Below are 162,369 nucleotides of genomic sequence, written 5' to 3' on the forward strand. Positions count from 1 at the left end.
CTCGCTCGCCGACGTGGCCACCCTGCCGTGGCTCGACGATCAGGCGCGCCGCCTCGACGAGCTGCGCCTGCGGGCACGCCGTGACCTGGCCGCGGCCGAGCAGGCGACCGGCAACGACGCGGCGCTGCTGCCGGAGCTGGCCGACCTGGCCGCCGCGCACCCGTTCGACGAGCAGTTGCACGCCCGGCTGATCCTCGCGCTGTACCGGGCGGGCCGGCAGGCCGACGCGCTGCACGCCTACCAGCGGTTGCGCGAGCGGCTGCGCGGCGAGCTCGGCATCGACCCGAGCCCGCCGCTGCGCGAGCTGGAGACCGCCATCCTCCGGCAGGACTCCGCTCTGGCCGCCCGGCCGGCCCCGCCGCCGGACACCGCGCCGGCCCGCTCCCACGCCACCCGCGTGCCCGCGCAGCTGCCCGCCGCGGTGCCCGCGTTCACCGGCCGTGACCTGGAGCTGCACGAGCTCGGCTCGGCGGCCGAGGACACCGGCGACGCCACGGTGGTGATCGTGGCGGTGTCCGGCAGCGGCGGCGTCGGCAAGACCGCCCTCGCCGTCCACTGGGCACAGCGGGCCGCCCCGCGCTTCCCGGACGGCCAGCTCTACGCCGACCTGCGGGGGTTCGCCCCGGAGGGGTCCGCCGCCGACCCGGGCGAGGTGGTGCGCGGTTTCCTGGACGCGTTCGGCGTCCCGGCGTCGTCGGTCCCGGCCGGGCCGGCCGCCCAGACCGCCCTCTACCGCAGCCTGGTGGCCGGCCGCCGGGTGCTGGTCGTGCTCGACAACGCCCGCGACGCCGCCCAGGTGCGCCCGCTGCTGCCCGGCGCGCCCGGCTGCATGGTGGTGGTGACCAGCCGCAACCTGCTCACCCCGCTGATCGCCGGCGAGGGCGCCCGGCCGGTGCCGCTCGGCCCGCTGACCGCCGAGGAGGCGTCGGCGCTGCTGGCCCGGCGGCTGGGCGCGGCCCGGACCGCCGCCGAGCCGGCCGCCGTCGCCGAGATCGTCGCCTGCTGCGCGCGGCTGCCGCTGCCGCTGGTGGTGGTCGCCGCGCAGGCCGCGACCCGGCCGGCCCTGACACTCACCACTCTCGCCGCCCAGCTGCGCGAGCGCCGGGGCGACCTGGGCGCGTTCGACGCCGGCGACGACAGCACCGACGTGAGCGCGGTGTTCTCCTGGTCGTACCGTCGGCTGACCGAGCCCGCCGCCCGCCTGTTCCGGCTGCTGGGCCTGCACCCCGGGCCGGACGCCGGCGTCACCACGGCGGCCGCGCTCTGCGGCGCCTCACCGGCCGCCACCCGGCGGCTGCTGGCCGAGCTGGCCGAGGCCAGCCTGATCAGCGAGACGGTCACCGACCGTTTCACCATGCACGACCTTCTCCGGGTGTACGCGACCGCCCGCGCCGTGGAGCACGACGAGGCGGCCGACCGGCTGGCCGCGCAGCGGCGTCTGCTGGAGCACCTGCTGCACTCGGTGCAGGCGTGCGCCCGTGTGCAGTACGGCGCGTGGCAGAGCCTGGACCTGCCGCCAGCCGCCGAGGACCTGCCGGTGGAGCGGTTCGGCGATCCGACCGCCGCCAATGTGTGGTACCGGGCGGAGCAGCGGGTGCTGATCGCCGCGATCGGGCTGGCCGCGGGCGTTCCCGGCCTCGAGGGGTATGCGTGGCGGCTCGCCTGGAGCCAGAGTTTGATCATGGAGGCGCACGCGCTGTGGCGGGACGCGGTCACGGTGCAGCGGATCGGGCTGGACGCGGCGACCCGTACCGGCGACCGGATCGGCTGTGCCCACGCCGAGCACGGGCTCGGCATGGCGTATTCGTGGATGGGCCGGGACGCCGACGCGCTGCGGCACCTGGACCGGGCCGCGTGGGAGTTCGCGGCCCTCGGCGACCGATGGCATCACGCGCAGGTCTGCTTCGGCATCGGCCTGGTGCACGACCGGCGCGGCGAGGACGCCGAGGCCCGCGACCAGTCGATGCGGGCGCTGGAGCTGTACCGGGAGATCGGTGACCGGCGCGGCCAGGCCATCGCGCTGGGCAACATCGGCTGGTCGATGGCGAAACTCGGCGACCTGGAACCGGCCCTCGCCGCCTGCCGCGAGTCGCTCGAGGCGCACCAGGAGCTCGGTGACGTGCAGGGCATCGCCGGTTCCTGGGACAGCCTGGGCCTGGTCCACCAGCGTTCCGGCCGCCTCGGCGACGCGACGACCTGTTACCGGGCCGCCGTCGAGCTGTGGGGCCGGATCGAGAACGACTTCCAGCGGGCCGCCACGCTGACCCGGCTCGGCGACGTGCACGCCGCGGCGGGCGAGGACGACGAGGCCCGGGCGTGCTGGGAGCTTTCGCTGACCATCCTGGACGAGCTGGAGCACGCCGACGCCGAGGCGGTCCGCGGCCGGCTGGCACCGGTCCCGATCCACACGGCGTCCCGGATCGACGGCTGACAAAGCCGCCGCGCGTGGCGGGGTCACATGCGGTTGGCCAGGCCGTCGAGGATGCACTCCAGGCCGAAGGCGAACCCGTCGCCGCCGGGACCGAACGCGCCGTCGGTGGCCGCCCCGGTCAGCGCCGGGAAGTCGCCGGCCCGCTCCCGCAGCGACTCGGCCAGCGCGGTGGCCAGGTGCACCCCGTCGTCGGCGGCGATGCCGGCCTCGGCCTGCACCTGGTTGCGGATGTGACCGGTGAGGACCACCACCGCGTCCACCCGCTCGGCGCCGGACAGCCCGGAGCCGTCCAGCAGGGCGACGGCGCGCTCCAGCCAGCTCACCTCGTTGGGGCCGACCGGCCGGGCCTGGACGGTGGCCTGCGCGATCCAGGGATGACTCCGGAACACCTCGCGCAGGCTCTCCGCCCACCGCCGTAGCGCGGGCCGCCACCCCTCGGGGCCGTCGACGGCGGGCGCGACGCCGAGCGCGCTGTCGATCATCAGGGCGACCAGCTCCGCGCGGCCGGGCACGTACCGGTACAGCGACATGGCGGTGAACCCGAACCGGTCCGCCACCCGCTGCATGGTGACCGCGGGCAGCCCCTCGGCGTCGGCGATCGCGACGGCGGCCTCGGCGATCTGGGCGACGGTGAGCACCGGCCGCGGACCCCGGCTGCCCCGAGCGCCGCGTCCCCACAGCAGATCCATCGCACTGACCTGAGCCTTCATCGGCACCTCTCGTTTCGTTGACGCCGCCACGCAGAACTGTGTATAACATAAACGTGACTGCTTACGGCATAAACAGTTTGAACGCCTCCCTCGCCGGTCGCACCGCTCTGGTCACCGGCGGCTCCCGCGGCATCGGCCGGGGCATCTGCGAGCGCCTCGCCGCCGGCGGCGTCCTGGTCGCAGTCCACTACGCGAGCAACGACGCCGCCGCCAAGGACACCGTCGACACCATCGAGGCGGCCGGTGGCCGGGCCTTCCCGATCCGGGCCGAGCTCGGGGCCGACGGCGACGCCGACACCGTGATCCAGGCCGTCGCCGCCGGGCTGCGCGCCCGCACCGGGCAGGACCGGCTCGACATCCTGGTCAACAACGCGGCCGTCGCCGACTCCGCCGGCGGCATCGACACCGAGACCCCGGAGGCGTTCGACCGGCTCTTCGCGGTCAACGTGCGGGCGCCGTTCTTCCTCATCCAGAAGGCGCTGCCGCTGATGGGCGACGGCGGCCGCATCATCAACATCGGCTCCGGCGTCACCCGCATCGCCCTGCCCGGCGAGCTGGCGTACGCGATGACCAAGGCCGCGATCGCCACCCTCACCCGCAACGTCGCCAACCAGGTCGGCGCCCGCGGCATCACCGTCAACGCGGTCGCCCCCGGCCCGACCCGCACCGAGCGGACCGCGGTCTTCTACGACCGGCCGGAGGCCCGGACGATGATCGCGGCCGCCCAGGCGCTCGAACGGGTCGGCACCCCCGCCGACATCGCCGAGGTCGTCGCCTTCCTGGCCGGCCCCGGCAGCGGCTGGCTCACCGCCAACGTCATCGACGCCACCGGCGGCAGCTACCTGGGCCCGAAACGGCTCGGCTGAGGCCACCCCCACCCACGCGGTACGGTTTCGCGGTGATCGACACGCCGTACCGATGGGTGGCCCGCGTCGCCGGCGAGGGTGGCCCGCTGCTGGTCTGCGAGGCCGGCGCGTTCGCCGACTGGACCGGCGCGGTCCACGACGAGGACTGGCGGCTCGACCCGGCCTGCGACCTCGCCCGCGCCGAGGCCGTGCTGTATGCGGATGACGACGAGGCCGAGGCGGGGCTGCTGCCCTTCGGCCCGTCCGGCCGGCACACCGGGCTGATCTGGGAGATGGAGGGCGGCGGTGTCGCCGAGATCGCGACGGCCGGCGGCGCGAGCCTGCTGATCATGCGGTCCTGGGTCGACCGCGACGACGACGGCCCGCGTGACCACGTGACAGGCGCCGCCGCCCGTGACCAGGAGCGGCCGCTGCCCGGCGATCTCGACCTGCCGTCCGGCCGGGTCGCCGTGGTCTGGGCCGCGGCGCCGGCCGCCGAGGTCGCGGCCCCGCCCGCGGATGCGGCGCTGGATCCGCCGGTCCGGCTGAGCCTGCCCGGCATCCTGGGCGTGGGCGCGATGCTCGCGTTGCGCCCCGGCCGCTACCGGGTGAGTCACGGCTCCCACGACGGCGCGGCCGGCCGGTTCGCCCCGGCCGGCCGGCCCGGCGACGGCGACCGGAGCTGCCGCTGGGTCCGCCTCGACCGCCACGCGGACGGCTGAGCGATGACCGGGACGGATCAGGTGCGGGCGGCGTACTCGGCCGTCGCCCCGCTCTACATCGACCTGTTCGGCGCCGAGGACCGGGTGGCGGCCGACGACCTCGCCCTGATCGGCCGCCATCTGGCCGGCGTGCGCGGGCCGGTGCTGGACCTGGGCTGCGGCCCCGGCCACCTCACCGCCTACCTGCGGTCGCTGGGCGCCGCCGCGATCGGTGTCGACCTGGTGCCGGAGTTCGTCGCGCACGCGCGGGCCACCCACCCGGACGGTGACTACCGGCTGGGCTCGCTGACCGATCCGGATCTCCCGGCGGCCGGCGGTGTCCTGGCCTGGTACTCGCTGATCCACCTGCCACCGCCCGAGCTGGACGCGGCACTCGCCGGATTCGCCCGCCTGCTGTCCCCGGGCGGCCGGCTGGTGATCGGCTTCTTCACCGCCGGCAGCGGCGAGCCCGCAGTCAACGGCGAGCCCGCAGGCAACGCCGGGACGGCCGACAGCGGCGGAACGGTCGAGGCCTTCGATCACAAGGTCACCACCGCCTACCGATGGCCGCCCGCGGAGCTGTCCGCCCGCCTGGCCGCCGCCGGGTTCACCGAGACCGAGCGCCTGCTGCGCCCGGTCGATCCCGCGCACCGCCCGCACGGCGCGATCGCCGCGGTGCACCGCGGTCGCGGTACGCCTGATCACCACGCCTCGCTGCCGCTGCGCCCCTGACCCGGCCGTCCCGTCAGCCGGCGCGGGGCCGCATGTCAGCCCGCGGTGGCGTGGAGGGCCCGGTACGTGACCGCGCGGATCTTCTCCGACCTCGCCGTGACCCGGAGCAGGTCACCCGCCTCCATCAGCAGTTCGGTCATCCGGACCAGGTCGTCCGGGCTGCACGGGCGGCCCAGCCGCGCCTTCCGGGCGGTGATCTCGACCAGCGCCCGCGCCAGGTCACCGCCGAGGACCTCGGCCAGCGCGTCGATGAGCGTCGAGTCGGTCGGCTGCTCGTACTGGTGTCCACGATTGGCAGGCATGCGGTCAGCTCCTGTTCGCGCCGGGCGGTGCCGGACTCGGGGCACGTCGACTACTTCATCGGCCGAACCATTCAGCCGATGAAGTAGTCGTGGCGAAGACGATTCCCGACACCGCCGAGGCGCCGCCGTCGCTGGCCGTGTCCGCGGGTGGTTACGAACTCGGCTATCTGATGTTGCTCGCGGGCCGGGCGGTGCAGAGCGCTGTCGACGAGGCCGCCGCCGAAGGCGGCCTGCCGGCGGTGGATCTGATCGCCCTGTACGCCCTGCGGGTGCACGACGGGCTGACCGCCGGCATGGTCGCGCGTCTGCTGCACCTGCAGCAGTCGTCGATCACCGCCCTCGCCGACCGGTTGGAGCGGTCCGGCCTGATCACGCGGGAACGGGACCGCGAGGATCGGCGGCGCGTCTGGCTGCGCCTGACCGACGAGGGCCACGACCTGCTGGATCGCTGCGGCACGCGGATCCGGCTCACCGTACGCGACCGGTTCGCCTCGCTCACCCCGGATCGTGCCGCCGCGATGGCCGGCCTGCTCAGCAGCGTCGTCGAGCCGTGGCTCACCGACATCGTGGCGGGAGCACGGCGGTGAACGCCCTGCGGAGGCTCCCGAAGAGCGCCGAGCTGTCCGGCGAGATCTTCCGGGTCCGGCACCGGATCCTCTGGGGTGTGCTGGCGGTGCAGACCGTCGTCCTGCTGGTCGTCCTGGGCGTGCGGCAGGCCGCCCACCTCGGCGGCCATCACGGCTCCGTCGTTCTGTGGGGCAGCTATGCCGCCTCCGTGGTGTGCCTGGTCGGCGCGCGGACCGCCGGGTCACACCGTGCCCGACGCATGCTGGTCAGCCTCGGGCTGCTGCTGGGCTGCTCGGTGACCCTGCACACGTTCGACGGGCGTACCGATCTGCACATGCAGTTCCTGGTCGTCGTCATCATGATCGCCTGGTACCAGGCGTGGCCGCCGCTGCTCATGGCGATCGGATTCGTCGGACTCCACCACTTCGTGGCGGGCGTGGTCGACACCGACTCGGTCTTCTCCGACCCGGCTGCGGCGGCGAACCCGCTGCCCTGGGCTCTGCTGCACGCCGCCTACATCGGCGCGGAGGTGGTCGTCCTCGTCGGGTTCTGGTCCAGCATGGAGGACACCGCGACACGCGAACTGGCCGCCGTACGACGTACCCACGAGCTGGCCGACGCCGAGCAACGCGCCCACCGCGAGCTGACCGAGGCGCAGGAGGCCGCCCGCCGCGAGGCCGAACACGCGGCCGAGGTCGCGGCGATGTCCCAGCAGCTGGCCCAGACCGTCGACGCGCTCAGCACCGCCAGCACCTCGGTGGTCGAGAACACCCGCCGGGCCCAGCAGGTGATGAACGAGTTCATGCAGGCCACCGTGTCGATCGAGTACTCGGTGCAGCAGTCACAGGCGACCTGGGGCACCGCCCAGCACCACACCGCGAACACGGTCTCCACCATCGCGTCGCTGACCGGCACCTCCGCCGACATCGCCGACCTGGCCCAGGAGATCGACGACGTCGCCCGGCAGACCAGGCTGCTCGCCCTGAACGCCACCATCGAGGCCGAACGTGCGGGCGAGGCCGGGCGCGGGTTCGGCGTCGTGGCCGAGGAGGTCAAGCAGCTCGCCGCCAAGGTGTCCGCGTCGACCCAGCGGATCGCCACGGTCGTCGAGCAGATCACCCGCAACGCCACCGACGCCGGCGCCGCGCTCCGGGAGATCGACACGGTGCTGGAGCAGGCCCGAGAGGCGCAGGACACGGTGATGACCGCCGTCCAGATGCAGGGCGTCGCGGCGAAGGACGCGCACGAGGCGATCAGCGCGCTGAGCGCCGAGGCCCGCCTCATGTCACAGGACGCCGCACCCGCCGCCGAGCCCGCCGCGGGCCCCGTGATCGATCTCTGGTGAGGGGCGAGCAGAATCCGGGTACGGCCGACCCGGGCCGGGTGTGACATCGAGGAGTGACCCGTGGTCCTGCATCCTGGCGAGCCGCACGACGCGGGGCTGTCCGGGCGGCTCAACCGGCTGCGCGCCGGGGTGCTCGGCGCCAACGACGGCATCGTGTCCACGGCGGGGCTGGTGATCGGGGTGGCCGGGGCGACCACGGCGACCGGGCCGATCGCGACGGCGGGGCTGGCCGGTCTGGTGGCCGGCGCGGTGTCGATGGCGCTGGGTGAGTACGTGTCGGTCAGCAGCCAGCGCGACACCGAGCGGGCCCTGCTCGACAAGGAGCGCGACGAGCTGGCCCGTTTCCCGGAGCAGGAGCTCGAGGAGCTCGCCGCGCTCTACGAGGCGAAGGGCCTGAGCGCGGAGACCGCCCAGCGGGTGGCGCGGGAGCTCACCGACCGGGACGCGTTCGCCGCGCACGCCGACGTCGAGCTGCACCTGGACCCGGACGAGCTGGCCAGCCCGTGGCAGGCGGCCGTGGCATCGGCGGTGGCCTTCACCGGCGGCTCGCTGCTACCGCTCGCCGCGATCCTGCTGCCGCCGCCGGGGCTGCGGGCCGGCACGGCGTTCCTGGTGGTGCTGCTGGCGCTCGCCGCCACCGGCTACCTGAGCGCCCGGCTCGGCGGCGCCCGCCCGGCCCGGGCGGTGGCCCGGCTGGTGCTCGGCGGCGCGGCGGGCATGGCGGTCACCTACGCGGTCGGCGTGCTGACCGGCGCGGCGATCGGCTGACCGCCCGCTCGCGGACGCCAGGGTGGTATTGGCGGTCCTACCGAGGAGCGTTCTCTGGATGGGCGGCCCGGACCGGCGCAGAGTCGAGGCATGTCGAAGAACATCTTCATCACCGGCGCCAACAAGGGACTCGGACTCGAAGCGGCCCGCCGCCTCGTCCAGCAGGGGCACACCGTCCTGGTCGGGGCGCGCGACGCCGACCGGGGACGCAAGGCCGCCGCCGAGGTGGGCGGCCGGTTCGTGGCCATCGACGTCACCGACGAGGCCTCGGTCGCCGCGGCCGCCGCCGACGTCGCCGCACACGAGGGCCACCTCGACGTGCTGATCAACAACGCCGGCATCGCCGGGCCGCTCACCCAGGGCACGGAGCTGCGCGGCGAGGACGCCACAGCGGTGTTCGACACCAACGTCATCGGCATCGTCCGGGTGACCGGCGCCTTCCTGCCGCTGCTGCAGGCGGGCACCGACCCGGCCGTCGTCAACGTCAGCAGTGGCCTCGGATCACAGGCGATCACCCACGACCCGGGCCGGGTGGAGTCGACGGTGGTGGCGCCGCTCTACAACGCGTCGAAGGCGGCCGTCACCATGATGACCACGCAGTACGCGAAAGCGTTCCCCGGCATCCGGTTCAACGCCGTCGACCCCGGCTACACCGCCACCGACCTGAACGGCAACAGCGGGCCGCAGACGGTCACCGAGGGGACCGACGCGATCGTCACGCTGGCGACCGAGGACCCGGGCGCGGGCACCGGCCGCTATCTGGACCGGTTCGGGCCGCTGCCCTGGTGAGCTTCCGGCCGTACCTCTGACGGGTATGGCATTTTCCCGGGACATCGAAGAGTGGCATCGGTGATCTAGGGTCCCCCGAGTGACCCCCGTACTCGAGATATCAGGACTGCGAAAGACATATCGCAGCCGTAAAGGTGTCCGGAACGCTCTGGACGGCTTCGACATGATCGTCGAAGCCGGCCAGGTGCACGGATTCCTCGGGCCCAACGGCTCGGGCAAGACCACCACCCTGCGTACGCTGCTCGGGCTGATCGAGCCCAACGGCGGCCGCATGGCGATCCTCGGCAAGGAGGTGCCCCACCACCTGCCGGAGGTGGCCGGGCAGGTCGGCGCGATCGTGGAGAGCCCCCAGTTCTTCCCGCACTTCACCGCCGAGCTGACGCTGAGCCTGCTCGCCGACGCCGGCGGCGTGAACCGGGCCCGGGTGCCCGCGGTGCTCGACCTGGTGGGCCTGCGGGACCGCGCCAAGGAGCGGGTGAAGACCTACTCGCTCGGCATGAAGCAGCGTCTGGCGGTCGCGTCGGCGCTGCTCAAGGAGCCGAAGCTGCTGATCCTGGACGAGCCGGCGAACGGCCTCGACCCGGGCGGCATCCGGGAGATGCGCACCCTGATGCGCGACCTGTCCGACTCCGGAATGACGGTGCTGCTGTCCAGCCACATCCTCGGCGAGATCCAGCTGATCTGCGACTCCGTCACGATCATCTCGGCCGGCCGCCGGGTGACCTCCGGCTCGGTGGCCGAGGTGCTGGCCTCGCACCGGTCCGGCATGGTCCGGGTGCGGCTGGAGACGGGCGTGGACCTGCTGGACGCGGCGAATGCGCTGCGCGAGGCGGGCGCCCAGGTGACGCTGGAGAACGACCACTTCACCGTGGCGAACGCGTCCAACCCGGCCCTGATCACCAGGGTCCTGGCCCAGCGGGGCGTCTATGTCAGTGAGCTGACCCCGGTCTCCGCCGACCTCGAGGACGTCTTCCTCGAGCTGACCGGCACCGCGCCGGTCGCCGGGCAGAACCGGCAGGTCGACGAGTCCGCCATCAGCGGCGCCAAGAACGGATGGGGCCAATGAGCCTGGCACGTGCGGAGACCCGGCGGCTGTTCCGGCGCCGCTTCACCTCGGTGATCCTGATCAGTGTGCTGCTGATCCTGGCCGCGACCGCGGTGGGCAGCTTCTTCAGCACCGAGAAGGTCGGCGAGACGCAGATCGCGGCGGCGAAGGCCGAGGCGGAGGCGAACTACCAGGAGGCGGTGAAGACCGTCGCCGCGGACAAGCAGAGGTGCCTGACCGAGAACCCGGGCAACGCCGCCGCCTGCGATTGGCCCGACCCGTCGCCGAGCGACTACGACTACACCTGGTACATGCCGGAGACCTTCAACCTGCGGGCCGAGTACCCGACGATGATCACGCTGCTGGCGGTGGTGCTCGCCGGGGCGGCGTTCCTGATCGGCGCGTCCTTCGTCGGCTCCGAGTGGAACAGCGGCGGCATGATGAACCTGCTGCTGTGGCGGCCGCGGCGGCTGCAGGTGCTGGGCACCAAGCTGGCCGTCCTGCTGGGCTGGTTCACCGGCCTGACGCTGCTGCTCGGCGCGCTGTGGACCGGCATCTTCACGTTCATCGCCACGTCCCGCGGCACCACCGAGAAGATGACCGGTGGGGTGTGGCAGTCGTTCGGCCTGACCGGGCTGCGCGGCCTGGCCCTGGTCGTGGTGGCCGGCGCCGTCGGGTTCGCGATGGCGTCGCTGGGCCGGCACACCGGCATGGCGCTGGGCGCGCTCGTCGGGCTCGGCGCCCTGCAGATCGGCGTCTACATCATGGCGCAGCTGGCCGGGGCGAAGTATCCGGAGGCGTGGCTCGCGCCGATGTGGGCGTACGCGTGGATGTTCAAGGAGTTCGAGGTCTTCGACTACAACTCCTGCAACTTCTCCGCCGACTCGGGCTGCGAACCGGACAAGTTCGTCCTCACGTGGCAGGTGACGGGCGTCAGCCTGGCGGTCGTCACGGTGCTGATCGTGGGCGCCTCGCTGTGGGCGATGCGCCGCCGCGACATCACCTGAGCCGGGGGCACTCCCCGCTCAGTCGTGACCACAGGTGACGATCATGCACAGATGGGTGCGGGCCAGATGGGTCCGCACCCACGGCAGGAAACAGCACAGGTCCGGCTCGACGTGGTGCAGGTGGTCCATGAGCCGGCCGGGCGCCGGGCGGGCCCGTCGCGGACGGCGGCTGAGCGCCTCCACCGAGCAGTTCGACATGGCCCGGCCCTCCCCCACGCGCTGTTCTCCCCCGTGAATCGTAGGCAGCCCGGCACCTCCGGGGAGAACGAACGGGTGAACCACGGCCCGCCGTCAGCCCGGCCGGACCTTCCCGGAACGGCGGGCGAGGACAGCGGTCAGGCTCATCGCCGTCGCGGCGAGGGCGGCGAGAACCAGGACCATGATGTACGGGTCGACGATCTCGATCCGGCTCTCGGCGATCCGGCGTGCGGCCGGGGCCTGCGGGGTGACGTCCGGGATCAGGGCGTCCGGCCCCCAGTGCGCCAGCACGAGCACCGTGACGAAGATCGACAGCATCGTCCCGGCGACGGCGAGCAGGCCCGCGATCAGGGTGCCCGCCGTCGTCCCGGACGGCCCGGCGGCGAGCGGCACCGCGACGATCGCGGCCAGTCCGGCCGCCGTCAGCGCCCACCCGATCGTGGCCGGGATCGGCGGAGCCGCCACCACGACCAGCAGCCACACCACGACGCCGGCCAGGCTGCCGCCGGCCGCGGCACGCCGGGCCCGGGCCGGCACCACGGCGCTGAACGTCAGCACCGCGGCGCCCAGGATCGCGGCCCCGACGACCGCCAGGATCAGGACGGCGGCGCCGCTGTCGGCCGCTTCGAGCAGACGGACGACCGGCAACCGGGGGCTGGTCAGCGGCATGAGATCTCCTCGGCGGGGGCGGCGGGTGCGGGTGGGCTGGAGGGGCTGCTGAGCCCGAGTCGGCCGAGGTCGAGGGGCCGGCGGGTGCGGGTGGGCTGGAGACTACCGCGCACGGTAGGGTCGGGGACAGCGTCGCGTGCCGGTGGCAGACCGTGTCAGGCATGGAGGCGCCGGACCGAAGGAGATCGGCGATGTCGTCGTCGTGCCCTTCGTCTTCGCGTGTCTGAGCGCGAGACGACCCGGCTGGTGGCCTGGGCTAAGGAGATGCGTGCGGTGCACGCCCGTCTACGTGCGGCTCTGCGTCTGACGCTGGAGTCGGACGATCTTGCCGTCGACGACCTGCTGCTCTACTGCCGCGGGTTCTGCTCGGCCCTCGACGGCCATCACCGCGGCGAGGACCGCACCCTGTTCCCGGCGATCGCCGCCGCCCATCCGGACCTGCGTCCGGTGCTGCGGAAACTGGAGCAGGACCATTCCATGATCGGCTATCTGCTCGGCGGCCTGCAGGCGGCCGTCGACAGCTCCGCCGGGCCGGACGAGCTGGAGCGGCACCTGCAGGGCGTCGGCGCGCTCATGGAGAACCACTTCCGGTACGAGGAGCGCATGCTCCTGACCGTGCTGGAGACCCTCGACCTGCACGTCACCCCGCGGGAGGCGCTGGGTCCGCTGTGACGGCGTCCTCCAGCACCAGGTGCGGCAGGGTCTCGTACCGCGGCTGTCGCGGCAGCCCCGGCGGCAGGACCGGCCGCAGCGCCTCGAAGACACGGCGGACCGCGTCGTCGTCGTAGTCGACGGTCGTCCGGGTGGCCCGCAGCAGCAGGCCACCCGTCGCCAGCTCGACGACCTCGGTGAACGCGCCGCCGGCACGCATCGCGGCGGCACCGCCGAGCGCCGCCGCGATCGCCGCCGGGCAGACCGTCACCCAGCCGTATCCGCGCAGGTGGCGGTGGCTGTCGCGGAGGCTGTCCTCGTCGTCGCGCAGCAACGCGTAGTCGAGATCCGTCGACGGCCCCAGACGGACCCGATCGGCGATCTCCCCGTACCCCGGATCGATGCGGTCGCCGATCTGCCGGACGACACCGATCACCGCGTCGGCGAGCGCCGGCATCACGGACGGCTCCAGGAGCCGGACGCCGAGGTCCAGCTGGAGGTACGAGTCGTAGTCCCGCGACACGTGGAGACGCACGTCGTCGGCCGGGCCGGGCGGCCGCTCGTCACCGTGGCCCCAGGTCACGTAGGCGCTCTCCAGACTCGGATGCATCATGTCGGCCCACGAGCGGCGTCGCACCCGCACCCCGTGCCGGCCACCGTGGTGACGCCGGAAACGTGGCGCCCCGGCCGGCCGGAGCAGCGGCCCGAGCGCCGCCTCGGCCGCGTCGTGCCACAGCTGCGCGATCTCCAGGTCCACCTCGTCGAGGTGGACGACCGCCCACAGCACCGGCGGCTCCGGCTCGCCGTTGAGCACCCAGTACGGCGCCCGCGCCACCCCCCACGATCAGTTCCCTTCCGAGACGAGCTGATCGCCGAGCGTGGTGCGTTCGTAGAGCACCCGCCGGCCGGCCCGGGCGGCCGCGGCCAGTCCCGCGTCACGCAGCGTGGTGAGATGGTGGGAGGCTGTGCCGGCGGACAGGCCCAGCCGGGTGGCGACCTCACCGGTGCTGTGCGGGGCGGCGAGCAGCGTCAGCACGGCCGCGCGGGTCGGGCCGAGCAGCGCCGTCAACCGTTCCCCGGCGGCCGGGACCGGCCCGGTGGCCCACACGTTGCCGAAGCCGCGCGGACCGTACCAGAGGGTCCGCCCCGCTGGTGAGTCCGGCATCGCGTAGACCTGGCCGCCGGCGAAACCTGTCGGCAGCAGGGTCAGATGGTGCCCGTCGAGGCTCCACCGGCCGGACTTGTGCGGGTAGCGCAGCTGCAGGGCGGCCCCGTCCCAGCCGAGTCGCGGGTGCAGGCCGTCGACGAGCCGCCGGGCGCCGTGCTCGGCGGCGATCCGGCCCCGGCCGGCGATCTCGGTGGCCGCCGCCGCCCGCAGCCGCGGCCACCACGGACGGATCGCGACGGCGGCGTAGGCACGGATCTCCGCGCCGAGACGGGCCAGACCGGCCGCCGGGTCGCGGCCGAAACGGTCGATCTCCGGTGGCGGCGGATGCCCGGCCCAACCGGCGGCCACCTGCGCGGCGACCACGTCGAGCGGGGTCGCGGCCACCTCGGCCAGCTCGTCGGCGAGCCCCGGCCGGCCGGTCCGCGGAGGCGGGGTGAGGAAGTCCGGCGCGTAGCCGAGCGGCCCGCACAGCACGGCGCGGAAGGTCGGCCACCGGGGCAGCTCGGGGTCGACCCGGCGGCGCCACGACTCGTGCGGCCCGCCCTCGCCGCGCAGGGCGAAGACGCTGGACACCACCTCGGCCATAGGGGAATGGGCGAACCGCAGCCCGGCCACGTCCGCCGGCCCGAACTCCCACTCGATCACGGCAGCATTCGAGCACAGTCGAACGGATTCCGCCACGACGGGCACGTGCCTACCGTTGCTCGGCATGGAATACACCCGTCTGGGCCGTACCGGCCTGACCGTGAGCCGGCTGTGCGTCGGAACGATGAATTTCGGCTGGCAGATCGGCGAGCCGGAGAGCCACGCCGTTCTCGACCGGGCCGCCGACGCCGGAATCAATTTCGTGGACACCGCGAACATGTACGGCCGGGAGACCGGCGACGGGCTCAGCGAACGGTTCGTCGGCAGCTGGCTCGACGGTCCCGGCCGCCGCGACCGCATGGTGCTGGCGACCAAGGTGTACGCGCCGATGAGCGACGACCCCAACGACCGTGGCCTGTCCGCGCGGCACATCATCGCCTCCTGTGAGGCGTCGCTGCGGCGGTTGCGTACCGAATGGATCGATCTCCTCCAGATGCACCACGTCGATCGCCGGACACCGTGGGAGGAGATCTGGCAGGCGATGGAGACCCTGGTCGCACAGGGCAAGGTGCGCTATGTCGGCTCGTCGAACTTCGCCGGCTGGCATCTGGCCCGCGCGCAGGCCGTCGCCGACCGCCGCCATTTCCTCGGCATCGTCTCCGAACAATGCAAATACAACCTGGTGACGCGACATGTGGAGATGGAGGTGCTGCCGGCCGCCGCCGACCTCGGCATCGGGATCCTGCCCTACTCGCCGCTGCATTTCGGCGCGCTCTCCGGCGCGCTGCGCAAACAACGCGACGGGGTGCCGGGCCGCGCGGTGCTGCACGCGCCCGAGCGGGTCGCCCCGCACCGCGAGGCCATCGAGCGGTACGAACAGTGGTGCGCCGGCATCGGCCAGGACCCGACGACGATCGCCCTGGCGTGGCTGCTGTCGCGCCCCGAGGTGACCGCCCCCGTGCTGGGCCCGCGCACGGCCGGCCAGCTCGACCTGCCGATCACCGCCCTCTCCACCGAGCTGGACGCCGAGGCGCTGGCCGTCCTCGACGACATCTTCCCGCCGGTCGGCAACGGCGGGCCCGCCCCCGAGGCGTGGGCCTGGTGACGTCGCGGCACACCGGCCCGGCGGCTAGCTCCCGGGTGACGTCTGTCGCCCGTCAGGGTGGCTCGGCCGGATCCGCACCGGACCGGCCGGGACGCCACCGGCTGGTCGTGGTGGGACGATGTGCTCGGCGGTCCGCAGCCGGCCGGCCAGCCACGACCGCAGATACGCCTCGTCGGCGCGGCCCCATCGCACGCCCATCGCGGTGATGCCGACGAAGGAGGCCATGAATCCCAGGGGTACGAGACACGCCGCCAGCGCCGGGCTGACCTCGCCGTGCAGAGCCCGGTCCAGCCCGACGGCGAGCAGGCCCACGAAGGCGGCGCCCGCCGCGCAGAGCCACACCGTGCTGAAGATCCGCACGAACGGCGACCAGCCGATGCTGCCGACCAGCCGGGATCCCGTCGCCGCCGGTTCGAGCCGGCCCCGCAGCTCCGGCCGCCACGAGTTCTGCGCCCCGGCCCGGACGGCCGCCAGCGACACCGACCGCTCACCCACCCGGCCGATGACCCGATACCCGCCCGCTCCGCTGCGCAGGGCCCGCCAGAACGTCGTCCGCCCCGCGCGCAGCCGCTCCCGGGCCACCGGCAGAGGCAGCGCCGACATCAGGGTCACCGGCTCGGTCCGCCACGCGCGTCGCCAGTTCGACAGCCATTCCGTCACATCGCGATTATGGTCCGGTCACGACCTGCGGCGTCACCGCCCGATGCCGGGCCACCGATTCGCGGCCCGGCCGGGTTGTTGCGGCGGGACCCGCCCCGGGCGGGGAAGGACCGTGGACGCCGGGGTCAGGCGGGGTCGGCCGAGCGGTCCTGCTGGAGGCGGCGGTTCTCCTCGAGAGCTTCCTCGAGCTGGTCCTCGAGGATGATGATCCGGCAGGCGGCCTCCAGGGCGGTGCCGGCGTCGACCATCTCGCGGGCCCGCACGGCGAGGCGCAGCTGGTAACGGGAGTAGCGACGGTGGCCGCCGGCCGAACGGAACGGGGTAAACAGCTTCTCCTCGTCCAGCCGGCGGAGGAAGTCCTGGGTGGCGCCGACGATCTCCGCGGCGCGGCCCATCGTGTAGGCGGGGTAGTTCTCGTCCTCGAACATGGCTTCCGAACGTGCCATTGACGCCTTTCTCGCGTTTGCGCGCGACGAGGGCCCCGGCGCTCAGCGCCGGGGCCCAGGGTTTACGGGTCAAACACCATTCACCGAAAGGTTCATCGGTTTTGTCTTGTCCGCACGTGCCGTCGATGACGGCTCAGGGTGCGGGGATCGCTTAAGCGTGACCGGAGACCACCTCTCAATCAAAGGCAACTGCGGTGTCCGCTCCTGGGCCCGAACACGGCCTGGTGGCGGGCGATCCAACGGTGTCCAGCCCTCCCTTTCCTCTACTTACCGATACATCTCTTGCTGCTGCTCGCCGGTGTGGGAACCCCACGCGACTTCATGGCCCCCACACGTGCGACGAGCTGTTCTGACCGGGGAGCCCCGAAAACCACATCAGCTCCCCGCGCCCTGACCTGGACTTACGTCAGGGTCTTCTGGTGCCACTGCCTTACTCGATCACTTGACGGCGGAGATCGGTCTCCACCGGGGTGCCGGGCGAGCCACGAGGATCCGGGCCCTGCTTGACGCTCGGCACGTCGTCTGCGTCTTCAACGACTCTCTGCTGTCAACGAGGAGAACATTACCCCCACCAAAGCAGAAAATCTAGTTCCTTCGGCCCAGACTTTTTGTACCCAACGACCGAGGCCGACGGGACGCAGAGGACTGGTGGCACGCGGGAGTCCGCAAACCGGGTTGCCAGGTGGCCGATGATGATCGCGATGACAACGAAACGAGAGGGAAGAGACCACGCCAGCCTTCAGCGACGGCTGGAGGTCTTGAAGCTGCCCGTGGTACCGCTGGAGCACCATGGTTTTCTGGCTCCCGCAGACCGCGCGGAGATGAAGCGCGAGCCGGAAACGGTCGGCGTGGGGCCCGACGGCACGGCGTTCGCCGTTTGGTCACACCGGCAGAACTCCCGGCACAAGCAGGTGACATGGCACCTCGGCGGCAAGGGGATCCGGATCCTCGGCGCCATCGACGTGGAGACGGACCTCCGGGTGTCGTTCGTGCAGCCGCTGCCGGAGGGGCGGGTCCTGCTGGCGGCGGCTCGCGCGGGACGTGGCGAACTCAACGGTGAGGTCTGGACCCACGACGGCGATCTGGAACACCGAGGCCACCTCGGCGACGCCATCGAGGAACTCCAGACGACAGCGTCGGGGAAGGTCTGGGCCGGCTATAAGGTCACGGACTGGGGGGCGTCTCCCTGTCGGTCTGCGCACAGCATGCTGGTCAGTGGCGCAGATCGTGCCCTGCTGGGGGGCTGGGGCTCCGAGTACGACGTCATGACCCTGCTACGTGTCGACCGCGATGGTGTGCGCCGCATCGGCGGACAGTGCCGCGTCGTGCTGCCCGACGGCATCGAGGCACAGCGGCTCCGTTACACCTGCCGCGGCGGTGACCTGCACGGCTTCATCCGAGGGCGTTGGTACCGCACCGACGTGGACGCCATCAGCGCGGCCGCCGGCTCCACCGGCACATGACGGCGGTCCTCCAGCGGGACCAGGCGCCGCCACGTGACGGGGAGAGCGGGTGACGGGAATCGAACCCGCAGGTTCAGCTCAGGAAGCTGACGTTCTGGGCCAGGGCCAGGGCGCTGGAGTAGTTGACCGTGTTGGTGGCCCGCCGCATGTAGGCGCGCCACGCGTCGGAACCCGACTCGCGGCCGCCGCCGGTCTCCTTCTCGCCGCCGAACGCGCCGCCGATCTCGGCGCCGGACGTGCCGATGTTGACGTTGGCGATACCGCAGTCGGAGCCGTCGGCGGCCAGGAAACGCTCGGCCTCCTGCTGGTCTCGGGTGAAGATGGACGACGACAGGCCCTGCGGCACGTCGTTGTGCAGGGCGACCGCCTCCTCGAACGTGTCGTAGGTGAGCACGTACAGGATCGGGGCGAACGTCTCCTCCCGGACGATCGCGGTCTGCCGGGGCATCCGCACGATCGCCGGCTCCACGTAGGCGCCGCCGAGGCCGTCCAGGCGGCGGCCCCCGGCGACGATCTTGCCGCCGTCGGCCTGGGCGCGTTCCAGCGCGGCGGCCATCGCGTCGGCGGCGGCGTCCGAGATCAGCGGGCCGACCAGGGTGCCGTCGGCGAACGGGTCGCCGATCGGCAGCCGGCCGTAGACGCCGGCGAGCCGCTCCACCAGCTGGTCGGCGATGTCGCGGTGGACGATCAGCCGGCGCAGTGTGGTGCAGCGCTGGCCGGCGGTCCCGGCCGCGGCGAACACGATGCCCTGCAGCGCCAGGTCCAGGTCGGCGGAGGGGGCGACCACCGTCGCGTTGTTGCCGCCGAGCTCCAGCAGCACCCGGCCGAACCGGGCGGCGACCCGCGGGCCGACCTCGCGGCCCATCCGGGTGGAGCCGGTGGCGCTGATCAGGGCCACCCGCGGGTCGTCGACCAGCTGCTCGCCGACGTCGCGGCCGGCGAGCAGCAGCCGGTGCAGCTCGCGGGGCGCGCGGGTCTGCTCGATCGCGCGGTCCAGCAGGTGGCCGGCGGCGAGCGACACCAGCGGGGTCAGCTCGCTGGGCTTCCACACCACGGCGTCGCCGCAGACGAGCGCCACGGCAGTGTTCCACGACCAGACGGCCGCGGGGAAGTTGAAGGCCGAGATCACTCCGACCACACCGAGGGGATGCCAGGTCTCGGCGAGGCGGTGGCCGGGCCTTTCCGAGGCGATCGTACGGCCGTAGAGCTGCCGTGACAGTCCGACCGCGAACTCACAGATGTCGATCATCTCCTGCACCTCGCCGAGCGCCTCGGAGCGGATCTTCCCGGCTTCGACGGTGATCAGGTCGGCGAGGTCGGATTTGTGGGCACGCAGCAGTTCGCCCAGCGTGCGCACGAGGTCGCCACGAGCGGGCGGGGGTGTGACACGCCAGGTGCGGAACGCCTCGGCGGCCTGGCCGATCGCCTCCCGCGCCTGCTCGGCGGTGGTGGCCCGCAGCCCGAACAGCCGCTCGCCGGTGATCGGGGACCGCGCGTGCAGGTCGTCGCCCTCGGGCACGCTCACCCCGATCCGGTCGAGGGCGGCCCGGGCCCGGTCTCGCAGCTGCGGGGTGGTCGGCAGGTTGCTCGCGGGCTCGCTCATGGCACGTCCTTCAGCGTCGTCAGGTTCAGGGTGGTGGCGACCGTTTCGAGGGAGGCGGCCTGCTCCCGTGCGTACAGATGGAAGGGGTTGTGAATGTCCCGGCCGATGGCCCCGGCAAGCCAGTCCTGGTCGTATTCGACGGCCTCGGCGCGGGTGTCGCGGCTGCCTTCGCCGCTGAGGTTGGACTGGAAGATCCCGGCCGCCGAACGGGGCAGGAAGTCCTCGTAGACGATCGGTGTGGCCGTCACCCAGCCCTGTTCGACAAGATCGGAAAGGCTTTCCGGGGGTACGCCGCCCGCGTGCCCGTGACCGGCGGCGTAGGTGAAGTAGGCGAGCCCGCGCTCACGCAGGCCGGCCTCGGTGTCGGGCAGGCCCCGCTCCCAGACGTCGACGGCCACGTCCGTGCGGCTGCGCCCGGGACTGCCGGCGAGTGTCCGGTCGATCTCGGTGAGGAGCCGATCGTACAAGGAACGGCCTTCCGGGGTGAGGGCGACGCCGCGTGCCTCGACCTCGCCGAACCGGACGCGCAGTGCGCCGGTGTTGATCGTGCCGTCGGCCTCGCGCATCGCGCGGGGTTCGGCGAGGGCCCGGAAGGACGTCTGGCGCAGCAGGACGTCGGGGCCCCGCCAGCGGGGCGGGCCCTGGATGGTGTCGATCATCTCGATGCCGCGCTCGGTCATCCGGCGGTAGAGGTCGTCGATGTCGAGGACGCGCGGGGTGAGGTGGTTGATGTGGGTGCTGCGCACTCCCCCGATGTCGGCGGCGACCGCGGAGACCGCCTCCAGTTCGGCGTACCAGGCGCGGTCGACGGGTTCCGCTGACAGTTCGAAGGCTCCGACGGCGAGGTCGAGGAAGCGTTCGGCGTCGGCCTCGGGCAGGCCCCGCCCGGCTTCGGCGCGGTCGGCGAGGGCGAGCAGCTCGGGGCCGAACAGTTCCCGGCCGGCGAGGAACGTCTCCAGGCGGGCGCGCAGGTCCGGGCTGAAGAACCGCGGGTCAGCGGGGGTGAGCATCGAGGTGAAGACGCGGAACGGGTTGCGGGCCAGCTCGTCGGCGTCGATCGGGCGGAACGCCGTGGAGATCACCGGGACGGCGCTGCTCGCGGCCTCGCGCAGGTCGTAGAAGCCGACCGGGCGCATGCCGAGCGCGCCGAAGATCCGGGCCACCTGGGCCAGCTCGGCCGGGGTGCCGACGCGGATGGCGCCGTGGCGTTCGGCGGTGATCCGGCCGATCGTGCCGAGGCGCTGCGCCCGGTCGCCGTCGCGGCCGACGACGTCCCGGTTCACCTCCTCGGAGACCTCGACGAGGGTGGTGTAGGCGGGCACCTCCCGGCCGTACATCGTGGAGAGACGCCGGGCGAACCGGGCCCGCAGCCTCCATTGCTCGATGATGCTCATCGGGTCCTCTCAGACGATGTGCGTTTCCGGGCGGCCGGACGCGCCGCCGGCGAAACGGTCGGTGGACAGCGGTGACACGTCGACGAACGGGGTCCGGTCCAGGTACAGGTCGCGGATCACCTCGCCGACCGCGGGCGCCTGCAGGAAGCCGTGGCCGGAGAAGCCGGTGGCGTAGAGGAAAGTTCGCGGACCGGCCGATGATCGCGTTGTGGTCGGGGCTCACCTCGTACAGCCCGGCCCACCCGTCGCACAGGCCGACGTCGAGCAGGCCCGGCGCCCGGCGGCCCATCGCCGCGCCGAAGCGGGGCAGCCACGCGTCGGAGTACTCGAGGTGGAAGCCGGGCTCCTCGTCCGGGTCGGACATGCCCATCAGCAGACCACGGCCCTCCCGGTGGAAGTAGAAGGTCGACGCGAAATCGATGGTGAACGGCACGACCCCGGTCAGCTCCGGCATCGGCTCGGTGAAGATGATCTGCCGGCGCAGCGGGGTGACCGGCAGGTCCACGCCGGCCATCGCGCCGATCGCCGCGGACCAGGCGCCGGCCGCGCAGATCACCGCGTCGGCGTCGATCGGGCCGCGGTCGGTGTGCACCGTACGGACCTCGCCGCCGGCCGTGTCGATGCCGGTGACCGTGACCCCGGTCCGCACCGTCACGCCGTGCCGCCGGGCGCCGGTCGCGTAGCCGAGCACCACCGACTCCGGGGTGCAGTGCCCGTCGTCCGGTGACCAGGCGGCCGCCAGCAGCCCGTCGGTGTCGATCAGCGGGGACAGCGCCTTCGCCTCGGCGACGTCGATCATGCGGCTGCCGACGCCCAGCTCGTTCTGGAGGCGCACGTCGGCCTCGAACGACGTCACGTCCTCGGGCGTCGACAGCAGGAACAGGTAGCCGACCCGGTGCAGGTCGATCTCCTGCCCCGGGCGCTCGCCGAACCGCCCGAAAGCGGCCAGGCTGCGGGCGCCCAGCTCGATGTTGATCCGGTCGGAGAACTGTGCCCGGACACCGCCCGCGGCCCTGCAGGTGGAGCCGGCGCCGAGCTCGCCGCGGTCCAGGAGCACGACGTCGCGTACGCCCGCCTCGGCCAGATGGAAGGCGATGCTGACGCCGATCGCGCCGCCGCCGATGATCACGACCTTGCCCATGTCTCATGGTCGGTCCCGAGTTTCGTTGACGTCCATTCCTGATTTGCCGACGAAATCCTTTAGCTTTTCTATATGGACTGGAGCAGCGTGCAGCTGCGGTCGCTGGTCGAGTTGCGCCGCCGCGGCACGGTCACCGCTGTCGCGGCCGCGCTCGGCTACACCGCCGGAGCCATCTCGCAGCAGCTCGGCGCGCTGGAGCGGGCGGCCGGGGTGCCGCTGCTGCGCCGGGTCGGGCGGCGGGTGGAGCTGACCGACGCCGGGCTGGCGTTCGCCGGTCACGCCCAGCAGATCCTCGACATCGAGGCGTCCGCCACGGCCGCTCTCGAACGCAGCGCCGGCCGGGTCGCCGGGGAGCTGCAGATGGCGCTGTTCGCCACCGCGGCGGCGGAGATCCTGCCGGTGATGCTCGCCCGGGTCGCCCGGCGGCACCCGGACCTGGTGGTGCGCAGCCGGGAGCTGGTCGTCGACGACGTCTACGACGTGGTGGCGTCCGGGACGGCCGACCTCGCGGTGGGGCTGGAGTATCCGGACGTGCCGATCCGCCGCGACCCGTCGCTGCGGGTGATGCCGCTGCACCGGGAGCGGTTCTCGCTGGCGGCGCCGGCGGGCGCGCTGCCGCCGGGACCGGTCGGCCTCGCCGCGACCGGCCCGCCGCTCGGCTGGATCCTGCCGCCCGAGGACACCCACTACGGGCTGGCGATCCGCACCGTCTGCCGGCGCGCCGGCATCGAGCCGGCGCTGCGGCACGAGGTCGTCGACACGGCGGTGTCGCTGGCCCTGGTCGAGGCCGGCATCGGCGTCAGCACGGTCACCGACCTGATGCTGCGCCTGCGGCCGTCACGGTTCGACGTGCTGCCGCTGGTGGAGACGTTCGAACGGCACATCGTCGCGGTGGTCCGCTCCTCGGCCGAGCACCGCCCCAACGTCGCCGCCGTCCTGCGGGTGCTGCGCGAGCTGCGCCTGGAGACCGTCACCTGAGCTACCTGCGCCAGGCGCGGTGGCTGATCACTCCCTGCCGGTGCAGGCCCGGGCAGTACTCCGGCGCGGGCGGCTCGGGCAGCTGGAACCGCCGGTTGCGGCGGTTGGCGAGCATCAGCAGGACACCGCCCGCGCCGAGCAGGACCATGCCGCCGGCCAGCAGGGGAAGGTGGTCGCCGCCGGTGATCGGGTTCTCGCCGGGATGCCCGCCACCGCCCGGGCTCGGCGACACCGCGGTCGGTGAACGCGACGGGGTCCGCGACGCCGGGGCGGTGCGCGACGGCGTCCGGCTCGGCGTCGCCGACCGGGACGGGGCCGGCGACGGTGTACGGCTGGGAGTGGCCGACGGCGACGAAACAGGCGAGACCGGCGGCGTGGGCGTGGACGGCGCAGCCGGAGCGGACGGGTCGATCGAGGCGGGCGCGTCGGCGAGCACCGGCGGCACGTTGCCGGGCGGGGTCGCGGTGGCCCGTACCAGGAAACTGCCGTGGCCCGCGGCGATGTCGTCGGCGGTCAGATGGTAGGTGTCGGAGACGCACACCATGCTCTCGCCCGGCGCCAGGGTCGTCCTGGGGCAGGTGACACCGACCGGCAGCCCGGTCAGCGCGACGTCCCGCAGGGTCACGTTGCCGTTGTTGGTGACCACGATCGTGGACGTCACGTTGTCGCTGGTGCCGAGGATCCCGTCGCCGTCGGTGTCGGTCCATCCGACGGTCTGCTCGGCGCCGACCGCGGGCGCCGGTGGTTCGACCGGGGTGTCGGCGGCGGCCGGGCCGGAGCCGGTCGGTGTGGTGGCGCCCGGTTCGAGTCCGGCGGCGCTCGCGTGGGTGGTGATCGGGAGGTTCGCGTCGATGTCGGCCTGGGTGACGATGTACAGCTCCGGCGCGACGCAGGTCATCATCTCCCCCACCAGCAGGGTGGTCCGCGGGCACGGGATGATCCCCATCCGCACGTCGGCCACGGTCACCGACGACATCGTCACGTTGCCGTTGTTGAGGACCTGGTAGCGGTACCGGATGCCGTCGCCGACCGCCGGCCTGCCGTTGGTGGAGGCGATGTCCGCGGGGCGTACCCCCCGCTCCTCGATGGTGGCCTCGATGCCGATGGCGAGGCTGCCGTGCCCGACGATCAGCCGGACCGTCGCCGCGTCGGTGTCGTAGGTGGTGTCGGCGAGCACGCCGGGCCGGTGCCCGGTCACCGTGGACGGCTCGCGGATGGCCCGGTCGGCGTCGATGTCGGCCTGGGTGATGGTGTACGCCGTCCCGCTGCTGCAGATCATCGACGCGCCCACGGTGAGGGTGTCGCCGGGGCACTGGGCGGCGCCGACGAGCGCGTCGTCGACGGCGATGCCGGTGACCTCCACATCACCGTCGTTGGTGACCGTGTACCGGAACCGCACGGTGTCGTCGGCCTGCGCGGCGAGCTGCCGGGAGGCCGGGGTGACGACAGCGGTGACGGCCAGGTCCAGCGAGTCGGCGGCCACGGCCATCTGCTCGCTGTCGGTGGCCGGCCCGAACGTGAGGTCGCCGCCCGCGCCGGGCGGCCGCGCGGTGACCGACACGGACTCCACGATCGGCTGACCGGCCTCCACGTCGGGCTGGACGACGCGGTACGGCGTGCCGGCCGAACAGGTGGTGGTGGCGCCCGGGGCGAGCGTGCCGGCCGGGCAGTTCGCGGCGCCGGTCCGGGCGCCGGTGACGACGATCCCGGTCATCGTCACGTTGCCGGTGTTGCGCACGGTGAACCGGTAGTCGACGAGGTCGCCCCGGACCAGCTGGTCGCGGTGCCCGCCGGGGGTGACGGTGGACTCGGCGGTGAGGCTCAGCTGCGGCGCGGCGGCGATCACCGGGAAGCTCGCGGGCGGGGTGAGCAGGGTGCCGGCGGCGGTGTCGCCCGGCCGGCGTCCGGCGACCGTGACGGTGGTGGTGACCGGCACGTTCGCGTCGATGTCGGCGGTGGTGACCGTGTACGAGGACGCGCTGGTGCAGGTCATCGACGCGCCCGGGGCGAGGCTGGTGCCGGGGCAGCCGGCGGTCCCGGCCCGCGGGTCGGCGACGGTGATGCCGGTGATCGTCTGGTTGCCGTTGTTGGTCAGCACGGTGCGGTACTTCACCGTGTCACCGGCCTCGGCGGCGCTCTGGTGCCCGGCCGGGGTGGTCACCGCGTCGACGGTCGCGGTCAGTGACGGCTGCCCGGCGGCGACCACGGTGGAGACGGTGGCCGGCCCGTACGAGTGGGGGTCGGGCTGCCCGGCCTGCCGGCTGATCACGTACGCGTCGGAGACGACGGTCCGGCCGCCGTCCACGTCGGACTGGGTGACCGTGTAGGGCGGACCACCCGTGCAGACCAGTGTCCCGGCCGGCGCGACCGCCATGCTGGGGCAGGTCACCACGCCGATCAGGCTGTCGGTGACGGAGAACCCGTCCATCGTCACGTTGCCGTTGTTGGTGATCGTGTACGCGTACGTGATCGTGTCGCCGGCCGCGGGCGCCGGCCGCGACGGGTCGGAGACGGTGGCGACGCTGGTGATCGTCAGGGACGGCGCGGCCGGGGCGACCGGGGCGCTCGCGGTCTGCGGCCCGAACGTGAGGTCGATGATCGTGCCGGTCCGGCGGGCCACCGCCTGTGACGTGTCGCTGATCGCCAGCCCGGTGTCGACGTCGTTCTGCGTGATGGTCGCCGCGGCGCCGCCCGCGCACGTCGTGGTGCCGCCCGGCGCCAGCGTGGTCAGCACACACGTGGCGGCGCCCGAGGTGGTGCCGTTGACCGCCAGGGTGTCCATGGTGACGTTGCCGATGTTGCGGACCGTGAAGGTGAACGCGACGGTGCTGCCGACGGCCGCGCCGGACGGCACGGCGGTGGATGTGAGCTGCAGCAGCGGGTTGGCGGGGGCGACCGGGACGGAGGCGGCGAAGGTGCCGTAGCCGACCGCGGCCCCGTCCGACGGGCTCTTCGCGGCGACGGCGAAGCTCGACGTGACCGGGAGGCCGGAGTCGACGTCGGACTGCGCGACGGCGTAGGCGTGGCCGCCGGCGCAGGTCATCGAGTCGCCGGCGGCCAGCGAGGCGCCGGGGCAGACGGCCGTGCCGGTGAGCGGGTCGGTGAGGCTGATCAGGTCCATCGGCTGGTTGCCGTTGTTGGTGACCACGATGCTGTGCGTGACGCTGTTGCCGGCCGCCACGGCGTACCGGTTGGCGGCCGGGTTGACCGCCGGGGTGACGGTGACGGTGAGCGACGCGGTCGCGACGGCCAGGGCGACCGTGTCGGCGCCGGTGGCGTAGGTGCCCGGCGAGGCGTCGCCGGGCGCGCGGGCGGTGAGGACGGCGGCGTCGGTGATCGGCGTCCCGGCGGTGAACTCGGCCGGGGTGACGGCCCGCGGCGACGCGCTGTGGCAGGTCATCGACGCGCCGACGGCCAGGGTGGCGAACGGGCAGACGCCGTCGCCGGCGCTCGGGTCGGCCACCGCGATCGACGACATCGTCACGTTGCCGGTGTTGCTGACGTCGTAGGTGTACGCGATCGCGTCACCGGCCAGCGCCTGGCTCTGCCGTGACGACGGCGTCACGAACGCGGTGACCAGCATGTTCAGGGCGGGCACGGCCGGGGCGACACCGACCGTGACGGCGAACGGCCCGAGCGGCGGCGTGACGCCGGCCGGCGTGGTGGCGGCGACGGCGATGCTCGCCGTGATCGGCTGACCGGCGTCGATCCGGGCCTGGGTGACGGTGTACGGCGAGGCGCCGGCGCACGTCATCGACGCGCCCACCGCCAGTGACGTGAACGGGCAGCTCACGGCGCCGCCGAGGCCGCCGGTCAGGCTGATCCCGCTCATCGACACGTTGCCGTCGTTGACCACCGTGTACGTGTAGGTGATGGTGTCCCCGACCCGGACGGCGCTCTGGTGCGCGGCCGGTGACACGGTCGCCACCGGGGTCACCGACAGCGACGGCGCGGCCCCGGCCACCGGCACGGTCACGGTGTTCGACCCGTACAGCGTGCTGCTGCCGGCGCCGGGCGGCCGTCCTGACACCGACGCGGTCGCCGCCACCCCGGTCGCCGCGTCCACGTCGCTCTGGGTGACGGTGTAGGAGCCGGGGGCCGTGCAGGTGGCGGTCGCGCCGGCGGCGAGCGCGGTGGCCGGGCAGGTGGCGGCGCCGAGACGGGTGTCGGTGACGGCGATGGTCGACATGGTCACGTTGCCGTTGTTGGTGACGGTGTAGGTGTAGGCGATGGTGTCGCCGGCCCGGACCGCGTTCTGCCGGGCGATCGGGGTCACGGCCGGGACGACGGTGACGGCGAGCGCGGGGGCGGCCACGGCCACCGGCACGCCGGCCGTGAACGGGCCGTAGGAGCCGGCGGAGGCGCCGGGAGCCCGGCCGGTGACGGTGGCGCTGTCGGTGATCACGGCCCCGGCGTCCACGTCGGACGGCGTCACCCGGTACGAGGCGGAGCTGGTGCAGGTCATCGTCGCGTTCACGGCCAGCGAGGCGGACGGGCAGGCGGCGGTGCCGACCCGGGTGTCGGTGACCGCGATCGAGGACATCGTGACGTTGCCGTTGTTCGTCACCGCGTACGCGTAGGTGATCGTGTCGCCGGGGGCCGCGGCGCTCTGCCGGGCCGGTGGGGTCACGGTGGCGGTGACCACCGCGGTCAGCGACGGCGCGGCCGGGGTCACCGGGACGCCGGTGGAGAACGGCCCGAAGGTGCGGGTGGTGGCCGAGCCGACGAGCCGGCCGCCGAGGGTCGCCGAGTCCCGGATCGACCCGCCGTCGTCGACGTCGCTCTGCGTCACCACGTACGGGTTGCTGCTGGTGCAGGTCATCGACGCGCCGACGGCGAGCGTGGTGCCGGGACAGGTGACCGGTCCGCCCTTGGTGTCCGTGACGGCGACCTGGTTGAGGGCCGCGTTGCCGCCGTTGGTGACCACGTAGGAGTACGTGATCGCGTCGCCGGTCTGTGCGGCGCCGGTGTGCCCGGCCGGGCTGACCGCCGCGGACACCGTGGCCCGCAGCGACGCGGTCCCGCCGGCGAGCTGCACGGTGACCGGGGCCGGGCCGAAGCTGACCGCCGCGACACCGCCGGGCGGGCGGGCGGTGACCGTGGCGTTGTTGTAGACGGGCTGCTGCGCGTCGAAGTCGGACTGGGTGATCGTGTACGGGGCGGGGCCGGTGCAGATCATCTGCGCGCCGGCCGCGAGGGTGGTGCCCGGGCAGTCGGCGGTGCCGGTCAGCGCGTCGCGGACGACGATCTGGCTCATCGTCACGTTGCCGTCGTTGGCCACGGTGAACCGGTAGGTGACCGGGTCGCCGGTCAGCGCCGCGTTCTGCCGGCTCGACGGTGTGACGGTGGCGGCGCCGGTGATCTTCAGCGAGGCGGTGCTGGGGCTGATGGTGACAGCGGTCTGTGCGGTGTCGTTGCCGGAGGCCGGGTCGGTGCTGTCCGACGACACCACCCGTACCACGTTGCTGGGGGTGCCGGCGCTGAGCGCGGTGCCGGACAGGGTGAGGGTGGCCGTGCCGCCGGCCGCCAGCGACGGGATCGACCAGCGGCCGGTGCTCGCGTCGTAGCCACCGGCCCCGGATCCGGCGCTGATCAGCAGGCCGGTCTGCGGTGACACCTGGATCACCACGTTGGACACGTCGGACGGCCCGGCGTTGCGGGCGGTGACGGTGAACTGCACCGGGTCGGTGGCCACCACCTGCGGGGTGCTGGTGCTCTGCGTCAGGTCGAGGTCGGAGATGTGCTGGACGGTCGCGGTCGTGGTGACGCCGTCGTTGCCGGCGTCCGGGTCGGGCGAGGTCGCCGACACCGTCACCGTGCGGGCGAAGGTGGTTGCGCTGTACCCCGGTTTCAGCAGCGTGTCGAAGGTGATGGCCCAGGTCGTGGCGGCATCCATCAGCGCCCGGGTGCAGATGAACACACCGCCGTCGGGGGTGATGCCGTTGAGGTCGACAGTGCCCTGGAAGGAGCATGTGCCGGCCGAGGTGGCGGCGGCCGGCACGGTCTGCCCGGCCGGGACGGGCCGCTGGACCAGGACGCCCTCGGCGCGGGTGGGGCCGGCGTTGGCGACCGTCACGACGCTGCGGATGCGTTCGCCGGGCACCAGGGTGGTGCCGCCGCGGTCGGAGTTGACCATCGTCTGCGTCACCGACAGGTCGCCCTTGAGCAGCACCGTGAAGTTGGCGGTCTGCTTGTCGTTGGCGGCGTTCGGGTCGGTGGTGGTGGTGACCACCGTGACGGTCGCGGTGCCGGGCCCGGCCTGCGCGTCGGGGCCGAGGACCACGGTTCCGGAGAGCGGGATCGTCGCCCCGGGCGGCAGGTGCGGGATGGTGCAGGCGGTCGGTGTGCAGTACGCGGCGAGCGGCCCGGTGGTCGGCCGGACGATGCTCACGCCGGGCGGCAGCACCGGGATGAACGAGACGTTGTCGGCCATCGACGGGCCGTTGTTCTTCACCGCGAGCGTGTAGGTGGTGGTCTCCCCCGCGTACGCCGTGTACGTGCCGAGCGTCAGGGTGATCCCGACGTCGGCGACCAGGGCGCCCGCGCCGGTCACGGTGACGATGTTGTTGTTGACGTCCGGGTCCGGTGTCGCCGCCTTCAGCGAGACCGCGTTGTTGACCACGGGATTCGACACCGACAGGGTCATCGTGATGGTGGCCGTCACGGTCGCCCCGGACGCCAGGGAGGCCAGGGAGCACTCGATGGTGCCGGTCGCGGTGGTGGCGCAGGTGCCGCCCGGCACGGTCGCCTGCGCGCCGGTCGAGCCGACCGGGATCGGGTCGGACAGCACGATGGTCCGCGCGGTCGAGGGGCCGCGGTTGGTGACGGTCACCGTGTAGGTGATGGTGTCGCCGCCGGCCGGCGCGGACGGCGAGTAGGTCATGGTGACGGCGAGGTCGGCGCTGGCGGTGGCCGAGTTGCTCACCGACGCCGAGTTGTCCGACTGGTTGGTCTCGTACGTGGCGCTGGTGATCGCCGCGCCGAGAGTGTAGGCGGTGCCCGGGGTCTCGCCGGACGGCACGTTGCCGGTGACGGTCATGGTGCGGTTGTCACCGGCGGCGATGCTCGGGTAGGCGCAGGTCGCCTTGGTTCCGCTGACCGAGCACGTGCCGCCGGCCGACGTGGCCGTCACCCCGGTGAGCCCGGACGGCACCGTGCCGGTGAGCACCACCGTCGCCGCGGTGCTGGGACCGGCGTTCGCCGCGGTGAGGGTGTAGCTCGCCGACTGGCCCGCGACGACCGCCGTGCCGGCCAGCGCCGCGGTCACCGACAGGTCGGCGGCCGGGTTCACGGTCATCGCGGCGGTGTTCGACGTCGACGTGGGCGAGGTGTTGGTGACCACCTCGGTGTAGGTGGCGGTCGCGTCGTTGTCGAGGGTGGTGTTGGCGATCGACGAGCCGGCCACCACCTGGTAGGTCAGCGTCTGTGACTCGCCGGGCGCGAGGGTGCCGCCGGCCGCGCCGGTGGCGCCGGCGCCGACCCGCAGTTTCACGGTCCGGGTGCCGCTGACGTACTCGCCGGTGTCGTCCCCGGCCGCGTCGGTCGGCTTGGTGGTCGTCGCCCCGGTCACCGACCGCAGCGACCCCGGGACGTAGGTGGTCCCGGCCGGCAGCGTGTCGGTGATCGCCGCCAGGGTGGCCGGGGTGCCGCCGTCGTTGCGGGTGGTCACCGTGTAGGTGAGGGTGTCACCGACGTTCGCGGTGCTGGCGCCGGAGGTGTTGACCACCGAGGTGTTCGTGGTCAGGCAGGCGGCCGAGCCGAACGACACCGCGTCCAGGAAGTTGCCGATGCTCGGATCGGCGCTCGCCGAGGAGACCGACTTGAACGCGAACCGGGTCTTGGTCTGCCCCGCCGGAACCGTGTAGGTGCCGGTGTAGGAGCCCCACGAGTTCTTGTTGTCGGAGATGTTGGCGCCCTGCTGCACCAGCGTCCCGGTGGGCGGGCCGATGATCACCGCCATCGTGTCGGTGCCGGTCCGGCCGCGGTGGTTGAGCTGCCATCGCAGGATCTGCCCGGGGATCGTGGTCAGATCCTGATACAGCGTCGACACCATGTTGGCGTTGAGCTCGGCGTGCTGGCTCCCGGACGACGACGTGACACCGCCGTAGCCGCGCCACAGCTCGATCATCTTGTCGGTCGCCGTGGTCAGCCAGCCCGGCACCAGCGTCTGCAGCATGATCGACACTTGCCCGGCGGCGATCACCGGCTCCTCGAAATCGCCGTTCGTCAGCGACACCGCCGTCGGGCAGACCGACTGCGCGGCCACCGCCGGCGCCTCCCGGAAAGGGAGAGCCAGAGTGAGCGCCAGAATCATCGCGAATGCGCCGGCGGTAATCCCGACACGCCTGACTAGCCCACGCACGGACTCCCCCGTTGGTGCTGGTGACGCAGGCTTCACGCCCGGGCCCTACCGGGCCTTTGCAGGCTAATACGACATCAGGACCGCAAAAAACAAAACCTCATATTTTTGTACGGCCACCCGCCCCCGATACAGAAGGTGCAATTGTCGGGCAATTAACCGGAATCATTTTGAGAACCATTCTTCGCAGCGGTCCCGGCAGCACCGTGACCACCCGCCCGTCCCACGGCGTCTCAGGAGATCAGGCTCCGCCGGCGTCTCAGGAGATCAGGCTCCGCCGGCGTCTCAGGAGATCAGGCTCCGCCGGCGTCTCAGGAGATCAGGCTCCGCGTGGCGGTGAACGCCGGCTCGGCCTCCGGACGCCCGAAGTGGTAACCCTGCAGCAGCCGGTAGCCGATACGGGTGAGGGCCTCGGCCTGCTCGGCGGTCTCCACGCCCTCGGCCACCGCGTCCAGGCCGAGGCCGTGACTGACCTGGATCATCGCCTCGGCGATGACGGCGTGCCGCCCGGCCTCGGTGATCCGGTCCACGAACGACTTGTCGATCTTCAGGACGTCGACCGGGACGGCCTGCAGCAGACCCAGCGACGAGTGCCCGGTCCCGAAGTCGTCGAGGGCGATCCGCACGCCCAGCGCTCGCAGCTCGTGCAGCGCCGTGACGGCCGGGCCGCCGTCGAACACCGCCGTCTCGGTGACCTCGACGGTCAGCCGCCGCGCCGGCAGCCCGGTCCGGGCCAGCACGTCAGCGACCGTCCCGGCGAACCCCGGCCGGGCCAGCTGGCGGGCCGACACGTTGACGCTGACCCGGTCCGGCGCGCCCGGCCCCAGCTCGGCGGTCCACCGGACCAGCTGCTCACAGGCGGTCTCCAGGATCCACGCGCCGAGCTCGACGATCAGCCCGTTGCGCTCGGCGACCGGGATGAACCGGGCCGGGCTGACCGTGCCGAGCCTCGGATGATGCCAGCGGACCAGCGCCTCGACGGCGGCGACCCGCTGCTCGGGCATCGCGACGATCGGCTGGTACACCACCTGGAACTGGCGTTCGCCGAGCGCGTGCCGCATCTGCGCGCCGAGCCGGGCCTCCTCCACCGACCGTTCGTCGAGTCCCGCCGACCACCGCCGGTACGGCTCGCCGCTCTGCTTCGCCGCGAACATCGCGACACCGGCACGGCGCAGCACCTCCGCCGGGTCGGCCGCGTCCGCCCCGCCGGCCACCCCTACACCGGCGCCGACCAGCACCTCGTACCCCGCGGTGTGGATCGGATCGTGCACCGCGTCGGCGAGCCGCGCGGCAACCGCGTCCGCCTCGCCCTCGTCGGCGTCACACAGCAGCACGGCGAACTCGTCGCCACTGAGCCGCGCGACGGTGACGTCCGGCCCGGCGAGCGCCCGCACCCGGTCGGCGATCCGCACGATGACGTCGTCGCCGGCCCGATGCCCGAGCTCGTCGTTGATGGCGCGCAGCCGGTTCAGGCCCATCAGGACCACCTGCGGGCGGCCCCCGGCCAGCGCGTCACCGAGCGCCCGGTAGAGGTGCCGCCGGTTGTGCAGCCCGGTGAGGTCGTCGGAGTTGGCGAGCCGCTCCAGCGCGACGGCCTGCCCACGGACCTCGGTCGTCACGCCCGCCATCCGCGCCACCCCGAGAACGAACAGCAGCACCGCGCCGGCCCCGATGACGATCCGGTCCACGGTGTCGGCGCCGACCGACGGGATGAACAGCATGATCGGCGCCAGCACCGAGCTGCCGCCCAGGACGACCAGCCGGCCCCGATCGAGCCGGCCCGGGGCGCCGGACGTGTCCGGGACCGGCGCCTTCATCGACGGGTGCAGCGCCGCGGCGGCCCACAGCACGTACGCCATCAGCCAGCCCCAGTCGATGGCCCGGCCCTCGTAGTCGAAATACAGCGTCGCCACCGAGAACGCGACATCCGCCAGCAGCAGCAGGACCGCCGCGACGGCCAGCAGATCGGTGCTCGGGGTGCGCGCCCGCCGGTCGATCAGCAGCCGGGCCACCATTGCCAGCAGCAGCGCGTCCAGCGACGGATAGGCGGTGCTGACCGCGCGTTCCAGCATCGACGCCGCGTCCTCGGCAGCGACCGGATGCAGGACGAACACCCACAGCACCAAGCCCAGGCCGGTGGCCACCATGGCCGCGTCGATCAGCCCGGCCAGGTCCCGGCCACGCCGGCGGTGCAGCAGGAACAGGCCACCGATCAGCGGCGGATAGGAGGCGAGATAGAACACGTCGGCCACCGAGGGATACGGCTCCACGTGCCGGACGTGATCCAGATACCACCACGTGAAGTCGCCGGTCACCGACAGGATCATGCCGGCGCCGAACAGGATCCAGGCCCACGGCCGCTCCGGACGGTGCCAGCGCACCGCGGCGAGGATGGTCAGGCCGGCGATCAGCCCGATCGTGTTGTACCCGGCGCTCGCCAGCGCGGTTCCCTCGGGCAGCAGGTAGTAGACGACGGTCGCCAGCAGGCCGGCCGCCGTGCACCAACGCCACGGGTTGCCGGCACGCACGAGAGCACCCATCGGCGTCGTTGAGCCGGACTTGAGCCGATGAATAAATAGGAGACGCTCGCGACACCGACCGCCTAGGGTCGACGCCCATGAGGACTACCAGCGACATCCCCGCCGCCCTGTTCGCCGCTGGAAAGGTCCTCCGTGTTCTTCTCGAACCCCGTCAACCCGTTCCCCTCCGGTAACCTCCCCACCCCCGCTGCCGGCGTCCGGCGGTTCCTCTTCCAGGAGTTCCGGCCGCTGCGCGCCGTCGTGGTGATCGCCGTCGCGGTCACGATCCTGGGCGCCCTCGCCGAGGTCTGGCTGATCGGTTACGCCGGCCGTCTCGTCGACCTGCTCGCCGCCACCGACCCGGCCACCCTGTGGTCCGACCGTGGCCCCGAGCTGCTCACCGTCGCCGCGTTCGTGCTGCTCGTCCGCCCGGCGCTGATGCTGCTCGGCGAGGTCCTCGACGACATCACGTTCCGCGCCAACGCCCGGCCGCTGGCCCGCTGGCGGGCACACCGCTACGTGTCCCGGCAGTCGGTCGGCTGGTTCCGCGACGACCTGGCCGGCCGGATCGCCACGTGGGTCCGCGACGGCGGCGACGCGGCAGCCACGGCCGCCTACTCGGTGATCCACACGCTGGTGTTCGTGACGGCCTACATCGCCGGCTCGGTGTGGGTCATGTCGGCCATCGACGTGCGGCTGCTTCTTCCGCTGGGCGCCTGGATCGCGGCGTACCTCCTGCTCATGGCCTTGATCGTCCCCCGTTTCCGGCGCGCCTCGGAAAACCTGCAGGCCGCCGAGTCGGCGCTGACCGGCCTGCTCGTCGACTCCTACGCCAACATCGACACGCTGGCCCTGCTCGGCGGCACGGACGCCCGCACCGACCACGACCGGCGCGTGTTCGCCGAGGCCAGGCAGGCCCACCTGCGCCTGCAGCGGGTGGAGGTGACGATCAACAGCAGCATGATGGCGCTGGGCAGCGCGCTGCTGGTCGGCCTCGTCGGTTACGGCATCGTGCTGTGGCGCTCGGACGCCGCGCCGCTCGGCCTGGTCGCGGCCGCGCTGGCGCTCAGCTTCCGGATCACGTCGATGGCGGAGTGGCTGCTCGACGCGGTGTCGTCGCTGTTCGGCGCCGCCGGCGCCCTGAGGCAGGCGTTGCGCACGATCGCGCAGCCGCTCACGGTGGCCGACAAACCCGAGGCACAACCCTTGGTGGTACGCACCGGAGCCATCCGATTCCACCAGGTCAGCCACCACTACGGCCGTGGCGCCGGCGGCCTGGACCGGCTGGACCTGGAGATCGCCCCCGGCGAGCGCGTCGGTCTGGTCGGCCGTTCCGGCGCGGGCAAGTCGACACTGGTCGGCCTGCTGCTGCGCTTCCACGACCCGGAACACGGCACCATCACCATCGACGGAACCGACATCACCGACGTCACCCAGGACAGCCTCCGCGACCAGATCGCCATGGTCGCCCAGGAGGCGACACTGCTGCACCGCTCCGTCCGCGAAAACATCGCCGGTCCCGCTGCCTCCCCAGGCCTCGCCGCCGCGACCACCCCTTCTCCCTCGGCTCCCATCTCTCCACCCGCCACCAGCGCCCCCTCGGCCCCCATGTCTCCCCCGGCCCCCATCTCTCCATCAGCCGCCGCCTCAACCACCACCGCTTCCTCCGCCGCCAGCTCCCCCTCGGCCACCGCCTCCCCCTCGGCCTCGTCCGACGACGTGCGGATCGGGCTGGCGCTGGCTCGGGCGTCCGCCGATTTCGTCGGATCGCTGCGGGACGCGGACGGGCGTACCGGCCTCGACGCCCACGTCGGTGAACGCGGCGTCCGCCTCTCCGGAGGCCAGAGGCAACGGATCGCCCTGGCCCGGGCCTTCTACCGCAACGCCCCGATCCTGGTCCTCGACGAGGCCACGTCCGCGCTCGACTCCGAGTCGGAGGCGGTCATCCACGAAACCCTCAGTGACGTGATGGCCGGCCGTACGGTGATCGCGATCGCCCACCGCCTGTCGACGATCGCAGGCATGGACCGCATCGTGGTCCTCGACGACGGCCGCATCGCCGAACAGGGCACCCACGAGTCACTGCTGGCTCGGGGAGGCCTCTACGCCGACCTGTGGTCCCGCCAGTCCGGCGGTTTCCTGGGCGCCTCCGCCGGCCTTTCCGTGGCTGAAGACCCACGCCGGGGGTAGTACTGGGGATACACGTACCACCAGGGACTCCCTGCGCGCCGGCGCCTGTGGTGCCCTGAACCCCACACATCGTTCGTCATCGGAGGCCGTCATCGCTACCGTCAACGCCATCGCCGCGCCCTCGGCCACCGATCCGCTCGTCCGCAGCACCATCGAGCGGCGTGCCGTGGGCCCCCGTGATGTTCTGATCGAGATCCGCTACGCGGGCATCTGCCACTCCGACATTCACACGGTGCGCGGCGAGTGGGGCAAGGTGCCCTACCCGCTGACCGTGGGCCACGAGATCGTCGGCGAAGTCACCGAGGTCGGCGCCGAGGTGACCCGGCACAGCGTCGGCGACCGGGTCGGCGTCGGCTGCATGGTCAACTCGTGCCGCGAGTGCGACAACTGCAAGGCCGGCCAGGAGCAGTACTGCCTCAACGGCAACGTCGGCACCTACGCCGGAACCGACCGGGACGGCACCGTCACCCAGGGCGGCTACTCCACCCACATCGTCGTCGACGAGGATTTCGTGCTCCGGGTGCCGGAGTCCATCCCGTACGAGACGGCCGCCCCGCTGCTGTGCGCCGGCATCACCACATACTCGCCGCTCGCCCACTGGAAGGCCGGTCCGGGCCGCAACGTCGCTGTGGTCGGCATGGGCGGCCTGGGTCACATGGCCGTGAAGATCGCCGCCGCGATGGGCGCCGAGGTCACTGTCCTGTCGCAGACCCTCGGCAAGAAGGACGACGGCCTGGCCTTCGGCGCCAGGCACTACCACGCCACCAGCGACCCGGCCACCTTCAAGGATCTGGCCAACACCTTCGACCTGATCATCAACACGGTGAGCGCCCCGATCGACATGGGCGCCTACCTGCGACTGCTCCGCCTCGACGGCACTCTCGTAGCCGTCGGCGCCCCGCCGGAGCCGTTGCCGGTCCAGGTGTTCGCCCTGTTCGGGGCCCGTCGCTCGTTCGCAGGCTCCAGCATCGGTGGCATCGCCGAAACCCAGGAGATGCTCGGCTTCTGCGCCGACCACGGCATCGCCCCACAGGTGGAGGTCATCCCCGCCGACGAGGTGAACGAGGCCTACGACCGAGTCCTCAAATCCGACGTCCGCTACCGCTTCGTGATCGACATCAACACGCTCCGCTAGCCACGTCATGGGCGCGCTCCCTCGCATCGGGGCGCGCCTTGTCGCGTTCGATTCGCCTTCTCGGCGGGCACCACGCTCTCGCCACATCTCACGGTGTGCCCCGCCGTCTGTCAATCGTTCCAGGGCCAGGCCGGCTCGGCGTGGACCTGCCACGCGTAAGCGCACCCGGGTTCGCCCGTCACCTCCCGCCTTCGCCACTGCTGCCTCCGGCGGACGAGCGGCGCTGCCCCCGCCGGACGAACGGCGCTGCCCTCCCCGGACGAACGGCGCTGCCCTCGCCCAGGTCGTCGGGACCGTCCACGCCTGAAGATCGTCTGTTCTGCCCGGCATCATTCGACCGTCGTGGGGAAGTAGGCGGGTCATGAGACTCGCACCGCTCGCCGGAGCCGGGATCGCCGTTGCCGTCGGCCTCCGGGTGGCACGCTCGCGCAGGCAGCGGGCTCTCCATCCGGTCGGCCGCTCGATGAACGGCGAACTCCACGTGTGGGGCTGCCTCGAGCCGACCGGCTCCGACCTCCTCGACCACCCGGCACGTCACGCGGTCATCGTCCGCGTCTCGAAGGGCGCCGGAACCCGCCGCGCCCGGGCCGATGTGCGCGGCCTCGCCATCCGTGTCCCCGGACCGGACCGCCCCACCGATCTCCTCCTGTCCACCGTCGGCCACGGCCGTCTGGGCCGTCGCCTGCCGATGCCCCGCCGCACGTTCGATGCCGTCTACGGCTCGATCGCCCCCTACCGGGCCTCGCGCCGCCTCTACCTGGCCGCCGGCCCCGATCCGGAGGGCACTCCGGTCGGAACCGACATCGACCAGGTCGGCCGCCACCCCGCCGAACTCCTCCTGCACGTCATCCGGTCCGGCAACGTGGAAACGGTCGGCCGACTTCATCTCGGCGACCTGCTACCCGCGGACACCGACGCGGCCCTGGCCTTCGACCCGATACGCAATGCCTCCCCCGATCTGCGTCCCACCGGGCTCCTGCACGGAGCCCGAGCCCTCGCCTACCGCGCCGGCCAACGCTGGCGCGGAGCAACCCCGGCCCCCGACAACCCTTCCGCGACAGCCGCAACCGCCGCGGGCCAGCGCGTCGCCTGACCCGGCCTCGTCTCCGGTTCCGGACGCGCTTTCGCCGCGTCTCCCCGGCCCGCGCCCGATCCCGCACCGTTGCTCGTCTCCGGCCTCGGTCGCATCCCGCCCGGGGGTTCCTCTCCTGCCCTGGCCGGATCTCCCGTCCCGGCCCGGCCGTGAGGGAGGCTCTGTTGATAGGGGTAAAAGCAGGGCCACCCTCCGGGCCTGCGGGCGGCATAACCTCGGCTCATGGGCATGGACAACCGCAGCGAGGTCCGCGCGTTCCTCACTTCCCGCCGGGCGAAGATCAGTCCCGAGCGGGCCGGCATCCCGGCTTATGGCAGCCGTCGCGTGGCGGGGCTCCGCCGTGGTGAGGTCGCCGCCCTGGCCGGTGTGAGCGTGGAGTATTACATCCGGCTGGAGCGCGGCAACCTGACCGGAGTCTCCGACAGCGTCCTCGACGCCGTCTCCCGTGCGCTGCAGCTCGACGAGACCGAGAGCGCCCATCTGCGGCATCTGGCTCGAGCAGCCGGGGCACGGCCGGCCCGACCACGATCGCGCCGCAGCGGTGCCCCGGAGATCAGGCCGGCGGTCCGTCGCCTGCTCGACGCGATGACCGGGATGCCGGCGATTCTACGAGACTTCCGGTTCGACATCCTGGCCGTCAACCCGCTCGGGCGGGCACTGTATGCGCCGATGTTCGCGGGCGCGCCGGCGCAGCCGGTCAACACGATGCGGTTCACGTTTCTCGCCCCGCAGGCGCAGGCGTTCTATCCCGAGTGGGCGCAGATGGCGCGGTCGGCGGTGGGCGCCCTGCACATCGCGGCGGCACAGCACCCGCACGACCAGCAGCTGATGAACCTGATCGGCGAGCTGTCAATGCGCAGTGACAACTTCCGCACCTGGTGGGCGGCTCAGGACGTGTTCGTGCACCGTCACGGCGTCAAACGGTTCCGGCATCCGGGTGTCGGCGACCTGGAGCTCACCTACGAGGGGCTGGAGCTGTCCGGCGAGCGCGACCTGACCATCGTCACCTACTCTGCCGAGCCGGGCACCTCGTCCAGCGACGGGCTGCAGTTGCTGGCCGCCTGGGCCGCGACACAGGAGGCGATCACGAGCTGATCCGGACCCGTCGGTGGTGACATTGGCGAGGAGAGATGGCAGCGGCGCGACCGGGTCAGGCGAGGTCGAGAGTCCAGGTCTGGCCCACCAGGTCGTGGCCGAAGCTTCGGTGCGGGTTCTCCTCGACCAGGGTGAATCCGTATGACTGATAGATCTTGCGGGCGGAGGTGAGGTTGTCGTTGGTCCACAGAGTGACCGTTCGGTAACCGGCACGGCGGGCGAAGGCCAGGCACTCGTCGACCAGGCGGGTTCCCAGGCCGAGGCCTCGGGCGGCCGGCGTGACCAGCAGGATGCGGAGCTTCGCCACCGCCGGCTCGTCGCCGGCGACCAGGAAGATGCTGCCCGCGCGGACGCCGTCGACCTCGGCGATCCAGGCGGCCTCGCGGCTGGGGTCGTGGTCGGTGGCGTAATCGGCGACGATGCGGGCCACCAGGGTCTCGAAGTCGGTGTTCCAGCCGAACTGCTCGTCGTAGACCTCGCCATGGGCCATCACGACCCAGCCGAGGTCGCCGGGACGGTCGGCTCGGCGGATTTCGATGTGCGGTTGCTTCGTTGACGTCATGTGACCCTCCGAGTTCACTGAAACGACTGTTTCAGTGAACTGTAGGCTAGCCCGATGAGCGAAGAACCGCCCAGCCCTTCCGTCCGACAGGTGGAACTTCTGGAGGCGGCCTATCGATATGCGCTCGAGCATGGGCTGGCCGATCTCTCGCTGCGACCGCTGGCGGCGGCGATCGGATCCAGTCCGCGCGTGCTGATCTACCTGTTCGGCAGCAAGGACGGGCTGGTCAAAGCCCTTCTGGCGCGAGCGCGCGTCGATGAGCTGGCCGTCCTCGGCAGCCTCGGGGAAGCAGGCCCGCCGGCCGGCCTGACGACGGCGGCCGAGCAGATCTGGCTCTGGTTGCGCGAACCCCGGCACCGCCCGCTGCTGCGGCTGTGGGCGGAGGCGTACACCCGGTCGCTGATCGAACCCGACGGCGCCTGGGCGGGATTCGCCGCATCGACCGTGACGGACTGGCTCGCGCTGCTCGCGGCGCACCAGCCGCAACCGGAGCGGGACACCGCGCAAGGCGCCGCCGTGCGGACCGCGGTTCTGGCCGCGCTTCGTGGCTGCCTGCTGGATCTGCTGGCCACCGGTGATCGGGACCGTGTTGACGCGGCCTTGCGCCACCAGCTCGGCCTGATCGAAAACGACCGGTCGGCGCGGGACCTGCCGTGAGCCGCGCCTACTGTGCTGACCAGGCTCACCGGGTTCGGGCTGCGGCCCCGGCCGCAAGCCGGGCCGCGGGTGACCTCGAGCCGGACTCGGAGCCCTCGATGGCCGGCCGGGGAAGCCGAGCCTCGTCGATGCCGTGCGGCGCCCGGTGACAACCTCCCGGCCCCTGCCCAATGCAACTGTGGAGACCGGGACGGCGGTGGAGTTCGCCGATGAGCCGTTCATGGAGAGCCGCCGACAGGGCCACGATATCGACTCGACGACCGGGCCGATTTCTGACACAGTGGCGCGCACCATGACGAACCTCGACCTTCTGACGGCCGCGGACGTGCAGCTCATGCAGGGTCTGGCCCAGCGTGTCACCGCGACCCATCCACACCTGGTCAATGCCGAGGCGACGTACGGCGAACTGGCCTGGAACTGGGGCAAGAGCCATGCCGCTCACGGGGCGACCTGGCCGCGCCGCCTGTGGTTCGCCGGTGGGCGGCTGGTGGCGTGGGGCTGGGCGCAGCTCCCCCATCGGGTGTTTCGCAGCGACGGCCGATCGAAGGACGTCACCAACGCGAACCTGGTCTATCAGATCCACCCCGATCACGCCGATCTGATCGACGAGATCATCGAGTGGTACGGACAGGTCGCCGCCGGCCTGGAGCGGACCGTGGTGCCGACGGCCGCCGACGAGCTCGCGTTGAAGCAGTGGGCGGCGCACGGCTACGAGACGGATCCCTCGTCGCTGGGTGACACCGGCTTCTGGACCCAGCTCAACCAGCGTGACCTGGTCGACGTGGCGGAGCCGGTGCTGCCGCCGGGTTTCCGGTTCCGCACCGCCGACGAGGCCGGGCCGGAGGCGGCGGTACGGGCGCATGTGGACGCGTGGGCGCCGTCGACGTTCACGGCGGAGGGCTTCCAGGGGGTTCGCCAGACCGCCGGGTATCGCGGTGACCTGCATCTTCTGGTGGAGGCGCCGGACTCGACGATGGCCTCGTCGACGATCATGTGGCTGGACGAGGTGAACCGTACGGCGGAGTTCGAGCCGGTCGGCACCCATCCGGGCTTCCGGCGGCAGGGTCTGGCGAGGGCGATGCTGTTGTACGGCATGCGGCGGGTGCGGTCGCTGGGCGCCACCCACGCGACGGTCGCCTGCCTGGGCGCGCCGGGTCATCCGCGGGCCCGCGGCCTCTATCACAGCGTCGGCTTCCGGGAGATCTCACGCGACGCCCCGCTGGTGAGCCGTCAGGCGTAACTCACGTAGACCACGACGCTGCCCTGCCGGATGTGGGCGCCGCGGACCACGTACCCCGGATCGGTGAGGGTCGGCCCCAGCCTCTCCTCCGCCTCCAGGCCCATCCGGCGCCGCAACTCCTCGGGGGTCTGCCCGGGCGCCGGTTTCACGGTGAGGCCCCACCAGCAGCCGCCGGACGCGCACTGCACACCCTCCTCGACGACGGTCGCGCCGGCCGGCACCGCGGGGATCCGCCAGTCCGGGGGCGTCGCTCCCTCGTCACCGAAGAGGTACAGCCAGGCGAAACAGAGGCTCCACAGGAAACCGGCCGCGATCACCAGGAGTATCGCCGCACGGGTGACTCGCAGCGCGGTCCGGGTCGTCATTCCGGCGAGGGTAGCGGCGGCGGTCAAGATCCTCCGGCGTCGAACTGTGCGCCCCCTGTGGGCGTATCCCATGGGCGAGGGTAGTGCTAACCCCACCAGTGGCGGCGTGGTGGCACCATTCAGTGGCTTCTCCGGGACCCGTACGGTCAAGGACAGGCTCAACGGGGAGGACGACGACGCATGATGGATCACCTGATGCCACTGATCTGCTCACCGTGGCTCTACGTGATCGTCTTCGTGGCCGTGACGGTCGACGGGTTCTTCCCGATCGTGCCGTCCGAGACGGTCGTGATCAGCCTGGGCGCCCTGTCGGCGACCGGCTCGCCGCATCTCCTGTCTCTCATGGCGGTCGTGGTGGCCGGTGGCGTCGCCGGCGACCGGGTGTCCTGTGTGCTCGGGCGCAAGGCGGGCAGCCGGATGAGCAGCGGCAAGCTGGCCGCCGCACGGCAGCGGGCGGAGCGGGCGCTGCGGCGCTACGGGGCGGTGACGATCCTGGTCGGACGGTTTCTGCCGTATGGGCGGACGGCCACCGGCATGATGTCGGGTTCGGTGCGGATGCCGGTGGGCCGGTTCTCGCTCTACAGCGCTCTCGCGAGCCTCGGCTGGGCGATCTACGTGATCGGGCTGGGCCGGCTGGGCGGGATGGCGTTCTCCCACTCGCCGCTTCTCGGGACAGCGTGCGGGCTGCTGATCGGGATGACCCTGGCCGCGGTGTGCGCGCTCGTGGAGAAACGGTGGACGGCGGCTCGGCGTCGGCGGACCACGGTTCCGGCGAGTCGACCAGTCCCGGCCAGTTTGCGATAACATCGACGGCGGTCTAACCGGGAGCGCTCCCAGGAGGGAAGTCGATGAAGCACCTCGCCGTCCTCATCGCCGCCACCGCACTGGTCATCGTCGCTCCGACCCCCGCCACCGCGGGCCGGGCCTGTGCCGGATATGTCGGGCTCACCTTCGACGACGGGCCGACTCCCGGCAACACCACGGCCCTGCTCGACGCGCTGCGGCAGGCGGGGCTGCGGGCCACCATGTTCAACACCGGCAAGAACGTCGAGGCCAACCCGGCGCTCGCCAGGTCACAGGTCGCGGCCGGCATGTGGATCGGCAACCACAGCTGGGACCACCCGTTCATGACGCAGCTGCCGGAAGCCGAGCAGGCCGCCCAGATCTCCCGCACGCAGGAGGTGATCCGCCAGGTCACCGGCGTGACACCGGCCCTGTTCCGCCCGCCGTATCTGGACACGAACGACGCCTTGCGCGCGGTCGAGCGGCGGTTCGGCCTCACCGAGATCAACGCCGACGTCGACGCGAAGGACTGGGACAACGCCTCGGTCGACGAGATCGTCGCGGCCGTCGGCCGACTCGGTGACGGCGACGTCATCCTGCTGCACGACTGGCCGCCGAACACGGTGGCGGCCATTCCACGGATCGCCGCCGACCTGCGCGAGCGAGGCCTCTGCGCCGGCAAGATCTCGCCGGTCACCGGCCGGGCCGTCGCCCCGCACACTCGCGCGCTCACCGGCGTGCACACCGTCGGCCGGCTCGACGACCGCGGCGCCGGCGTGCGGTATACCTGGCCGGGCGTCTACTTCGAGGGCCGCTTCCGGGGCACCAGCGTCGGCATCGTGCTCGACGACGCCGTCAACGACTACGACGTGCAGATCGACGGCAAGGCCGCGGCCACGCTCGTCACGCCGGGTCGTACCACCCACTGGATCCGTGACCTGCGCCCCGGGACGCACACGGTGCGGCTCGCCAAGCGGACCGAGAGCCCGTGGACCCCGGGCCAGTTCGGCGGATTCACCGGCGACCTGCTGGGCAGACCGGCCGCGCGCAGCCGGCAGATCGAGTTCATCGGCGACTCCTGGACGGCCGGCTACGGCAACACGTCGACGAACCGCGACTGCAGCGCCACCGGCATCGACCGCAACACCAACGCCGACCAGTCCTTCGGCGCGCTCACCGCCCGCGCGCTGGGCGCCGACTACCAGCTCAACGCCTGGTCCGGCATGGGCCTGGTGCGCAACTACGACGGCGGCAACCCGACCGTCGACTACCGCACCTACTACGACCGCGCCCTGCAGGCCGCCGACGAGTCCGGCTGGGACCGCCCCGCGACCTGGCGACCGCAAACCGTGGTGATCGGGCTGGGCATCAACGACTTCTCCACGCCGGTGCACCCGGGCGAGCGGTGGCCCGACGAGGCGGCACTCGCCGCCGACTTCCGGGCCGCCTACCTCGCTTTCCTCGACAAGATCCGGCAGCAGTACGGCCACCGCACCCAGATCGTGCTGACCTATCCGTCGCTGTGGAACACCACAGCGCTGGCCGACTCGGTCCAGCAGGTGGTCGCCGAGCGCACCGCCGACGGCGACCACCGGATCACCGCACTGCACTACGACAACGACGCCTTGGGCCTCGACCTGCAGGGCTGCGACTGGCATCCGTCAGCTCACGACCACCAGTTGCTGGCCGGCGCGCTGACAGCCCACTTGACGACGCTGCGGTAGGAGGCGCGAGCCAGCGACGACTGCGGCGAGCGGAGGCGGTCAGCCGAAGCGGCCCAGACAGGGCGGTGGTCAGCGGAGGCGGCCGGCCACGACGCCCCAGACAGCGGGTAGTCGGCCGAGGCGGTCAGCGGAGGCGACTCAGCCACGGCGGTAGTCGGCCGAGGCGGCCAGCCACGACGCCCCAGACAGGGCGGCGGCCAGCGGAGGCGGTCGGCGACGGCGCCCCAAGCCACGGCGGCGGCCAGCGGAGGCGGTCGGCGACGGCGCCCCAAGCCACGGCGGCGGTCAGCGGAGGCGGTCGGCGACGGCGCCCCAAGCCACGGCGGCGGCCAGCGGAGGCGGTCGGCGACGGCGCCCCAAGCCACGGCGGCGGCCAGCGGAGGCGGCCGGCGACGGCGCCCCAAGCCACGGCGGCGGCCAGCGGAGGCGGCCGGCCACGACGCCCCAGCCACGGCGGCGGTCAGCCGAGGCGGCCGGCCACGACGCCCCAGCCACGGCGGCAGTCAACCGAGGCGGTCAGCGGAGGCGACTCAGCCACGGCGGTCGTCGGCCGAGGCGGCCGGCCACGGCGCCCCAGACAGGGCGGCGGTCAGCGGAGGCGGTCGGCGACGGCGGTGATCGTGGCGCGGACGAGGTCTCGGTTCAGGGGCTCGCGCTCCCAGGCCTGGTGCATGGGCCAGCCCTCGATCAGCGCGTCGATGGCTCGGCATGCCGGCTCGGAGAAATGCCGGGCCAGGCTGGCTCGGCTTCGGCGCAACCATTGGCGGAGGCTCTCGGCGACGGTGGTGTTGTGGTTGGCGTAGGCGTACATCTCGTGCAGCAGGACCAGCTCGCGGGGTGTCGCGTACTCGTCGCCGCAGATCAGGTCGGTCACCGCGGCGCAAGCGGCCGGCTCGTCGGGGGCCGCCGTCAGGGCCGCGTGGTAGCGCTCGGACATCGACTCGGCCATCCGGGCGAACGCCTGCTCGATGATGTCGCCCAGCGAACCGAAATGGTAGGTGAGCGAGCCGAGCGGCACCCCGGCCTCGGCGGCGATCCGGCGGTGGGTGGTGCCGTGCACCCCGTGCTCGGCGATGACGGCCAGCGTCGCGTCGAGAATGCGCTGCTTGCGTAGTGGATCGTTGGCGACCTTGCGCGGTCCGCCCATGTGATCCTCCTCGCCCGGCGGTTCGGCCCATTCTAGGGAGCCCACAGATGTGTGTACGTTCGTACACACTCAGAAGGGTTAATCATGGACCACAGCACCGCCCGCCGCCGAACCGCTCTCTTCGCCCTCTTCTTCCTGCCGGGCCTCGGCATCTCGTCGTGGGTGACGCGCACCCCCGACATCCGTGACCTGCTCGCCGCGTCGACCGCCGAGATGGGGCTGATCCTGTTCGGCATCTCGGTCGGTTCGATGATCGGCATCCTCGGCTCGGGCACGCTGGTCACCCGCTTCGGCACGCGGCCGGTGGCGACCGTCGGGATCGTCGCGACCACGCTGAGCATCCCGGTCATCGGGGTGGGCGCCGCCCTGCATCAGAGTCCGTTCGTCGCGGCGGGGTTGTTCCTGTTCGGCATCGGCATGGGCGGCGGCGAGGTCGCGATGAACATCGAGGGCGCCGACGTCGAGCGTCTTCTCGGGCGCCCGGTGCTGCCGACCATGCACGGGTTCTTCAGCTTCGGCACGGTCGTCGGAGCGGTCATCGGCATGGTCCTCACCGCGGCCGAGGTCCCGGTGCTCTGGCATCTGCTCGCGATCGGCCTGGTCAGCGTCCCGGTGGCGTTGATCGCCGCGAGCCGTCTGCCGTCCGGTGTGGGGCGGCAGGCCCGTGCCGAGTCCGGGGGCGGGCCGGTCTGGCGCGACCCGGTGCTGCTGCTGATCGGCACGATCGTGCTGGCCATGGCGCTGGCCGAGGGCGCCGCGAACGACTGGCTGCCGCTGATCATGGTGGACGGTCACGGCGTCGACCCGGCGCTCGGCTCAGGTGTGTACGTGGTGTTCGCCGCCGCCATGACGATCGGCCGGTTCACCGGCAACCGGTTCCTCGACCGGTACGGCCGGGCCACCGTCCTGGCCGCCAGCGCGGTGATCGGCGCGATCGGCGTGGCCCTGGTCGTCTTCGTCGACAACCAGATCGTGGCGGGCGCCGCGGTGCTGCTCTGGGGTCTGGGTTCGGCGCTCGGTTTCCCGGTCGCGCTGTCGGCCGCCGGCGATTCGGGCGACAACCCGACCGCCCGGGTGTCGCTGGTCGCCACCGCCGGTTATGTCGCGTTCCTGGTGGGGCCGCCGGCGCTGGGCTTCCTCGGCGAGCACTACGGGCTGCGCGCCGCCATGATCACGGTCCTGGCCCTGCTGGCGATCGCCACCGTGGCCGCGACGACGTTGCGCCGCTCGACAACCCCAGCCCTGTCCCGCTGACCTGACCGCACCGCAACAGAGCCGCTCACCCCGACCCACGGCGGGACCTCGCAAGCGGCCACGCCTCCCAGACGGCCACGCCCCCCAAGCGACAGCGCCGCCAACCCCAGCCCGGCCACGCCTCCCCGCAAGGGCAGCACCCGGCCCCCGGCCGGGCCGTGCGGGCGGAGCCGGGCCGCGCAAGCGGGTCGAGGCAGCGGGGCCGGGTGGGCCGGGCCGAGCCGCGCCAGCGGGTCGAGGCAGCGGGGCCGGGTGGGCCGGACCGAGCCGCGCCAGCGGGTCGAGGCAGCGGGGCCGGGTGGGCCGGACCGAGCCGCGCCAGCGGGTCGAGGCAGCGGGGCCGGGTGGGCCGGACCGAGCCGCGCCAGCGGGTCGAGGCAGCGGGGCCGGGTGGGCCGGACCGAGCCGCGCCAGCGGGTCGAGGCAGCGGGGCCGGGTGGGCCGGACCGAGCCGCGCCAGCGGGTCGAGGCAGCGGGGCCGGGTGGGCCGGACCGAGCCGCGCCAGCGGGTCGAGGCAGCGGGGCCGGAGGGGCGGCTCGGCTGCGATCAACCGTGGCCGGGCCGGGTGGCCAGATTCGGCGGGGCTGGCTGGCCGGAGTTGGCGACCTTGTTTCCGGGCGGCATGGGCGGGTCGTTCGACCAGGGTGGGCGCTGCCGGTGCGGTGAGGCGTGGGCGGGTCGTTCGACCAGGATTTGCGCCGCCGGTGCGATGAGGCGCGAGCGGGCAGTCTGGCCAGGATGGGCGCCGCCGGTGCGGTGAGGCGTGGGCGGGCGGTTCGGCCACCACAGCATGGCCACCACGGTACGGCCCGGACCCGTCGGCACGGCTATGCCCGTACCGCGCCCCAACGACCCCGACATCCAGTCTTGCCGATGGATGCCGGGGTCGCTATGTTAATGGGAAATCACATACCGGCGACCGTTGAAACATGCCAGTAGCCCAGCAATTGCCACCCTCCGGGAAGTGGGTAAGCGAATGCAAAATCTCAGCAGAAGAGGCGTTCTCACTCTGGGTGCCGCGCTCGGACTGGCCGGCGTGGCGGCACCGTCCCCGGCGTGGGCATGGTCGTCGGCGGGCTCGATCGCCGGGACCGACACGATCACCGACCCGTGGGGTGTGTGGGACGACGCGACCGACCCGCTGCTCGCCTCGCTCCTGCAGAACGGGCAGATCCCGGCCGTCAACACCGCCTTCGAGACGTGGGTGAACAACGGTGACGCGCTGCCCGGCGGCGTCCCGGCCGCGCTGACCGCCTGGCTGCAGACCCACAACCGGCTGCCGTCCTGGGCGGACCAGGCGAAACTCGACCGGGCCGCCCAGTTCAACAAGCGCATGAGCATGTATCTGTTCCTGCTCTACGGCCTCGGCAGCGGCATCATGAGCACGGTCATCCCCCGCGAGGCCCGCAACGTCTACTGGTCCGAGGGCGGCGCGGTGATGAAATCAAGAGCCGCCAAAACCTTCACCTATGGGTACGACCTGAGCGCCCTCGACGCGTTCAAGCCGACCGGCCACTTCGTCGTCACGTCGAACAAGACGCGCTTGACCCACGCCGCGGTCCGGCACCTCCTGCCCCAGTCGTCGCACTGGCGGGCGGTCACCGACGACCAGGACTTCATCCCGATCAGCAACGGCGACATCCTGATCACGTTCCACAGTCTCGGCACGTTCGTACACGGGAAGTTGAAGTCCTGGGGTATTCGCATGTCAGCCGCCGAGGAGGAGGCCTTCCTGCACATGTGGCAGGTGGCGCTGCATCTGCTGGGCGTGCGCGACGACTTCATCCCGGCGACGTGGGCGGCCGCGAAGGCGCAGTCGGCGTATGCGCTGACGCCGCTGATGGCGCCGACCCCGGAGGGCATCGACCTGGCCGACATCCTGCTCAACCTGACGTCCGCCGTCGATCTGGGGGTCACCCGCGGATTCCAGCGCGAGTTCGCCCGTTACCTGCTCGGTGACAGGGTCGGCGACTGGCTGAGGCTGCCCCGCGACTACGCCTCCCGCACGGTCATCGAGGTCGGCTGGCCGGCGTATGTGGCGTTCCGTGAGGGCCTGTCCCCGATCATCCCGACCACGTTCTCGCTGTTCGACCAGTTCATCCGCGGGCTGGCGATGCTGTTCCTCAACAACGGGACGTCCCCGACGTACACCCCGATCACGATCCCCACCGGCAACCGTGCCGGGACCTGATCCGTCACCACCGGCGTCGCCGCCCGACCAGCCGGACACCGGGCGGGGTCAGGCGCCCAGGGCGCCGATGACCAGGGCCGTCACGGCGTCGCGATGGGCCGGGGTGTCGCGCCATCGCAGCGCCCGCCCCGCCTCGACCACCACACCGAACCCGGCATGTGCCAGCAACCGGGCCTGGCGGCGGTCGAGGTCCGGGCGGGCCAGGCGCAACTGCTGCTCCCAGACGGCGATGTGCTCGCGTTGGGCGAGGATCAGCGGCCCCCGCAGGGCGGGCGGCAGGCCGACGATCTCCGCCTCGGCGACGCTGGTCAGCGCGTTGTGCTCGAAGCTGTAGGCGACGTACGCCGCGGTCAGCGCCGCGACCGCCTGGCGCGGGCCGGCCGCCTGGTGCAGGCTGCGGTCGACGGCCTGGGCGAGCAGCCCGGCCGCCTGCAGGCACGCCGCCACCAGGATGTCGACCTTGCCGGGATAGTGCCGGTAGAGGGCCGACGGGGCGAGACCGACCGCCTGGGCGATCTGCCCGTTGGTGACGTTCGCGAACCCGTCCCGCGCGAACAGCGGGATCGCCGCCGCCAGGATCTCGGCGCGCCGGGTCCGCGGCACCGGCGGCCCGGGCAGGTCGACGGGGCCGGCGTGTCCGGCGGGCGCCGCCGGGTCGGTCGCGGCGACCCGCAGCGCGGACGCGACGAGCATCTCCTCGACGCGGCGCTGCGCGATCGACGTGTGATGCATGGTGATCGACCCGATCGCGCCGAGCGCCGCCACCGCCCGCAGTCTCTCCTCGGGCAGCGGGAACTCGCGGGCCACCAGCTCGGTGACCCGCCCGACGAGCCGTGCGAACTTGGCCCGCAGCAGCCGCCGGTCGTCGCGGTCGAGGTAGCGGGCCTCCCACCGGTAGAGCCCGCCGGACGCCCGGTGCGCGACGGTGACCCGGGCCAGGGCGGCCAGCACGTCGGGGAGCGGGGTCTCGGGCGGGCAGTCGCCGAGCACCGCGACCAGCCGGTCGATCATGACGTTGGCGCACTCGGCGAACAGCGCGTACTTGTTCGGGAAGTGGCGGTAGAGCGCGGCGGCGCTGATGCCGACCCCGGCGGCGATCTCCTCCATCGACGCGGCGTGGTAGCCACGCTCGCTGAAGACCTGCCCGGCGGCCTCGACGATCAACTGCTTGCGGTTGTGCGGCCGGGTGGCGGAGGCGGACCCAGCGGTCACCGGATCACCCGGGCGGACGAGGGCACGCACAAGACCATGCGCGCTAGTCAACCACAACGCCGGTCAGTGGCGGGCGAGGCGGAGCGGCAGGTGGGCGTAGGACGGGATGAGCACGTTGCGCCGGTAGCCGCGACGGTGGATGCGCCAGGCCCGGCCGGGGGCGAGCAGCGTCTGCAGCAGACCGGTGATCTCGGCGCGGGCGACCGGCGCGCCGAGGCACAGGTGCCGGCCCGCGCCGAACCACAGCTGCCGCTGGTCCGGCTGGTAGCCGCGGTCCAGGTCGAAGGCGCCGGCCGCGTTGTTGGCGGTCCAGGTCAGCATCAGCACCCGCTCGCCCGCCCGCAGCCGGCGCCCTTCGACGTCGACGTCGGCGGCTACCGCCCGGCCGATCACCGGCGCCGGGGAGGTGACCCGCAAACCTTCCCGGACCGCGTCGGGCAGCCTTTCCGGTTCGGCGCGGAGCCGGTGCTGGGCCCCGGTGTCGTGCAGGATCGCGACGGTACGGGCCATCGCGCTCGCCGCCGTCTCGGTGCCCGCGACCATGAGCAGCGTCGACAGCCCTTCGGCCTGGCGTTTGTCGAGTCCCAGGTCACGGCATCGGCCGAGCACCGTCTCGGGGGCCGCGGTCCGCCACGCCTCGGCCACGTTGACGGTGAGCCGGGCGACGATCGCCTTGGCCCGGGTGACGGTCTCCGGCGCGAGGTGGGTGGAGGTGGTGGTGCCGATTGCGAGGGCGGCGAGTTCCTCCCCGACGGCGAAGATCTCCCGGTACGCGTCGTCGCGATCAGCGACCCGTAGTTGCAGCAGGTCAGCGACGATCCGTCCGACGAGCACCCGGCCCAGGTCGGCGACGTCGACGGCGCGCCCGGCGGCGAGTTCGGCGCCGGCCTGCGCGAGCCGTGGCCCGATCACCCGGTCGGTGAGCTGCCGGGCGTTGTCGTCGGTGAACAGGTCGCGGGTCCGCTTCCGCAGCCGGTGGTGGCCGGGGCCGTCGAAGATCTCCTTGACCCAGTCGCCGAGCACCTGCGCCCACAGGTGTCCGACGCCGCCTTCGCCGAGCAGGGTGAAGTGGGCCGGGTCGTTGAGGATGCGCCGGGCCACCACCGGGTCGCAGGTGACCCAGCCGATGCGGGGCACCCGGCTCAGCCGGCCGGCCAGTCGACCGGCGGTCAGCAGGACGGGCAGACTCGGCTTCGCGGCGGCGAGGACCCGGAACTCGTGGCGGCGTGCAGTGTCCAGCATCCCGTCATCCTCACCCCAGACCACCACCGTCCGCTGCGCCTTCCGCACTCCGCGTGAGCATTCTGCGGTGATGTGACCACATCCGCCCGCCATCCGGTCATACCCGTAGACGAACGACGAGGCAGGAGAGTGACTGTGGACGGACACCTACGTGACCGGTTCGACGAGGCGGTCGCCGGCGACCCGGGTCTGGCGCCCGGCGCGCTGGCGAGGGCCGCCATGGCCGAGGGCGGGCGGATCCGCCGGCGTCGCACCGGGCTGACCGCGGCGGGAGCGGCGGTGCTCGTCGTGGCGGCCGGCGGCCTGGCGGTGGCGAACCTCCCCCGGGACGCGGGGCCGCCGCCGGTGACGATCGCCGCGGCGATGCTGCCGGCGCCGGCCTCGTCGTGCTCGGTGGAGCCGGTCGAGGAGGGCGCCACCGATCTGGCCGTCTTCCTGGGCACCGCCGCGACCGAGCGGCAGCGGGCCGCGGTGGAGGCGGCGGTGCACGGCGACACCCGGATCGGCGCGGTGGTCTTCGAGAGCCGGCAGAGCGCCCACCAGCGGTTCGTCAGTCTGTGGGCGGACAACCCGGAGCTCGTGGCGGCGATCGACGCCAGCCAGTTCCCGGACTCGTTCCGGCTGCGGCTGGTGGCCGCCGAGCAGGACGCGGCGGTGCGGGCCCGGCTCGCGGCGATGCCCGGGGTCGAGCAGATCATCGGCCACCGCTGCCCGGTGGACGCCCCGGTCGGGGGGCTCTGGTGACGGACACCTCCACCGCGGCGCCGGCGGCCTGGAGCCGGGCCCGGCGGCGCGCGAAGGAGGCCCGTGACGAGGAGTTCACCGCGTTCGTGGAGGCGGCCGGCACCCGGTTGCGGCGCAGCGCCTATCTGATGTGCCGGGACTGGCATCTGGCCCAGGATCTGACCCAGCACACCCTGGCCAAGATGTACGCGGCGTGGGATCGCGTCCGCACGAAGGCGAGCGTGGAAGCGTACAGCCGCAGGGTCTTGATGAACGTGGTCTTCGATCAGCAGAGCCGGCGCAGTGGCTCCGAGATCGTGCTGGCCGACCTGCCGGACCGCGCCGGTGGAGAGCCTGCGGGGGCGCCGGAGCTGCGGGTCACGCTGGTGGACGCGCTGGCCCGCCTCGACGTGCGCGACCGTGCGGTGCTGGTGCTGCGGCACGCCGAGGACCACAGCGTCGAGACGGTCGCGTCGATCCTGGGTCTGTCGGTGTCGGCGGTGAAGATGCGCAACGCCCGCGCCCTGGAGCGGCTGCGCACTCTGCTCGGTGACGAGTTCCGGCAGCTCTGCGGCTGATGGACAGGCCGGCGAGGGTCGGCGATCATTGCCGAACCCTGCCGGCCTCAATCGATTGCGATGTGCTTCTTCATGTATTTGGCGCTTGGTGCCGGGATCGTCATGGTTCTGGCTACTCCGGTGGCGACCTCGTTCCTGGTGGGCGATCAGACCGATGCCGAGGCGCTCGCGCTGGCGGCTCAGGGTGAACGGCTCGACTACGGACTCCGGCCGGTCACCCTCGGCCCGGCCGGCGACCTGATCCTCGGGATCGTCGCCTGCGCGCTGGTGCTGCTGGCGCTCGGGGTGCTCCTGCGCGAGTCGGTCGCCGGGCGACTCGACCGGGGATGGTGGTGGGTGCTGGCGCAGCTCATGACCATCGCGGTCATCGTCGGGTTCTCATGGCGGGTGGTGACGGCCGGCGGCATCGGCGCGAACATCGGCGAGGGCCTCGTGATCATCTTCTTCGGGCCGATCGCGCTGGGGCTCCTGATCGGCTCCGCCGTGCAGGCCGACCGGCTGGTGAAGCGGCACTGGGGCGTGGACGTCGGCTGAGTCGGTTCCGGAACCAGGAAAGGCCTTGCTTATATAGCGGAATCTGTTGATCAAGTTTACAGTGCGGAAACGTCAACTTCGCGGAAGTTGATCTTTCGGCTGTACCGGGGGTTCACGTGGGTAACGCGCTGCTGGAGATGCGATCGATCTCCAAGGAGTTTCCCGGGGTCAAGGCACTGTCCGATGTGAGCCTGGTGGTCAACTCCGGCGAGATCCACGCCATCTGCGGGGAGAACGGAGCGGGCAAATCGACGCTGATGAAGGTGCTCAGCGGCGTCCACCCGTACGGCTCCTACTCGGGCGAGATCGTCTACCAGGGACTCCCGTGCCGGTTCGGTGACATCCGGGCCAGCGAGCACGCCGGGATCGTGATCATCCACCAGGAGCTCGCGCTGATCCCGGGCATGTCGATCACCGAGAACATCTTTCTCGGCAACGAGCCCCGCCGCTGGGGCCGCATCGACTGGAAGGCCGCCAACCACCAGGCGCTCGAGCTGATGCGCCTGGTCGGGCTGAACGAGGACCCGGACACCCTGGTCAAGGACATCGGCGTCGGCAAGCAGCAGCTCGTCGAGATCGCCAAGGCCTTCGCCAAGGACGTCAAGCTGCTGATCCTGGACGAGCCGACGGCCGCGCTCAACGAGAACGACTCCCGTCACCTGCTCGACCTGCTGCGCGGGTTCAAGCAGCGGGGCATCACCTCGATCATGATCTCGCACAAGCTCAACGAGGTGGAGGCGATCGCCGACGCGATCACCATCCTGCGCGACGGGCGGACCATCGAGACGATCAGGGTCGCCGGTGGGGACGTCGACGAGGACCGGATCGTACGCGGCATGGTCGGCCGTGACCTGCAGAGCCGGTTCCCCGAGCACGAGCCGAAGATCGGCGAGGTGTTCTTCGAGGTTCGCGACTGGACGGTGCGGCACCCGATCTCGGCCGAGCGGCTGGTCTGCAAGAACTCCAGCTTCACGGTCCGCCGTGGCGAGATCGTCGGGTTCGCCGGGCTGATGGGCGCGGGACGGACCGAGCTGGCGATGAGTGTCTTCGGGCGCTCGTACGGCGTACACCTCGGCGGAAAGATCTTCAAAGACGGTCGTGAGGTGGAGATCAGGTCGGTCGCCGAGGCGATCAGGAACGGTCTCGCCTACGTGAGCGAGGACCGAAAGGCGATCGGCCTGAACCTGCTCGACGACGTCAAGACCTCGGTCGTCGCCGCGAAGCTGTCGAAGATCACCCGGCACGGCGTGCTCGACGAGGCCGCCCAGTACCACGAGGCCGAGGGCTACCGGCAGAGCCTGCGGATCAAGACGCCGACCGTGGACGAGCCGGTCACCCGGCTCTCCGGCGGCAACCAGCAGAAGGTGGTCCTCGCGAAGTGGATGTTCACCGACCCGGACCTGCTGATCCTCGACGAGCCGACCCGGGGCATCGACGTCGGCGCCAAGTACGAGATCTACGGGATCATCCAGCGGCTCGCCGACGAGGGCAAAGGCGTGGTGCTGATCTCCAGTGAACTGCCCGAGCTGATCGGCCTCTGCGACCGGATCTACACGGTCGCCGAGGGCACGATCACCGGTGAGGTCGCCCGGCGCGACGCCGACCCGGAACTCCTGATGAAGCGGATGACCTCGACCCGGAGCAACGCATGAGCCGCATACGAGACCTGCAGAAGAACCTCTTCGGGGGTACGACCTCCAACGCCCGTCAATTCGGGATGATCTTCACCCTGGTGGCGATCATCGTGTACTTCCAGATCGCCACGAACGGGCTGACCCTCACCTCGGGCAACCTGATCGCGCTGACCCAGCAGTACGCGTACATCTCGATCCTGTCCATCGGCATGCTGATGGTGATCGTCGCCGGGCACATCGACCTGTCGGTCGGCTCGGTCGCCGCGTTCGTCGGCATCGTCGTGGCCAAGGCCATCCAGGAGTACGACGTGCCCTGGCCGGCCGGGATCGTCCTCGGCCTGGCCGTCGGCGCGCTGATCGGCGCCTGGCAGGGCTTCTGGGTCGCCTACATCGGAGTGCCGGCGTTCATCGTCACGCTCGCCGGGATGCTGCTGTTCCGCGGCGGCAACCAGTACATCGGCAACGCCGACACCGTCCCCGTGCCGGAGGGCTTCCGCACCATCGGCGCCGGATACCTGCCCGAGGTCGGCCCGGCCACCGGCTACAACAATCTGACGCTGCTGCTCGGCCTGCTGCTGTGCGCCGCGGTGATCTGGCGGGAGTGGCGCTCCCGGCAGGTCCGGCTGCAGATGGAGGGCGCCGAGCCGGCTCCGCTGTGGATCTCGGTGCTCCGGCTGGTGATCATGCTCGGCGTCATCGTCTTCGCCACGCTGCGGTTCGCCGGCGGACGGGTCGGCACCAGCTTCCCGGTCTCCGGCATCATCCTCGCCGTCCTGGTGATCGCCTATTCTTTCTACACCCGCAACACCGCCGGCGGCCGGCACATCTACGCCGTCGGCGGCAACGCCCGCGCCGCCGAGCTGTCCGGCGTCCAGCTGCGCCGGGTCAACTTCCTGGTGATGACCAACATGGGCGTGCTCGCCGCGCTCGCCGGGATGATCTTCGTGGCGCGGTCCGCGGCGTCCGGTCCGCAGGACGGGCTGAGCTGGGAACTCGACGCCATCGCGGCCGTCTTCATCGGCGGCGCCGCGGTCTCCGGTGGTCTCGGCACGGTCAGCGGCTCGATCGTCGGCGGTCTCGTCATGGCCGTGCTCAACAACGGGCTCCAGCTCATCGGCACCGGCTCCGACAAGGTCCAGATCATCAAGGGACTGTTCCTGCTCGGGGCGGTCGCCCTCGACGTCTACAACAAGCAACAGGGCCGCTTCTCGATCGTCGCGTCGCTCACGCGGCCGTTCCGTCGCGAGGATCCGCCCGCCCCCGCCGCTCCCCCGGCCCCCAGCCCCACCGGTTCCCTTTCGAGAAAGTGAGCTGTTTGATGCGTACCTCTTTGGCCAAGATCTTTGCAGTCGGCCTTGCCGCCGCCCTGGTGGCGAGCGGGTGCAACAACGACCGGGAAGGGTCGGCCCCGGCCGGCGGCTCGTCCGGGGCGCCGGCCGCCGGCTTCGCGAAGGACGCGCTGATCGGCGTGGCCCTGCCGTCGAAGACGTCGGAGAACTGGGTGCTCGCCGGTGACCTGTTCACCAACGGGCTCAAGGAGGCCGGCTTCCAGTCCGACGTCCAGTACGCCGGCGCCTCCACCACCGTCGCCGACCAGCAGGCCCAGATCACCGCCATGGTGACCAAGGGCGCCAAGGTCATCGTGATCGGCGCGACCGACGCGGCCCAGCTGTCCACCCAGGTCGAGCAGGCCAAACAGTCCGGCGCCGTGGTCATCGCCTACGACCGGCTGATCACCAACACCACGAACGTCGACTACTACATCGCCTTCGACAACTTCAAGGTCGGCCAGTTGCAGGGCCAGGCGCTGCTCGACGGCATGAAGGCCAAGAAGGCGACCGGCCCGTGGACCATCGAGCTGTTCTCCGGCTCGCCGGACGACAACAACTCGGGTGTCTTCTTCAACGGCGCCATGGAGGTCCTCAAGCCGGCCATCGAGAAGGGTGACGTGATCGTCGGCTCCGGCCAGACCGACGTGAAGCAGACCGCCACCCAGGGCTGGAAGGCGGAGAACGCGCAGAGCCGGATGGACTCCCTGCTCACCTCCACCTACACCAGCAAGACCCTGGACGGCGTGCTCTCCCCCAACGACACCCTGGCCCGCGCGATCATCACCTCGGTGAAGGGCGCCGGCAAGCCGATCCCGGTCGTCACCGGCCAGGACTCCGAGGTCGAGTCGGTCAAGTCGATCATGGCCGGTGAGCAGTACTCGACGATCAACAAGGACACCCGCAAGCTCGTCGCCGAGACCATCAACATGGTCAAGACGCTGCAGACCGGGGCCACCCCGCAGGTCAACGACACCAAGTCGTACAACAACGGCGTCAAGGTCGTCCCGGCCTACCTGCTGCCGCCGGTCATCGTGACCAAGGCCAACGCGGCCGAGGCGTACACCGACGACCCGAAGCTCGCCCCGCTCACCAAGTAACCCCCCACCGCGACGGCCCGGCCTCCCCGTTCAGGGGCCGGGCCGTCGCCGTTCCCCGGCCGGCAGGTCCCGGGTGCTGTCGCCCGGCCGTCGGGACAGCTCCCACGACCAGCCGGACGGGTCTGCCGGTCAGGGGCGGGGACGCAGCCCGTCCAGGGCGATGTCGAGCACCCGGCGGCGCTGGCCGTCGTCGACGAAGGCGGCCGAGCTCAGGCCGGAGACCAGGCGCAGGACGTCGTCGAAGACCGCGTCGGGGCGGACCTCGCCGGACTGCTGGGCGCGGGCGAAGAGGGGTTCACCGGCCGCATACATGACGGCCCGGCAGGCGCTGAACATCTCCGAATCGCGGTTGAGCAGGTCGACGATCGCGCGTTTGGTGGCGACGTAGTCGACGAAACGCTCCAGCCAGGCCCGCAGCGCCGGCCACGGCGCCTGGTCGGCGACCGCTTCGGCGGCCGCGCTGAGCTGGGTGACCTCCTCCACATACACGGCCTCGATCAGATCCTGCCGGGTCGGGAAGTTGCGGTAGAGCGTGCCGACGCCGACGCCGGCCGTCTTCGCGATCTCCTCGAGGGAGGTGTCGGCGCCGTTGGCGGCGAACGCGGCGCGGGCGGCGGTCAGGAGCGCGTCGAAGTTGCGCCGGGCGTCGGCCCGCTGAGGCCGGCGCACCGTGATCGGCGTCTCGGTCATCCGTAAACCCCTTGCGAATCGGAGGCTAGCCTCCGGTAATGTGGAGGCATGCCTCGACTTTACCAGGCCACGCCACGGACGACCTTCGCGGTTCTGGCCGCGGCCGCCGCCGCGTTCGCGCTGATGCAGAGCCTGCTCACCCCGGTCCTGCCGACCATCCAGCAGGACCTGCACACCTCCACCGGCACGGTCACCTGGGTGCTCACCGCCTGGCTGCTCGCCGCCTCGGTCGCCACCCCGTTGATGGGCCGGGTCGCCGACATCATCGGCAAGGACCGGACCCTGCTCGTCGCGCTCGCCGCCATCGCCCTCGGCTGCCTGATCGCCGCGCTCGCCCCGAGCATCGGCGTGCTGATCGCCGCCCGGGTGCTGCAGGGCCTCGGCGCCGCCGTCTTCCCCGTCTCGTTCGGGATCATCCGCGACGAGTTCCCGCCGGACCGGGTGGCCTCCGCCATCGGCACCCTCGCCGCGGTCATCGCCACCGGCAGCGGCGTCGGCATCGTGCTGGCCGGGCCGATCGTCGGGTTCCTCGACTGGCGGTGGCTCTTCTGGATCCCGATGGCTGTGGTCACCGTGGTCGGCTTCGTGGCCTGGCGGGTCATCCCCGCGTCACCGGTGCGCAGCCCCGGGCGGATCAACATCGTGTCGGCGGTGCTGCTGGCCGGGTGGCTCGTCGCCCTGCTGCTGCCACTGAGCAAGGGCGCCGTCTGGGGATGGGGCTCCGGGCGTACCATCGCGTTGTTCGCCCTGGCCATCGCCCTGCTGGCCGGATGGATGGCGGCCGAGTTGCGCGCCGCCGAGCCGTTGATCGACATGCGGATGATGCGTCTGCCCGCGGTCTGGACCACCAACCTCGCCGCCATGCTCTTCGGCGCCGCGATGTTCGGCGTGTTCGCGTTCCTGCCCCAGCTCATGCAGGTCCCGGCGGCTTCCGGGTACGGGTTCGGCGCGTCCGTGACCGGCGCCGGCCTGCTGATGGCCCCGATGCTGGTGGCGATGGCGGTGTTCGGTTCGCTCAGCGGCCCGCTGACCCGGTGGGTGAGCAACAAGGCGCAGCTGCTGTGGGGCTCGGCGATGGGCACCGCGGCCTGTCTCGTGCTGGCGCTGGCCCATGGTCACAAGTGGACGGTCTCGCTGGCCGCCGGGGTGTTCGGCATCGGTCTCGGGCTCATCTACTCCTCGATGATCAACCTGATCGTGCAGGCCGTCCCGCGGCACCAGACCGGTGCGGCCAGCGGCATGAACACCAACATCCGCACCATCGGCGCGTCGATCGGCACGGCCCTGGTCAGCGCCATCGTCACCGCGCATCCGGGCGCACACGGCCTGCCCGCGGAGACCGGCTACACGATGGCGTTCCTGCTGCTGGCGGCGGCGAGCGCGGCCGCCTTCGGGGTGTCGCTGCTCGTGCCGGGCCGCGCGACGGCCGCGGTCGAGGCCGCTCCGGCGCTGGTCCGGGCCTGATGCGGCGCTGCTAGCCTACGTCGTGCGGACGTTGAAGATCATCTTTGCGGCTCTGGTCACCCTGGCCGTGGTGACGGGGTGCGGCCTGTTCAAGGACACGCCCGAGGAGAAGTTCCAGAAGGAGATCGAGGAGATCCTGGAGAAGCCCGCCGTCTTCACCGTGTTCCTCGACGACGAGGCGACCGAGCCGGAAAGGACCGCCCTGCGGAGCTGGCTGGAGAAGCAGCCGGATGTCGTCGCGGTCGCCTTCGAGGACAAGGCCGCGGCCTACGAGCGATTCAAGCAGCTCTGGCCCGACGACCCGGATTTCATGAAGAACGTCGAGCAGGAGTATCTTCCCGAGTCGTTCCGCACGACGGTGTCCGACTACACCGCCGTCCGGGAGCTTCGCGACAGCCAGGCCGCCAAGGACCTGGAGGCGATGCCCGGCGTCCGGAAGGTGGTGTTTCCCTGCACCACCGTGGAGGAGTGCCGGGACAAGGCGCCCTCCGCCGTTCCGCGTCCCTCATGAGCGAGGAGCGGCCGTGCTCGCCGGGGCCGGGGCCGGCGCCGCCGCACGGTCGATGCTCTCCCACATCGCCTCGTCGGACCAGTAGCCGGTGTGGCGGCGCAGCGGCGGCATCGGCTCGCCGGCGACGTACCAGGAGGTCGCCGGGTCCGGCAGGGGCACGTCGACGTCGCGATGGCCGATCGGGCCGCCGATGTAGTCGGTCCGATAGGAGAAGTTGAGCCAGCGGCACTTCAGCCGGTCGAACAGGGCCGTGTCGATGTAGGCGGGGAAGCCCCAGCCGTACAGGGTGGTCAGCGGCGAGCCGAAGGTGATCAGCACGGTGCCGGACGGGTCGCGGAGCTGGGCCAGGGCGGCCGCCGCCAGGACACTGCCCTGGCTGTGGCCGACCAGCAGGACCCGGGCGCCGCTGTCGCGCAGCCACCGGATCCGGCGTTGCAGGTCGGGGACGGCGCGTTCGGCGTAGCAGGGCGGGGCGTACGGGTGGAAGGCGCGCGGCCAGAACGTGCCGACATCCCACAGGACACCGACCCAGCGGCGGGCGTACGGGTGACGCCAGCCCCATCGCAGCAACGCGACACCGGTGGTCGGGATCAGCACGGCCAGCCACACCGCCAGTTCGTCGTCGGCCCGGGACAGATCCCGCACGCTCGCGGGCAGCACGGCGACGACCAGGATGCTCACCGCCATCCCGGTGAGCAGGTACCGGATGTCGGGGGTGAAGCGGGCCAGCTCCCGTGCCCGCGTGATCGACCGGACCCACGCCCACGTCTGCCGTCGGCAGGCCGGCGTCAGGTTCTCGGACGGCAGCGCGCTGCGACGCCACGTGTCGAACGGCGGTGGTGGCGCCGGCTCGGCGGCGGCCCGTCCGGCGTACTCCCCGATGACCGGCGCGGTCCGGTCCCCGAGTCCCGCGGCGACCCAGCGCGCCGCCTGGACCAGCAGGAACAGCACGAGCACCGCACCCGGAGCCAGCGTGAGCCACGGCGTCACCTCACGCAGCGCCGCGAACATCGCGATCCGGCCGCCGGCGCCCTGGCCGGCGGCGGCGAGCGAGCCGTCGAGAAATTTGACGGCGCCGAGGGACTTGCCGACGGCGATCAGGGAGCCCAGTCCCACGCCGTTGGTGCTGAGGAGACTGAGCACGGCCACCACGAACGGCGCCGCCTGCCAGGTCGAACCCGCCTGCCGGAAACCGAGCCGCCGGACCAGCACGATCAGCGGCATGAGAAGCACCCGCGCGAACACCGAGGCGACAACCAGGGCGAGGGTGACGACAGCGACCAGACCCATGCCGGGCAGGTGACCGGGGACCGTGGGGGGAGGCTCCGCGAACCAGACGCACGCCGCCACGACGGCCAGCGGCACCGGCGCCGCCACGGTCAGCGGCAGCACCAGCCGGTCGCCCGCCGCCTCGCACGCCAGCAGCACCGTCGCGGCGGCGAGCACCACCGCCGCGCCGGCCGCGCCGGCCGTGAGCGCCGTGCCCGCGTGACCGGGGACGAACCCGCCGACGTAGGCCAGCAGGAGGGTCAGCCAGGCCACCCCGGCGCAGAGGTGCAGCCGCCCGAGCCGCCGTACCGTCGCCTCGCCGTCGAAGAACCGGGGGTCGGCCACACCGTCCGGCAGGGCGGCCGCACTGCCCCGCGCCGGGGCCCGGCCGACCGCCCCGACCGGGGTGACGTCCTCGTAGCGGCTCCGCGTGCGGCGGGCCAGCAGTCCGATCACCAGCAGGTTCGCCAGCACCAGCAGCGCGCCGGCGACGACCCGCCGCCCCGTCGGGCCGGGCACGTGCAGCACCCGCTTGGGCCAGAGCCACGACGGGTCGCGCTCCTGGCCGCAGAACTGGTACGCCCACACGTCCATGGCGATCATCGCGGTGATCAGCAGCAGGTTGAGGGTGACCGCGAGCGCCGCCAGCCGGGCGCAGGCACGGTGCACCGGGAACGCCCACCGGTCCCGCCGCACCCGGGCCGAGCAGGTCCAGCCGGCGACGTTGGCCAGCATGAACGGAAAGAGCAGCAGCCACAGCACCCGGGAGCTGCTGCGTGAGGTCATGCCACCCCAGCAGTACGCCTCGACCTCGCGGCCCCGGACCGGGTCGGTGGCCACGTAGAACCCGGCGATCCGGTCACCCCACACCTGACGGAACCGGGTGGTGCCCAGCAGGGCGGCCGGAGAGGCGCCACCCACACCGTGCACCCGCAACTCAATCGTCCGCACATTCCACACTTTATCGGTGTAAAGCGGAACAATCGGCCAGACCGGCGGTCGCTCGCGCCTCCGCGCAGGGCTGCCGCCGCTCCGGGGCCACCGCCAGCGACCGCTCGTACTCCGCCCGCGCCGCCGTCCCCTCGCCGGACCGCAGCAGCGCGGTCGCGAAGTCGTACCGCAAATCGGCCTCGAAGTTGACCTCCCCCGCCCGCCGGGTCACGTCGAGCGCCCGCCGGCTGCGCTGAATGCCGACCGGCGCGCTCGCCCGCAAGTGCTCGTCGCCCGGCCGCAACGCCCGGGTGGAAATCGGCACGCCGGTCGGTCCGGCTACGCCGCCACGCCGACCGGGTTCGCCGCGGTCGCGTAGTCCGGACCGGTCACCGCATACCGCACGAGGAAGTTGCGGTCCTGCTTGCCCTCGTTGTTCAGCCGACCCGGCTCGACCCGCAGCGTGATGGTGAACGAGTCCTCGGCGGTATCGGTCTGCATGGCGATCACCTCACGGGCCATCCCGTCGGCCTCGGACAGCCGCCGGGCCTGGGTGGCGCAGAACCTCAGTCCGGGCACCTTCAAGAACCACCACTTGCCGGAACGCCTCGCCACCACCTCATGGTTGATCATCGAACCAGGCTACTGACCAGCGCCCTTCGGCCCGCAAGACCCGAGGCCATCCCGTCCGCTGGGCACCGCGGGCGATATGCGTCATCCACCGCCGCACGGTGAGTGTTTTCAGTACGCATCTCAGATCGGCGCTGTGCTCTCCCGGATCACCAGCTGCGTGTCGAGGACCCCGCCACCGGCCAGTCCCAGGACGGTACGCGTCGCCAGCGCCCCCATCTCGCGCAGCGGCTGCCGCACCGTGGTCAACGGCGGCGCCGCCCACCGCGCACCGGGCAGATCGTCGAAACCGACCACGCTCAGCTGATCAGGAACGGACACTCCACGGCGCCGCGCCGCCTCGTAGACACCGATCGCCATGAGGTCGCTCATCGCGAAGATCGCGGTCGGCGGCGTGCCACGATCGAGCAGCCGCCCGCCCGCGACGACCCCGGACGGGAAGTCGAACCCGCCACGCTCCACCAGACCGGGGTCCGGTGGGACGCCGGCGTCGTCGTGCGCGGCCAGGAACCCGTCGCGGCGCGCACGGCTGCACATCAGCTCGTCGAGCCCGGCGATCAGCCCGATCCGCCGATGCCCCAGCGCCAGCAGATGCGCGGCCGCCGCCCGGGCGCCGGCGAAGTTCGCGGCGTCCACACTGAGCATGTCCCCGGCTGTCCGCGACGCCGGATCGAGCGCCACCACCGGCACGTTCATCCTGTTCAGAGCCTTGACGAGCGGGCCTGCGGCGGTCACCGTCGCGAGGATCGCCCCGTCGGTGCGCCCGGCCCGCAGCCGCTGCACCAGCTGCCGCCGCGCGGTCTCGCCCCGGTCCAGCGAGGACACCACGATCCGCACGCCGGCGGCATGCCCGGCCGCCTCGATGCCGCGCAGGTGCTCGCCCTCCCACGCGCAGTCGATCTCCGGGAAGATCACGTCGACGGTGCCGGCCGAGTCGGGCCGCCACTGCCGCCGGCCCCGATACCCATGAAGGCGCAGCAGCTCGTCGACCCGCTGCCGGGTGTGCTCGGAGACGTCGGCACGCCCGTTCCACACCTTCGACACGGTCGGCAGCGACACCCCCGCGGCATGGGCGATCTCGGCCATCGTGGCGCGGTCACTCGAGGTGGACCCCATCCGACCCCCTTCACCGTACGCCCGGAGCCGTCCCGCCGGACCCGGGCCGCCCCGTGGCTGCCACGCGAGAGGCTGCCCACTCCCGGCCGACAGCGCGCCCGCCGGGCGGCGATCCCGGCGCGGCGGTCCTGGCCTCACCCTACTCCCGGAAGCCATCGATCGATCGGCAGATTTCACCGCCCACCCGGCCGTGGTCCGGCGCCGCTGTCACCGGGCCGCCCGGGGTTTGATCCACCACCAGACGGCGGGCGCCAGGACGGCTGTGACCAGCGCGGACGCCGCGATCCCGCCGCGGGCGCCGAGCAGCGTGACCACCGGCCCGCCGACGCCGAGGCCGAGGGGCGCGGCCAGGGCGATCCCCGCGGCGTAGATGGTCAGCACCGGCTGCTGGTCCTCGTCGTCCAGGTTGTCCTGCAGGAACGTGTAGGCGACCGCCAGGAACGGCCCGTACACGACACCGCCCACGATCAGCGCCACCGCCGCGACCGGGACGGCCGCCGCGACCGCGAGCAGCACCATCGCCGCCGCCCAGCCGCCGATGATCACGACGACCGTGGCCTGCGGCGGGAACCGGCGCAACTGCCCGGTCAGCACCGCCCCGGTGAGCGCGCCCGCCCCGAAACACGTCCACAGTGTGCCGAGCGCGCCCGCCCCCGCGCCCAGGTCGGCCGTCACGAGCAGCGGCAACGCCACCTCGACCGGCCCGTAGAACAGGTTGAACAGGAAATCCACGACGAGCAGCCGGTAGGCGACGGCGTTGCGGCGCAGCACCGACCAGCCGGACCGGGTCGGCGCGGACGTGTCCGCCGAGGCGTTGCGGGCCAGCGCCGCACAGACGATCAGCGACAGGTAGGCGCACCCGCCGACGGCCACCGCGATCCCGGGACGGGTGACCGCGGCCAGCACACCGCCGAGAGCCGGGCCGACCACGTACATGGCAAGGCTGTCGGAGGTGCCGAGCAGTCCGTTCACCGAAAGGCGGGCGCGTTCCCCGGCCATCCCGGTGGCCAGCAGGCGCCGCCCGCTCGTCGACATCAGCCGCAGCCCCGACCCCACGGCCAGCGCCGTGACCAGCCAGCCGAACGAGATCCGCCCGGCGTCGGCGACCAGCCCGAGCACCCCGAACGCGACGGCCCGGAGCACTCCGTCGACGGCCACGACGAGTCGCGCGTCGAACCGCCGTCGTCCCGCGCCGAAATACAGCGACAGGGCCATGGCCAGCACGTACGGCGCCGAGATGACGATCGAGACGGCCGCGGCCGGGCGCAGGCTTCCGTGCATCTGCAGGGCGAGCAGCGGCAGCGCCACGAAGAGCATGCCGTCGCCGAGTTTGCCGGCAGCGTCGCCGGCGATCACTCCGGCGAGCCGGCCACTACGCAGAACCTGCAGGTAGGAGACGCCCGTCACCGCGCGTCGAGGATCTTTTGCAGGGCGACGGCGATGGTACGCGACTCCTCCCCCGTGATCAGGCTGGTGAAGTGCCGGCGGATCCCGTCGAGGTAGACCGGCGCGGCGGCCCGGAATCGTTCCCGTCCCGCCTCGGTGAGCGTCGCATACGCGGACCGCCGATCGTCCGGATTGCTCTCCCGGGTGACGAGCCCCGCCTCGGCGAGCGCGTCGACGACCCGGCTGACCCGGGTACGGCTGACCACCGCGCGCTGTCCGAGCTCGCCCATGCTGAGCCGCCGACCGGGCGCGTAGTTCAGTTCGAGCAGCACGTCATACCAGGTGAGAGGCAGGTTGCAGGCGGCCTGCAGCTCCCGGTCGAGGGCCGGGACCACCGCGGCGTGCACCCGCAGCAGTGCCGCCCACGCGGCCACGTCGGTGTCGCTCATCACTGGAGCCTACCGAATTCTTGTGCGTGCGCACGCAACAGGATGAGAATGTGCGTGCGCACGCATTCAAACCGTCCTGGAGGACCATCATGAAGCTCCTGCACCTCGCCGCCTCCCCGCGCGGCCCGCGGTCGGAGTCCCTGGCCGTCGCCGCCACCTTCCTCGACACGGTGCGGGAGGTGAAGCCGGACGTGACCGTCGACGAGTGGAATCTGTGGGACGGCACACTCCCGCCCTTCGGGCCGGACGCCGTCAGCGCGAAGATGACGGTCTTCGCCGGCGAGCAGCCGTCCGGTCCGGCCGCCGAGGCGTGGCAGGCCGCGATCGCCACGTTCCGCCGGTTCGACGAGGCCGACACCTACCTGTTCAGCGTTCCCATGTGGAACGCCGGAGTCCCGTACATCCTGAAGCAGTTCATCGACGTCGTCAGCCAGCCCGGCCTGGCCTTCGGCTTCGACCCGGAGACCGGCTACACCGGTCTGCTGCGCGGCAAACGCGCCGTCGTCGTCTACACCAGCGCGGTGTACGGCCCGTCCCGCCCGCCCGCTTTCGGCGCCGACTTCCAGGCCCCGTACTTCGAGGACTGGCTCCGCTGGGCCGGCGTCACCGACATCAGCCCCATCCACTTGCGTCCCAACCTGGCCACCGCCGACGCCGACGCCGCCCGCCAGGCCGCCCACACCCGGGCCCGCGAGGTGGCGAAGCTGCTGACCGCGGACCGCTGACCTCCCGCCGCCCGGTCGCGGACCGCTGCTCCGCCGAGCCGGAGCAGCGGTCCGGCCCGCAGTGACCGCAGGCGCTGCGGCCGGAAAGTGCGTCCCCCGGCGCAGTCCGGCCCGTCAGTGGGGCATGAAACTGTTTTCGGATCGGGCCGGGCGCCGGCCGGCGATCGGCGGCCTGCTGCTCGTGGCAGTGGCCGGGGTGATCGCCGTGACCCCACCGGCCACCGCCGAGACGGCCTCGGCGGTCGACGATCGGCCCGTCATGATGCCGCGGAGGCAACCGGTGAACGCCGTCGACCCGGGCGTCCCGGGGACGCTCGGCACGGTCGAGGGTGAGTACGACCTGCCGGCCGTCACCCTCCCCGGGCTGCGGGCACCGGTGGAGATGCAGGCGCTGGTGATCGCGCCGAAGGGCGGCGCGCCGGAGCGGCCGATGGTCGTCTTCCTGCACGGCAGGCAGGACGCCTGTTACACGCCGCAGGAGGGCTTCCGGGACGGCTGGCCCTGCCCGGAGGGTTCCCGGACGGTGCCCAGCCATCGGGGGTTCCGGTCGATGCAGCAACTGCTCGCCTCGCAGGGCTACGTGACCGTGTCGATCGCCGCGAACGGCGTGAACGCCCAGGACGGGCTCGACGACGGTGGCGCGCAGGCCAGGTCCTCACTGGTCCGGCTCCACCTGGGAAAGTGGGCGGACTGGGCCGGCCGGCATGCGGACGCGGCGCCGGCCATCGTGCGGCAGGCGGCTCCGGCCGACCTGTCCCGGGTGATGCTGGTCGGCCATTCACGCGGAGGCGAGGGCGCCAACCGGGCGGTCATGGACACGATCACACCACCACCGGCAGCGGTGGACGGATATCGGGGCAGGGTCCGCTGGACGATCCGCGGACTGGTCGGCATCGGCCCCACCAGCGGCGGCCAGAATCCGGTGCCGGACGTGCCCTCGATGATGCTGCTGGGCGGGTGTGACGGCGACGCCGCCCTGGAGGGCCAGATGTACGTGGACGCCACCCGTGGCGTGAGCACCGGCCGGGCCCTGCACAGCGCGCTGTACGTGATCGGCGCGAACCACAACTTCTACAACACCGAGTGGACACCGGGTCAGTCGGCCGCCCCGTCGGACGACGACTGGTGGGCCACCGACGATCCGGTCTGCGGGCCGGGCCGGCCGACCCGGCTGACCGCGGCGCAGCAGCAGCGAGCCGGGGCCACCTACGTCGCCGCCGCGGCGCGGGTGTTCCTGCTCGACGACGACGCCGTGCTGCCGCTGATCGACGGGACCGGTGTCTCCGCCCCGTCGGCCGGCCCGGCCCACGTGCTCAGCCACGCCATCGGCGCCGCGCGCACGCCGGTGATCATTCCCGGCCCGGCGCTGCGCCTCGGCGGGGCCCGTCTGTGCGAGCAGGTCAACCACAACGACGCGGGCAAGGAGTGCCTGCCGTACGCCGAGGGCGAGTCGATGGGCTCGCCGCACTTCACCGGGTTCAACTACATGGACGTCGAGCCCGGGCGCTGGGCCGTCCGCCTGAACGCGGGCGAGGCCGCTGTGCTCACCCCTCCGCGCGCGGCCGACGTCGCGGGTGAGCTGGCGATGCGGCTGATCGTGCCGCCGAACACGAGCGGCAACACGTTCGGCGTCGCCGCCACCGACCGCTCGGGACGCCGGGTGGGCCTGGGTGACGTGAGCGTCGACGGGCTGCCCGGCACCCGGAACACCTTCGGCTACTGGGCGCGCGAGGTGCGTGTGCCCCTCAAGGGCCTGTCGTCGATCGCCGCACTGGAGATCGAACCGCGCGGTTCGGCCACCGGATGGCTGCTGGACGCCTGGGGACATCAGCCGGGCACGCCGGACCCGCAGGCCCGGCCGCTCCCACGCATCGATGTGGGCGCCGTACGCGCCAGGGAGGGCGACGCCGGCACCACCACCGTCGACCTGCCGCTCACGGTGACCGGCAGCGGAACGGGTCAGGTGCGGGTGTTCCTCGACAACAGGGCCTCGGCCGTGCTGACGGTCAAGCCGGGCGACCGCCGGCTGACGGTGCCGTTCCAGGTGCCCGCCAACACGCGGTACGGCGACGACAGCCGGGTGCTGGTGCACGCCAAGGCGGTACGGGGACTGGTCGTCGGCAATTTCTTCGACACCTCGGTCATCGAGAACGACGATCCTGCGCCGGCCGTGGAGATCGACGCGCAATCCGAGGTCACCGAGGGCGCGACGCTGCGATGGGGCATCCACCTGTCCGAGCCGGCCGACACGACGATCTGCCTGGACGGCGCGGTCGTGGGCGCCTCCAGCGGCCCCGAGGTGTCGACCACCGACCTGGATCCGCGGTGGCTGGGCGATCAGGGACTCGACCCGGAACCGTCCCGGCCGTTGTCCACCGCCGGGGTGTACGTGTTCACCTGCGTGGAGGCTGGGCAGGACACCGGCGTTCTGGAGATCCCGACGGTCACCGACGATCTGGCCGAGAACCCGGAGCAGATCCGGATCGAGGCGAGGGTCGAGCTGGGTTCCACGACACACTCGTATGCTCTGACCGGTCGGGTCACCGATGGGCGCTCTGCCCGGTAGCGCGGCGGGGCCCGGACCCTCGTGGGTGGGCGGGCGCCGGGATGCGGATTGACGGCCCGGTGTGCGGGTACTGCCTGCGCCCCGGGCCGATTCCGGGACCTGCTAGGTTACGGAACGTGTCTGATCGTTGGAGCGGTGACTGTTCGTGCTGATCACGATCGGCATTGTGGCCATCGTCCTGTTGACCGCGGCGACCGGCTATTTCGTGGCGCAGGAGTTCGCCTACGTGGCCGTCGACCGGGAGCGTCTGCGGGTGCTCGCCGACGAGGGTGACGTCGCCGCCCGCCGGGCGCTGGACGTGACGCAGCGGCTGTCGTTCGTGCTGTCCGGCTCCCAGGTGGGCATCACGGTGACGGCGCTGCTCGCCGGCTACGTGGCCGAGCCCTATCTCGGTGAGGGCACCGCCGACCTGCTCGGGGCCACCGGCCTGCCGGAGGCGGCGACCACGTCGATCTCGATGGTGGTCGCGCTGCTGTTCGCCACGGTGGTGCAGATGGTGCTGGGCGAGCTGGCGCCGAAGAACCTGGCGATCGCCGAGCCGGAGGCGGTGGCGCGGGCGCTGTCCAGGTCCACGGTGATCTACCTGACCGTGGTGGGGCCGCTGATCCGGGTGTTCGACGCGACCGCGACCCGGCTGCTGCGGGCGGTCGGCATCGAGCCGGTGGAGGAGCTGCCGCAGGGCGCCACCGCGGAGGATCTGGACCGGATCATCGAGACGTCCCGGTCGCACGGGGCGCTGGACGCGGAGGCGGCCCGGCTGCTCGATCACGGGCTGGACTTCCGTAACCGGACGGCGGCCGAGGTGATGCGCCCGCGGGTGGACGTCATGTCGATCGGCGCGGCCGAGCCCGCCTCCCGCGTGGTGGAGCTGCTGGACACCGGGCACTCCCGGTTCCCGGTGATCGGCGACGGGCTGGACGACGTGATCGGCGTGGTGTCGATCAACGACGTGGTCGCCCTGGATCCGGCGGTACGGGACAGCACACCGGTGCGGGAGCTGGCGTCCGACGCGGTGGCGCTGCCCGAGTCGTGCACGCTGCCGGTGGTGCTGGACCGGCTGAAGGCGGCGCACCGGCAGATGGCGGTGGTGGTCGACGAGTTCGGGGGGTTCGCCGGGATCGTCACCCTGGAGGACGTGGCCGAGGAACTGGTCGGTGAGATCCGCGACGAGGACGACCTGCCGGAGCCGGTGATCGAGCGCGACGGCGAGGGCTGGCTGGTGCCGGGCCGGGCACGGATCGACGAGGTCGCCGAGGCCACCGGGGTCCGGCTGCCGGAGGACGACCACTACGACACGGTGTCGGGGCTGCTGATGACCGTGCTCGGCCGGCTGCCCGCGGTCCGGGCGAGCATCGAGCTGGAGCTGGCGCCCGGAATCGACGACGACGGCGAGCCGGTGCCGCAGGGCGTGGCCGCGCTGACCGTGCTGGCGGTCCGGCGGCGGGTGCCCGATCGGATCCACCTGATCGTGAAGGACCAGGCATGAGCGAGCCTGCGAGCGAATCATCGAGCAACGCCTGTAACTCATGCCGACGCCGGAGCGCAGCGGAGGTGGCGGCATGAGCACCACACCGGCCTTGTTGATCTCGCTGGCGCTGCTGGTGTTCAACGGGTTCTTCGTGGCCGCCGAGTTCGCGCTGGTCGCGGCGAAACGGCACCGGCTGGAGACGGCCGCGGCCGAGGGGTCGCGCGGCGCCCGGGCGGCCCTGGCCGGCACCCGGCGGCTGTCGCTGATGCTGGCCGGCGCGCAGCTCGGCATCACCCTGTGCACGCTGGGCCTGGGCGCGCTGGCGAAACCGGCGGTCGCGCACCTGCTGCAGCCGGTCTTCACCATGGCCAGGCTGCCGGCGGACGCCGCCTACGCGGTGGCGTTCGTGCTGGCGGTGGCGCTGGTCGGCTTCCTGCACGTGGTGGTCGGCGAGATGGCCCCGAAGTCGTGGGCGATCAGCCATCCGGAGTCGTCGGCGCAGCTGCTGGCGATCCCGTTCGTCGGGTTCACCACGATGCTGCGGCCGGTGCTGGCGGCGCTGAACGGGCTGGCCAACGCCTGCCTCAAGCTGGTCAAGGTGACCCCGCAGGACGAGCTGGCCCAGGTGCACAGCGCCGAGCAGCTGCGGATGCTGCTGGAGACGTCGAAGGAGCACGGGACGCTTCCGGACGCCGAGCACGAGCTGCTGACCGCGATGCTCGCGGTGGAGTCGACGACGGTGGGCGACGTGATGACCCCGACCGCACGGATCGTGTCGGTGCCGGCCGCGGCGGGCGCCCGTGACGTGGAGCTGCGCAGCGTCGAGGCCGGGCGGTCCCGGCTGGCGGTCACGTCGGCGGACGGGGCGATCGCCGGGATCGTGCACGTGCGGGAGGCGGCGAAGGCGGTCGGCGCCGGCGGTGACGCCACGGCCGGGCAGCTGATGACGTCGCCGCTGCGGCTGGCCGCCGGGACCAGCGGGCTGGACGCGATCGCGGCGATGCGCCGGGAACGCAACCAGGTCGCGCTGGTCACCGAGGCGGACGCGGTGGTCGGGCTGGTCGCCCTGGAGGACCTGCTGGAGCAGGTGATCGGACAGTTCGACGACGAGACCGATCCGGTGATCGACGCCGCGCGCCGGGCCGGTCGGACGTCGCGCTCAGGGGCGTAGCCACTCGCCGTCCGGGGTGCGGACCTCGAAGCTGTCGCCGTCGAGACGCACGTCGGGGCAGCCGTCGGCGACCGCGCTCCAGCCGTGCACGGAGCGGACGGCGTGCTGGCGGCAGTGTTTCTCGTCGGTGTAGCCCCAGGCCATCAGCACGTCGCGGCCACGGTAGGAGTAGCGGCCCACCGAGGCGATGCGGTCGCCGTCGGCCCGGCGGTAGAAGTCGGCGCGCAGCCCGGGGACGATCGTGCCCTCGAACTCGGCGTCCAGCGCCGACCGATGTGGGGCATAGGTGGTCAAATCAGGAAGAGACACGCCGGTTGGTCGATCATGCGGGCCGGGAAGTTCCCGAGATCAGTCCTTCAGGTGACTGCGGATCTTCGACCGCAGCGCCCGCCGGGCCAGCGGGCCCAGCTCGTCCACCACCTCGACCAGCACCGCCAGCTGGTCGAGCGCCGCCAGAGCCTGCTGTCCGCCGTCGTGATCGACGCCCTCGTAGAGCTCCAGACCGACGAACGCCGCCGCCACCGCCTTCGCCAGCCCCGGCAGATCGGCGACCTCGGCCACCGGCGAACCCGCCAGCAGCCGCCGCAACACCGACTCGATCTCGTCCGACCACATCCGCAGCGCCGCCGCCGTCGGCGGGGCCAGCCGCTCCCCGGTCTGCGCGGCCGCCAGCATCTGCGCCAGCACCGACACGTTGCCCGCCGCCAGCTCCGCCTCGTGCAGCTCCCGGCCCACCGACAGCAGCTCCCGCAACGAGCCGACCGCCGCGAACCGGTCCGCATACGCCGCCACGCGCTCCCGGGTGGCCCGCTCACAGGCGGTGCCGAGCAGCTCGTCGACCGAGCCGTAGTGGTAGAACACCAGCGCCTGGTTGACCCCGGCGGCGGCCGCGATGGTCCGGGCCGACACACCGGTGACACCGTGTTCGCGCAGCGCCGCCAGGGCGCCGTCGAGCAGTCGCTGCTTGGTGTCGCTCATGACCGGACATTCTGCCGGGCGCGCCGCCGGAGGCACGGCACGGGGTGCGGCGGCACCAGGACGCAGCGGCCGGGGGTACGGCAGCGGGCGGCACGGGGTACGGCGACACCGGGATGCGGCGGCGGGGGTATGGCGGGGGCGCCACGGGCCGCGGCGGCACCAGGACGCAGCGGCCGGGGGTACGGCGGCGGACCCGCCGGGGGCTCGGCGGCACGGGGACACGGCGGCACGGGTGCGGCCGACCTGATGGTCGTCAGGACTGGAAGCGGCCGTCCTTCGGCAGGCCGGCCGCCGCCAGCAGCGACACCACGTAGGGCCCGTCGCCCCACGCGTCGGCCTCGATGAGCGCCCGCACCACGGCCAGCTGCAGGTCGGTGAAGCGGCTGATCAGCGTGGTGGTGCGGGGGAACACCGCGTCGACCAGCGCGCCGATCAGGGTGGTGCGCTCCTGGCCGGGGCGGGTCTTGCGCAGCCGCCGGATCAGCAGCTCGACCCGGTCGGCGGCGGTCGCCGGGTCGAGGCGGGACAGGCTGAGGGCCGCGAGGGTCCGCATGTCGCCCTCGAGGAACGGCCAGTTCGGCACCGGGTCGCCGGCTTCCAGGAGACACTCGTAGACCTGGTCGATCACCTCGCGGGGCGGCCGGGTGTAGAGCGTGGCCACCGCGATCGCCGCGGCCCACCGCTCGGTCGGCACCGGACCGGCCAGGCGCATGGCGAGCGCCCCGGTCAGGGCCCGGTCGGCGGCCACCCCTCCGGCGAGGGCGGCGGCGACCGCGGCGACGGCGGCGACCTCCACGTGCGCGCCGGGCTCGGACTCGATCACCCGGGTGAGGGCGGGCACGACGACGTGGCGTTCCTCCGGGAACCAGGCCAGCAGGTGCGCCGTGTGCATCCGCACGGCCGGTTCGGGGTCGGTCAGCGCTGTCAGGAATGCCGGAATCCGCGCGCGAACCGCATCATAGGCGGCCATGTCCCATTGTTCGGGCGAGGGGACGGCCCGCAACGCCGCCGGGTCGGGGCGCTCGATCAGCCAGTACGTCTCGTCGCCGATCGCGATCAGGCGCAGCAGCTGGCAGGCGCCGAACCGGTCGCCGGCCGCCGGGTCGGCGATGACGTCGATCAGGAACGGGATCGCCGCGATGCTGGTCGGGAAGCGGCTGCCCTGCTGGACGAGCGTGCCGGCCAGGTAGTTGTAGGCGCTGCGGCGCAGGAACTCGTCGGCGGACCAGAGCGCGTGCAGGGCCGCGGGCACCCCGGTGGAGGCGCGGGGGTCGCGCGTCAGGGAGGCCCAGTTGACGGCGTCGACCATGTGCGTGCGCTCGGGCATACCCCGGAATCTAGACGATCATCTCCCCAGACACCGCCCGCCCCCGACGTCGTCCGCATCGATCGCCGCGCGGGTGGCCGTACCGAATCGGGTTATTGATCGAGAATGCGGGCGGCGACCGCCTCGCCCATCCGGATGGCGCCGTCGACGTGCTGGAATCCGAGGCCGGCGATGTCGCTGCTGGCGAAGGCCAGCGGGCCGACGTCGGACCGCAGGTGGCGGCCGTATCGGGTGAGCGAGCCGATGTCGAAGGAGGTGCCGAAGGCGCCGACCGTCCACTCGTCGGCCATCCACGGGCTCTCGTAGTAGTGGACCGGGGTGAGCGCCTGCTCGCCGTAGTAGGCGGCGAGCGCCTCCAGGACCCGGCGCTTGCGGGTCTCCGGGTCGAGGGCGAGCAGGGCGTCGGCCTTGACGTCGGAGACGAACCCGACGAGGGTGCCGCGGGTCTCGCCCTCGACGTCCTCGTTGGTGTTGTCGTAGGCCTCGTGGACCAGGGAGTACGGGCTGAACGCCGTCCCGGACAGCCCGAGCTCGCGCCAGAACGGCGTCTCGTAGGTGACGTGCAGCTTGATCACCAGGCCGAACGAGATGTGCTGGCGCATCTGGGCCTGCACCGGCGGCAGCGCCGGAACGTACTGCACGCGGCTGACCAGGGTGGGCGGCACGGCCAGCACCACGTGGCGGCCCTGGTAGCTGCCGCGGCCGGTGAGGACGGTCGCCCCGCCGTCGGTCCACTCGACCTTGGTGACCGCCTCGTCCAGGTGGACGGCGCCGTCCGGCAGCCGGGCGGCGAGCGCCAGCGGCACCCGCTGCAGGCCGCCGACGACCCGCCGGTCCAGGATGAAGTCGGCGTCGACCAGGTGGCTGAACCCGCCCGCGCTGGCCGCCATCAGCACCGCCGACAGCGCCGAGAACGAGTGCGCCGGCTTGGTCAGCATCGCCGGGCCGACGTAGAGGCCGACGTTGTCGCGGGCCTCCGGGTCGTCGGTCTGCCCGGCGAGCCACGCGGCGAACGAGATCCGGTCGAGCTCCTCGGCGTCCGGGTGCTCCCACGGCTCCAGCGGGTCCATCTGGGCGGCGAGCCGGTCCATCTCCTTGACCAGGCGTTCCACCTCGGCGGCGGTGCCCGCGGAGACCGGGAACTTCTCCCCTTCGAAGGTACGGCGTACGCCGTCGCGGCCGATGTAGATCGACTCCCCGGCCCGGTAGCGGGAGTACATCTCCAGGCCCAGCTCGTCGAGCAGCGCGAGCAGGGCGGTCTGGTCCGGGGAGACCCACTGGCCGCCGACCTCGAGACGGACGCCCTCGTGGTCCTCGGTGAGCAGGCGGCCACCGACGCGGTCGCGGGCCTCCAGGACCACCACGCGGCGGCCGGCCGCGTGCAGGCGGTTCGCGACGGTGAGCCCGGTGACACCGGCCCCGACCACCACGACGTCGACGTCGGTCACGACTCTCCTCCAGGTATTGCGGGTTCCTGCTGGGTGATGCAGTGGATGCCACCACCGAGCGCGAAGATCGCCCGGGCGTCGACGCCGACGACCCGGCGGCCGGGGTAGGCGGCGGCCAGGATCTCCAGCGCCTGGTCGTCCCGGGGATCGTCGAACGTGCAGGCGACGACACCGGCGTTGCACACTAGGTGATTGACGTACGAGTGATCAACTGGGCCGTTCCCGTCCTCGACCCCCTCCGGCGCGGGTAGATCGATGATCTTCCAGTCGTCAGGCAGGGCGGCCCGGATCTCAGCCGTGACGAGGTGATCCGGGTGCCCCGGATCGGGCTGGACGTGCAGCAACACGGTTCCCGGCGCGGGGAACGTGGCCACGATGTCGACGTGCCCGCGAGTGCCGAACTCCTCGTAGTCACGGGTCAGGCCGCGCGGCAGCCACACCACCTCGCGGACGCCCAGGGTGCGGCGCAGCTCACCCTCGACCCGCCCCCTGGTCCACCCGGGGTTACGGCCCGGATCCCGCTGCACCGTCTCGGTGACCAGCACCGTCCCCCGGCCGTCGACGTGGATGCCACCGCCCTCGTTGACCATCTCCGAGCCGATGATCGTGGCGCCGGCCCACTCGGCGACCCGGCGGGCGATCCGCGCGTCCTTCTCCCACGTCGCCCAGCTCTGCCCGCCCCAGCCGTTGAACACCCAGTCGACGGCGCCCAGCCCGTCCGGGCCGACCACGAACGTCGGGCCGATGTCCCGCATCCACGCGTCGTCGAGCGGGGCCTGGAAGTACTCGACGGCGTCACCGAGCCAGTCCGTGGCGTCGCGGATCGCGGACGGGTCGACGACCAGGCGGACCGGCTCGAACTCGGCGACCGCGAGCGCCACCGAGGCCCACGCCCGGCGGGCCTCGTCACCGTCGGCGTATCCGGAGGAGGGCCAGGCCATCCAGGTGCAGGTGTGCGGCTCGGTCTCGGCCGGCATGCGCCATGCGGTCACGAGAGGCCACCGTACGTGTCCGGGCGCCGGGTGCGCAGGAACGGGAACAGGGTCAGCCAGTCCCGGCGCTGGTCGAGGTCGAGGTCGGCGACCAGCACGGCCTCGCTGTCGCGAGGGGCACGGGCGAGGATCCGGCCGTACGGGTCGACGATGAACGAGGAGCCGTAGAAGGTGATCCGCCCCTCGTCGCCGGTGCGGTTGGGAACCACGATGAACAGGCCGTTGGCGATCGCGTGGCCGACGATGACCTGCTGCCACAGCGGCTGGGTGTCGAAGTCGGGATGGTCCGGCTCGGAGCCGATCGCGGTGGGGTAGGCGAGAATGTCGGCCCCCTTGAGCGCATAGCAGCGGGCCACCTCCGGGAACCATTCGTCCCAGCAGGTCGGCAGCCCCACCTTCGCGCCGGGCAGCTGGTGGACCGGGTAGGCGTCGTCGGCCGGGCCGGGCCGGAAATACCTGTCCTCGACGTAGCCCTCGGTGACCGGGATGTGCGTCTTGCGGGTCCGGCCGACGACGGTCCCGGTCCGGTCGACCAGGACCGCGGTGTTGAAGCCCAGCCCGTCGCCCAGGTCGACGTTCTCGTAGAGCGAGGCGTGCACCAGGATCCCGTGCCGCCGGGCCGCCTCGGCCGCGAGCGCCACGGTGGGACCGGTGAGGAGGTCCTCGGCCAGGTCGACCGGTCTGCCGGCCGGCTCCTCGAACGCCGGATACCTCGACAGGGTCAGCTCCGGCAGGAACACCACCTCGGCCCCGGCGCCGGCGGCCTGCGCGATCCCGCCGAGCAGCACCTCGCGCAGCTCCGCGGGGTCGGGCCGCCAGTGGTGCTGGACCAGGCCCACCCGCAACGGCGGACGGGCCGGCGCGTCGACACGGGCGGGCGAGTCGTGGGCCGCGGACCGGATCAGTTCCATGGCAACCTCATGTCAGACTTTAACGAACGGCATTCGTTTTACTATGGTGGTCCACCTCAGCCGAGCGCAAGGGGGTTCGCCGATGGCCCGGCCCGTCACACCGAAACTGTCGGTCGACAAGATCGCCGCGGCGGCGCTCGCGCTGGTCGACGCCAAGGGCGAGTTCACGCTCGGCGAGGTCGCGGCGGCGCTGTCGGTGCGCCCGTCGTCGATCTACAACCACCTGAGCGGCAAGACCGAGATCATCGAGGCGATGCGGGCGCTGATCTTCCGCGAGGAGCCGCCGGCCGACCTCACCGGCACGTGGGCCGAGGCGCTACGGGCGCTGCTGCTGCGCTATCGGGACGCGTTCGCCCGCCACCCGCGGCTCATCCCGATGCTGACCGCGCACACCGTCTCCTCCCCCGACGTGGTGCACATGTACGACGACATCGCCACGGTGCTGCACTCGGCGGGCATCCCGGCCGCACGGCTGCTCGACGTGATCACGGTGCTGGACAGCTTCGTCATCGGGTCGGCGCTCGACATCGCCGCGCCCGACCAGGTCTGGGACCCGGCGCAGGCCCGCACGCCGGTGCTGGTCGCCGCGATCGAGGCCGCCGGGCACGGCCGGGAGCGCGCCGACCGTGCCTTCGAGCTGGGCCTCGGGCTGATCCTCGGCTCGCTCGCCGCCTTCGCCGCCGATCAGGGGCGCGGCGATCAGGGGCGCGGATAGAGCAGGCAGGGCTCGCGCCCGCGGGCGAAGGCGGCCGGGCTCGGCATCAACACCGGCGGAGTGGTTCGCGGGTCCGCCCGCATGCCCTCGTCGCCGCCGACCGGCGCCGAGCCGCGGAAGCCGTGCTCAGGCCCGAAGACAGGTCACCCGAACACCAGCTTCGTCAGGCGCTCGCTGCTCGTGCGGAAGACCCCGGGACCGTCCGACACCTCGGCCAGGATGCGGCGGCAGCCGTCGGCCTCGATGTTGAGCGTGCCACCCGGCTCCAACTGGACCAGCGCGAACCGGCTGGCCGGCTGGTCACAGGCGGGCGAGGCCGGCTCGGACGCGGCGACCTCGGCGCGGATCGCCGTCCAGTCGGCCGCCGACAGCGGCCCGCCCGCGCGGAAGCCACCGGCCGGCTTCCCGCTGCCACGCTCGCTCGCCGGGACGTCGTAGACGCAACGACGGGCCGAGGCAGTCTCCGGCAGCGGGCCGAGCGTGCCCTTGTTCTCGCTGCCCATGGCGCCCGTCGTCCAGGTCATGTCGGCGTACGTCTGCGAGCATCCGGCGGTCGCGGCCTCGTCCGACTCGATCTGGCCGGTCACCCGGCTCGAGACGGTGACGGTCACCAGCCCGTCGTAGGCCTTTCGGAACTCGGTGCGGGGCTTGACGCAGGCGTCGACCGGAACGCCGGGGCGGACCCAGCGGTTGTCCCGGTCGACCAGCACCACCCAGGGCACCCCGGGCAGGTCGGCGGTGCAGATCTCCGCGGTCGACGCCTCGTCGGGCAACCGCAACGCCGACAGGAGCGCGGTGAGATCGTCGGCGCGGGCCTCCTCGGCGGTCTGCTCACTCCCGCCTCCCGGGCGCTGCCGGATGCCGACCCGGCACACGACCGCGGCGACCGGCTGGAACGAGTCGTCGAGAAGCGGCATCGTCAGCGCCTCGTGCGCGGCGGTGAACTGGTCCATCTGGTCCTTCGGCAGCGCCGCGTCACAGGACTCCCAGCGGTCGTGCACCACGGGCGCGGCCGGCCCGCTGCGCTGCGGGCCGGGGACCGCCGCTCCGGGACCGTCGCCGGGGCGGGCGCACCCACCGGCGAGCAGAGCGATCAGGGCAACGGTCGTCGTGGTCGCGCGCATGCGCATGGCGTGCTCCTCCGTGTCACCGAGTGGCTTGCCGGGTCAGACGGCGCGACGGCCCGCGCGGTTGCCGTCATCGCCCGCCGGAGTCGAGGTGGACCGCCACGTCGTAGAGAAGCTGGACCGGCTCACCGTTGGTGACACCCACGAAAACCGGGTCACCCGCGGGGGTACGGCCGTGGCGCCACACCTCGGCGCGGGCCGCGTCGGCCGACTCCCGGTGGACCCGGCCGGCCAGGTGCAGGTCCATGACTTTACGCGCGGTCGTGCGGTCACTGGGCAGCCGCACGCGGAACAGCGGCACGATCCACCTCCTTGAACGCCGGTAACCTGACTTACCAACGTTAACCTAAGATGGTGGGGTGACCTCGATCTGGCTGCGTTCCGAACCGGACCGCCCTCGCCGCTCCCCGCAACTGACCAGGGCGCGGATCGTCGCGGCGGCCGTGGACCTGCTCGACGCCGACGGTGTCGACGCGCTCACCATGCGCCGGCTGGCCGGGCGCCTGTCGGTCACGTCGACCGCGCTCTACTGGCATGTCCGCACCAAGGACGACGTCCTCGACCTGGCCGTCGACGAGGTCTTCGGCGAGGTGACGCTGCCCGCCCCGACCGCCGACTGGCGGGCCGACGTCCGTGCCCTGGTGCTCGGCTGGCGCGCGGCGATGCTCGCCCACCCGTGGACGCCCGCGCTGATCGGCCGCCCGCTGATCGGGCCGAACGTGCTGGCCCGGACCGAGTTCCTGCAGGCGGCGCTGGTGCGCGGCGGGCACACCGGCGAGACGCTGGCGGTCACCACCCGGCTGGTGGCCAACTTCGTGATCGGCGCCGCGGTCACCGAGGCGGCCGGGCAGCCGGGCGCCCGCGGCCGGATCACCGAGGCCGCCGGCGCCTACCCCACCCTCGCCGGCTCGGGCCACCTCGACACCACGCGATGGCCCGACGACCTGCTCTTCCGGCGCGGCCTCGACGTCCTGCTGGCTTAGGGTCCGTTTCGGAATGCCACCGGGGCTACGGCGTGGCCCAGCCGGCGCCTGACGGCATCCGGGCAAAGGCCACATACAACACCGGTATGCGACCTTTGCCCGGCTGACGCCAGCCACCACCTGGACCTCGCCTCGCACTCGGCCGCATTCCGAAACGGACCCTAGGCCCCGCTGCCGGGCGGGCAGTTGCGGCTGGTGCGGCGCACCTCGTACTCCCGGTCGTCGGTGGTGATGCCGGAGGGCTCGCCGGCGAAGACGGCCTCCCGCTTCTCGCCGGCGACACGTTGCTCGTAGTGCAGGTGCGGGGCGCCCGACTTGCCGGTGCTGCCGACCCGGCCCAGCTGCCGCCCCTGCTCGACCCGGTCGCCCTCGCGGACCAGGGGCGGCTCCAGCATGTGCAGGTACTGGGTCTCCCACAGGCCGCCGTGGTCGATCTTCACCCAGTAGCCGGCGCCGGTGCCGTACGGGCCCTTCGGGTTGTCGGGGGTTCGCGAGCCGAGGGTGCCGTTGACACCCGCCTCGACCACGGTGCCGGCGAACGAGGCGTGGATCGGGCGGCCCCACGCCTCACCCGACGACGGGAAGAAGTCGATGTCGAAGTCGTCGTGACCGGGATAGGTGCCGAGGATCCACGTCTCCCCGCACGCCACCGGCATCTGGAAGTCGGGGCGCGGGCCGGGCGTGCGCAGCCGCGGGACGGTCACGACGATGAGCCCGACGAGCGCGACGAGCGTGACGGCCACGGCGATTCCGGTACGGGCACGGGCTGTCATCCGGCTGATCCTGGCAGAGCGTGTCAACCCGTACCCCGGCGGCCTGCGGCTGGCTGACCGCGACCGTCCTCGCCCGGGTGACGCTGACCGCCTCTTGCGTGGTGGCGGGGCGGGTGGACCGTACCCCTGAATGGTTTGAGGCCGTCGGCAGGGGCAAAATCGTGACCATGAAGCGGGGTCTTTGGGCGGCGGGCGCCGCCGCAGCGGCGGTGGCGGCCGTCGCCGTGCGGGATCTGACGCAGCGCCGGCATGCGCTGCTGCGCAACTTCCCGGTGATCGGCCACGGTCGCTATCTGATCGAGGCGATCGGTCCGGAGCTGCGGCAGTATGTGGTGGCGGCCAACGACGAGGAGCGGCCGTTCACCCGTGACCAGCGACGATGGGTCTACGCGTCGGCGAAGAAGGAGAACAACTACTTCGGGTTCGGCACCGACAACGACATCGAGTTCACCGCCGGTTATCCGATCATCAAGCACCGCACGTTCGGGCGGGCGGTGCCGCGGTCGCATCCGGAGGCCGGTTATGAGGCGTCGGTGCCGTGCGCGAAGGTGCTCGGGGCGGCGCGCGGGCGGGCCAAGGCGTTCCGGCCCGGCTCGGTCGTCAACATCTCCGGGATGAGTTTCGGGTCGCTGTCCGGAGCGGCCGTGGAGGCGCTGAACCGGGGCGCCGCGATCGCCGGCTGCCTGCAGAACACCGGCGAGGGCGCGCTGTCCCCGCACCACCGGCACGGTGGTGAGCTGGTCTTCCAGATCGGCACGTCGTATTTCGGGTGCCGTGACGAGCAGGGCCGCTTCGACCTCGCCAGGCTCAAGGACGTGGTCGCGGCCAACCCGATCCGGGCGCTGGAGATCAAACTCAGTCAGGGCGCGAAACCGAGCCTCGGCGGGCTGCTGCCCGGAGCGAAGGTGTCCGCCGAGATCGCCGCGACCCGGGGCATTCCGCAGGGCGTCGACTGTGTGAGCCCGTCGCGGCACGCCGAGTTCTCCGACACCGACAGCCTGCTCGACTGGGTGGAGCTGCTGGCCGCCGAGACCGGGCTGCCGGTCGGCATCAAGTCGGCCGTCGGCGACCTCGACTTCTGGGACGAGCTGACCACCCTGATGGCGACCACCGGCCGCGGCGTCGACTTCGTGACCATCGACGGCGGCGAGGGCGGCACCGGCGCCGCCCCGATGATCTTCTCCGACTCGGTGTCGCTGCCGTTCCAGGTCGGCTTCGCCCGCGTCTACCGGCTGTTCGCCGAGCGTGACCTGCACGAGAAGGTCGTCTTCATCGGCGCCGGCAAGCTCGGCCTGCCGGACAACGCGATCGTCGCGTTCGCGCTCGGCTGCGACATGGTCAACGTGGCGCGCGAGGCGATGCTGGCGATCGGCTGCATCCAGGCGCAGAAATGCCACACCGACACCTGCCCCACCGGCGTCGCCACCCAGAACAAGTGGCTGACCAGGGGCCTCGACCCGGGCCTGAAGTCGGTGCGCGCCGCCAACTACGTCAAGACGCTGCGCCGTGACCTGCTCAAGGTCGCCGAGGCGTGCGGCGTCGAGCATCCCGGCCTGATCGAGACGTCGTCGGTGGAGATCCTCGACGGCCGCACCACGGCGACCCCGCTGGACCGGGTCTACGACTACCAGCCCGGCTGGGGCCTGCCGTCGAAGGCCGACCAGGAGGCCGTGATCGCCCTGATGCTCGACGAGCCCCAGGGCGGCAGCGCGCCACCGTCACCGTAGATTCACGGTGATGTATCCGTCTGCTCCCCGCCGGGCCGCGCGCCCGGCGGAGGCTGGCGGCCATGTGGGCAGTAGCGCTTCTGGTCGCCGGCACGCTCGCCGTGCCCGCGCCGGCACACCATGAACGGTTCGACCTGCAGGCCCATCGCGGTGGCCTGGGGCTGCGGGTGGAGAACACGCTCGCGTCGTTCGGCAACGCGCTGCAGCTGGGCGTGTCGACGCTCGAACTCGACGTGCAGATCACCGAGGACGGGCAAGCGGTGGTCACCCACGACCGCCGGGTCAGCGCCGCCAAATGCGCCGACACCGGGCCGGTGGTGGCCGGGGACCCGGAGTTCCCCTACGTCGGCAGGTACGTCAACACGCTGAGCCTCGCCCAGGTCCGCACGCTCGACTGCGGGTCGCGCCCGCTCGCCGACCGGCCCGGCCAGCGCGCCGTGCCCGGCGCCCGGATGCCGCTGCTGAGCGAGGTGTTCGCGCTGGTCAAACGCTACCGCGCGGACGGCGTGACGCTGAACGTGGAGACCAAGGTGGAGGCCGGGGCGCCGGCCGAGACCGCGCCGCGCGAGCAGTTCGTGCGGGTCACCGCGGCGGAGATCCGGCGGGCCGGGCTGCTGCGGCAGGTGACGATCCAGAGCTTCGACTGGGGCGCGCTGCGGCTGATGCGCCGGGTCGAGCCGCGGCTGCCGCTGGTGGCGCTCTGCAACTACGACTTCCTGCAGGTGGGGCAGCCGGGCGCCTCGCCGTGGCTGGGCGGCCTCGACATCGACGACTTCGGTGGCGACCCGATCGCGGCGATCACGAGCTTCGGGGCCGGCACCTACTCGCCGGTGCACGGGTTCCCGCAGAACGGCACCGTCGACCACCCCGCCTACCGGCCGTACGTGACCGCGGCGATGGTCCGGCACGCGCACGCCCACGGCGTCAAGGTGGTGCCGTGGACCGTCGACGACCTGCCCACGCTGGGCAAACTTCTCGACGACGGCGTGGACGGCATCATCACCGACTATCCGGACCGGTTGCGGTCGCTGCTGGCGCAGCGTGGGCATGCACTTCCCCGGCGGTACGCGTCACCCTTCGACATCCAGGCCCGGGCCGGCTCCGCTGCCGCCGCCACCGAGGCGCTGCGCGATCCGGCGGTTTCGACGCTCGTGGTGGACGCCCCGCTGGTCGCCGCGGTGGTGCCGGTTCTGCGGCCGGACGTCCGGCTCGCCGTCGAGGTCGGCAGCCGTCCGGTCGCGCGCTCGGTGGCCCGCCGGGTGCGCCACGTCCGGGCCGCGGTCCGCTCCTCCGATCCGGCCGTGCTGCGGCTCGTCCACGCGCTCGACCCGCGGATCGAGACGGTCGCCGTGCTCGATCGGCCCGGCCCGTGTCTCCGGTTCGCCGACACGGTGTCGCCGGACGCCGCCGTCGTGCGATGCGGGCCGCGGGTCGTGCCGTACGGCGCCGACGATCCGGCGACCATGCAGCGCCTCGTCGACCTCGGCGCCGGCGGCCTGGTCACCCGCGACCCCGGCGCGCTCGTCGAGGTGGCCATCCGCAACGGCCTGCGCTGAGACGGGGGCATACCGTCGTCGCGTGACGATCAGCTCGTGGGCCCCGCTGCGGGAGCCGGTGTTCCGGAGTCTGTGGCTGGCGGTGCTCGCCGGGAACGTGGGCACCTGGATGCACACCGTCGGCGCGCAGTGGCTGGTGGTCCCGGAGGCGGACGCCGCGACCTGGGTGAGCCTGGTGCAGGCCGCCACCACGCTGCCGGTGCTGGTGTTCGCGCTGCCGTCCGGGGCGCTCGCGGACAACCTCGACCGGCGGCGGCTGCTGCTCGGCGTACAACTGGGGCTGACGTGTGTGGCCGCGACGCTGGCCGCGCTCGCGGCGCTGGACCTGGTGCGGCCCCCGGTGTTGTTGATCTTCACGTTTCTGCTCGGCGCCGGGCAGGCGCTGACGCTGCCGTCGTGGCAGGCGGTGATCCCGGAGATCGTGCCGCGGGAGCAGTTGCCGGCCGCGTCGGCGCTGGGCGCGGTGAACACCAACCTGGCGCGTTCGGCCGGTCCCGCCGTCGGCGGCCTGCTGGTGGCGCAGTTCGGCCCGGCCGTCGTGTTCGCCCTCAACGCCGTCTCGTTCGCGGTGTTCGCGCTGGCCCTGGCCGGCTGGCGGCGCCCGCCGCAGCCGCCGCCGGCCCGCCCGGAACGGTTCGGGACGGCGGTCCACGACGGCGGCCACTTCGTCCGCTACTCGCCGGACGTGCGGCGGATCCTCGGCCGGGTGCTGCTGTTCGTGCTGCCCGGCAGCGTCGTCTGGAGCCTGCTGCCGCTGGTCGCCCGCGATCGGGGTCTCGGCGCCGGCGGCTACGGCGGCCTGCTCGCCGCGCTCGGGGCCGGCGCGGTGCTCGGCGCGCTGCTGATGCCGCGGGTCCGCGCCCGGCTCACCGCGAACCGGACGGTGCTGGCGACCGGGGCGGCCTACGGCGCGGCGCTGGCCGTGATCGCGCTGGTCGCGGACGTCACCGCGGTCGCCGTCGCGCTCGCCGCCGCCGGGCTCGCCTGGATGATGCTGGTCTCGCGGATGAACGCGGCCATGCAGCTCGTGCTGCCGAACTGGGTCCGCGCCCGGGCGCTCGCCGTCTACCAGGTCGTCTTCGCCGGCGCCCAGGCGGTCGGCGCGGTGGTCTGGGGCCAGGTCGCGGCGGCCTTCGGCCTCGCCGCGACGTTCGGCACGGCGGCGGCGATGATGGTCGCGGGCACTCTGACGGTACGCGCGCTGCCGGTCCGCACCCACGAGGACACCGACACGAGCCCCGCCGTCTTCTGGCCGGAACCACACCTGATGCTGCAACCCCACCTCGACCACGGACCGGTCCTGGTGCAGGCGTCCTACCGGGTCGCCGAGCCGAACACGTCCGCCTTCGTCGCCGCCATGCACGAGCTGCGTGACTCGCGGCTGCGGACCGGCGCATCCCGGTGGGGCCTGTTCCGGGACGGCGCCGACCCACAGATCTTCGTCGAGACGTACCTGGTCCCGACGTGGGAGGAGCACCTGCGCCAGCACGAGGGCCGGCTGACCGGCAGCGACGAGCGGGCCGAGCGGCAGGCGGCGGCTCTCGCCGAGGGCCCGCCGGTCATTCGGCACCTCCTCGACGCCGAATCACTCTGACCAGCGCCTCCGGGCTGTTTCAATGACCTGGTGAGGCCACTGTGGGGCTGGTACGTGGTGATGCTGTTTTTAGCAGTTATCGGTTATTTCCGGACACCTGACACCTGGGTGCAGACGATCGTCTACGACTCGATCGCGGTGTCCGGCGTCATCGCCATGGTCGTCGGCGTGATCCGCAACCGCGCCGCGGCCGCCCGGTTGTGGATCATGTTCGCCGGCTGCCAGCTGCTCGTGGTCGGCGGCGACTTCACCTACGCCTGGTACGCCCGGCACCTCAACCAGTCCCCGTACCCCGCGCCCGCCGACGGCTTCTACCTGGCCGCCGGCGTCCTGGAGGTGCTGGTCCTGGTACGCATCCTGCGACGACGGCTGCCCGCACGGGACGCGGCCGGCGTGATCGAGGCCGTCATCCTCACCGGCTCGTTCGCGCTGATCGCCTGGGTCTACCTGATGAAACCGGTCGCCCAGGACACCGAGCTGACCACCGCCGGGAAACTGGTCGCCATCGGCTACCCGGTGATCGACCTGCTGCTGCTCACCCTGCTGGCCCGCATGCTCGTCGGCGGCGGCGCCCGCAACGGCGCGTTCCGGCTGCTCGCGCTCGGCATGACCAGCTATCTCGCGGCCGACTACGCGTGGGCCTTCACCGACCACTTCGAGTTCGAGGCCGGCACCTTCACCAGCCACCTGATGGACGCCGGCTACCTGATCGCCTTCGGCCTCTACGGCGCGGCCGGCCTGCACCCGGGAATCCGCGACCTGGCCGAACCCGTCGAGATCACCGATCGCCGGTTCTCCCGGTGGCGGCTGGGGCTGCTCACCACGGCCACCATGATCGCGCCGGCGCTGCTCATCGAACAGGCGTGGTTCGCCGACAACCACGTGGCCGACGCCCAGGCCATCGCGGCCGGGTGCGTCGGCATGTTCCTGCTGGTGGTGGCACGGATGACGGTCCTCATCCGGCAGGTCGAACGGCAGGCCTCAGTCCTGGAGAGCCAGGCCGAGGAACTCACCGAACTCGCCCAGCGCGACACCCTCACCGGCCTGGCCAACCGGCGGGCCTGGGAACAGGCGCTGCCGCTGGCGCTCGACCACGCCCGCCGCGACGGCAACCTGCTGGCCCTCGCCGTCCTCGACCTCGACCACTTCAAACGGTTCAACGACCAGTACGGCCATCAGGCCGGCGACCGTCTCCTCAAGGAGGCCGCGGCGGCGTGGGCGGGCGGGCTACGCTCCGACGACCTGCTGGCCCGCTACGGCGGCGAGGAGTTCGCGCTGATCATCCCGAACGGTGGCGCCACCCTCGCCGGTGAACTGCTCGACCGCCTGCGGCCGCTGACCCCGCACGGGCAGACATTTTCCGCGGGGGTCGCGGTGTGGGACGGTCAGGAGTCGTCGGAGATGCTGTTCGCGCGCGCGGATGCGGCCCTCTACGAGGCCAAGGGGGCCGGGCGCAATCGGGTGGCGCTCGCCGCCTGACCCGAGTCGGCTGCGGTGGTGGCCGCTGCTGCGTGGCGGCGGCCCAGGTTGTTTGCAAGGCGGCAGCTCAGGCCGATTGCGTTGCGGCGACGAACTCCGTCACCACGCTGGTCAGCGCCTCCGGTGTCTCGATCTGCGGCAGGTGGCCGGTTTCCGGGAGCAGGGTGAACCGGGCGCCGGGAATCGCGGCGGCGTAGGCCCGGCCGAACTCGGGGTCACCGATCCGGTCCGCCTCACCCCAGACGACCAGGGCCGGCGTGGCCACCGCGCCCAAGCGGGCGGCCAGTGTCGGGTCGGTCACCGAACGGCCCGCATACACCTCGATGGCGGCACGGTTGGCGGCCATCACCGCCCGGGCCTCCGGGGACAGCCGGGACGGGTCGATGCCGTACGCCTCCGGGTCGTGATAGCTGAGCCGCGCCAGCTCGGCCGGGGTGAGCGCGAAGAAGTCGGCGACCGGATGGCCGGGAACCTCGATGCCGACCGCGTCGACCAGCACGTAGCCGGTGACCCGCTCCGATCCCAGCAGGGCCATCTCGGCGGCGATCCAGCCACCGATCGAGTTGCCCACCACGGTGACACCGGCCAGGTCCAGATCGTCGAGCAGATCCACGTACGTCGCGGCGAGCCCGGCGATGGAGTCGAGCGCCTCCGGTCGCGGCGTGCCCTGGAACCCCGGGTGGGTCGGCGTCAGCACACGCGCCGGCGCGGTGGCGGCCAGGTGGTCGGCCCACGCGGCGACGGTGAGCGGACCACCTCCGCCGTGCAGCACCAGGATCGGACGGCCTTCGCCGCGCTCGCTGAGGGTGAGGTTCGTCTTCATATAAGGAACCTTAGATCAGGTTCCTTATATACGCAACCTGCGATAGCCTGGCTGCCATGAGCGCGTCGTTGCAGCAGGTCGGACTGGCGGTCAAACGCCTCCAATGGCGGCACCACCGGGAGGCCAACCGCCGGCTGGCCCCGCTCGGCCTGTCCCTGGTCCAGTGGGACACCCTGCGTCACCTGCACGCCGAGCACGAGCCGTCCCTGCACCGGCTCGCCGAGCTCACCTTCCAGACCGACCAGTCGATGGGCGAACTCGCCCGCCGCATGGTTGACCGCGGCCTCATCGAGCGCGTCGAGGGCCCCGGCCGCAAGGTCCAGCACCGCCTGACCCCCGCCGGCGACGACCTGCGCCGGGCCGGCTCGGCAGCGGTCGACGAGGTGCTCCGCGAATCCCTCGGCCACCTCAGCGCCGACGAGCGGGAGACGCTGCACACGCTGCTCCGCAAGGCAGCCGAAGCCCCCTGAGCCCGGCCGCCGTCACTCACCGCGCGGCGCCGTCACCCACCGCGCGGCGCCGCAACCCCACGACGGCCGGCCCGGCCAGCACTCGCCGTCACCCACCGCTCGCCGCCGCCCCGCGACGGCCGGTCCTGCCAGCCCGCGCCGTCACCCACCGCTCGGCGCCGCAACCCCGCGACGGCCGGCCCCATCGGCGCCTTCCGCCTCGTTACCGCGCCTCGGCGCGCAAAATCCCCACCGAGCCGACCGTGGCGTAACCGCGCCACTCGAGGGCGGCAGCCGCACTGTAGACCGGAAAATCGACGGTCCATCCGCCGTCACCCTGCTGGCCCGCGGCGAGCCGGTCCAGGTCGGCGGCGATCGCCTCCTTGCTGAACAGCGCCCGCGACGGCCCGTCGGCATGCGGGGTGAAGGCGAGCGGATGCAACACCTCACCGTCGGCGCCACCGACCGGCGTCGGCCCGTCGGTGCGGACAAAACCCGCCATCCGCTCCAGCAGCACGCCGGGCTCCGGGACGACGTCGAGAAACTGCATGACGAACATCAGCTCGTACGCGCTGGGCGCCCCGGCCAGGCCGTCGATCACGGTCAGGCAGTACCCGGTGGCGCCGGTCAGCCACGGATGCCCGGCCAGGTCGGGCCGCCGGCGGGCGAGGCGATGCGCCTGGGCGGCGAGCTGCGTGGTCATCTGCAGCGACGACGCATCCGGATCGGCGGTCGTCCAGTGCGGGGCGCTGCCGTCGACGTCAGCGAACGGCAGCGCGAACGGGATGCCACCGTCACCCAGCGAATGCTCGCCCAGCCAGTCGAACAGCCGCGGCGCCCGCTCGCTCGTGTCACCGACCTCGGCCATCACCTCGAGCGCGTGCATCGCGGCGACCGGCTGACTGGTGACCGACCGCAGATCGGGCTCCAGCGCCCAGCCGTAGCCGCCGTCGGGATTACGGTACGCATCGAGCGCGGTCAGCACCTGCTCGCCGGTGGCCGCGCCGAGGAGATGCCGCATGCGCCGCCAGTCGAGGGCGCGGCCGGTCATCGCGACGAACCTGGCCGCGGCGTCGAGATCGAAGCTCATGCCCCGATCCTGCCCGGTCACGGCTGTGGCCGCACGGCGCCGGACACGCATCGCAGGACGAGCCGGAGCGCGTCATGACGGGACGCCCCGTGCTCGGACTGGTAGCTCCACCCCGCATACAGCTGCGACCACACCAGATTCTGCACCCACACGGGTGGCAGCTCCGGGTCGATGCTGCCGTCGGCGTGGCCACGCCGCACCATCGCGTCGAAATCCTCGTCGCAGCTGCCGGCCTCGTCCTCGACCTGCTCCCGGAAGAGCAGCGACAGCACGTCACCGAGATCGAAATACTCCTGGCAGAGGCGCACCAGAGCCGTCCCGCCGGGGCCCTCCCCGAGCCGGGCCCGGTCGCCCGCACGATCGAGGCGGGCGGTGGCCTCGGCACGCAGAGCAGCGATCAGATCGCCGCGCTCCGGAAAATACCGATGCAGCGTCGTACGCCCCACGTCGGCCGCCTCGGCGACATCACCGAGCGAGGCGGCCGGGTTGCGGGCCAGCACCTCGATCGCCGCGTCGAGGATCGCCTGCCGGGTGCGGGCCCGGCTCCCGGAGGGGACGCTCATCACGGGGGGGAGAATAACACTTGCCCAGAACGGAACAGTGGTGTTCCATTGCGGGCATGCCGGATTCCACGCGCCTGAGAACTCTCCTCACCGTGCTCCGCCCCCATCGCCGCACCATGCTGCTCGGCCTCGTCCTCGGCCTGGCCGCCAACGCCGCCGGGCTGGCCACCCCGATGGTCACCAAGTGGGTGCTCGACAGCTTCTCCGGCGGCCTCGACCTGGCCCGCCCGGTGGCCGTCCTGGCCGGTCTCGTCGTCATCGGCGCGGCCATCGGCCTCTGGCAGTGGATCCTCATGGGCACGCTCGCCGAGCAGATCGTGCTCGACGCCCGCACCTCGATCATCCGGCGCTACTTCCAGGCCCGCGTGCTCGACCTCCAGCGCCGCCCGACCGGCGAGCTGGTCACCCGCGTCACCTCCGACACCGGCCTGCTGCACGCCGCCTCGGGCAGCCTGATCGGCCTGATCAACGCCGGGGTCGGCCTGATCGGCACGCTGATCCTGATGGGCGTGCTCGACCTGACCCTGCTCGGCTGCACGCTGGGCGCCGTCATCGTGGTCGGCGCGCTGATGAGCCGACTGCTGCCCCGCATCGGGGTCGCGCAGACCGCCGCGCAGGAGTCGGTGGGCCGCCTCGGCGCCACCCTGGAGGGCTCGTTGCGCGCCATCCGGACGGTGAAGGCGAGCCGCGCCGAGACCCGCCAGGGCGACGAGATCATCGGCAACGCCCGCGACGCCGCCACCCACAGCGTGCGTGCCGCCCGGGTCGCCGCCACCGTCTGGACGATCTCGTGGTCCGGCATCCAGCTGGCGGTGATGCTGATCCTCGCCGTCGGCGCCTGGCGGGCAAACCTGGGCCTGCTCGAGGTGTCGACGCTGGTGGCGTTCCTGCTCTACGTGTTCCAGTTGATGGGCCCCATCAGCGAGCTCACCCAGAACCTGACGGCCCTCCAGTCCGGCATGGCCGCCGCCGGCCGGATCAACGAGCTCGAGTCGATCGCCCTGGAGCCGGCCGGCCCTCTCCCCCACCCGCCGGCGGTTCCACCGTCCGCCTCCGAGCCCGCATCCACATCACCCCACGGCGGGCCGCCCGTCCCCGGCTCTCCGCCCGGTGTGCCGCACGCCCGCACCTCACCGCCCGATCCCACACCCGGCCCGCCTCCGGCCCCCACCGCACCGTCCATGACGCCGCTCGGCCGGTCGCCCGTGCCCGGCTCCCGAGCGTCGACCCCGTTCGGCCCACACGCCGCGAGCGAGCCGCCACCCGTGTCGCCCATCGGCCGTGGCGGGCCCGGCTCGCCGGCCTCCGCGGCAGGCCCGATCCTGGTGATGCAGGGCGTCACCGCTCGCTACGGCCCCGATGCGGCGCCCGTGGTCCGCGGGATCGACCTGGAGATCCCACGGCGCGGCCACACCGCGATCGTCGGCCCGTCCGGCGCCGGTAAGACAACCTTGTTCTCCCTGCTCCTGCGCTTCCTGGAGCCGGAGACGGGGCGCATCCTGCTCGACGGCCGCCCCTACACCGAGTGGAGCAACTCCGACGTCCGGGGCAGGCTCGCCTACGTCGAGCAGGAAACCCCGGTGCTGCCGGGCACGATCGCGGACAACCTACGGTTCACCCATCCCGACGCCACCGACGACGAGGTACGAGCCGTGCTGTCCGCAGTCCGGCTGGAAGGCATCGACCCAGCGCTGGGCGCCACGGACGTCTCCGGCGGCCAGCGTCAGCGGATCGCCCTGGCCCGCGCCCTGCTCCGCACCCCCGACGTGCTCCTGCTCGACGAGGCGACAGCCCAGGTCGACGGCTTGACCGAGGCCGCCGTGCAGGACTGCATCCGCGAGCGGGCCGCCGTCGGCGCGGTGGTGACGATCGCCCACCGCCTGTCCACAGTCCTGGACGCCGACCGCATCATCGTCCTGGAGGACGGCCGGATCCGCGCCCAGGGCACCCACGCCGACCTGTACTCCTCCGACGACCTGTACCGCCGCTTGGTAGAGGCCCTACGCATAGCCGCCGACGACACGTCCTACGTCTGACCCACCACACACCAAACCGACGCGGATGACCACCGGGTGGCCGATGCGCTGACCGCGGCCGGCCCGACCCCACCCACGGTTGGTCCGAACCGCCACGCCGCACGGAGACGATGCCCGCCGCCGATGACCCACGCGCCATGACCACGACCTACCTCCAACCACGCCACACGGACAGCGGGCCGACCCGCGGGTGGCCCCCGCGCCATGACCGCGGCCTACCTCAGTCGACCCCGGCCGGCAACACCGAAAGCGGGACCACCGGCGGTGACCGATGCTCCATGGACACCGGCCCACCTCTGGTCCATCCCGCCGATCGGATCGGACTACAGGAAACCGCTGGCGGCCGATTCGGTGGACACGGTCTCCGTCGACGGCTGATCGACGGCATCGGAGTGCGGCCGATACGCCATGAACACGGCCTCGCCGGCAGCGAGGATCACGAGGTCTCCGAGAGAGGTCGCTGCCAAGCCGGTCACCGGTGTCCCCACCTGCAGCGATTCGAGGGGCTGCCGCTCCGCGACATCCCAGATCACCACGTCGTGGTTGTGGACGACGGCGGCCAGCAGGCGACCGCCGGCCTGGAAACAGACCACCGGCGTCGACCGGGCGGCGGGCGCCGAGGTAGCAACAGGTGGAGTGCCGTCGAACGTGACGCCGTCCGTCGGCCCGGCGGTAACGGACGCAGCACCAGCCGACACGGCGACGGGCAGACAGCCGGCGCCGGCCGGCGTAGCAGGGAACGGCGCGGCCGGCGCAACAGGAAGGGGCGCGGCAGGGAGACGCGCGGCCGGCGTGGCAGGGAGAGGCGCGACAGGGAGACGCGCGGGCGGCGCGGCGGAGAACGGCGCTGCCGGATCCGGCGCGCCGGCAGGGGTTATGCGGAGGTCGCCGCCCGGATCGGCGGTCACCGTGACGGGATCACCGTTGAGGTAGGTCACCGGGTGGCCGTCGAACTCGTCCCGGGCGGTTTTCCGGCCGGAGGCCAGGTCGATCAGCACTCCGCGCCAGCGGTCTCCCGTGATGGAGGCGATCAATCGGCCGCCGATCGAGAGCAGGGCCAGGTTCGCACCACGGCGGCCGGTCAGTTTGAGGGCCGTCAACGGGGTGGCGTCGGTGGCGTCCCACAGTTGGAGGACGTTGCCGCGGTCGAGGGACGCCACATACGGCCGGCCCATATGGCAGGCGAATGCCAGCTCCATCAGATCCGCTCGGCGCTCGGTGCCGCACTCCGCGACGAGCTCGCCGCTGCCGCGGTGCAGGCGCAGACGACCGCCTCGGCAGGCGACCGCGATCAGGTCGGCGCCGACAGCGCAGGCGACCGCAGTGACAGAACCGCCGGCGGCGTAGGCGACCCCGACCGAGTCAGCGCCGACAGCGCAGGCAGCCGCCGCGACAGAACCGCCGGCGGCGTAAGCGGCCCCGCCCGGGTCAGCGCCGGTGGTGCGGGCGACCGCCGTGGCGGAGCCGCCGCCGGTGGACCATGATCGCCGCCATCGGCCGGTGGACGAGGCCGGGTCCGGCCCGGGGGAATCCGTGATGAGCGTCTGCCACACCGGTGCCGCCCTTTCCCCAGCGAATGGACGAGGCCCATCGTAGACCTCACCGGCTGTCCACAGTTGATCTCGACGGGACCACCGGCACGACCGGGCGGCGGGGACGGAGCTGGACCACGGCGACCGACGCGAGCACGAGGGCGCCGCCGGCGAGCTGGGCCGGGGTGAGGAACTCGCCGAGCAGGACGGCGGCGAGGGTGGTGGTGATGACGGGTTCGACGGTGGAGAGGATGGCGGCCGTCGACGGGCCTGTGCGGCGCAGGCCGGCGAAGAACGTCAGGGACGCCAGCACCGTGGAGACGACCGCGATGCACGCCGTCCAGAACCAGCCGGCCGCGCTGAAACCGAGGTTCACTCCCCCGGTGACCAGGGACTTCCCGGCGAGGGCGAGGGCCGCCCCGGTCATCACGAGGGTCGCCAGCAGCATCGGGGACACGCGGTGCAGGACACGGTCGGAGACGAGGATGTAGACGGTGTAGGTGAGCGCCGACCCGAACCCGAGGGCCGCGCCGGCCGGGCTGAGGGTGCCGGCCCCGGCGCCGAGCAGGACGAGCAGTGTTCCGGCGGAGGCGATGCCGAGGGCGAGCGCCCGGCTGCGGGTCATGCGCTCCCGGCGCAGCAGGACCGCGGCGGCGGTCACCATCAGGGGGTACGTGTAGAGGATCAGCGACAGCAGCGACGCGTCCATCACGCGCAGCGCCTCGAAGTAGAGCGTCGCCTGCGTCGCGAATCCGAGCGCCCCGAGCGCCAGCGCGGTGATCACGGTCCGGGTGCCCGGCCGGGCCGCGGGACGGATCGCCAGGAGTCCGGCGAGCAGCAGCGCGGCCATCGTGAACCGGACCAGGAGCAGCGCGGACGGGGTGACTCCGGCGTCGTACGCGAACTTGCCGAAGATCGACATGGCGCCGAATCCGGCGGCCGAGAGCAGGCAGAGCAGTGGACCCATACCGGAGAGCATCGGCCCTACGACTATGCAGGTCCAGTGACGATTCCTGGAGGTGAATGGTTAGGATTCGTGCATGGTCACGCTGGATCTGCGCCGCCTCCGGTTCCTCCGGGAGTTCGAGGAGCGGGGCACGCTCGGCGCGGTCGCGACGGCTCTCGGCTACAGCCCGTCGGCGGTCTCCCAGCAGTTGACCGTCCTGGAGAGAGAGGTCGGCACGCCACTGCTGGAGCGGGCCGGGCGCGGGGTGCGGCTCACCGACGCGGGGCGGCTGCTGGCGCAGCACGCCCGGGTGCTGCTGGCCGCGGCGGAGGCGGCCACGTCCGACTTGGCGGCGATCGGCGAGCAGGTCAGGGGTACGGTCCGGGCCGGCGGCGTCCAGTCGGCCGCCCGTCACCTGCTCGTCCCGTCCCTGGGCCGGATGGCGACGGAGCATCCCCTGGTCCGGATGGAGGTGTCCGAGCTGGAGCTGGAGCAGGCGCTGCCCGGTCTGCGCCTGGGTTCGGTCGACCTGGTGATCAGCGACGACTACGACGGCCACCCACGGCCACGCCCGGCCGGCATGCGGTTCGAGCCGCTGCTGTCCGAGCGGCTGCTGATCGTGCTCCCGGCCGATCATCCACTCGCCGCGCCGGGTGGTCCGGTGGCGCTGGCCGACCTGCGCGACACGGTGTGGGTGTCGTCCGACGAGACCACCGGCCACCACGCGATGATCGTCGGCAACTGCCGGGCGCTCGGCGGCTACGAGCCGGACGTCCGGCACCACTCCAACGACGCCGACGTCCAGCTCGCCGTCGTCCGGCACGCGGCCGCGGTGGCCCTGTTGCCGCTGCTCAACCTGCCGCCGGAGGACCCGACGCTGGCGTACCGCCCGGTGGCCGAGACGGATCTGGGGCGGCGGCTGTTCACCGTGACCCGCGACGGCCCGCTGTCACCGGCGCTGACCGCTTTCCTGCAGGTGGTGACCGATCAGGCGGCCGGCCTCGGCGACGGATTCCCGCGTGGCGGGCAGCAGCGGTAGCCGTACCGCCGCGGTGGGAATGCGGCCCCGCGCGTGCAGGACCCCCTTGATCACCGTCGGGTTGGGCTCGGCGAACAGCGCCCGCGACAGATCCGCGAGCGGCCCGCCGAGAGTCCGGGCCCGGGCCACGTCACCGTCGCGCCACGCCGCCGCGAGATCGGCGAACGACCGGGTCGCCACGTGCGCCGAGGCGAGGATCCCGCCGTGCGCGCCGATCGCGAGCATCGGCGAGATCACCGGATCATCACCGCCGAGCAGCGAGAACCCGGCCGGCAGGTCGCCGAGCACATCGACGGTCCCCGTTGCGTACTTCATCCCGATCACTCCCGGGATCGCGGCCAGCCGCCGGATCGCGGCGACCGACAGCTCCTGCCCGGTCCGATACGGGACGTGATAGATCACCAGCGGAACCTCCCCGGCCAGCGCCTCGAAGTGCGCGACCACCCCGGCCTCCCCCGGCCGCACGAACGGCGGCACCAGGCTCAGCGCCGCCGTCACTTCGGGCCGCCGCGCCAGGTCCGCCCGGGCCCCGACGATCAACGGCGCATCCCGCTCCCGCGCCACCCGCGCCGCCACCTCGACGACGGCCTCCTGCTCGTCGGCGGTCAGCGATCCGGGCTCCCCGGTCGTCCCGAGCGCCACCAGCCCGGCCGCGCCGTCGTCGAGGACCTCGTGCGCGAGCCGCTCCAGCGTGGCCAGGTCGACTTCTCGATCAGGACCAAAGGGCGTGATCAGGGGTACGAAGATCCCGTGCAGTTCCATGCCGACAGCCTCGGCCCCTTCGAGCATCAGGTCCAGTTCACGATTCTGAGGTAATGCGTAAGCTGAGCTGATGCTCGACGTGCGCCGCCTCCGCCTGCTCTGCGACCTGGCCCGCCTCGGCACCATCGCGGCCGTCGCGACCGCGCACACGTACACCCCCTCGGCGGTGTCCCAGCAGCTGTCCGCCCTGGAGCGCGAGGCCGGCCTGCCACTGCTCGAACGCACCGGCCGCCGGGTCGCGCTGACCGCTGCCGGCCGCCTGCTGGTCCGGCACGCCGAGACGGTCCTGGCCGCCCTGGAGCACACCGACGCCGCGCTGGCCGCCGCCCGCGCCGGGCTCACCGGGGAGCTGCGCATCGGAGCGTTCCCGTCGGCGATCCGCATCCTCACCCCGGCCCTGATCACGCTCGGCGACCGGCACGCCGCCCTCGACCTGCAGCTCACCGAGCTGGACCCGGCCGACGTCCCGGCCACCCTGCTCGACCGGCGGCTCGACGTGGGCCTGATCCAGGACTACGACGTGGTGCCGCTGGAGACCGGGCCGGGCCTGCGAAGCGTCCCGCTGCTCGACGAGACCGTCCACCTGGCCGTCCCCACCGGCTCCGCGGCGGACGGGCTGCGCGACGTCAGCGGGGACGGCTGGATCCTGGCCGGCGCCGGCACCCTCTGCCACACCGCCACGCTGCGGCTCTGCGCGGCGGCCGGGTTCACCCCACGGGCCCGGCACCGGGTGGACGACTTCGGCACCGTCCTCGCCCTGGTCGCCGCGGGTCAGGGGGTCGCGCTCGTGCCGCAGCTGGCCACCGGCGGGCTGCCCTCCGGCGTACGGCTGCTGCCCCTGCCGACCCGCCGCCGCACCCGCGTCGCCTTCCGGGAGGGCGCCGCCGCCCACCCCGCGGTCCGGGCCTTCCTCGCCGCGCTGCCGCCACTAACCTGATCACCGTGAATGGCGTCCAGCTTCTTCTCATCATCGGTGTCGGGATCGCCGTGACTGCGGTGGCCCGGCGGCACCGCTTCGAGCCGGGCTGGGCGATCGTGGTCCTCGCCGCCGGGGCCTCGTTCCTTCCCGGCATGCCGCGCCTGGAGCTGGACCACGAGCTGATCCTGGCCCTGGTGATCCCGCCGCTGCTCTACTCGGCGACCCGGGGCGCGTCGTTCGCGGCGTTCGGCGCCAACCTGCGCGGCATCATCTATCTCGGTGTCGTCACGGTGGTCCTCACCGCCGGGTTCCTCGGCTGGCTGTCGTCGCTGCTGCTGCCGTCGATCGGGCTGTCCGCCGCGTTCGTGCTCGGGGCGGTGCTCGCGCCGCCGGACACCATCACCACCGTCTCGCACGGCCACGAGATCGGCCTGCCCCGCCGGGCGACCTCGATCCTCACCGGGGAGAGCCTGGTCAACGACGCGACCGCGCTCACCCTGTTCACGATCGCGGTCGCCGCCGTCAACGGGGCGCACACCACCTGGCAGGGCGGTTTCCGGGACCTGGTGCGCGCCGCCGCGATCGGGCTGGGGATCGGCGCGGCGTACGCGCTGGCCGGCCTGATCATCCGTAAACGGCTCGGCAACCCGACACTGGAGACGTCGCTGGTGCTGCTGCTGCCGTTCACCGCGTTCCTGACCGCCGAGCAGGTGCACGCGTCCGGCATCCTCGCCGTCGTCATGGCCGCCTTCTCGATGAGCATCAACCTGACACTCGACCCGAAACACCAGTATCCCGGCGGCTATCTCACCCGGCTCCAGGAGGAGCAGGTGTGGCGGGTGCTGGACTTCCTTCTGGAGACCTTCGTCTTCGCGTACATCGGACTGCAGTTGAGGTTCGTCCTCGACGACCTCACCGAGCACGGCGATCCCGGGCTCGGCCGCACCCTGATCGCGGCCGGGGTGCTGCTCGTGGCCGCGATCGTGTTCCGGTTCGTGGCGGTGTTCGCCCTGTTCGGCCGGTGGCGGCTGCGGCACCGGATGGCCGAGCGCCGCGCCGGGCGTGACCCCCGCTACCGGCAGGCCCATGAGGCACGGCTCCAGCGCCGCCGCAGCCGGCCGCTGCCGCCGCCGTCCATCAAGGAGACGGTGCTGGTCAGCTGGACCGGCATGCGCGGCATCCTCACCCTCGCCGCCGCGGCCGGTGTTCCCGCGCTCACCGACGCCGGCCGGCCCTTCCCCGGCCGTGACGCGATCCAGGTCATCGCCCTGATCGTCACCCTCGGCACCCTGCTCGTGCAGGGCACCACCGTCGGCCGGCTGGCCCGCCTGCTGCGGTTCGACCTCGCCGCCGAGCACGCCGAGCAGGAACGCCTGCGCGCCGCCGGCCGCGCGGTCATGGCCGAGGCCGCCGCCGAACCGGACTCCGACGCCGCGTTCGAGGCGCAGCGGCTGGCCCTCGGCCGAGCGGTCCACGACCAGCGGCTCAGCGAGGACGTCGCCCGCGAACTGATCGAGGAGATCGACCTGCGTCAGGCCGCCCGCCACACCATCCCCACCTGACGCGACCCGGCCCTGCGCCGTGATCCTCGTCTCCGGGACGGTGGTCGCGGTCAGGGCCGCCCGCTGGGGGCCGTACGGGACGCATTTCGGCCCGGCGGTCGCGGGGCGACCGGGACGGGCCGCCCGCGTCGTGTGGTAGGTCCGGGACCGACTCGGCTTCGGCGGGAGCGGTGGCCGTACGAGCAGAGGGGTTTGATCCTCAGACTCGGGCGGCGAGGGCCCGGCCTGCCTCGATGGCGGCCTCGTGGGCGGACTTGCGCATGACGGCGGCGGTCTCGGTGAACGCGTCCAGCGCCGGGTTGACGCCGACGAGGGTGAATTCGCGCTCGATCAGGGTCAGGTCGGCACCCCAGATGTCGCCCACGACGCGGCGCAGGTAGTCGGTGTTGTGGTCCCAGCCGTGCCGCGGGGCGCCCGGGCCGTAGGAGCCGCCGCGGGTGGTCAGGACGACGACGGGCTTGCCGTCGAGGAACTTCTCACCGTTCTCGCCGCCGGCCATGGCCAGGTCGAACCAGGTCTTGACGTGCTGGGAGACGCCGTAGTTGTAGAACGGCAGGGCCAGGATCGCGGCGTCCGCGGCGCGCAGCTCGCCGGCCAGTTCGCCGGCCAGGGCGACGGCGCTGTGATGGGCGTCGCTGCGCTGGTCGGCGGGTACGTAGGCGGCCTGGACGGCTGTGGCCCAGGCGTCCGAGGGCAGCGGGGACGCGCCGATGTGACGACGGACGATCGGGGCGCCGCCGAGCTCCTTCTCGACGAGGTCGGCGAGCTCGGTGCTCGCGGAGTTCGGGCCGAGGATGCTGGCGTCGACACGCAGAATGGCCATCGAATTCTCCAAATATCGTGTCAAGTCCTGATCATGTGGACTTGAACGTTCAAGACGAAGCATGACACCGCAAGTGTTGAACGTTCAAGAGCCTGATCGCGTATTCTTTCGTTCCGTGAGCGATCCCACAGCCGCCCCCTGGCTCTCCGACACCGAGCGCGCCGCCTGGACGGCGCTCAGCGCGGTGCTCACGGCCCTGCCGCCGGCTATCGACGCCCAGCTCAAAAGGGATGTCGGGATCAACTACTTCGAGTACACGATTCTGTCGTCGCTGTCCGAGGCGCCCGGCCGTGCCGTCCGCATGGGAAGCCTCGCCCACCTCGCCGCCGGCTCGCCCTCGCGGCTGTCGCACGCCGTGTCCCGCCTGGAGAAACACGGCTGGGTCGCCCGCCGCGTCTCGGTCGACGGCGCCGAGAACCGCTGCGTCGAAGCGGTGCTCACCGACGCCGGCTGGGACGCGGTGATGGCCGCCGCTCCCGATCATGTCCGTGAGGCGCGCCGTCTGGTCTTCGACGTCCTCACACCGGAACAGGTCGCCCAGCTCGCGGCGATCGGCCGCAAACTGCTCACCGCCGCCGCGCCACACCTGGTCTCCTGCCTCGGCGACAAGCCCGCCGACGCCTGCTGACCACTCGGATCCCCGCGGTCCGGACCGCCGCCTCCCAGGCCGGGCCGGACCGCCACTTCCGGGGCGGGCCGCCTCCCGCGCCGGGCCGGGCCGGACCGCCTCCCGCGCCGGGCCGGGCCGGACCGCCTCCCGCGCCGGGCCGGGCCGGACCACCGCTTGCAGTGCCGGGCCGGGCCGCCGCTTCCCGTGTCGGCCGGACCGGGACGCCTTCCAGGCGGGAGCGTCGCCTTTCCGGCGGGATCGCCGGGGGTCAGGCGGCGATGGCCCGCAGGGTTTCGACGACCTTGCGGACCGCTGCCCGGTGCAGGCTCTCCGGCCTGGTCAGGATGTCGATGTGGCGGGCCGCGGGGATGCCGTCGAGGGGCCGCAGCGCAAGCCGCGGATCCGGGGTCGTGGTCCGGCCCGGGAGCAGCGCGAGCACCTCGCCCGCCGCGACCACCGACGCGGCGACGGTGAACTCGTTGATCCGGTGCCGGATCTCCAGCGGCCGCCCGGCCGTCGCGGCGATCGCCGCCAGCACCCCCTCCAGAGGGTAGCCCTCGTGCACGCTGACCCACGGCCGGCGGGCGGCCTCGGCGGCGGTGAGCGACTCCCGCGCGGCCAGGGGATGATCGGCGGACATCGCGACGTACAGCGGTTCCTCGATCAGCGGGATCACCGTGAGGCGGTCGGCGGGCCAGGGCGGGCTGTACGCCAACCGATGCGCCACCACCAGGTCGTAGTCGCCGACGAGCGCCGGGAAGTCGGCGTGCGCCACATCTTCGTCGGCGCAGCGGACCGGCGGGCCACCGATCTCGGCGAGGCGGGTGATCAGCGGCGCGAACCAGGTCAGCCCGGCACTGTGGAACGCCGCCACGCGGACCGGGTCGTCCGGCGCGTCGAGATGGTCGCCGACCGCCCGGGCAGCCCGATCAAGAGCGGTCATCACGTCGACGGCGGCGGCCGCGAGAGCACGGCCCGCCCCGGTCAGCACCAGCCGCCGACCCCGGCGCTCGGTGAGCGGCACCCGGGCGGTGCGCTGCAGAGTGTTCAGCTGCTGGGACACCGCGGACGGCGTGATGTGCATCGCACGGGCGACGGCGGCGACACTGCCGCGCTCGCCGAGTTCCCGCAACAGCCTCAGGTGGTGCGGATCCACAAGTCTCCACTACATCGTCGGTTCACCAGTTGGCGTCTTGTCTACCGTATCGGCGCGCCGGATGCTTCCAGCTGTGACCGGAGACCTCCTTCTGCTGGCTGTCGCCGCCGTCTGGGGCAGCAGCTATCTCGCCGCCAAGACCCTGGCCGCCGTGGCCGGGGTGCTCGTCGTCCTGGCGTTGCGCTACCTCGTGTCGATGCTCGCGATGCTGCCGCTGATGATCGGGCGGCGCCGGCCGCAACGGCGGGAACTCGCCGTCGGCCTGCTGCTCGGCTGCACCCAGGCGTCGGTGCTGGTGCTCGAGACGTACGGGGTGTCGATGACCAGCGCCACCAACGCCGGCGTGCTGATCAGCCTGACCATCCTGCTCACCCCTGTCGTGCAGGGCGGGCTGCCGGGACGGTTCCTGCTGGCCGCGTCGGTGGCGACGCTCGGGGTGGTCCTGCTGGTGGCGGGGCCGGGGTTGCGTACCCCCTCGGTCGGCGATCTGCTGATGCTGGCTGCGGCGGTGGTCCGGGCCGCGCACGTCAACCTGTCCGCACGCCTGGCGCGACCGTCGTTCGACACGGTGACGCTCACCACGGCGCAGACGGTGGTCGGTGCGTTCGTGTTCACGGTCGCGGCGTGGCCGCTGACCACCGACGGGCTCGGCGCCGGCGAATGGCTCGGGGTCCTGTACCTGGCGCTGGGCTGCAGCGTTTTCGCGTTCCTGGTCCAGCTGTGGGCGATCCGCCGCACGTCACCCGCCCGGGCAAGTCTGCTCCTCGGCACCGAGCCGGTGTGGGCCGTACTGATCGGAATCGGTCTCGGTGGTGAGCACCTGACCGTTCTAGCAGGCGTCGGTATCGCGTTGGTCCTGGCCGGCACCTACTGGGGCCAGCGGGTCGAACGCCACCACCGCACCGCACCGCTCGCCGCAGCCACGGCTTGAGACCGGCACCACCGCCCAGAAGCAGCCACGGCTTGAGACCGGCACCACCGTCCAGAACCGGCCGTCGCCTGAAACCAGCCACCGGAAACCAGCCGCCACTCGAAAGCAGCCGCCGGCCGAGCCGGGCCGCCGCCCGAAACCGGCCGCCGTCTGTAAGGAACGCCACCCGAAGCAGGCCACCAACCGAAACCGGCCACCGCCTGAAAGCAACCGCCACCCGAAGCAGGCCACCAACCGAAACCGGCCACCGCCTGAAAGCAACCGCCACCCGAAGCAGGCCACCAACCGAAACCGGCCACCGCCTGAAAGCAACCGCCACCCGAAGCAGGCCACCAACCGAAACCGGCCACCGCCTGAAAGCAACCGCCACCCGAAGCAGGCCACCAACCGAAACCGGCCACCGCCTGAAAGCAACCGCCACCCGAAGCAGGCCACCAACCGAAACCGGCCACCGCCTGAAAGCAACCGCCACCCGAAGCAGGCCGTCGCCCGCACCGGGCCACCGCAAGACCGGCCGGCTTCCAGAGCTGCCCCGAGACCGCTGTGACCGCTCCGAGAGTCAGCCGCCAAGGTCATCGCGCCTGCAGTGCCCGGATCACCGCCGCCATGTCGTCGCCACCATGACCCGCCAGGTCGGTCTCCGTGTAGAGGTCCCGGCACACCTCCAGCAGCGGCGACACGAACCCCGCCTCCCGGGCCGCTGCCACGATCAGCTCGTTGTTGTAGAGCACGTCGCGAATCGCGGCCTGCACCGCGAAGTCACGGTCGACCAGTTTGCGCGCCTTGACCCGGGACACCACGCTGGCCATCGGCCCGGCGTCGAGCGCCGCCAGCAGCGTCTGCTGGTCGAGGCCGTGCCGTTCGGCGAAGTGGAACGCTTCCGCCAGCCCCGTCACCATGCTGATCAGGAACGTATTGACGGCCAGCTTCATCAGCAGCGCCCCGGGCACGTCGCCGCAGCGGACGATCTCCCGGCACATCGGACGCAGCAGGCCCTCAAGTTCCGTGTCCCCGCCGGAGGAGGCGGAGGAGGCGGAGGAGGCGGAAGCGGCGGAGACGGAGGAGGAGGAGGAGACGGAGGCGGCGGAGACGGAGGAGGCGGAGGCGAAGGGCGTGGAGGCCGTGGCGAGCATCACCACCAGGTCGCCGGTCTCCGCCGGGCCGCGGGATCCAGAGACCGGAGCTTCGGCGTACGCCCCACCGGCCGCGAGGACGTCGGCGGCGAGCCCGGCCGAGTACGCCGGAGCGGTGGTGCCCATGTGCACGAGCGTCCGTCCGGCCACCAGTTTCGCGAAGGTTCCGGTGCCCCGGCCCAGGACGGCGTCGATGACCCGATCGTTGGCCAGCATCAGGATGACGGTCTCCGCCTCCGCGAACACCTCCGCCGGGTCGGTGGCCACCACCGCCCCGGCCTCGCGCAATGGCCCGGCTCGCTCCGGGGTCCGGTTCCACACGATCAGCTCGGTCCCGGCGCGGGCGAGATTGAGCGCCATCGGCTGCCCCATCACCCCGAGCCCGACGAATCCCACGGTCACGCCCCGACGGTACGGCCGCCGCCGCCCACCGGAGCGGGCCAATCCGCACGTGCTGGCTCCGGCTTCAGGCACTCCACCATGCGTCGGTCCCACAGCCGACCTCGTAATGCCACCAGCCCTGCTCCGCGCCCTCGTCGAGCTGCCGCTTGATGCCGCCGAGGTCCGCGTCCGCCGGCACATCGAACGCGACCAGCGGAAACTCCGAACTGAACACCTCGCCCCCGAGCCCGAACCGCACAAACGCCCCGTGCACCGCAGCCGCCGGACCACCGGCCGGGGCCGAACCACCGCTCGCCGCCCGGCCGAACGTGGCCGAACCACCGCTCGCCGCCCGGCCGATCGGAGCCGGACCACCGGTCTCCGCCCGGCCGAGGGGGCCGCCGGGGACGGCGATCACCCGGACCACGCAGTGACCGGAGGCGGTGACCCGGCCGGTGGCCCAGTGTCTGCCGTCCGATCCGGTACGGAAGGCGACCACGTCGTCCTGGGCGACCCCGTCCTGGAGGAAGGGCACGTTGTCGATGCGCGCGGTGTCCGGGGTGAGCCGGGTCGCCCACAGTCCTTCGGTGTCGTGGGGCAGCCAGCCGTCCCGCGGCACGAACCGGAACCAGATCTTGATCCGGTCGCCGCCGGGCTGATCATGCTCGACACTCATGCCGAGCATGATGCCCGAGGTCAGGCGAAGTAGGCCTGGATGGTGGCGGACTCGCTGGTGACGGTGTCGGTACTGATCAGGTCGCTCGCCTTCGCGGTCAGCACGGCGGCCCGGTTCTGCAGGATCGACGCGGCCTTCCCGCTGGTGTAGAGGGATGCCTTGAGGTCGGTGAGCGCTTTGTCGTACGACGCCTTGAAGGTCTTGTCGGCGTTGAACCGGGTGACGAGGATGTTGCTGCGCCCCCCGGGACCACCGCCCCCGTTGCGGCGGCCCTGGCCGCCGCCCGGATTCTGCCCGCCCGCCGGCGGCTGTCCGCCGCCCGGAGCGCCCCCTCCACCACGGTTGCCGCCGCCACCCATGCCGCCGAATGCCAGGTTGTGGTCCCACGCGACCACGGTGAACTGATCCTTGTCGGTCGTGTAGCGCAGATACGAGTTGTTGCCCGGCCCGTCGATGTCGTCCGAGTTCTTGATCAGCTCCTGGACCGCCAGGTAGTCGGCGAACGCGGCGACGTCGAGGTGCTTGCCGAGGTCGGCGGCGAACGTGGCGTCGTCGGATTCGTTGATGAACTTGAGGAACGCGGCCAGCGGCGCCAGGTTGGGGTTGTCGGAATCGGTCTCCTGGTCGAAGACGTCCTTGTAGCTGTCGGCGTCGTCACCGCGGTACGAGTAGTCGCCGCCGCTCTCCGCCTTGTAGAGGATGCCGGCCGACGGGAAGTTGTCGGCGTCCCATTTGTCGCCCGGGTTCTCGATGACGAGCCGCAGCACCTCGCTGCCGCCGTTGACGCTGAGCCGGGTGGAGACCGACTTCTGGGTGGCGAGCCCGGCGAGCGCGAGCAGCTCCAGGGCGACCGCCTCGTTCAGGGCGCTGTCGGTGTTGTTGGAGCGGACCACGAACTCGCTGTAACCGCCGAGCGCCTGCCCCGCGGTGTACTTGTCGAGCCGGACCAGCCACGGTAGATCCTGTGGGTTCTCCGCCGAGATGCTGCCGCCCGGCCCGCCACCCCGGTTGCCGGTGCTCGCGGTGGCGCCCGACTTGGTGAGCCCGCGCAGCGTCGAGTTGCCCTTGAGGCGCAGCCCCGCCTTCTCGAAGGTCGTCCCGTCGATGGTGACGGTCGCCTCCAGCCACTCCTTCGACTGGTCGTTGAGGTAGGCGTCGATCACCTTGTCGTAGGCGTCCTGGTCGAAGGTGAACGCGATGTCGTGCACCTGGGTGGCGTCGAAGAGCCCGCTGCCCGCGGTGGCGGTGGTCGACGAGGCGGAGGCGGAGCCACGCGAGCATCCGGCGGCGACGGCCAGGCCGACGGCCCCGAGCAGGGCCGCGCCGAACGACCGGCGGGACAGGGTGTGAGCGGGCATGCGGGCCATCCTTCGTCGCCATGGGAGCTGGACGACTCAAGGAAAGGCCGCTTGCTGAGGATCCTGTTGTGCCACGGCTGTGCGTCGCCTGTAAAACCGGACCGCCAGCACGATCAGCAGAACGGTCATCAGCGGCGCGCCCGGGAACTTCACGAACCGTGGCAGACCACCGCCGTCGGGCAGGACCGTGAACGCCGCCACGATGCTGATCCACATGAACGCGCTGGTCCGCACGGTGACGGCGGCGAGCAGGGTGAGCGGCCACATCACATACCACGGGTGGAAGACCGGCGACAGCAGCACCACGGCGGCCATCCCGAAGGCGGCTCCCCGCAGGGCGGCCCGCTCCCGGTCCGCGTCACGCAAGGCCGCGACGAAGAGCATGAGGAGTACGGTCGTGAGCGCCACGAGCGCGAGCGCCCGCACCGCCGGCACCGCGTCGAACCCGGGGAACAGTGCCTGGCCGGCGTAGGTGAGGGTCATGCCGATCGCGGTCGGTGGCGAGGTGAACTGGATGATCGTGGTGCTGCCCTGCATGGCCGGCACCCAGCCGAAGCCGAGGCCGCTGGCCGCTGTCACCGCCAGCAGCGCGGCCACCGACGAGCCGCCGACCAGCGCCGTCGCGCGCGTGAGCGGGCCGATCTCGGCACGCCAGCCCTGCCAGCCGGCCGGGGGCGGCACTTCACCCTGGGCGGAGACGAGGCCCCGGCCGGAGACGAGGCCATTGTCGGAGACGAGGCCATTGTTGGAGACGGCGGCCTGGCCCGAGACGGCGGCCTGGCCGGGAACGATCACGCGGCGCATGGCGATCAGGGCGGCGAACGGGATCACCACGACCGCGGTGGCCTTCACGGCGACGGCGAGTCCGAGCAGGGCGCCCCCGGCGAGCAGCGGGACCGGGCGGGCGTTCCCGCGTACCACCAGGAAGAGCCCCGCCACCAGCAACCCGATCATGACCGCGTCGTTGTGCGGGGCGGCCAGCAGATGCGCGCCGATCAGCGGCCCGGCGAGCGCCACCCAGATCGCGCGCTCCGGCGCGATGCCACAGCGGCGCGCCAGCGCCGGCAGGCAGGCCGCGACCATGACGATCGAGGCCAGGGTGATCAGGCGGAACACGACGATGATGCCGGTCAGCGACTTGCCGATGGCGACCGCGGCGCCGGCGATCAGCAGGAACAGCGGGCCGTACGGGGTGATGGTGTCCCGCCAGATCTCGGCGACCGTGCCGAGCCAGGTGCACGGCAGCGCGGACACTCCCTGCCGGTACGGGTCGAGCCCGTGCGTGAACATCTCACCCTGACAGGCGTACGAATAAACGTCGCGGCTGCCCATCGGTGGCACGAACAGGAACGGCAGCAGCCACAGCGACGCGGTCACGATCGCCCATCGCAGGGACGGCAGCCGGTCGCGGCCGGACCACCAGGCATACGCCATGAGGCCCGTCCCGACGATCCAGAGACCGAGAATGATCGGCCCGTAGGTGCTCCGGGCGACGCTGAGCGGGGTGGCCTCCAGATCGGCGCCGGGCAGCGCGCCGCCGAGCCATCCGGCACCCGCCAGCATCAACGCGCCGGCCAGTCCCAGCCACCGCAGAAAACTCAGCCCCATAGCCGTCGAGCTTCGCGCATCGGGGCGAGCCGTGGCGCACCAGGGTCGTCAGCGGACCACGCGATACCTGATGTGGGTGGTCAGCGACGCGGTCCGGGCGTCGAGCCGTTCCGGCCGAAGAGCCGCCGCCCCGCGCCGGCGGCGACCGGCGAGATCTGCCGGCGCGGCTCGTCGATCAGGCCCGCGGCGAGGAACCGGGTGACCGTGGCCGCCGGCAGGTGAGGACGCGCGATCCTCTCCAGGTGGGTCTCAGGAAGCGGCCGCCACGTCGTCCAGGGCGGCCGGGTCGAAGTCCGGGTTCAGCGCGCGGACCACCTCGGCGGTGACCGGCCGGCCCTCGACGACGTGCTCGACGGCCGCCCGGTCGACGGTGCGGCCGTAGTAGGTGGAGGCGAACGCCACGAACCGGTCGGTGGTGCCGTCGAGCAGGATCTCCAGCATGTCGCTGCCGTCGATCGCGCCGTCCGGGATCCGCAGGCTCGCCCCGGTGTGCCAGCGGTCGTCGCCGTGCCGTCGCCAGAGCACCGCGGTGGCGATGAACCGGCCTTCCTCGGTGAACATGTCGTGCTCCAGCAGCTCCCGGAACTCCTCCGGCAGACCGTCGACCAGGCCCGGCCAGGACTCCAGGTCGTCGTCGAGGTAAGGCGACATGTCCGACTCGTGGTCGAAGACCCGGATGAACGCGCCCGCCTCGGGAAAGACGACCTCCCACTCGTTGCCGCTGTTGTCGTCCATCTGCGCCCAGCCGCCCGCGAAGGTGTAGCGGTCCCAGCGGCCGCCGCCGACGATGTGGTCCAGCAGGGCGATCGCTCGGCACCGGGCCCGCAGCTCGGCGATCGGGGGCAGCTGGGCGGCGATCCTGGGGGCGTCCACCCCGGTCACGGTAGACGAGCCGCCGCGGCGAGGATCCCGGCATGGCCGAACGGTCACCGACCGGGCAGCGCGAGCCGGCGGGCCCGTGGGTGGAGCGTGCGGCGGAGCGTCTGCGGCCGGCGCGGACCGGCCGGCCGCGCCGCTCGGCCGGTGACTACACGACGGCGGCGACCTCGTCGCGGGTCAGCCGGCCGTCGGCGACCAGCACGGTGATCTCCCTGGTCAGCGGGACGCCCGGCTTGATGGTGAGCGTGTCCTCCCAGGCCAGGGCGGCGCAGACGCCGTTGTAGTCGCCGGTGCGGGCGAACCAGCGGTCGTCGCCGTCGAGGCCGGTGAAGATCAGGGTGTACGCGTCCTCGACGGACAGTGCCAGCCAGGGATCGACGGCGCCGTGCGGCTCGCCGCCGGACGGGGTGAACGCCGTCGCCTCGCCCTCGGTGGCGCGCCAGAAGAAGCCGCCGTAGCCCGCTCCCCCGGTCCGTCCGTTCGTCGCCGGGCTGCCGATCGTCACCTCCGACTGGGCGGGGGCCGCCAGCGCGTACCGGAAGAAGAGCCGCCAGCCGCGCGGGGCCGGGCGGGCCGTGACCGAACGCTGCTCCCTGAGCAGGAGCCGGCCGCCCCCGTCGACCCACCGCAGATCCTCGGCGAAGCCGCCGGGCAGCGGCGTGCGGCCGTCGGAGATGACGCGCCCGTGGTCGTCGCGCCAGATGTAGCCTTGATCGCGCACGTAGGTGCGCCCGCCCCAGACGTTGACGCCGTCGACGTCCTGCATGGTGACCGAGACCCCGAGATGCCAGGGGTGGTCCTGCGGCAGCTCGTCGGTGACGACCGAGCCGCCCAGCGTGCGGACCGGGTGCAGGTAGGGGCGGGGCGCGAGACGGATGTCGAGTTCGGGAGTGTCCACATAGGTGGCCACCCGGGTCCCGTCCACGTGCAGCTCGGTCATTCGTTCCCTCACCCTCAGGAAAGCGCTTTCCGGCAGCCTAGTCGGCCCGGTCGGGGACGGGCAAGCGGGGGATGTTCTCCACCATCGGAGTGATCTGGCCCGGAAACGGCCCCCGGTGCCGGAGAATCAGGGCTTCGACGGAGGGAAGGTAGCGATGACCGGCCCGTTCATGGTGTGCAAGCACGACGACGGTGACGGCGGCGTGCGGATCATGGTCAGCGGCGAGATCGACCACGACGTCAGCGAGGCGCTCAGCCTCATCCTGATCAACGCCGCCGAGCAGTCCGGCGTCCGGCACGTCGTCGTGGACCTCGCGACAGTGCCGTTCCTCGGCGCGGCCGGTGTGCGGAGCCTGCTCACCGGCCGTCAGGTGGCGGTGCGGCACGGCCGCGCGTTCGCCGTGGCGAACGCGCACGGCGTGGTGCGCGACACGCTGCGCGCCGCCGGTGTGGCCGGGATCCTGGCCGTGGCGACGGACACCGTCACGGCCTGAGCATCCGGGCCAGCTCCCCGGCCGGGAACGGGGTGCGTTTGCTGACGTGCCACAGGTCCTCGAAGAAACCGCCGACGAGCAGCGCGACCGGCAGGTGACGCCGCAGCACACGCAGCGCCGGCTCCGGCAGGCCGAGGCCGGACGGGTCCGCCGCGTGCAGCCTCAGCCGCTCCGTCACCTCCGGCCAGGGGACGTCCAGCAGCTTGCTGACCAGCCAGCGGACCAGGTGGGCGGCCGTGTAGCCGCGGTCGTAGTCGTGGTGCCGCCGGTGGAAGGCCGCCTCGGCGGCGTCCAGCTCGAACCCGGCGTGGGCGGCCAGCCCGAAATCGGCGAAGTAGATCCGGCGGCCGTCGGTCAGCAGGTTGCGGAAGTGCGCGTCGAAGTGGATCAGGCCGCGCGACTCCAGGAACGCCACCCCCTCCCGCACGGCCCGGTCGACGAACTCGTACGCCCCGTCGTCGCCGGCGGCGGCCCGCTCGGTCAGCCACGCGTCGACGGTCAGCGGGATGCTCTCCATGAACAGCACCACGGCGGCCGACGACGCGCCGATCGCCTCCAGCCGGGCCCGGACCGCGTCGTCGCCCTCCCAGTGCGTCACCCAGCGTTCCAGCTCGGCCGGGTCGACGGGCTCCGGCGTACGCGGCAGCACCCGCCAGTGGTGCACCAGCGGGAACCCGGCGTACGCGCCGTCCAGCACCCACTGCGTCGTCATGGTGTGCGCGGCCAGCTCCCGCCACGCGCCGAATCCGGCCGAACCGATGCCGTACTGGTAGAACGGGGGCAGCCGGAAGAGGTTCGCGGTGGAGCCGACGTGCTCGGGGCGGCGCTCCAGGTCGGTCAGCGGCACCAGCTTCACGAAGACCGGCTCCCCGTCGACCGCCACCGACGCCGTGCTCCCGCCGAAGCCGCTGGTCGTCTCCCCCACCAGGGCCGCGATCCCGGCGTCGTCGAGTGCCGCCAGCCGCGCCGACAGCGCCCGGTGCCGGGCCGACCGCTCGAGATCCACTTCCACTGTCCACACTCTAGTCAGCCCTGCGGTCGCTGCGGCGGCCAGCGGCATCGGCGACTGCACTGTGTTTCGGAGTTGCGACGGCTGGGCTAGTCTGACCAGACGGTCAGCGGGCCGAAAAGGTTTTCACGAACGTCACGCGGGAGATTTATCTTTGTCCAGGGCCACTCTTCGCGACGTCGCCAAACTCGCCGGGGTCTCGGTCGCGACCGCGTCCAAGGCGCTCAACGGGCAGCCGCAGGTTCGCGCCGAGACCCGGGAACGCGTCATCCGCGCCGCCGAGCAGCTCTCCTTCTCGCCCAACACGCTCGCCCAGGGGCTGATCACGCAGCGCAGCGGCACGGTCGGGCTGCTCACGTCCGACCTGGAGGGCCGGTTCTCGATCCCGATCCTGATGGGCGCCGAGGACGCGTTCGGCTCGGATCAGACGTCGGTGTTCCTGTGCGACGCCCGCGGCGACACGATCCGGGAGAAGCATCATCTCCGTGCGCTGCTGTCCCGGCGGGTCGACGGGTTGATAGTGGTCGGCGCCCGGCCGGACACCCGGCCCTCCCTCGGTGACCTGCCCGTTCCGGTGGTTTATGCGTACGCGCCGTCCGACGATCCGGCCGACCTGTCGCTGATCACCGACAACACCGGCGGCGGACGGACCGCGGTGGACCATCTGATCCGCTGTGGACGCCGCCGGATCGCGCACATCACCGGCGACCCCGGCTACAGCGCCGCGCAGGACCGGGCCCGCGGCGCTGTCGACCGGCTCACCGAGGAGGGGCTCACCCTGGCCGGCGGGGAGGTCTGGTTCGGCATGTGGTCGGAGGCGTGGGGCCGCGGCGCGACGCGGATGCTGCTGGAGCGCTGCCCCGACGTCGACGCGATCTTCGCCGGCTCCGACGAGATCGCCCGGGGTGTCCTCGACGTGCTGCACGAGGAGCGCATCGACGTGCCGTCCCGGGTCGCCGTCATCGGTTTCGACAACTGGAGCGTCCTGGCCGTCAACTCGCGGCCGCCGCTGACCACGATCGACCTCAACCTGGAGCATCTCGGCCGGATAGCGGCCCAGCGTCTGTCGGCCGCCATGGACGGGACGGCGGCCTCCGGCGTGGAGACGTTCCCGGTGCGGCTGATCACCCGCGAGTCCACCGCGCCGCTGCGCTGACCGGCCGGCGGCCACCCGGCGGCCCGGGTCAGCGGCGGGCGTAGAACGGCGCGGTCTCGGCGAGCATCCACGCGCTCACCGAGGACTGCTCGTCCAGGAGCACGATCTCGATGTCGTGGGCGACCGGGGTGAGGCGGGCGGCGTACTCGACGGCGGCGCGGACCTCGCCGGGCCAGGTGGGGACCTGCCGGTTGGGGCGGATGCCGATCATCAGCGTCTCCGGTCCGTCGTCGATGCGGCGCAGCGCCCGGCGGGCCTCCAGGACTCCCCGCACGGCCTGGAATCCCCCGGCCAAGGCCTGGAGCAGGTGGTACGGCTCCGGATGCGGGACACCGAGCAGGACGGCCGGCGCCCGGTCGGCGCGGAGGCTGTGCACCCGTTCGGCGGCGACCGGCAGGCTGGACGCGGACCCCGGGTTCACGGCGAAACCCAGATCGCCGGGGAGCCGTTCGGCCAGCTGGCGGCCGGTGAGCCGGATCTGCCGGCGGTGCCCGGCGCCGGACTTGGCCAGTTGCTCGGCGGAGGTGTAGACGGTCACGTAGGTGCGGCCGTCGATCGTGGTCAGCGGGAGCGGGCCGCCGGCCGGCAGCGGCACCCAGACCGGATGGTCGGCGAGGGCGGCCAGCAGCGCCTCGGGTGGTGACTGACCGCGCCGGACGTGCAGGAGCGTGGTCTCCAGAGTATTCGCGGGAAACATGGTCGACTCCGTCCTGTCGGCGTCCCCACCAGGAGGTACGCGGCATCGGCCGAGTCGGTTCACGTTTTCGGATGGCGGGAGTGAAGGCGTTTCGGGTTGCGGGCCGGGAACGCTTCCCCAGCCCGCCGCCCGCGACGGGCACGGCCGCACTACGACCCGGCGACCGCCGCAAGAATCGTCTCGGTGACCGCCGCCGGCTGCGACACCGTCAGGGCATGCCCCGCGCCGGGAATCTCGCGCAGCTCACGGCCCTTGGCCCGCTCGGCCATGAAACGCAGCGCCTGAGCAGGGATGTTACGGTCCGCGTCGCCCCAGATGAACCAGCTCGGCAGGGTGCTCCAGGCCGGCTCACCGGTCAGCCCGGCGGTCAGCGCCCGCTCGGCGACCGGCCGCTGGGTCACGGCCATCAGCGCCGCCACCGCCGGGTCGGCGTCGGCGGCGAACTGGCGTGCGAACGCCTCGACGCTGATCGACAGCTCGGCGCCGCCGGTGGTCAGCGCACGGGCGACGACCGCCGCGCCGAGGGTGCTGCCGGGAAATCTCCCGGACAGCTCGAGCGCGCTCTCCCCGGTCTGCGGGGCGAAGGCCGAGACGAAGACCAGGGCCTGCACGTACGGGTTCCCGGCCGCCGCCTGCGTGATCACCTGGCCGCCGTAGGAGTGCCCGGCCAGCACCACCGGACGGGCCAGGGAGGCGATCACGTCGCGTACGTAGTCGGCGTCCCCGGCCAGGTCACGCAGCGGATTCGCGACCGCCACCGACGTCAGGCCCCGCGCGGACAGCCGCTCGACGACTCCGTTCCAGCTGGCCGATTCCGCGAAGGCCCCATGGACCAGCACGATCGTCGGCTCGTTCTCGTTGTCCGGCATGTTCGGTTCCTCTCCTCGGCCGGAGCTGAGGCTAGGACGCCGGTTGTGGGCAAACAGTGGTCGCCGATGCAGTGGCCGCGTCAGATCCCGCCGATCACGTCCCGCAGCGCGCCACGGCCGGTGACGCCCAGCTTCGGATAGATGCGGTACAGGTGAGCGGCGACCGTACGATGCGACAGGAACAGGTGGTCGGCGATCTCCTTGTTGGTGCGACCCTCGGCGGCGAGGCGGGCGATCTGCAGCTCCTGAGCGGTCAGCACGCCACGGCGGACCTCACCCGTGCCGGTGACGGCCCCCGAGGCGCGCGCCTCGCTCTCGGCACGCGCCAGCCACGGCCGGGCCCCCGCCTCGCCGAACGCCCGGGCCGCCGCCGCGAACTGGGCACGGGCCTCGCCGATGCGCCGCTGCCGGCGCAGCCACTCGCCGTAGGCCAGGCGGGAGCGGGCCAGCTGCAACGGATAGCCGGCCGCGCCGGGCACCGCGAGCGCCGCGGTGAACAGTGGCTCGGCGTCGTCGGCGAGCAGGGCTCCGGCACGCAGCAGCAGCATCCGGATCAGCGGGCTGTCGAAGGTCGCGGCGTACTCCTCGGCGGCCCGCAGACGTTCGGCGAAGGACGCCGCGTAGCCCGCCCTGGTCGCCGCCTCGGCCAGGTCGGCGATCGCCAGCAGGCCCGGCTCCGGGCGGTCGCAGACGGCCGACAACTCGATGTACGCGTTCCAGTGCCGTCCGGCGGCGAGCTCGGTCAGGCCGGTGGTCCATCGCTGCCACACGGTGATCTCCACCCGGGCCGGTGTGCCGAGTTCCCTGCTGCGGGCCAGGGCCGCGGTGGAGTCGCCGGTGTCCCCGCGCCAGGCGTGCAGGTGGGCGATGACGGCGTCGCCCAGTGAGGCGAGCAGGTGCTCGCCGAGATCCGCGGCGAGGCGGCGGCCCTCCTCGGCCGCGGCGAACGCGTCGTCGAGGCGTCCCTGCACGGCGAGCGCCCGCCCGAGCATCACGCCGGCGGTGGCGAGATCGCCGATCGCGCTGTCCGCACGGGCGCGGTCGGCGCCGGCCCGGTGATACCGGACGGCCAGCGCCCAGTCGTGGGCCGGCTCGGCGCCGATGCCCAGACTGACCGCTTCGAGCGCCGTCCGCAGCGGCGGCATGTCGCGGAGCGCCTCCAGGGCCGCCTGGCCGTCCTGGACCGGGTCCAGCAGCGCCCGGATGGCGGCGGTCAGCCGTCCTTCCCGCGATCCGGTGACCGCCCGGAGGTCGGCGGCGATGCGCCGGCGTACGTCGAGGCCGACCCCGTAGGCCGCGCAGTGGGCGGCGGTGTTCATCAGCAGCGCCACCGGGAGGAAGGCGTCCGCGGGCGGCAACGGCGGCCCGGTCCCGGCCCGGCGCGCGATCGAGCCGACCTGGAGGGGATCGCGGGTGACGACACCGGTGGTGAGGCCGAGGATCTCCTCGACGAGCGCCGCCCGGGCCAGCACCAGCGGATCGGTCGAGGCGTGCATCGCGTCGTCCGCCAGTCGCAGCGCGGTGGCGGTGAGCCCGGCACGGCGGGCCGCTTCGGCGGCGAAGGCGAGCCGGCGTGCCCGGTTCTCGCCGGTCGCCGACAGCTCGGCGGCGCGCACCCACGAACGCATCGCCGTCCCGGTGTCGCCGCGGGCCTGGAGCACCGTGGCCGCCCGGTCGAGGTCGGCGGCGACCGACTCGTCGGCCCCGGTGGCGGCGGCCGCCCGATGCCACGCCGCCCGCGGCTGATCACCGGAGTCGCTGAGCACGCCGGCGATCGTCTCGTGCGCGGCGATCCGCTGCGCCCCGGTCGCCGTCGCGTAGACGGCCGAGCGGATCAGCGGGTGGCGGAACCGCAGCTGGGCCGCGTCGGCCCGGACCAGGCCGGCCCGTTCGGCCGGGGCGAGCGCCTCCAGCCCGAGCCCGCGCCGCTGGGCGCCGAGTGCCAATTCGTCCAGCCGGGAGCCGGTGCCGGCCGCGGCGATCAGCAGCAGATCCCGGGTCGCCGCGGGCTGGCCGGCGATCTGGGCGGCGAAGACCCGTTCGAGGCGCTCGGGCAGCGGCAGGCGCGGGTGGGCGGCGACCACCTGTATCGGGTCGTGCCCGGCCAGGCCACGGGCCAGCTCGATCAGCGCGAGCGGATTGCCCTCGGCTTCGTCGAGAACCAGAGCGCGGGTCTGCGGATCCAGCCCGGGATTCGTCTCGGCGAGGAGCCGGTCGGCGGCCTCACCGGGCAACCGGGGCAGCACCATCTCCGGCAGGCGCAGCGTGCCGAGCGGGGCGGGCGCCTCGTCCCGGCAGCTGGCGACGACCAGGATCGGGATCTCACGCAGCCGCCGCACCACGAACGCGATCATGCCGAGGGTCGGCTCGTCCATCCACTGGACGTCCTCGAGCACCAGCAGCAGGGGCCGGTCGCCGGCGAGATCCTCCAGCAGGCTCAGAACCGCCACCGACAGCAGCAGCCGATCCGGTGCGACATCCGGGCCGATGCCGAAAGCGCTGCGCAAGGCGTCGCGCTGCTGCGGGGGCAGGCCGTCGATGCGGTCGCCGGCGCCGTGCAGCAGCTGATGCAGGCCGGCCATGCCGATCGACGCCTCGCTCTGCACACCGGCGCAGACCAGCGCCCGGAAGCCGGCTTCGGCCGCGGCCTGTTCGAGGGCGGCGAGCAGGGTCGACTTGCCGATGCCGGCCTCGCCCCGCAGCAGCACCGTGGTGGTGTCGCCGGCCCGGGCCGTGTCCAGCATCCCCCGAAGCGCGGCCAGTTCCCGCTCACGACCGATCACGATCGATGAACCTACCGGGTCAGGTGGCCTCGCCGAGCGCCCCGGCCAGGGCGGCCCGGCTGGTGATGCCGAGTTTCGGGAAGACCCGGTAGAGGTGTGCCCCGACCGTGCGGTGCGACAGGAACAGCTGGTCGGCGATCTCCTTGTTGGTGCGGCCCTGCGCGGCGAGCCGGGCGATCTGCAGCTCCTGGGCGGTGAGCAGGGCGGCAGCGGGTTGCCCGGCCGCCGCGTCGACCGCCACCCCGGTGGCGCGCAGCTCGGCCCGGGCACGCGCCGCCCAGGGCAGGGCGCCGGCCAGGTCGAAGGCGGCCGCCGCGGCGGCGAACTCGTCCCTGGCGGCGGATGTGCGGCGCCGGCGGCGCAGCCACTCGCCGTGGACCAGACGGGTACGGGCCACCTGCAGCGGGAAGTCAGCGGCCACCGCGGGCGGGCCGATCGCGGCGCGGAAGTGCTCCTCGGCGTGGTCGCCGTCGCCGGCCAGCAGGCCCCGGCCGCACTCGACGAGGATCTCCAGCAAAGCGGACCGGAACGGCCGGACCTGATCGGCGAGCGCCTCCAGCCGGAGTGCGGCCCGCCCGGTGTCACCCGCACGGGACGCGGCCTCGGCCAGATCCGCCACCACCAGTGGGCCCAGGTCGGGATGGTCGGCGGCGATCAGCAACTCGGCGAGCGCCTCGGCCGGCCGGCTCGCCGACAGCGCTGACAGCCCGCGTGCCCAGCCGAGGTGGAACCGCAGGTCGGCACGGTCGGAGTGGACGGCGGCGACGGACTCGGCGTCGCCGCGCCAGACCGCCACCTGCGCCGCCACCACCTCGGCGGAGGTGGCGATCAGCGGCAGGCCGAGGTCAGCGCCGTGCCGCCGGGCCTCGTCGGCGGTCAGCGCGGCGTCCGCCAGCCGGCCGCGCATCATCAGGTTGCGGGCCAGCTGGATCTGGATGCTGGCGAGGTCGGCGAGCGCTCCCGCCCGCCGGTAGCCCTCCACCGCGACGGTCCAGCAGGCGCCCGCGAGGACCCAGTCGTGGAGCGCGTCCGCGGCCGCGCCCAGCCCGTTCGCGTACACCAGCGGCAGAACGGACATGTCGCCGGCGGCCGCCCGGACGGCGGCCAGCAGGCTCTCGGGGTCGCGGGTGGGCGCGAGATACGCGGTCGCCATCGTCATGCTCGGATCGGCGGCGGTCAGCCCGAGCTCGCGCAGACGGTCGAGGATGCGCTCGCCGTCGGCCGAGGCCGGGGCCTCATGGCGGCAGCGGATCGCCGCGAACAGGAGCAGGGTGACCGCGAGGTCCCGGTCCACCGCCGCGGTCCGCCGCGCGATCTCGATCAGCCGGTCGATCGGGAGCACCTCGCCGCCGACGTAGAACGCGAGAAACGACTCGGTGACCGCCAGCTCGGCGGCGACCAGCGGGTCGGCGACCTTGCGGGCGGCCGCGATCAGCCGCGCCGCCGCGTCCGGCACGCCGCTCTGCCGGGCGGCATCCGCGGCCCGCGCGAGGCGGCGGGCCGCCTGCCCCGGATCCGGTGAGAGCTCGGCGGCGCGTTCCAGGTAACGCATGGCGCTGCCCGGCACGCCCCGGGCGGCGGCCAGGCCGGCGGCCGTCTCCAGGTCGCGGGCGACGGTCTCGTCACGGCCGACGGTTCCGGCCGAGCGGTGCCACGCTGACCGTTCCGGATCACCCGCGAACACTTCGGCCAGAGCCCGGTGCGCGGCGATCCGGCGGGGGAACGGCGCGGCCCCGTAGACGGCGGAGCGGATCAGCGGGTGCCGGAACGTCAGCTCGTCACCGGCCGGGCGGACCAGCCCCGCCTCCGCCGCCTCGCGCATCCGCTGTTCGGGCGCGTCGATGCCGAGCAGGCGGGCGGCCTTTCCGATCTCGGTGAGGGTGGCCGCGTCCCCGGCCGCGGCGAGCAGCAGCAGGTCCTGCGCCGGCCGCGGCAGTTGGGCTGCCTGGTCGGCGAAGACGTTCTCCAGACGGGCGCCGATCGGCAGCCGGGCGGGCAGGCCGGCCGTGTCGTGGAGTCCGCGTTCCATCAGGCCGCGGGACAGTTCCACCAGCGCCAGCGGGTTGCCCTCGGCCTCGTCGAGGATCCGGTCGCGAACCTCCCGGCGCATCCCCGGGTCGAGCGCGGCCAGCAGGGCCGTGGCGTCCCCGTCGGCGAGACGGCCGACCGGCATCTCGGGCAGTCCCAGCTCGGTGACCGCGTCCGCCTCGTCGGATCGGCAGGTGACCAGCATGACGATCGCGGTGTCGCGGACCCGCCGGCCGACGAAACCGATGAGGCCCGCCGTCGGCCCGTCCATCCACTGGACGTCCTCGACGATCAGCAGGAGCGGCTGCTGCTGGGCCAGGTCCTCCAGCAGGCCCAGCACGGCCAGGGAGAGCACGAGCCGGTCCGGTGCGGTGGCCGGGCCCAGCCCGAACACGCTGTGCAACGCCTCGCGCTGCCGGTCCGGGAGGTCATCGGCCCGGTCGACCACGACGTGCAGCAGCTGTTGCAGACCGGCCAGCCCGGAGCTGCTCTCCCGCTGGACTCCGGCGCAGGTCAGCACCCGGAAGCCGCGCTCGATGGCGGTGGCGCGCGCGTCGTCGACGAGCGTCGACTTGCCGATGCCGGCGGGTCCCCGGATGATCAGAGCGCTGCCCCGCTCGCCCACGTCCCGCAGCAGCCCCCGCAATGTGGCCTGTTCCCGTGCCCGCCCCTGCATGCGCAGACCATAACGCCCGATGGCTTAGGTCATCCGGGCTCCGGTCGCGCGGTGGCGTAGTCACGTAACTGATGCCCTGCTCACGGCCGCGGCGAATACTTCGTGGCGAGTACGGGAGGTGGGGCATCTTGTCTCGGGGACAGACACGCCGGCGGTTGTGGTTCACGGTGCTCGGCCCGGTGCGCGCGTGGCGCGGCGACCAGGAGATCGATCTCGGCAGCCCGCAGGCGCGGTCACTGCTCGCGGTGCTGCTGGCGCACGGGGGCCAGTCGGTGAGCCTGGCCCGGCTGGTCGACACGATGTGGGGCCCGGATTCGCCGCGGACGGCGGTCAACGCCATTCACCGCAACATCGGTCTGCTGCGCCGCAGGATCGAGCCGGATCTGCCGGCCCGGCGCGCGGGTGGCTGGCTGGTCCGCTCGGCCGGCGGGTACCGGGTGGACGCCGACGGCGACAGCCTGGACCTGCTGCGCTTCCGCGGTCTCGTGATGCGGGCCAGGGCCGGCGGCGGCCGGGGCGCGATCGAGCTCTACCACGAGGCGCTGGGGCTGTGGAGCGGCGCCGGTGGTGAGGGCATCGACCCGCGGGTACGTGCCGACGCCGTCTTCACCCGGCTGGAGCAGGAGTTGTCCACGGTGGCCCGGGACGCCGCCGACGTGGCGCTGGCCGTCGGCGGCGCCGGGGTGCTGGCCGACGCGGTCGAGCAGGTGGCCGGGCGGGCGCCGTTCGACGAGCCGCTGCACGAGCGGCTGATCCGCCTGCTCGGCGCGGCCGGTCAGCAGGCCCGGGCGCTGCAGTCCTACCAGGATCTGCGGCGCCGGCTCGGTGCGGAGCTGGGCCTGTCGCCGGCCGCGTCGGTCGACGCCGCCCGTGACGCGGTGCTGCGCTCGCCGCGGCGGGCCCGGCAGCTGCGTTCGGCGACGCTCCTGTCGTACCGTCGCATGGGGTGTCCCCTGAACCAACGACCCGGCGGAGTTTCGCCGCATTGAGCCCGAATTGATCCGGGTGCCGTCCGTCAGGTGACGTACGCGCCCCTCGCCGCCCCGGACCTACGGTTCGATGGTGAACGAGATGGTCGGCCGCGCGGGACCGCTGTCCCGCCTCACCGGGCTGATCGACCGGGCGCCGGTGAGCGGCGGCGCCGTCCTGATCACCGGCGAGACCGGGGTGGGCAAGTCGACACTGGTCCAGGCGGCCGCGGCGACCGCCCGGAAGGCCGGCTTCCGCGTCCTGACCTGCACCGGCGTGGAGGGCGAGACACAGATCGGGCTGGCCGGCCTGCACGAGCTGCTCCGGGTGATCATCGATCGTGCCGAGATCCTGCCGCCGCAGCACCGGGACGCGCTGTTCAGCGTCTTCGGGATCGGCCCGCGGACCGCTCCGGACCGGGCGCGGCTCGCGGCGGCGGTCCTCGGTCTGCTCACCGCCCTGGCCGCCGAGCAGCCGCTGATGATCGTGCTCGACGACGCGCAGTGGATGGACCAGCCGACCATCAACATGATCGGCTTCCTGACCCGGCGGATCGCCCCCGCCCCGATCGTGATGGTGGTGGCCCGCCGTCCGGAGGGCGCCGCGGCGCTGGACGAGCTGGGCCTGGAGGAGATCACCCTCGGCCGGCTCACCGCCGCCGACTCCCGTGCGCTGGTGTCCCGGCGGCACCCCGGGATGCCCGGTCATGTCCTACGGCAGGTTCTCGGCGAGGCCGAAGGCAACCCGCTCGCGCTGATCGAGCTGGCCGCGGAGGCCGCCGGCGGCCGTCACGAGACGCCGGTGACGTCGTTGCGTGCCCGGCTGGAACGCGGGTTCGCCGAGCGGGTGTCCGCTCTCTCCCCCGCCGGTCAGGACCTGCTCCTGCTCGCCGCCGCCGCCGGACCGGTGCCGCTCGCCGAGCTGACCGACGCGGCCGACCGGCTCGGCGTCGGCCCCGGCGCGGTGGCGGAGGCCGAGGAGAACGGACTCGTCACGGTCACCGGAACGGCCCTGTCCTTCCGCCATCCGCTCATCAGGTCGGCCGTCTACCAGTCGGCCGGCCTGCACAGCCGGGTCCGGGTCCATCAGGCGCTCGCCGCGATGCTCACGGCACGCGACCAGCCGTCGCCGGCGGCCTGGCACCGGGCCGCCGCGACGATCGGCCACGACGACGACGTGGCGAAGGAGCTGGCGGACGCCGCCGACGGCGACAGCCGGCGCGGCCTGCACGGCGCGGCGATGCGCGCTCTCGAACGGGCCGCCGGTCTCAGCCGGGACGCCGGTGAGCGGGGCCGCCTGCTGATCCGGGCGGCGCAGGCGGCGCGGCTGGCCGGGCTGGCCGGCGAGAGCCGGCGACTGGCCGACCTGGCCACCGGGGCGACCGGCGACGACACGATCCGCGGCGAACGGGCGATGATCCTGTTCGCGCTCGACCTCAACTCCGGCGTCCGCACGTGCGAGCCCGAGGAGCTGCTGGCGCTCGGCGAGCAGACCGGCCGGCCGGACATGGCCGTGCACCTGCTCAGCGCCGCCGCCTTCCTGAGCCGTCGCCGGGCCGCCCCCACGGAGCTGATGGACCGGATCGGGCGGGCGCTGGCCGCGCTCGACGTGCCGGACACCGACCCGCGACTGGTCATCGCGCACGCGTGCCTGGCGCCCGCACGGCACGCCGCGGCGCTGCTTCCCCGCCTGCGGGCCTACGCCGACGACGTGGCGAACGTGGCGACGGACTTCGTGTCCGGGCTGGCGACCGCCGCTCAGGCTCTGCAGGACTGGGAGGCGGTCACGCTCTTCTTCGCCACGTCGGCCGGCCGGTACCGGGACCGCGGGGCGCTCGCCGACTCCATCGCCAACCGGGCGGAGCTGGCGCTCGCGTACGCCGTCCGGGACCGCCTCGACGACGCGCTCGCCGAGGCGGAGTCGGTGGGCCGCGACGCCCGGGACGGGGACCTGCCGGTCGCGGCCGCCTTCGCGGACACGGTGATCGCGTTCGTGCACGCCTGGCAGGGCCGTCCGGTCCGCGACGCGCCCGCGATCCGCGCCGACATCGACGCCCTGCGCGCCTGGGCCGCCGGGCTGTCCGCGTTGGCCGGAGGCGATCCGGCGACGGCGTACGAGGCGTTGCGGGCGGCGGCCGCGCATCCGGACATCGCACCCCCGTCGATCGCCGACCTGGCCGAGGCCGCGGTCGGCGCCGGCCGGCGAGACGCGATGCGCGACGCCCTCGACGATGCCGCCCGGCTCGCCGACGCCACCGCGTCACCGCTGGTCACCAGCCTGGTCCACCGCGCCCGGGCGGTGCTCGGCGAGGATCCCGAGGGCAACTTCCGCCGCGCGCTGCTGGTCCCGGGCGCCGAGTCGTTCCCGTTGCAGATCGCCCGGACCCGTCTGGCGTACGGCCGGTGGCTGCACCGCGCCGGCCGCGACACCGAGGCCCGTGCCGTCCTCGCCATGGCCGCCGCCGGATTCGAGCGAGCCGGGGCGCCGCCCTGGGCGGCCCGGGCCCGCACGGCTCCCGGGCACGTATGATCGGCGCGCAGCACACGATGTGGACTGAGGTGAAGCGCCCCGATGGCGGCTCTGTTCGGCCGCACGACCGAGGTTCGCAGAATCGACGCGCTGGTCGCCGACCTGCCGCAGCGTGGCGCCGCGCTCGTCGTCCGCGGTGACGCCGGCATCGGCAAGTCCGCCCTGCTGGCCCGGGCGGTCTCCGTCGCCCGCGAGGGCGGCATGCAGGTGCTCGGCACGACCGGCACGGAGGCGGAGAGCCACCTCGACTTCGCCGGCCTGCATCAACTGCTGGCGCCGGTCCTGTCGCTGTCCGGCGCTCTCGCGGGTCCGCAGCGTGCCGCGGTCCTGACCGCGTTCGGGCTGGCCGACGGCCCCCCGCCGGATCTGTTCCTGATCGCGCTGGCCTCGCTGAACCTGCTGGCCGAGGCCGGCAGCGCGGCGCCGGTGCTGGTCACGGTCGATGACGCGCACTGGCTGGACCCGGCGAGCGCGGCGGTGCTCGCCTTCGTCGCCCGGCGTATCGCCGCCGAGCCGATCGGGCTGGTGGCATCGGCCCGCGAGGGGTTCGAGACGGCATTCGACGCGGTCGGCCCGGCGGTGCTGCGGCCCGGCCCGCTCGCACCGGAGGATGCCGAGGCGCTGCTCGACGAGCAGGCCCCGGATCTGCCGCCGGCCGCGAGAGCGACGATCCTGGCGAGCGCCGAGGGCAACCCGCTCGCGCTGACCGAGCTTCCGGCGATGGCCGGGCGGCTCGATCCGTCCGGCCCCTGGCTGCCGTTGACCACCCGGCTGGAGCAGGCGTTCGCGGGCCGGCTCGGCGACCTGCCGGCGACGACGGTCACGGCCCTGGAGGTGGCCGCGCTCAACGACGGCGACGGCCTGGCCGAGACGCTCACGGCGGCCGGGACGGTGGCGGCGGATCTGCAGCCCGCCATCATCGCCCGGCTGGTCACCGTCGCCGAGGGCCGGATCCGGTTCCGCCATCCGCTGATCCGGTCCGCGGTCCATCACCGGATCGACGGGGTACGCCGCCTGGCCGTGCACACCGCTCTGGCGAGAGTGCTGGCCGGTTCCCCGGAACGTCATCTGTGGCACCGGGCCGCCGCGAGCGAGGGCCCGGACGAGCGGATCGCCGTCGAACTGGACGATGCCGCCCAGCAGGCCCAGCGGCGTGGCGCGGCGGCCGGCGCGGTCCGTGCCCTGGAACTGGCCGCACGCCTGAGCACCGACCCGCACCGGCGTGTGCAGCGACTGCTGCGGGCCGCGACCTGGGCCACCGAGCTGGGCCGGCGCGACGACGTGGACCGGCTGCTCGCCGGGATCGGGCCGGCCCGGCTCACCCCCGCACAGCAGGCCCGGACGGCGTGGGTGCGCGGCCGGTTCGACAATCACCTCGCGGAGAGCATCACCGGCGTTCGGGCCCTGGTCGCGTTCGCGCGGGAGGCGATCGGCCGCGGCGAGAGCGACCTGGCCCTCGACCTGCTGTACGCGGTGGGGCTGGCCAGCGCGTACACCGAGCCGGGCCGGGAGATCCGGGAGTCGGTGGTGACCGCGGCCCGGCAGGTCGGGGTGCCCGCCGACGACCCGCGACTGCTGCTGGTCCTGGCGTTCGCGCATCCGGTCGCCTGTGGCGCCGAGGTCCTGGCCCGGCTGCGGCAGTGGGCGGCCCGCGGAGTCGCCGACGAGTCGCTCTGCCGGGCGCTGGCCACCAGCGCGAACGCGATCGGCGAGTACGAGCTGTGCCTGTCCTTCGCCGCGCCGGCGCTGGCCCACCTGCGCGGGCAGGGACGGCTCGGCCTGCTGGCCCGGGCGCTCGCCGTGCAGGGCCGGGCGGCGGCCAACCTGGCGAATCTGAGCATCGCCGTCCCGGCCGCCGAGGAGACGGTCCGGCTGTCCCGGGAGACCTCGGTGCCGCCGGTCGAGGCCCTGGGATGGGCGCAGAACGCGCAGATCGCGGCGCTGCGCGGCCGGTTCCGCGAGTTCGAGGAGTGTGCCGCGCAAGCCGAGATGCTGGCCACGCCGCTGCACGCGGCGGCGGCGCTGGCGACCGTGCAGCACGCCCGAGGGCTTGCCGCCCTGGTCAGCGGCCGGTCAGCGGAGGCGGCCGAGCTGTTGCTGCGCATCTTCACGCCCGGTGATCCGGCGTACCACCTGCTGCACGGCTGGGATTCGATCGGCGACCTCGCCGAGGCTGCCGCCCGTGGGCCGGCCCGGCAGCGGGTCACCGAGATCGTCGCCGGTCTGGAGCGGGTCGCCGAGCAGATGCCGACCACGGCGCTGCGGGTGGGGCTCGGCTACGCCCGCGCCGTGCTGGCCGCCGACGACCGCGCCGAGGCGGCGCTGCTGGAGTTCCTGGCCACCGGCCTGACCGGATGGCCGTTCGTGCGAGCCCGCGCGCAGCTGATGCACGGGGCATGGTTGCGCCGCCATCGGCGTCGCGCCGAGTCGCGGGTGGTGCTGCGGGCCGCACGCGACGCGTTCGACGCGCTCGGCACCGCGCCGTGGGGCGAACGCGCCCGCCAGGAGCTGCGGGCCTCCGGTGAGACCAGCACCCGGCGGGCTCCGGACGCGCTGGACCGGCTGACTCCGCAGGAGCTGCAGATCGCCCAGCTGGCAGCGGACGGGCTGACCAATCGGGAGATCGGTCAGCGCCTCTACGTCTCGCATCGCACGGTCAGCACCCACCTGCACCGGATCTTCCCCAAGCTCGGGATCACGTCCCGGGCCGAGCTGAGGGAGGCGCTGGCCGGCGTCTGAGGGTCAGCCGCCGGGTGCGATGTTGTGGTTGATCCGGAACAGGTTGGCCGGGTCGTACCGTCGTTTGACCGCCACCAGGCGATCCCACGACTCCGGCGCGAAGGCGAGGGCCGCCGCCTGCGGGCTCGCGTCGCCGGCGAACATGAAGTTCAGGTATCGCCGGCCGGTGGACCAGGGCGCCAGCGCGTCGATCAGCCGCTGCTCGTACGCGTGCAGCGCCGCGGCGTCCGGCGGTCCCCCGGCGGCCACCAGGAACACGTTGTACAGCGTGTCGTCCCGGTTGCCGACCGCGCTGGGCGTCTCGGGCGCCCGGCTCAGGGCACCGCCCATGTGCCGGATCTCGGCCAGCACCAGCGGTGACGCGGCGTCCGGCCCGGCCAGCTCGAGGATCGTGTCGACAGCCTCCTTCGGCAGTTCCCGCAGCAGGGCCCCGTGCTCGTACAACGGCAGCGGGTCCACCGGATCGCTGTGCACCGAGGCGATCGCCGCGTACGGCAGCAGCCCGACGGTGTCGATGATCGGTGTGCCCAGCTCCCGGAACGGCTGCACCAGCACCGCGCCGTCCGACGGGCTGCCCAGATGGGTGATCCGTAGATGGGCGACGAGCCGGTCGCGCAGCGGCTCCGGCACGAAGGGCGCCGGCGGCAGGTGCAGCAGGCCCACCGAGGCCGACATCTCCTCCGGCAGGTCCCGGCTCCACTCCCGGAACAGGTGCAGCACGTCGCCGGCGAGTTCGCCCGGGAAGAAGATGCCGCCGCCGTAGAAGGCCCGGATCGGGAAGAGGGTGAACTCGATCGCCACGACGACGCCGAAGTTGCCCTTGCCGCCGCGCAGCGCCCAGAACAGGTCGGGCTCGGTGTCCGCGGTGACATGACGCAGCTCACCGTCGGCGGTCACCACGTCCAGCGCGGTCACGTGGTCGGCGGCGTAGCCGTGTTTGCGGCCGAACGGCCCAAGCCCGCCACCGAGCGTGTAGCTCACCACGGTCACCGTCGGTGAGGAGCCGTTGAGCCCGGCCAGCCCGGCTTTCGCGGTCTCCTCGACCAGCTCGGCCCAGCGCACCCCGGCCTCGACCCGGGCCGTGCGGGCGTCCTCGTCGACGGCCAGCCCGGTCAGGCGCCGGGTGGTGATCAGCACCGACCCGGCGTCGGAGACCGAGCTGCCGTGCCCGGCGCCGAGGACCGCGACCGGCAGGCCGTTCGCGGCGGCGTAGCGCACGGCCGCCTGCACGTCGCCCGCGCCGGCCGCGCCGACCACTACCGCCGGTGAGCGCACGACCGTCAGGTTGTAGCCGGCGAGCTCGTCCGCCCAGCCCTCGTCGCCGGGCAGCAGAACCGGACCGGTGACGGCGGCTCGCAGAGTGTCGAGATTCAAGATCAAAAGTTTTTCCTGGAGGTACGGCGTGAGCCGGTCACAGCGTGGAGATGAGCCCGCCGTCGATCACGATGTCGGCGCCCGTGACGTTGCCGGCGCGATCGCCGGCCAGCAGCAGGACCAGGTCGGCCACCTCGTCGGGGCGGGTGAACCGCCCGGTGGCGGTGCCGCCGACCGCGCCCTTGACGACGTCCTCGGGCGCGAGGCCGCCGGCGCCGCCCACGGTCTCGGCGACCCCGCCGGCGCCGAGCCACAGGTCGGTCTCGACCGGTCCGGGGCTGATCGTGTTGACCCGCACCCCGCGCGGCCCGATCTCCTTGGACAGCGACTTGGAGAAGTTCGCGAGCGCGGCCTTGGCGGCGCTGTAGTCGATGACCAGCGGATCCGGCAGCGACGAGTTGACCGAGTTGATCGTCACGATCGTGCCGCCACCGTCCAGCAGCAGCGGCAGCGCGGCCCGGGTGACCCGTACGGCGCTGAGCAGGTTGATGGTCAGCGTGTCCAGCCACTGCTCGTCGGTGACCGACAGGAAGCCGCCGATCCTCGGGTGGGCCGCGCCGACGTTGTTGACCAGGATGTCGAGGCGGCCACCGAGCGCGGCGGTGGTCTGCTCCACCAGCGTGGCGGCGCCCTCGGCGGTCCTCAGGTCGACGGTGACCGGGTGGACCAGGCCGTCCGCGGCCAGGGCCGCGAGCTCCGGAGTGGTGGTCCGGGCGCCGGCGGCCACCCGTACGCCCTCACCGGCCAGAGCCCGCACGATCGCCAGCCCGATGCCCCGGCTCGCACCGGTGACCAGGGCGGTCCTGCCCGACAGACGGAGATCCATCAGGACCTCCCGCCGAGGAAGGACAGCAGGATCCCGGTCATCTCGTCCGGGTGCTCCTCGTAGATCCAGTGGCCGGAGCCGGCGATCACCGCCCCCTTGACGTTCACGGCGTACTGGCGGACCTGGCCCTCGATGTTCCCGCCGAGGCTGCCGTCGGCGCCGATCGCCAGGACGGGCATCGGCAGCTTGGTCTTGATGTTCGTCTCGTTGTCCCGGACGTCCTTCGGGAACGCACGGAACCACTCGTAGCTGGCACGCAGGTGCGCGTCGTCCTTCAGGTACTTCGCGTAGACCTTGACGTCCTCCGGGCCGATCGCGCCCTTGACGTCCATGAGCTGGTCGGTGAACAGCTTCACCCACAGCTCCTCGCGGCCGTCCACCATCTGCTCGGGCAGCCCGTTGGTCAGCGAGAAGAAGCCGAAGTTCCACACGCCCCGGCCGGTCTTCGGCAGCGCCGGGAACGAATAGATCGACTCGTCCGGGATCGGGGCCTCGCTGAGCACGAGCTTCTTCACCTCGGTCGGGTTCGCCGCGGCGTACGCGTAGGCGACCATCGTGCCGATGTCGTGCCCGACCAGGCGGATGTCACGGTTGAGGCCGAGCTTGACGAGCAGGCCGTGGATGTCGGCGGCCATCGTCTTCTTGTCGTAGCCGCCGGCCGGGGCGTCGCTCTTGCCCGCGCCGCGCAGGTCCGGCGCGACGACCGTGTAGTGCTCGGCCAGCGCCGGCATGATCTCGTGCCACTCGTACCAGGTCTGCGGATAGCCGTGCACCAGCACGAGCACCGGACCGCGGCCGCCGCGCACGTAGTTGATGCCGACGTCGCCGACCCGGACCTTCTGCTCGGTGAAACCCTTCGGCAGGCGCGCGTCGGCGGTGTCCCGGTCGTGGGCGCCGGCGCCGGCCGGTCCGCTGAGGGCGACGACGGCGACCAGCGTCGCCACCGCGGCCCGGATCATCGCCCGCCTCACAGGCCCTGCTCCTTCAGCCAGGTCAGCGCGGTCTCGGCGACATCGCGCCAGCCGGCGTCGATGGTCAGGGAGTGCGCCTTGTCCGGGAAGTCGACGATGTCGGTGACCGCGTGCGAGTGCCGGTACTGCTTGAGGGTGGCGCGCACGACGACCTCGGGCACCGTGTGGTCCTTACCGCCGGCGATCAGCAGCAGCGGGCCACGGGACTCGTTTGCCGTGTCGACCTTGGCCGGCGAGTGCGGGTTGAAGTTGGCCGCCGCGGCCTCGAACAGCGGCTTGCCGGGCGCCGGGATCGACCAGCGGTCGAACAGCTCCCGGGACTCCTGCTCGGTGACGGCGTTGCCGAAGGCGTACCGGAACTGCTCCGGGGTCAGCGAGACCGCCTTGTTGCGGTTGGCGGGATTGCCGAGCACCGGGAATCCCGATCGCAGGGTCGACAGCGGCAGCGGCAGGACCCCCTTGATCTGCGCGGCGTCGATGGCGACCGCGGCGGCGCCCAGGTCCAGGCCGAGCAGCTTCTGCGCGATCATGCCGCCGAACGAGTGACCGATCAGGATCGGCCGGGCGTCCAGGCCCTCGATGATCCGCGCGTAGTGCTCGACGACGTCGTCGATGCCGTGCCCGGCGATGGCGTCCGGGTTGGCCCGGCTCGCCTCCACGGTGTCGGCGTCGCCCGGCCAGCCGGGTGCGGTGGCGCGGTAGCCGCGCTCGGTGAACAGGTCGATCCACGGCTGCCACGATGATCCGTGCAGCCACAGACCGTGGATGAAGATGACGGGTACGGACACTTCTCCGGCCCTCCGTTGCCTTGATGCGTCGGGAACGCCATCAGGCTAGGAAGACTCCAGTGGACAAACAGTGGACGTGCGCCGCGACCGGCCGCCCGTCGCGCACGGCGTTGACACTCCCGCAACATTCAACCTGTGAATCCGTTCAGGTTCGCCCCGCACGTCACGAACCGGGCGCTCGATCGTTTGTGCAGGTGAGGGCGCGCGGGTCGGGACCGGGCGGAACCCGGCCCAGCCTCCTCCAAGCCTTTTCACAGCCTGCGGTTCGCGGGCCGAGACGAGACACTCTCGTAACGTAGTCAATGTTCTTGTAAAGTGCCCCCAACGCACGACGGCGTGCGCGGACGCCGGCGTGCCGTTCCCCCGTGGCGAGGAATGGACTTTGGCGATGCTCAATCGATCGGTGATGTTCGCAAAGCAGCACACCCCCGATTCCGTACGCGTGCTCGGCCGCCGCATCCTCCTCGAGGCACACAATGCGAAACTGCGGATCACCGTCCCGGTCGAGGACCGATCACCATTCGTCAACGTCTACCACTGCGCGGTTCGCAAGACCGCCAGCCAGTGGGTGAAATCGGTCTTCAGCGACCCGATCGTGTACCGCCGTTCCGGCCTGGTCACCTACGATCCCCGCTACTACGGCTGGAAAGACCCGCGGATCGTCCCGCCGCAGCGGATCGGCCTGTCGCTGTACCTGCCGTACAAGCGTTACCGAAAGATGCCGAAACCCGGCGCGCACCGCACCTTCTTCATCTACCGCGACCCGCGTGACCTGCTGGTCTCCAGCTACTTCTCGACCCGCGACTCGCACACGCCGATGGGTGACGTGCTCGCGGTCCGGGCCGCTCTGCGGGAGCGCTCGCAGAAGGACGGAATGTTGTACCTCATCGAGCACCTGACCCGGAAAGGGATGTTCAACGCGGTCCGTTCCTGGGTCGAGGCGCCACCCTCGGAGACGGTCCGGCTGGTCCGGTACGAGGATCTCACCGGCGACGACCAATTCGCCGAGATGGACGCGCTGATGCGCCATTGCGGAATCGACATCCCGCCCACGGAACTCACCACCCTGCTCGAGAAGTACAGCTTCTCCCGGATGGCCGAGCGCAAGAAGGCCGGCGAGATCTCGCACTACCGCAAGGGCAAGTGCGGCGACTGGCGCAATCATTTCGACGACGACATCGAGCAGGCATTCCGCAATGCCACCGGCGACCTGTTGGACATCCTCGGTTACGCGGAGCCGGCCGTGGCGCGCGCCCGGTCGACCGGCCCGCAGAGCGGCTAGGCGCCCCGGAGCGGGCGGAAAATGTCGGGCCCGGGTCCTACGATGCGGGGCATGACGATCGATTACTCGTCCGGTGGTCCGCTGACCGACCTCTCCTCGGTCGGGCGCGGCGCGCTCGCGGACCTTCCGGACGATCCGGTCGACATCTGCCGCCTGGTGCACCGGCTCGTCATCCAGCCGCACGACGCCGGGCGGATCGAGCTGCCACCGGGCCGCTTCGACGAGAATCAGATCCGCCCCGCCGCCCGTCTGGTCCGCACGCTTCTCGCTCTCGACCCGTCCCCGCTGACCGTGCCCCGGCCACCCGAGCGGCGGGTCGTCGGCACCTGCCGGCACTTCGCCGTCCTGGCCTGCGCCCTGCTGCGGCACCGGGGGATCGCGGCGCGCGCCCGGTGCGGGTTCGCCACCTACTTCCAGCCCGGCCTGGGCCTCGACCACTGGGTGATCGAGTTCTCGGTCGACGGTGCGCCGTGGGTCCGCGCCGACCCGGAGGCGATGGGCCTGACGGTGCTGCCGACGCCCGAGGCGCTGGCCCCGGGCCAGTTCCTGACCGGCGGCGAGGCGTGGATCGAGTTCCGCGCCGGCCGCATCGACGCGTCGAGATTCGGCGTGTGGGGCACCGAGAATTTCGGCCCCGCCGAGATCCGCGGCAACGCCATCCGAGACCTGGCCGCCTTGAACCGCGCCGAGACACTTCCGTGGGACGAGTGGGGCCGGATGGACGCCTCCTACCAGGGCCACACCGGCGCCGACTACGACGCCCTGCTCGACACCGTGGCCGCCACATGCGCCGCCGACGATCCCGCCGCCGTGGCGGCCCTCTACAGGACCGAGGACCTGGAGGTGCCGCCGACCCTGCTGACCTGACCTCGCCCCACCGGCAGCTCCGTTCCCCGGCCGGCGCCGCGCCCTTGGCCCGTTCCACGCCTACAGCCCGGTCTCGTCCTGCCCGGCGGCCCTTCGGTCTCGTCCTGCCCGCAGCGACGGGCGCCCTGCCTGCCGCCTCAGCCCCTCACTGCCCTCAGCGCCGTGCGGCCTTACCCGCCGCCTCGCCCCTCCGTGCCCTCAGCGCCGTGCGGCCTTACCCGCCGCCTCGCCCCTCCGTGCCCTCAGCGCCGTGCGGCCTTACCCACCACCTCGGGCTCCCTGCCCCCAACGCCACGCGGCCCCGCCCACAGCCTCGGCCTCTTCCTGGTCGCGACTCGGCCCGCGAGGGTCACGGGCTGAGGGGGACGGTGAGGGCGCGGGCGGCCTCCGCGGCGCGGTTGGCGATGTCGTCGACCTGGCGGGCGAAGAAGCCTTCGGAGAGCAGGGCCGCGTAACCGTGCGCGACCGCGATGGTGGCCTCGACCAGCAGCACCGTGTCCTGGTAACTGCGCGTGCCGGTGGCGCCGGCCAGGTCGAGCATGGTGTCCATCAGCGCGCGGGTCTGGTCGCGGCGGGCCTCGTCGTGGATGCGGGACAGCTCGGCGGCGTAGATGACCGGCAGGCCGGCGCCGGTGCGGGTGACATACCGCACGTAGGCGCCCGCCGCGGCGGCCAGGCGGTCGGCCGGGTCGGGGCCGGCTGTGTCGGCGGCGGTCAGGATCGCGGCGTTCAGGTCGCGGGCGGCGACGGTGGAGACGGCCGCGAGCAGGTGGCCGCGGTCGGCGAAGTGACGATACGGCGCGGCGGAGCTGACCTGGAGCCGGCGGGCGACGGCCGCGACCGAGAAGCGCTGCAGGCCACACTCGGCGAGCAGGTCGAAGCTGGCCGCGATCAGCGCGGCGCGCAGATCGCCGTGATGATAGGCCCGTTTCGACGACACGCTTGCCTCCGTGTAAGTAGGCTCTTACATTAGCAAGTGAGAGCCCTCTTACATCAACATCGGAGGCGTACGTGAGCATCAAGCTCGGCTACCAGATCCCGAATTTCACGTACCCCGGCATCGAAGTGGAGAACCTCTTCGACACCGTCGTCGCGCAGGCCCGCGAGGCGGAGGCCAACGGTTTCGACACCGTGCTCGTGATGGACCACCTGTATCAGCTGCCCGGCATCGGCCCGGCGGAGAACGCGATGCTGGAGGCCTACACGACGCTGGGCGCGCTGGCCTCGGCGACCTCCACGATCCAGCTGTCGACGCTGGTCACCGGCAACACTTACCGTAACCCCGCTCTTCTCGCCAAGACCGTGACAACGCTGGACGTGGTCTCCAAGGGCCGCGCGATCCTCGGCATCGGGGCCGGCTGGTTCGAGCTGGAGCACGACGCGTACGGCTTCGAGTTCGGCACGTTCGGCCAGCGGTTCGAGCGGCTCGAGGAGGCGCTGCAGATCATCACGCCGATGCTGAAGGGTGAGCCGGCCTCGCTCGACGGCAAGTGGTACACGGCGCGGTCGGCGATGAACAACCCCCGGCTGCGGCCGTCGGTCCCGGTGATGCTGGGCGGGTCGGGCGAGCAGAAGACGTTCCGGCTGGCGGCCCGTTTCGCCGACCACATGAACATCATCTGCGACGTCGACGACCTGGCTCGCAAGGTGTCGGTGCTGCGCGAGCGGTGCGAGGAGATCGGCCGTGACCCGGCGACGCTGGCGACCAGCTTCCTGGTGATGGGCATGGTCGGCGAGAACGAGCAGGAGGCGAAGCAACTCGGCGAGACGATCCCGGAGGATCGCCGCAACCGGGCCTTCGTCGGTACGCCGGAGCAGGTGGCCGATCAGATCCAGGAGCGGGTGCTGAGCGCCGGTATCGACGGCATCACCATCAACCTGATCCGCAACGGTCACCGCCCCGGCGTCGTCGCCTCGGTAGGCGCGGCCCTGAAGCCGCTGGTCAAGTAAAGCGTCCGGTCAAGTACAGGCGTCCAGTCAAGACGTGAGGTGCAGTCGTCAAGTCAAGGCGTCAAGTACAGACGTCAAGTCAAGGCGTCAAGTACAGACGTCTAATCGAGACGTGAAGTGGAGACGTCAAGTCAAGACGTGAAGTACAGACGTCGAGTCGAGGCGTCAAGTCAAGTCGGACAGGTTTACCGGCAGGCCGGTTCGTGCGGATCGGTCTGCCGCTACACCCGTCAGGACGCTGCGGATACCGTCGGCGTAACCGGCCTGACGAGCCAGTGGATCATCAATGACCCCGCGGAACACGTCGTCCAGCAACAGCCGGTCACCGCCGCCGTGGCCGCCGGCCCCGTTGACGATCGGCACCTCCTCGGCCTTCTGCCAGTGCTCCTGTACGGTGAGCCGTTCGAAACCGCCGGTGTCGTCGAGCGCGCTCGGGTCGACCGCCCCGTGCGGCGGCGTCCATTCCCGCTCGCAGACCTCCAGCTCGATGCGGCCGCGGGTGCCGTTGAACGCGACCCGGTACCCCTCCCGCGGCGAGTACGCGGTGAGCGAGTAGGTCATCGCCGTCCGGTCCGCGTAGCGGATCAGCACCGACATGGTGTCGTCGATGTCGATCCCGTCGCCGAAGACGTCCTGGTCACGGACGTATCCGTCCTCGTGCTCGGCGTCCAGGTAGAGCGCCTTCAGCCGCGGGTCGGCCGTCATGTCGAGCAGGAACGGATCGGTGCCGAGACCGGGCGCCCCGTAGGCCCGCGCCGGGCGGGGCAGTCCGGCCGCCGCAGCCCCGGACGGGCCGTAGAACCGCAGCCCGGTCTGCGCGAAAACGGTCTCCGGGCTGCTGCCGAGCCACCAGTTGACCAGGTCGAAGTGGTGGGTGGACTTGTGCACGAGCAGGCCGCCGGAGTTCTTCTTCTGACGGTGCCAGCGCCGGAAGTAGTCGGCGCCGTGGAGGGTGTCGAGCAGCCACTCGAAGTGCACCGACGTGACCCGGCCTATGCGCCCGGCGGCGAGCAGTTCGCGTACGGCGCTGTTGCGCGGTGAGTAGCGGTAGTTGAACGTGACGATCAGGCGGGCGGTGCTGCGCCCGGCCGCGGCGGCGATCCGGCGGCAGCCGTCGGCGTCGACGGTGAGCGGCTTCTCGACGATCACGTCGACCCCGGCGTCGAGGGCGGCGCACACGTGGTCGGCGTGCCGCGCGTCGATCGTGGTGATCACCACGGCGTCGGCCAGGGACAGCAACTCGGCGAAGCGGTCCGGGTGGAAGACGGGCACGGGCTCGCGGCCGGCGGCCGTCACCCGGAGATTGTGGTACGCCATCCGCGTCCGGTTGGTGTCACAGAAAGCGACGATCTCCCCGGTGTCACTCCACTCCCCCAGGAGGGCGTCGATGTAGAGCTGCGCGCGGTGGCCGAGTCCCACGACGGCATAGCGGCGGGTCATGGCGCCCCTTCCGAGAGGATGACCGGGTGGTGGACGTCGTGGGCGCCGAGCCGCCCGCACATGCCCCATCGGGGCGGGTCGGAGGGTGGCGACCCGAGGACTGCCGACGAGCCGAGGTGCCGTCCGTCGCCGGTCTCGAGCGCGTCGAGGATCTCGGCGGTCCGCCGGGTGGCCTTCTCGACGGTCGACTGCCAGAGGTCACGCCACCCGGCCACGCGCGGCCGGACCAGGGCGACCGCGGCCTGGTGGAACTCCCGCAACGGCTTCGGGTCGCCGGCCTCGGCCGCGGCGACCAGCTGCTCGAACCCTTCGAGTGCCAGGTCGCGCCTGCGGCGTACCGCCTGATCGGGGTCTCCGGAAAGGTGTGCAGCGGCCCGGTAGCGGTCCGGGTCGGCGACGACAGCGGTGGGGAAGGTCATCACCGCGTCGCCGGCCTCGGGCAGCCCGGCGTTCGACATGATCACGAGAACCCGCAGGTCGTCGAGGTTGACGGCACGGTGGATGGTGCCCGGCGTGAACCAGATGGTGGACCCGGTGGCCAGCGGCGTCTCCCGCAGGCCGTTCGTGTCCAGGGTCAGCAGGGTCCCGGTGCCGCCGGTCACCACGTAGGCCTCGGTCGAGACGGTGTGCAGGTGCGGTGTGCCGCCGTCGTCGTAGACGGCCAGCCGGCTCACCGAGGTGCCGCCGGGGAACGCCGTCACGTCAGGGCCTTCGCGCCGAGCGCGGCCAGCTTCTCGGTGCCGGCGTCGCCGTGGTCACCGTCGGCGATGACGACGGCGTAGCGGAAGGTGACGGAATCCCCGGCGGCCAGGTCGAGCTCCTCGCTGAAGAAGGGCGCGGGGTTGAGGCAGGCGAATTGCTCGGTACGGGCGAACCACTGCGGCGGATGATGCGGATTGGCGGTGTCGTCCACGACCACGACCGTCGACGAGCGGTCCACCTCGTCGTGCCGCCCGCGGAACGCGAACCACGGCCCTCGCCGCCCGCGCAGTTCGTCGCCCCCGGTTCCGTCCGGTGACTGGAGCAGCCCGTTGGTGAACGAACGCGGCCCCCGCCAGAACAGTCCGCCGTACCCGGCGTTGTCCCGGCCCTTGGTGGTCGGTGATCCGAACGCCAGGGTCGCCCCGGACACGTTCGTCATCGAGCTGGCGAAGGTGAGCACCCAGCTGACGTCGTCGGCGATCGCCCAGCTCAGGGCCCGCTGCTCGGTGATGACCGGGTCGCCCTGCTCGGAGACCCAGTCGAGGGTGTGCGTCAGCGAGGTGTCGGTGAGCGCGTCGAGCGTACGGTGCAGGGCGCTGCCGTTGTTGGGTTTCTGCACGTAGGACCGGCCGTGCACGTAGGTGGGGCCGCCCCAGAAGTTGTGCTCGCCGACATACGGCAGCGACCAGGCGATGCCCTTGTGCCAGACGTGGTCGTGCGGCCGGTACAGCGACACCGGGTCGCCACCCAGGGTGCGGATCGGATGCAGGTACGGCTTCGGCGACTCCCGCTGCGGGGTGTCCGGCCGGTACACGTACGTGAAGAGGGCAACCCGCCCGGCGGAGACGGTGACCGCGCCGCCCAGCCGGTGATCGACCTGGATGCTCATCGGGTCGCTCCGTTCATGGCCGCCGCGAACGGGTGCCCGGGGCCGATCTCGCCGCTGCGGACCTGCTGCCCGGTGGCCGCCGAGGCGTAGAGGGCGGCGATGAATTCCATGGTGGTACGGGTGTCCGCCGGCGACACCGGCGGGGCGGTGCCCGCGTCCAGCGCGTCGAGGACCGCCGCGAGCTGGTCGGTGTGCCCGCTGACCGTCTCCGAACGGTCCCGGTTCCAGCGCTCGGTCAAGGCCTCGTGACCGGGTACGGGGGTGATCGTCCAGTCGGCGTCGCGGTAGCCGTACAGGTGGGTCAGCTCGACGGTGGCGTGCTCGAAGTCGAACCGTAGCGACGAGGTCTGCCGGGGTGACACGACCGAGTTGACCACCGAGGCGAGGGTGCCGTCGGCGAACGTGACCAGCGCCATCGACACGTCCTCGGTCTCCACGGCCCGGGCCCGGGTGGCGGTGACCGCGCTGACCCGCTCCCACCGGCCGAGGATGGAGAGCAGCAGGTCGAACTGGTGGATGCCGTGGCCCATGGTCGGGCCGCCGCCCTCGGTCTCCCATTTGCCGCGCCACGGGACCCGGAAGTAGTCGTCGTCGCGGTACCACTGGGTCTCGCAGGTGGCCAGCAGCGGCCGGCCCAGCTCACCGGCGGCGATCATCTCGCGCAGCCGGTGCGCGCCGGCTCCGAACCGGTGCTGGAAGACGGTGGCGACGTGCGCCCCGGTGCGGCGGGACGTCTCGGCGAGGGTGTCGAGTTCGGCGAGGGACAGTGTCGGGGGCTTCTCCACCAGCACGTTCGATCCGGCTTCGAGGCATCTCACGGCGAGCGGGGCGTGGGTGGCCGGCGGGGTGCACAGGTGTACGAGGTCGACCTGGTCCAGGGTGGCGAGGTCGGTGTGGACCCGCGGGATATTCCACTTCGCGGCGAAGTGGCGGGCCAGGTCGTGGTCGACGTCGACGACGGCGGTGAGGGCGACACGGTCGGAGTGGTGCTGCAGGGCCTGGGCGTGCGCGGTGGCGATGGCTCCGGCGCCGACGATCGCCGCACGATATCGAGGTTGAGGCATGGCTCCCTCATGTGCCGGCCCGCGCCGCCGCGGCGGCGCGGGCGTGGATCATGGTCAGGCGGCGTCGATGCCGGCCTGGAGTTCCTTGATGAAGGCTTCGGCGGCCTGCTGCGGGGTCTGCCGCTCGAAGAGGACCTCCTCGGTGTGGCGCTTGAGGATGGCCTCGACGTCGCTGGCGCCGTTCGGGGTGACCCGTGGGGCCTCACCGACCTTGACCGAGTCGAGGAACTCGGCGGCGGCCTTGTCGGTGCCCTGCAGCTTGCCGGTGAGCGCGGCACGGATCTTGGTGTTGGCCGGGATGCCACGGTCGGTGAGCAGCACGTCGGCGGCCTCCTGGCTGTTGGCGAGGAAGTTCACGAACGCGGCGGCCTCGGCCTGGTGCTTGGAGCGCGACGAGATCGACCAGAACATCGACGGCTTGTAGTAGGCGCCGGTGGCCGTACCCTCGCCGGGGATCTTGAGAAGTTTGAGGTTTTGGCCGGAAGCCTTGGCAAGCGAGGTGAGCTGGCTGTTCCACCAGGTGGCGAGGGCCGACTTGTTGGTGGCGGTGCCGGACTGGTCGAGGCCGGCGCCGGCGCGTTCGACGCTGACCGACGCGGCCGGGGCGATGCCCTGCTTGGAGAGGTCGAGGAGGTACTGCCAGTACTTGGCGAGCACGTCGGCGGGGATGGCGACCTTGCCGTCCGGCGAGTAGAGCGACGCGCCGTTCTGCCGGGCCCAGATGTTGACGCCGCCGATGTCGAAGCCCCACGACTGGACGCCGGTGACCTCACCGCCGCTGGCCTTGGAGATCTGGTCGCCGACGCGTTTGAAGTCGTCCCAGGTCCAGGACGCGTCGTCGGGCAGCGTGACGTTGTACTTGGCGAGCAGGTCGGTGTTGGCCACGATGGAGTACGTGGTCACGCCGGTGGGCAGGCCGTACTGCTTGCCGTCGATGGCGCCGGTGGCCAGGGCCTTGGCGTCGAAGTCGGTGATCGCCAGGTTCTTGCCGGCGGTGCCGAGGTCGAGCAGGGCGCCGCGCTCGGCGTAGGACGCGAGGTACAGCTCGTCCATCTGGATCACGTCCGGCGCGTCGTTGGCGGCGACCGTGGTGGCCAGGCTGTCCCAGTACCCGTTCCACTCCTTGAACTCGCCCTTGACCGTGATGTTCGGGTGGGCTTTCTGCCACAGGTCGATGACCTGCTGGGTGCGCTGGTGGCGGGCGTCCGAGCCCCACCAGGTGAAGCGCAGCTCGATCTTGTCGGCGGTCAGATCGCCGTCGGCCTTGCCGCCGCCACTGCCGCCGCAGCCGGCCAGCAGCAACGCCGCCAAGACCCCTGCAAGAATTTTTTTCATCCTGTTTCCTCCGGGGGGAGTTCCCTTGATACCGGGTGGATCACTTGATGCCGGTGGTCGCGATGCCCTTGATCAAGAAGCGCTGGCCGACCAGGAAGGCGAGGAAGATCGGCAGCAGTGACACGACGCTCATGGCGAACATCGAGCCCCACGACGTCGAGACCGTGGCGTCGACATAGGAGCGCAGGGCGACCGGAACGGTGTACATCTCCGGGTCGGTGAGGTAGATGAGCTGGCTGAAGAAGTCGTTCCACGTCCAGATGAACGTGAAGATCGTGGTGGTGGCCAGGGCCGGCAGCATCAGCGGCAGGATCACCTGCCGGAAGATCCGCGGGTGCCCGGCGCCGTCGATCCGGGCCGCCTCGTCCAGCTCGCGCGGCAGGCCACGGATGAACTGGACCATCAGGAAGACGAAGAACGCGTCGGTGGCGAGCAGCTTCGGGACGATCAGCGGCAGGAACGTGTTGACCCATCCGAACTGGGAGAACATCACGTACTGCGGGACGATGATCACGTGGATCGGCAGCATGATCGTGCCGAGCATGATCGCGAACCACAGTTTCTTGCCGCGGAACTCCAGCCGGGCGAAGGCGTACGCCGCCATCGAGCAGGAGACCAGGTTGCCGATGATGCAGCCGAGCACCACGATCGCCGAGTTGATCAAGTAGTGGCCGAACGGCGAGGACAGGGCGTTCCAGCCCTCGCTGTAGTTCTCGAACCGGAAGCTGTCGGGGATCACGCCCGGCGAGCGGAAGATCTCCTCGTTGGGCCGCAGTGAGCTGACCACCATCCAGATCACCGGGTAGAGCATCACCAGGGTGAGCAGGATCAGGCCGGTGTGCTTGGCGATGCTCCGCCACGGGCCGGGAGTCCTGACCGCTTGATCGACCTTCGCGGTCGGCGCCGCCACGCGCTCAGCCAGGTCAGTCATCGTAGAAGACCCATCGCTTGGCGGCCCAGAAATTGACAGCGGTGAACGCGGCGATGATCAGCAGGAGCAGCCAGGCCAGCGCCGAGGCGTAACCCATGTCGAAGCTGTGGAATCCGCGCTGGTAGAGGTAGAGCGTGTAGAACATGGTCGAGTCGGACGGGCCGCCGGTGCCGCCGGAGACCACGAACGCCTGGGTGAACGACTGGAAGGCGTGGATGATCTGCAGCACCAGGTTGAAGAAGATGATCGGCGACAGCAGCGGCACGGTGATCCGGCGGAACTGGGTCCACCGGCCGGCGCCGTCGATCGAGGCCGCCTCGTAATACATCACCGGGATCTGCCGCAGACCGGCCAGGAAGATCACCATCGGGGCGCCGAAGGTCCACACGTTCAGCACGATCAGCGTGGACAGCGCGGTGTCCGGGTCGGAGATCCAGCCGGTGCCCTCGATGCCGACGTAGCCGAGCGCCTGGTTGATCAGGCCCTCGGCGCCGAAGATCTGCCGCCACAGCACCGCGATCGCGACGCTGGAGCCGAGCAGCGACGGCAGGTAGAACGCCGACCGGTAGAACGCGAGACCGCGCATGCCCCGGTCGAGCAGCATCGCCAGCCCGAGCGCCGCGGCGAGCTGCAGCGGGACGGAGACGAAGACGTACGTGAAGGTGACGCCGAGCGAGTGGTGCAGCCGCTCGTCGGTGAGCATCCGCTGGATGTTCTCCAGGCCGTTGAACTCCGGCGGCTGGATCAGGTTGTAGTCGGTGAAACCCAGGACGAACGACGCCGCGACGGGGCCCGCGGTGATCAGCAGGAGCCCGGCGAACCAGGGCAGAAGGAACAGCAGGGCGGCCTTGGTGTCCCGCTTACGCGGCGGGCCGCCGGTGGAGGTGTTGAGCCGTTGGAGTTCGCCGATGGCGCTCACCCGACCCCCCTTCGTGGCTTGGAAACCGTATTCCGGAGTCTGCGGCGTTACGACGGGACGGTCAAGTGTTTCGGGTCGATGAATTCGCCGTGAGGAAAGCGCTTACCCCGAGGTGCTGTCACGTACGGTGAGCGTGCCCCGGAACGTCTCCCGCGCCGGCTCGTCCGCGCGCGGCCGCATCGCCAGCTCGATCGCCCGGATGCCGATGTCGGTGAACGGCAACGCCACAGTGGTCAGCCGCGGCGTCAGGTCACGAGCCAGCGGCACGTCGTCGAAACCGGTCACCGACACCTGACCCGGCACGTCGATGCCGGCCGCCCGGCACGCCGACAACACCCCGATCGCCACCGTGTCGTTGATCGCCACCAGCACGTCCGTGCCGCCCAGGCCCTCCCGGATCAGCTGCGCCGTCGCGTCGAACCCGCCCTGCCGGGAGACCTCGCAGTTCACGATCCGGATGTCCTGCACGTCGGCGCCCGCGGCGAGCAGGCCCTCGACATAACCCGAGGTGCGCGCGGCAGCGTACGCCCGCTCCCGGGTCCCGGCCAGAATGATCGCCCGCCGATGCCCGGTCCGGGCCAGATGCTCCCCCATCAGGCGTGCCGAGCCCCGGTCGTCGACGGCGATCGCGTCGAACGGCAGGTGCACGCTGCCACTGCCGTAGAGAATCACCCGGCCGCCATTGCGCTCGAACGCCAGCAACTCGTCGAGAACCCGGGTCTCCGACGGATCCTGGCTGATCCGGGTGCTGGTCAGCACCAGCGCCCGCGGCCGGAACCCGGACAGGTTGCGGATCGTCGCCGCCTGCAACTCAGGCAGACCCCGGGTCGACGACACGGTCACGAACGCGTCGACAGTACGGGCCCGGCGCTCCATCGCGGCCACCACGGCCGCCACCGCCGGCGTCGCCAGATCGTCGGCGAGCAGGGCGATCGCGTCGCTGCCCCGGTTCATCGCCCGGGCCGCCGCGTCCACCGTGTACCTCAGGCGGGTCGCCGCCTCCAGCACCTTGCGCGCGTTCTCCGGAGCGACCGACCGGCCGCCGCCCAGAGCCCGGGACGCGGTCGCCAGCGACACACCCGCCTCCGCGGCGACATCACGGAGGGTCACAGTGTCCCTGGCTCGGTGCGGCAATCCGGGCGTCCTCTCCCCTGGCGACTCCCTGGCGGCTTGCCTCGCGGCTCACCGTGCGACTGTGCCTGCGGCTCACCTGCGACTTTCCCAGCGGCTCGCCTTGCGACCTCCGTTGCGGCTTTCGTCACGGCTTCCGCTGCGGTATCCCGGCGGCGAGCACGCCGTGTGAGCCTTCGTGCGCCGAAAGGATAGCGCGGGCCACGGAAACCGTATCCCGTCATGCCAGAATCACGGATGTGACTGACCAGAAGCGGACCGCGGTGACACTGCACGACGTGGCCCGCGAGGCCGGTGTCTCGTATGCGACCGCATCCCGTGCGCTCAACGGCAGCGACCGCAGTGTCCGCGCGGAAAATCTGGCCCGCGTCCGTGCGGCCGCCACCCGTCTCGGATACACGCCGCACGTCTCCGCACAGGCCATCGCCCGCGGCTTCAGCAACACCGTCGCGCTCGTCGTCGGCGCGGTCGACGACCCCTACTTCGCGTCCATCGCCGACGGCGTGGCCGAGGGCGCCTACGCAGCGGGCCTCACCCTGACCGCGGCGGTCACCGACCGTTCTCCCGACATGGGCCTCCAGATCGTACGGACCCTGCGCGGCCGCCGGCCACAGGTGATCCTGATCGCCGGAAGCCGCGTCGACGACGACGGTGTCTACGCGGCCCTCGCCGAGGAACTCGACCAGTACCGGCGGGCCGGCGGCCGGGTGGCCCTGCTCAGCCGCAACGAACTCGACTTCCCGACGTTGACCGTCGACCATCACGGCGGCGCGTTCCGGCTGGCCCAGGCGCTGGCCGGACTCGGCTACCGGCGGTTCGCGGTACTGCACGGCGACGACCGCATCCGGATGTCCCACGACCGCGGACGCGGCTTCCTCGACGGCCTCCGCCAGGCCGGCATCCACGTCGAGGACCGGCACGTGATCGCCACCGACCTCAACCGCGACGGCGGCCACCGCGCCGCGGCCGCCCTGCTCCGAGACGACACCTCCCGCTACACCCTCCCCGGCCGTGCGGGCGCGCCCGGCGGTGCCGGCTCTCCCGTCGCTGCCGGTTTCCCGGGCGGCGGGTCCCCCGACGGCATCGGTTCCCCGGGCGGCGGGTCCCGCCACCGCACCGGTTCCCCGGGCGGCGGGTCTCCCCACGGCACCGGCTCCCCAGGCAGCGGGTACTCCAACGGCGCCGACTTCCCGAGCGGCGGGTACTCCGATGGCGCCGGCATCCCGAGCGGAGGGTCTCCCAATGGTGCCGGCTCTCCCAGCAGTGCCGGCATTCTCAGCGGTGCCGGCATTTCCCGCGGTACCGGCATTCCCAGCGGTACCGGCTATCCCAGCGGCCTGGGCGAGCCCGAGCGTCTTGGCAATGCCGGCGGGTCCGCCGGGTCCGCCGGGTCCGCCGGTGGTGTGGAGGTGATCTTCGCGGTGAACGACGTCATGGCGATCGGAGCGATGACCGCCATCCGGGAGGCGGGCCTGCAGCCCGGCCGCGACGTGGCGGTCGCCGGATTCGACGACATCGACGCGGCACGCGACGTCACCCCGATGCTCACCTCGGTCCGGGTGCCCCTGCGCGAACTGGGCCGCCGGGCCGTGGAACTGGCCCTGGCCGGTGACCCGGCCGTCGTCGAGATCCCGGTCGAGGTGGTCCTCCGGAACAGCACCCCACCCCGCTGACCCCGGCTTGCGCGCGCTCCGGTCAAGGTCCACCCCCAGCTAGCTTTCAGCGCTGTCGAAAGGCGCTCAGAACAGCGCTGACGTCTGGCCGGACCAGTTGACAGCGCTCCTCCAGGAGACCGGAAACAGCGCTGCACGCTGGCCGGCGCCGCCTCGCGGCATCCGAAACAGCACCCACAACCAGCCAGCCACCACGGCGGTGACACGACACCCGAACAGCGCCGCACACCAGCGTCGACGTAGCAGGTGAGCGCGGCCCGGCGCGGACATCGAGCCGGCGGCCAGGACGACGGCCACGGCTACAGCGGTGAAACGTCTCAGAAGAGAGGAGCACTCCAGACATCGGCGTAATTCAATGAATTGACATCGAGACCAGTCCCGCTGGCAGGGCAGATGCGAGACGAGGCCCGACGGACAGCGCGGACAGCAGGCGCACCGACGAACCCACCGCATCGGAAACCGTATTCCACAGCGTTCCGCCGCGGTTCCGGCCGCCAGGAGCGTCAGGACACGCATGATGAAACCGTGCATAAACACTATTGCGCCCGAATCGGAGTCGCGGCCGCGCTGGTCGCCGCCCTCACCGGCCCCCTGCCCGCCCACGCCGCCGGTGGCGTCCGGCTGGTCATGAATCAGCTGTCGAAGAAGTGCCTGATCCCCGCGAGCGGCCCCGACTACCGGGTGGCCCAGGCAGCCTGTGACCGTTCGGACCGGCGGCAACTGTGGCACTTCGACGGCGAACACGAGGACCAGCAGATCGTCAACACGGCCACCGGCCGGTGCCTGACCGTGTTCTCCTCCGCCGATGAGCAGCCCGTCCACGCCGCCGCCTGCGGCCTGATCGGCGCCTACAACCATTGGACTTGGGTGTGGACCGATGAGGATTACGTGTTCGAGCTGGAGCCTCTCGACGCCCGCGGCCACTGTCTCGCCCTGCGGCCGGGCGACGCCATCATGCTGCGCACCTGCAACGGCTCCGGCGACCGGAGCCGTTACTGGGCGTTCGAACTCCAGACCTAGGCGAGGCCCGGACGGGCGCTACCGGCGGACCTCCAGAGGCAGGCGGTTGACGCTCATCATCACGAAGGGGTTGCGCTCCTCGGCCGGGGCCGCCACGGTGATGTCGCGGTAGCGGTCCAGCAGGATGCGCAGCGCCAGCCGGGCCTCCAGGCGGGCCAGCGGGGCGCCGAGGCAGAAGTGGATGCCGTGGCCGAAGCTCAGGTGCGGGTTGGGGCTGCGGTGGATGTCGAACCGGCCGGGGTCGGCGAAGACTCGGCCGTCCCGGTTGGCGGCGGTGATCCACAGCTGCAGGACGGCCCCGGCCGGCACCGCTGTCTCCCCGATCCGGGTGGCGGTGGTGGCGCGCCGGGCGAGCCGCGGGAACGGCGTACGGAATCGCAGGCTCTCCTCGATCGCGCCGGGCAGCAGGCCCGGATCGGCGCGCAACTCGGCTGCCACGCCGGGGTGTTCGTCGAGGCTGAGGACCGTGTTGCCGAGTGTGGCGGTGGTGGTGATGTGCCCGGCGATCAGCAGCACACCGACGAAGCCGATGATCTCCTGGTCGTCGAGTCGTACGCCGTCGACCTCGGCGGTGAGCAGCCGGCCGGTCAGGTCGTCGCCGGGCGCGGACCGGTGGGCGCGGATGTGGTCGAGCAGGTAGCCGTTCATCTCCCGGATCGTCGGGGCGACCCGTGCCATCGTCTCGCGGCCGGCTTCCAGCACGGGGGCCGACGGGTCGACGTCGGTCTGGTCGAACAGCACGTCCGCCCAGCGGCGGAAGATCGGCCGGTCGGCGGCGGGGATGCCGAGCAGCTCGGCGATCACGATCACCGGCAGCGGGTACGCGAGCGAGTCGATCAGGTCGAGCCGGCCGTCGCCGTCGGCCGCGTCGAGCAGTTCCGTGGTCACCTGGACGATGCGCGGTTCCAGCCCGGCGACCATGCGCGGGGTGAACGCCTGGCTGACCAGGGCGCGCAGCTGGCGATGGCGGGGCGGGTCCATCCGGACGATGTTGCCCCGCTGGAACAGCGCGAAGTCGTCCTGGGCGGGCATCAGGCCGGTGAGGTCCGAGGAGAAGACGCCCGGGTCGGACAGGACGGCGCCGGCCTCGGGATGGCCGAGCACCTGCCACACCCGCTGCCGGTCATCGAAGTGGACCGGCCCGTGGGCGCGCTGCTCCGCCAGCCAGTCGAGGAACGTGGGAAGGGTGTCAACAGCCATAAGAGCGACTATTCCACCGTACGGCCAAGGTCGCCCGTGGTCCCGCCGGAGGTGACCGGCGGGACCACGCCGCCGGTCAGGCGGCCAGGGTCGGGTAGTCGGTGTAGCCGCGGTGGTCGCCGCCGAAGGCCGCCGAGAAGTCCGGGGTGTTGAACGGGCCCTCGGTGGCGAGCCGGGCCGGCAGGTCCGGGTTGGCCAGGAAGAGCGCGCCGAAGGAGACCAGGTCGGCGGTGCCGTCCTCGATCAGGGCGAGCGCGTCCGGGCCGGTCGGCTGCGGGTGGGTGGCCGGGTTGAGGATGAACGTGCCGGGCCATCCGGCGCGCAGCGTGCGGGTCAGCTCGCGGTCGCCCTCGACCAGGTGCAGGTAGGCGAGGCCGAGCGGGGCGAGCGCCGCGACCAGGGCCGGGTAGACCTCGCCGGCGTTGGTCTCGGTGATGTCGTTGTACGGGTTGGCCGGGGAGAGCCGGATGCCGGTCCGCTCGGCGCCGACGGCCTCGGACACGGCGGTGGCCACCTCGACGGCGAACCGGATCCGGCCCTCGACCGAGCCGCCCCACTCGTCGGTGCGCTGGTTGACGTTGTCGGAGAGGAACTGGTGGACCAGGTAGCCGTTGGCGCCGTGGATCTCCACGCCGTCGAACCCGGCCGCGATCGCGTTGCGGGCGGCGGCGGCGAAGTCGGCGACGGTGGCCCGCACCTCCTCCGCGGTGAGCTCCCTGGGCTCGACGAAGTCCTGCATGCCGTCGTGGGTGTGCAGCTGCCCGGCGGCCTTCACGCTGGACGGGGCGACCGGGATCAGGTCGTCCGGCAGCAGGCTGGGGTGGCCGATCCGGCCGCTGTGCATGAGCTGCGCGAAGATAACGCCGCCCTCGGCGTGCACGGCGTCGGTGACCTTGCGCCAGGCCTCGACCTGCTCGTCGGAGTGCAGGCCGGGCGTGTTGGTGTAACCCTGGCCGACCACCGACGGCTGGGTGCCCTCGGTGATGATCAGGCCGGCCGACGCGCGCTGGGCGTAATAGGTGGCCATCAGGTCGGTGGGGGTGTTTCCGGCGCCGTACGCGCGGCTGCGGGTCATCGGGGCCATCACGATGCGGTTGGCGAGCTTGGCGCCGGCCAGGTCGTACGAGTCGAAGGCGTCAGCCATCAGAATGCCCCTCCAGGTAAGTTCGCGGCACGAACGAAACTAGTTCGCGGCACGAACTTACGCAAGTTAGGATGGCGGCATGACGGCGACCCCGGGCTTCGGCAACAACCTGGTGTATCTGTCCGTCCTGATCCAGCGTCGCTTCACCCAGCTCTGCGCCGAGCACGATCTGACGAATGCCCAGGCGCACCTGTTGTGCCTGGTCAAGGACCGGCCGCACGGGATGTCCGAGCTGGGCCCGCTGCTCGGCCTGGCCAAACCCGGCCTGAGCGGCCTGGTCGACCGCACCGAGCGGCGCGGCCTGGTGCAGCGGTGCTCCGCCGAGCACGACCGGCGCGCGTGCACGGTCTCCAGCACCCCGCTGGGCAAGGAGATCGGCGACGCGCTCTACGCCGACGTGGCGGCCCGGCTGCCCGGCATCGTCGACCAGCTGTCCCCCGCCGACCGCCGGCTCCTGGAGGAGCTGGTCGCCGCCGTCATCGGCGCGACGGCTTCGGATCCATGCCGCGCAGACGGTGACCCAGCTCCGTGACGAGCGCGGCCTGCCGCTCGCGGGCCTCGGCACACAGCGCCTCGATCCGGGCCAGGGCGTCGTTGCGCTTGGTGACCAGGCCGGCGATCCGCTCGGCATGGGCGTGCCGGGCGTCGGCCACCGTCGTCGACGCCCGCAGCTCGGCGTCGCTGGTCACACGGGCCGCCTCGACGGACGCCTTGTACAGCAGCTCCTCGGCCACCCGGCGCGCCTCGGCCATGTGCTCCCCGGCCGTCTGCTCGGCGAGCTCCAGCAGGCGCGGCGCCTCGGTCGCCGGCGTGTCGGCCCGCGCCTTCTCCAGCTCGGCCCGCAGCACCTCGACGCGCTCCAGAGCCTGGTCGCGGTCCGCCTCCAGGCGCTGCAGACGCTCGGCCAGCTGCCCGGTCAACGCCTTGTTCTCGGCCTCCAGCCGCCGCATCTCGTCGGCCACCCGGACCAGGAAGGCATCGACCTCGCCGTCGTGATAACCGAGCGCACCCTCGGCCGGCTCCCCGAACGCGATGCTGCCGACCTGAGCTGCGGTAAGTGACATCGCGGTACCTGAGACCTTCCCGGGCGGCTCGGACGGGCGGACTGTGCACGTTCTCACAGGGCCCGGAAGGCTTGCTGACACGGGCCTGACGGAACGGTCCGATCGACGTCAGGAAGTAGACGTTAAACACCCTTTCAATGTCAACACCGCGCGACGGCCCCGGCCGCCGACAGTAATCAGACACCCGGATCAGGAGAGCCGGAACGAGCTCACCAGCGCCCGCAGCTCCTCCGCCGTACGGGCCACCTCGTTGCTCGCCAGGTTCGTCTGGCTGGTGCCGGCCACCGAGATCGAGCTGGCCCGGGCCACCTCGGCGATGCTCACCGCGATACGGCCGCTGCCCGCCGCCACCTCGCTGATGCTCCGGCTCATCTCCGCCGTCGTCGCGGTCTGCTCCTCGACCGCGCTCGCGATCGTCGTCTGATAGTCGTTGATCTTCGCGATGACCTCACTGATCCGGCTGATCACCTCGACCACGCCACCGGTCTCCTGCTGGATCGCCGCCACCCGGCTGCTGATGTCCTCGGTCGCCCGGGCGGTCTCCTGCGCCAGGTCCTTCACCTCGCTGGCCACGACCGCGAAGCCCTTGCCCATCTCCCCGGCCCGCGCCGCCTCGATCGTGGCGTTCAGGGCCAGCAGGTTGGTCTGCTCGGCGATCGACGTGATCAGCTTGACCACGTTGCCGATCTCCTCCGACGACACCCCCAGCTGCTCGATCTGCTTGGTGGCGAGCGCCGCCTCGGACACCGCCTCGCTGGCGATCTGCGCGGCCCGGTTCGTGTTCTCCGAGATCTCCCGGATCGAGACGCCCATCTCCTCGCTGCCCGCCGCGACCGTCTGCACGTTGCGGGAGATCTCCTCCGCCTCGGTCGACGCCGTCGACGTCTGATGGCCGGTCTGGTCCACGGCTCCGGCGATCTCCTGGCTCGTCGCGGCCAGCTCGGTGGCGGCGCCGGCCAGCGTGCCCGCGTTCTCCGCGATCCGCTGCATGGTGGTGTTGATGCTGTCGACCGCCGCGTCCAGCTCGGCCGCCATCACCCCCAGCTCGTCGCGGGCCACGATCCCGGTCCGCTGCGTCAGGTCGCCCCTCGCCAGTGAGCCGACCACTCCGGCGACCCGGCGCACCGGCCCCAGGATCGACCGGACCAGCGGCACCGACAGCGCCACCAGCAGCACCAGGCCGATCCCGGCGACCGCCAGCATCCACCACAGGGCCGCCGACTTGGTCGCCGTCATCTCCTTCTCCCGCTCCGCGATCTGGGCGTCCAGCGTTTCGTGGATCGCGCCGATCGCGTCGTCGACGACACCGTTCTGCTCGGCGATCGACTCGTACTCCTCCGCCGACACGCTCCGCGGATCCTTCACCGCGGCCGCCACGAAGTCGGTGACGAAGACGTTGAACGCCTCCACCTTGCTGCCGAGCGCGTCGATCGCCTCGCTGACCGCGCCGATCTCCCGGGCGCTCGCCGCCTCCAGTGCCTCGTTCGCCGACACCACGTCGTCGGCCACGTCCCCGGTCACGTCGTCACCGTGCGTCGACCGATAGGCGTCCACCTTCAGCTCCGCCTCGCGGGTGTCCAGGTGGTTGAGCGCCGCCTTGGTGAGCGTGCAGTCGTTGAGGCTCTCCTGCTTGTCGCTCAACTGGTCCTGGGACCAGAGCCCGATCCCGGTCAGAGCGCCGGCGACGAGCACACCGGTCACCACGATCGACGACAGCCGCTGGGCGACACCGAGGTCAGCTAGACGAGACATGAACACTTCCCGGGCAGGTTGAATACGGCCTTCACCACACGCATCGGCCCGAAACCGCCCGGACTGAGGGACAGCTCATCCCGCCGATCCCGGCCACCACCGCTGCACCAGCCGTACCTCGTCCAGAACCTCCCGGTGCGCCCTCGGCCCGGCGATCCGTTCCAGCAGGTCGCCGGCGGACGCCAGCACGGCGAAGCAGTCGTCCAGGTCGGTGCCGTCCAGACACCGGCGGACGATGTCGAGCTCACCGGGCCCGAGCCTCGCCGGCCAGGCGCGGGCGCCCTCACGCAGGACACCCTGACGGGCCGGACCGGCGAAGGCGACCGACAGAAGGTGACGGAGCGCGATCTCGCGTGGCTTGCCGGGAAGGTACGGAACGAACTGGCCCACCACGATCTCGACCGGCATCCGGGCGGAAATGGACATGCCGGCCTCCACCGCTTCGGTGATCAGCGGCTCCGGCAGCCGGCGGACGACCTGGAGCAGGATGTCCGGAAGGTCCCTCTCGTTGATGAAGGACTCGACCGCCGCGAGGCAGGCGATGACCGTCGGCTCCGGAAGCAGGTCGACGATCCGCAGGGCGACCCGGGTGATTCGCCGTTGCCAGGAGCCGCCGTCGCCGACCTGCGCGATGGCCTCGCGGAGCAACGCGCCACGCTCGGGACCCGCCGGCATCCGCCCGGCGACCTGGGCCAGCAGTGGTGGCCGCTCCACCGGATCAGGGTGCTCACGGGCCGCGGCGACGGCTTCCTTCAGCAGCTCGGGAGCGTCGGCCGGGCGCAAGCGGGCGATCTCGGACAACGCGAACGACCGCGGATTGGCGAAGTCGGAGTCCCGGGCCGCGGCCAGTGCCATGGTGACCGCCCGATCCCGGGAGAGGCCGTCGAGATGCTCGGCGACGGCGACCAGGGCGACGAACCGCTGCCACGGGCGGGACACCCGCTGTGCGTCGGACAACGCCTCGTCGAGCAGCCGGGAACGCTCGGGCTCACGAACGTTCACGGCGATCCGTGTCAGCGCCTTCGCCCGTCCGGGACCCGCCAGTCCCCGAGCCGCCCCCACGGCCTCCCGGACCAGCGCCGATCGCTGCTCGGGAACGCTTTCGGCCAGCACCGTGAGGAGCTGGGCGCGGCCTTCCTCGTCGCTGATGGCGGTCACCATGTCCATCGCGGCGCCGAACAGCCCGGCCGGCAGCCCAGGCGCGAGCCAGGTCAGGACGTCGAAGCGGCGATAGGCGCTGGGCAGCCTCGCGACCTCCTCGAGGATCTCCGTGGTCAGGGCCGGGGCCGCTCGTCGCGCCAGGACCTTCAGCGGCTCGACCCGGTCCACGACGTCGAGGCGGTCCCGCACGCACCGCAGGACACGAGCGAGGTGCCGTTCCTGGCAGGCGTGCGCCCAGTCGGTCAGCAACTCCTCTCGCGCCCGGCCCTCGGCGACCGCGCCCGCCCTCTCGATGATCAGTTCGGCTGTCCGGTCGTCGGCGACCTCCGTGAGATGGCCCAGCATCACGGCACGGCCGGGTCCGGCGCTCACCGAATCCACCAGATCCAGCAGTTCCGCCAGGATTTCCGGCACCCGGGCGGCGTCCAGGTGCTCGACCATGCCCGTCGTCACCCGGACACGATCGACGGGATCCGGCACGCTCGCCGCCACGGCCAGTGCCTCGCCGAGCAACGCCGATCGCTGCTCGCCGGGGCTCACCGCGGCCGTCTGCCCGAGCGCCCACGCCCGGTCGGCGGGATCGGCGCAGGCACGGGCCGCCTCCAGTGCCTCCGCGAGCACCGCCGGCCGGTCCGCCGCGGCCAGCAGGGGCACACCGATGGTCAGCGCGACAGCTCGGACCCCGGCCGCGCCGAGGGAACGGGCGAGGTCGAGCAGGTCCGCGGCCGGTGGCGGCCGGTCGAGGGCGCCAGCCGCCTCGATCACCAGGCCACGCTCGGTCTCGTCGGTGAGCATCCGGCTGAGCCCGAGAACGGCCTCGACCTGTTCGCGCCCGAGATACGGCAGAAGCCACCGCCAGACCCAGACCCGCCGGCCCTCCGGCATCAGTGTCGCGGACAGCGTGATCGCCCGGCCGGACTGCGCGCCGAGGTTCGGCGCCAGCTCCGCGAGCGCCTCTGCCAGCAGCTCGTCGTCATCAGCCGCGACAGCGGCATCCACCGCGGCCGACACGAACGCCTCCGGCACCGGAGCCGGGTGATGACTGACGACGTTGACATGGGCCCACGCCCGGCCGGCCGGGTCGATCGCTTCGACGCTGCGGATCGCCTCGGCGGCGACGGCGTCACGCTCGGCCGGCGGGAGATGCGGCAGCAGGCGGCTCAGCAGCTCGCATCGGAGGATGGGGACCCGGAACCGGCGGGCGTGCCCGAGCGCCCGTTCGACGCTCCACATGCCGTGCTCGACCAGCGTCGCCGCCAGGGCCGGGGGGATGTTGTTGGTCAGCGACACCGTGGCGGCCTGCATCATCGTGTAGCGCAGTTCGAGGCCGAATCCGGTGGCCGGGCGCGTGGCACGGACGTCGGCGTCGACCTCCGCGGCGACCAGGCGCTGCGCCCGGCGCAGGTCGGTGACGTAGTCGACCAGGGTGCCCGCGTGGTCGTGAGCCGCGTACCACAGGTTGCGGGCGCCGTCGTCGGTGGCGAGCAGCCGGTGCAGGTCGTCGTCGCGCTGGGCCCGGTCGAGGTGCAGCACCAGGTTGCGCAGCGGATAGCCGCCGTGGCGCGCGGCGATCCCCGGGTCGGCGGCGAGGCCGGGCAGACCGGCGTGCAGGCCGCCCCACGAGCGCAGGTAATGGTCGGCGATGCGGGAGTGGGCGGCCCGGCATCTCCGGGCGAGACGGCCGGCGCGGGCCTGGTCGGCTTCGAGCATCGAGTCCAGGTACGCGCCGTGCAGGTAGTCGCGCAGCGAGACGTGGTAGATCGCGTACCGCCGGTCGTCGCCGACCGTGGTGCAGGTCAGGAACGGGCGCAGCGGTTCGGAGCAGAGCCGCTCGACGTCGCTCTCGGGGAGGCCGGCGAGTTCGGCGAGGACGGTGACCGGCAGCGGCTCGGTGACGGCGGCCAGGGTGACGAGCAGCCGGGTCCGGGTGGTGTCCTCGTCGTCGTCGGGCAGCAGTTGCTCGGTGTAGTAGGTGATCAGGTCGGGCGGGAGCTGGTCGATCTCCAGCGGGGAGTGCAGGTCGAGCCGCAGCGCGTCGAGGATGTACCGCAGATACACCCACACGCCGCCGGAGCGGTCGAGGAGGCCGGCCACGAAGTCGCCGGTGGTGACGCCGGCCGTGGCGAGCCGCCCGGCGATCTCCCCGTCGCCGCCGGCGGTGCGTTCCAGGAAGTGCCGCATGTCGGCCAGGTTGCGCTCGTCGGCGAGTTCGAAGGTGGTCTTCTCCCAGGGCAGCCGCATACCGAGCAGGCGGCTGCCGGTCCGGCAGGTGACCACCATGATCACGCCGCGGGGCAGCCGGGTCGGCAGTCCGAGGGGCAGGTCGCCGTCGAACGTCTCCGCCTCGTCGAGCCCGTCGACGACCACGACGAGTTTCTGCCCGGCCGCGGTGGCGGCAGCCGCCCCGGCGCGCAGCACCTGGTCGAACCAGCCGGGCTCGCCGGCGGTCTCGGGCAGCATCCCGCCGGGGGTGAACCGGTCGGAGAGCTGGTAGCCGGCGATGATCTGGGCGGCCAGGTTGCGCAGCGCGGTCGCCGCCACGTTGCCCTTGCGGCGGCGGGTGAAGTGGCACGGCCAGCCGCGTTCGGCGGCGAGCCAGGCGGCCAGCGCGGTCTTGCCGATCCCGGCCGGCGCCTGGATCACCACGTAGCCGCGGTCGTGGCGGCGGATGAACCGGTCGATGCGGTCGATCAGCCACTCCCGGCCGGTGAACTGGCTGATCTGGGCCTCGTCGAAGACGGCGTCGGGTGGGATCCACGCGTCGATCAGGCGGGCGAAGCTGCCGGTGAAGACGTTGCCGGTGATGATGTCGCGGCCCGCCTGCCAGACGGCCCCGCCGTCGGTGGCGGTCGCCTGCTGTTCGAGGACCATGTCAGGGGCGGCGCTGGTCGTCGTTCACGGTGAGGTCGCGGCCGGCCTGGATGACGGTCGCCCCCTTGGTGGCGCGGGCCCGCTGCACGGTCGGGCCGCCCTCGCCACCGCCGCTCTCCGCCCCGGTGACGGCGATCTGCAGGCCGACGCCGACCAGCACCAGGACGATGAGCAGGACGAAGAGGGTGATGCTCCACCGGCCGGTGATCAGGTTGGTGACGGCGCCGATGCCGGCGCTGATCACCACGGTCGCCGCGGCTGCCGCGACGCGCCGTCTCGACGTCGACATAGCACCTCACCCGGAGTTGCGAAGGTGCCTTGATTCTATGCGGGTGATCAACCGGCTGCGGAGCGCAACAGCGGCGGGTGCAGCAGGGTGGCCGGGCCGCGGCGGTAGAGCTGGGCGGGCCGGCCGCGGTCACGGATCACCGTGCCTCCGGTGGGCTCGACGAAACCGTCGGCGCCGGTGACCTTGCGGTGGAAGTTGCGGGGGTCCAGGCGGGTACGCCACACGGTCTCGTAGACGGCCCGCAGCTCGGCGACAGTGAACTCGGGCGGGCAGAACGCGGTGGCCAGGGGCGTGTACTCCAGCTTGGCGCGGGCCCGCTCGACGCCGTCGGCCAGGATCCGCTCGTGATCGAAGGCCAGCTCGGCGCCGTCGACGGGCCGCCAGGAGGCGCCGGCCGCGTCACTGCCGGCGACCGGGGACGGCAGGTCGGGCAGCAGCGCCAGGTAGGCGACGGTGATGACCCGGCCTCGGGGGTCACGGCCGGGCGCGCCGTAGGTGGCGAGCTGCTCGAAGTGCCCGGCGCGCGGGTCGAGCCCGGTCTCCTCGCGCAGCTCCCGTGCGGCCGCCTCCTCGAGGCTCTCGTCGGGGAGCACGAAACCCCCGGGCAGGGCCCACTTCCCGAGGTACGGCTCGATCCCGCGCCGGATCAGCAGGACCTGCAGCTCGCCCTGCCGGATGGTCAGCAGCACCAGGTCCACGGTGACCGACACCACGCTTGTCGTCATGTTGACGATAATACCCGGGACGTTTTATCGTCATCGTGACGACAAAACGAAGGGACCCCACCATGGCCGACGTGACGCGACGCCTCCACCTGCGGCACCTGCGCGGCGCTCCGACGAGCTGGGTCAGCCACACCGTCAAGGGCCGGGAGAAGCGCTCGGGCACCGGGCTCTCGTTCTGGTACCGGCCGTTGACCGCGGTGCTCTCCGAGGTGCCGGTCGACGACCGGGAGCTGCCGCTGCTCTTCCACGCCCGGACCGAGGACTTCGCCGACGTGACCGTGCAGGCCACTGTCACCTACCGGTTCAGCGACCCGGCGGCGGCCGCGGGACGCCTCGACTTCTCCATCGACCCCTACCGGGGCCGGTGGCGTGGCCAGCCGCTCGACCAGGTGGCCACGCTGCTCGCCGAGCTGGCCCAGCAGCCCGCGCTCGACGTGCTGGCCCGGGTGCCGCTGGCCGAGGCGCTGACCACCGGCATCGCGCCGGTCCGGCAGTCGGTCGCCGACGCGCTCGCAGGCGACCCGCGGCTGATCGAGACCGGCGTGTCGGTGGTCAGCGCCCGGGTGGTCGCGATCCGCCCGGAGCCCGACCTGGAGCGGGCGCTGCAGACGCCGACCCGCGAGCAGGTGCAGCAGGACGCGGACAAGGCGACGTACGCCCGCCGCGCCCACGCCGTCCAACAGGAGCGCCAGATCGCCGAGAACGAGCTGCAGTCCAAGATCGAGCTGGCCCGCCGTCAGCAGGAGCTGGTCGAGCAGCACGGCGCCAACACCCGGCGGGAGGCCGAGCTGGACGCCGAGACACAGCTGGTCGCGGCGAAGGCGGAGGCCGACCGCAAGGAGGTGGCGAGCATCGCGGCCGCCGAGCGGGCCCGGCGCACCGCGGCGAGCGAGGCCGAGGGCGCCCGGGTGCGCGACGAGGCCAGGGCGACCGGGGCCCGGCTGGTCGGGCTGGCCGAGGCGGAGGCCGAGGCCGCGCGCCTGGCGGCATACCGTGACCTGCCGCCCGCCGTGCTGCAGGCGCTGGCGCTCAAGGAACTGGCCGGCCAGCTGCCGTCGGTCAACGAGCTGACCATCACCCCGGACGTGCTCACCAAGCTGGTCGGGCGGCTCGGCCAGTGAGCACGCTGGCCCCGCGGATCGTGATCGTGTCGCGGCGCAGCGAGCTCGACGAGCTGCTCGCCCGGCACGGCACGCTCGGCGCCGCGGCGTACTTCCTGCGTCAGCGGGGCCGCGACCTGGCCGAGGTGACGGCCCGGCACGAGGCGCTGAAGGCCGCGCTCACCGAGGTGGGCGCGGCCGTGCCGGCGGACTGGCGGCGCGGTCACGTGGAGCGCGGCGACCTGCCACGGTTCCTCTTCGCGCCGGAGGACGTGGTCGTGGCGGTCGGCCAGGACGGCCTGGTGGCCAACGTGGCGAAGTATCTGGACGGCCAGCCGGTGATCGGGGTCGACCCGGAGCCCGGCCGCAATCCCGGGGTGCTGGCCCGGCACCGCGCCGGCGGGGTGGCGGCCCGGCTGCGCGACCCGGGCCGGGACAGCCAGGAGCGGACCATGGTGGTGGCGCGGCTCGACGACGGCCAGGAGCTGTACGGCCTGAACGAGGTCTACATCGGCCACGCCGGCCACCAGTCGGCCCGCTATGTGCTCACCACCCCGGAGGGCGCCCGGGAGCGGCAGTCGTCGTCCGGCCTGATCATCGGCACCGGCACCGGGGCGACCGGCTGGTGCGCGTCGATCGCCCGGGAGCGGGCCGCCGCCCCCGCCCTGCCCGGTCCGGGCGATCCGGCGCTGTGCTGGTTCGTCCGGGAGGCGTGGCCCTCCCCCGCGACCGGCGTCAGCCACACGTCCGGCCTGCTCAGCGGTGCCGCCGAGCTGGAGCTGACGTGCGAGTCGGAGCGGCTGGTGGTCTTCGCCGACGGCCTGGAGTCGGACGCCCTGGAGCTGTCCTGGGGTCAGCGGATCCGGATCGGCGTGGCCGCGAAGAAGCTGCGGCTCGGCTAGCACCCGTTTCGGAGAGCCGCAGCCGGGCCACCGGCCGCGACAGGCGCGTCAGGGCAGGAGGGCCTCACGCATGGCCCGGCCGAGACGGACGTCAAAGCAGGAGGGTCTCACGCATGGCCCGGCCGAGACGGGCGTCAGGCCAGCAGGGCCTCACGCAAGGCCCGGCCGAGACGGGCGTCAGGCCAGCAGGGCCTCACGCATGGCCCGGCCGGGGTTGAAGCCGCCGATGATCCGGTTGGCCGCCGGGTCCCACACGTCGACGGTGTTGTTACGGCGCATCTGCTCGCGGATGCCGGACGGCAGAGGGGGCGCGTCCGGCATCGCGGCCCGGAGCTCCTTGGCGGCCGCGATCAGGGTGGCGGCCAGGCTGGCGGCGTCCGCGTCGGGGGCGACCCCGCCGTACTCCCAGCCGGCCGCCACCAGGTCGAGGATCTCCAGCACGTGGGTGACCACCGGCTCGGCAGCGGTCACCCGGACGACCTGCTTGGCGCGGGTGGCCACCACGGTCGCGGCGGCCGCGACATGCACGTACGGATGAAGGGAGACACCCGGGCCACCGGCCAGCGGCGACCGCAACCGCGGCCCGGCGCCCTGCCAGGTCCACCGGTAGTCGCGGCGGTCCGCCTGGAAGCCCTGCCCCGCGGTGGCCGCGAAGGCGGCGTCGGCGAACTCGCGCAGCAGATACGCCGCCACGACGATCCCGTCGTCGCCGTCGAGGACCCGGGCGGCCGCGGCGGCCTGGTCGGCGAACCGGCCCGGCACGTGGGCGCCGAACCGCTCCCGCACCTCACGGTAGATCTCCTGCTGGCGCCCGGGATCCTGCTCGGCCTGTCGCCTACCCGCCCCGAACCGGAACCACCGCATGTCGCCTCGTCTCAGCCGCCAAGAAGAACGCGCAACATGGTAGTTCGTCACCGATGCTCCCACTCAACCGCACGCGCGCCGGTCACAGCGGGCGGTCCCGACGGTCTCGACCGCGTGCGGCGCGCGTGTCAGGATGGCGTGCAAACGTTCCCACAAAATGTCAAGGAATCCCCATGCCGCAATCCGACCTGCGCGAAGTGGCCCTGCTGCTGCGTGAGCACGACGACGTCGCCGTGGCGACCCGGGACCTCGCCGCCGGAGAGACCCTGCGGCACGACGGGCGGGAGCTGACCGTCGGGGACCCCGTACCCCGCGGCCACAAGATCGCCCTGCGGGACCTCGCGACCGGCACGCCGATCCACAAGTACGGGCAGGTCATCGGCCGCACCACCGCGGACGTGCCGGCCGGGACGCACGTGCACGCGCACAACCTGGGCATGGCCGCGGTCGACCACGAGTACGAGTTCGGCACCGCCGTCACCGAGATCCCGCCGGCCGAGTACGGGCGCACCTTCCAGGGCTACCGCCGATCCGGCGGCGCGGTCGGCACCCGCAACTTCGTCGGCATCGTGACCTCGGTGAACTGCTCGGCGTCCACGGCCCGGATGATCGCCGACCAGTTCCGCGGCCCGCTCATGGACATCTACCCGAACGTGGACGGCGTGGTCGCGCTCGCCCACGACTCCGGCTGCGGCATGGTGCCGGCCAGCGAGGGCGGGCAGATCCTGCTGCGGACGCTGCGCGGTTACGCGAGCCACCCGAACATCGGCGCGATCCTCGTCCTCGGGCTCGGCTGCGAGATGATCGGCGTGGACACGCTGCTCGCCGGGCTGCCGGACGACTCCGACACCATCGTCGAACGGCTCACCATCCAGGACACCGGCGGGGTACGGGCCACCGTGCGCGCCGGGGCGGAGGTCGTCCGTACCCTGCTGGAGCGTTTGAACGAGAAACGGCGCGAGACCTTCCCCGCCTCGAAGCTCGTCGTCGGCCTGAACTGCGGCGGCTCCGACGGATACTCCGGCATCACCGCCAACCCGGCCCTCGGCCACGCCTCCGACCTGCTGGTGGCGCAGGGCGCGACGACGGTGCTCGCCGAGACGCCCGAGGTGTTCGGCGCCGAGCACCTGCTCACCCGCCGGGCCGTCAGCAAGGAGGTCGGGCAGCGGCTGCTCGACCGGATCGCCTGGTGGCACCGCTATGTCGAGGCCGGCGGCGGCACCCTGGACAACAACCCGTCCCCCGGCAACAAGGCCGGCGGGCTCACCACCATCCTGGAGAAGTCGCTCGGCGCCGTCGCCAAGGGCGGTTCGGCGCCGCTGACCGCCGTCTACGAGTACGCCGAGCGGATCACCGATCCCGGTTTCACGTTCATGGACACGCCCGGCTACGACCCGGTGTCGGTGACCGGCCTGGTCGCCGGCGGCGCCACCGTCGTCGTGTTCACCACCGGCCGCGGGTCGGTCCTCGGCGGCAAACCGGCCCCCGTGCTGAAGGTGGCCACCAACTCGGAGACCTACCAGCGCATGCGCGAGGACATGGACCTCGACACCGGTGGCATCGTCACCGGCACATTGACCATCGCCGAGGCCGGGGAGCAGATCTTCGAGGCGATCCTGGCGGTCGCGTCCGGCCAGGTCACCTGCAGCGAAGACCTCGACCTGGGCCGCGACGAGTTCATCCCGTGGCAGCTCGGCGCGGTGACCTAACCGGCCGGACCGGACGACGCGCGGACGACCAGGGTGGTGGGGAGGATGACCTCGGCGCCCTGGGCGGCCGTCATGCTGCCACGGCCCAGCAGCAGGTCGAGCCCGATCGCGCCGGCCCGGTCCTTCGGCACGGCCACGCTGGTCAGCGGCGGATGGCTCATCGCGGCGAAGCTTATGTCGTCGTAGCCGACCACGCTCAGCCGCTCCGGGACGACCGCGGCCCGCGCCGCCAGCCGGTGCAGCAGACCCATCGCCACCAGGTCGTTGTAGGCGAGAACCGCGGTCGCCGTGCTCGCCAGCACCAGATCGCCGGCCAGCACCCCGCCGTCGAAGGTCGGCGCCACCGAAACCACCGGCAGGATCTCCAGCTCGGCGTCACCCTGGAACTCGGCGATCCCGGCCAGCCGCTGCCGCGACGCCCACGAGTCCTCCGGCCCGGAGACGTACGCGATCCGCCGGTGCCCGAGCGCCCGCAGATGCCGCACCGCCTGCCGGGTGCCGTCGACGATGTCCGCCGCCACCGACGACAGACCCGGCACCCGCCGGTGCAGCAGCACCGTGTTCTCCGGATCGGCGGCCGCCAGCAGCTCGGCGTCCCGGGCGCGCGGCGAGCACAGCAGGATCCCGTCGGTGTTGTGCCGCAGCGTCGCGATCGCCTCCAGCTCGGCGACCGGATCCTCATCGGTGTCACTGATGAACACACCGCAGTCCACCGCCCGCGCCCGCGCCGTCACGCCCTTGGCCACATCGGCGAAGAACGGATTCCGCAGGTCGGGGACGATCAACCCCAGATTCCCGGTACGCCCGGTGATCAGCCCCCGGGCCGCCCGGTTGGGCTGGTAGCCGAGCCGGTGCGCGACAGCCACCACCGCCTCACGGGTGGACGGGCTGACACTGCCGCCGGTCAGGGCACGGGACACCGTCGACACCGAGACCCCGGCCGCACGCGCGACATCCTGCACGGTCGTGCGTACCAACCCGGCTCCTCACGCTGTGTCCTGCTGCCGCGCCAGCATAAGTCGCCGCTCAGCACCCTCACAGCAGGGGCCACGCAGGATCACGCTCATGCGAGCCATGGTCTACCAGGAATACGGTCCACCCGAAGTGCTGCGGGCCGCCGAACTGCCCGAGCCGGCGCCCTCCGGCGACCAGGTGCTGATCCGGGTGCACGCCACCACCGTCACGTCCGCGGAGACCGGCATGCGCCAGGGGCTGCCCCGGTGGGGACGGATCATCATCGGGCCGTTCAAACCCCGCCGCGGGGTACGGGTGCTCGGCCTCGAATTCGCCGGTGAGGTGGTCACGACCGGCCCGGCGGCACAGCGGTACCGGCCCGGGGACCGGGTGTTCGGGTTCACCGGGTTCGCGCTCGGCGCCAACGCCGAATACCTGTGCCTGTCCGAGCGTGCGTCGATGACGACGATCCCGAACCGGGTCACCTACGCCGAGGCAGCCGCGAGCGTCGACGGATTCACCACGGCGTGGCACTTCCTGCGCCGCGTCGCCACGGTCGAGCCGGGACAGAAGGTGCTGGTCATCGGCGCGTCCGGGAGCATCGGGACGTACGCCGTGCAGATCGCGGCACAGTCGGGGGCGGTCGTGCACGGGGTGTGCAGCGGACGCAACGCGGCCCTTGTCACGTCGCTCGGGGCGGCCCGGGTCTTCGACCACACCAGCGAGGACTTCACCGTGAGCGGGGAGCGCTACGACGTCGTGTTCGACACGGTCACGCGTAGCTCGTACCGCCGATGCCGTCCGGTCCTCGCCCGTAAGGGCGTCTATCTCCCCACCACCGGCCTGGCCAACACGGCCCTCGAAGCAGTCACCGCCCTGACCCGGGGCCGGCGCGTCCGGACCGGCATGTCGGTCCGCAAGCACGCGGCCCTCGCCGAGCTGCGCGACCTGCTCGCCGCCGACCGCCTCCGGGTGGTGATCGACCGCAGCTACCCGCTCCTCGATCTGGTCGAGGCACACCGCTACGTCGGCACCGGCCGCAAGACCGGGAACGTGGTCATCACCGTGGGTGTGGTTTCCTCTACGCCGTGACCGACTTCGCTGTGGCCGACGACGCGCCCGGATGGGACGCCATCGATGCCCGCCTCGCCGAGCTGTACCCCGGCGTCGAGCCCCGTCATCAGATTCCTCCGTGGATACTCCGGCCCTTCAGGCCGGAGAGGAAGCGGATTTCCTGCGAAGCAGGTCAGGGGTAGCCGATTCGCCGTCAAGGCGAACTCGGCGTCCACCCTCAGACTGCCCGCAGAAGTGGTGGCAAACAAGCGTGCTAACTTGTGAAGCATGTCCGGGCGCG

The 162,369-nt window shown here is 72.4% G+C and carries 138 protein-coding genes and 1 pseudogene (1 of these 139 running past the window's edge); 64 read left to right on the forward strand and 75 right to left on the reverse strand.

Annotation, left to right across the window (positions count from 1 at the left end; genetic code table 11):
• Positions 1-2,431 carry the 3' portion of an AfsR/SARP family transcriptional regulator gene (locus BM290_RS18090; protein ID WP_143133815.1) on the forward strand. Its footprint begins 389 nt before the window's first position, so 2,431 of the gene's 2,820 nt are visible here — the last part of the coding sequence; its start codon lies beyond the left edge, outside the window; it ends in the stop codon at positions 2,429-2,431.
• Positions 2,432-2,454: 23 nt separating this feature from the next.
• On the opposite strand, the gene BM290_RS18095 is transcribed toward BM290_RS18090, so the two are convergent.
• Complete coding sequence (locus tag BM290_RS18095) at positions 2,455-3,141, reverse strand: TetR/AcrR family transcriptional regulator (RefSeq protein ID WP_093615454.1); 687 nt, start codon at positions 3,139-3,141, stop codon at positions 2,455-2,457.
• Positions 3,142-3,194: 53 nt separating this feature from the next.
• Between BM290_RS18095 and BM290_RS18100 the strand changes: the two genes are divergently transcribed.
• The 3 genes from BM290_RS18100 to BM290_RS18110 are packed head-to-tail and all read left to right on the forward strand — an operon-like array spanning position 3,195 to position 5,419.
• Positions 3,195-4,007 (forward strand): SDR family oxidoreductase, encoded by an 813-nt coding sequence (locus BM290_RS18100; RefSeq protein WP_239143465.1) that lies wholly within the window; start codon positions 3,195-3,197, stop codon positions 4,005-4,007.
• Positions 4,008-4,039: 32 nt separating this feature from the next.
• Positions 4,040-4,708 (forward strand): hypothetical protein, encoded by a 669-nt coding sequence (locus BM290_RS18105; RefSeq protein WP_093615458.1) that lies wholly within the window; start codon positions 4,040-4,042, stop codon positions 4,706-4,708.
• 3 nt (positions 4,709-4,711) lie between these two features.
• Positions 4,712-5,419, forward strand: coding sequence for a class I SAM-dependent methyltransferase (locus BM290_RS18110; protein WP_093615460.1), 708 nt, complete (start codon positions 4,712-4,714; stop codon positions 5,417-5,419).
• A gap of 35 nt (positions 5,420-5,454) precedes the next feature.
• On the opposite strand, the gene BM290_RS18115 is transcribed toward BM290_RS18110, so the two are convergent.
• A complete protein-coding gene (locus tag BM290_RS18115) occupies positions 5,455-5,721 on the reverse strand; it encodes a hypothetical protein (RefSeq protein WP_093615462.1) in 267 nt (88 codons plus the stop codon).
• 89 nt (positions 5,722-5,810) lie between these two features.
• Between BM290_RS18115 and BM290_RS18120 the strand changes: the two genes are divergently transcribed.
• The 6 genes from BM290_RS18120 (at position 5,811) to BM290_RS18145 (ending at position 11,242) form a co-directional block, all read left to right on the forward strand.
• Positions 5,811-6,308 (forward strand): MarR family winged helix-turn-helix transcriptional regulator, encoded by a 498-nt coding sequence (locus BM290_RS18120; RefSeq protein WP_275413218.1) that lies wholly within the window; start codon positions 5,811-5,813, stop codon positions 6,306-6,308.
• Complete coding sequence (locus BM290_RS18125) at positions 6,305-7,633, forward strand: methyl-accepting chemotaxis protein (protein WP_093615464.1); 1,329 nt, start codon at positions 6,305-6,307, stop codon at positions 7,631-7,633. The genes BM290_RS18120 and BM290_RS18125 overlap by 4 nt, the downstream gene beginning before the upstream one ends.
• Before the next feature lie 60 nt (positions 7,634-7,693).
• Positions 7,694-8,401: a VIT1/CCC1 transporter family protein gene (locus BM290_RS18130; RefSeq protein ID WP_093615466.1), complete on the forward strand. Its 708-nt coding sequence runs from the start codon at positions 7,694-7,696 to the stop codon at positions 8,399-8,401.
• A 90-nt stretch (positions 8,402-8,491) separates the two neighbouring features.
• A complete protein-coding gene (locus BM290_RS18135) occupies positions 8,492-9,190 on the forward strand; it encodes an SDR family NAD(P)-dependent oxidoreductase (protein WP_093615468.1) in 699 nt (232 codons plus the stop codon).
• Positions 9,191-9,269: 79 nt separating this feature from the next.
• Positions 9,270-10,256 (forward strand): ATP-binding cassette domain-containing protein, encoded by a 987-nt coding sequence (locus tag BM290_RS18140; protein ID WP_093615470.1) that lies wholly within the window; start codon positions 9,270-9,272, stop codon positions 10,254-10,256.
• Positions 10,253-11,242: an ABC transporter permease subunit gene (locus BM290_RS18145; protein WP_093615472.1), complete on the forward strand. Its 990-nt coding sequence runs from the start codon at positions 10,253-10,255 to the stop codon at positions 11,240-11,242. Before BM290_RS18140 ends, BM290_RS18145 begins: the two co-directional genes overlap by 4 nt.
• An 18-nt stretch (positions 11,243-11,260) precedes the next feature.
• On the opposite strand, the gene BM290_RS18150 is transcribed toward BM290_RS18145, so the two are convergent.
• Entirely contained in the window at positions 11,261-11,458 is a 198-nt protein-coding gene (locus BM290_RS18150) for a hypothetical protein (RefSeq protein ID WP_093615474.1), read from the reverse strand.
• Positions 11,459-11,533: 75 nt separating this feature from the next.
• Complete coding sequence (locus tag BM290_RS18155) at positions 11,534-12,109, reverse strand: hypothetical protein (protein ID WP_093615476.1); 576 nt, start codon at positions 12,107-12,109, stop codon at positions 11,534-11,536.
• A 219-nt stretch (positions 12,110-12,328) separates the two neighbouring features.
• Here BM290_RS18155 and BM290_RS18160 point away from each other — a divergent pair, with 219 nt between their 5' ends.
• Positions 12,329-12,781, forward strand: a complete 453-nt coding sequence (locus BM290_RS18160) for a hemerythrin domain-containing protein (protein ID WP_093615478.1) — start codon at positions 12,329-12,331, stop codon at positions 12,779-12,781.
• Here BM290_RS18160 and BM290_RS18165 read toward each other — a convergent pair.
• Together BM290_RS18165 and BM290_RS18170 are read right to left on the reverse strand one after the other, a co-directional pair.
• Entirely contained in the window at positions 12,750-13,595 is an 846-nt protein-coding gene (locus BM290_RS18165) for a hypothetical protein (RefSeq protein ID WP_093615480.1), read from the reverse strand. The genes BM290_RS18160 and BM290_RS18165 overlap by 32 nt on opposite strands.
• Positions 13,596-13,604: 9 nt before the next feature.
• On the reverse strand, positions 13,605-14,573 hold the full coding sequence (locus BM290_RS18170) for an ArsR/SmtB family transcription factor (RefSeq protein WP_093615482.1): 969 nt from the start codon (positions 14,571-14,573) through the stop codon (positions 13,605-13,607).
• Positions 14,574-14,637: 64 nt separating this feature from the next.
• Between BM290_RS18170 and BM290_RS18175 the strand changes: the two genes are divergently transcribed.
• Positions 14,638-15,618, forward strand: coding sequence for an aldo/keto reductase (locus tag BM290_RS18175; RefSeq protein WP_093615484.1), 981 nt, complete (start codon positions 14,638-14,640; stop codon positions 15,616-15,618).
• A gap of 24 nt (positions 15,619-15,642) precedes the next feature.
• Here the strand turns inward: BM290_RS18175 and BM290_RS18180 are convergent, their stop codons facing one another.
• Together BM290_RS18180 and BM290_RS18185 are read right to left on the reverse strand one after the other, a co-directional pair.
• Complete coding sequence (locus BM290_RS18180; RefSeq protein WP_093615486.1) at positions 15,643-16,278, reverse strand: hypothetical protein; 636 nt, start codon at positions 16,276-16,278, stop codon at positions 15,643-15,645.
• Positions 16,279-16,403: 125 nt separating this feature from the next.
• Positions 16,404-16,724, reverse strand: a complete 321-nt coding sequence (locus BM290_RS18185) for a MerR family transcriptional regulator (protein WP_093615488.1) — start codon at positions 16,722-16,724, stop codon at positions 16,404-16,406.
• Positions 16,725-17,413: 689 nt separating this feature from the next.
• On the opposite strand from BM290_RS18185, the gene BM290_RS18190 reads away from it, so the two are divergent.
• Entirely contained in the window at positions 17,414-18,187 is a 774-nt protein-coding gene (locus BM290_RS18190) for a hypothetical protein (RefSeq protein WP_143133816.1), read from the forward strand.
• A gap of 73 nt (positions 18,188-18,260) precedes the next feature.
• Here BM290_RS18190 and amaB read toward each other — a convergent pair whose 3' ends face one another.
• The 3 genes and pseudogenes from amaB to BM290_RS18205 form a co-directional block, all read right to left on the reverse strand.
• Positions 18,261-19,790, reverse strand: coding sequence for an L-piperidine-6-carboxylate dehydrogenase (amaB, locus tag BM290_RS18195; protein ID WP_093615492.1), 1,530 nt, complete (start codon positions 19,788-19,790; stop codon positions 18,261-18,263).
• A complete protein-coding gene (gene hglS, locus BM290_RS18200; protein WP_203779236.1) occupies positions 19,787-21,184 on the reverse strand; it encodes a 2-oxoadipate dioxygenase/decarboxylase in 1,398 nt (465 codons plus the stop codon). Before hglS ends, amaB begins: the two co-directional genes overlap by 4 nt.
• A gap of 247 nt (positions 21,185-21,431) precedes the next feature.
• A pseudogene (locus BM290_RS18205) lies at positions 21,432-22,325 on the reverse strand (NAD(P)/FAD-dependent oxidoreductase); the annotation flags it as partial.
• A gap of 72 nt (positions 22,326-22,397) precedes the next feature.
• On the opposite strand from BM290_RS18205, the gene BM290_RS18210 reads away from it, so the two are divergent.
• Complete coding sequence (locus tag BM290_RS18210; RefSeq protein ID WP_093615494.1) at positions 22,398-23,303, forward strand: LysR family transcriptional regulator; 906 nt, start codon at positions 22,398-22,400, stop codon at positions 23,301-23,303.
• Between the two features lies 1 nt (position 23,304).
• Here BM290_RS18210 and BM290_RS18215 read toward each other — a convergent pair whose 3' ends face one another.
• Together BM290_RS18215 and BM290_RS18220 are read right to left on the reverse strand one after the other, a co-directional pair.
• Positions 23,305-31,617, reverse strand: coding sequence for a beta strand repeat-containing protein (locus tag BM290_RS18215; protein ID WP_093615496.1), 8,313 nt, complete (start codon positions 31,615-31,617; stop codon positions 23,305-23,307).
• A 356-nt stretch (positions 31,618-31,973) separates the two neighbouring features.
• Complete coding sequence (locus BM290_RS18220; RefSeq protein WP_093615498.1) at positions 31,974-34,202, reverse strand: putative bifunctional diguanylate cyclase/phosphodiesterase; 2,229 nt, start codon at positions 34,200-34,202, stop codon at positions 31,974-31,976.
• 132 nt (positions 34,203-34,334) lie between these two features.
• On the opposite strand from BM290_RS18220, the gene BM290_RS18225 reads away from it, so the two are divergent.
• The 4 genes from BM290_RS18225 (at position 34,335) to BM290_RS18245 (ending at position 39,694) form a co-directional block, all read left to right on the forward strand.
• A complete protein-coding gene (locus tag BM290_RS18225) occupies positions 34,335-36,371 on the forward strand; it encodes an ABC transporter ATP-binding protein (protein ID WP_275413220.1) in 2,037 nt (678 codons plus the stop codon).
• A gap of 91 nt (positions 36,372-36,462) precedes the next feature.
• Positions 36,463-37,506 carry an NAD(P)-dependent alcohol dehydrogenase gene (locus tag BM290_RS18235; RefSeq protein WP_093615500.1) on the forward strand — a complete coding sequence of 348 codons (1,044 nt, stop codon included), beginning with the start codon at positions 36,463-36,465 and terminating at the stop codon, positions 37,504-37,506.
• 361 nt (positions 37,507-37,867) lie between these two features.
• Positions 37,868-38,599, forward strand: a complete 732-nt coding sequence (locus BM290_RS18240; RefSeq protein ID WP_093615503.1) for a hypothetical protein — start codon at positions 37,868-37,870, stop codon at positions 38,597-38,599.
• A 222-nt stretch (positions 38,600-38,821) separates the two neighbouring features.
• Entirely contained in the window at positions 38,822-39,694 is an 873-nt protein-coding gene (locus BM290_RS18245; protein ID WP_307837930.1) for a helix-turn-helix transcriptional regulator, read from the forward strand.
• A gap of 55 nt (positions 39,695-39,749) precedes the next feature.
• Here BM290_RS18245 and BM290_RS18250 read toward each other — a convergent pair whose 3' ends face one another.
• Positions 39,750-40,256 carry a GNAT family N-acetyltransferase gene (locus tag BM290_RS18250; RefSeq protein ID WP_093615505.1) on the reverse strand — a complete coding sequence of 169 codons (507 nt, stop codon included), beginning with the start codon at positions 40,254-40,256 and terminating at the stop codon, positions 39,750-39,752.
• Between the two features lie 54 nt (positions 40,257-40,310).
• On the opposite strand from BM290_RS18250, the gene BM290_RS18255 reads away from it, so the two are divergent.
• On the forward strand, positions 40,311-40,913 hold the full coding sequence (locus BM290_RS18255) for a TetR/AcrR family transcriptional regulator (RefSeq protein ID WP_093615507.1): 603 nt from the start codon (positions 40,311-40,313) through the stop codon (positions 40,911-40,913).
• A gap of 292 nt (positions 40,914-41,205) precedes the next feature.
• Positions 41,206-42,153 (forward strand): GNAT family N-acetyltransferase, encoded by a 948-nt coding sequence (locus tag BM290_RS49810; RefSeq protein WP_093615783.1) that lies wholly within the window; start codon positions 41,206-41,208, stop codon positions 42,151-42,153.
• Here the strand turns inward: BM290_RS49810 and BM290_RS18265 are convergent.
• Positions 42,144-42,518 (reverse strand): hypothetical protein, encoded by a 375-nt coding sequence (locus tag BM290_RS18265; RefSeq protein WP_093615509.1) that lies wholly within the window; start codon positions 42,516-42,518, stop codon positions 42,144-42,146. The two genes, BM290_RS49810 and BM290_RS18265, sit on opposite strands and share 10 nt — an antisense overlap.
• A gap of 195 nt (positions 42,519-42,713) precedes the next feature.
• On the opposite strand from BM290_RS18265, the gene BM290_RS18270 reads away from it, so the two are divergent.
• Both BM290_RS18270 and BM290_RS18275 read left to right on the forward strand, forming a co-directional pair.
• Positions 42,714-43,322: a DedA family protein gene (locus tag BM290_RS18270; RefSeq protein WP_203779240.1), complete on the forward strand. Its 609-nt coding sequence runs from the start codon at positions 42,714-42,716 to the stop codon at positions 43,320-43,322.
• A gap of 44 nt (positions 43,323-43,366) precedes the next feature.
• A complete protein-coding gene (locus tag BM290_RS18275; RefSeq protein ID WP_093615513.1) occupies positions 43,367-45,025 on the forward strand; it encodes a polysaccharide deacetylase family protein in 1,659 nt (552 codons plus the stop codon).
• Positions 45,026-45,614: 589 nt separating this feature from the next.
• Here BM290_RS18275 and BM290_RS18280 read toward each other — a convergent pair.
• Positions 45,615-46,172, reverse strand: coding sequence for a TetR/AcrR family transcriptional regulator (locus tag BM290_RS18280; RefSeq protein WP_093615515.1), 558 nt, complete (start codon positions 46,170-46,172; stop codon positions 45,615-45,617).
• Between the two features lie 84 nt (positions 46,173-46,256).
• Between BM290_RS18280 and BM290_RS18285 the strand changes: the two genes are divergently transcribed.
• Both BM290_RS18285 and BM290_RS18290 read left to right on the forward strand, forming a co-directional pair.
• Positions 46,257-47,426 (forward strand): MFS transporter, encoded by a 1,170-nt coding sequence (locus tag BM290_RS18285; RefSeq protein ID WP_093615517.1) that lies wholly within the window; start codon positions 46,257-46,259, stop codon positions 47,424-47,426.
• A 965-nt stretch (positions 47,427-48,391) separates the two neighbouring features.
• The gene (locus BM290_RS18290; protein ID WP_239143466.1) at positions 48,392-49,618 is read left to right on the forward strand and encodes an oxygenase MpaB family protein; all 1,227 of its coding nucleotides are present in this window, start codon (positions 48,392-48,394) and stop codon (positions 49,616-49,618) included.
• A 48-nt stretch (positions 49,619-49,666) separates the two neighbouring features.
• On the opposite strand, the gene BM290_RS18295 is transcribed toward BM290_RS18290, so the two are convergent.
• Entirely contained in the window at positions 49,667-50,830 is a 1,164-nt protein-coding gene (locus BM290_RS18295; RefSeq protein ID WP_093615785.1) for a TetR/AcrR family transcriptional regulator, read from the reverse strand.
• A 63-nt stretch (positions 50,831-50,893) separates the two neighbouring features.
• The gene (locus BM290_RS18300) at positions 50,894-52,072 is read right to left on the reverse strand and encodes a cytochrome P450 (protein ID WP_239143467.1); all 1,179 of its coding nucleotides are present in this window, start codon (positions 52,070-52,072) and stop codon (positions 50,894-50,896) included.
• 135 nt (positions 52,073-52,207) lie between these two features.
• On the opposite strand from BM290_RS18300, the gene BM290_RS18305 reads away from it, so the two are divergent.
• The 6 genes from BM290_RS18305 (at position 52,208) to BM290_RS18330 (ending at position 57,969) form a co-directional block, all read left to right on the forward strand.
• Positions 52,208-52,816 carry a permease-like cell division protein FtsX gene (locus BM290_RS18305; protein WP_093615521.1) on the forward strand — a complete coding sequence of 203 codons (609 nt, stop codon included), beginning with the start codon at positions 52,208-52,210 and terminating at the stop codon, positions 52,814-52,816.
• Complete coding sequence (locus BM290_RS18310) at positions 52,813-53,373, forward strand: SigE family RNA polymerase sigma factor (RefSeq protein WP_093615523.1); 561 nt, start codon at positions 52,813-52,815, stop codon at positions 53,371-53,373. The genes BM290_RS18305 and BM290_RS18310 overlap by 4 nt, the downstream gene beginning before the upstream one ends.
• Before the next feature lie 102 nt (positions 53,374-53,475).
• Positions 53,476-53,907 (forward strand): hypothetical protein, encoded by a 432-nt coding sequence (locus BM290_RS18315; protein WP_143133817.1) that lies wholly within the window; start codon positions 53,476-53,478, stop codon positions 53,905-53,907.
• A gap of 116 nt (positions 53,908-54,023) precedes the next feature.
• Complete coding sequence (gene mmsA / locus BM290_RS18320) at positions 54,024-55,559, forward strand: multiple monosaccharide ABC transporter ATP-binding protein (RefSeq protein WP_203779245.1); 1,536 nt, start codon at positions 54,024-54,026, stop codon at positions 55,557-55,559.
• Positions 55,556-56,851, forward strand: a complete 1,296-nt coding sequence (gene mmsB, locus BM290_RS18325) for a multiple monosaccharide ABC transporter permease (protein WP_093615527.1) — start codon at positions 55,556-55,558, stop codon at positions 56,849-56,851. The genes mmsA and mmsB overlap by 4 nt, the downstream gene beginning before the upstream one ends.
• An 8-nt stretch (positions 56,852-56,859) precedes the next feature.
• Entirely contained in the window at positions 56,860-57,969 is a 1,110-nt protein-coding gene (locus BM290_RS18330) for a substrate-binding domain-containing protein (protein WP_093615529.1), read from the forward strand.
• 129 nt (positions 57,970-58,098) lie between these two features.
• Here the strand turns inward: BM290_RS18330 and BM290_RS18335 are convergent, their stop codons facing one another.
• Complete coding sequence (locus BM290_RS18335; protein WP_093615531.1) at positions 58,099-58,659, reverse strand: TetR/AcrR family transcriptional regulator; 561 nt, start codon at positions 58,657-58,659, stop codon at positions 58,099-58,101.
• A 48-nt stretch (positions 58,660-58,707) separates the two neighbouring features.
• Here BM290_RS18335 and BM290_RS18340 point away from each other — a divergent pair, with 48 nt between their 5' ends.
• Positions 58,708-60,123 carry an MFS transporter gene (locus BM290_RS18340; RefSeq protein ID WP_093615533.1) on the forward strand — a complete coding sequence of 472 codons (1,416 nt, stop codon included), beginning with the start codon at positions 58,708-58,710 and terminating at the stop codon, positions 60,121-60,123.
• A 31-nt stretch (positions 60,124-60,154) separates the two neighbouring features.
• On the forward strand, positions 60,155-60,634 hold the full coding sequence (locus BM290_RS18345; protein WP_143133818.1) for a permease-like cell division protein FtsX: 480 nt from the start codon (positions 60,155-60,157) through the stop codon (positions 60,632-60,634).
• Here the strand turns inward: BM290_RS18345 and BM290_RS18350 are convergent.
• The 6 genes from BM290_RS18350 to BM290_RS18375 form a co-directional block, all read right to left on the reverse strand.
• Positions 60,629-62,854 (reverse strand): hypothetical protein, encoded by a 2,226-nt coding sequence (locus tag BM290_RS18350; RefSeq protein ID WP_143133819.1) that lies wholly within the window; start codon positions 62,852-62,854, stop codon positions 60,629-60,631. The genes BM290_RS18345 and BM290_RS18350 overlap by 6 nt on opposite strands.
• Before the next feature lie 10 nt (positions 62,855-62,864).
• The gene (locus BM290_RS18355) at positions 62,865-63,158 is read right to left on the reverse strand and encodes a hypothetical protein (RefSeq protein WP_093615539.1); all 294 of its coding nucleotides are present in this window, start codon (positions 63,156-63,158) and stop codon (positions 62,865-62,867) included.
• Between the two features lie 14 nt (positions 63,159-63,172).
• On the reverse strand, positions 63,173-63,466 hold the full coding sequence (locus BM290_RS18360; protein ID WP_093615541.1) for a hypothetical protein: 294 nt from the start codon (positions 63,464-63,466) through the stop codon (positions 63,173-63,175).
• Positions 63,467-63,586: 120 nt separating this feature from the next.
• Positions 63,587-64,579 carry a LacI family DNA-binding transcriptional regulator gene (locus BM290_RS18365; RefSeq protein WP_093615543.1) on the reverse strand — a complete coding sequence of 331 codons (993 nt, stop codon included), beginning with the start codon at positions 64,577-64,579 and terminating at the stop codon, positions 63,587-63,589.
• Between the two features lie 207 nt (positions 64,580-64,786).
• Complete coding sequence (locus tag BM290_RS18370) at positions 64,787-65,986, reverse strand: MFS transporter (RefSeq protein ID WP_093615545.1); 1,200 nt, start codon at positions 65,984-65,986, stop codon at positions 64,787-64,789.
• Positions 65,983-66,414 carry a MarR family winged helix-turn-helix transcriptional regulator gene (locus BM290_RS18375; RefSeq protein ID WP_093615547.1) on the reverse strand — a complete coding sequence of 144 codons (432 nt, stop codon included), beginning with the start codon at positions 66,412-66,414 and terminating at the stop codon, positions 65,983-65,985. Before BM290_RS18375 ends, BM290_RS18370 begins: the two co-directional genes overlap by 4 nt.
• An 89-nt stretch (positions 66,415-66,503) precedes the next feature.
• Here BM290_RS18375 and BM290_RS18380 point away from each other — a divergent pair, with 89 nt between their 5' ends.
• The 4 genes from BM290_RS18380 (at position 66,504) to BM290_RS18395 (ending at position 72,344) form a co-directional block, all read left to right on the forward strand.
• On the forward strand, positions 66,504-67,139 hold the full coding sequence (locus BM290_RS18380) for an FMN-dependent NADH-azoreductase (RefSeq protein ID WP_203779246.1): 636 nt from the start codon (positions 66,504-66,506) through the stop codon (positions 67,137-67,139).
• Between the two features lie 124 nt (positions 67,140-67,263).
• The gene (locus BM290_RS18385) at positions 67,264-69,705 is read left to right on the forward strand and encodes an alpha/beta hydrolase (protein ID WP_093615549.1); all 2,442 of its coding nucleotides are present in this window, start codon (positions 67,264-67,266) and stop codon (positions 69,703-69,705) included.
• Between the two features lie 145 nt (positions 69,706-69,850).
• Positions 69,851-71,191 carry a hemolysin family protein gene (locus BM290_RS18390; protein ID WP_093615551.1) on the forward strand — a complete coding sequence of 447 codons (1,341 nt, stop codon included), beginning with the start codon at positions 69,851-69,853 and terminating at the stop codon, positions 71,189-71,191.
• A gap of 73 nt (positions 71,192-71,264) precedes the next feature.
• Positions 71,265-72,344: a hemolysin family protein gene (locus BM290_RS18395; protein WP_093615553.1), complete on the forward strand. Its 1,080-nt coding sequence runs from the start codon at positions 71,265-71,267 to the stop codon at positions 72,342-72,344.
• On the opposite strand, the gene BM290_RS18400 is transcribed toward BM290_RS18395, so the two are convergent.
• The 6 genes from BM290_RS18400 to BM290_RS18425 all read right to left on the reverse strand — a co-directional run bounded on the left by BM290_RS18400 (position 72,333) and on the right by BM290_RS18425 (position 78,000).
• Entirely contained in the window at positions 72,333-72,638 is a 306-nt protein-coding gene (locus BM290_RS18400; protein ID WP_093615555.1) for a hypothetical protein, read from the reverse strand. The genes BM290_RS18395 and BM290_RS18400 overlap by 12 nt on opposite strands.
• A gap of 54 nt (positions 72,639-72,692) precedes the next feature.
• Positions 72,693-73,322 (reverse strand): TetR/AcrR family transcriptional regulator, encoded by a 630-nt coding sequence (locus BM290_RS18405; RefSeq protein ID WP_093615557.1) that lies wholly within the window; start codon positions 73,320-73,322, stop codon positions 72,693-72,695.
• Between the two features lie 253 nt (positions 73,323-73,575).
• Positions 73,576-74,649: a HEAT repeat domain-containing protein gene (locus tag BM290_RS18410; RefSeq protein WP_093615559.1), complete on the reverse strand. Its 1,074-nt coding sequence runs from the start codon at positions 74,647-74,649 to the stop codon at positions 73,576-73,578.
• 92 nt (positions 74,650-74,741) lie between these two features.
• Positions 74,742-76,097, reverse strand: a complete 1,356-nt coding sequence (locus BM290_RS18415; protein ID WP_093615561.1) for a flavin monoamine oxidase family protein — start codon at positions 76,095-76,097, stop codon at positions 74,742-74,744.
• Positions 76,094-77,089, reverse strand: coding sequence for an agmatine deiminase family protein (locus tag BM290_RS18420; RefSeq protein WP_203779247.1), 996 nt, complete (start codon positions 77,087-77,089; stop codon positions 76,094-76,096). Before BM290_RS18420 ends, BM290_RS18415 begins: the two co-directional genes overlap by 4 nt.
• On the reverse strand, positions 77,086-78,000 hold the full coding sequence (locus tag BM290_RS18425) for a nitrilase-related carbon-nitrogen hydrolase (RefSeq protein ID WP_093615565.1): 915 nt from the start codon (positions 77,998-78,000) through the stop codon (positions 77,086-77,088). The genes BM290_RS18420 and BM290_RS18425 overlap by 4 nt, the downstream gene beginning before the upstream one ends.
• Positions 78,001-78,082: 82 nt before the next feature.
• On the opposite strand from BM290_RS18425, the gene BM290_RS18430 reads away from it, so the two are divergent.
• Positions 78,083-78,715, forward strand: a complete 633-nt coding sequence (locus tag BM290_RS18430; RefSeq protein WP_177319770.1) for a TetR/AcrR family transcriptional regulator — start codon at positions 78,083-78,085, stop codon at positions 78,713-78,715.
• A 143-nt stretch (positions 78,716-78,858) separates the two neighbouring features.
• Here the strand turns inward: BM290_RS18430 and BM290_RS18435 are convergent, their stop codons facing one another.
• Positions 78,859-79,845 carry a hypothetical protein gene (locus tag BM290_RS18435; protein ID WP_093615569.1) on the reverse strand — a complete coding sequence of 329 codons (987 nt, stop codon included), beginning with the start codon at positions 79,843-79,845 and terminating at the stop codon, positions 78,859-78,861.
• 67 nt (positions 79,846-79,912) lie between these two features.
• Positions 79,913-80,143 (reverse strand): hypothetical protein, encoded by a 231-nt coding sequence (locus tag BM290_RS18440; RefSeq protein WP_177319771.1) that lies wholly within the window; start codon positions 80,141-80,143, stop codon positions 79,913-79,915.
• A gap of 58 nt (positions 80,144-80,201) precedes the next feature.
• On the opposite strand from BM290_RS18440, the gene BM290_RS18445 reads away from it, so the two are divergent.
• The gene (locus tag BM290_RS18445) at positions 80,202-80,825 is read left to right on the forward strand and encodes a TetR/AcrR family transcriptional regulator (RefSeq protein ID WP_093615571.1); all 624 of its coding nucleotides are present in this window, start codon (positions 80,202-80,204) and stop codon (positions 80,823-80,825) included.
• A gap of 161 nt (positions 80,826-80,986) precedes the next feature.
• Here BM290_RS18445 and BM290_RS18450 read toward each other — a convergent pair whose 3' ends face one another.
• Entirely contained in the window at positions 80,987-81,598 is a 612-nt protein-coding gene (locus tag BM290_RS18450) for a M23 family metallopeptidase (protein ID WP_093615573.1), read from the reverse strand.
• A 167-nt stretch (positions 81,599-81,765) separates the two neighbouring features.
• Here BM290_RS18450 and BM290_RS18455 point away from each other — a divergent pair, with 167 nt between their 5' ends.
• The 4 genes from BM290_RS18455 (at position 81,766) to BM290_RS18470 (ending at position 87,954) form a co-directional block, all read left to right on the forward strand.
• Positions 81,766-83,325: an FMN-binding glutamate synthase family protein gene (locus tag BM290_RS18455; protein ID WP_093615575.1), complete on the forward strand. Its 1,560-nt coding sequence runs from the start codon at positions 81,766-81,768 to the stop codon at positions 83,323-83,325.
• Between the two features lie 62 nt (positions 83,326-83,387).
• Positions 83,388-84,881, forward strand: coding sequence for a glycerophosphodiester phosphodiesterase family protein (locus tag BM290_RS18460; RefSeq protein WP_203779248.1), 1,494 nt, complete (start codon positions 83,388-83,390; stop codon positions 84,879-84,881).
• A gap of 22 nt (positions 84,882-84,903) precedes the next feature.
• Positions 84,904-86,475, forward strand: coding sequence for an MFS transporter (locus BM290_RS18465; protein ID WP_093615577.1), 1,572 nt, complete (start codon positions 84,904-84,906; stop codon positions 86,473-86,475).
• 108 nt (positions 86,476-86,583) lie between these two features.
• On the forward strand, positions 86,584-87,954 hold the full coding sequence (locus tag BM290_RS18470; protein WP_239143468.1) for a GGDEF domain-containing protein: 1,371 nt from the start codon (positions 86,584-86,586) through the stop codon (positions 87,952-87,954).
• A gap of 67 nt (positions 87,955-88,021) precedes the next feature.
• On the opposite strand, the gene BM290_RS18475 is transcribed toward BM290_RS18470, so the two are convergent.
• Positions 88,022-88,777, reverse strand: coding sequence for an alpha/beta fold hydrolase (locus tag BM290_RS18475; RefSeq protein ID WP_093615579.1), 756 nt, complete (start codon positions 88,775-88,777; stop codon positions 88,022-88,024).
• Between the two features lie 56 nt (positions 88,778-88,833).
• Here BM290_RS18475 and BM290_RS18480 point away from each other — a divergent pair, with 56 nt between their 5' ends.
• Complete coding sequence (locus BM290_RS18480) at positions 88,834-89,247, forward strand: MarR family winged helix-turn-helix transcriptional regulator (protein WP_093615581.1); 414 nt, start codon at positions 88,834-88,836, stop codon at positions 89,245-89,247.
• A gap of 202 nt (positions 89,248-89,449) precedes the next feature.
• On the opposite strand, the gene BM290_RS18485 is transcribed toward BM290_RS18480, so the two are convergent.
• Both BM290_RS18485 and BM290_RS18490 read right to left on the reverse strand, forming a co-directional pair.
• Positions 89,450-90,316: a hypothetical protein gene (locus BM290_RS18485; protein WP_093615797.1), complete on the reverse strand. Its 867-nt coding sequence runs from the start codon at positions 90,314-90,316 to the stop codon at positions 89,450-89,452.
• Positions 90,317-90,333: 17 nt separating this feature from the next.
• Positions 90,334-90,879 carry a TetR/AcrR family transcriptional regulator gene (locus BM290_RS18490; protein ID WP_093615583.1) on the reverse strand — a complete coding sequence of 182 codons (546 nt, stop codon included), beginning with the start codon at positions 90,877-90,879 and terminating at the stop codon, positions 90,334-90,336.
• 56 nt (positions 90,880-90,935) lie between these two features.
• Between BM290_RS18490 and BM290_RS49815 the strand changes: the two genes are divergently transcribed.
• A complete protein-coding gene (locus BM290_RS49815; protein ID WP_239143469.1) occupies positions 90,936-92,915 on the forward strand; it encodes an ABC transporter ATP-binding protein in 1,980 nt (659 codons plus the stop codon).
• 323 nt (positions 92,916-93,238) lie between these two features.
• On the opposite strand, the gene BM290_RS18500 is transcribed toward BM290_RS49815, so the two are convergent.
• Together BM290_RS18500 and BM290_RS18505 are read right to left on the reverse strand one after the other, a co-directional pair.
• A complete protein-coding gene (locus tag BM290_RS18500; protein ID WP_093615587.1) occupies positions 93,239-94,468 on the reverse strand; it encodes a hypothetical protein in 1,230 nt (409 codons plus the stop codon).
• Positions 94,469-94,514: 46 nt separating this feature from the next.
• Positions 94,515-95,414 carry a DMT family transporter gene (locus tag BM290_RS18505; RefSeq protein ID WP_093615589.1) on the reverse strand — a complete coding sequence of 300 codons (900 nt, stop codon included), beginning with the start codon at positions 95,412-95,414 and terminating at the stop codon, positions 94,515-94,517.
• Positions 95,415-95,487: 73 nt separating this feature from the next.
• Here BM290_RS18505 and BM290_RS18510 point away from each other — a divergent pair, with 73 nt between their 5' ends.
• The gene (locus BM290_RS18510; RefSeq protein ID WP_093615591.1) at positions 95,488-96,432 is read left to right on the forward strand and encodes a LysR family transcriptional regulator; all 945 of its coding nucleotides are present in this window, start codon (positions 95,488-95,490) and stop codon (positions 96,430-96,432) included.
• Here BM290_RS18510 and BM290_RS18515 read toward each other — a convergent pair.
• Positions 96,343-97,194 (reverse strand): dihydrodipicolinate synthase family protein, encoded by an 852-nt coding sequence (locus tag BM290_RS18515; protein ID WP_093615799.1) that lies wholly within the window; start codon positions 97,192-97,194, stop codon positions 96,343-96,345. The two genes, BM290_RS18510 and BM290_RS18515, sit on opposite strands and share 90 nt — an antisense overlap.
• Positions 97,195-97,264: 70 nt before the next feature.
• Between BM290_RS18515 and BM290_RS18520 the strand changes: the two genes are divergently transcribed.
• Positions 97,265-98,131, forward strand: coding sequence for a LysR family transcriptional regulator (locus BM290_RS18520; RefSeq protein ID WP_093615593.1), 867 nt, complete (start codon positions 97,265-97,267; stop codon positions 98,129-98,131).
• 5 nt (positions 98,132-98,136) lie between these two features.
• On the forward strand, positions 98,137-99,675 hold the full coding sequence (locus tag BM290_RS18525) for a cation:proton antiporter (RefSeq protein ID WP_093615595.1): 1,539 nt from the start codon (positions 98,137-98,139) through the stop codon (positions 99,673-99,675).
• 199 nt (positions 99,676-99,874) lie between these two features.
• Here BM290_RS18525 and BM290_RS18530 read toward each other — a convergent pair whose 3' ends face one another.
• A complete protein-coding gene (locus BM290_RS18530; RefSeq protein ID WP_093615597.1) occupies positions 99,875-100,498 on the reverse strand; it encodes an FMN-dependent NADH-azoreductase in 624 nt (207 codons plus the stop codon).
• 115 nt (positions 100,499-100,613) lie between these two features.
• On the opposite strand from BM290_RS18530, the gene BM290_RS18535 reads away from it, so the two are divergent.
• Positions 100,614-101,126 (forward strand): MarR family winged helix-turn-helix transcriptional regulator, encoded by a 513-nt coding sequence (locus BM290_RS18535; RefSeq protein WP_093615599.1) that lies wholly within the window; start codon positions 100,614-100,616, stop codon positions 101,124-101,126.
• 250 nt (positions 101,127-101,376) lie between these two features.
• Here the strand turns inward: BM290_RS18535 and BM290_RS18540 are convergent, their stop codons facing one another.
• A complete protein-coding gene (locus BM290_RS18540) occupies positions 101,377-102,264 on the reverse strand; it encodes a LysR family transcriptional regulator (RefSeq protein ID WP_093615601.1) in 888 nt (295 codons plus the stop codon).
• A 73-nt stretch (positions 102,265-102,337) separates the two neighbouring features.
• Between BM290_RS18540 and BM290_RS18545 the strand changes: the two genes are divergently transcribed.
• Entirely contained in the window at positions 102,338-103,195 is an 858-nt protein-coding gene (locus tag BM290_RS18545; RefSeq protein WP_239143470.1) for a DMT family transporter, read from the forward strand.
• A gap of 572 nt (positions 103,196-103,767) precedes the next feature.
• On the opposite strand, the gene BM290_RS18550 is transcribed toward BM290_RS18545, so the two are convergent.
• From BM290_RS18550 to BM290_RS18575, 6 genes are all read right to left on the reverse strand, one after another.
• Complete coding sequence (locus BM290_RS18550) at positions 103,768-104,730, reverse strand: NAD(P)-dependent oxidoreductase (protein ID WP_093615604.1); 963 nt, start codon at positions 104,728-104,730, stop codon at positions 103,768-103,770.
• A gap of 64 nt (positions 104,731-104,794) precedes the next feature.
• The gene (locus BM290_RS18555) at positions 104,795-105,385 is read right to left on the reverse strand and encodes a DUF4265 domain-containing protein (RefSeq protein WP_143133822.1); all 591 of its coding nucleotides are present in this window, start codon (positions 105,383-105,385) and stop codon (positions 104,795-104,797) included.
• Positions 105,386-105,405: 20 nt separating this feature from the next.
• On the reverse strand, positions 105,406-106,743 hold the full coding sequence (locus BM290_RS18560) for a CotH kinase family protein (protein ID WP_143133823.1): 1,338 nt from the start codon (positions 106,741-106,743) through the stop codon (positions 105,406-105,408).
• A gap of 36 nt (positions 106,744-106,779) precedes the next feature.
• Complete coding sequence (gene mptB, locus BM290_RS18565) at positions 106,780-108,351, reverse strand: polyprenol phosphomannose-dependent alpha 1,6 mannosyltransferase MptB (protein ID WP_093615610.1); 1,572 nt, start codon at positions 108,349-108,351, stop codon at positions 106,780-106,782.
• A 249-nt stretch (positions 108,352-108,600) separates the two neighbouring features.
• Positions 108,601-109,224: a hypothetical protein gene (locus BM290_RS18570; protein WP_093615801.1), complete on the reverse strand. Its 624-nt coding sequence runs from the start codon at positions 109,222-109,224 to the stop codon at positions 108,601-108,603.
• Between the two features lie 154 nt (positions 109,225-109,378).
• Positions 109,379-110,170 carry a DUF6807 domain-containing protein gene (locus BM290_RS18575; RefSeq protein WP_093615612.1) on the reverse strand — a complete coding sequence of 264 codons (792 nt, stop codon included), beginning with the start codon at positions 110,168-110,170 and terminating at the stop codon, positions 109,379-109,381.
• A gap of 154 nt (positions 110,171-110,324) precedes the next feature.
• Between BM290_RS18575 and BM290_RS18580 the strand changes: the two genes are divergently transcribed.
• Positions 110,325-110,663, forward strand: coding sequence for an STAS domain-containing protein (locus BM290_RS18580; RefSeq protein WP_093615614.1), 339 nt, complete (start codon positions 110,325-110,327; stop codon positions 110,661-110,663).
• Here BM290_RS18580 and BM290_RS18585 read toward each other — a convergent pair.
• A complete protein-coding gene (locus BM290_RS18585) occupies positions 110,653-111,675 on the reverse strand; it encodes a protein kinase family protein (protein WP_203779249.1) in 1,023 nt (340 codons plus the stop codon). The two genes, BM290_RS18580 and BM290_RS18585, sit on opposite strands and share 11 nt — an antisense overlap.
• Before the next feature lie 151 nt (positions 111,676-111,826).
• On the opposite strand from BM290_RS18585, the gene BM290_RS18590 reads away from it, so the two are divergent.
• Complete coding sequence (locus tag BM290_RS18590; protein WP_093615616.1) at positions 111,827-112,828, forward strand: LacI family DNA-binding transcriptional regulator; 1,002 nt, start codon at positions 111,827-111,829, stop codon at positions 112,826-112,828.
• Positions 112,829-112,856: 28 nt separating this feature from the next.
• Here BM290_RS18590 and BM290_RS18595 read toward each other — a convergent pair whose 3' ends face one another.
• From BM290_RS18595 to BM290_RS18610, 4 genes are all read right to left on the reverse strand, one after another.
• Entirely contained in the window at positions 112,857-113,525 is a 669-nt protein-coding gene (locus BM290_RS18595; RefSeq protein WP_093615618.1) for an enhanced serine sensitivity protein SseB C-terminal domain-containing protein, read from the reverse strand.
• Between the two features lie 149 nt (positions 113,526-113,674).
• Positions 113,675-114,394 carry an alpha/beta fold hydrolase gene (locus tag BM290_RS18600; RefSeq protein ID WP_093615620.1) on the reverse strand — a complete coding sequence of 240 codons (720 nt, stop codon included), beginning with the start codon at positions 114,392-114,394 and terminating at the stop codon, positions 113,675-113,677.
• A gap of 80 nt (positions 114,395-114,474) precedes the next feature.
• Positions 114,475-117,177 carry an ATP-binding protein gene (locus BM290_RS18605; RefSeq protein WP_093615622.1) on the reverse strand — a complete coding sequence of 901 codons (2,703 nt, stop codon included), beginning with the start codon at positions 117,175-117,177 and terminating at the stop codon, positions 114,475-114,477.
• A gap of 19 nt (positions 117,178-117,196) precedes the next feature.
• The gene (locus BM290_RS18610) at positions 117,197-119,881 is read right to left on the reverse strand and encodes an ATP-binding protein (protein WP_093615624.1); all 2,685 of its coding nucleotides are present in this window, start codon (positions 119,879-119,881) and stop codon (positions 117,197-117,199) included.
• A 128-nt stretch (positions 119,882-120,009) separates the two neighbouring features.
• On the opposite strand from BM290_RS18610, the gene BM290_RS18615 reads away from it, so the two are divergent.
• The 3 genes from BM290_RS18615 to BM290_RS18625 all read left to right on the forward strand — a co-directional run bounded on the left by BM290_RS18615 (position 120,010) and on the right by BM290_RS18625 (position 126,118).
• Entirely contained in the window at positions 120,010-120,870 is an 861-nt protein-coding gene (locus BM290_RS18615; RefSeq protein ID WP_177319772.1) for an AfsR/SARP family transcriptional regulator, read from the forward strand.
• An 82-nt stretch (positions 120,871-120,952) separates the two neighbouring features.
• Complete coding sequence (locus BM290_RS18620) at positions 120,953-123,379, forward strand: ATP-binding protein (protein ID WP_239143472.1); 2,427 nt, start codon at positions 120,953-120,955, stop codon at positions 123,377-123,379.
• Between the two features lie 42 nt (positions 123,380-123,421).
• Positions 123,422-126,118, forward strand: a complete 2,697-nt coding sequence (locus BM290_RS18625) for a LuxR C-terminal-related transcriptional regulator (RefSeq protein WP_093615630.1) — start codon at positions 123,422-123,424, stop codon at positions 126,116-126,118.
• A 3-nt stretch (positions 126,119-126,121) separates the two neighbouring features.
• Here BM290_RS18625 and BM290_RS18630 read toward each other — a convergent pair whose 3' ends face one another.
• The 4 genes from BM290_RS18630 to BM290_RS18645 are packed head-to-tail and all read right to left on the reverse strand — an operon-like array spanning position 126,122 to position 130,077.
• Positions 126,122-127,492, reverse strand: a complete 1,371-nt coding sequence (locus tag BM290_RS18630) for an FAD-binding oxidoreductase (protein ID WP_203779250.1) — start codon at positions 127,490-127,492, stop codon at positions 126,122-126,124.
• Positions 127,493-127,529: 37 nt separating this feature from the next.
• A complete protein-coding gene (locus BM290_RS18635; RefSeq protein WP_093615634.1) occupies positions 127,530-128,318 on the reverse strand; it encodes an oxidoreductase in 789 nt (262 codons plus the stop codon).
• Complete coding sequence (locus tag BM290_RS18640; protein ID WP_239143471.1) at positions 128,318-129,289, reverse strand: alpha/beta fold hydrolase; 972 nt, start codon at positions 129,287-129,289, stop codon at positions 128,318-128,320. Before BM290_RS18640 ends, BM290_RS18635 begins: the two co-directional genes overlap by 1 nt.
• Entirely contained in the window at positions 129,286-130,077 is a 792-nt protein-coding gene (locus BM290_RS18645) for an alpha/beta hydrolase (protein WP_093615638.1), read from the reverse strand. Before BM290_RS18645 ends, BM290_RS18640 begins: the two co-directional genes overlap by 4 nt.
• A gap of 388 nt (positions 130,078-130,465) precedes the next feature.
• Here BM290_RS18645 and BM290_RS18650 point away from each other — a divergent pair, with 388 nt between their 5' ends.
• Together BM290_RS18650 and BM290_RS18655 are read left to right on the forward strand one after the other, a co-directional pair.
• Positions 130,466-131,359, forward strand: coding sequence for a sulfotransferase domain-containing protein (locus BM290_RS18650; protein ID WP_093615640.1), 894 nt, complete (start codon positions 130,466-130,468; stop codon positions 131,357-131,359).
• A 51-nt stretch (positions 131,360-131,410) separates the two neighbouring features.
• Positions 131,411-132,226 carry a transglutaminase domain-containing protein gene (locus BM290_RS18655; protein WP_093615642.1) on the forward strand — a complete coding sequence of 272 codons (816 nt, stop codon included), beginning with the start codon at positions 131,411-131,413 and terminating at the stop codon, positions 132,224-132,226.
• A 349-nt stretch (positions 132,227-132,575) separates the two neighbouring features.
• On the opposite strand, the gene BM290_RS18660 is transcribed toward BM290_RS18655, so the two are convergent.
• Positions 132,576-133,166, reverse strand: coding sequence for a TetR/AcrR family transcriptional regulator (locus BM290_RS18660; protein WP_093615644.1), 591 nt, complete (start codon positions 133,164-133,166; stop codon positions 132,576-132,578).
• Between the two features lie 71 nt (positions 133,167-133,237).
• Between BM290_RS18660 and BM290_RS18665 the strand changes: the two genes are divergently transcribed.
• Positions 133,238-134,176 carry an LLM class F420-dependent oxidoreductase gene (locus BM290_RS18665; RefSeq protein WP_093615646.1) on the forward strand — a complete coding sequence of 313 codons (939 nt, stop codon included), beginning with the start codon at positions 133,238-133,240 and terminating at the stop codon, positions 134,174-134,176.
• Positions 134,177-134,341: 165 nt separating this feature from the next.
• Here the strand turns inward: BM290_RS18665 and BM290_RS18670 are convergent, their stop codons facing one another.
• The 8 genes from BM290_RS18670 to BM290_RS18705 all read right to left on the reverse strand — a co-directional run bounded on the left by BM290_RS18670 (position 134,342) and on the right by BM290_RS18705 (position 142,566).
• Positions 134,342-135,616 (reverse strand): Gfo/Idh/MocA family protein, encoded by a 1,275-nt coding sequence (locus BM290_RS18670; protein ID WP_093615648.1) that lies wholly within the window; start codon positions 135,614-135,616, stop codon positions 134,342-134,344.
• On the reverse strand, positions 135,613-136,317 hold the full coding sequence (locus BM290_RS18675; RefSeq protein ID WP_093615650.1) for a cupin domain-containing protein: 705 nt from the start codon (positions 136,315-136,317) through the stop codon (positions 135,613-135,615). The genes BM290_RS18670 and BM290_RS18675 overlap by 4 nt, the downstream gene beginning before the upstream one ends.
• Complete coding sequence (locus tag BM290_RS18680) at positions 136,314-137,207, reverse strand: DUF6807 domain-containing protein (RefSeq protein ID WP_093615652.1); 894 nt, start codon at positions 137,205-137,207, stop codon at positions 136,314-136,316. The genes BM290_RS18675 and BM290_RS18680 overlap by 4 nt, the downstream gene beginning before the upstream one ends.
• Positions 137,204-138,271 (reverse strand): Gfo/Idh/MocA family protein, encoded by a 1,068-nt coding sequence (locus BM290_RS18685; RefSeq protein ID WP_093615654.1) that lies wholly within the window; start codon positions 138,269-138,271, stop codon positions 137,204-137,206. Before BM290_RS18685 ends, BM290_RS18680 begins: the two co-directional genes overlap by 4 nt.
• A 54-nt stretch (positions 138,272-138,325) precedes the next feature.
• The gene (locus BM290_RS18690) at positions 138,326-139,606 is read right to left on the reverse strand and encodes an ABC transporter substrate-binding protein (RefSeq protein WP_093615656.1); all 1,281 of its coding nucleotides are present in this window, start codon (positions 139,604-139,606) and stop codon (positions 138,326-138,328) included.
• Between the two features lie 40 nt (positions 139,607-139,646).
• Entirely contained in the window at positions 139,647-140,537 is an 891-nt protein-coding gene (locus tag BM290_RS18695; protein ID WP_093615658.1) for a carbohydrate ABC transporter permease, read from the reverse strand.
• A complete protein-coding gene (locus BM290_RS18700; RefSeq protein WP_093615660.1) occupies positions 140,530-141,456 on the reverse strand; it encodes a carbohydrate ABC transporter permease in 927 nt (308 codons plus the stop codon). The genes BM290_RS18695 and BM290_RS18700 overlap by 8 nt, the downstream gene beginning before the upstream one ends.
• 102 nt (positions 141,457-141,558) lie before the next feature.
• Positions 141,559-142,566, reverse strand: coding sequence for a LacI family DNA-binding transcriptional regulator (locus tag BM290_RS18705; RefSeq protein WP_177319774.1), 1,008 nt, complete (start codon positions 142,564-142,566; stop codon positions 141,559-141,561).
• Between the two features lie 260 nt (positions 142,567-142,826).
• Here BM290_RS18705 and BM290_RS50685 point away from each other — a divergent pair, with 260 nt between their 5' ends.
• Together BM290_RS50685 and BM290_RS18715 are read left to right on the forward strand one after the other, a co-directional pair.
• Positions 142,827-144,260, forward strand: coding sequence for a LacI family DNA-binding transcriptional regulator (locus tag BM290_RS50685; protein ID WP_143133824.1), 1,434 nt, complete (start codon positions 142,827-142,829; stop codon positions 144,258-144,260).
• A 525-nt stretch (positions 144,261-144,785) separates the two neighbouring features.
• Positions 144,786-145,280, forward strand: a complete 495-nt coding sequence (locus BM290_RS18715; protein WP_177319775.1) for an RICIN domain-containing protein — start codon at positions 144,786-144,788, stop codon at positions 145,278-145,280.
• Positions 145,281-145,298: 18 nt separating this feature from the next.
• Here the strand turns inward: BM290_RS18715 and BM290_RS18720 are convergent, their stop codons facing one another.
• Positions 145,299-146,480 (reverse strand): cytochrome P450, encoded by a 1,182-nt coding sequence (locus BM290_RS18720; RefSeq protein ID WP_093615668.1) that lies wholly within the window; start codon positions 146,478-146,480, stop codon positions 145,299-145,301.
• 76 nt (positions 146,481-146,556) lie between these two features.
• Complete coding sequence (locus BM290_RS18725; protein ID WP_093615670.1) at positions 146,557-147,624, reverse strand: alkene reductase; 1,068 nt, start codon at positions 147,622-147,624, stop codon at positions 146,557-146,559.
• 79 nt (positions 147,625-147,703) lie between these two features.
• Here BM290_RS18725 and BM290_RS18730 point away from each other — a divergent pair, with 79 nt between their 5' ends.
• Entirely contained in the window at positions 147,704-148,156 is a 453-nt protein-coding gene (locus BM290_RS18730) for a MarR family winged helix-turn-helix transcriptional regulator (RefSeq protein ID WP_093615672.1), read from the forward strand.
• Here BM290_RS18730 and BM290_RS18735 read toward each other — a convergent pair.
• The 5 genes from BM290_RS18735 to BM290_RS18755 all read right to left on the reverse strand — a co-directional run bounded on the left by BM290_RS18735 (position 148,101) and on the right by BM290_RS18755 (position 155,486).
• Positions 148,101-148,688: a DivIVA domain-containing protein gene (locus BM290_RS18735; protein WP_093615674.1), complete on the reverse strand. Its 588-nt coding sequence runs from the start codon at positions 148,686-148,688 to the stop codon at positions 148,101-148,103. The genes BM290_RS18730 and BM290_RS18735 overlap by 56 nt on opposite strands.
• A 189-nt stretch (positions 148,689-148,877) precedes the next feature.
• Positions 148,878-150,440, reverse strand: a complete 1,563-nt coding sequence (locus tag BM290_RS18740) for a methyl-accepting chemotaxis protein (RefSeq protein WP_093615805.1) — start codon at positions 150,438-150,440, stop codon at positions 148,878-148,880.
• 75 nt (positions 150,441-150,515) lie between these two features.
• Positions 150,516-154,472, reverse strand: coding sequence for a P-loop NTPase family protein (locus BM290_RS18745; RefSeq protein WP_093615676.1), 3,957 nt, complete (start codon positions 154,470-154,472; stop codon positions 150,516-150,518).
• A gap of 1 nt (position 154,473) precedes the next feature.
• Positions 154,474-154,761 (reverse strand): hypothetical protein, encoded by a 288-nt coding sequence (locus BM290_RS18750; protein WP_143133825.1) that lies wholly within the window; start codon positions 154,759-154,761, stop codon positions 154,474-154,476.
• A gap of 47 nt (positions 154,762-154,808) precedes the next feature.
• The gene (locus tag BM290_RS18755; RefSeq protein WP_093615680.1) at positions 154,809-155,486 is read right to left on the reverse strand and encodes an NUDIX hydrolase; all 678 of its coding nucleotides are present in this window, start codon (positions 155,484-155,486) and stop codon (positions 154,809-154,811) included.
• A gap of 62 nt (positions 155,487-155,548) precedes the next feature.
• Between BM290_RS18755 and BM290_RS18760 the strand changes: the two genes are divergently transcribed.
• Both BM290_RS18760 and BM290_RS18765 read left to right on the forward strand, forming a co-directional pair.
• A complete protein-coding gene (locus BM290_RS18760; RefSeq protein WP_093615682.1) occupies positions 155,549-156,607 on the forward strand; it encodes an SPFH domain-containing protein in 1,059 nt (352 codons plus the stop codon).
• A complete protein-coding gene (locus BM290_RS18765) occupies positions 156,604-157,488 on the forward strand; it encodes a hypothetical protein (RefSeq protein ID WP_093615684.1) in 885 nt (294 codons plus the stop codon). Before BM290_RS18760 ends, BM290_RS18765 begins: the two co-directional genes overlap by 4 nt.
• Positions 157,489-157,665: 177 nt before the next feature.
• Here BM290_RS18765 and BM290_RS18770 read toward each other — a convergent pair whose 3' ends face one another.
• Positions 157,666-158,352, reverse strand: a complete 687-nt coding sequence (locus BM290_RS18770; protein WP_093615686.1) for a hypothetical protein — start codon at positions 158,350-158,352, stop codon at positions 157,666-157,668.
• A 173-nt stretch (positions 158,353-158,525) separates the two neighbouring features.
• On the opposite strand from BM290_RS18770, the gene BM290_RS18775 reads away from it, so the two are divergent.
• The gene (locus tag BM290_RS18775; RefSeq protein ID WP_093615688.1) at positions 158,526-160,061 is read left to right on the forward strand and encodes a UxaA family hydrolase; all 1,536 of its coding nucleotides are present in this window, start codon (positions 158,526-158,528) and stop codon (positions 160,059-160,061) included.
• Here BM290_RS18775 and BM290_RS18780 read toward each other — a convergent pair.
• Complete coding sequence (locus BM290_RS18780) at positions 160,058-161,038, reverse strand: LacI family DNA-binding transcriptional regulator (RefSeq protein ID WP_093615690.1); 981 nt, start codon at positions 161,036-161,038, stop codon at positions 160,058-160,060. The genes BM290_RS18775 and BM290_RS18780 overlap by 4 nt on opposite strands.
• Positions 161,039-161,126: 88 nt before the next feature.
• Here BM290_RS18780 and BM290_RS18785 point away from each other — a divergent pair, with 88 nt between their 5' ends.
• A complete protein-coding gene (locus BM290_RS18785; protein ID WP_093615692.1) occupies positions 161,127-162,107 on the forward strand; it encodes an NAD(P)-dependent alcohol dehydrogenase in 981 nt (326 codons plus the stop codon).
• The last annotated feature ends 262 nt before the right edge of the window (positions 162,108-162,369 follow it).

It is taken from the genome of Actinoplanes philippinensis (assembly GCF_900113015.1).
Lineage (GTDB): Bacteria > Actinomycetota > Actinomycetes > Mycobacteriales > Micromonosporaceae > Actinoplanes > Actinoplanes philippinensis.

Bases quoted from the DNA above. Each gene is read 5' to 3' on its own strand.
- mptB (WP_093615610.1), bottom strand. From the start codon at position 108,351: ATGGGGCTGAGTTTTCTGCGGTGGCTGGGACTGGCCGGCGCGTTGATG.
- BM290_RS18270 (WP_203779240.1), top strand. From the start codon at position 42,714: ATGCCACTGATCTGCTCACCGTGGCTCTACGTGATCGTCTTCGTGGCC.
- BM290_RS18725 (WP_093615670.1), bottom strand. From the start codon at position 147,624: ATGGCTGACGCCTTCGACTCGTACGACCTGGCCGGCGCCAAGCTCGCC.
- BM290_RS18685 (WP_093615654.1), bottom strand. From the start codon at position 138,271: ATGCCTCAACCTCGATATCGTGCGGCGATCGTCGGCGCCGGAGCCATC.
- BM290_RS18405 (WP_093615557.1), bottom strand. From the start codon at position 73,322: ATGAGCGACACCAAGCAGCGACTGCTCGACGGCGCCCTGGCGGCGCTG.
- BM290_RS18395 (WP_093615553.1), top strand. From the start codon at position 71,265: ATGAGCACCACACCGGCCTTGTTGATCTCGCTGGCGCTGCTGGTGTTC.
- BM290_RS18480 (WP_093615581.1), top strand. From the start codon at position 88,834: ATGAGCGCGTCGTTGCAGCAGGTCGGACTGGCGGTCAAACGCCTCCAA.
- BM290_RS18450 (WP_093615573.1), bottom strand. From the start codon at position 81,598: ATGACAGCCCGTGCCCGTACCGGAATCGCCGTGGCCGTCACGCTCGTC.
- BM290_RS18300 (WP_239143467.1), bottom strand. From the start codon at position 52,072: ATGCTGGACACTGCACGCCGCCACGAGTTCCGGGTCCTCGCCGCCGCG.
- BM290_RS18580 (WP_093615614.1), top strand. From the start codon at position 110,325: ATGACCGGCCCGTTCATGGTGTGCAAGCACGACGACGGTGACGGCGGC.
- BM290_RS18490 (WP_093615583.1), bottom strand. From the start codon at position 90,879: ATGAGCGTCCCCTCCGGGAGCCGGGCCCGCACCCGGCAGGCGATCCTC.
- BM290_RS18285 (WP_093615517.1), top strand. From the start codon at position 46,257: ATGGACCACAGCACCGCCCGCCGCCGAACCGCTCTCTTCGCCCTCTTC.
- BM290_RS18620 (WP_239143472.1), top strand. From the start codon at position 120,953: ATGGTCGGCCGCGCGGGACCGCTGTCCCGCCTCACCGGGCTGATCGAC.
- amaB (WP_093615492.1), bottom strand. From the start codon at position 19,790: ATGAGCGAGCCCGCGAGCAACCTGCCGACCACCCCGCAGCTGCGAGAC.
- BM290_RS18775 (WP_093615688.1), top strand. From the start codon at position 158,526: ATGCCGCAATCCGACCTGCGCGAAGTGGCCCTGCTGCTGCGTGAGCAC.
- BM290_RS18745 (WP_093615676.1), bottom strand. From the start codon at position 154,472: ATGGTCCTCGAACAGCAGGCGACCGCCACCGACGGCGGGGCCGTCTGG.
- BM290_RS18210 (WP_093615494.1), top strand. From the start codon at position 22,398: ATGGACTGGAGCAGCGTGCAGCTGCGGTCGCTGGTCGAGTTGCGCCGC.
- BM290_RS18530 (WP_093615597.1), bottom strand. From the start codon at position 100,498: ATGGCCATTCTGCGTGTCGACGCCAGCATCCTCGGCCCGAACTCCGCG.
- BM290_RS18655 (WP_093615642.1), top strand. From the start codon at position 131,411: ATGACGATCGATTACTCGTCCGGTGGTCCGCTGACCGACCTCTCCTCG.
- BM290_RS18460 (WP_203779248.1), top strand. From the start codon at position 83,388: ATGTGGGCAGTAGCGCTTCTGGTCGCCGGCACGCTCGCCGTGCCCGCG.
- BM290_RS18375 (WP_093615547.1), bottom strand. From the start codon at position 66,414: ATGAGCGACACCGACGTGGCCGCGTGGGCGGCACTGCTGCGGGTGCAC.
- BM290_RS18175 (WP_093615484.1), top strand. From the start codon at position 14,638: ATGGAATACACCCGTCTGGGCCGTACCGGCCTGACCGTGAGCCGGCTG.
- BM290_RS18190 (WP_143133816.1), top strand. From the start codon at position 17,414: ATGATGATCGCGATGACAACGAAACGAGAGGGAAGAGACCACGCCAGC.
- BM290_RS18255 (WP_093615507.1), top strand. From the start codon at position 40,311: ATGAGCGAAGAACCGCCCAGCCCTTCCGTCCGACAGGTGGAACTTCTG.
- BM290_RS18435 (WP_093615569.1), bottom strand. From the start codon at position 79,845: ATGCGCATGCGCGCGACCACGACGACCGTTGCCCTGATCGCTCTGCTC.
- BM290_RS18365 (WP_093615543.1), bottom strand. From the start codon at position 64,579: ATGGGGTCCACCTCGAGTGACCGCGCCACGATGGCCGAGATCGCCCAT.
- BM290_RS18755 (WP_093615680.1), bottom strand. From the start codon at position 155,486: ATGACGACAAGCGTGGTGTCGGTCACCGTGGACCTGGTGCTGCTGACC.
- BM290_RS18315 (WP_143133817.1), top strand. From the start codon at position 53,476: ATGGTTCTGGCTACTCCGGTGGCGACCTCGTTCCTGGTGGGCGATCAG.
- BM290_RS18250 (WP_093615505.1), bottom strand. From the start codon at position 40,256: ATGACGTCAACGAAGCAACCGCACATCGAAATCCGCCGAGCCGACCGT.
- BM290_RS18520 (WP_093615593.1), top strand. From the start codon at position 97,265: ATGCTCGACGTGCGCCGCCTCCGCCTGCTCTGCGACCTGGCCCGCCTC.
- BM290_RS18670 (WP_093615648.1), bottom strand. From the start codon at position 135,616: ATGACCCGCCGCTATGCCGTCGTGGGACTCGGCCACCGCGCGCAGCTC.
- BM290_RS18425 (WP_093615565.1), bottom strand. From the start codon at position 78,000: ATGGAACTGATCCGGTCCGCGGCCCACGACTCGCCCGCCCGTGTCGAC.
- BM290_RS18185 (WP_093615488.1), bottom strand. From the start codon at position 16,724: ATGGCACGTTCGGAAGCCATGTTCGAGGACGAGAACTACCCCGCCTAC.
- BM290_RS18245 (WP_307837930.1), top strand. From the start codon at position 38,822: ATGGGCATGGACAACCGCAGCGAGGTCCGCGCGTTCCTCACTTCCCGC.
- BM290_RS18625 (WP_093615630.1), top strand. From the start codon at position 123,422: ATGGCGGCTCTGTTCGGCCGCACGACCGAGGTTCGCAGAATCGACGCG.
- BM290_RS18110 (WP_093615460.1), top strand. From the start codon at position 4,712: ATGACCGGGACGGATCAGGTGCGGGCGGCGTACTCGGCCGTCGCCCCG.
- BM290_RS18695 (WP_093615658.1), bottom strand. From the start codon at position 140,537: ATGACTGACCTGGCTGAGCGCGTGGCGGCGCCGACCGCGAAGGTCGAT.
- BM290_RS18730 (WP_093615672.1), top strand. From the start codon at position 147,704: ATGACGGCGACCCCGGGCTTCGGCAACAACCTGGTGTATCTGTCCGTC.
- BM290_RS18475 (WP_093615579.1), bottom strand. From the start codon at position 88,777: ATGAAGACGAACCTCACCCTCAGCGAGCGCGGCGAAGGCCGTCCGATC.
- BM290_RS18650 (WP_093615640.1), top strand. From the start codon at position 130,466: ATGCTCAATCGATCGGTGATGTTCGCAAAGCAGCACACCCCCGATTCC.
- BM290_RS18380 (WP_203779246.1), top strand. From the start codon at position 66,504: ATGAAGCTCCTGCACCTCGCCGCCTCCCCGCGCGGCCCGCGGTCGGAG.
- BM290_RS18335 (WP_093615531.1), bottom strand. From the start codon at position 58,659: ATGACCGAGACGCCGATCACGGTGCGCCGGCCTCAGCGGGCCGACGCC.
- BM290_RS18740 (WP_093615805.1), bottom strand. From the start codon at position 150,440: ATGTCTCGTCTAGCTGACCTCGGTGTCGCCCAGCGGCTGTCGTCGATC.
- BM290_RS18330 (WP_093615529.1), top strand. From the start codon at position 56,860: ATGCGTACCTCTTTGGCCAAGATCTTTGCAGTCGGCCTTGCCGCCGCC.
- BM290_RS49815 (WP_239143469.1), top strand. From the start codon at position 90,936: ATGCCGGATTCCACGCGCCTGAGAACTCTCCTCACCGTGCTCCGCCCC.
- BM290_RS18360 (WP_093615541.1), bottom strand. From the start codon at position 63,466: ATGATCAACCATGAGGTGGTGGCGAGGCGTTCCGGCAAGTGGTGGTTC.
- BM290_RS18455 (WP_093615575.1), top strand. From the start codon at position 81,766: ATGAAGCGGGGTCTTTGGGCGGCGGGCGCCGCCGCAGCGGCGGTGGCG.
- BM290_RS18680 (WP_093615652.1), bottom strand. From the start codon at position 137,207: ATGAGCATCCAGGTCGATCACCGGCTGGGCGGCGCGGTCACCGTCTCC.
- BM290_RS18430 (WP_177319770.1), top strand. From the start codon at position 78,083: ATGGCCCGGCCCGTCACACCGAAACTGTCGGTCGACAAGATCGCCGCG.
- BM290_RS18595 (WP_093615618.1), bottom strand. From the start codon at position 113,525: ATGTTTCCCGCGAATACTCTGGAGACCACGCTCCTGCACGTCCGGCGC.
- BM290_RS18635 (WP_093615634.1), bottom strand. From the start codon at position 128,318: ATGGATCTCCGTCTGTCGGGCAGGACCGCCCTGGTCACCGGTGCGAGC.
- BM290_RS18155 (WP_093615476.1), bottom strand. From the start codon at position 12,109: ATGCCGCTGACCAGCCCCCGGTTGCCGGTCGTCCGTCTGCTCGAAGCG.
- BM290_RS49810 (WP_093615783.1), top strand. From the start codon at position 41,206: ATGACGAACCTCGACCTTCTGACGGCCGCGGACGTGCAGCTCATGCAG.
- BM290_RS18720 (WP_093615668.1), bottom strand. From the start codon at position 146,480: ATGGCTGTTGACACCCTTCCCACGTTCCTCGACTGGCTGGCGGAGCAG.
- BM290_RS18385 (WP_093615549.1), top strand. From the start codon at position 67,264: ATGAAACTGTTTTCGGATCGGGCCGGGCGCCGGCCGGCGATCGGCGGC.
- BM290_RS18240 (WP_093615503.1), top strand. From the start codon at position 37,868: ATGAGACTCGCACCGCTCGCCGGAGCCGGGATCGCCGTTGCCGTCGGC.
- BM290_RS18600 (WP_093615620.1), bottom strand. From the start codon at position 114,394: ATGCCGGACAACGAGAACGAGCCGACGATCGTGCTGGTCCATGGGGCC.
- BM290_RS18095 (WP_093615454.1), bottom strand. From the start codon at position 3,141: ATGAAGGCTCAGGTCAGTGCGATGGATCTGCTGTGGGGACGCGGCGCT.
- BM290_RS18770 (WP_093615686.1), bottom strand. From the start codon at position 158,352: ATGCGGTGGTTCCGGTTCGGGGCGGGTAGGCGACAGGCCGAGCAGGAT.
- BM290_RS18750 (WP_143133825.1), bottom strand. From the start codon at position 154,761: ATGTCGACGTCGAGACGGCGCGTCGCGGCAGCCGCGGCGACCGTGGTG.
- BM290_RS18560 (WP_143133823.1), bottom strand. From the start codon at position 106,743: ATGCCCGCTCACACCCTGTCCCGCCGGTCGTTCGGCGCGGCCCTGCTC.
- BM290_RS18265 (WP_093615509.1), bottom strand. From the start codon at position 42,518: ATGACGACCCGGACCGCGCTGCGAGTCACCCGTGCGGCGATACTCCTG.
- BM290_RS18610 (WP_093615624.1), bottom strand. From the start codon at position 119,881: ATGCAGGGGCGGGCACGGGAACAGGCCACATTGCGGGGGCTGCTGCGG.
- BM290_RS18115 (WP_093615462.1), bottom strand. From the start codon at position 5,721: ATGCCTGCCAATCGTGGACACCAGTACGAGCAGCCGACCGACTCGACG.
- BM290_RS18555 (WP_143133822.1), bottom strand. From the start codon at position 105,385: ATGAGTGTCGAGCATGATCAGCCCGGCGGCGACCGGATCAAGATCTGG.
- BM290_RS18145 (WP_093615472.1), top strand. From the start codon at position 10,253: ATGAGCCTGGCACGTGCGGAGACCCGGCGGCTGTTCCGGCGCCGCTTC.
- BM290_RS18485 (WP_093615797.1), bottom strand. From the start codon at position 90,316: ATGAGCTTCGATCTCGACGCCGCGGCCAGGTTCGTCGCGATGACCGGC.
- BM290_RS18510 (WP_093615591.1), top strand. From the start codon at position 95,488: ATGGTCACGCTGGATCTGCGCCGCCTCCGGTTCCTCCGGGAGTTCGAG.
- mmsB (WP_093615527.1), top strand. From the start codon at position 55,556: ATGAGCCGCATACGAGACCTGCAGAAGAACCTCTTCGGGGGTACGACC.
- BM290_RS18505 (WP_093615589.1), bottom strand. From the start codon at position 95,414: ATGGGTCCACTGCTCTGCCTGCTCTCGGCCGCCGGATTCGGCGCCATG.
- BM290_RS18220 (WP_093615498.1), bottom strand. From the start codon at position 34,202: ATGGGTGCTCTCGTGCGTGCCGGCAACCCGTGGCGTTGGTGCACGGCG.
- BM290_RS18575 (WP_093615612.1), bottom strand. From the start codon at position 110,170: ATGACCGAGCTGCACGTGGACGGGACCCGGGTGGCCACCTATGTGGAC.
- BM290_RS18410 (WP_093615559.1), bottom strand. From the start codon at position 74,649: ATGCCCGAGCGCACGCACATGGTCGACGCCGTCAACTGGGCCTCCCTG.
- BM290_RS18275 (WP_093615513.1), top strand. From the start codon at position 43,367: ATGAAGCACCTCGCCGTCCTCATCGCCGCCACCGCACTGGTCATCGTC.
- BM290_RS18280 (WP_093615515.1), bottom strand. From the start codon at position 46,172: ATGGGCGGACCGCGCAAGGTCGCCAACGATCCACTACGCAAGCAGCGC.
- BM290_RS18215 (WP_093615496.1), bottom strand. From the start codon at position 31,617: ATGATTCTGGCGCTCACTCTGGCTCTCCCTTTCCGGGAGGCGCCGGCG.
- hglS (WP_203779236.1), bottom strand. From the start codon at position 21,184: ATGAGCATCATCGAGCAATGGAGGCTGCGGGCCCGGTTCGCCCGGCGT.
- BM290_RS18785 (WP_093615692.1), top strand. From the start codon at position 161,127: ATGCGAGCCATGGTCTACCAGGAATACGGTCCACCCGAAGTGCTGCGG.
- BM290_RS18515 (WP_093615799.1), bottom strand. From the start codon at position 97,194: ATGGAACTGCACGGGATCTTCGTACCCCTGATCACGCCCTTTGGTCCT.
- BM290_RS18135 (WP_093615468.1), top strand. From the start codon at position 8,492: ATGTCGAAGAACATCTTCATCACCGGCGCCAACAAGGGACTCGGACTC.
- BM290_RS18340 (WP_093615533.1), top strand. From the start codon at position 58,708: ATGCCTCGACTTTACCAGGCCACGCCACGGACGACCTTCGCGGTTCTG.
- BM290_RS18735 (WP_093615674.1), bottom strand. From the start codon at position 148,688: ATGTCACTTACCGCAGCTCAGGTCGGCAGCATCGCGTTCGGGGAGCCG.
- BM290_RS18760 (WP_093615682.1), top strand. From the start codon at position 155,549: ATGGCCGACGTGACGCGACGCCTCCACCTGCGGCACCTGCGCGGCGCT.
- BM290_RS18690 (WP_093615656.1), bottom strand. From the start codon at position 139,606: ATGAAAAAAATTCTTGCAGGGGTCTTGGCGGCGTTGCTGCTGGCCGGC.